The organism is Microbacterium sp. X-17 (assembly GCF_039615055.1).
Genome location: NZ_JBDHNI010000001.1, coordinates 677756 through 899177, shown reverse-complemented (window position 1 = coordinate 899177; position 221422 = coordinate 677756). Strand labels below are relative to the sequence as shown.

At 70.1% G+C, this 221422-nt stretch carries 224 protein-coding genes, 5 tRNA genes and 2 riboswitches (1 of these 231 only partly in view); of the genes, 108 read left to right on the top strand and 121 right to left on the bottom strand.

Annotated elements, in window-relative coordinates:
* Together ABCS02_RS04390 and ABCS02_RS04385 are read left to right on the top strand one after the other, a co-directional pair.
* Positions 1–707: the 3' portion of an aldo/keto reductase gene (locus ABCS02_RS04390; protein WP_345834377.1), read on the top strand. 127 nt of this gene lie to the left of the window's left edge; only the last 707 of its 834 coding nucleotides appear in the window; the start codon falls outside the window, past its left edge; the stop codon is at positions 705–707.
* 70 nt (positions 708–777) lie between these two features.
* Complete coding sequence (locus tag ABCS02_RS04385) at positions 778–1188, top strand: hypothetical protein (RefSeq protein ID WP_345834376.1); 411 nt, start codon at positions 778–780, stop codon at positions 1186–1188.
* On the opposite strand, the gene ABCS02_RS04380 is transcribed toward ABCS02_RS04385, so the two are convergent.
* The 3 genes from ABCS02_RS04380 to ABCS02_RS04370 form a co-directional block, all read right to left on the bottom strand.
* Positions 1185–2753 (bottom strand): long-chain fatty acid--CoA ligase, encoded by a 1569-nt coding sequence (locus ABCS02_RS04380; protein ID WP_345834375.1) that lies wholly within the window; start codon positions 2751–2753, stop codon positions 1185–1187. The genes ABCS02_RS04385 and ABCS02_RS04380 overlap by 4 nt on opposite strands.
* A gap of 196 nt (positions 2754–2949) precedes the next feature.
* The gene (locus ABCS02_RS04375; RefSeq protein ID WP_345834374.1) at positions 2950–3240 is read right to left on the bottom strand and encodes a transcriptional regulator; all 291 of its coding nucleotides are present in this window, start codon (positions 3238–3240) and stop codon (positions 2950–2952) included.
* A 5-nt stretch (positions 3241–3245) separates the two neighbouring features.
* The gene (locus ABCS02_RS04370) at positions 3246–3869 is read right to left on the bottom strand and encodes a hypothetical protein (RefSeq protein ID WP_345834373.1); all 624 of its coding nucleotides are present in this window, start codon (positions 3867–3869) and stop codon (positions 3246–3248) included.
* Positions 3870–3955: 86 nt separating this feature from the next.
* Between ABCS02_RS04370 and hrpA the strand changes: the two genes are divergently transcribed.
* Entirely contained in the window at positions 3956–7819 is a 3864-nt protein-coding gene (gene hrpA, locus ABCS02_RS04365; protein WP_345834372.1) for an ATP-dependent RNA helicase HrpA, read from the top strand.
* Positions 7820–7902: 83 nt separating this feature from the next.
* On the opposite strand, the gene ABCS02_RS04360 is transcribed toward hrpA, so the two are convergent.
* The 7 genes from ABCS02_RS04360 to ABCS02_RS04330 form a co-directional block, all read right to left on the bottom strand.
* Entirely contained in the window at positions 7903–8682 is a 780-nt protein-coding gene (locus tag ABCS02_RS04360; RefSeq protein ID WP_345834371.1) for an SDR family oxidoreductase, read from the bottom strand.
* Between the two features lie 20 nt (positions 8683–8702).
* Entirely contained in the window at positions 8703–10067 is a 1365-nt protein-coding gene (locus tag ABCS02_RS04355) for a hypothetical protein (protein WP_345834370.1), read from the bottom strand.
* Between the two features lie 83 nt (positions 10068–10150).
* The gene (locus ABCS02_RS04350; protein WP_345834369.1) at positions 10151–10936 is read right to left on the bottom strand and encodes an ABC transporter ATP-binding protein; all 786 of its coding nucleotides are present in this window, start codon (positions 10934–10936) and stop codon (positions 10151–10153) included.
* Between the two features lie 879 nt (positions 10937–11815).
* On the bottom strand, positions 11816–12109 hold the full coding sequence (locus tag ABCS02_RS04345) for a hypothetical protein (protein WP_345834368.1): 294 nt from the start codon (positions 12107–12109) through the stop codon (positions 11816–11818).
* Positions 12110–12416: 307 nt separating this feature from the next.
* Positions 12417–13169, bottom strand: coding sequence for an amino acid ABC transporter ATP-binding protein (locus ABCS02_RS04340; RefSeq protein ID WP_179609265.1), 753 nt, complete (start codon positions 13167–13169; stop codon positions 12417–12419).
* Positions 13170–13216: 47 nt separating this feature from the next.
* On the bottom strand, positions 13217–14203 hold the full coding sequence (locus tag ABCS02_RS04335) for an amino acid ABC transporter permease (RefSeq protein WP_345834367.1): 987 nt from the start codon (positions 14201–14203) through the stop codon (positions 13217–13219).
* A 2-nt stretch (positions 14204–14205) separates the two neighbouring features.
* Positions 14206–15108 carry an ABC transporter substrate-binding protein gene (locus ABCS02_RS04330; RefSeq protein WP_345834366.1) on the bottom strand — a complete coding sequence of 301 codons (903 nt, stop codon included), beginning with the start codon at positions 15106–15108 and terminating at the stop codon, positions 14206–14208.
* A 219-nt stretch (positions 15109–15327) separates the two neighbouring features.
* Between ABCS02_RS04330 and ABCS02_RS04325 the strand changes: the two genes are divergently transcribed.
* Entirely contained in the window at positions 15328–15837 is a 510-nt protein-coding gene (locus ABCS02_RS04325; protein WP_345834365.1) for a GNAT family N-acetyltransferase, read from the top strand.
* Between the two features lie 107 nt (positions 15838–15944).
* Here the strand turns inward: ABCS02_RS04325 and ABCS02_RS04320 are convergent, their stop codons facing one another.
* The 6 genes from ABCS02_RS04320 to ABCS02_RS04295 form a co-directional block, all read right to left on the bottom strand.
* Complete coding sequence (locus tag ABCS02_RS04320; protein WP_345834364.1) at positions 15945–17405, bottom strand: aromatic amino acid ammonia-lyase; 1461 nt, start codon at positions 17403–17405, stop codon at positions 15945–15947.
* Position 17406: 1 nt separating this feature from the next.
* Positions 17407–18708: an NtaA/DmoA family FMN-dependent monooxygenase gene (locus ABCS02_RS04315; RefSeq protein WP_345834363.1), complete on the bottom strand. Its 1302-nt coding sequence runs from the start codon at positions 18706–18708 to the stop codon at positions 17407–17409.
* Positions 18709–18774: 66 nt separating this feature from the next.
* Complete coding sequence (locus tag ABCS02_RS04310) at positions 18775–19797, bottom strand: cysteine synthase family protein (RefSeq protein WP_345834362.1); 1023 nt, start codon at positions 19795–19797, stop codon at positions 18775–18777.
* Between the two features lie 51 nt (positions 19798–19848).
* Positions 19849–20721 (bottom strand): sulfurtransferase, encoded by an 873-nt coding sequence (locus ABCS02_RS04305; protein ID WP_345835165.1) that lies wholly within the window; start codon positions 20719–20721, stop codon positions 19849–19851.
* A 7-nt stretch (positions 20722–20728) separates the two neighbouring features.
* Complete coding sequence (locus ABCS02_RS04300) at positions 20729–21718, bottom strand: ribonucleotide-diphosphate reductase subunit beta (RefSeq protein ID WP_345834361.1); 990 nt, start codon at positions 21716–21718, stop codon at positions 20729–20731.
* A 104-nt stretch (positions 21719–21822) separates the two neighbouring features.
* The gene (locus ABCS02_RS04295) at positions 21823–24315 is read right to left on the bottom strand and encodes a ribonucleoside-diphosphate reductase subunit alpha (RefSeq protein ID WP_345834360.1); all 2493 of its coding nucleotides are present in this window, start codon (positions 24313–24315) and stop codon (positions 21823–21825) included.
* A 283-nt stretch (positions 24316–24598) separates the two neighbouring features.
* Here ABCS02_RS04295 and ABCS02_RS04290 point away from each other — a divergent pair, with 283 nt between their 5' ends.
* Positions 24599–25810: an MFS transporter gene (locus ABCS02_RS04290; protein ID WP_345834359.1), complete on the top strand. Its 1212-nt coding sequence runs from the start codon at positions 24599–24601 to the stop codon at positions 25808–25810.
* A 298-nt stretch (positions 25811–26108) separates the two neighbouring features.
* Entirely contained in the window at positions 26109–26828 is a 720-nt protein-coding gene (locus tag ABCS02_RS04285; RefSeq protein WP_345834358.1) for a hypothetical protein, read from the top strand.
* Positions 26829–26904: 76 nt separating this feature from the next.
* Here the strand turns inward: ABCS02_RS04285 and ABCS02_RS04280 are convergent, their stop codons facing one another.
* The gene (locus ABCS02_RS04280) at positions 26905–27885 is read right to left on the bottom strand and encodes an aldo/keto reductase (protein ID WP_345834357.1); all 981 of its coding nucleotides are present in this window, start codon (positions 27883–27885) and stop codon (positions 26905–26907) included.
* 53 nt (positions 27886–27938) lie between these two features.
* Complete coding sequence (locus ABCS02_RS04275; RefSeq protein ID WP_345834356.1) at positions 27939–29042, bottom strand: ABC transporter permease; 1104 nt, start codon at positions 29040–29042, stop codon at positions 27939–27941.
* Between the two features lie 105 nt (positions 29043–29147).
* Between ABCS02_RS04275 and ABCS02_RS04270 the strand changes: the two genes are divergently transcribed.
* Positions 29148–29756, top strand: coding sequence for a TetR/AcrR family transcriptional regulator (locus ABCS02_RS04270; RefSeq protein WP_345834355.1), 609 nt, complete (start codon positions 29148–29150; stop codon positions 29754–29756).
* Here ABCS02_RS04270 and ABCS02_RS04265 read toward each other — a convergent pair.
* Positions 29717–30562 carry an alpha/beta hydrolase gene (locus tag ABCS02_RS04265; protein WP_345834354.1) on the bottom strand — a complete coding sequence of 282 codons (846 nt, stop codon included), beginning with the start codon at positions 30560–30562 and terminating at the stop codon, positions 29717–29719. The two genes, ABCS02_RS04270 and ABCS02_RS04265, sit on opposite strands and share 40 nt — an antisense overlap.
* Before the next feature lie 2 nt (positions 30563–30564).
* Positions 30565–31218 carry a TetR/AcrR family transcriptional regulator gene (locus ABCS02_RS04260; RefSeq protein ID WP_345834353.1) on the bottom strand — a complete coding sequence of 218 codons (654 nt, stop codon included), beginning with the start codon at positions 31216–31218 and terminating at the stop codon, positions 30565–30567.
* Positions 31219–31279: 61 nt separating this feature from the next.
* Between ABCS02_RS04260 and ABCS02_RS04255 the strand changes: the two genes are divergently transcribed.
* The 4 genes from ABCS02_RS04255 (at position 31280) to ABCS02_RS04240 (ending at position 35785) form a co-directional block, all read left to right on the top strand.
* Positions 31280–32035 (top strand): SDR family NAD(P)-dependent oxidoreductase, encoded by a 756-nt coding sequence (locus ABCS02_RS04255; RefSeq protein WP_345834352.1) that lies wholly within the window; start codon positions 31280–31282, stop codon positions 32033–32035.
* Positions 32036–32136: 101 nt separating this feature from the next.
* A complete protein-coding gene (locus ABCS02_RS04250) occupies positions 32137–33300 on the top strand; it encodes an acyl-CoA dehydrogenase family protein (RefSeq protein ID WP_345834351.1) in 1164 nt (387 codons plus the stop codon).
* 5 nt (positions 33301–33305) lie between these two features.
* Positions 33306–34415 (top strand): aminopeptidase P family protein, encoded by a 1110-nt coding sequence (locus tag ABCS02_RS04245; protein WP_345834350.1) that lies wholly within the window; start codon positions 33306–33308, stop codon positions 34413–34415.
* On the top strand, positions 34412–35785 hold the full coding sequence (locus tag ABCS02_RS04240; RefSeq protein ID WP_345834349.1) for a DUF445 domain-containing protein: 1374 nt from the start codon (positions 34412–34414) through the stop codon (positions 35783–35785). Before ABCS02_RS04245 ends, ABCS02_RS04240 begins: the two co-directional genes overlap by 4 nt.
* Before the next feature lie 3 nt (positions 35786–35788).
* Here the strand turns inward: ABCS02_RS04240 and ABCS02_RS04235 are convergent, their stop codons facing one another.
* Positions 35789–36169 (bottom strand): DUF3054 domain-containing protein, encoded by a 381-nt coding sequence (locus ABCS02_RS04235; RefSeq protein WP_345834348.1) that lies wholly within the window; start codon positions 36167–36169, stop codon positions 35789–35791.
* 102 nt (positions 36170–36271) lie between these two features.
* On the opposite strand from ABCS02_RS04235, the gene ABCS02_RS04230 reads away from it, so the two are divergent.
* From ABCS02_RS04230 to ABCS02_RS04215, 4 genes are all read left to right on the top strand, one after another.
* Entirely contained in the window at positions 36272–39148 is a 2877-nt protein-coding gene (locus ABCS02_RS04230; RefSeq protein ID WP_345834347.1) for an aminotransferase, read from the top strand.
* 116 nt (positions 39149–39264) lie between these two features.
* Positions 39265–39474 (top strand): heavy-metal-associated domain-containing protein, encoded by a 210-nt coding sequence (locus tag ABCS02_RS04225; RefSeq protein WP_345834346.1) that lies wholly within the window; start codon positions 39265–39267, stop codon positions 39472–39474.
* Positions 39474–41708 carry a heavy metal translocating P-type ATPase gene (locus ABCS02_RS04220; RefSeq protein ID WP_345834345.1) on the top strand — a complete coding sequence of 745 codons (2235 nt, stop codon included), beginning with the start codon at positions 39474–39476 and terminating at the stop codon, positions 41706–41708. Before ABCS02_RS04225 ends, ABCS02_RS04220 begins: the two co-directional genes overlap by 1 nt.
* Positions 41705–43783 carry a heavy metal translocating P-type ATPase gene (locus ABCS02_RS04215; protein WP_345834344.1) on the top strand — a complete coding sequence of 693 codons (2079 nt, stop codon included), beginning with the start codon at positions 41705–41707 and terminating at the stop codon, positions 43781–43783. The genes ABCS02_RS04220 and ABCS02_RS04215 overlap by 4 nt, the downstream gene beginning before the upstream one ends.
* 52 nt (positions 43784–43835) lie before the next feature.
* Here ABCS02_RS04215 and ABCS02_RS04210 read toward each other — a convergent pair whose 3' ends face one another.
* Positions 43836–44735, bottom strand: coding sequence for a LysR family transcriptional regulator ArgP (locus tag ABCS02_RS04210; protein ID WP_345834343.1), 900 nt, complete (start codon positions 44733–44735; stop codon positions 43836–43838).
* 71 nt (positions 44736–44806) lie between these two features.
* Between ABCS02_RS04210 and ABCS02_RS04205 the strand changes: the two genes are divergently transcribed.
* Complete coding sequence (locus ABCS02_RS04205; protein ID WP_345834342.1) at positions 44807–45406, top strand: LysE/ArgO family amino acid transporter; 600 nt, start codon at positions 44807–44809, stop codon at positions 45404–45406.
* A gap of 57 nt (positions 45407–45463) precedes the next feature.
* Here ABCS02_RS04205 and ABCS02_RS04200 read toward each other — a convergent pair.
* From ABCS02_RS04200 to galU, 4 genes are all read right to left on the bottom strand, one after another.
* Positions 45464–45536: transfer RNA gene (locus tag ABCS02_RS04200), tRNA-Ala, on the bottom strand.
* Positions 45537–45594: 58 nt separating this feature from the next.
* Positions 45595–46680, bottom strand: coding sequence for a hypothetical protein (locus ABCS02_RS04195; RefSeq protein WP_345834341.1), 1086 nt, complete (start codon positions 46678–46680; stop codon positions 45595–45597).
* Between the two features lie 119 nt (positions 46681–46799).
* A complete protein-coding gene (locus ABCS02_RS04190; RefSeq protein ID WP_345834340.1) occupies positions 46800–47462 on the bottom strand; it encodes a GNAT family protein in 663 nt (220 codons plus the stop codon).
* 42 nt (positions 47463–47504) lie between these two features.
* Positions 47505–48467 (bottom strand): UTP--glucose-1-phosphate uridylyltransferase GalU, encoded by a 963-nt coding sequence (galU, locus tag ABCS02_RS04185; protein WP_345834339.1) that lies wholly within the window; start codon positions 48465–48467, stop codon positions 47505–47507.
* A gap of 59 nt (positions 48468–48526) precedes the next feature.
* On the opposite strand from galU, the gene ABCS02_RS04180 reads away from it, so the two are divergent.
* From ABCS02_RS04180 to mscL, 3 genes are all read left to right on the top strand, one after another.
* Positions 48527–49111 (top strand): 5-formyltetrahydrofolate cyclo-ligase, encoded by a 585-nt coding sequence (locus ABCS02_RS04180; RefSeq protein ID WP_345834338.1) that lies wholly within the window; start codon positions 48527–48529, stop codon positions 49109–49111.
* Between the two features lie 22 nt (positions 49112–49133).
* Complete coding sequence (locus tag ABCS02_RS04175) at positions 49134–49484, top strand: FmdB family zinc ribbon protein (RefSeq protein WP_345834337.1); 351 nt, start codon at positions 49134–49136, stop codon at positions 49482–49484.
* A gap of 61 nt (positions 49485–49545) precedes the next feature.
* Positions 49546–49986, top strand: a complete 441-nt coding sequence (mscL, locus tag ABCS02_RS04170) for a large conductance mechanosensitive channel protein MscL (RefSeq protein ID WP_345834336.1) — start codon at positions 49546–49548, stop codon at positions 49984–49986.
* Between the two features lie 9 nt (positions 49987–49995).
* On the opposite strand, the gene ABCS02_RS04165 is transcribed toward mscL, so the two are convergent.
* From ABCS02_RS04165 to ABCS02_RS04150, 4 genes are all read right to left on the bottom strand, one after another.
* Complete coding sequence (locus ABCS02_RS04165) at positions 49996–50166, bottom strand: hypothetical protein (RefSeq protein WP_345834335.1); 171 nt, start codon at positions 50164–50166, stop codon at positions 49996–49998.
* Positions 50167–50258: 92 nt separating this feature from the next.
* A complete protein-coding gene (locus ABCS02_RS04160; protein WP_345834334.1) occupies positions 50259–54023 on the bottom strand; it encodes an AAA family ATPase in 3765 nt (1254 codons plus the stop codon).
* Between the two features lie 79 nt (positions 54024–54102).
* A complete protein-coding gene (locus tag ABCS02_RS04155; RefSeq protein WP_345834333.1) occupies positions 54103–55374 on the bottom strand; it encodes an MFS transporter in 1272 nt (423 codons plus the stop codon).
* Positions 55371–55985, bottom strand: a complete 615-nt coding sequence (locus tag ABCS02_RS04150; protein ID WP_345834332.1) for a helix-turn-helix domain-containing protein — start codon at positions 55983–55985, stop codon at positions 55371–55373. The genes ABCS02_RS04155 and ABCS02_RS04150 overlap by 4 nt, the downstream gene beginning before the upstream one ends.
* Before the next feature lie 84 nt (positions 55986–56069).
* Between ABCS02_RS04150 and ABCS02_RS04145 the strand changes: the two genes are divergently transcribed.
* From ABCS02_RS04145 to ABCS02_RS04125, 5 genes are all read left to right on the top strand, one after another.
* The gene (locus ABCS02_RS04145) at positions 56070–57515 is read left to right on the top strand and encodes an MDR family MFS transporter (protein WP_345834331.1); all 1446 of its coding nucleotides are present in this window, start codon (positions 56070–56072) and stop codon (positions 57513–57515) included.
* A gap of 80 nt (positions 57516–57595) precedes the next feature.
* The gene (locus ABCS02_RS04140; RefSeq protein WP_345834330.1) at positions 57596–58309 is read left to right on the top strand and encodes an FCD domain-containing protein; all 714 of its coding nucleotides are present in this window, start codon (positions 57596–57598) and stop codon (positions 58307–58309) included.
* A 10-nt stretch (positions 58310–58319) separates the two neighbouring features.
* Positions 58320–59588 (top strand): alpha-hydroxy acid oxidase, encoded by a 1269-nt coding sequence (locus tag ABCS02_RS04135; protein WP_345834329.1) that lies wholly within the window; start codon positions 58320–58322, stop codon positions 59586–59588.
* 94 nt (positions 59589–59682) lie between these two features.
* Positions 59683–60585, top strand: coding sequence for a thioredoxin domain-containing protein (locus tag ABCS02_RS04130; RefSeq protein ID WP_345834328.1), 903 nt, complete (start codon positions 59683–59685; stop codon positions 60583–60585).
* 83 nt (positions 60586–60668) lie between these two features.
* Positions 60669–60998 (top strand): hypothetical protein, encoded by a 330-nt coding sequence (locus tag ABCS02_RS04125; protein WP_345834327.1) that lies wholly within the window; start codon positions 60669–60671, stop codon positions 60996–60998.
* Here ABCS02_RS04125 and ABCS02_RS04120 read toward each other — a convergent pair.
* Positions 60995–61585: a TetR/AcrR family transcriptional regulator gene (locus tag ABCS02_RS04120; RefSeq protein ID WP_345834326.1), complete on the bottom strand. Its 591-nt coding sequence runs from the start codon at positions 61583–61585 to the stop codon at positions 60995–60997. The genes ABCS02_RS04125 and ABCS02_RS04120 overlap by 4 nt on opposite strands.
* Positions 61586–61750: 165 nt before the next feature.
* On the opposite strand from ABCS02_RS04120, the gene ABCS02_RS04115 reads away from it, so the two are divergent.
* Genes ABCS02_RS04115 through ABCS02_RS04105 form a run of 3 tightly spaced genes read left to right on the top strand, consistent with a single transcriptional unit; the run spans position 61751 to position 63680 of the window.
* Entirely contained in the window at positions 61751–62347 is a 597-nt protein-coding gene (locus ABCS02_RS04115; protein ID WP_345834325.1) for a DUF6230 family protein, read from the top strand.
* Positions 62348–62370: 23 nt separating this feature from the next.
* Positions 62371–62970 carry a DUF6114 domain-containing protein gene (locus tag ABCS02_RS04110; protein WP_345834324.1) on the top strand — a complete coding sequence of 200 codons (600 nt, stop codon included), beginning with the start codon at positions 62371–62373 and terminating at the stop codon, positions 62968–62970.
* Positions 62967–63680, top strand: a complete 714-nt coding sequence (locus ABCS02_RS04105) for a hypothetical protein (protein WP_345834323.1) — start codon at positions 62967–62969, stop codon at positions 63678–63680. Before ABCS02_RS04110 ends, ABCS02_RS04105 begins: the two co-directional genes overlap by 4 nt.
* A gap of 117 nt (positions 63681–63797) precedes the next feature.
* Here ABCS02_RS04105 and ABCS02_RS04100 read toward each other — a convergent pair whose 3' ends face one another.
* Positions 63798–64397 (bottom strand): DUF1992 domain-containing protein, encoded by a 600-nt coding sequence (locus tag ABCS02_RS04100; protein ID WP_345834322.1) that lies wholly within the window; start codon positions 64395–64397, stop codon positions 63798–63800.
* Positions 64398–64560: 163 nt separating this feature from the next.
* Here ABCS02_RS04100 and ABCS02_RS04095 point away from each other — a divergent pair, with 163 nt between their 5' ends.
* Positions 64561–65643 (top strand): epoxide hydrolase family protein, encoded by a 1083-nt coding sequence (locus ABCS02_RS04095; RefSeq protein WP_345834321.1) that lies wholly within the window; start codon positions 64561–64563, stop codon positions 65641–65643.
* Between the two features lie 197 nt (positions 65644–65840).
* Here ABCS02_RS04095 and ABCS02_RS04090 read toward each other — a convergent pair whose 3' ends face one another.
* On the bottom strand, positions 65841–66044 hold the full coding sequence (locus tag ABCS02_RS04090; protein WP_179605267.1) for a cold-shock protein: 204 nt from the start codon (positions 66042–66044) through the stop codon (positions 65841–65843).
* 89 nt (positions 66045–66133) lie between these two features.
* Here ABCS02_RS04090 and ABCS02_RS04085 point away from each other — a divergent pair, with 89 nt between their 5' ends.
* Complete coding sequence (locus tag ABCS02_RS04085; protein WP_345834320.1) at positions 66134–66385, top strand: helix-turn-helix transcriptional regulator; 252 nt, start codon at positions 66134–66136, stop codon at positions 66383–66385.
* A 10-nt stretch (positions 66386–66395) separates the two neighbouring features.
* On the opposite strand, the gene ABCS02_RS04080 is transcribed toward ABCS02_RS04085, so the two are convergent.
* Entirely contained in the window at positions 66396–66545 is a 150-nt protein-coding gene (locus ABCS02_RS04080) for a hypothetical protein (protein WP_345834319.1), read from the bottom strand.
* 285 nt (positions 66546–66830) lie between these two features.
* Between ABCS02_RS04080 and ABCS02_RS04075 the strand changes: the two genes are divergently transcribed.
* Positions 66831–67223: a hypothetical protein gene (locus ABCS02_RS04075; RefSeq protein WP_345834318.1), complete on the top strand. Its 393-nt coding sequence runs from the start codon at positions 66831–66833 to the stop codon at positions 67221–67223.
* A gap of 10 nt (positions 67224–67233) precedes the next feature.
* Here ABCS02_RS04075 and ABCS02_RS04070 read toward each other — a convergent pair whose 3' ends face one another.
* The 4 genes from ABCS02_RS04070 to ABCS02_RS04055 form a co-directional block, all read right to left on the bottom strand.
* Positions 67234–67575, bottom strand: coding sequence for a YciI family protein (locus ABCS02_RS04070; RefSeq protein ID WP_345834317.1), 342 nt, complete (start codon positions 67573–67575; stop codon positions 67234–67236).
* Between the two features lie 52 nt (positions 67576–67627).
* Positions 67628–68203: a hypothetical protein gene (locus tag ABCS02_RS04065; RefSeq protein ID WP_345834316.1), complete on the bottom strand. Its 576-nt coding sequence runs from the start codon at positions 68201–68203 to the stop codon at positions 67628–67630.
* A gap of 106 nt (positions 68204–68309) precedes the next feature.
* Positions 68310–69089, bottom strand: coding sequence for an SDR family oxidoreductase (locus ABCS02_RS04060; protein ID WP_345834315.1), 780 nt, complete (start codon positions 69087–69089; stop codon positions 68310–68312).
* A 52-nt stretch (positions 69090–69141) separates the two neighbouring features.
* Positions 69142–70590, bottom strand: a complete 1449-nt coding sequence (locus tag ABCS02_RS04055; protein WP_345834314.1) for an FAD-dependent monooxygenase — start codon at positions 70588–70590, stop codon at positions 69142–69144.
* A gap of 149 nt (positions 70591–70739) precedes the next feature.
* On the opposite strand from ABCS02_RS04055, the gene ABCS02_RS04050 reads away from it, so the two are divergent.
* Positions 70740–72677 (top strand): PKD domain-containing protein, encoded by a 1938-nt coding sequence (locus tag ABCS02_RS04050; RefSeq protein ID WP_345834313.1) that lies wholly within the window; start codon positions 70740–70742, stop codon positions 72675–72677.
* 58 nt (positions 72678–72735) lie between these two features.
* Here the strand turns inward: ABCS02_RS04050 and ABCS02_RS04045 are convergent, their stop codons facing one another.
* Entirely contained in the window at positions 72736–73653 is a 918-nt protein-coding gene (locus ABCS02_RS04045; protein ID WP_345834312.1) for a patatin-like phospholipase family protein, read from the bottom strand.
* Positions 73654–74048: 395 nt separating this feature from the next.
* Between ABCS02_RS04045 and ABCS02_RS04040 the strand changes: the two genes are divergently transcribed.
* The 7 genes from ABCS02_RS04040 (at position 74049) to ABCS02_RS04010 (ending at position 81361) form a co-directional block, all read left to right on the top strand.
* Positions 74049–75098, top strand: a complete 1050-nt coding sequence (locus tag ABCS02_RS04040; RefSeq protein ID WP_345834311.1) for a LacI family DNA-binding transcriptional regulator — start codon at positions 74049–74051, stop codon at positions 75096–75098.
* Between the two features lie 120 nt (positions 75099–75218).
* Positions 75219–76484, top strand: a complete 1266-nt coding sequence (locus ABCS02_RS04035; protein WP_345834310.1) for an ABC transporter substrate-binding protein — start codon at positions 75219–75221, stop codon at positions 76482–76484.
* Positions 76484–77470 carry a sugar ABC transporter permease gene (locus ABCS02_RS04030; protein ID WP_345834309.1) on the top strand — a complete coding sequence of 329 codons (987 nt, stop codon included), beginning with the start codon at positions 76484–76486 and terminating at the stop codon, positions 77468–77470. Before ABCS02_RS04035 ends, ABCS02_RS04030 begins: the two co-directional genes overlap by 1 nt.
* Positions 77460–78317 carry a carbohydrate ABC transporter permease gene (locus tag ABCS02_RS04025; protein ID WP_345834308.1) on the top strand — a complete coding sequence of 286 codons (858 nt, stop codon included), beginning with the start codon at positions 77460–77462 and terminating at the stop codon, positions 78315–78317. The genes ABCS02_RS04030 and ABCS02_RS04025 overlap by 11 nt, the downstream gene beginning before the upstream one ends.
* A complete protein-coding gene (locus tag ABCS02_RS04020) occupies positions 78314–79672 on the top strand; it encodes a family 1 glycosylhydrolase (protein ID WP_345834307.1) in 1359 nt (452 codons plus the stop codon). Before ABCS02_RS04025 ends, ABCS02_RS04020 begins: the two co-directional genes overlap by 4 nt.
* Positions 79656–80624: a glycoside hydrolase family 43 protein gene (locus tag ABCS02_RS04015; RefSeq protein ID WP_345834306.1), complete on the top strand. Its 969-nt coding sequence runs from the start codon at positions 79656–79658 to the stop codon at positions 80622–80624. The genes ABCS02_RS04020 and ABCS02_RS04015 overlap by 17 nt, the downstream gene beginning before the upstream one ends.
* Positions 80621–81361 carry an SDR family NAD(P)-dependent oxidoreductase gene (locus ABCS02_RS04010; protein WP_345834305.1) on the top strand — a complete coding sequence of 247 codons (741 nt, stop codon included), beginning with the start codon at positions 80621–80623 and terminating at the stop codon, positions 81359–81361. The genes ABCS02_RS04015 and ABCS02_RS04010 overlap by 4 nt, the downstream gene beginning before the upstream one ends.
* A gap of 12 nt (positions 81362–81373) precedes the next feature.
* Here the strand turns inward: ABCS02_RS04010 and ABCS02_RS04005 are convergent, their stop codons facing one another.
* Positions 81374–81550, bottom strand: a complete 177-nt coding sequence (locus ABCS02_RS04005; RefSeq protein WP_345834304.1) for a hypothetical protein — start codon at positions 81548–81550, stop codon at positions 81374–81376.
* Positions 81551–81803: 253 nt separating this feature from the next.
* Between ABCS02_RS04005 and ABCS02_RS04000 the strand changes: the two genes are divergently transcribed.
* From ABCS02_RS04000 to ABCS02_RS03940, 13 genes are all read left to right on the top strand, one after another.
* The gene (locus ABCS02_RS04000) at positions 81804–82670 is read left to right on the top strand and encodes an alpha/beta hydrolase (protein WP_345834303.1); all 867 of its coding nucleotides are present in this window, start codon (positions 81804–81806) and stop codon (positions 82668–82670) included.
* Positions 82667–83425: a class I SAM-dependent methyltransferase gene (locus tag ABCS02_RS03995; protein WP_345834302.1), complete on the top strand. Its 759-nt coding sequence runs from the start codon at positions 82667–82669 to the stop codon at positions 83423–83425. The genes ABCS02_RS04000 and ABCS02_RS03995 overlap by 4 nt, the downstream gene beginning before the upstream one ends.
* Positions 83426–83465: 40 nt before the next feature.
* The gene (locus ABCS02_RS03990) at positions 83466–83966 is read left to right on the top strand and encodes a histidine phosphatase family protein (protein ID WP_345834301.1); all 501 of its coding nucleotides are present in this window, start codon (positions 83466–83468) and stop codon (positions 83964–83966) included.
* A gap of 116 nt (positions 83967–84082) precedes the next feature.
* Positions 84083–84436, top strand: a complete 354-nt coding sequence (locus tag ABCS02_RS03985; RefSeq protein WP_345834300.1) for an SPW repeat protein — start codon at positions 84083–84085, stop codon at positions 84434–84436.
* A gap of 58 nt (positions 84437–84494) precedes the next feature.
* Positions 84495–85058, top strand: coding sequence for a TetR/AcrR family transcriptional regulator (locus ABCS02_RS03980; RefSeq protein ID WP_345834299.1), 564 nt, complete (start codon positions 84495–84497; stop codon positions 85056–85058).
* 72 nt (positions 85059–85130) lie between these two features.
* Positions 85131–86447 carry a hypothetical protein gene (locus ABCS02_RS03975; protein WP_345834298.1) on the top strand — a complete coding sequence of 439 codons (1317 nt, stop codon included), beginning with the start codon at positions 85131–85133 and terminating at the stop codon, positions 86445–86447.
* Positions 86440–86949: a DUF1990 family protein gene (locus tag ABCS02_RS03970; RefSeq protein WP_345834297.1), complete on the top strand. Its 510-nt coding sequence runs from the start codon at positions 86440–86442 to the stop codon at positions 86947–86949. The genes ABCS02_RS03975 and ABCS02_RS03970 overlap by 8 nt, the downstream gene beginning before the upstream one ends.
* 36 nt (positions 86950–86985) lie before the next feature.
* Positions 86986–87423 carry an alternative ribosome rescue aminoacyl-tRNA hydrolase ArfB gene (gene arfB / locus ABCS02_RS03965; protein WP_345834296.1) on the top strand — a complete coding sequence of 146 codons (438 nt, stop codon included), beginning with the start codon at positions 86986–86988 and terminating at the stop codon, positions 87421–87423.
* 27 nt (positions 87424–87450) lie between these two features.
* A complete protein-coding gene (locus ABCS02_RS03960) occupies positions 87451–88011 on the top strand; it encodes a dihydrofolate reductase family protein (RefSeq protein ID WP_345834295.1) in 561 nt (186 codons plus the stop codon).
* A 54-nt stretch (positions 88012–88065) separates the two neighbouring features.
* Positions 88066–88166: riboswitch (TPP riboswitch) on the top strand.
* The gene (thiM, locus tag ABCS02_RS03955) at positions 88159–88965 is read left to right on the top strand and encodes a hydroxyethylthiazole kinase (protein WP_345834294.1); all 807 of its coding nucleotides are present in this window, start codon (positions 88159–88161) and stop codon (positions 88963–88965) included. Its footprint overlaps the riboswitch before it by 8 nt.
* The gene (thiE, locus tag ABCS02_RS03950) at positions 88962–89612 is read left to right on the top strand and encodes a thiamine phosphate synthase (RefSeq protein WP_345834293.1); all 651 of its coding nucleotides are present in this window, start codon (positions 88962–88964) and stop codon (positions 89610–89612) included. Before thiM ends, thiE begins: the two co-directional genes overlap by 4 nt.
* Positions 89609–90418, top strand: a complete 810-nt coding sequence (gene thiD, locus ABCS02_RS03945; RefSeq protein ID WP_345834292.1) for a bifunctional hydroxymethylpyrimidine kinase/phosphomethylpyrimidine kinase — start codon at positions 89609–89611, stop codon at positions 90416–90418. The genes thiE and thiD overlap by 4 nt, the downstream gene beginning before the upstream one ends.
* Positions 90415–91062: a TenA family protein gene (locus tag ABCS02_RS03940; RefSeq protein ID WP_345834291.1), complete on the top strand. Its 648-nt coding sequence runs from the start codon at positions 90415–90417 to the stop codon at positions 91060–91062. The genes thiD and ABCS02_RS03940 overlap by 4 nt, the downstream gene beginning before the upstream one ends.
* 19 nt (positions 91063–91081) lie before the next feature.
* On the opposite strand, the gene ABCS02_RS03935 is transcribed toward ABCS02_RS03940, so the two are convergent.
* The 12 genes from ABCS02_RS03935 to ABCS02_RS03880 all read right to left on the bottom strand — a co-directional run bounded on the left by ABCS02_RS03935 (position 91082) and on the right by ABCS02_RS03880 (position 107806).
* Positions 91082–93325, bottom strand: a complete 2244-nt coding sequence (locus ABCS02_RS03935; protein WP_345834290.1) for an ATP-binding cassette domain-containing protein — start codon at positions 93323–93325, stop codon at positions 91082–91084.
* Positions 93326–93337: 12 nt separating this feature from the next.
* Entirely contained in the window at positions 93338–94006 is a 669-nt protein-coding gene (locus ABCS02_RS03930; RefSeq protein ID WP_345834289.1) for an ECF transporter S component, read from the bottom strand.
* A gap of 82 nt (positions 94007–94088) precedes the next feature.
* Positions 94089–94194: riboswitch (TPP riboswitch) on the bottom strand.
* A 760-nt stretch (positions 94195–94954) separates the two neighbouring features.
* Positions 94955–97900 (bottom strand): DEAD/DEAH box helicase family protein, encoded by a 2946-nt coding sequence (locus ABCS02_RS03925; protein WP_345834288.1) that lies wholly within the window; start codon positions 97898–97900, stop codon positions 94955–94957.
* A 114-nt stretch (positions 97901–98014) separates the two neighbouring features.
* Positions 98015–99337: a restriction endonuclease subunit S gene (locus ABCS02_RS03920; RefSeq protein ID WP_345834287.1), complete on the bottom strand. Its 1323-nt coding sequence runs from the start codon at positions 99335–99337 to the stop codon at positions 98015–98017.
* Between the two features lie 32 nt (positions 99338–99369).
* Positions 99370–101340, bottom strand: coding sequence for a class I SAM-dependent DNA methyltransferase (locus tag ABCS02_RS03915; RefSeq protein ID WP_345834286.1), 1971 nt, complete (start codon positions 101338–101340; stop codon positions 99370–99372).
* 750 nt (positions 101341–102090) lie between these two features.
* Positions 102091–102852 (bottom strand): hypothetical protein, encoded by a 762-nt coding sequence (locus ABCS02_RS03910; RefSeq protein WP_345834285.1) that lies wholly within the window; start codon positions 102850–102852, stop codon positions 102091–102093.
* Positions 102853–103830: 978 nt separating this feature from the next.
* The gene (locus ABCS02_RS03905; RefSeq protein ID WP_345834284.1) at positions 103831–104571 is read right to left on the bottom strand and encodes a hypothetical protein; all 741 of its coding nucleotides are present in this window, start codon (positions 104569–104571) and stop codon (positions 103831–103833) included.
* 404 nt (positions 104572–104975) lie between these two features.
* Positions 104976–105047: transfer RNA gene (locus ABCS02_RS03900), tRNA-Arg, on the bottom strand.
* Positions 105048–105086: 39 nt separating this feature from the next.
* Entirely contained in the window at positions 105087–105584 is a 498-nt protein-coding gene (locus ABCS02_RS03895; protein WP_345834283.1) for an HNH endonuclease, read from the bottom strand.
* Positions 105581–105832 (bottom strand): hypothetical protein, encoded by a 252-nt coding sequence (locus tag ABCS02_RS03890; RefSeq protein WP_345834282.1) that lies wholly within the window; start codon positions 105830–105832, stop codon positions 105581–105583. The genes ABCS02_RS03895 and ABCS02_RS03890 overlap by 4 nt, the downstream gene beginning before the upstream one ends.
* A gap of 132 nt (positions 105833–105964) precedes the next feature.
* Positions 105965–106894: a C40 family peptidase gene (locus tag ABCS02_RS03885; protein WP_345834281.1), complete on the bottom strand. Its 930-nt coding sequence runs from the start codon at positions 106892–106894 to the stop codon at positions 105965–105967.
* A gap of 222 nt (positions 106895–107116) precedes the next feature.
* Positions 107117–107806, bottom strand: coding sequence for a metal-dependent transcriptional regulator (locus ABCS02_RS03880; RefSeq protein WP_345834280.1), 690 nt, complete (start codon positions 107804–107806; stop codon positions 107117–107119).
* Between the two features lie 136 nt (positions 107807–107942).
* On the opposite strand from ABCS02_RS03880, the gene serC reads away from it, so the two are divergent.
* Both serC and ABCS02_RS03870 read left to right on the top strand, forming a co-directional pair.
* Positions 107943–109058 (top strand): phosphoserine transaminase, encoded by a 1116-nt coding sequence (gene serC, locus ABCS02_RS03875; protein ID WP_345834279.1) that lies wholly within the window; start codon positions 107943–107945, stop codon positions 109056–109058.
* 38 nt (positions 109059–109096) lie between these two features.
* Positions 109097–109342, top strand: a complete 246-nt coding sequence (locus ABCS02_RS03870; protein WP_185276708.1) for a DUF2530 domain-containing protein — start codon at positions 109097–109099, stop codon at positions 109340–109342.
* Here the strand turns inward: ABCS02_RS03870 and ABCS02_RS03865 are convergent.
* Together ABCS02_RS03865 and ABCS02_RS03860 are read right to left on the bottom strand one after the other, a co-directional pair.
* Entirely contained in the window at positions 109286–110170 is an 885-nt protein-coding gene (locus ABCS02_RS03865) for a DUF3027 domain-containing protein (protein WP_345834278.1), read from the bottom strand. The two genes, ABCS02_RS03870 and ABCS02_RS03865, sit on opposite strands and share 57 nt — an antisense overlap.
* Complete coding sequence (locus ABCS02_RS03860) at positions 110163–110543, bottom strand: cold shock domain-containing protein (protein ID WP_185276707.1); 381 nt, start codon at positions 110541–110543, stop codon at positions 110163–110165. The genes ABCS02_RS03865 and ABCS02_RS03860 overlap by 8 nt, the downstream gene beginning before the upstream one ends.
* Before the next feature lie 56 nt (positions 110544–110599).
* Between ABCS02_RS03860 and ABCS02_RS03855 the strand changes: the two genes are divergently transcribed.
* The 3 genes from ABCS02_RS03855 to ABCS02_RS03845 are packed head-to-tail and all read left to right on the top strand — an operon-like array spanning position 110600 to position 114425.
* Positions 110600–110890 (top strand): hypothetical protein, encoded by a 291-nt coding sequence (locus ABCS02_RS03855; protein WP_345834277.1) that lies wholly within the window; start codon positions 110600–110602, stop codon positions 110888–110890.
* A gap of 22 nt (positions 110891–110912) precedes the next feature.
* Positions 110913–112775 carry a helicase-associated domain-containing protein gene (locus ABCS02_RS03850; RefSeq protein WP_345834276.1) on the top strand — a complete coding sequence of 621 codons (1863 nt, stop codon included), beginning with the start codon at positions 110913–110915 and terminating at the stop codon, positions 112773–112775.
* Between the two features lie 6 nt (positions 112776–112781).
* The gene (locus ABCS02_RS03845; RefSeq protein ID WP_345834275.1) at positions 112782–114425 is read left to right on the top strand and encodes a DNA repair helicase XPB; all 1644 of its coding nucleotides are present in this window, start codon (positions 112782–112784) and stop codon (positions 114423–114425) included.
* 75 nt (positions 114426–114500) lie between these two features.
* On the opposite strand, the gene ABCS02_RS03840 is transcribed toward ABCS02_RS03845, so the two are convergent.
* Genes ABCS02_RS03840 through ABCS02_RS03825 form a run of 4 tightly spaced genes read right to left on the bottom strand, consistent with a single transcriptional unit; the run spans position 114501 to position 118248 of the window.
* Positions 114501–115373, bottom strand: a complete 873-nt coding sequence (locus ABCS02_RS03840; protein WP_345834274.1) for an aminoglycoside phosphotransferase family protein — start codon at positions 115371–115373, stop codon at positions 114501–114503.
* Positions 115370–116125: a pyrimidine reductase family protein gene (locus ABCS02_RS03835; protein ID WP_345834273.1), complete on the bottom strand. Its 756-nt coding sequence runs from the start codon at positions 116123–116125 to the stop codon at positions 115370–115372. The genes ABCS02_RS03840 and ABCS02_RS03835 overlap by 4 nt, the downstream gene beginning before the upstream one ends.
* Positions 116118–117014: a dihydropteroate synthase gene (folP, locus tag ABCS02_RS03830; RefSeq protein ID WP_345834272.1), complete on the bottom strand. Its 897-nt coding sequence runs from the start codon at positions 117012–117014 to the stop codon at positions 116118–116120. The genes ABCS02_RS03835 and folP overlap by 8 nt, the downstream gene beginning before the upstream one ends.
* 13 nt (positions 117015–117027) lie before the next feature.
* Entirely contained in the window at positions 117028–118248 is a 1221-nt protein-coding gene (locus tag ABCS02_RS03825) for an FAD-dependent oxidoreductase (RefSeq protein ID WP_345834271.1), read from the bottom strand.
* Between the two features lie 122 nt (positions 118249–118370).
* On the opposite strand from ABCS02_RS03825, the gene ABCS02_RS03820 reads away from it, so the two are divergent.
* Together ABCS02_RS03820 and ABCS02_RS03815 are read left to right on the top strand one after the other, a co-directional pair.
* The gene (locus tag ABCS02_RS03820; RefSeq protein ID WP_179605211.1) at positions 118371–119063 is read left to right on the top strand and encodes a response regulator transcription factor; all 693 of its coding nucleotides are present in this window, start codon (positions 118371–118373) and stop codon (positions 119061–119063) included.
* A 50-nt stretch (positions 119064–119113) separates the two neighbouring features.
* On the top strand, positions 119114–120826 hold the full coding sequence (locus tag ABCS02_RS03815) for an ATP-binding protein (RefSeq protein WP_345834270.1): 1713 nt from the start codon (positions 119114–119116) through the stop codon (positions 120824–120826).
* A gap of 13 nt (positions 120827–120839) precedes the next feature.
* On the opposite strand, the gene ABCS02_RS03810 is transcribed toward ABCS02_RS03815, so the two are convergent.
* The 5 genes from ABCS02_RS03810 to ABCS02_RS03790 form a co-directional block, all read right to left on the bottom strand.
* Positions 120840–121961 (bottom strand): hypothetical protein, encoded by a 1122-nt coding sequence (locus ABCS02_RS03810; protein ID WP_345834269.1) that lies wholly within the window; start codon positions 121959–121961, stop codon positions 120840–120842.
* Between the two features lie 92 nt (positions 121962–122053).
* Positions 122054–123673 carry a chaperonin GroEL gene (gene groL / locus ABCS02_RS03805; protein WP_345834268.1) on the bottom strand — a complete coding sequence of 540 codons (1620 nt, stop codon included), beginning with the start codon at positions 123671–123673 and terminating at the stop codon, positions 122054–122056.
* Between the two features lie 195 nt (positions 123674–123868).
* On the bottom strand, positions 123869–124072 hold the full coding sequence (locus ABCS02_RS03800; RefSeq protein WP_055914585.1) for a cold-shock protein: 204 nt from the start codon (positions 124070–124072) through the stop codon (positions 123869–123871).
* A gap of 181 nt (positions 124073–124253) precedes the next feature.
* Positions 124254–124802, bottom strand: a complete 549-nt coding sequence (locus tag ABCS02_RS03795) for a LytR C-terminal domain-containing protein (protein ID WP_345834267.1) — start codon at positions 124800–124802, stop codon at positions 124254–124256.
* Between the two features lie 22 nt (positions 124803–124824).
* On the bottom strand, positions 124825–125118 hold the full coding sequence (locus ABCS02_RS03790) for a DUF3263 domain-containing protein (RefSeq protein WP_343063490.1): 294 nt from the start codon (positions 125116–125118) through the stop codon (positions 124825–124827).
* A 177-nt stretch (positions 125119–125295) separates the two neighbouring features.
* Between ABCS02_RS03790 and msrB the strand changes: the two genes are divergently transcribed.
* Both msrB and ABCS02_RS03780 read left to right on the top strand, forming a co-directional pair.
* Positions 125296–125727 (top strand): peptide-methionine (R)-S-oxide reductase MsrB, encoded by a 432-nt coding sequence (msrB, locus tag ABCS02_RS03785; protein WP_345834266.1) that lies wholly within the window; start codon positions 125296–125298, stop codon positions 125725–125727.
* On the top strand, positions 125727–126278 hold the full coding sequence (locus ABCS02_RS03780; protein ID WP_345834265.1) for a nitroreductase family protein: 552 nt from the start codon (positions 125727–125729) through the stop codon (positions 126276–126278). The genes msrB and ABCS02_RS03780 overlap by 1 nt, the downstream gene beginning before the upstream one ends.
* Positions 126279–126281: 3 nt before the next feature.
* Here ABCS02_RS03780 and ABCS02_RS03775 read toward each other — a convergent pair whose 3' ends face one another.
* From ABCS02_RS03775 to pdhA, 5 genes are read right to left on the bottom strand one after another with little or no spacing between them, the layout of a single operon-like run.
* Positions 126282–127226, bottom strand: coding sequence for a DMT family transporter (locus ABCS02_RS03775; RefSeq protein WP_345834264.1), 945 nt, complete (start codon positions 127224–127226; stop codon positions 126282–126284).
* 21 nt (positions 127227–127247) lie between these two features.
* Positions 127248–127418 carry a hypothetical protein gene (locus tag ABCS02_RS03770; RefSeq protein ID WP_345834263.1) on the bottom strand — a complete coding sequence of 57 codons (171 nt, stop codon included), beginning with the start codon at positions 127416–127418 and terminating at the stop codon, positions 127248–127250.
* Entirely contained in the window at positions 127415–128782 is a 1368-nt protein-coding gene (locus ABCS02_RS03765; RefSeq protein WP_345834262.1) for a dihydrolipoamide acetyltransferase family protein, read from the bottom strand. The genes ABCS02_RS03770 and ABCS02_RS03765 overlap by 4 nt, the downstream gene beginning before the upstream one ends.
* Entirely contained in the window at positions 128779–129840 is a 1062-nt protein-coding gene (locus ABCS02_RS03760; RefSeq protein ID WP_345834261.1) for an alpha-ketoacid dehydrogenase subunit beta, read from the bottom strand. Before ABCS02_RS03760 ends, ABCS02_RS03765 begins: the two co-directional genes overlap by 4 nt.
* Positions 129837–130952 carry a pyruvate dehydrogenase (acetyl-transferring) E1 component subunit alpha gene (pdhA, locus tag ABCS02_RS03755; protein WP_345834260.1) on the bottom strand — a complete coding sequence of 372 codons (1116 nt, stop codon included), beginning with the start codon at positions 130950–130952 and terminating at the stop codon, positions 129837–129839. Before pdhA ends, ABCS02_RS03760 begins: the two co-directional genes overlap by 4 nt.
* 127 nt (positions 130953–131079) lie before the next feature.
* Between pdhA and ABCS02_RS03750 the strand changes: the two genes are divergently transcribed.
* From ABCS02_RS03750 to ABCS02_RS03740, 3 genes are all read left to right on the top strand, one after another.
* On the top strand, positions 131080–131508 hold the full coding sequence (locus tag ABCS02_RS03750) for an Lrp/AsnC family transcriptional regulator (RefSeq protein ID WP_345834259.1): 429 nt from the start codon (positions 131080–131082) through the stop codon (positions 131506–131508).
* Positions 131509–131624: 116 nt separating this feature from the next.
* Positions 131625–132014, top strand: a complete 390-nt coding sequence (locus ABCS02_RS03745; RefSeq protein WP_345834258.1) for a hypothetical protein — start codon at positions 131625–131627, stop codon at positions 132012–132014.
* Entirely contained in the window at positions 132011–132250 is a 240-nt protein-coding gene (locus ABCS02_RS03740; RefSeq protein ID WP_345834257.1) for a hypothetical protein, read from the top strand. The genes ABCS02_RS03745 and ABCS02_RS03740 overlap by 4 nt, the downstream gene beginning before the upstream one ends.
* 38 nt (positions 132251–132288) lie before the next feature.
* Here ABCS02_RS03740 and ABCS02_RS03735 read toward each other — a convergent pair whose 3' ends face one another.
* Complete coding sequence (locus ABCS02_RS03735; protein WP_345834256.1) at positions 132289–132492, bottom strand: hypothetical protein; 204 nt, start codon at positions 132490–132492, stop codon at positions 132289–132291.
* A 31-nt stretch (positions 132493–132523) separates the two neighbouring features.
* Positions 132524–132661 carry a hypothetical protein gene (locus ABCS02_RS03730; RefSeq protein WP_345834255.1) on the bottom strand — a complete coding sequence of 46 codons (138 nt, stop codon included), beginning with the start codon at positions 132659–132661 and terminating at the stop codon, positions 132524–132526.
* Between the two features lie 333 nt (positions 132662–132994).
* Here ABCS02_RS03730 and ABCS02_RS03725 point away from each other — a divergent pair, with 333 nt between their 5' ends.
* The 4 genes from ABCS02_RS03725 to ABCS02_RS03710 are packed head-to-tail and all read left to right on the top strand — an operon-like array spanning position 132995 to position 137121.
* The gene (locus tag ABCS02_RS03725) at positions 132995–134239 is read left to right on the top strand and encodes a low temperature requirement protein A (protein WP_345834254.1); all 1245 of its coding nucleotides are present in this window, start codon (positions 132995–132997) and stop codon (positions 134237–134239) included.
* A 40-nt stretch (positions 134240–134279) separates the two neighbouring features.
* Positions 134280–135476 carry an acetyl-CoA C-acyltransferase gene (locus ABCS02_RS03720; protein WP_345834253.1) on the top strand — a complete coding sequence of 399 codons (1197 nt, stop codon included), beginning with the start codon at positions 134280–134282 and terminating at the stop codon, positions 135474–135476.
* Entirely contained in the window at positions 135476–136219 is a 744-nt protein-coding gene (locus tag ABCS02_RS03715; protein WP_345834252.1) for an enoyl-CoA hydratase/isomerase family protein, read from the top strand. Before ABCS02_RS03720 ends, ABCS02_RS03715 begins: the two co-directional genes overlap by 1 nt.
* On the top strand, positions 136216–137121 hold the full coding sequence (locus tag ABCS02_RS03710; RefSeq protein ID WP_345834251.1) for a 3-hydroxyacyl-CoA dehydrogenase family protein: 906 nt from the start codon (positions 136216–136218) through the stop codon (positions 137119–137121). The genes ABCS02_RS03715 and ABCS02_RS03710 overlap by 4 nt, the downstream gene beginning before the upstream one ends.
* Here the strand turns inward: ABCS02_RS03710 and ABCS02_RS03705 are convergent.
* Complete coding sequence (locus ABCS02_RS03705; RefSeq protein WP_345834250.1) at positions 137093–137497, bottom strand: hotdog fold thioesterase; 405 nt, start codon at positions 137495–137497, stop codon at positions 137093–137095. The two genes, ABCS02_RS03710 and ABCS02_RS03705, sit on opposite strands and share 29 nt — an antisense overlap.
* Before the next feature lie 66 nt (positions 137498–137563).
* On the opposite strand from ABCS02_RS03705, the gene paaZ reads away from it, so the two are divergent.
* Positions 137564–139615: a phenylacetic acid degradation bifunctional protein PaaZ gene (gene paaZ, locus ABCS02_RS03700; protein WP_345834249.1), complete on the top strand. Its 2052-nt coding sequence runs from the start codon at positions 137564–137566 to the stop codon at positions 139613–139615.
* 92 nt (positions 139616–139707) lie between these two features.
* Here paaZ and ABCS02_RS03695 read toward each other — a convergent pair whose 3' ends face one another.
* Complete coding sequence (locus tag ABCS02_RS03695; protein WP_345834248.1) at positions 139708–140310, bottom strand: TetR/AcrR family transcriptional regulator; 603 nt, start codon at positions 140308–140310, stop codon at positions 139708–139710.
* 81 nt (positions 140311–140391) lie between these two features.
* Between ABCS02_RS03695 and paaA the strand changes: the two genes are divergently transcribed.
* From paaA to ABCS02_RS03660, 7 genes are all read left to right on the top strand, one after another.
* A complete protein-coding gene (paaA, locus tag ABCS02_RS03690; protein WP_345834247.1) occupies positions 140392–141378 on the top strand; it encodes a 1,2-phenylacetyl-CoA epoxidase subunit PaaA in 987 nt (328 codons plus the stop codon).
* Positions 141375–141680, top strand: a complete 306-nt coding sequence (paaB, locus tag ABCS02_RS03685) for a 1,2-phenylacetyl-CoA epoxidase subunit PaaB (RefSeq protein ID WP_345834246.1) — start codon at positions 141375–141377, stop codon at positions 141678–141680. Before paaA ends, paaB begins: the two co-directional genes overlap by 4 nt.
* Positions 141677–142534: a 1,2-phenylacetyl-CoA epoxidase subunit PaaC gene (gene paaC, locus ABCS02_RS03680; protein WP_345834245.1), complete on the top strand. Its 858-nt coding sequence runs from the start codon at positions 141677–141679 to the stop codon at positions 142532–142534. Before paaB ends, paaC begins: the two co-directional genes overlap by 4 nt.
* Entirely contained in the window at positions 142528–143013 is a 486-nt protein-coding gene (gene paaD, locus ABCS02_RS03675) for a 1,2-phenylacetyl-CoA epoxidase subunit PaaD (protein ID WP_345835164.1), read from the top strand. The genes paaC and paaD overlap by 7 nt, the downstream gene beginning before the upstream one ends.
* Positions 143014–143023: 10 nt before the next feature.
* The gene (paaE, locus tag ABCS02_RS03670; RefSeq protein ID WP_345834244.1) at positions 143024–144112 is read left to right on the top strand and encodes a 1,2-phenylacetyl-CoA epoxidase subunit PaaE; all 1089 of its coding nucleotides are present in this window, start codon (positions 143024–143026) and stop codon (positions 144110–144112) included.
* A gap of 27 nt (positions 144113–144139) precedes the next feature.
* Positions 144140–144910, top strand: a complete 771-nt coding sequence (locus ABCS02_RS03665; protein ID WP_345834243.1) for an enoyl-CoA hydratase-related protein — start codon at positions 144140–144142, stop codon at positions 144908–144910.
* Positions 144911–145051: 141 nt separating this feature from the next.
* On the top strand, positions 145052–146437 hold the full coding sequence (locus tag ABCS02_RS03660; protein WP_345834242.1) for an LLM class flavin-dependent oxidoreductase: 1386 nt from the start codon (positions 145052–145054) through the stop codon (positions 146435–146437).
* A gap of 170 nt (positions 146438–146607) precedes the next feature.
* Here the strand turns inward: ABCS02_RS03660 and ABCS02_RS03655 are convergent, their stop codons facing one another.
* Both ABCS02_RS03655 and ABCS02_RS03650 read right to left on the bottom strand, forming a co-directional pair.
* Positions 146608–147963, bottom strand: coding sequence for a phosphotransferase (locus ABCS02_RS03655; protein WP_345834240.1), 1356 nt, complete (start codon positions 147961–147963; stop codon positions 146608–146610).
* Between the two features lie 18 nt (positions 147964–147981).
* On the bottom strand, positions 147982–149367 hold the full coding sequence (locus ABCS02_RS03650) for a M23 family metallopeptidase (protein WP_345834239.1): 1386 nt from the start codon (positions 149365–149367) through the stop codon (positions 147982–147984).
* A 320-nt stretch (positions 149368–149687) separates the two neighbouring features.
* Here ABCS02_RS03650 and lepB point away from each other — a divergent pair, with 320 nt between their 5' ends.
* Positions 149688–150419 (top strand): signal peptidase I, encoded by a 732-nt coding sequence (lepB, locus tag ABCS02_RS03645; protein WP_345834238.1) that lies wholly within the window; start codon positions 149688–149690, stop codon positions 150417–150419.
* A gap of 4 nt (positions 150420–150423) precedes the next feature.
* Here the strand turns inward: lepB and ABCS02_RS03640 are convergent, their stop codons facing one another.
* On the bottom strand, positions 150424–151344 hold the full coding sequence (locus ABCS02_RS03640) for a siderophore-interacting protein (protein ID WP_345834237.1): 921 nt from the start codon (positions 151342–151344) through the stop codon (positions 150424–150426).
* Between the two features lie 127 nt (positions 151345–151471).
* Between ABCS02_RS03640 and ABCS02_RS03635 the strand changes: the two genes are divergently transcribed.
* Genes ABCS02_RS03635 through ABCS02_RS03625 form a run of 3 tightly spaced genes read left to right on the top strand, consistent with a single transcriptional unit; the run spans position 151472 to position 152686 of the window.
* Positions 151472–151936 (top strand): hypothetical protein, encoded by a 465-nt coding sequence (locus ABCS02_RS03635; RefSeq protein WP_345834236.1) that lies wholly within the window; start codon positions 151472–151474, stop codon positions 151934–151936.
* A 32-nt stretch (positions 151937–151968) separates the two neighbouring features.
* The gene (locus ABCS02_RS03630; protein WP_345834235.1) at positions 151969–152298 is read left to right on the top strand and encodes a YciI family protein; all 330 of its coding nucleotides are present in this window, start codon (positions 151969–151971) and stop codon (positions 152296–152298) included.
* 25 nt (positions 152299–152323) lie between these two features.
* Complete coding sequence (locus ABCS02_RS03625) at positions 152324–152686, top strand: PLD nuclease N-terminal domain-containing protein (RefSeq protein ID WP_345834234.1); 363 nt, start codon at positions 152324–152326, stop codon at positions 152684–152686.
* A gap of 10 nt (positions 152687–152696) precedes the next feature.
* Here the strand turns inward: ABCS02_RS03625 and ABCS02_RS03620 are convergent, their stop codons facing one another.
* The 4 genes from ABCS02_RS03620 to ABCS02_RS03605 form a co-directional block, all read right to left on the bottom strand.
* On the bottom strand, positions 152697–154469 hold the full coding sequence (locus ABCS02_RS03620) for a beta-galactosidase family protein (protein WP_345834233.1): 1773 nt from the start codon (positions 154467–154469) through the stop codon (positions 152697–152699).
* 64 nt (positions 154470–154533) lie between these two features.
* Entirely contained in the window at positions 154534–155883 is a 1350-nt protein-coding gene (locus tag ABCS02_RS03615; RefSeq protein ID WP_345834232.1) for a sugar ABC transporter substrate-binding protein, read from the bottom strand.
* 47 nt (positions 155884–155930) lie between these two features.
* Entirely contained in the window at positions 155931–156869 is a 939-nt protein-coding gene (locus ABCS02_RS03610) for a carbohydrate ABC transporter permease (protein WP_345834231.1), read from the bottom strand.
* Positions 156869–157795 (bottom strand): sugar ABC transporter permease, encoded by a 927-nt coding sequence (locus ABCS02_RS03605; RefSeq protein ID WP_345834230.1) that lies wholly within the window; start codon positions 157793–157795, stop codon positions 156869–156871. The genes ABCS02_RS03610 and ABCS02_RS03605 overlap by 1 nt, the downstream gene beginning before the upstream one ends.
* Before the next feature lie 186 nt (positions 157796–157981).
* Here ABCS02_RS03605 and ABCS02_RS03600 point away from each other — a divergent pair, with 186 nt between their 5' ends.
* Complete coding sequence (locus ABCS02_RS03600; RefSeq protein WP_345834229.1) at positions 157982–159064, top strand: LacI family DNA-binding transcriptional regulator; 1083 nt, start codon at positions 157982–157984, stop codon at positions 159062–159064.
* Positions 159065–159070: 6 nt separating this feature from the next.
* Here the strand turns inward: ABCS02_RS03600 and ABCS02_RS03595 are convergent, their stop codons facing one another.
* Complete coding sequence (locus ABCS02_RS03595) at positions 159071–159865, bottom strand: NAD(P)H-binding protein (RefSeq protein ID WP_345834228.1); 795 nt, start codon at positions 159863–159865, stop codon at positions 159071–159073.
* Between the two features lie 71 nt (positions 159866–159936).
* On the opposite strand from ABCS02_RS03595, the gene ABCS02_RS03590 reads away from it, so the two are divergent.
* Positions 159937–160797: a sigma-70 family RNA polymerase sigma factor gene (locus ABCS02_RS03590; protein ID WP_345834227.1), complete on the top strand. Its 861-nt coding sequence runs from the start codon at positions 159937–159939 to the stop codon at positions 160795–160797.
* Between the two features lie 68 nt (positions 160798–160865).
* On the opposite strand, the gene ABCS02_RS03585 is transcribed toward ABCS02_RS03590, so the two are convergent.
* Together ABCS02_RS03585 and ABCS02_RS03580 are read right to left on the bottom strand one after the other, a co-directional pair.
* A complete protein-coding gene (locus ABCS02_RS03585) occupies positions 160866–161246 on the bottom strand; it encodes a VOC family protein (protein ID WP_345834226.1) in 381 nt (126 codons plus the stop codon).
* A 42-nt stretch (positions 161247–161288) separates the two neighbouring features.
* Positions 161289–161645, bottom strand: coding sequence for a YciI family protein (locus ABCS02_RS03580; protein WP_345834225.1), 357 nt, complete (start codon positions 161643–161645; stop codon positions 161289–161291).
* Between the two features lie 209 nt (positions 161646–161854).
* Between ABCS02_RS03580 and ABCS02_RS03575 the strand changes: the two genes are divergently transcribed.
* The 3 genes from ABCS02_RS03575 to ABCS02_RS03565 all read left to right on the top strand — a co-directional run bounded on the left by ABCS02_RS03575 (position 161855) and on the right by ABCS02_RS03565 (position 166392).
* Positions 161855–163507: a thiamine pyrophosphate-binding protein gene (locus tag ABCS02_RS03575; protein ID WP_345834224.1), complete on the top strand. Its 1653-nt coding sequence runs from the start codon at positions 161855–161857 to the stop codon at positions 163505–163507.
* A gap of 115 nt (positions 163508–163622) precedes the next feature.
* Positions 163623–165608, top strand: coding sequence for a cellulose binding domain-containing protein (locus ABCS02_RS03570; protein WP_345834223.1), 1986 nt, complete (start codon positions 163623–163625; stop codon positions 165606–165608).
* Positions 165609–165651: 43 nt separating this feature from the next.
* Positions 165652–166392, top strand: coding sequence for a helix-turn-helix domain-containing protein (locus ABCS02_RS03565; RefSeq protein WP_345834222.1), 741 nt, complete (start codon positions 165652–165654; stop codon positions 166390–166392).
* A gap of 19 nt (positions 166393–166411) precedes the next feature.
* Here the strand turns inward: ABCS02_RS03565 and ABCS02_RS03560 are convergent, their stop codons facing one another.
* The 3 genes from ABCS02_RS03560 to ABCS02_RS03550 form a co-directional block, all read right to left on the bottom strand.
* Positions 166412–168310, bottom strand: a complete 1899-nt coding sequence (locus ABCS02_RS03560) for an FAD-binding monooxygenase (RefSeq protein ID WP_345834221.1) — start codon at positions 168308–168310, stop codon at positions 166412–166414.
* A gap of 145 nt (positions 168311–168455) precedes the next feature.
* Positions 168456–168528, bottom strand: a tRNA-Thr gene (locus ABCS02_RS03555).
* Between the two features lie 78 nt (positions 168529–168606).
* Positions 168607–169503, bottom strand: a complete 897-nt coding sequence (locus ABCS02_RS03550) for a thioredoxin domain-containing protein (RefSeq protein WP_345834220.1) — start codon at positions 169501–169503, stop codon at positions 168607–168609.
* A gap of 346 nt (positions 169504–169849) precedes the next feature.
* On the opposite strand from ABCS02_RS03550, the gene ugpC reads away from it, so the two are divergent.
* Both ugpC and ABCS02_RS03540 read left to right on the top strand, forming a co-directional pair.
* The gene (ugpC, locus tag ABCS02_RS03545) at positions 169850–170944 is read left to right on the top strand and encodes a sn-glycerol-3-phosphate ABC transporter ATP-binding protein UgpC (protein WP_345834219.1); all 1095 of its coding nucleotides are present in this window, start codon (positions 169850–169852) and stop codon (positions 170942–170944) included.
* 91 nt (positions 170945–171035) lie between these two features.
* On the top strand, positions 171036–172340 hold the full coding sequence (locus ABCS02_RS03540; protein ID WP_345834218.1) for a DUF4032 domain-containing protein: 1305 nt from the start codon (positions 171036–171038) through the stop codon (positions 172338–172340).
* 81 nt (positions 172341–172421) lie between these two features.
* Here ABCS02_RS03540 and rlmB read toward each other — a convergent pair whose 3' ends face one another.
* The 5 genes from rlmB to ABCS02_RS03515 form a co-directional block, all read right to left on the bottom strand.
* A complete protein-coding gene (gene rlmB, locus ABCS02_RS03535) occupies positions 172422–173435 on the bottom strand; it encodes a 23S rRNA (guanosine(2251)-2'-O)-methyltransferase RlmB (RefSeq protein WP_345834217.1) in 1014 nt (337 codons plus the stop codon).
* Entirely contained in the window at positions 173432–174865 is a 1434-nt protein-coding gene (gene cysS, locus ABCS02_RS03530; RefSeq protein ID WP_345834216.1) for a cysteine--tRNA ligase, read from the bottom strand. The genes rlmB and cysS overlap by 4 nt, the downstream gene beginning before the upstream one ends.
* An 89-nt stretch (positions 174866–174954) precedes the next feature.
* Positions 174955–175335 carry a nuclear transport factor 2 family protein gene (locus tag ABCS02_RS03525; RefSeq protein WP_345834215.1) on the bottom strand — a complete coding sequence of 127 codons (381 nt, stop codon included), beginning with the start codon at positions 175333–175335 and terminating at the stop codon, positions 174955–174957.
* A 101-nt stretch (positions 175336–175436) separates the two neighbouring features.
* Positions 175437–176597: a 2-C-methyl-D-erythritol 4-phosphate cytidylyltransferase gene (gene ispD / locus ABCS02_RS03520; RefSeq protein ID WP_345834214.1), complete on the bottom strand. Its 1161-nt coding sequence runs from the start codon at positions 176595–176597 to the stop codon at positions 175437–175439.
* Positions 176598–176695: 98 nt separating this feature from the next.
* A complete protein-coding gene (locus tag ABCS02_RS03515; RefSeq protein ID WP_021763858.1) occupies positions 176696–177178 on the bottom strand; it encodes a CarD family transcriptional regulator in 483 nt (160 codons plus the stop codon).
* Between the two features lie 177 nt (positions 177179–177355).
* Here ABCS02_RS03515 and ABCS02_RS03510 point away from each other — a divergent pair, with 177 nt between their 5' ends.
* Positions 177356–177859 carry a hypothetical protein gene (locus ABCS02_RS03510; RefSeq protein WP_345834213.1) on the top strand — a complete coding sequence of 168 codons (504 nt, stop codon included), beginning with the start codon at positions 177356–177358 and terminating at the stop codon, positions 177857–177859.
* Between the two features lie 69 nt (positions 177860–177928).
* Here ABCS02_RS03510 and ABCS02_RS03505 read toward each other — a convergent pair whose 3' ends face one another.
* On the bottom strand, positions 177929–178612 hold the full coding sequence (locus ABCS02_RS03505) for a response regulator transcription factor (protein WP_345834212.1): 684 nt from the start codon (positions 178610–178612) through the stop codon (positions 177929–177931).
* On the bottom strand, positions 178609–179760 hold the full coding sequence (locus ABCS02_RS03500) for an ATP-binding protein (protein ID WP_345834211.1): 1152 nt from the start codon (positions 179758–179760) through the stop codon (positions 178609–178611). Before ABCS02_RS03500 ends, ABCS02_RS03505 begins: the two co-directional genes overlap by 4 nt.
* A 193-nt stretch (positions 179761–179953) precedes the next feature.
* Here ABCS02_RS03500 and phoU point away from each other — a divergent pair, with 193 nt between their 5' ends.
* Together phoU and ABCS02_RS03490 are read left to right on the top strand one after the other, a co-directional pair.
* Positions 179954–180610 (top strand): phosphate signaling complex protein PhoU, encoded by a 657-nt coding sequence (gene phoU / locus ABCS02_RS03495; RefSeq protein ID WP_345834210.1) that lies wholly within the window; start codon positions 179954–179956, stop codon positions 180608–180610.
* 151 nt (positions 180611–180761) lie between these two features.
* Positions 180762–182651: a hypothetical protein gene (locus ABCS02_RS03490; RefSeq protein ID WP_345834209.1), complete on the top strand. Its 1890-nt coding sequence runs from the start codon at positions 180762–180764 to the stop codon at positions 182649–182651.
* Between the two features lie 121 nt (positions 182652–182772).
* On the opposite strand, the gene ABCS02_RS03485 is transcribed toward ABCS02_RS03490, so the two are convergent.
* Positions 182773–182901 carry a hypothetical protein gene (locus tag ABCS02_RS03485; protein ID WP_345834208.1) on the bottom strand — a complete coding sequence of 43 codons (129 nt, stop codon included), beginning with the start codon at positions 182899–182901 and terminating at the stop codon, positions 182773–182775.
* Positions 182902–183128: 227 nt separating this feature from the next.
* Here ABCS02_RS03485 and ABCS02_RS03480 point away from each other — a divergent pair, with 227 nt between their 5' ends.
* Positions 183129–183512 carry a hypothetical protein gene (locus tag ABCS02_RS03480; protein WP_345834207.1) on the top strand — a complete coding sequence of 128 codons (384 nt, stop codon included), beginning with the start codon at positions 183129–183131 and terminating at the stop codon, positions 183510–183512.
* 81 nt (positions 183513–183593) lie between these two features.
* Here ABCS02_RS03480 and ABCS02_RS03475 read toward each other — a convergent pair whose 3' ends face one another.
* The 14 genes from ABCS02_RS03475 to ABCS02_RS03410 form a co-directional block, all read right to left on the bottom strand.
* The gene (locus ABCS02_RS03475) at positions 183594–184067 is read right to left on the bottom strand and encodes a DUF5085 family protein (RefSeq protein WP_345834206.1); all 474 of its coding nucleotides are present in this window, start codon (positions 184065–184067) and stop codon (positions 183594–183596) included.
* Positions 184067–184483, bottom strand: coding sequence for a hypothetical protein (locus tag ABCS02_RS03470; RefSeq protein WP_345835163.1), 417 nt, complete (start codon positions 184481–184483; stop codon positions 184067–184069). The genes ABCS02_RS03475 and ABCS02_RS03470 overlap by 1 nt, the downstream gene beginning before the upstream one ends.
* A gap of 78 nt (positions 184484–184561) precedes the next feature.
* A complete protein-coding gene (locus ABCS02_RS03465) occupies positions 184562–185479 on the bottom strand; it encodes a hypothetical protein (protein WP_345834205.1) in 918 nt (305 codons plus the stop codon).
* Positions 185445–186683: a hypothetical protein gene (locus ABCS02_RS03460; protein ID WP_345834204.1), complete on the bottom strand. Its 1239-nt coding sequence runs from the start codon at positions 186681–186683 to the stop codon at positions 185445–185447. The genes ABCS02_RS03465 and ABCS02_RS03460 overlap by 35 nt, the downstream gene beginning before the upstream one ends.
* Positions 186674–187030, bottom strand: coding sequence for a hypothetical protein (locus ABCS02_RS03455; protein ID WP_345834203.1), 357 nt, complete (start codon positions 187028–187030; stop codon positions 186674–186676). Before ABCS02_RS03455 ends, ABCS02_RS03460 begins: the two co-directional genes overlap by 10 nt.
* Complete coding sequence (locus tag ABCS02_RS03450; protein WP_345834202.1) at positions 187027–187296, bottom strand: hypothetical protein; 270 nt, start codon at positions 187294–187296, stop codon at positions 187027–187029. The genes ABCS02_RS03455 and ABCS02_RS03450 overlap by 4 nt, the downstream gene beginning before the upstream one ends.
* Positions 187293–187751, bottom strand: coding sequence for a DUF4176 domain-containing protein (locus tag ABCS02_RS03445; RefSeq protein WP_345834201.1), 459 nt, complete (start codon positions 187749–187751; stop codon positions 187293–187295). Before ABCS02_RS03445 ends, ABCS02_RS03450 begins: the two co-directional genes overlap by 4 nt.
* A 2-nt stretch (positions 187752–187753) precedes the next feature.
* Positions 187754–192208, bottom strand: coding sequence for a type VII secretion protein EssC (essC, locus tag ABCS02_RS03440; RefSeq protein ID WP_345834200.1), 4455 nt, complete (start codon positions 192206–192208; stop codon positions 187754–187756).
* Entirely contained in the window at positions 192205–193284 is a 1080-nt protein-coding gene (essB, locus tag ABCS02_RS03435; RefSeq protein ID WP_345834199.1) for a type VII secretion protein EssB, read from the bottom strand. The genes essC and essB overlap by 4 nt, the downstream gene beginning before the upstream one ends.
* A 67-nt stretch (positions 193285–193351) precedes the next feature.
* A complete protein-coding gene (locus ABCS02_RS03430) occupies positions 193352–193585 on the bottom strand; it encodes an EsaB/YukD family protein (protein ID WP_345834198.1) in 234 nt (77 codons plus the stop codon).
* Positions 193582–194100 carry a hypothetical protein gene (locus ABCS02_RS03425; protein ID WP_345834197.1) on the bottom strand — a complete coding sequence of 173 codons (519 nt, stop codon included), beginning with the start codon at positions 194098–194100 and terminating at the stop codon, positions 193582–193584. Before ABCS02_RS03425 ends, ABCS02_RS03430 begins: the two co-directional genes overlap by 4 nt.
* Positions 194066–194356, bottom strand: coding sequence for a WXG100 family type VII secretion target (locus ABCS02_RS03420; protein ID WP_179605143.1), 291 nt, complete (start codon positions 194354–194356; stop codon positions 194066–194068). The genes ABCS02_RS03425 and ABCS02_RS03420 overlap by 35 nt, the downstream gene beginning before the upstream one ends.
* A 136-nt stretch (positions 194357–194492) precedes the next feature.
* Complete coding sequence (locus ABCS02_RS03415) at positions 194493–194930, bottom strand: 2'-5' RNA ligase family protein (RefSeq protein WP_345835162.1); 438 nt, start codon at positions 194928–194930, stop codon at positions 194493–194495.
* Positions 194931–194968: 38 nt separating this feature from the next.
* Complete coding sequence (locus tag ABCS02_RS03410) at positions 194969–195718, bottom strand: phosphoglyceromutase (protein WP_345834196.1); 750 nt, start codon at positions 195716–195718, stop codon at positions 194969–194971.
* A 17-nt stretch (positions 195719–195735) separates the two neighbouring features.
* Between ABCS02_RS03410 and ABCS02_RS03405 the strand changes: the two genes are divergently transcribed.
* Positions 195736–196569 carry a class I SAM-dependent methyltransferase gene (locus ABCS02_RS03405; RefSeq protein WP_345834195.1) on the top strand — a complete coding sequence of 278 codons (834 nt, stop codon included), beginning with the start codon at positions 195736–195738 and terminating at the stop codon, positions 196567–196569.
* 212 nt (positions 196570–196781) lie between these two features.
* Here the strand turns inward: ABCS02_RS03405 and ABCS02_RS03400 are convergent, their stop codons facing one another.
* From ABCS02_RS03400 to ABCS02_RS03390, 3 genes are all read right to left on the bottom strand, one after another.
* Entirely contained in the window at positions 196782–197894 is a 1113-nt protein-coding gene (locus tag ABCS02_RS03400; protein ID WP_345834194.1) for a glycine cleavage T C-terminal barrel domain-containing protein, read from the bottom strand.
* Position 197895: 1 nt separating this feature from the next.
* The gene (locus ABCS02_RS03395; RefSeq protein WP_345834193.1) at positions 197896–198492 is read right to left on the bottom strand and encodes an FABP family protein; all 597 of its coding nucleotides are present in this window, start codon (positions 198490–198492) and stop codon (positions 197896–197898) included.
* 126 nt (positions 198493–198618) lie between these two features.
* A complete protein-coding gene (locus ABCS02_RS03390; protein ID WP_345834192.1) occupies positions 198619–198960 on the bottom strand; it encodes a hypothetical protein in 342 nt (113 codons plus the stop codon).
* A 114-nt stretch (positions 198961–199074) separates the two neighbouring features.
* Between ABCS02_RS03390 and ABCS02_RS03385 the strand changes: the two genes are divergently transcribed.
* The 9 genes from ABCS02_RS03385 to pstB all read left to right on the top strand — a co-directional run bounded on the left by ABCS02_RS03385 (position 199075) and on the right by pstB (position 209062).
* Positions 199075–199767, top strand: a complete 693-nt coding sequence (locus tag ABCS02_RS03385) for a response regulator transcription factor (protein ID WP_345834191.1) — start codon at positions 199075–199077, stop codon at positions 199765–199767.
* 109 nt (positions 199768–199876) lie between these two features.
* On the top strand, positions 199877–202090 hold the full coding sequence (locus ABCS02_RS03380; protein ID WP_345834190.1) for an RNA degradosome polyphosphate kinase: 2214 nt from the start codon (positions 199877–199879) through the stop codon (positions 202088–202090).
* Positions 202087–203025: an NUDIX domain-containing protein gene (locus tag ABCS02_RS03375; RefSeq protein WP_345834189.1), complete on the top strand. Its 939-nt coding sequence runs from the start codon at positions 202087–202089 to the stop codon at positions 203023–203025. Before ABCS02_RS03380 ends, ABCS02_RS03375 begins: the two co-directional genes overlap by 4 nt.
* A 100-nt stretch (positions 203026–203125) precedes the next feature.
* Complete coding sequence (locus ABCS02_RS03370) at positions 203126–203908, top strand: hypothetical protein (RefSeq protein WP_345834188.1); 783 nt, start codon at positions 203126–203128, stop codon at positions 203906–203908.
* Between the two features lie 68 nt (positions 203909–203976).
* Positions 203977–204837: a L,D-transpeptidase family protein gene (locus ABCS02_RS03365; protein ID WP_345834187.1), complete on the top strand. Its 861-nt coding sequence runs from the start codon at positions 203977–203979 to the stop codon at positions 204835–204837.
* A 163-nt stretch (positions 204838–205000) separates the two neighbouring features.
* Positions 205001–206095, top strand: a complete 1095-nt coding sequence (gene pstS, locus ABCS02_RS03360; protein ID WP_345834186.1) for a phosphate ABC transporter substrate-binding protein PstS — start codon at positions 205001–205003, stop codon at positions 206093–206095.
* Positions 206096–206189: 94 nt separating this feature from the next.
* On the top strand, positions 206190–207137 hold the full coding sequence (gene pstC / locus ABCS02_RS03355; RefSeq protein WP_345834185.1) for a phosphate ABC transporter permease subunit PstC: 948 nt from the start codon (positions 206190–206192) through the stop codon (positions 207135–207137).
* The gene (gene pstA / locus ABCS02_RS03350; RefSeq protein WP_345834184.1) at positions 207137–208234 is read left to right on the top strand and encodes a phosphate ABC transporter permease PstA; all 1098 of its coding nucleotides are present in this window, start codon (positions 207137–207139) and stop codon (positions 208232–208234) included. The genes pstC and pstA overlap by 1 nt, the downstream gene beginning before the upstream one ends.
* 48 nt (positions 208235–208282) lie before the next feature.
* Positions 208283–209062 carry a phosphate ABC transporter ATP-binding protein PstB gene (gene pstB / locus ABCS02_RS03345; RefSeq protein ID WP_345834183.1) on the top strand — a complete coding sequence of 260 codons (780 nt, stop codon included), beginning with the start codon at positions 208283–208285 and terminating at the stop codon, positions 209060–209062.
* A 75-nt stretch (positions 209063–209137) separates the two neighbouring features.
* Here pstB and ABCS02_RS03340 read toward each other — a convergent pair whose 3' ends face one another.
* From ABCS02_RS03340 to ABCS02_RS03330, 3 genes are all read right to left on the bottom strand, one after another.
* Positions 209138–209908, bottom strand: a complete 771-nt coding sequence (locus ABCS02_RS03340) for an anti-sigma factor (protein ID WP_345834182.1) — start codon at positions 209906–209908, stop codon at positions 209138–209140.
* On the bottom strand, positions 209905–210468 hold the full coding sequence (sigK, locus tag ABCS02_RS03335; protein ID WP_345834181.1) for an ECF RNA polymerase sigma factor SigK: 564 nt from the start codon (positions 210466–210468) through the stop codon (positions 209905–209907). The genes ABCS02_RS03340 and sigK overlap by 4 nt, the downstream gene beginning before the upstream one ends.
* 263 nt (positions 210469–210731) lie before the next feature.
* The gene (locus ABCS02_RS03330) at positions 210732–211361 is read right to left on the bottom strand and encodes a DNA-directed RNA polymerase subunit beta (RefSeq protein WP_345834180.1); all 630 of its coding nucleotides are present in this window, start codon (positions 211359–211361) and stop codon (positions 210732–210734) included.
* A gap of 57 nt (positions 211362–211418) precedes the next feature.
* Here ABCS02_RS03330 and ABCS02_RS03325 point away from each other — a divergent pair.
* A tRNA-Lys gene (locus ABCS02_RS03325) sits at positions 211419–211491 on the top strand.
* A 9-nt stretch (positions 211492–211500) separates the two neighbouring features.
* Here the strand turns inward: ABCS02_RS03325 and ABCS02_RS03320 are convergent.
* Entirely contained in the window at positions 211501–212661 is a 1161-nt protein-coding gene (locus ABCS02_RS03320) for a tyrosine-type recombinase/integrase (RefSeq protein WP_345834179.1), read from the bottom strand.
* A gap of 436 nt (positions 212662–213097) precedes the next feature.
* Here ABCS02_RS03320 and ABCS02_RS03315 point away from each other — a divergent pair, with 436 nt between their 5' ends.
* Positions 213098–213499, top strand: coding sequence for a hypothetical protein (locus tag ABCS02_RS03315; protein ID WP_345834178.1), 402 nt, complete (start codon positions 213098–213100; stop codon positions 213497–213499).
* A gap of 146 nt (positions 213500–213645) precedes the next feature.
* Here ABCS02_RS03315 and ABCS02_RS03310 read toward each other — a convergent pair whose 3' ends face one another.
* Complete coding sequence (locus tag ABCS02_RS03310) at positions 213646–213909, bottom strand: hypothetical protein (RefSeq protein ID WP_345834177.1); 264 nt, start codon at positions 213907–213909, stop codon at positions 213646–213648.
* 663 nt (positions 213910–214572) lie between these two features.
* A complete protein-coding gene (locus ABCS02_RS03305) occupies positions 214573–214893 on the bottom strand; it encodes a hypothetical protein (RefSeq protein ID WP_345834176.1) in 321 nt (106 codons plus the stop codon).
* 66 nt (positions 214894–214959) lie between these two features.
* Here ABCS02_RS03305 and ABCS02_RS03300 point away from each other — a divergent pair, with 66 nt between their 5' ends.
* Entirely contained in the window at positions 214960–215208 is a 249-nt protein-coding gene (locus tag ABCS02_RS03300; RefSeq protein ID WP_345834175.1) for a type II toxin-antitoxin system prevent-host-death family antitoxin, read from the top strand.
* Positions 215201–215467, top strand: a complete 267-nt coding sequence (locus ABCS02_RS03295) for a Txe/YoeB family addiction module toxin (RefSeq protein WP_345834174.1) — start codon at positions 215201–215203, stop codon at positions 215465–215467. Before ABCS02_RS03300 ends, ABCS02_RS03295 begins: the two co-directional genes overlap by 8 nt.
* A 560-nt stretch (positions 215468–216027) precedes the next feature.
* Here ABCS02_RS03295 and ABCS02_RS03290 read toward each other — a convergent pair.
* Together ABCS02_RS03290 and ABCS02_RS03285 are read right to left on the bottom strand one after the other, a co-directional pair.
* Positions 216028–216843, bottom strand: coding sequence for a hypothetical protein (locus ABCS02_RS03290; RefSeq protein ID WP_345834173.1), 816 nt, complete (start codon positions 216841–216843; stop codon positions 216028–216030).
* Between the two features lie 40 nt (positions 216844–216883).
* A complete protein-coding gene (locus ABCS02_RS03285) occupies positions 216884–217153 on the bottom strand; it encodes a hypothetical protein (protein ID WP_345834172.1) in 270 nt (89 codons plus the stop codon).
* 402 nt (positions 217154–217555) lie between these two features.
* Here ABCS02_RS03285 and ABCS02_RS03280 point away from each other — a divergent pair.
* Positions 217556–217619 (top strand) — tRNA-Lys (locus ABCS02_RS03280).
* A gap of 9 nt (positions 217620–217628) precedes the next feature.
* Here the strand turns inward: ABCS02_RS03280 and ABCS02_RS03275 are convergent.
* Positions 217629–218012 (bottom strand): hypothetical protein, encoded by a 384-nt coding sequence (locus tag ABCS02_RS03275; RefSeq protein ID WP_345834171.1) that lies wholly within the window; start codon positions 218010–218012, stop codon positions 217629–217631.
* Positions 218013–218104: 92 nt separating this feature from the next.
* On the opposite strand from ABCS02_RS03275, the gene ABCS02_RS03270 reads away from it, so the two are divergent.
* The gene (locus ABCS02_RS03270) at positions 218105–218353 is read left to right on the top strand and encodes a type II toxin-antitoxin system prevent-host-death family antitoxin (RefSeq protein WP_345834170.1); all 249 of its coding nucleotides are present in this window, start codon (positions 218105–218107) and stop codon (positions 218351–218353) included.
* Positions 218346–218612, top strand: coding sequence for a Txe/YoeB family addiction module toxin (locus ABCS02_RS03265; protein ID WP_345834169.1), 267 nt, complete (start codon positions 218346–218348; stop codon positions 218610–218612). Before ABCS02_RS03270 ends, ABCS02_RS03265 begins: the two co-directional genes overlap by 8 nt.
* A gap of 78 nt (positions 218613–218690) precedes the next feature.
* On the opposite strand, the gene ABCS02_RS03260 is transcribed toward ABCS02_RS03265, so the two are convergent.
* Together ABCS02_RS03260 and ABCS02_RS03255 are read right to left on the bottom strand one after the other, a co-directional pair.
* Entirely contained in the window at positions 218691–219161 is a 471-nt protein-coding gene (locus ABCS02_RS03260) for a nucleoside deaminase (RefSeq protein ID WP_345834168.1), read from the bottom strand.
* Positions 219158–220609: a cytosine permease gene (locus ABCS02_RS03255; protein WP_345834167.1), complete on the bottom strand. Its 1452-nt coding sequence runs from the start codon at positions 220607–220609 to the stop codon at positions 219158–219160. The genes ABCS02_RS03260 and ABCS02_RS03255 overlap by 4 nt, the downstream gene beginning before the upstream one ends.
* A gap of 201 nt (positions 220610–220810) precedes the next feature.
* Between ABCS02_RS03255 and ABCS02_RS03250 the strand changes: the two genes are divergently transcribed.
* Positions 220811–221353, top strand: coding sequence for a hypothetical protein (locus ABCS02_RS03250; RefSeq protein ID WP_345834166.1), 543 nt, complete (start codon positions 220811–220813; stop codon positions 221351–221353).
* Positions 221354–221422 lie beyond the last annotated feature (69 nt).

The window sequence follows — 221422 nt, the reverse complement described above, 5'->3', positions numbered from 1 at the left end:
TCGGCTACCGCCACATCGACACCGCCGCCATCTACGGCAATGAGGAGGGCGTGGGCGCCGCGATCGCCTCCTCCGGCATCCCGCGCGACGAGCTGTTCGTCACGACCAAGCTCTGGAACGACCGGCAGACCGACGCGCAGGCCGCCTTCGACGAGTCGCTCGCTAAGCTCGGCCTCGACTACGTGGACCTCTACCTCATCCACTGGCCGACCCCGGAGAAGGACACCTTCGTTCAGGCCTGGAAGTCGCTGGAGGCGATCTACGCCACCGGCCGAGCCAAGGCCATCGGCGTCTCCAACTTCCTCGTCCCGCACCTGGAGAAGCTGCTCGCGAACACCGAGATCGTGCCGGCCGTCAACCAGATCGAGCTGCACCCGGCGCACCAGCAGCCGGAGGTCACCGCGTTCGCCCGCGAGCACGGCATCCACATCGAGGCCTGGGGCCCGCTCGGCCAGGCCAAGTACCCGCTGTTCGACGCTCCGGAGGTCGCCGGCCCGGCGGCCGCGCACGGCAAGACGCCCGCGCAGGTCGTCATCCGCTGGCACCTGCAGACCGGGAACATCGTGTTCCCCAAGTCGAACCGCCGCGAGCGGATGGTCGAGAACTTCGACGTCTTCGACTTCGAGCTGACCGCCGCCGAGGTCGCCGCGATCACGGCGATGGAGCGCGAGGGCCGCGTCAGCGCGCACCCCAACGAGGTCAACTGACGCCTCGGGATCGCCGCGGGCGCGGAGGCCGGCTCTCCGCGCCCGCGCCCATCGCGGCTAGGCTCGCACCGTGAGAATCACGACGATCACGGGGAAGGTCATCTACGTCGTTGGCGTCTTCGGCCTGATCCTGGCGCTCAACTTCTTCATCATCGACCGCCTCGTCAACGCGGCGCTCGACGTGCTGGTCGTCGCGGTGCTCAACGTGGCCTACGTGATCGTCGGCACCCGCATCTTCCGCGGCGAGGGCGAGAACCGCGAGGACCCGCGGCCCTGGTGGCGGGCGACCGGGCGCCCGGCGGCGGGGTTCTGGCTCGGCGGGATCCTCGCGGTCCTGGCGTTCATCTCCTGTGTCGGCGCGCTCGCGAGCAAGCCGGAGAACTCGTTCGTGCCCGCGGTCGCGTGCATCAGCTACGCGCTGCTCGCGGCGTTCTACCTCAACTCGTCCTACCGGCTGCGGCTGCTCGACACCGCGCCCTAGGCGACCGGGGTCTGCTCCTCGAAGCGGGCGACGAGCTCGCGCTTGAGCACCTTGCCGCTCGGGCCGAGCGGGAGGGTCTCCAGGATCTCCACCCGCCGCGGGTACTTGTACGCCGCCACCCGCTCCTGCGCGAACACGACCAGCTCCTCCCCCGTCGCCTCGGAGCCCGGCATCAGCGTGACCGCGGCCATGATCTCCTGGCCGTGCGTGTCGTGCGCGACGCCGAACACCGCCACCAGTGCGACGGACGGATGCGTGGAGAGCGCCTCCTCCACCTCCCGCGGGTACACGTTGTAGCCGTTGCGGACGATCATGTCCTTCTTGCGGTCCACGATCGTGATGTAGTCGTCGTCGCTCTTGGTGCCGAGGTCGCCGGTGCGGAACCAGCCGTCCACCACTGCCTCCGCGTTGGCCTCCGGGAGGTTGAGGTAGCCCTTCATCAGGTTGTGGCCGCGGATCACGATCTCGCCGAGCTCGCCGCGCGCCAGCAGGTGGATCGCGTCGTCCACCTCCGGGTCGGCGATCTCCACGTCGACGCCCCAGATCGGCTGGCCGACGGTGCCGACCCTCGTCGGCTTGCCGCGGTGATTGAACGAGGCGACGGGTGAGGTCTCGGTGAGGCCGTAGCCCTCGTGGATGTCGATGCCGTAGACCTCCTTCATCCGCTCGATGACCGCGACCGGGATGGCCGCGCCGCCGCTCAGGCCGTACCGCAGCGGCGGGCGCTCCGGGTTGGTCTTCGCGGCCTCCAGCAGCGCGATGTACATGGTCGGAACGCCGGTCATGATCGTGCAGGCGTGCGCGTTGAGCAGCTGCAGCGCCGTCGCGCCGTCGAACTTCGGCACGAGCACGATGGCCGCGCCCGCGCGGAATCCCATGTTCATCACGCAGGTCTGCCCGAAGGTGTGGAACAGCGGGAGGCAGCCGAGCACGCGGTCGGTCGGCTCGAAGTCGAACGTGCCGGAGAGGAGGACGTTCACCTGCTCCACCAGCGAGAAGTGGCAGCCTTCCGCACCCTTCGGCTTGCCGGTCGTGCCGCTCGTGTAGAGGATGGTCGCGGTGTCCACCGGGTCGCGCGGCACGTACGTGTCGATCGGCTCGGTGCCGGCCGCGGCCTCCTCCAGCCGCGGGAACGGGAGCTGCTCGACCATGTCGTCGGGCACCAGCACCGAGAGCGTGCCTACTCCGGCGAGCGCCGCGCCCTTCGCACCCTCGGCCAGCAGCGGCGCCGCGCAGATCAGCAGCGTCGAGCCGGAGTCCTGCAGCACGTACTCGATCTCGGCCGCCTTGAGCAGCGCGTGGATGGGGACGACGACCGCGCCCAGGGCCAGCACGGCGTAGTAGGCGCGCGGGAAGTCGGGCACGTTCGGGATCATCAGCGCCACCCGGTCGCCCGGCCCGACGCCGAGGTCGCGCAGGGCTCCCGCGTAGCGTCGGGTCTGGTCCCAGAGGTCGCGGTAGGCGATCTCCTGGCCGTTGAAGATCAACGCCACGTTGTCGGGCATCCGGTGCGCGGTCTCGGCCAGGATGCTGGCGACGGACATGGTGGCGTAGCCGTGGGGCATGGCGGGGCTCCTTCGTCGACGGTGACGTGACCCGGTCGGGTTGAGGGAAACCTACGTCACGGTGCACGCGCCCACAATGCCCAGTTCGCGCGTCTCCCCGGCGCCCGAACCGCTGCCGAGGGGCACGTCGTTGTCGCTTTCGGCGCCCAAAAGTGACAACGACGTGCCCTTCGATGGCGGGATGGCGGGCGCGGGGTCACGCCCCGAGGATGGACCGGAGCGCGGCGGTGTAGTCCTCGAACGCGCGGCGGCCGGTCGTGGTGAGCGCGAGGTAGGTGACCGGGACGCGGCCGCGGTGGGTCTTCTCGACCTCCACGTAGCCGGCGTCCTCCAGCTTGCGCAGGTGCGTCGCCAGGTTGCCCGCCGTGAGGTCGAGCAGCTCCTGGAGGCGCGGGAACGACATGCTTCCGCCGTCGGGGACGGTCGCGAGGGTCGCGGTGATCCTCAGGCGGGCGGCGGCGTGGATGACCGGGTCGAGTTCGTCCACGCCGGTCACCGCCGAGGGCTCACGGAGCCCAGCGTGCGGAGGGTGACGGTCGCGCCCGCCCCGAAGATCACGCCGCCCGCGACGGCCATGAGCAGCAGGTTCGGCCCGAGGCCCAGGAACGGCGCCGCCGCGCCCACCGCCAGCAGGGCGAGCCCGAGCACGAGCTGCAGCCGGTCGTGCCACAGCGCCGCGCCGGCGAGGTAGAGGGTGCCGCACATCAGCGCGTACGCGCTCGGGAAGTACAGCCCGGCGAAGTCGCCGGCGAGGCCCTGTGCGATCATCCCGATGCCGAGCAGCGCGAACGCCACCGAGCACACGGTCCAGGAGACGCCGTAGACCGCGCCGGCGAACTGCGAGTCGCCGCGCACGCCCCGGCCGATTCGCGAGCCGATCACCGCGGAGGCGACGATCGAACCGGCGATCAGCGCACCGAAGACGACGCCGCCGGCGACCGGGTCGAACACGCTGAGCTGCGCCAGGTAGAGGGCGAGGAAGCCGACCAGCCAGGCCACCGCCCACACGGTGTACAGCCAGACGACGGGGATGCGGTATTCGCGGCTGACACGACGCTGCTGGCCGTCGATGAGGTCCAGCATCTCCCGCGCGTCGCCGGGCGTGTTCTCGTTCATGCCTGCTTTGTAACACAAAGCACTCTGCGCGCACAACAGTTTTGTGAAGCTGTGGATGTCCTCCGAACGGATAGACTGGAGGGCTCATGTCCGCACCGGTCGCCCTCCCCCGCATCGTCTTCCCGCCCGAGCTGCCCGTCAGCCAGAAGCGGGACGACATCGCGCGCGCGATCCGCGAGAACCAGGTCGTGATCGTGGCCGGCGAGACCGGCTCGGGCAAGACCACGCAGCTGCCGAAGATCTGCCTCGAACTGGGCCGCGAGAGCATCGGCCACACCCAGCCGCGCCGACTCGCGGCGCGCACGATCGCCGAGCGCATCGCGGAGGAGCTGGGCCAGAGCGTCGGGGAGCTCGTCGGATACCAGGTGCGCTTCACCGACCGGGTGTCCGCCGCGACCCGGATCAAGCTGATGACCGACGGCATCCTGCTCAACGAGATCCACCGCGACCGGCTGCTGCGCGCCTACGACACGATCATCATCGATGAGGCGCACGAGCGCAGCCTCAACATCGACTTCCTGCTCGGCTACCTGCGCGAGCTGCTGCCGAAGCGTCCGGACCTGAAGGTGATCATCACCTCCGCCACCATCGACCCGGAGAGCTTCGCCGCGCACTTCGCCGCCGCGGACGGCACGCCGGCCCCGATCGTGGAGGTCTCCGGCCGCACCTACCCGGTGGAGCTGCGCTACCGGCCGCTGGTCGCCGAGGCGCTGGAGGCCGACGAGGACGACCCGGATCCCGTCCCCGCAGCCGACCGCGACTACCTCCAGGGCATCAACGACGCCCTCGACGAGCTGGCCCGCGAGGCGGCCGGCGACGTGCTCGTGTTCCTCTCCGGCGAGAACGAGATCCGGGATGCCGCCGACGCGATCCGCGGCCGCAACCTCCCGGGCACCGAGGTGCTGCCGCTGTACGGGAGGCTGTCCTCGGCCGAGCAGCACCGCGTCTTCCAGCCCTCCACCATGCCCGGCGTCCGGCGGCGCGTGGTGCTCGCGACCAACGTCGCCGAGACCAGCCTCACCGTGCCCGGCATCAAGTACGTGGTGGACGCCGGCACCGCCCGCATCAGCCGCTACTCCACGCGCGCCAAGGTGCAGCGCCTCCCGATCGAAGCCATCTCGCAGGCGAGCGCCAACCAGCGCTCCGGCCGGTCGGGCCGCACCAGCGACGGCATCGCGATCCGGCTGTACTCGCAGGAGGACTTCGAGAAGCGTCCGGAGTTCACCGAGCCGGAGATCCTGCGCACCAACCTCGCGGCCGTCATCCTGCAGATGATCTCGCTCGGGCTCGGCGACATCGCCGCGTTCCCGTTCCTGACGCCGCCGGACTCGCGCGGCATCAAGGACGGGCTCGACCTGCTGGCCGAGCTGGGCGCCACCCGCACCTCCACCCGCTCCGGCGGCATCGAGCTGACGAAGGTCGGGAGCCAGCTCGCCCGCCTCCCGATCGACCCGCGCTTCGCCCGCATGGTCGTGGAGTCGAAGCGGCACAACACCTCCCGGGAGGTCATGGCGATCGTCGCCGGCCTCACGATCCAGGACGTCCGCGAGCGCCCGGTGGAGAAGCGCGGCAGCGCCGACGAGAACCACGCGCGCTTCGTGGACCCGACCAGTGACTTCCTCACCCTGCTCAACCTCTGGAACTACCTGGAGGAGCAGCAGCGCGAGCTGTCCTCCAGCGCGTTCCGGAGGCTGTGCAAGGCCGAGTACCTCAACTTCCTGCGCGTGCGGGAGTGGCAGGACGTCTACCGGCAGCTCCGCCAGCTCGCCCGGCCGCTGGAGCTGACCATCGGCGAGCCGTCGATCAACCCCGACGGCATCCACCGCTCGCTGCTCGCGGGGCTGCTGTCGCACCTCGGCCTCAAAGACATCAGGGAGTCCGGCAACAAGGGCTCCGCGCGCGGCCAGCGCCAGTCCGAGTACCTCGGCGCGCGGCAGACGCGGTTCGTGATCTTCCCCGGCTCGGCCCTCGCCAAGAAGCAGCCGAACGCGATCATGTCCGCAGAGCTCGTGGAGACCTCCCGGCTGTTCGCGCGGATGAACGCGGCCGTCGACCCGGCCTGGGCCGAGCCGATCGCGGGCGACCTGTGCAAGCGGCAGTACAGCGAGCCGCACTGGGAGAAGAGCCAGGGCGCGGTCGTCGCGTACGAGCGCGTCACGCTGTACGGCGTCCCGATCATCCCGCGCCGCCGCGTGCAGTACGCGCGGATCGACGCCGAGCTGTCCCGCGAGCTGTTCATCCGGCACGCGCTGGTTGACGGCGAGTGGGACTCGCGGCAGGCGTTCGACCGCGCCAACCGCAAGCTGCTCGCCGAATTGCGCGAGCTGGAGGAGCGCACCCGCCGCCGCGACATCCTCAACGACGACGAAGCGGTGTTCGAGTTCTACGACGCGCGCATCCCGGCCGATGTGGTGTCCACGCGCTCGTTCGAGGGCTGGTGGAAGAAGGCGCGCACCGAGACGCCCGACCTCCTGACGATGACCCCGGAAGCGCTGCTCGAGGACGACGCGGCCGGGATCGACGAGGAGGCCTTCCCGCCGGTCTGGCGCCAGGGCGACCAGCGGCTCACCCTCCGCTACCGCTTCGAGCCGGGCGCGGAGGACGACGGCGTGACCGTGCAGGTGCCGCTGCCGCTGCTCGCCGGGCTGGTGCCGGACGGCTTCGACTGGCAGGTTCCCGGCCTCCGCCAGGACCTCGTGACCGCCATGATCAAGTCGCTGCCGAAGGCGATCCGCCGCCAGGTCGTCCCCGCCGCCGACTGGGCGAATCGCCTGCTCGGCGAGCTGTCCGGCGCGGCCGGGATGGACGCCCACGACGGACGCCGCCCCGCGGCCTCCCTCGCCGACACGCTCGCCGCCACCATCTCGCGGCAGACCGGCTCGCGCGTCACCGGAGCGGACTTCGACCTGGAGCGGCTGCCCGCGCACCTGCGGCCGACCTTCCAGGTGCTCGGCGAGCGCGGCCGCCCGCTCGCGAGCGGCAAGGACCTGATGGCGCTGCAGGAGCGACTGCGCTCGCGCGCCCGCGACTCGGTGGCGCGCGTCGCGGAGGCGCGCACGCCCGACGCCATCGAGCGCTCCGGCCTCACCAGCTGGGACCTGGACGAGCTCCCCCGTCACCTCGACACGACGCAGAAGGGGCCGGGCGGCACGGTCAACACCATCCGCGCCTACCCCGCGCTGGTGGACGACGGCGCGAGCGTCAGCATCCGGCTGATGTCGACCCCGACCGAGCAGGCCCGTGCGCTGCCCGGCGGCGTCCGGAGGCTGCTGCTGGCGAGCATCCCGTCGCCGGTCGCGTACGTGCAGCAGCACCTGACCGCCAACGAGAAGCTGACGCTGGCGGCGAGCCCCTACCCGAACACGAAGGCGCTGTTCGACGACTGCCTCCTCGCGGTGATCGACTCGGTGCTGTACCGGATGAAGCCGGACGGCCAGCTCTTCATGCGCGCCGAGTTCGAGGCGGTGCGGGACCGGGTGTCCGGGGTCGTGATGGACTCGATGTTCGAGACGGTCGCGCTCGTCACGCGGACCCTGACCGCGGCGCGCGCGGCCGAGAAGGCGATCGGCGGGACGACGGCGCTGGCGTACCTCCCGTCGCTCAACGACGCCAAGACGCAGCTCGCGGGGCTCGTCTATCCCGGGTTCGTCTCGGCGACGGGCCTGGACCAGCTCAAGCACCTCCCCCGCTACCTGAACGGGATCACCCAGCGCATGCAGGCGCTGCCGACCAACCCGGGCCGCGACCGCGCCTGGCAGACCCAGGTGGAGACGGCGACCGCGCTCTACACGGAGGCCGGCGGCCGCATCCCGCCCGCCGCGCACGCCCCGGAGAACCTGGTGCACGCCCGCTGGATGCTGGAGGAGTTCCGCGTCTCCCTGTTCGCGCAGTCGCTGGGCACCGCCGAGACGGTCTCCCTCCAACGCATCCGCAAGGTCCTCGCCGGCTGACCCCGACGCAATCCGTTCCGGAGTTGTGGACGCAACACGCCGCTGAGAGGCGTACACAACTCCGGAATTGATAGCCGGCGGGGCTACACGGGGAGGTGGAAGCCGCCGTTGGAGTGGAGGAGCTGGCCGTTGATCCAGCCGCCGGACGGCGACAGGAGGAACGCGACCAGGTCGGCGGTGTCCTGCGGGCGGCCGAGGCGTCCGAGGGCGGTCTCGGCGGCGAGCGTCTCGGCGAGGCCGGGGGTCATCCATCCGGTGTCGATCGGGCCCGGGTTGATGAGGTTGGCGGTGATGCCGAGGTGCGCTAGCTCCACGGCAGCCGCGATCACGATGCGGTCGAGCGCGCCCTTGCTCGCGCCGTACGGGAGGTTGTGCGCGGTGTGGTCGCTGGTGAGCGCGACGATGCGCCCGGTGCCGGGCTCCCCCGGGAGCTGCTCGGCGAACGCGCGGATCAGCAGCCAGGTGCCGCGGGTGTTCACCGCGAAGTGCCGATCGAACGCCTCCACGCTGGTGTCGAGCAGGCCGCTGTCGACCGAGTGCGCGTGGCTGGCGACGAGCGCCTGGATCGGCCCGAGTCCGGCGCGGACCCGCTCGATCGCGCCCGCGGGCGCCTCGGGGTGGGAGAGGTCGACGGCGACGGGGAGGGCCCGGACGCCGAAGGCCCGCAGTTCGTCCGCGAACGCGTCGTGGCCGCGCTCCTCGGCGCCCCACGGCATCGACGCGTCGTAGTCGTCCCAGAACGCGAAGGCGACATCCCAGCCGAGCGACGCCAGGTTTCGGGCGATCGCCGCGCCGATCGAGTTCGGCCGGCTCGCCCCGGTGATGAAGACGACGGGACGGGAGGAGCGGGCGTCGTGGTCCATCCGACGATTGTGTCAGACGGTCACGACGCCCGCTTTTGAACTACCGCGATCGCGCCCCCTAGCGCAGCCGCGACCACACAGAGATGAAGAAGCACAGCTGCCACGTGCATCTCGCCGATTGTCGAGTCGACAAGCACCAAGCCGATATCCAAACCAAGCACTAGGACTGTCGTACCGATCATGCTGTAGGGAGCTGCTTCGCTAATCGGCACCAGCACACCGCAAAAGAACGTCATAGCTGAGAGCGAAACGAACAGCAGCACGGCTCTGGGGAGCGTGGACACCAGCACGCCTCCGGGACTAGCTGCCGCGAGGCTCGCAACCAGTACGAACCCTTGAACGACGAGAATCGCTCCGAATTTGACGAGCAAAACCACCCGAATTGGATAATCCGCGCTGCGATAGATCCAATGAAACGCCTGGGTCCTGCCATACGCGAGTTCACCGCCCAGGGCACAGAGAAACGCGAACAGATAAGAGGTGGGTCCGAAGGGGAGCCAGCCGACACGAGCCGCGACGACCATCGCGACAATGAGAAGCAGGAGGCAAATGTACGAAATCTGACTGACAGGCTGACGCAGGACCAGCAGCAGCTCTCTCTTCGCGAAGGCCGTGATCCTTCCCGGAGCGGCAGCAGGGCTAGAAGGGAGGAGTGCTTTCGCATGAGCGAAGGCAACCCGATTGGAACCCCACGCGCCCAAGACGATCGAACCGGCGAGCGCCAGAATCAGGATCGCCAACGCCGTGAGAAGCGCCGAGACCGTGCTGGGGACCGTCGCGCCGAGCCATAACACGTCGAGCATCCGTCGAATGCTCGACACCTGGTTATCGAACGCGGTCATCAACAGGTTGCCCAACAGCGCGAGCACAACGGTCAGAGCAATGAGAAGAGAGGCCAAGTTCGACAGTTCATCACCGAGTCCGACCAACCGCATGACTAACCGCAGACACGCCTTCAGCGACAGAGCAAGAGCGGCGAAGGTGAGAGCTGTCAGCGCTGCCACGCTCCCGGTGATTGCCGGCACTGGCGTGGCCGACGAGACAAATGCGACGATTCCGGACTGGGTGGCGACGATGGTCGTCGCTGCTATCAGATATTGGGCGAGCATTTCGCTCACGCCGATGGAGAACCGGGAGGCCCCGCCTACGCGTGCCACTAGCGATACGTTCGAACGGTGCGGGATGAGTGCGCCGAAGACTAAGGCGATTATGGCCCCCAGAAGCATGACACTAGACAACATGTTCGACAGCAAGGCCTCACGCTGAGCCTGTGGCAGTGACGACGAGGATTCGACCAGGGCGCCGGCCATTTGGTGCAACGTTCTGAAGACGACCACATTCATGCCCACTGCAATCGCCGCACCCAGAACGAGCATCCCGGCCACAGCCCAGCCTCCGCCGACCGCGCTTCTCAGCGACGCCCGAGTCGACTGGACCGTAGCTCGAAAGATCGGGAACGCTGCTATCCTCACGACGCCTCGCGTAGGTGTGCAGAGCGGAGCTCGCCTAGGCCTTCGAAGAAAAGCCCGACCGAGTCTTCGACAACCATATCCAGACCGGTCAGCGTGAGGAACGACTCCTCAAGCGTCTTACGTCCATGAACCGCGACCACCTCGGGAGTGGTGCCGGAGTGCAAAACCCGGCCGCCTTCAAGTACCACGACTCGATTGCAGAGCCTTTCTGCCAGCGCCAGGTCATGGGTGGAGATCAGGACGGCGTTCCCGTGATCGACGTAACCCGTGATGAGCTGGTGCATGATCGCACTTGACTCAGGGTCAAGGCCGCGGAACGGCTCATCGAGGATGAGAATGCTCGGCAGGTGGAGAAGCGCACCCACCACTTGCAGTTTGCGCTTCATCCCGTGGCTGAAGGAACCGATCAACTCGTCACGATGGTCCTGAAGCCGAAATCCGCTCAAGAGCATCCAGATGATGTCGTCGCTGACTCTGATGCCCCGGATGCCCTGCATCAGATCGAGATACTCCTGTGCCGTGAGGAGTTCCGGCTGAGGCAGATCGTCGGGACAGAACCCGATGGCGTGAAGGTGACGCTTCTGACCACTTCGCGAATCGATGAAGACGCTGCCCGCCGACGGCTTGGTGAGCCCCGCAATGACATGAAGAGTCGAGCTCTTCCCTGACCCGTTCGGTCCCAACAGGCCAACGACGGAGCCCTCTTCTACGGCGAAACTCACGTCTGTGAGCACGGCCTTCTTGCCATACGTCTTGCTCACCTGGTCAACAATCAAGGTCACTGGGGCTCCTCACGAAAGCCTGAATTATCTGTCGGCCGTCCGAACTCCACGGCGTGAGCGCGAACAGATGGGAGTGGAAGAGAAGTACCCACGGAACGAGATAGAGAGGATCACCAGGGAGGAAAGCGATCGGGATCATCGCCCACAGTCCTGCAATGGGTCCGACGATCGATATACACGCATCACCCAACGTCCCAGCCGAGGGCCTTTCAATCCGCGCACGTCCCCATGTCCCGTTAAGCGTCACAGCCGATGCCGTGTGGGGTGCGAGCCATCGCACTCCACACAGGTGGCCAAGTTCGTGCAGATAGAGGCTCACCGGATAACAGGCGAGCGCAACAGCAATCGAGATACCGGCTTCGAAATCGCCCAACAAGCTCGCCACCCATAATGCACCTGCGAGCGGAAGGGCTAGGAGGGCGGACGCCGACAGGCATACCCTCCAGGAGACGGCGAGCGCGGCCCGGAATGGCCAGAGCGAGTGCTCGGTGGAGATTCCGCCGAGGGCACGGGGCCTCACGTCGATGCTCGTCGTTTGGTCAGTACCAATCCGAATGCACACCCGACCATCGCGCCTGCGAGCGCAAGGCCAAACAGGAGAGCAAACGCGCCGGGCTCAAACGTTGAGCTCACCCCGTCGTCGTCCGCGGCGACTGTCATGATTCCGGCGATGCTCGATCCCACAGACTCATTCATGCCCCGAACAAAAGCGTCGAACCACAGAAGAAGCAAGGCCACTCCCCCGAGAACGAACGCCAGGACAAATCCGATGCTTGAGGCCAAGAAGACCATTAGGGAACCACGACTCACGGCTGAATCACGACTAGACATTTGCTCTCCTGCTCGGCTGTTACTTGGGAACCACGGCTATCGCGCGAGCTACAGCTTGTGGCAGTAGATCTTGAAGGTCCACGGGTCCATACTGACGACCGCGTCCATCACTCCACCGTTGGCAGCGCACATCGCAATCGCTCCGATGACGACAGTCGCACCAAGCGCCAGCAGCACGATGAGGGCAGCGACGAGGATGAATTGAACGATGTCGTTCCGACGAACGACATCTCCCCTAGCTTCGGCGGCCGTCACGACCGCTTGAGCAGTGACGTTCTTCATCCATCCGACAAGAGCACTGGGCTGCTTGACGGGGGCGAGTGTGGTTGCAATAAGAGCCACGCTCACTCTCCTTTCTCTGGTGACACAGCCGCGGATGCGGCTCCGATTCCCAACCGGCCATAAGGATGTTGGGAATTATCGTCGGGTACAAACATCTAAACCTGATAATCTAGGACGCGTTCTTGGCCTCTTAAATTGATATGTTTATTTCTATCTGATCTTCCCTCCCCGCGCAACAGGGTCCTACAAAGCAATTTCGAGCCGACGCCGCAGGCACGAAAAAACGAAGAAGCGGGCGTCGCATGCGTCCGACAATTGTCAGACGGTTACGACGCCCGCTCCGCGAGCTCCCAGATCCGGCCCGGGGCTACAGCACCTTCGACAGGAAGGCCTGCGTGCGCTGGTGCTGCGGGTTCGCCAGCACCTCGCGCGGGTCGCCGGACTCCACGACGACGCCGCCGTCCATGAAGACCAGCTCGTCCGCGACCTCGCGGGCGAAGCCCATCTCGTGGGTGACGACGACCATCGTCATGCCGGAGGCCGCCAGGCCCTTCATGACGTCGAGCACCTCGCCGACCAGCTCGGGGTCGAGCGCGGAGGTCGGCTCGTCGAACAGCATCAGCTTGGGGTCCATCGCCAGCGCGCGGGCGATCGCCACGCGCTGCTGCTGGCCGCCGGAGAGCTGCGACGGGTAGTGGTCGCCCTTGTCCGCGAGGCCGACGCGCACGAGCAGCTCGTTCGCCCGCTCCACGGCCCGCGCCTTCGGCAGTCCCTTGACCCGGATCGGCGCCTCGATGATGTTCTCCAGCGCCGTCATGTGCGGGAACAGGTTGAAGCGCTGGAACACCATGCCGATCTCGCGGCGCTGGCGGGAGGCCTCCTTCGGCTTCAGCTCGTAGAGCTTGTCGCCGTGTTGCCGGTAGCCGACCACCTGGCCGTCGACCGACAGCCGGCCGGCGTCCACGCGCTCCAGGTGGTTGATGCAGCGCAGGAAGGTGGACTTGCCTGAGCCGGACGGGCCGATGATGCAGAGCACCTCGCCTGGCCGCACGGACAGCGAGATGGACTTGAGCACCTCGTTCGAGCCGAAGCTCTTGGAGACGCCCTCTGCCAGGACCATCGGCGTCACGCCGGCCCGCGCGGTGGTGTCCCGTGTCGTCGCGTCGGTCATCCCTTGCCTCCCAGGTCATTTCCGTCGGGTGCGCCGGCGGCCGGAAGCGCGCCCGTGGCGAGCGCAGGCTCCTTGTTGTCCGGCCGGCGCATGTTGACGCCGCGCGAGAACCGCTTCTCGAGGAAGTACTGGCCCACCATCAGGATCGAGGTGAACAGCAGGTACCACAGCGAGGCGACGATCAGCAGCGGGATCGGCGTGTAGGTGACCGCGGAGATGTCGCGCGCGACACCGTAGAGGTCGGTGGTGAGCGGGATCGCCGCGACCAGCGAGGTGGTCTTCAGCATCGAGATGACCTCGTTGCCGGTCGGCGGGATGATCACGCGCATGGCCTGCGGGATGACGATGCGGGTCATCGTCTGCCACCACGACATGCCGAGGGCCGTCGCAGCTTCCTCCTGGCCGCTGTCGACCGAGAGGAGCCCGGCGCGCACGATCTCCGCCATGTACGCGGCCTCGTTGAGCGCGAGGCCCACGATCGCGATGATGAATGCGTTCTGCATGAAGCCGAGGTCGAGCGTCACGCCCATCTGCGTCCACGGCACACCGAGGAAGATGTGCGGGTAGATAAGCGAGAACAGGCCCCAGAACACGAGCTGCACGTAGACCGGGGTGCCGCGGAAGACCCAGAGGTAGAGCCAGGCGACGGATTTGACCACCGGGTTCGGCGAGAGCCGCATCACGGCCAGCACGAGGCCCAGGATGACGCCGATGACCATCGAGTAGATCGTCAGCTGGAGGGTCACGAGCGCAGCAGCACTGATGCGCTTGTCGAAGACGTACTTGCCGACGTACTGCCAGCCGTAGGCGGAGCGCTGCGAGGCGTCGACGATGAACCAGACGAACAGCAGGATGAGCACGACCGCGAACACGATCCGCCACGGGTGGCGGAGCTTGATCGCCTTGATCGGCTCGGACGGCGGGGCGCCGGCCGGCGACGGGACTGCTCCCGTCGCCGGACCGGCCGTGTTGCCCTGTGACATGGTCAGCTCTTCGACGCGGCGTTGAGCTCGGCCTTGGTGGCGCCGCCATCGCCGACGCCCCACTTGTCGAGGATCTTCTTGTAGGTGCCGTCGTCCATCAGCGCCTGGACCGCCTTCTGCAGCACCGGCGTCAGGTCGGAGTTCTTGGCGACCGGGATGCCGTAGGGCGCGACGTCGAAGGTCTTGCCGGCCGCCTGGAGCTTCCCGCTGGACTTCGAGATCGCATATGCGGTGACCGGCGAGTCCGCGCTCAGTGCGTCCGCCTTGCCGAGGATGACGGCGTTGGTCGCGTCGTCCTGATTGTCGTAGCGCAAGACCTGAATAGCCGCCTTGCCCTTGTCGGTGCACGCCTTGGACTTGTCCGGCACTTCCTGAGTGTCCTCGACGGTTGTCGACTGCACCGCGACCTTGAGTCCGCATGCGTTGTCCGGGTCCACAGTCTTGCCCTTGGCCGAGGCCCAAGAGATACCGGCGGTGTAGTAGTTGATGAAGTCGACCTGCTTCTCGCGCTCCACCGTGTCGGTGAACGAGGACATCCCGAAGTCGTCCTTGCCTCCGGTGATGCTCGGGATGATGTTGTCGAACTTGGCGATCGCGTAGTTGATCTTGAGACCGAGCTTCTGGCCGATCGCGTTGGTGAAGTCGACCTCCCAGCCGGCGGGGTTGCCGTTGTCGTCCTTGTACTCGTTCGGCGGGTACGTGTCGTCCATGCCGACGGTGAGGACACCGGCGGACTTGATCTTCGAGGGAACGCTGTTGGCCAGGGTGTCGTCCTTCTTCACGTCGAACGCGGCGCTCGACGCTGAGCCGCTCGACGAAGGGGTGGAGTTGTCGACACAGCCGGACAGCGCGAGCGCTGCCACGGCGGCGAGGGCGGCCACGGGGGCCACGGAACGGATGCGCATGATGGTAGTTGTCCTTCTTCCTGGGGCAGGGTGTGCAGGGAGGGGTAAGGGGAGAATACCCTAGGCCCCACGTGTTATACGCATACTAAATCGCGCGTGAAACGCCAGTTTTCCTGCAAGTTTCGCAGAGATTTCGTCTTTCTTTGCGTGATTCCGTTGTTTGCGACCCCCGGTGACATCGAATGCGCGCGGCGCGCCCGGCCGCGCTAGGGTCGGGCTGTGATCCAACCGCAATCCGGCCTCGCCGCGACGGCTCGCGTGGTCGTCACCCGCCCCGACGATCCCCTCGCCGCCCCGCTGGTCGAGGAGCTCTCCCGCGAGTACGACGAACGCTACGGATTCAACGACGGCATCCCCTCCTCGGCGGAGCTGTTGCGCTATCCCGCTGAGCGCTTCACGGCGGAGGAGGGCGGCACCTTCCTGCTGCTGGTGGACGCGGACGGCACCCCGGTCGCGGGCGGCGCGTTCATGCGGGAGGACGACGCCACCGTCGAGGTCAAGCGGGTCTGGACGCACTCCGGGTTCCGCCGGCAGGGGCTCGCCCGCCGGGTGATGAGCGAGCTGGAGGCGGAGGCGGCGCGGCGCGGCATCGGCACGATCGTGCTGACCACGGGCGCCCGCCAGCCCGAGGCGGTCGCCCTCTACATCTCGCTCGGCTACTCGCCGCTGTTCGACCTCGACGGCGACTGGGAAGCGGTCTCGTACCTCGGCTTCCGCAAGGATCTCTAGCGCCGCCGCCAGAGCCGCCATTTGGCACGAGTGGCGTGATCACCGTTTGGCACGAATGGCGCGATCAGCGGCGCGAGAGGCACCATTTGGCACGAATGTGTGGGGCGTCAGCCGAGGAGGAGGTGCTCGGTGCTGCGCACGAGCGCGTCGGCGGACGGCGCCGCGCCGAGGGCGCCGGTGAGCGCCGCCGCGAACGGGGCGGTGCCCGCGCCGGTGGGCGTCGCGTCCAGGACACCGAGCAGGTCGGCGGCGTGCAGCGCCTCGATCGCCAGCACCTCTCCGGTCAGCGCGAGGGAGCGCTGCAGGAGGCGGAGCGCGAGAGGCGCGTAGGTGGCGTGGTCCTCCACCCCGGACAGCGTCGAGCTGCCGAGGGTCGCGGGCGCGGCGAGCTGGCGCACCTCGGCCACGGCGTCGGCCGCGGCGTAGAGAAGGAGGCCGGGGACGCGGGTGCGGCCGTCCCGACGGGCGGGCGCGAGCGCGAGCGAGTGGGCGGCGCTGCGGCGCTCGGACGCCTCCGCGACGTGCGCGAGCGCCACCCGCAGGTTCTCCAGTGCGAGCGCCAGCGGCAGCGCCTGGAAGTTGCCGCCGGACACCAGCCGCCCGCTCGGGAGGTCGACCACCGGGTTCTCCGAGCGCGCGGCGAGCTCCACCTCCAGCTCGGTGCGGAGCCGGCCGACGGCCTCCCGCAGCGCGCCGTGGAGCTGCGGCGCCGTGCGGAAGGCGAGCGGGTCCTGCACACTGACCGCGCGGTCCTCCGCCTCCAGGGCACTTCCGTCCAAGGCCGCGCGGATCGCCCGGGCAGATGCGCGCTGGCCCTCGCCGCCGCGCGCGTCGGCCACGGCCTCGGCGTACGGGCTGAGGTTGCCCGCGGGTCCGTGGGCGGCGACGGCCTCCAGCGACAAGGCGACGACCTGGTCGGCCGCCTCGGTGAGCTCCCGGGCGGCGACGGCGGCGAGCGAGCCGACGCCGACGCTCAGCGCGTTGGCGCTGAGGGCGGCGAGCGCCTCGTGCGGTGCGAGCTCGATCGGGTGGAGGCCGGCGTCCGCGAGAGCGACCTCGGCCGGGACCGATCCTCCGTCGCGCAGCACCGTGCCGGTGCCGATGACCACGGCGGCCACCTCCGCCAGCGCCGTCAGGTCCGCCGCCCCCACCGAGCCGCGCGACGGGATGCGCGGCGTCACGCCCGCGTTGAGCAGCGCGGCGTACGCGTCGGCCAGCTCGGGACGCACGCCCGCTCCCCCGCGCGTGAAGCCGGCGAGCCGGGCGGCGACCACCGCGCGCGCCTCGGTCTCGGTGAGCGGTTCGCCGACGCCACCGCGGTGGTTCGCGATGGTGCGGCGCTGGAAGGCCGCCAGTTCGCCGGCCTCCACCGCGTCGTCCCGTCCGGCGCCGAGCCGGCGGTTCAGGCCGTAGACCGGCTCGCCCGACTCGATCGCGCGGTCGACCACGGCGCGGGAGGCCGCCAGCGTCCCCCGGGCGTCGGCGTCGAGCTCGACCGGAGCGCCCTCGGCGACCGCCACGATGTCGGAGACGGTCGGAGGCTGCGCGCCGAACCGGACAGCGCGCATGTCAGAAGTCGGCCAGGTTCTGCCGCAGGCCGCCGTCGCCCAGCTCGGTGCGCAGGAGGCCGCGCCGCCGCAGGGCAGGCACCAGCGGGTCGAGCGTGCGATGGACGTGGGCCGGGTGCACCTGGCCGGTGAAGAGGAACCCGTCGCCGCCGACGGCCTCCCCCAGCTCGCCCAGGTGGTCGGCGACCTCGTCGGCCGTGCCGATGATGGCCAGGCCGTCCTTCTTCGCGCGGGTCTGCAGGATCTCGCGCAGGGTGGAGCCCGCCGGAGCGGACGACACGAAGTTGTCGAGAGTGCCGCGGTTGCTGTTGGTGGTGACGTCCGGCAGCGGGGCGTCCAGGTCGAAGGTCTTGAAGTCGACGCCGGTCAGGTAGCTGATCGACTGGAGCTGCTCGTCGATCGCCGCCTGCGTCAGCTCGGCGCGCGCGGCGCGGACGCTCGCGGTCTCCTCGGCGTTGGCGGTCAGGATCGGCTGGACGACGAACAGCACCTTCACGGCGTCGGCCGGGCGGCCGTGCTGCACGGCGACCTCGCGGATGCTGTCGCGGTACTCGCGCATCCGCTCCGGGGTGGAGGCGAGGGCCAGCACCACGTCGGAGTTCTTGCCGGCGAAGTCCCGCCCGCGGCCGGACGCGCCCGCCTGCACCATCACCGGGTCCTCCGCCGCCGGCGCGGTGTTGAGCGGGCCGCGGACGCGGAAGAAGCGGCCCTCGTGATCGATGGTGTGCACCTTGCGGTAGTCGGCGAAGACGCCGCCCGCGACGTCCTCCACGATCGCGTCGGGCTCCCAGCTCCGCCAGAGCTTGCGGACGACGTCCACCCACTCGTCGGCGCGGTCGTAGCGGAGGTCGTGCTCGACCTGCTTGTCGAGGCCGTAGTTCTGCGCGGCGAGGTCGGAGCCGCTGGTCACCACGTTGAAGCCGAGCCGGCCTCCCGCGAAGTGCTGCAGCGTGCTCAGCAGGCGCGCGGCGGTGAACGGCTCGTAGAAGCTCGCGCTCAGGGTCGGCACCACGCCGAGCCGGGAGGTCGCCCCGAGCAGGTACGGCACGAGCGGCAGCGGGTCGTGCTTCGGGACGAAGCGCGCGGCGGCGAGGTTGACCTCCGCCGAGCCGCCGTAGGTGTCGGGCACGGCCACGCCGTCCTCGATGATGAAGAGGTCGAAGCCGGCGCCCTCGAAGGCGCGCGCGGCGTCCTGGTAGATCGGCGGCTGCTTCCAGTCGTAGCCGACGCCATAGCTGGGGTCGCCCCAGCCCTGGACGCCGAAACCCGCGCCGAGGAACCAGCCGAAGTGGAGGAGTGCCATGCGTTCCCTGCTGTCAGTGGCCGGAGGTCCGGCCGAGTCGTGTGGTGGCGGTCGAGTTCCGCGGTGTCAGTCGACGCCGACGCCCGCGGCGGTCAGCCAGTCCGCGTCGTACGCCTTGGTCAGGTAGTTGGTGCCGCCGTCCGGGGCGATCGCCACGATGACCGATCCGGGCCGCGCCTCCCGCGCCACCCGCAGGGCCGCCGCGACGGCCAGCGCCGACGACGGTCCGAGCAGCAGCGCCTCCTCGGCGGCGAGCCGGCGGAGCGTGCGGTAGACCACACCATCCTCGACCGTGTGCACCTCGTCCACCACCCCCGGGTCGAAGGTCTGCGGCCAGAACTCGCGCGGCCACGCGGTGCCGACGCCGTCGACAAGGATGCGGCCGGCCGCTCCCCCGTCGTAGGTCGAGCCGGCCGGGTTGGCGCCGTGCACCTCGACGGCGCCGCCGCTGACCTCCTTGAGGTAGCGGCCGGTGCCGCTCACGGTGCCGCCAGTGCCGATGGCGGCCACGAAATGCGTGACCCGGCCCGCGGTCTGCCGCCAGATCTCCGGCCCGGTGCCGCGGTAGTGGGCCTCGGGGTTGGCGGTGTTCGCGAACTGGGCGGGACGCCAGGAGCCGGGGGTCTCGGCGGCGATCCGGTCGGCGACCGCGCGCGGGTTGGCGGGGTCGTCGGGCCCGGCCTCCCAGTCAGCCTCCACCAGGCGGGCGCCGTAGGCCGCGAGGACCTTGCGTTTCTCGTCGGAGATGTCGGAGGCGTGGACGATGACGACGGGATGACCGGTGAGCCGGCCGATCAGCGCCAGGCCGATCCCGGTGTTGCCGCTGGTGGCCTCCACGATCGTGCCGCCGGGGGCGAGCGCGCCGGCCGCCTCCGCGGTGCGGATCATGTTGAGCGCGATGCGGTCCTTGGACGAGCCTCCGGGGTTGCGGCCCTCCAGCTTGACCAGGACCCGCACGTCGAGCCCGGACGGGAGCGAGTGCAGCTCGACGATCGGGGTGTTGCCGATGAGTGCCGCCGCCGAGTCGCACACCTCGCCCAGCGGGAGGTTCCCGGGGGCGGAGGAGGGGATCAGATCGAGCGCGGTCATGGAGGAACGATAGGCCCGTGCGCTGGGAAGCGCACGGGCTGTTTCGACGTATTACGCGGCGCCCACCGCGACCGGACGGGCCGGGTCGTTGGACCAGGCGGAGAACGAGCCGGGATACAGCGCAGGCACCGGCAGGCCTGCGGCCTCCATCGCGAGGGCGGCGTGCGCGGCGGTCACCCCGGAGCCGCAGTAGACGCCCGCGGGGGTGCCGGAGGTGACGCCGAGCGCGGCGAACCGCGCGGCGAGCTGCTCGGGGCCCAGCATCCGCCCCTCCGGCCCGATGGTGTCGGCGGTCGGCGCGCTCACGGCGCCGGGGATGTGCCCCGCGCGCGGGTCGATCGGCTCGACCTCGCCGCGGAACCGCTCGCCGGCGCGCACGTCGAGCAGCACGCCGCTCGCCGCAAGCGCGGCCGAGGCGTCCGCGTCGAGCGTCGGGAGGCTCCCGTACGCGAGCTGCACCGTACCGGGAACGGGAGCGGAGCTGCTCGTGTCGAGGCCGCCTCCGAACGCGACCCAGGCGGACAGCCCGCCGTCGAGCACACGCACGTCCTCGAAGCCGGCATGGCGCAGCAGCCACCAGAGCCGGGCGGCCGAGGTGCCCGAGACGTCGTCGTACACCACCACGCTGTCCCCGTCGTTCACCCCCCAACGGCGCGCGGCCGCCTGGAACGCCTCGATGTCCGGCAGCGGGTGGCGGCCGTCCGTCGGCACGCCGTGCCCGGCCAGCTCGGTGTCCAGGTCGACGTATACCGCTCCGGGAATGTGCCCCTTCGCGAACTCCTCGGCCCCGGGAGGGCCGCCGAGCTTCCAGCGCACATCGAGTACCCGCAACGTCGACCGCCGCCGGCCGGCGCCGCTCCACAGGGACTCGGTCCCTGAGGCGGCGTCCAGCGCGGCGGCAGTGATCAGCGGAGAGTTCCGCATGGTCATCTCAGTGTCCGCTCGACGCCTTCGCGTTCGACTCGTACGAGGTGTTGGTCGACTCGAAGAAGTTGACCAGTTCGAGCGTGTCGTTGGCGGTCGCCATCCACTTGGCCGGGTTGGAGACCTTGTACTCGGCCTCGAAGCCCAGCTCCTCCAGGCGGCGGTCGGCCAGGTAGCGGACGTACTGGTTGATGTAGTTGGCGTTCAGGCCCAGGATGCCGCCGGGCAGGAGGTCGCGGTTGTACTGCTCCTCCATCTCCACGGCGTCCAGGATCATCTGGCGGATCTCGTTCGCGAACTCCGGCGTCTGCAGGTCGGGGTTCTCCTCCAGCACCGTCAGGATGAGGTTGATGCCGAACTTGAGGTGCAGCGACTCGTCGCGCACCACCCAGTCGATGAGCGAGCCGAAATTGCGCAACAGGTTCCGCTGACGGAACGACAGCGCCACCATGAAGCCGGAGTAGAACCAGATGCCCTCGAGGATGACGTTGTACGCCACGAGGTTGCGGATGAAGTCCTGCTTGCCCTCGGTCGTCGTGATGTCGAGCGTCTGCTCGGTCATCCGCTTGATGAAGCCGACCTCGAACTCCTCCTTGCGCGCCATCGACGGGATGTCGACGTGCGAGTTGTAGGCCTGCTCGCGGTCGATCGGGAACGTCTCCAGGACGTACTCGAACGACATGCAGTGGTTGGCCTCCTCCCACATCTGCTTGGCGAGGTAGAGGTGCGCCTCGGCCGCATTGATGTAGGGGTACACGCCGAAGGCCAGCGCCTTGTTCACCAGGAGCTCGTTCGGGTTGAAGTAGCTCATCAGGAAGGTGACCGCGTGACGTTCCTCGTCGGTCATCCGCTTGAAGTCGGCGATGTCCTCGCCGAGCTGGATCTCGTTGGGGAACCAGGTGTTCGCGACGGCCTGGTCGTAGAGGTCCATCGCCCACTGGTACTTCACCGGCTTGAGGAGCAGGCCCTCCTCGATTCCCGTTCCCAGGATGCCCATCTTCGTCTCTTCTCTATCTGTCTCGCGGGCTTACTGGCAGGACTCGCACTGCAGGTCGTCCATCGGGTCGACCGGCACGTAGTACTCCTCGATCTTGGTGCTGTTCACTTGCTCTCACCGCCAGCCGGGGTGTTGGAGGTGAGGCCGCCGAAGCCGAACCCGCGACGGGCGGGAGCGGCCGCCGGAGCGGTCTCGGTGACGGCGGGAGCGGCAGCCGGCGCACCCGCGCCGACCGTCGCGAACCCGCTGCGGGCTCCCGAGATCTCCTCGGCCTTGTTGACCTTGACGGTCGACTGCTCGGCCTGGTGACGCGGCTTCATGTGCAGGTAGTAGGTCGTCTTGACGCCCTTCTCCCACGCGGCGTAGTAGATGTCCATCATGTCGCCGAGGTCGCGCGTCTCCAGGTACATGTTGCGGCTGATCGCCTGGTCGATCCACTTCTGTGCGCGGGCCGCGACCTCGATGAAGGCGTACGGCGAGAGCTGGAAGCTGGTCTTGAACGTGGCCTTGACCTCGTCCGGGATCGCCGCGATGCCCTGGATGTCGCCCTGCGAGCGCAGGATCGCCTCGCGGACGTCCTGCCAGATGCCGCGCTCCTGCAGCGTCTCGACCAGGTTGCGGTTGACCTCCAGGAACTTGCCCGAGGAGGTCGACCGGCTGAAGATCTGCGAGAACTGCGGGTCGAAGCCCGGCGTGGTGCCGGCGACCAGGCCGATGGAGGCCGTCGGCGCGATGGCCATCAGGGTGGCGTTGCGCATGCCGCCCTTGACCTTCTCGCGCAGGCGGTCCCAGTCGAGGCGGATGGTGCGGTCGACCGTGATCGGGACGCCGCGGTCGGCCTCCGTCAGCGCGATCGAGTCGTAGGGCACCAGGCCCTTCGACCAGCGCGAGCCCTCGAAGTTCGGGTATGCACCGCGCTCCTGGGCCAGGTCGGCACTCTCGTCGATGGCCGCGTACGAGACGTGCTCCATGATCTCGTCGATCAGGGCGTACGCCTCCTCGCTCTCGTAGCTGAAGCCGAGGCGCTCCACGATGTCGGTGAAGCCCATCACACCGAGGCCGATCGCGCGGTTCTGCTGGTTGGAGAAGTCGGCCTCGTCGACGCTGGACACCGTGATGTCGATCAGGTTGTCGAGCTGGCGGACGGCCTGGCGGGCGCTCGCCTCGATGCGCTCCCAGTCCATCTTTCCGTCGACGAGGTGACGCGACAGGTTGATGGAGGCCAGGTTGCAGACGGAGACGTTGTCGCGGTCCTGCGGCAGCGTGATCTCGGTGCAGAGGTTGGAGAGGTGGATCGTGCCTGTGTTGTTGTTGAGGGCGCGGTTGTTGATGGTGTCCTTCCAGGTCAGCCACGGGTGGCTGGTGGTCTGCAGGCTCATCAGGATGTCCTTGAACTGCGAGCGGGCGCTGATCTTCTTGAACATGCGCAGCTCGCCGGACTCGGCCTTGGCGACGTACTCCGCGTAGCGCTCCGAGAAGGCCTTGCCGTACAGCTCGTTGAGGTCGGCGACCTCCAGCGGGTCGAAGAGGTACCAGTCCTCGTCGTTCTGGACGCGCTTCATGAACTCGTCGCTGATCCACACGGCGGTGTTGGCGGTGCGGGTGCGGCGGTACGGGTCGCCGGAGTTCTGGCGGAGGTCGAGGAACTCCGGGAAGTCGAGGTGCCAGTTCTCCATGTAGAAGCACAGCGCGCCGAACTTCTTGCCGCCGCGGCTCACCGCGCGCAGCACCGAGTCGATCGTGTGCATGAACGGGATCGGGCCGGTGGAGGTGGTGTTGTTGGAGCGGATGGGCGAGCCCTGGGCGCGCAGCTTGGTGACCGCGAGGCCGATGCCGCCGGTGCCCTTGGTGAGCCACATGACGTCGCGCACCGACTTGGCGATGTGCTCGATGTCGTCCTGCATCTCCATGACGAAGCAGTTGGAGAGCTGCGGGTACGCGGTGCCCGCGTTGACCAGCGTGGAGCCGGCGGCCAGGTACTCCAGGTTGGACATCTTGTCGTAGAACGCGAGGGCGTGCGCGGTCGGGTCGGCCTCGTTGAGGGAGAGGCCCATGGCGATGCGCATCCAGAAGTACTGCGGGACCTCCAGGGAGTCGCCGTTGCGCGCCTTGATGCCGTAGCGGTTGTTGAGGGTGACGACACCGATGTACTTGAGCAGCTCGTCGCGCGACGGGTCGAGGAAGCCCGCGAGGCGGTCGAGGTCGAAGAGGGTCGTGAAGCGGGAGTCGAGGAGGGTCTCGGCGACGCCGCGCTCGATGTAGCCGCGGAAGTGGGAGGTGTGCAGCTCGGTGAGCTCGTCGAGGGTCTCGTAGTCGCCGAGGACGCGCTTGTAGATCGTCTTGAGGAGGAGGCGTGCGGCGACGGTGTCGAACGCCGGGTCGTCCTTGACGTTCTGGAGGGCGACCTGGATGACCGCCTCGTCCAGCTGCTGGGTGGTGATCCCGTCGAACAGGGTCAGCTCCAGCTCGCTCGCGATCTGGGTCACCCAGGTGATGTTCTCGTCCAGACCGGCGGCCGCGTGCTCGATGGCCAGGTTGATCTTGTTGGCGTCGTACGGCTCGCGCTCGCCGTTCCGCTTCACAACTGTGATAGCCACTATCTCTCCCTCTGATTACCTCAACGGTGCCGCTCCGGTGAGCGGCGAAGTCCCTGCGGCAGAGCGGGCGGGACGCCCCGAAAGCCCCGTCCGGGAGCCCCGGGAGCCGATCGGGCCCCTGTCGCGTCCACCACTATATAGCCGGGTGCCGACATTTCCATGCCCCCATATCTAGTGGGCGTGTCATCCACAGGTGTGCAGAAGTTATGCACATTTCCACACCCCCTCGAACGGGTTTCACGACCCTTCCGCGACGGAGCTGGACCGATAGAGTGAGAAGACTGTGAGCAGCTACTCGAGCCTTCTGAAGACGCCCGGCGTCGCGCGGATCATCGCCGCGCAGCTGACCGCGCGCTTCCCGTTCGGGATGCTCTCGCTGGCATTCCTGCTGCACATCGAGCGCATCCACCACTCCTACGGCGCGGCCGGGCTCGTGCTCGGCGCGATGAGCATCGGGCAGGCCATCGCGGGCCCGATGACCAGCCGGCTGATGGGCGTGCTCGGGATGCGCACGGTGCTGTGGACGACGCTCGCGCTGTGCTCGGCCGCCGTCGCCGCGATCGGCGTCTTCGTGATGCCCATCCCGCTGACGATGGCGGTGGCCTTCTTCGCCGGGCTCAGCATGCCGCCCATCCAGCCGGCCGTGCGCACCATCTACCCCAAGATGGTGAACTCCCGCCAACTCACCCCACTGTTCTCGCTTGACGCCTCGGCTCAGGAGATCATCTGGATCGCCGGTCCCGTCGCGATCACCTTCGTCTCCACCCAGATCGGCACCGTCGAGGGCGTCCTGATGTCGGTGGCGATCATGCTGCTCGGCGGCGCCTGGTTCATCTCCTCGCCCGAGGTCGGCCGGGTGCGCATCCCGCGCAGCAAGCGGCGGTTCGGCGTGGTGCTGGCGCGGCCTCCCGTGCTGCTGGCGACCGTGGTCGGCTTCCTGCTCATCGGCTCGTGCGCGGCGGTGGAGGCCGGGGTCGTGGCGAACTTCGGCGAGGGCTCGCCGTTCGCCGGCATCGTGCTGGCGATCTGGTCGCTCGGCTCGCTGGTCGGCGGCCTCGCCTTCGGGCACATCCCGATCGGACCGTGGGCGACGGCGCGCCGGATGCTCATCGTGTTCGTCGGCGTCGTCGTCTCCACGTTCATGCTGTGGTCGTGGTGGGGGCTCTCGCTGTCGCTGATCATCGCGGGCCTCGGCATCGCGCCCGCGCTGGCCGTGCTGTTCGCGATCGTGTCGGCGAGCGTCAAGTTCTCCGACACGGCGGAGGCGTACGGCTGGGTCGGCACCGGCCAGCTGATCGGCGCGGCGCTGGGCTCCGCGCTGGCGGGCTTCCTCATCGACGCGCACGGGCCGGTCGGCGCGTTCTGGGCGGCGGGCGCGTTCGCGCTCGTCGGCTTCCTCGTACCCGCCCTCGCCTGGCGTGTCCACCCCGACCTCCGCGGCCGCGACGCCTCCCCCATCCCCGACACCGAGCCCGTCCCCGTCCAGCCCTCCTAGCCCCGACCTCCCTCGCTCTTCCGTCGAGGGGCACGTTGTTGTCACTTTTGCGTCCGAAAAGTGACAACAACGTGCCCCTCGGCGGCCCGGGCTGTGGATAACTCGAGTGGGTGGGTAGGTCGCGTGCCAGGGTGGCGGGATGACGCGACGCATCGACCCCCTACCCCGGCCGCTTCAGAGCGGGCCGTTCTCAACGCGAACCGCGTTCGACGCCGGGGTGGGAGCCCGACGACTGCGCAGGAGCGACCTCGTCCGGCCCATCCGAGGCTTTCGCATCGCCAAGGCCGACGACGGATTGGTGTCCCGGTGTCGCGCGTATGCGTCGCATCGCGGGACGGACTTCGCATTCAGCCACACCACCGCGGCACTCCTCTACGGGATACCGCTTCCCCGGGTCGACCCGACCATCCACGTCAGCGTCCGCGCTCCCGGCCGCGCACCGACGATCGACGGTTTCGCCGGTCACAAGCTCGGCCGGTGGGAGATCCGCATGGTCGCGGACCTTCCCGTAACGACTCCGGAACAGACCTGGCTGGACCTCGCCCAACTCCTCCAGCGGGATGCGCTGGTCGCCGCGGGAGACTACCTCGTCGGCGGGTCGGAGCCGCTCACGAATCGGCTTGTGCTGGCGCACGCCGCCGCCGCTGCGGCCGGCCGCCGAGGTGTCGCGCGAGCACGGGAGGCGATCGAACTGGTCCGGGCGGGAGCCGAGTCCCCCGGCGAGACCCGACTCAGGCTCCTTCTCCACGCGGCGGGCCTGCCGTCGCCCCTGCTCAATCACGAACTGCGGACGGCGGAGGGCGTCTTCGTCGCGCGCGTCGATTTCGCCTTCGTCGCCAAGCGCGTCGCCCTGGAATACGAGGGCGACATCCATCGCGTGGACCAGGCGACCTGGCGCAAGGACCTCCGCCGGCGTGAACGCGTCGAGGACCTCCGCTGGCGGATGGTGCGGGTGACGGCGGACGACATCGCCGCCCCCGCCGAACTCATCCGCCGCCTCCGCCGCCTTCTCGCCTGAACCCATCCCGCGAAGGGCACGTTGTTGTCACTTTCGCGCGCGAAAAGTGACAACAACGTGCCCCTCGGCGGAGGAGCTACCAGCGGGGGTGGGTGGTGGGGCGGAAGTGGGCGTTGTAGAGGGCGCGGACGGCGTCCGCGAACGCGGCGGGGAGGGCGACGCCGGCGGCGGCGGCGTTCGCGCGGGCCTGCTCGGGCGAACGGGCGCCGGGGATGACGGTGCTCACGCCGTCCTGCGCGACGATCCACGCGAGGGCCGCCTGGGCGGGCGTCGCGCCCTCCGGGGCGAGCGCGGCGAACTCGCGCGCGGCGCGCACACCCTCCGCGTAGTCGACGCCCGAGAAGGTCTCCCCCACGTCGAACGCCTCGCCGTGGCGGTTGTAGCTGCGGTGGTCGTCGGCGGCGAACTCCGTCGTCTCGGAGTAGCGGCCGCTCAGCAGCCCGGACGCCAGCGGCACGCGCGCGATGATCCCGACCCCGGCCTCCCGCGCTGCAGGCAGCACCTCGTCGAGCGGCTTCAGGCGGAAAGCGTTGAGGATGATCTGCACGGTGGCCGTGCCCGGCCGCGCGATGGCCTCCAGGGCCTCGGCGCAGGTCTCGACGCTGACGCCGTAGTTCGCGATCGCGCCCTCCTCGACCAGCGTGTCGAGCGCGTCGTAGACGGCGGCGTTCGAGAACACGGGAGTGGGCGGGCAGTGCAGCTGGACGAGGTCGAGCGTGTCCATCCCGAGGTTGCGGCGGGAGCGGTCCGTCCACTCGCGGAACTTCGCGAGCGAGAAGTTGGCCGGGTCCTGCGCCTCGCGGCGGCCCATCTTGGTCGCGACGGTCAGCGGGAGGTCGGGGTGGGAGGCGCGGTAGCGGCCGATGAGCTGCTCGCTGCGGCCGTCGCCGTAGACGTCGGCGGTGTCGAAGAAGGTGACTCCGGCCTCGGTCGCCGCGTCGAGGACGGCGAACGCGTCGGCCTCGGTGACCTCGCCCCAGTCGGCGCCGAGCTGCCAGGTGCCGAGACCGATGACCGAGACGTCGCGTCCGGTCCGTCCGAGGGTGCGATTCTCCATGCCCTCCACCCTATTCGCCCGACCCTCGGCGGGAGGTGGGCCGGGAAGGCCGGTTAGGCGGCGGCCTCGGTGACCTCCTGGTTGCGGAAGTGGCCCGCGAGCATCCCGACCACGCCGACCGCGGCCCAAACGACCAGCACCAGCCACGGGAACAGCGCGTCCGCGGACGGGAAGTACGACAGGTCGCGCAGCAGGGTGACGGAGGCGCCCGGCACGAACCACTGCCCGACCGCGCCCCACGGCCCGGCCAGGAACTGCAGCGGCTGGGCCGCCGCCGACAGCGGGTTGCCCACCAGCACGGTCAGCACGGCGCCGATCGCGATACCGACCCGGCCGAACAGGGCGTTCATCCCGACCACGAAGGCCGCGATCGCGAACATCGCCAGTCCGACGGCCAGCGCGTTGACCCAGAAGTCGCCCTGCAGGATGCCGAACCAGCCCTGCAGGATGCAGGTGACCGCCAGTCCCCCGGCCACGCCGTAGAGCGCGACGGCGCCCAGGCGGCGCCAGCTCCCGGCGACGAGCAGCGAGATGAGCACACCGCCGAGCATGCCGCCCAGCACGAGCGGAAACGACGACGCGGCCAGCCCGAGCCCGCGCGCGTCGGTCGAGGCGAGCGGGACGACGTCGGTCACCTTCACCGTGATGGTGGGCGCCTTCGTGCCGGCGGGCGCGCGGCCGGAGGCGATGGCCTGCTGCACGGCCGCCTGCGCCTGCGCGTTGGCCGCGGCCTGGAGGTTGGCAGCCACGGTGTTCATGATCTGCGCGACCGCGGCGCCGTTGGCCGAGGCGGTCAGCACCTCCGGGCTGTCGCCGAGGACGATCGCCCCGTACACATCGCGCTTGCGGATCGCGTCGACGGCCGCCTGCCGGTCGCTCAGGTTCGTGATCGCGAACGCGCCGCTCGCCGCCGTGTCGAGCTGCTTCTCCACCGCGCTGACCTGCGCGGACGGGCCGGCGACGGCGATCGGGAGGTCCTTGACCGTCGAGGTCACGGTCGGCCACAGGAAGGCGAGCAGGATGACGACGACGATGGCCGCCGCCCCCGCGGCGAGCGCGAGGGCCCGCGCCCAGGGCGTGTGGACGACGGCGGGACGCGTGGTCGGCTCCCGGCGCGGTGTGATCTGGTCGACGCCGGGATCGGTGCTGGTGCTCATGGCGGCCTCCACTCAATAAAAACGAATGCTCGTTCTTTATAATCCGCAGCTCGGCCGCTATTGTCAAGAACGAACGTTCTTTTTTCGAGCCGCGAGGAGGCCGGGATGCCGAAGGTCACCGAGGAGTACCGCACAGCGCGCCGCCACGAGATCGCCCAGGCCGCCCTCCGCTGCTTCGCGCGCAACGGCTTCGCCGCCACCTCGATGGCCGACATCATCGCCGAGTCCGGGCTGTCGGCCGGCGCGATCTACGGGCACTTCACGAGCAAGGACGAGCTCATGGAGCTGACGGCGTCGGAGATCCTCGACGCACGCTTCCTGGAGGTCGCCGAGGCGCGCGCGCAGCAGCCCCTCCCCACGCCCGGCGAGATCGTCCGCCTGCTCGTCACCGGCCTGATGACGCACATCGTGGACATCCAGCTCCTCGTGCAGGTCTGGGGCCAGGTGCCGATCAACCCGCGGCTGAAACAGATGTCGTCCGAGATCGGCGCCCGGATCCGCGCCATGTTCGTCGGCTACCTGACCGATTGGCACGCCCAAACAGCGCCGGGCAAGCAGACGCTCCGCCTCGACGAGGCGCACGCCCTCGCGGAACGGCAGGCGCCCGTCTACATGGGGCTCGTGCAGGGCTACGTCACCCAGACCGTGCTGTTCGACGGCTTCGACGGGGAGGGCTACCTCGACGCGGTCGAGTCGATGTCACTGGCCGGCTGACCCGCGTCGCAGGCCGCCGCGACGACGCGCGCGAGCCGCTTGCGGATGAGGTGGTCGTTGGCCTCCACCCGGTGCATGGTCACGTGCCGCATGGCCTCGATCACTGTGAGGCTCCCCGGCGCGATGAAGGCGTCCATCGTGCCGTAGACGACCTCCACCGGCACGCGCACGCGCGCCAGATCGCCGACGACCGTCTGCCGTTCGACGCAGTTCTGCAGCGACAGCACGAACGGCCGCCAGCTCTTCTCCGTGATCTCGAAGACGTTCTTGATCGGCAGCAGCCGCGCGAGGATGGCGGCGTTGCGGAGGGTGAAGTCCTTGTTGTTCCGCAGGAACTCGTACGCGCGCAGGTAGGCGCTCACCCGCGTGCGCACGCGGCGGTCGCCGATCTCGGCGGGCGACGGGTAGACCGGCGGGCCGACGAGCACCAGCCGGCTGAGCGCACCGGGATGCTCGGCGGCGTAGCGCGCGACGATCAGGCTGCCGAGCGAGTGGCCGACGAGCACGAACGGCTCGCGCAGCTTCAGCGAGCGCAGCGTGCGGTCGAGCGCGGCGACGTGCTCCTCGATCGTGTACTGCGCGTCCTCCGGCGCCGGCGAGCGGCCGAAGCCGAGGATGTCGATCGAGATGGCGCGGTGCCGCGGCTCCAGCAGCGGCACGAGGTTCTGGAACGTCACCGACGACGACGCGATGCCGTGCACGAGCACGACCACCGGCCCCTCCCCCACGTCGGAGGCGATGTGCAGCAGCGGCGGGCGGCGCAGCCCGAGGCCGCGGCGCACCCGTTCGAGGAGGCCGTCGCTCATCGTCACGGCCACCACGGCGGCGCGAGCCGTTCGAGCAGCGCGAGCAGCGCGTCCACGTCCCGCGGCCCCGGCCGGGTGAGCCAGACCTCGATCGCGCCGATGATGCCGTCCGCCAGGTAGCGCTCGATCGCCCGGCGCTCCAGGTCGTCGGCGGCGGGCACGCTCACGCTGTGCTGGGCGAGCAGCAGTTCGATGGAGCCCTGGAAGTGGTCGCTGAGCATGGCGTGCAGGCCGGCCTCCGCGCCCTCCGCTCCGAGGCCGCGACGGTAGACGGCGTCGTGCTCGTCCAGGTGCTGGAGGACCGCGCGCGTGACGCCGCTGATCGCCGCCGCGGCGTCGTCGGGTGCGACATCCACGAGGTAGGCGGCGCGCAGCTCGTCGAGCTGGGCGCGCAGCACGCGCTGCAGGAGGGCGGCGGGCGACGCGGCGTACTCGTACACGGTCGACCGGTGCACGCCGGCGGCGGAGGCCAGGCCGGAGACGGTCACCTCCGTGATCGGCTTCTCTGCTGCGAGGGCGAGCACGGCGGCGCCCAGCCGCGCCAGGGTCTTCTCCTGGCGCGGATCGAGGCGCGTCCGCTCGGGCGTCGCCGCCGCGGCGGCCGTGTTCGCTCGGAGCGCATCCTGCCGCGGGCCGTTCGGCCTGTCTGTGTCCACTCTCTGATCGTACAATTGGACTTATCCGACAGGTGTCGGATATCTGGAAGGAGAACGATTCATGGCTCAGTACGATGTCGCCGGCCGGTCCGCGATCGTCACCGGCGGTGGCTCGGGCATCGGACGCGCGGTGGCGCTGACCCTCGCGGCCAGCGGCGCCGCGGTCCTGGTCACCGACCTCAACGAGGAGCACGCGAAGGCCGTCGTCGCCGAGATCGAGGCCGCCGGCGGAACCGCCGCCGCGCTCGCCGGCGACGTGACCGACCCGGCGTTCGCCACGGCGAGCGTCGAGGCCGCGAACGCCCTCGCGCCCCTGAAGATCGCGGTCAACAACGCCGGCATCGGCGGGGAGGCCGCCCCGGTCGCCGACTACTCGCTGGACAGCTGGCGGAAGGTCATCGAGGTCAACCTCAATGCGGTGCTCTACTCGATGCAGCCCCAGCTCACCGCGATGGCCGCGAACGGCGGCGGTGCGATCGTCAACATGGCGTCCATCCTCGGCAGCGTCGGCTTCGCGAACTCGTCGGCCTACGTCACCGCCAAGCACGGCCTCCTCGGGCTCACGCAGAACGCGGCGCTGGAGTACGCCGGCCAGAACGTGCGCGTCGTCGCCGTCGGCCCCGGCTTCATCCAGACCCCGCTGGTGGAGGCCAACCTGAGCGCAGAGGCGCTGCAGTTCCTGGAGGGCAAGCACGCCCTCGGCCGCCTCGGGCAGCCGGAGGAGGTCGCGGCCCTCGTCGCCTTCCTCGCCTCCGACGCCGCGTCGTTCATCACCGGCAGCTACCACCTCGTCGACGGCGGCTACACCGCCCAGTAAGCCCCGCTTCCGCTCCGTCGAGGGGCACGTAAACGCCCCTAAAACCGCGTTTTAGGGGCGTTTACGTGCCCCTCGGCGTCGGGAGACATAGTGTGTGGAGGGTGAGTGACGTCGAGCAGGAGCTGTTGAGCGACGAGCGGCTGGAGCGGTTCCGCTCCCGGGCTGCGGAGTACGACGCGGAGAACCGGTTCTTCACCGAGGACTTCGCGGAGCTGGCCGACGACGGCTATCTGAAAGCGCTGGTCCCGGTCGAGTTCGGCGGCCTCGGGCTGACGCTGGAGCAGACCGCGCGCCTCCAGGTCCGGCTCGCGGGCGCCGCGCCCGCCACCGCCCTCGCCGTGAACATGCACCTGGTCTGGACCGGCGTCGCCAAGACCCTGCGCGACCGCGGCGACGACTCGCTGGAGTTCCTGCTCCGGGAGGCCGGCGCCGGCGAGGTGTTCGCATTCGGGCTGAGCGAGGCCGGCAACGACCTCGTGCTGTTCGGGTCGACCACCGAGGCCCGGCCGGAGGCGGACGGCTCGTACCGCTACTTCGGCACCAAGATCTTCACCTCCCTTTCCCCCGCGTGGACGCGCCTCGGCACGATGGGCCTCGACACGGCGAGCGCCGACGCCCCGAAGATCGTCTACGGCTTCGTGGAGCGCACCGGCGGCGGCTTCGAGATCCGCGAGGACTGGGACACGATCGGGATGCGCGCGACGCAGAGCAGCACCACCGTGCTCGACGGCGCGCTCGCCCGGGCGGACCGCGTCGTGCGCCGCCTCGACCCCGGCCCCAACCCCGACCCGCTCGTCTTCGCCATCTTCGCGAACTTCGAGCTGCTGCTCGCCGCCGTCTACACCGGCATCGGCGCCCGGGCGCTGGAGCTGGCCGTGGCCTCCGCGCACCGCAGGAAGAGCCTGAAGAACGACGGCCGCAGCTACGCGAACGATCCGGACATCCGCTGGCGCGTCGCCTCGGCCGCGATCGACCAGGACGCCCTGCTCCCCCAGCTGAACGCGATCACCCGCGACGTCGACACCCTCGCCGACCACGGCGCGCAGTGGTTCCCGAAGCTGGTCGGGATGAAGATCCGCGCCACCGAGACGGCCCGCCGGGTGGTCGATCAGGCCATCCGGGTCTCCGGCGGCTCCACCTTCTTCGCCGGCAGCGAGCTCGGCCGGCTCTACCGCGACGTGCTCGCGGGCATCTTCCACCCGTCCGACGCCGAGTCCGCGCACGGCACCGTCGCGAACGCCTGGCTCGGCCCGATCGAGGAGTGACCGCCATGCAGCAGCTCACCCCCCAGCACTTCGCCGACCGGCTGGCCCGCGGCGCCGCCCAGGCGAGGGAGGCCGGCCTTGACGCCCTCCTGGTCGCCCCCGGCCCCGACCTCGCCTACTTCGCCGACTACCTCCCGCCCGCGACCGAGCGGCTGACCATGCTGGTCATCCCGACGGAGGGCGAGCCGACGATGATCGTGCCCGTGCTGGAGCACGACAGCGCCGCCGCGACCCGGTCCGCCGGCGCGATCCGCCTGATCACCTGGGCCGACGGCGAGGACGAGCACGCGCCCCTGGTCGACCAGCTCTGGTCGGGAGGCCGTTACGCCGTCTCCGACTCGGCGTGGGCGTTGCACCTGCTGGCGCTGCAGCACGAGCTCCCGGACGTGCGCTTCGCCGCGTTCTCGACCGCCCTGCCGATGTTGCGCGCGGTCAAGGGGCCCGACGAGCTCGACCGGCTCGCCGCCGCCGGGGCCGCCGCTGACGCGACCTTCGAGGACATCCTGACCGTGGCCTTCGCCGGCCGCCGGGAGAACGAGGTCGCCGCCGACCTGGACCGCCTCCTGCGCGCGCACGGCCACTCCCAGGTGGACTTCACGATCGTGGGCTCCGGGCCGAACGGCGCGAACCCGCACCACGAGGCGGGCGAGCGCGTCATCCAACAGGGCGACATGGTGGTGCTCGACTTCGGCGGCCTGATGGACGGCTACGGCTCGGACACCACCCGCACCGTCCACGTCGGCGAGCCGACCGACGAGGAGCACGAGGTCTTCGAGGTGGTCAAGCGGGCGCAGCAGGCCGCGTTCGAGGCGGTCGCTGTGGGCGTGCCGCTGCAGGAGATCGACCGCACCGCCCGCGCGGTGATCCGGGACGCCGGCTACGGCGAGTATTTCGTCCACCGCGTGGGCCACGGCATCGGCACCACCACCCACGAGCCGCCGTATCTGGTGGAGGGCGAGGAGCAGCCGATCGTGGCCGGCATGTGCTTCTCGATCGAGCCCGGGATCTACCTGCCGGGGAGGTTCGGCGTGCGCATCGAGGACATCGTGGTGGCCGACGACGACGGCGCGCACCGGCTGAACAACACCAGCCGCGAGCTCCACATCGTCCGGTGACAGCGCCGACGGCCCGCACGGGCGACACGGAGGGCGCCGACAGCCGGCGGCCGGCCTCCGAGCGCGGCGACACCGAGCGCCGCGATGCCGAGCGCTTGGCCGCCGAGCGTGCCGCGGCCGAGCGCCGCGACGCCGAGCGCCGCCGCGCCCTCCGCAGCATGAAGGCCCTCGCGACCAGCCTGCTCGCGGTCGCCGCGGTGATCTTCGCCGTCTCGTTCGCGCTCCAGGACCGCTACCCCTGGCTCGGCTTCGTGCGCGCGGCCGCAGAGGGCGCGATGGTCGGCGCGCTCGCGGACTGGTTCGCCGTGACGGCGCTGTTCAAGCATCCGCTGGGCCTGCGCATCCCGCACACCGCGATCATCCCGACCCGCAAGGACGAGATCGGCGAGACGCTGGGCGAGTTCGTGGAGACCGAGTTCCTGTCCGACGACGTGGTCGCGACCCGGCTGGCGGCCTACGACGTGTCCGGCGCCGCCGCCCGCTGGCTGACCGAGCCGGGCAACGCGCGCCGGGTGGTGGACGAGGCCTCCGGCGCCGTGGTCGGCTTCTTCGGCCTACTGGACGACGACCGCATGCGCGAGGCCGTGGAGGCGGTCGTGCGCACACACGTGATCGAGCCGGAGTGGGCGCCGCCGATCGGCCGCCTCGGCGAGCGCATCCTCAGCTCCGGCGGCCACCACGCCGCCGTCGACCTGCTGCTCGACCGGTTCGACGACTGGCTGGTCATCCACCCCGACGCCCTGACGAACCTCGTCTCCGGACGGCTCCCGTCGTGGCTGCCGTCGTTCGTGGACAAGCTGGTGGACGAGCGCGTGTACCAGGAGCTGCGCCGCTTCATCGCCGACGTGCGCCGCGACCCCGCCCACCGCGCCCGCCGGGCGTTCGACGGCTACCTCGCCGAGCTCGCCGAGCGGCTCCAGCACGACCCCGAGACGATCGCCGGACTGGAGGCCGCGAAGGCCCGCGCGTTCGACGACCCGCGCATCCGCGAGCTGGCCGCGCAGGCGTGGGCGGCCGCGCGCTCGGCGGCTGTGGACGCTCTCAGCGACCCGGACAGCGAGCTCCGCCGCCGGATGTCCGCGGCCCTCGCCGACGCCGCCGGCCGGGTGGCCGCGGACCCGGAGCTGCGGGCCTCCCTCAACCAGCGCATCGCCGGCGCGGCCGGGCACCTGGTGTCGACCTACCGGCACGACATCGCGAGCGTGATCACCGAGACCGTGCGCGGCTGGGACCCGGCGGAGACGACCGACAAGATCGAGACCCAGGTGGGGCGCGACCTGCAGTTCATCCGGATCAACGGGACGGTCGTGGGGGCGTTGGCAGGGCTCGCGATCTACACGATCGCGACGCTGATCTCCTCGGCGTTCTGAGAACTACGCCCGCCGCAGCGCCCGGCGCCGCGCGAACGGCATCGCCACGATCCGCCACCCGACCAGGAACACCCCGAGCACCACGAACGCCACCGCGATGAACGCCGGCTCCACGCCCTGACCGGCGGAGGTGCGGATGAGCATCCCCAGCGCGACCGTCATCAGCCAGACCGGGACGCCCGGCCAGATCAGCGCGAGGGGGCGGCGCCAGGCCCAGGTGACGAGCCAGCCCGCGACGAGGCCGATGAAGAACGGCCAGTACGTGCTGAGCACCCCGGAGGCGGACGCCGCCTCGCCGTGGCTGCGGCGCCCGACGAGCACGAACACGAGGATCAGCACGGCGTCGATCACGAACGCCACGGCCGCTGTCCTCCAGGATTTCACGCGTCGATGCTACGATGTCGCGCCCGAGCGTTCGCTGGGTGCGACCCGTGCGGCGGCTTCAATAGACTGGCCGCGTCCAGCCCCCGCAGCCGAGGAGCAGCCGTGCCCAATTCCGACTTCCTGGCCCAGCCGTCGCTGCCCCGTCCGGAGGTCGGCGCCGACGACGCCGCAGCCGTCGCCGAGCACGCCTTCGGGCTCACCGGGCGGATCACCGAGCTGGGCAGCAACCAGGACCGCAACTTCCTCGTCGACACCGGCACGCACCGCTACGTGCTCAAGATCGCCAACCCGGTCTTCGCGGTCGAGGAGCTGCACGCCCAGAACGCGGCGCTCGCACTGCTTGCCGGAGCCGACGCGCGCATCCCGGCCGTGCTCGCCGCCCGCGACGGCGACGACGTCGTCGCGGTGGAGGTGCGCGGCCTGAGGCTGCACGCCCGGGTGCTGAGCTTCCTCGACGGCGAGCCGCTGACCGACGTCGAGCGCCTGAGCGCCGAGCAGCTGCGCACCCTCGGCCGGCTCTCCGGGAGCATCGCCGCGGGACTCGCCGGGCTGCGGCATCCGGGGCTCGCCCGCACCACCCAGTGGGACGCTCGGATCGGCGGCGACGTCGTCGCGCTGCTCGCCGAGCACGTCCTCCAGCCGGCCAAGCGGCTGGCCGTGCTGGCGGCGGCGGAGGCCGCGCTCGCTGCGATCGAGCCGCTGCGACGGCGGCTGCGGGTGCAGGCCATCCACGGCGACGTGACGGACGACAACATCGTGCTGGGCGCGGACGGACCCGGTGTCATCGACTTCGGCGACGTCGCGGACGGCTGGCTGGTCGCCGAGCTCGCGGCGACCGTGACCAGCGCCCTCCACCACCAGCCGGAGGACCCGCTGGCCGTGCTGGACGTGATCGAGGCGTTCCACGCGGAGGCGCCGCTGGACGACGCCGACCTCGCCGCGCTCTGGCCGCTCGTCGTGCTGCGCGGGGCTGTCCTCGTGGTCAGCGGGGAACAGCAGGTGGTTCTCGACGGGGACAACGCCTACGCCGACGAGAACCGCGCGCACGAGTGGGTCGCGTTCGATGTGGCGCGGCGTCTGCCGTTCGCGGAGGTGGAGGCCGCGATCCGGGCCCGGCTGGCGCACGGCGACCGCGAGCCTGACTCACCGGCGCTCGGCCGCCTCATCGCACTCGACAGCACGGACGCCCACCTCGCCGACCTCTCCGTCACCGGCCACGACCTGGACGAAGGGCGCTGGCAGCGCGCGGGCGTCGAGGACGCGGTGCTCGGGCGGATCTGCCGGGACAACGGCCACGCGCTCACCCGCTACGCGGAAGCGCGGCTCACCCGCGCGCGCCTCGACCGCACCGAGCCGTCACCGACGATCGCGCTCGGCGTCACGCTCGACGCCCCGGCCGGCACCGTCGTGCACGCGCCGTTCGCCGGGGAGCTGCGGCTGGTGGAGGGCGCCTGGCTGCTGCACGGCGACGAGGTGGACCTCTGGCTGGACGGGCTCTCCCGCCCGCTGACCACGGCCTCCGTCGACCGCGGCGAGGTGATCGGCAGCGCCGTGCGCCTGAGCGCGCAGCTCAGCCGTGTGCCCGGCTGGCGGCCTCCCGCGTTCGTCACGCCCGCGCTGCCGCAGGCGGTGTGGCGCGCGGTCTCCCCCGACCCCTCCGACCTCTTCGGCGTCGACCTCGCCGCGCCCGCCTCCGACGCGGCCGACGTGCTGTCGCGCCGCGACTCGTCGTTCGCGCGCGTGCAGGAGCACTACTTCGCCGAGCCTCCGCTGATCGAGCGCGGCTGGCGGCACCACCTGTTCGACACGCGCGCGCAGAGCTACCTGGACATGGTCAACAACGTGACCCAGATCGGGCACGCGCACCCGCGGCTCGTGCGCGCCGTCCGCGACCAGTGGGCGCTGCTCAACACGAACTCCCGGTTCCACTACGAGGAGCTCTCCCGGTTCACCGAGCGACTGGCGGAGGTCGCGCCGGACGGGCTCGACACCGTCTTCCTCGTCAACAGCGGCAGTGAGGCGGTCGACCTCGCCCTCCGGCTGGCGCAGGTGCACACCGGCCGCCGGACGATCCTCGCCGTGACGGAGGCCTACCACGGCTGGACGGTCGGAGCCGACGCCGTCTCGTCGTCACTGGGCGACAACCCGCGCGCGCTGGAGACACGTCCGGACTGGGTGGAACTGATCGCATCGCCGAACGTCTTCCACGGCCGCCACCGCGGGCTCGCCTCCGGACCGGAGTACCTCGCCGAGCTGGACGAACAGCTCGCCGCGCTCGACGCCTCTGGCACCGGCATCGCCGGCTTCATCGCAGAGCCGGTCTTCGGCAACGCCGGCGGCCTCATGCTCCCCGACGGCTACCTCGCCGGTGTCTACGAGCGGGTGCGCGCCCGCGGCGGCGTCTGCATCGCCGACGAGGTGCAGGTCGGCTACGGCCGGCTCGGCCACTACTTCTGGGGCTCGGCGCAGCAGGGCGTCGTCCCCGACGTGATCACGGTGGCGAAGGCGATGGGCAACGGGCACCCGCTCGGCGCGGTCATCACGCGGCGGGAGATCGCCGAGTCGTTCGCGGCGGAAGGATCGTTCTTCTCGTCGGCCGGCGGAAGCCCGGTCAGCTCGGTCGTCGGCCTGACGGTGCTCGACGTGATGCGCGACGAGCGGCTTCAGGAGAACGCGGCCGAGGTCGGTGACCACCTGGCCGCGCGGCTGCGCGCGCTCGGGGAGCGGCATCCCCTCGTCGGAGCGGTGCACGGGATGGGGCTCTACCTCGGCGTCGAGCTGGTGCGCGACCGGAGGACGCTGGAGCCGGCGACCGCCGAGGCCGCGCTGGTGTGCGAGCGGATGCTGCAGGAGGGCGCGATCGTGCAGCCCACCGGCGACGGCAAGAACGTGCTGAAGATCAAGCCGCCGCTGTGCATCACGCGCGAGAGCGCCGACCGCTTCGTGGACGCGCTGGACCTGGTGCTGGCGACGATCTAGCCGCGCCCGGGCTCCCCTGGGCGTCTTCCCGCTCGCCTTGACTAGTACCCCTCCTGGGTATAAAGTCGTCTCCGTTGGGATACCCCCTCTGGGTATACGTGAAGCGGAGGACAGCCATGACGACCACGACGTTCCAGGTGACCGGGATGACCTGCGAGCACTGCGAGCGCGCGGTGACCGAGGAGGTGACCTCGATCGCCGCGGTGACGGGCGTCGGCGTCTCGGCCGCGACCGGCGTGCTGACCGTCGAGTCCGCCTCCCCCGTCGACGACGCCGCCGTGCTCGCCGCCGTCGAGGAGGCCGGGTACAGCGCGGTCCGCGCCTGATGTCCGCGACCGGCGCCACGGACAACCAGCCGCGACTGGAGCTGCTGATCGGCGGGATGACCTGCGCCTCCTGCGCGGCCCGGGTCGAGAAGAAGCTCAACAAGCTGGACGGCGTGGAGGCCAGCGTCAACTACGCGACCGAGAAGGCGACGGTGTTCGCGCCCGCCGGGTACGACACCGCGGTGCTGGTCGCGCAGGTGGAGAGCGCCGGGTACACGGCGGCGGTTCCGGCGCCTCCCGCGGGACCCGACGAGCGTGGAGCCGACCCCGAGCTCGCCTCGCTTCGCCGGCGGCTGATCGTGAGCGCGGCACTCGGCCTCCCCGTCGTGCTGCTCTCGATGATCCCTGCCCTCCAGTTCCCGGCGTGGCAGTGGGTCGCGCTCACGCTGGCGACGCCCGTCGTCGTGTGGGGCGCGTGGCCGTTCCACCGCGCCGCCGCCGTCAACCTGCGGCACGGGGCGGCCACGATGGACACGCTGGTGTCGCTCGGCGTCACCGCGGCGTTCGCGTGGTCGGTGTACGCGCTGGTCTTCGGCGGCGCGGGCTCGCCCGGCATGACCGGCGCGGACCTCTATCTGGAGGTCGCCGCGGGCGTCACGGTGTTCGTGCTCGCCGGCCGCTACCTGGAGAAGCGCTCCAAGCGGCAGGCGGGGGCGGCGCTGCGGGCGCTGCTGGAGTCCGGCGCGAAGGAGGCCTCGGTGCTGCGCGGCGGCGACGCGCCGCGCGAGGAGCGCATCCCTGTCGAGCGCCTGGTCGTCGGCGACGTCGTCGTCGTGCGCCCGGGCGAGCGGATCGCCGCGGACGGCGTCGTGACCGACGGCTCGGGCGCGGTCGACGCGTCGATGCTCACGGGCGAGTCGGTCCCCGTGGAGGTCGGCCCGGGCGACAGCGTCGCGGGCGGGACGGTCAACGCCGGCGGCCGCCTCCTCGTGCGCGCCACCTCGGTCGGCGCGGACACGAAGCTCGCGCAGATCGCACGCCTGGTCGAGGACGCACAGTCGGGCAAGGCCGCGGCGCAACGCCTGGCGGACCGGATCAGCGGCGTCTTCGTCCCCGTGGTGATCGGGATCGCGCTCGTCACCCTCGTGGCGTGGCTGCTGCTCGGCGCGCCCGTGGAGGCCGCGTTCACCGCGGCGGTGGCCGTGCTCATCATCGCGTGCCCGTGCGCTCTGGGACTCGCGACCCCGACCGCGCTGCTCGTCGGCACCGGGCGCGGCGCGCAGCTCGGCATCCTGATCACGGGGCCGGAGGTGCTGGAGGCGACGCGGCGGGTGGACACCGTGCTGCTGGACAAGACCGGGACGGTGACGACAGGGCGGATGACGCTGGTGGGCGTCGTGGCGGAGGACGGCGACCGGGCCGGGGCGCTGCGCCGTGCGGGCGCCGTGGAGGACGCCTCCGAGCACCCGATCGCGCGCGCCATCGCCGACGCCGCCAGGGACGCCGGACCGCTGCCGCCGGTCGCGGCCTTCCGCACCGACGGCGGCCTCGGCGTCTCGGGAACGGTCGACGGCGAGCGCGTCGTCGTCGGACGCGAGTCGTTCGTGGCGGCGGCGGGGATGCCTGTCGGCCCCGTCCTCCAGCGGGCCGTCGCGGATGCGGAGGCCTCCGGCGTGACCGCCGTCGTCGTGGGCTGGGGCGACCGTGCCCAGGCCGTGCTCACGCTGGCGGACGCCGTGGCGCCGCACAGCGCGGAGGCGATCCGCCGGCTGACGCGGCTCGGCCTGACGCCGGTGCTGCTCACCGGCGATCACGAGACCGTCGCGCGCCGGGTCGCGCACGAGGTCGGGATCGCGGAGGTGATCGCCGGCGTCCTCCCCGCGGAGAAGGCGGCGGTGGTCCGGCGCCTGCAGTCGGAGGGCCGGCGGGCCGCGATGGTCGGCGACGGGGTCAACGACGCGGCGGCGCTCGCGGCGGCCGACCTCGGGCTGGCGATGGGGACGGGGACGGACGCCGCCATCCAGGCCGCCGACCTCACGCTGGTGCGCGGCGACCTGACTGCCGCCGCTGACGCCGTGCGGCTGTCGCGGCGTACGCTGGCGACCATCCGCGGCAACCTGTTCTGGGCGTTCGCGTACAACCTCGCGGCGCTGCCGCTGGCGGCGTTCGGTCTGCTGAACCCGATGATCGCGGGTGCCGCGATGGCGTTCTCGAGTGTCTTCGTCGTGACCAACAGCCTGCGGCTGCGTACGTTCCGTCCGGAGCGCGGAGCCGAGGATCGGAGGAGATCGTGAGCCAGACCGAGCACAGCGGGCACGCCGGCCACGCCGGGCACGCCGAGGCGGAGCACGAGCACACCGAGCACGCCCAAGCGCCACACGACCACTCCGGCCACGACCACGCCGCCCACAACCACTCCGGCCACGTCGACGCGTTCCGCCGCCTCTTCTGGATCAACCTCGTCATCGCCGTCCCGGTCGTCGCCTTCTCGCCGATGTTCGCCATGATCCTCGGCTACCCGCTCCCCGACGCCGCCTGGGTCGCGTGGGTCTCCCCTGTGCTCGGCACCGTCATGTTCGTCTGGGGCGGCCGGCCGTTCCTGACCGGCGCCGTCTCCGAGCTGCGGGCGCGGCAGCCCGGGATGATGCTGCTCATCGCGCTCGCCATCACGGTCGCGTTCGTCGCGTCGTGGGGCGCCGCCCTCGGCCTCCTCGACCACCAGCTCGACTTCTGGTGGGAGCTCGCCCTCCTCATCGTCATCATGCTGCTCGGTCACTGGATCGAGATGCGCTCGCTCGCCCAGACCACCTCCGCCCTCGACTCGCTCGCGGCCCTGCTGCCCGACGAGGCCGAGAAGTTGGAGGGCGACGCAACGGTCGTCGTCTCGCCCGCCGACCTCGCGGTGGGCGACCTCGTGCTGGTGCGTCCGGGAGGGCGCGTCCCGGCCGACGGGCGCGTGGAGTCCGGCGCGGCGCAGGTGGACGAGTCCATGATCACCGGCGAGTCGCGTCCCGTCTCGCGGGGCGACGGCGATCCCGTCATCGCGGGGACCGTCGCGACCGACTCGGCCCTGCGCGTGCGGGTCACCGCGGTGGGCGACGACACCGCGCTGGCGGGGATCCGCCGGCTCGTCGCCGACGCCCAGAACTCGTCCTCCCGCGCGCAGCGGATCGCCGACCGCGCCGCGGGCTGGCTGTTCTGGTTCGCGCTCGGCTCCGCGGCGATCACGGCTGCCGTGTGGACGGCGATCGGCCTCCCCGACGACGCGGTCGTCCGCGCCATCACCGTGCTCGTGATCGCCTGCCCGCACGCGCTCGGCCTCGCCATCCCGCTCGTGGTCTCGATCGCGACAGAGCGCGCCGCCCGCGGCGGTGTCCTCGTGAAGGACCGCCTGGCGTTGGAGACCATGCGCACGGTCGACACGGTGCTGTTCGACAAGACCGGGACGCTGACCAAGGGTGAGCCCGCCGTCACGGGCGTGGACACGGACGGCGACGACGACCGCGTGCTCGCCCTCGCGGCGGCAGCGGAGTCCGACTCCGAGCACCCGCTCGCGCGCGCGATCGTGTCCGCCGCCTCCGCCCGCGGCCTCGCTGTGCGCGCGGCCGGCGACTTCACCGCCTCCCCGGCGGTCGGTGTCGCGGCGACGGTGGAGGGCCAGCGGGTGGAGGTCGGCGGCCCCGCGCTCCTGGAGCTGCGCGGCGCCGCCGAGCGTCCGATCGCCGCGACCTGGCGGGAGGAGGGCGCGATCATCCTGCACGTCCTGGTCGACGGGCGCACCGTCGGGGCCCTCCGCCTGGCCGACGAGGTCCGCGAGGAGTCGCGGCAGGCCGTGGCGGCGCTGAGGGAGCAGGACATCCAGGTCGTGATGATCACCGGCGACGCGGAGGCCGTCGCCGCGTCGGTCGCCCGCGAGCTCGGGATCGACCGCTGGTTCGCCGGCGTGCGCCCGGAGGACAAGGAGTCGACCGTCGCCGGCCTCCAGGCCGAGGGCCGCACCGTCGCGATGGTCGGCGACGGCGTCAACGACGCCCCCGCGCTCACGCGAGCGGACGTCGGCATCGCGATCGGCGCCGGCACGGACGTCGCGATCGCCTCCGCCGGCGTCATCCTGGCCAGCGACGACCCGCGCTCGGTGTTGTCGGTGATCCGGCTGTCGCGGGCGAGCTACCGCAAGATGACGCAGAACCTGTGGTGGGCAGCCGGCTACAACCTGATCTCGGTCCCGCTCGCGGCGGGCGTCCTGGCGCCGATCGGGTTCGTGCTGCCGATGTCGGTCGGCGCCATCTTGATGTCGCTGTCCACCATCGTCGTGGCGCTGAACGCGCAGCTCCTCCGCCGCCTCGACCTCCGCCCCGAGACCCTCTGAAACGTCCGCCGAGGGGCACGTAAACGCCCCTAAAAGCGCGTTTTAGGGGCGTTTACGTGCCCCTCGGCGGGTGGGTGGGGCGCAGCGCGGCGGCCGCGGCGCGCGTAATGGCGGCGGCGACCGCGTCGAGCGCTGCCGAGTGCAGCGACCACTGCTGCCAGTACAGCGGCACGTCCACCGCGCCTCCCGGGTCGAGCACCACCAGCCGGCCGTCGGCCACGAGCGGGTCGGCCTGCAGGTCGGGAATCATCCCCCACCCCAGCCCGAGCACCGCGGCGCCGACGAACTCCGTGGACGCCGGGACGAAGTGCCGCGGCGGGTGCGCTCCCGGCGCCAAGGCGGCCACGTAGCGGTCCTGGAGGGCGTCCTTGCGGTTGTAGACCAGCATCGGAGCGACCGCGGCCCGCTCCGCCGTCCAGCCGTCCGGGCACCAGCGCTCCACGAAGGCCGGGCTGGCGAGCGGGCGGTAGCGCATCGCCCCCAGCGCGGTGACCGTGCACCCCTGCACCGGCTCGGAGTCGGAGCCGATCGCGCCCATCGCGGTCCCGTCGCGGAGCCGGCCGATGGTGTGCTCCTGGTCGTCGAGCACGATGTCGAACACCGCGCCGGGCACGGTCGCGAGCGCGGGCAGCACCCAGGTCGCGAGGGAGTCCGCGTTGACGACCAGCGGGATCGGGGTCGCTGCCGCCCCGTCGCCGCCCTCCAGCTCGGCCGCCGCCTCCGCCTCCAGCAGCGCGACCTGGCGGGCCAGCCGCAGCAGGACGGCGCCGGCCTCCGTGGCCTGGATCGGCTTGCTGCGCCGCACGAGCACCCGTCCGCTCTGCTCCTCCAGCGACTTGATCCGCTGGCTGACCGCAGAGGGCGTGATGTGGAGGGCCGCGGCGGCGCGGTCGAAGGTGCCGTGGTCGACCACCGCGGCCAGCGTGCGGAGCTGATCGGTCGAGGCATCCATCGTCAGCAATGCTAATGGTTCGTAAGGAAATCAAGCTGTACTGATGGCGCGCGCATCCCTATCGTCGAATGGTGCTCTCCGTCTACCTCACCGGCCTCGGCTCCGCCGCCGCCCTCATCGTCGCCATCGGCGCGCAGAACGCGTTCGTCCTCCGGCAGGGCCTCCGCCGCGAGCACGTGCTCGCCGTGGTCGCGATCTGCGTCGTGAGCGACGCGCTGCTGATCGCCGCGGGCGTCGCCGGGATCGGGACGCTGGTGAAGGCCGCCCCACTCGCACTCCAGATCGTGCGCTGGGCGGGGTTCGCGTTCCTGGTCGGCTACGCGGTGTACGCCGCCGTCCGCGCCGTCCGCCCGAGCACGCTCACGGCCGCGACCACGGGAGGCGGCACGCTCGCCGCGGCGATCGCCACCTGCCTCGCGATCACCTGGCTGAACCCGCACGTCTACCTCGACACGGTGCTCCTCCTCGGCTCGCTGTCGGCGACGCACGGCGACCCGGGCCGCTGGGTGTTCGGCGCGGGTGCGGCGACGGCGAGCCTGCTCTGGTTCCTGCTGCTCGGGTTCGGGGCACGGGTGGCGGCGCCGGTGTTCGCGCGGCCGGTGGCCTGGCGCGTGCTGGACGCGGGGATCGCGGTGCTCATGCTGGTGCTCGCGATCATGCTGGTGGTCTGAGACGACACCGCCGCCAACGAAAAGGACCGCCATTCCTGGCGGTCCTTTTCCTTCCGGTGGAGCTAAGGAGATTCGAACTCCTGACCTCTTCGATGCGAACGAAGCGCGCTACCAACTGCGCCATAGCCCCGGGGGATTGCTTAGAAACAATAGCACCCTCGCGGTGTCGATTCGAAATCGAGCGGGGCTCAGCTGGCGGCCCGACGGCGGCGGAGGACGGCGTCCAGGTCGAGGGCGCCGTCGTCGACCGAGCCGACGATCCCCATGCTGGAGTACACGCTCTGAGCGGCCTCCGCGACGGGCGCGGGAGCCGGGCGGGACACGACGGGCGCAGCCTCCTGCACGACCGCGACCGGGCGCAGCCGCACGGGCGCGGGAGCGGCGGGCGCGGCCTCGGCGACGGCGGTCGCTTTCCTCTCGAACTCCGCGCGGGCGGCCATGCGACGCAGCTCGGCGGCGGCGTCCACCGACGCCATCGCGGCGGCGGCCACGGTCCCGGGCGACAGGTGCAGGGGCTTCGGGAGCGGCTGCGGCGTCCAGCTCTGGCGCAGGGCCTCCTGTACCGGGAGGTCGTGCTTGGCGTCGTCGTACAGCGCGGGCGACGCGGGCGCGGCCGGGATGAACGGGACGGGCGCGGGCATGGCGTTCGCCGAGCGGGACAGGCGGCTGAGCATCGCGAGCGCGGCCACCGTGACCGTGGCGGACGCGGCGGCGAGCAGCCACGCGCCGGTCGCGAGCAGCAGCGCTCCGCCGGAGGCGGCGCCGACCAGGCCGGCGACCATGAGGAGGGTGCAGAGGGCGCGGGAACGGCGCAGCCGGCGACGGCGCTGGGGCGAGAGCACCGGGCGGGCGTTCAGCGCCGCCAGCTCACGTGCCCGCTGGGCCGCTGCCGCACGGGACGCGCGCTCCACCGCGATGGCCTCGGCGGCGGCGCGCTCGGCCTCCTCCGCGGCCTGACGGCGCTCCTCGGCGACGGCCAGCTCGCGGCGGGCGTGGGCGGCGGCCTCCGCGCGCGCGGAGGCCAGACGCCTCTCCTCCGATCTGCGGAGGATCCGCTGCTGCTCCGCGACCGTCTTGGCGGTCGCCTCCATGCGAACCTCGTCCGGAAGCTCACTCGTCTCGGCCAGGATGCGCAGCGTCTGCTGCAGGCGCACGGCGTTCCGCTCGGTCGCCAGGTACTCGCGGCGACGCAGCCACACCGGGACGAGGTAGGCCAGCCAGAGGGCGGCCGCGATGGCGACGACGACCCCTCCGCCCATCACATCCCCAGTCATGCTCCTACGGTAGGGGTCGGCCGGTCGGCGTCCCGGGACGCGCCCGGGTGTGTCTTCGATGGAGAGGACTCTCAGCGTGCGTTCGACCGGCGTGCGGCACGCACCGAGCGTCGCCAGGCTCAGTGCCGCCGGGCCACCGGCAGCGGGATGGCCGCCGCCGCACGGTCCTCCGCGGTCACCGCGGCGGCCTCCGCGGGCGCCTCGCCGTCCATCCAGCGCCGCAGCACGCCCTGCGGCAGCTCCTCCGACACCAGGCCGAAGCAGAAGTGGTCGCGCCAGTCGCCGTTGATGTGGATGTAGCGCCGCCGCAGTCCCTCGTAGCGGAAGCCGAGCTTCTCGACCACGCGCAGGCTCGGCGCATTCTCCGGGCGGATGCAGATCTCCATGCGGTGCAGGCCGAGCTGGTAGAAGCAGTAGTCGGTCGCCAGCGCCACGGCGGTCGGGGTGATGTTGCGGCCGGCGAACTCCTCCGCGATCCAGTAGCCGATCGTGGCGCTGGAGAGCGAGCCGTAGGTCACCGACGACACGTTGAGCTGGCCGGCCAGCCGGCCGTCGTACTCCACGATGAACGGGAGGCCGTGCCCGGCCCGCGCGTTCGCGAGCAGGGAGCGGATGCTGGCGCGCGTGTCGAACGCGCCGGGCGAGTAGGGACTCGTGGCCTCCCACTGCCGCAGCCAGGACCGGTTGTCGAGCAGCGAACGCTCCAGGGCGCGCGCGTCCCTCAGTCGGATCGGTCGCAGTGCGATCCGTCCCTCGCTCAGCGTGGGGATGACGAACGCCACGGCGTCCTCCTTCTGCGGCAACCGTTCGCCGCAGATAGAACGCTAGCGGTTAACGCCCTCCGACGCGTCAGCCGCGTCGGTCGGCATCTCGTCCAGGATCTCGCGGGGCTCGTCGTGGAGGCCGTCGGCGAACTCCTTCAGCCACGGCCGCAGCTCCGGGCCGAGGTCCTCGCGGTCGACCGCCAGCTGCACGATCGCCTTGATGTAGTCGAGGCGGTCGCCGGTGTCGTAGCGGCGGCCGCGGAAGACGACGCCGTAGACGCCGCCCGTCCAGTCCGGCGCCTGGGCCATCGCCTCCAGGGCGTCGGTCAGCTGGATCTCGCCGCCTCGGCCCGGCTCGGTGCGCTCCAGGACGTCGAAGACCTCCGGGCGCAGCACGTAGCGGCCGATGATCGCGTAGTTGGAGGGCGCCTTGTCGGCGTCCGGCTTCTCGACCAGGCCGGTGATGCGCACCACGTCGTCGTCGCCGGTCTCCTCGATCGCGGCGGCGCCGTACAGGTGGATGGACTCGCTCGGCACCTCCATCAGCGCGACGACGGTGGCGTTGTACTTGCGCTGGACGTCGAGCATGTGCTGCAGGAGGTCGTCGCGCGAGTCGATGATGTCGTCGCCGAGCAGCACGGCGAACGGCTCGCGGCCGACGTGCATCTTGGCGCGCAGCACGGCGTGGCCGAGCCCCTTCGGGTCGCCCTGGCGCACGTAGTGGAGGTCGGCGAGCGAGGTCGAATAGTGCACCTTCTCGAGCCGGTCGGTGTCGCCCTTCCTCTCGAGCGTGTCCTCCAGCTCGGCGTTGCGGTCGAAGTGGTTCTCGAGCGCGTTCTTGTTGCGCCCGGTCACCATGAGCACGTCGTGGAGGCCCGCGGCGACGGCCTCCTCGACCACGTACTGGATGGCCGGCTTGTCGACGACCGGCAGCATCTCTTTCGGCATGGCCTTCGTCGCCGGGAGGAACCGGGTGCCGAGGCCTGCTGCGGGGATCACTGCTTTCGTCACGTGAGTAGCCATAGCGCCCACAGTATCCGCATTTCGACCGGGGTCCCGGGGTGATCTTCTAGGATTGCGCTATGGAGACCGACACAGCAGCCCATCGCAAGCGCGCCCTGCGCGCCGAGCTGCGCGAGCGCCGGCAGAACCTCACGAGCACGGAGCGGCAGGCTGCTGCCGCCGGAATCACCCGGAACTTGGTCGACCTGACGACGGACCTCTCGGCCCGCTCCGTGGCCTGTTACCTGTCGACGACGATCGAGCCGGACACCCGGCCGTTCGTCAACTGGGCCGTCGCCCAGGGGCTGCGGGTGCTGCTCCCGGTCTCCCGCGAGGACGGCCTCCTCGACTGGACGACCGGCGACGGCGAGACCGAGACCGAGGGGCTCTACGGGATGCCGGAGGCCGTCGGCGAGCTGCTCGGGCCGATCGCGATCAACGACGTCGACCTCATCCTCGTGCCGGCCGCCGCCGTCGACGCGACCGGGATGCGCATGGGCTGGGGCCGGGGCTATTTCGACAAGACGCTCGGCAGCATGGAAAAATGTCCCCCGGTGTACGCCGTCGTGTTCGACGGCGAGCTCGTGGACGAGGTCCCGCGCGAGCGGCACGATCAGCCGGTCGACGGCGCGGTCACCCCCACCCGCATCGTCCAGTTCACCTGACCCACCCAGCACACGGAAGACCATGCCGACCTACTCTTACTCGTGCCGCGACTGCGGCCACGCCTTCGACATCCACCAGGCGTTCACCGACGACGCGCTCACGGTCTGCCCGAACTGCGGCGGCACGCTGCGCAAGGTGTTCGGGGCGGTCGGCGTGACATTCAACGGGTCCGGGTTCTACCGGACGGACTCGCGCGGCGGGGCGAAGACGGGAGGGGCGTCGTCGGGGTCGCCCTCGTCGGGGTCCTCTTCGTCGTCTTCGTCGGGCTCGGGCTCGTCGTCCTCGTCGGGCTCGTCCTCTTCTGGCTCGTCCTCCTCCTCTTCCGGCTCGTCGGGCTCCGGCTCGTCGGCGTCGTCGGGCTCCGCAGCCTGATCCCGCGCCCTCCCGGGCGCACAGCACCACCAGTTCCATCCACCTGGCGAAAGGACCGGTCATGCTCAAAGGCTTCAGAGAGTTCATCCTCCGTGGGAACGTGCTCGACCTGGCGGTCGCGGTCGTCATCGGCGCCGCGTTCACCGCGGTCGTGACGGCGATCGTGACGAACCTGATCAACCCCGTGATCAGCGCGTTCTTCAAGCAGAGCGAGCTCAGCCACGCGATGGTGGTCACCATCAACGGCTCGAGCATCAAGTTCGGCGCGATCCTCGGCGCGATCATCAACTTCCTGATCGTCGCGGTCGTGGTCTACTTCGTCTTCGTCTTCCCGATCAACAAGATCAAGGAGCGCGCGGACCGCCTCCGCAAGAAGGGCGTCGTGGAGCCGGACGCCCCGGTCACCGACCTCGACCTGCTCACGGAGATCCGCGACCTCCTGAAGGCCCAGCAGGCGCCCCCGACGGCGAACGCAGGCAAGCACGCCGACCCGCTGCCGTAGGGCGCGGGGTCAATAGTGGGGCGGGACGTCCCGCCGCAGCTGCTCGTCGTTGGAGGAAAAGGCGCCCTGTTCGCGGTCGCGCTCCGGGACGTGCGGCGTGGGGTCGGCGCCCGGCGCGCCCGCGCGCTGCACGCGGCGGGAGCGGCGCGCGGGGCGTTGGTCGTCGGGCTGCTGACTCACCCCTCCAGCGTACCCGCCGCCCCGCGGGCGATTCGGCACGAATGGCGTGAATGACGGCGCCAGAAGCGCCATTCGGCACGAATGTCGGCGCGTCAGAGCTGCGGCAACGTGATGGGGGCGGTTTCGGTGCTCGCCTCGTCGGTGGCGCCGATGAGCCGCGCGATGCGGGATGCGACCGTGTCGGGGTCGGCGAACAGCTCGAAGCTGTGCACGCGGAGGTAGTGCCAGCCCAGGCGGCGGAGCACGTCGGGGCGCAGGCGCAGCGACTCGCGGAGGCTGCCGCGGTTCACGTCGTCGTCGGTCTCGACCACGACCGCGCGGCCGGCGTTGGACGCCACCAGCGTGAGCTTGCCTCGGTAGCCGATCTGCACGTCGAGGCCGCGGCGGGCCAGGCGCTTGGCGAGGTCCACCACCATCGGGTCGGCGTCCGGGCTCAGGTACTCGGGGACGGCGGCCTGGAGCTGGTCGGCCTCCCCCAGCACCTGCGCGAGGGCGGCGATGCCGTGGCGCATCCGGGACTCGTCGATGTCGTCGGGGCGGAAGCAGGAGACGATGTCCATGCCGCGGCGGGCGCGGGTCATGCCCACCGCGAGCAGCCGGTCGCCGCCCGGCTCGGCGAGCGCGCCGAAGTTGGAGAGCAGGCGGCCGTGCGGGGTGCGGCCGTAGCCGATGGAGAACACCACGCGGTCGCGGCTCTGGCCGACGGACTGCTCCAGCGTGACGACAGAGAACGGCTCCGGCCGGTCGCCCAGGATGAAGTCGGCCAGCTCGGTCCGCTTGGCGAACGCGGACAGCACCGCCTGGTTGACGCGGACCGCGTGGCGCTCGCTCGCGGTGATGACCATCAGCGACTCGCGCGGCCGGTCGGTGGCGTGCCGCAGCACGAGCTCGACGACCTTCGCCACCTCGGCGTCGGTGCTCTCCACCGCGCCGGTGTCGGTGTCTGGCATGCCCTGGCCGCCGGTGACGTAGTGGAGGGCGAGGCTACCGTGCCCGAGGTAGGTGCCCGCCCACGGGAGGGAGTCGATGTTGCCGCCGTAGAAGCGGCGGTTGACCAGCTCGGCGAGGTCTTCGCCGCCGGCGCGGTAGCTGCGGGCCAGCGTGTAGACGGGCAGCAGCTCTGAGAGCCGGGAGAGGGCGGAGTCGGCGTGCAGGGAGTCCACGTCCGCGGTCTCCACCGTCGTGCCGTACTCGTGCACGCCGACGTCGAAGCGGGACGGGGTCTGGGTCACCGGGTCGCCGAACGCGACGACCTGGCGGGCGCGGCGCAGCGCGGGGATGTTCTCGGCGAGGCTGGAGGCGCCGGCGTCGATGAGCACGACGGTGTCGAACGCGACTTCGGCGTCGATGCTCGGGACCTCGTAGGGCGAGACCAGCCAGACCGGCGCGAGCGGGCGCGCGAGGTGCGGGGCCGCGGCGTTGAGCGTCGCGGCGGTGGGGGCGCTCGTGGTGAGCAGCTTCTTGAGGGCCTTGGCCTCCTCCGGCCAGTCCACGATGCCGATCTTCCAGGTCTCGGCGAGCATCCAGGCCAGCTGCTTGCCGGTGGCGGAGGCGTGGGCCTCGTCCACCAGGCGGAAGTCGGCCTCCAGCCGGTCCAGCACGCTGGTGTTGCCGCTGAGGAGGGCGCGGTCGGAGGCCAGCAGCGCCTCCAGCACCGACTGCCACCAGGCCAGCTCCAGCTCGGCGCTCACCTGCGACTCGGGCACGTGGCGGACGGACAGGTCGGACAGCAGCGGGTCCAGCCCGCGCTCGCGGAGCTGCCCGAGCAGCGCGGTGCGCTCCTGCAGGTTGGCGAGCACCTCGGACTCGGCGGCGAGGCCGGCGACCTGGCGGGTCAGCTCCTCGACCGGGAGGGCCGCGAGCGACTGCGGGGTCCCGACGCGGCGCAGCGGGATGTCGAGCCGGGCGAGGTCCTCCGCGACGCGCTGGTAGGCGACCTGAACGTCCGCGATGCCCACGGGCACCTCGGGCACGACGCCGGCGACGGCGAACCGGTTCCAGAGGATGCGCTGCTGCTGGATGCGGCGCAGCGCCTCGTTGAGGTCGGTGACGTGCACGCCGGGGCGCACGTACTCCAGAGCCAGCTTGCGCAGCCGGCGGCGGTTCGCGCCAGACATCGCGGGCGACTCGCGGCGCGAGGAGGTGGCGGCGATCAGCTCGGAGATCGAACGGTCGAACACGGCCGGCGTGAAGCGGTCGAGCGTCTCCCGCACGTCGAGCAGCAGCCGCAGGTAGACGCCGAGCTCGGCGATCGACTCGAACGGCCGCATCCGGGTCTGGCCGATCAGCGCCTTGGCGCGGTCCAGGAGGCGCGGCAGCTCGGCGCGGCTGAGCTTCTTGGCGAGGTCGTGGGCCGACTTGCCCTCCTCGGTGGTGCCGAAGGAGGCGCCGTACCAGGGCGAGTCGTTGGGGCCGTAGCGGAACTCGCCGAGGCGGGCGGCGCGGATCAGCGCGTCGGCCGCTCCGTCGCGCCCGGAGGCGAGCGCCTCGATGGACGCCCGGCTGAGGCGCGCGGTCGTCGACGGCGGCGCGGGCAGCAGCGCGAGCCGGGACAGCTCACGCAGGGCGTCGAGCACCGAGACGTGCAGGACGGGGTCGCGCCGGGCGAGTGCCGCGCGGTAGTCCAGCAGCACCTTGCGGAGGCGGACGAGCGCGTCGTCCACGTCGGTGACGCGCGGCTGCTCGGCCTTCTCGTTGCGGCCGATCGCCTGGATCAGGTCGCGACGCAGGCTCCGCGGGGTGACGGCGACGCCGGGCAGGCCGACCTTCGCGAACCGCTGGGCGATGTCCTCCAGGCTGGAGCGCCGGGGGCCGACGACCAGGACGCGCTTGTGCTGCGCGACCAGCGCGCCGACGGCGTTGACGACCGTCTGCGTGCCGCCGGTGCCGGGGAGGGTCTTCACGACCAGGGAGTTGCCCGCGGCGATCTGGGCGACGACGTTCTCCTGCGCCTCGTCGGCGTCGAGCAGCAGGGAGTCGGTGGCCGGCGGCCGCTCGTCCTGGCGGACGGGCTGAGCGGGGCTGAAGGCGCTCTCGATCGTGGTGCGCGCGGTCGGGTTGCCGGCCAGCGCGTCGAGGATCGTGGTGTCCAGGTCGTCGGCCTCGGCGCGCAGCGCGGGCGCGACGTCCACGAAGGACGACACCACGAGGCGGGGCTGGACGTTGAACCAGGGCAGGTGCGAGGTGAGACCGCGCAGGCGGTCGATCACCGGCTGCGGCTTGAAGGCGCCGTTGTCCAGGGCGAGCGCGACGAACGCGCTCGCGTCGAGCGTGATCTGGAACTGCTCGGCCAGCGCACGCGACAGCTCGGGATTGAGGAACGGCTGGCCCTTGAGCTTCAGCTCGAAGTCCCGGCCGTAGCGGCGGATCGCCATCGGGCGCAGCAGGATCGGCGCCATGAACTCGTCGGTGCCGTGCCGCCACTGGGCGAGCCCGATCGCAAGATGTACGGATTCGATGCCGCGCACCGAGCGCAACTCGATCCCCTTCGCCGTGATCGCGTTGGCCGCCGCCCGCGCCGTGCGCAGCGCGAGCTCGTCGCGGATCAGGCTGGAGAGCAGGGTGCTCTGGCCGGTGATGAACTGCGGGAGGCCGCCGGGATGCGTCGTGCTCAGCTCGATGCGCGTGCGCGGGCTGTCCTCGAAGTGCAGCAGCGGGGAGTCGCCGCCGATCGCCGCGATCTCCTCGCGCCAGCGCGCCCACACCGGCTCGGCGATGTTGCCGGCCACGAGACCGGCCTCGCCGAGGCTGAGCGTGTGCGGAGAGGTGGTGTTGGCGGCCGGGCGCAGGGCGTCGCCTTCCAGCACGTCGGACGTCATGTCGTCGTCGTCCTCGCTCTTCCTATCCAGTCGCCACACACCGACACCCTACGTGCCGATGCGCGAAACGTCTGGCAATCGGCCGGGTTTCGCGCCAAGTCGCCGCGTCGGGCGGGCGTCAGGACGGCGTCGCCCGGCAGGCGGCCGGCTCCGGCACGGCCTCCCCTGTCGCACGGCGGCCGCCGAGGAACAGCAGCGCGAGCACACCGCACAGGAGATAGAGGGAGGCCTGCACATCGAGCACGTGCACCGTGCCGACCGAGGCCGCGACGAGCCCGGCCACCAGCAGGCCGACGCCCTGGGCCGCGCCGGAGACCGTCCTCACCGCCGCGATCACCCGGCCGAGCGCCGCGCGCGGCGTGACGGTCTGCACGAGGGTGATCTCGCCCGTCTCGGTGGCGACCGCGGGCAGGCCCATCGCGATGAACAGCCCCGCGTACACCCAGACGGCCGTGGTCACCGGCGCCAGGTTCCAGGTCAGCAGCGAGAGCGCGCCGAACACCAGGTAGCCGGCGCCGATCAGCCACCGCGGGGCGACCCGGTGCACGAGCAGCCCGGCGACGAGGCCGCCGAGCACGCCGCCGATCGCCTGCACGCCGCGCAGGATGCCGACCTCGGTGTCCCCGGCGTGCAGGTTCTCGGTGACGTAGACGATGAAGAGGACGAGGAAGACGCCCTGCGCGACGCTGCCGATCACGGCGATGACCGCGACGGTCGCGAGCTCGCGGCTCCGGACGATGGTGGCGATGCCCTCCACCCACTCCCGCAGCAGGCGGCGCTCGACGGCGGGAGCGGACTCCTCCCCCGGCTCCGGCACGCGCGGCGGCAGCGGGTGGGTGAAGGCCACGAGCACGGCGGTCACGACGAACGACACCGCATCCACGATCACGACGCCGGGGAGGCCGGACACCGCGAACGCGAGACCGCCGAGCGGCGAGCCGACCAGCCGGGCGAGGTTGTCGCTGATCGCGAGCAGCGCGTTGCCGCGGCCGAGCTCGTCGGGCTTCAGCAGGCGCGGCACCATCGACTGGCGGGCCGGGTTCATCACCGCGCCGAGGCAGGCCTCCACCGCCGCGACCGCGTAGACGATGCCCATCCGGTCGGGGCCGGCGGCGAGCAGCGGCAGCAGCGCGAGCCCCTGGAGGACCGCGGTCGCGATCATGGTGCGCCGCGGGTCCCAGCGGTCGACCAGGACGCCGAGGAAGGTGCCGGCCAGCAGCATCGGGATGAGCTCGGCGAGGAACACGGTCGAGGCGCCGAGCGCAGAGCCGGTCGCGGAGAACGCGAACAGCGGCAGGGCGATCATCAGCAGCCAGTCGCCGGTGTCGGAGACGAGGCCCGCCGACCAGATCAGCGCGTAGTCGCGGCGGAGGAGCGGGGAGCGGCTCATGATTCCGTCGCCTCGTCCTTCTCATCCGGGTGCCGGAACGCGTTGAGGTTCAGCACGACCACGGCGCTGTCGTCCGGGGCGTCCGAGCGGGTGAGCGCGATGTACGGGCGGATGAGCGCGTCCAGCCGCTCCCCCAGCTGGCGGAGCTCATCCGGCGCGATCCGCAGTGCGTACCCGGAGAGGATGCTCGCCTCCCGCCAGGCCTCCGGCACGCTGTCGCGCTGCGCGATCGCCCGGTGCAGGCGGGCGGCGTCCTCGTCGATCTGGTGATCGGCGAAGAAGCGCTCGACGGTGTCGACGCCGAACTGTGCGGCCGGGTCCTCCGTGCGGCCGAGCGTGAGCCCGGTGGCGGTGGACTGCCAGGGGCGCTCGCGGCCGTCTTCGGCCTCCACCCGCTCCACGAGTCCGAACTTGGCGAGGGCGCGCAGGTGGTAGCTGCAGTTGGAGGGCGTCGAGCCGACGGCCTCGGCGCAGTCGCTCGCGGTGCTCGCGCCGAACGACATCAGGTGGTCGAGCAGCGCGAGCCGGAGCGGGTGCGCGAGCGCCCGGAGTGCCCGCGGGTCGGTGACCGTGCGGCGGTTCTCCGGGCGACCATCCGATGTGAAAGACATGTTTCAGATTGTGCGCGCTCGTTTCTTTCACGTCAAGTCGGGCGGGAGGGGAATGATCCCGACCGGGGGCTGTTGTTCACAGAGATGAACGACATCTCCCGGGCGAGCGTCGGCTTCCGTTCCGAACGCGGGCCGATCCTGATCGCACTCATGCTGACGACCGGACTGGTCGCGATCGACGCGACCATCCTCGCCACCGCCGTCCCCTCGATCGTGCGCGACCTGGGCGGCTTCGCGCAGTTTCCGTGGCTGTTCTCCATCTACCTGCTGGCGCAGGCGGTCTCCGTGCCGGTCTACGCCAAGCTGTCCGACACGGTCGGGCGCAAGCCCATCGTCCTGGCCGGCATCGGCCTGTTCTTCCTGGGCTCGGTGCTCTGCGGCTTCGCGTGGAGCATGCCGGCGCTGATCGCCTTCCGCGCGCTGCAGGGGCTCGGCGCCGGCGCCATCCAGCCGATGTCGATGACGATCGCCGGCGACATCTACACGGTGGCCGAGCGCGCCAAGACCCAGGGCTACCTCGCGAGCGTCTGGGCGATCTCCTCCGTCGTCGGCCCGACCCTCGGCGGGCTGTTCTCGCAGTTCCTGTCGTGGCGGTGGATCTTCTTCGTCAACGTGCCGCTGTGCATCCTGGCGGCGTGGATGCTGATCCGCAGCTTCCACGAGAGCATCGAGCCCAAGAAGCACCGGATCGACTACGCCGGTTCCGTGCTGCTGACCGCCGGGATGTCGCTGCTCATCCTCGCGGTGCTGGAGGGCGGCCAGGCCTGGGCCTGGGACTCGGTCTGGAGCATCGGCGCGTTCGCGCTCGGCGCCCTCCTGCTGGTCGCCTTCGCGCTCGTTGAGCGCCGCGCCGCCGAGCCGGTCATGCCCTTGTGGGTGTTCTCGCGCCGGCTGCTGGTGACGACCACGCTCATCTCGCTCGGCATCGGCGCCATCCTGATCGGGCTCACCTCGTACGTGCCGACCTATCTGGAGGCGACTGTCGGCGCTCCCCCGCTGGTCGCCGGCCTCGCGGTCGCCGCGCTGACGCTCGGCTGGCCGATCGCGGCGAGCATCTCCGGACGGTTCTACCTGCGGATCGGCTTCCGCAGCACCGCCCTGCTCGGCACCAGCATCGCGATCCTCGGGACGATCATCCTGGCCGCCACGAGCGTGCACCCGAGCGTGCTCTTCGTGGCGGTGAGCTGCTTCGTCGTCGGCCTCGGGATGGGACTGGTCGCGACACCGACACTGATCGCCGCGCAGTCCAGCGTCGCCTGGAGCGAGCGCGGCGTGGTCACCGGGACCAACATGTTCGCCCGGTCGATCGGCAGCGCGGTGGGCGTGGCGGTCTTCGGCGCCATCGCGAACGCGATCATCCTCTCCAGCACGGGCGGGGCGCACTCGCCCACGGCCGTGCAGGGCGCGTCGACCGCGGTGTTCACGGCGGTGGCCGTCGTCGCGGCGCTGACCATCGTGGCGGGTGTCGCGATGCCGCGCTCGCGCGTGGAGGACGTGGAGTTCGGGCGCGCGCCCGCCGCCGCCGACTGATCGCCCCTCCCCTCGACGCTCTCCGAACGCATGCTATCGTGTGGTCTGACCATATGGTCCGACCACATGAGGAGCCGACGATGACGACCGAGCCGAAGGCGTGGGAGAGCGTGCTCGCCCGCATCGAGGAGCGCCTGGTCGACGGCCGGCTGCGGCCAGGCGACCACCTGCCCCCCGAGCGCGCGCTGGCCGTGGAGTTCGGCGTCGCGCGCTCCAGCGTCCGCGAGGCCATCCGGGTGCTGGAGGCGATGGGCCTCGTGCGCACCCAGACCGGCTCCGGGCCGAGCTCCGGTGCGATCATCGTCGCGCGGCCGCTCGGCGGGATGCAGGCGCTGATGCGCCTCCAGGTCGCCGCGAGCGGGTTCCCGGTCGCCGATGTGGTCAGCACGCGACTGCTGCTGGAGTCGTCGGTCGCGGGCGAGCTCGCCGAGCGCGGCTCCGCCGGCCTCGCCGACACCCGCCAGCTCCTCGACGCGATGGAGGACCCCGCCCTCACGGCGCAGGAGTTCCTGGCGCTCGACGCGCAGTTCCACCTCGCGCTCGCGGAGGCGGCGGGCAACGCCGTCGTCGCCACGATGATGGCCGGCCTCCGCAGCTCGATCGAGGGCTACGTGCTCGCGGGCGCCGAGCGCATCCCCGACTGGGAGGCCATGGCCGCCCGGCTCCGCGCCGAGCACCGCGGCGTGATCGACGCCATCGACGCCGGCGACCCGGCGGCGGCGCGCACCCGCGTCCACGACCACATCAGCGGCTATTACCGCGACGCACCCACCCCGTCCACCGACGCACGTTAGGCACACGAACATGGTCACCCGCCAACTCCCCAAGCCCGCCGAGCTGTTCGAGCTCCTGTCGTTCAAGAAGCCGGAGCTCGACGCCAAGAAGCGCCGGCTGAGCGCCGCGCTCACGATCGAGGACCTGCGCACGATCGCCAAGCGCCGCACGCCGAAGGCCGCCTTCGACTACACCGAGGGCGCGGCCGAGGGCGAGCTGTCGCTGGCCCGCGCGCGCCAGGCGTTCCAGGACATCGAGTTCCACCCGTCGATCCTGCGCGACGTGTCGACGGTCGACACCTCGTGCGAGATCTGGGGCGGCCCGTCCGCGATGCCGTTCGGGATCGCGCCGACCGGCTTCACCCGGCTGATGCAGACCGAGGGCGAGGTCGCCGGTGCGGGAGCCGCGGGCGCCGCGGGCATCCCGTTCACGCTGTCGACGCTCGGCACGACCTCCATCGAGGGCGTGAAGGCGGCCAACCCGACCGGCCGCAACTGGTTCCAGCTCTACGTGATGCGCGATCGGGAGATCTCCTACGAGCTCGTGCGCCGCGCGGCCGCGAACGGCTTCGACACCCTCTTCTTCACGGTCGACACCCCGGTCGCCGGCGCGCGCCTGCGCGACAAGCGCAACGGGTTCTCCATCCCGCCGCAGCTCACCCTCGGCACGATCGTCAACGCGATCCCGCGGCCGTGGTGGTGGTACGACTTCCTCACCACGCCCAAATTGGAGTTCGCGTCGCTGTCCTCCACCGGCGGCACCGTCGGCGAGCTGCTCGACTCGGCCATGGACCCGTCGATCAGCTTCGCGGACCTCGACGTCATCCGGGGCATGTGGCCGGGCAAGATCGTGGTCAAGGGCGTGCAGAATGTCGAGGACTCGCAGAAGCTGGTCGACCTCGGCGTGGACGGCATCGTGCTCTCCAACCACGGCGGCCGCCAGCTCGACCGGGCGCCCATCCCGTTCCACCTGCTGCCGAAGGTCGTGGAGGCCGTCGGCGACCGCACCGAGGTCGCGATCGACACCGGCATCATGAACGGCGCCGACATCGTCGCCGCGTACGCGCTCGGCGCGAAGTTCACCCTGATCGGCCGCGCGTACCTGTACGGGCTGATGGCGGGCGGCCGCGCGGGCGTGGACCGCACCATCCAGATCCTCAGCGACCAGGTCGTGCGCACCATGAAGCTGCTGGAGGTGCCGACCCTCGCCGACCTCACGCCGGGGCACGTGACGCAGCTGCAGCGCCTGGTCCCGGTCGCGTCGGCGGGCGCGTCGGCCGGCGCGAGCGCCCGCGTCTGACCAGGACTCCAGCGGGTGCTCGGCGCATCCAAAGCTTTTGCCAATACGCTTGCTTCTCGGATACCGTCCCCCTTTCTCGAATGGAATGACCTGAATGGCTGCTACGGGCAGAGGCGCCACGACCCCGACGAAGAACGATCGCCGAGCCGAGGCGCGCGAGACCGCTCGCCGGATGCGCGAGGAGGCCGCGAAGAAGGCCAAGCGGCGCAAGATCATCGTGCAGAGCTCGGTGATCGTCGGCGTGATCGCGGTGCTCACGGTCATCGGCGTCATCATCTTCACCAGCGTCGGCGGAACCACCAGCGTCGCCAACCCGAAGAACATGCTGAGCGGCGGCATCCAGCTCACCGCGTCCGACAAGGCGGTCACCACCCCGGCGATCGCGCCGGGCGCCAAGCCGACGCCGACGAAGCAGACGCTCGACGGCAAGACCGCGCACATCCAGATCTGGCTCGACTACCAGTGCCCCTACTGCGACCAGTTCGAGACCACGAACTCCCCGCAGATGAAGCAGTGGATGGCGGACGGCTCGGCGACGCTCGAGATCCACCCGATCGCGATCCTCGACTCCAGCACGAACAACCAGTACTCGACCCGCGCCGCTGCGGCGATGTCGTGCGTGGCGAACTACGAGCCGGACAAGTACTTCGACCTCAACAGCGCGCTGTTCGCCAACCAGCCGGACGAGCAGACCGGCTCCGGCCTCACCAACGCCAAGATGCTGTCGCTGTTCAAGAGCGGGGGCGTCAGCTCCTCCGCGGTCACGGACTGTGTGAACAAGCAGACGTTCTCGAAGTTCGTCACCGACCGCACGAACGAGGCGGTCGCGAACTCCCAGCTCAAGAACCCGTCGACCGGCAGCTTCGGCACCCCGACCGTGTTCGTGAACGGCGAGCGCTACCAGGGCGGCTTCACCGACGCCTCCCAGTTCGCGGCCTTCGTCCAGGCGGCTGTCAAGGACGCCGGCTCCAGCGGCACCTACAGCTTCCCGAAGTAGTCGCCCCCGTCCCCTCTCCTGCAGCCCCCGCGCGCGGGTGTACGTTCGGCCCGAACAGCCGGACAGCAGGAGAGGGGACGAGGATGGACGACCGCATTCCGGAGGACGGCGCGGACGAGCCGGAGATCGGCGACTCCGACGCCGGTGACACGGCCGGCTGGGTAGACCCAGGCGACGGCGAGGTCGACTACGCGCTGGACGACCCGATCGCCGAGGCCGACTTCGCCGACGAGCTCGTGACGACCGACGGCGTGGCCGGCGAGACGGTCTGGGACGGCCCGGGCGACGGCAACGACGGACCGACCGGTGGACAGTCCCGGGAGGCCGAGCCCTACTACGACGAGCACGATCCGGAGGGGAACCCGGAGGACGGGGTGCTCACCCAGGACGACCTGGACGAGGAAGGGATTTAGCGGGGCACCGCCTCCACCACCCCGTTCGCGCTGCGCTCCAGGAAGGCGACGATGTCGCCGGAGGGGATGTCGGTGCCGATCGCGCTCGACACCAGCACGTCCTCCGCGAACGCGATCCAGGAGCGCAGGCCGATCCGCAGCAGCGGGGTGTCCGTCGCGCCCAGTTCGAGGAACACCGCGAGGATGCGATCGGCCTGCTCGGCCCTGGCCTCCTCGATCACGACGCGCACCTCCTCGTCGCCGCTCGCGACGCCGCGGACCAGCGAGTAGAACGTGCCGCTGTGGTCGCGCACGAACGCGACGATCCGCGTCAGGGTGTCGCGCAGGCGCTCGCGCGGCGGCAGCGCGGGCACGGGCTCCGTGGCGTGCAGCATGCTGTCGCGCGCGGTGCGGACGACCTCGCGGTGCAGGCCTTGCTTCGACCCGAAGTAGTGGAACAGGAGCGCGCGCGACACCCCGGCCCGCGCCGACAGCTCCTCGATGGTGAGGGTGTCCAGCGGCTGGTCGGCGAGGTGCGCGACGCCGAGTGCGACGAGCTGGGCACGGCGTTCCTCCGGGGTCAGCCGGGTACGCCGATCGGTGTCCATGGATCGAGCCTAGGCGCTCTCCCGCGCGGCGGCAGGCACGGCGCGACGACCGGAACGTTCAGTCCGTCCCCCTTTCGGCCGACTATTGACAATCGGTCAATAGCGTCTACTCTCGACCTGGGAACGACCGCACAGTCGCTGTCAAGCCCCCGAACAGGAGGATCGATGAAGTTCCGCAAGCTCGCCGGCTCCCACGCCGGACGCATCGTGCTCGCCGCCGTGCCCGTCGCGCTGGTCTCCACCGTGCTGATGGCCGGGGTCGCTCAGGGGGCCGTCCCGGTCTCGTTCGCCGTCTCCGGCAGCCAGTTCCAGATCAGCGCGTCCAAGCTCGACGGCACCGGCTTCTCGCAGTACGCCGGCGTCGCGCCCGACACCTCGGGCAAGCAGCACCAGGTCGCGATCGCCAACATCAAGTCGGCCACGCTCGCCGACCTCTGCCAGTCGGTCGTCTCGGACACGCCTCTCGGCAAGGTCGGCATCCTCATCACGGCGGGTGGCGGCGGCAACCCGGCCAGCGCCTCCGACCTCCAGATCGGCATGACCGACCTCGCGGGCGACGCGGAGTTCCACAACATCCGCATCGGCGTCGACGCCTCGACGGTCAACACGGCCGCCAAGGGCAGCGCGGGCGACTTCGCGCAGGACTCCGACACAGTGACCATCTCGCACCTGCAGCAGACCGCGTGGAGCACGCAGGCCTCGGTCTTCACCCTCACCGGCATGCACGTGCAGCTGACGGACGGATCGAAGGGATGCTTCTGAGCCGCCCGGGGACGAGGCACGCGATGATCGAGCCGGAGGCCGGCATGCCCGAGGATCGGGAGACCGCGGAGCCGACGTCGGCGTTCGAGCCGGTGGCGGCCGAGTCCTCCGCGTCCGACGTGTCGGCGCTGCTGACGCCGTCTGACGACGCAGCGCTGTCCGAGGATGACGCGGAGGCCATCCCCTCCGACGACCGGAGCGCCTGGGAACGGTTCCGCGACTGGCGGCAGCACCGCCCGTTCGTCGGCGGACTGCTGACCGCGCTCGGCGGCATCGAGATGTTCTTCTCCGGACAGCTCGACATCGGTCGCATCCACGTCCAGCTCGGCATCGAGGGGCTGCAGGCGACGATCATCCCGATCCTGCTCGTGCTGCTCGGCGTCCTGGCCGTCGCGATGCCCGCGCACCGGATCTTCTACGGCGTGATCGCGCTCGCCATCGCGGTGTACTCGCTCGTCGGCGTCAACCTCGGCGGCTTCTTCATCGGGATGCTGCTGAGCACCGTCGGCGGCGTGCTGACGGTGGCCTGGATGCCGCTGGAGCAGCGCGGCGAACGGCGTCCGCGTGGCCGTCGCCGCCGTGCGGGGACGCCCGCCGACGACTCTGCGGAGGAGACCGCGTGACGGCCCGCAGAGGACCCGGCGGCGTCGCCCTGGCGGCAGGTCTCGCGCTGGCCGGCGCGCTGACCGGGATCGGCGCGACCCCGGCGCCGGCCTCGCACGCCGCGGCGCCGGCCTCCCTCTGCCTGCCGATCTTCGCCTCGTGCGACCCGTCGTCCCCGACGCCCTCGCCGTCGCCGTCGTCGGGCGCGCCCTCCCCCGGACTGCCGCTGCCCGGTCTCCCGAGCGCGCCGGGCACGCCCGTGACCGGCACCGCGACGCCGACCCCGGCGCCGACGCCCGCCTCGCCGGACGGAGCGGCGCCCGTCTTCACCCAGCCGCCCGCGCAGCTCGGCAGCAACTCGCTGTCGTTCACCGGGCTCAAGGGCGCCACGGTCGTGACGGTCCCGATGGCGGACGGCAGCCGCATCCCGGTGATCAAGATCTCGGCGGACACCATCACGATCCAGGGCTTCAGCCTCAACGTCCGCAAGCAGACCGGACCGGTGCTGCTCACGACCGCGGACACGATGACGCTGAGCGGAAACGTCCAGGTCTACCTCGACTCCGCGACCGCAACGCTCCCGGACGGCACGCCGCTCACCCTGGGCGCGTCGACGCCGCCGCCGAACAGCGGCCTGCCGCCCCAGCTGCTGCGGGTCACCCTCGGCCTCGTCGGCGCCACTGCGGACTCGATCGTCTACACGAACACGAAGCAGCACCTCTCGGAGTAGCCCCCTCCCGCTGTGGGGTCGCAACACGCCGCTTCGCGGATCGCGGAGCGGCGTGTTGGGGCCCCCCCCCCCGCGGCGGGGGGGGGGGGGGGGGGGGGCCCCCCACCCCGCTTCGGGTCAGCGGGCCTTGCGGAGGCGGCGACGCTCGCGGCGGCTGAGGGCGGCGAGGGCTTCCGCCTCGGCGCGGCGGGTCGCCTCGGCCTCGCGGAGGCGGGCGTCGCGGCGCTCGGTCCAGCGCGCGACCTCCTCGTCGGCGTCGCGGGTGGGCGTGACGACGGGAGGCCCGCCCTGGAGCTGCCGCCGGGCGTTCACCACCCGGCGGTTGAAGTCGGCCACGTGGTCGCGCACCGCCCGCTCGGAGGCGAGCCGGTCGAGCGTCGCGTCGAACTCGGCGTGCTCGGTGCGCAGCGTGAGGGCGGGAGGGCCGAGGCCGGTGAGCTGCTCGCGCTCGATCTTGCGGCGGATCCACCAGTCCGGGTCGTGCGTGCCGGTGAGCCCGGGCAGCGGCTTGCCCGCGCCGGGGAGGTCGTCGAAGTCGCCGCGCCGGATCGCCTGCTGGATCGCGTTCTCGATCACGTGCGCACGCTGGTCCATCGTCGGCTGGCCGGCGTTGGCCTCCTCGACCTCCTCGCCGCGCGCCTCGGCCTCGCGGCGCAGGCGGTAGCGCGCGGCCTCCACCTTCGCGTCGGGATCGGGGCGCAGGCTGTCGTCGGCCATACCGCCAGCCTACGACGGCGCCCGCTCCCCCTCCAGCGACCGCTTCACCCGCCGAGGGGCACGTAAACGCCCCTAAAACCGCCTTTTAGGGGCGTTTACGTGCCCCTCGGCGGTGGTTCGGGCGTGCGGGGCGTGCGTCGGAGGGTGCGGATAGCGTGAGCGCATGGAGCCGTTCCGGATCGCTGTGCCCGACGATGTCCTGTCCGACCTCGACCGCCGTCTGCGCGCGACCATCCTGCCCGGGAGGACGCCGGGGCCGGACTGGTCGCGCGGCATCCCGCCCGAGGTGCTGGGCGGCCTGGTCGAACGGTGGCGGCACGGGTACGACTGGCGGGAGGCCGAGCGGCGGCTGAACCGCTTCGAGCAGTTCGTTGTGCCGATCGACGGCTGCGACATCCATGTGGTCGTCGCCCGCGGACGCCGCCCCGGCCGCCTCCCGGTCGTGGTCACGCACGGCTGGCCGTACTCGTTCGCCACCATGCTGCCGCTGGTCGACGCGCTCGACGGCGAGCTGGACGTCGTGGTCCCCTCCCTGCCGGGCTACGGCTTCTCGGGAGTCCTCCCGTCCGGCTTCTCGTCCGCCGCCGTCGCCGACCGCTGGGATGCGCTCCTGACGACCCACCTCGGCTACGACCGCTACCTGACCTACGGGGAGGACGTCGGGGCGGGCGTCAGCGACTGGCTGGCCGGCGCGCATCCCGCGGTCGCGGGCATCGTGGCAAGCCACGCGTCGTTCTCCGGGCGCAGCCGGCCCGGTGTGGAGCTCGACGACGCCGAGCGGGCCTTCCTCGCCTCGGTGGCGACGCCCGCCGAGTCCGGGTACGCGCACCAGATGGGCACCCGGCCGGACACGCTCGCGGCGGCGCTCATCGACTCCCCCAGCGGCCTCCTGGCGTGGATCGCCGAGAAGGTCGCGGCCTGGAGCGACGGCGACGGACTGTCGGCGTTCGACTCCGACGACATCCTCACGAACGTCATGGTGTACTGGGTCACCCGCTCGATCGGCACGAGCTTCCGGCCGTACAGCGAGTCGCCGGACGACGACGACCTCCACCGGGTCGTCCAGGCGCCGGCGAGCATCCTCATCCAGACCCACGAGGCCGCGTACCCGCGCTCGCTCGCCGAGAAGAGCTACGCCGACATCCGCTCGTTCGCGAGGCTGACGCAGGGTGGGCACTTCACGGCATGGGAGAACCCCGGCGCCGTCGCGGAGGCGATCCTGGCACTGGAGGCCGAGGTCCGCTGAAATCCGTGCCGCAACCCGGTTGACAACCGGTAGGGCACGCATAATGTGTGCACTAAGCAACCGGATGGCAGGCCGAACCGTAAGGGGACGGGCGGCAGTACTGCATTCCCGGTGGGCGATGGCCCGGCCTGTGGCAGGTCGGGCCATCGCCTGGCTTCCCGCTCAGCGGGAAACCGGAACTCTCAGTCTGAGCGGTGTCAGAGCGGGCGGATGTTGGAGGCCTGCATCCCCTTCGGCCCCTGGGTCAGGTCGTACTCGACCTTCTGGTTCTCCTCCAGCGTGCGGTAGCCCTGCGAGGAGATCTCGCTGAAGTGGGCGAAGACGTCGGCACTGCCGTCATCCGGGGCGATGAACCCGTACCCCTTCTCTGCGTTGAACCATTTGACGGTGCCTGTAGCCATCGTTTCTTCCTTCGTCGTCTTCTCCGAGCGCTCGATCGAGCGCACGGCACTGCCAGGCTACTCTCCGACGGCTTGTTAGCATTCATCGCGTGCACTCGGAAAGTAACGCGGTGGCCGGCCGGATCGGCGAGAACATCCGCGGACGGCGGGAACGGCTGCTCTACACACTGGACGAGCTGGCCCGGCGCGCCGAGCTCCAGGAGCACACACTGTGGCGGATCGAGCGGGGCACGATCATGCCCACGGTGCTGAATCTCGTGCACCTGGCGGACGTGCTGGAGTGCCGGCCGGGCGAGCTGCTGCACGGCGTGTCCGCGACGATGGACGACGAGGCCTCCTGAGCGGGCCGGCTCAGTCGTAGCCGAGGATGACGACGTCGGCGTCGCTGCGGAAGCCGCCGCCGAGTCCGCCCATCCCGAGCGTGCCGCCGAGGGGCGCACCGGTGTGCGCTCCCTCTGCGGGGTGAACCCGGGTCCGGTCTTCGTCGACGATGGCGGTCATGTCAAGGATGCTAGGCGCGCGGCCGCGGCGTCAGAATCGACACCGCGTCCAATGTCCGCGCGCGAATCGACACCGCGTCCATCCACTCGCGGCTTCTCCGTCGCCAACCTGGAGACCGCCGGGGGCCGGCGACGGACAGGAACTGTTCCCCCAGAGTTTGCCGACATTCCCGATTGCCCCCTTCCTGGGGGTGGTCCGCTCGTGCCAGAATCACGGAACCCGCTGCCCGTCGGCGGTGCACCGAGGCCCGAACACGCTGACAACGACGCCACGAAGGAGAGCCTTATGACGGACATCATCGCCCCCGCCGCTGTGCGCGCCGCCCTCGACCACGCGGTCGCCGCGGCAGGCGAACGGCATCGCTACGCGTTCCCGGCCGACGGTCTGGTCCGGTTCACCTGGGACGCCGAGGGGACCGAGCGCGGCGACCTGATCGGCGAGGCGCTGCGCGAGCTCGCGCCCGACGTCTACGAGCACCTCGCCACCGTCGAGACGGAGGACCCCGGTCAGCCGGTCGAGTCGGTGCTCGACCTGGCCGAGCACGGACTGGCCGTCCCGCTCGCCACCGTGGCGGCACTGGACGAGGCGCGGGCCATCGAGGACGCCGGGGGGACGTGGGGCGAAGCGCTCGCCCACTTCAACGAGAGCTACTTCGACTCGGAGGCGCTGGCGGGCTGACTCGCGCGGCCTACGACATCGGGTCGTACTGGAACTCGCGGACCTCCTGGTCGCACCGGCACGCCGCCGCGATCTTCGCCGCCCACTCCAGCGCCGCGTCGCGGGTCGGCAGGTCGAGGATGGTGAACCCGCCGTCCAGCAGCCGCGTCTCGGGATACGTCCCCGGTGAGACCGTGCCGTCGCCGGACACCATCACCGCGCCGACCGCCTCGTCGATGCCGCCGCCGAAGACGTAGACGCCGGCCTCCTGCGCATCCCGGATCACCGCGTGGGAGGCGTCGGACACCGCCGGCAGCTCCTCTTCGGTGATGTGCATCGCTCCACTGGGGAACGAGATCATGAATTTGGTCATCGCACGACTCCCTCGCGGTCGGGACTACGGGCGCGACTCTACTCGCGGCACGTCAGGCGCGCGACTCCCGGGAGGCCCGGCGGAGGGTGGTGAAGCAGCCGAGCACGGCGAACAGCAGGGCCAGCAGCACCGAGGGCAGGAGGGACTGCCACATGTCCCCGTTGGTGAACAGGTTGTCCCAGAACAGGCCCCACACCCGGTCGTCGGTGAGGGCGTCGCCGAGCGGGATCTTCAGGGCGGCGACGAGGTCGGTGAATATCCCGGCGAGCAGGGACAGCACGATGGTCACGGCGACGATCGCGATGATGCCCCAGAACGCCGCGCGGGTGACCCGCGCCTTCGACCCCGTCCGGTAGAGCCAGACGGCGCCGACCGCGACACCCCACGTGACGATGGAGGCGATGAAGCCGATATTCCAGAGGACGGTCCAGACGATGACCCCGGCCGGGATGATGAGCAGCGCGAGCGCGATGCCGCGGCCGACGCGCTCGGACTGGGTGAAGGGGTGGGGCGCCGGCGCTGTGAAGGGCTCGAACGTCGGGAGGGTCGCGCCGTCCACGGGCGCGGGCACGGACTGTTCGGCGCCCTCCGGCGCAGGCTGGACTCGGTCGTCGGTCGCGTCGGTCACGCTGGTTCCCCCTTCGCGCTCCACCGTGGCGCGCGCTGCACAGCCTGGCACAGCGGTCCGCCGGATTCGATCGCGCGGCGGCCCCCAGTTCGGGGCGCGAGGCGGGTCACATCGTCGGGCGCATCCCGCCGTCGATCACCACGTCCGACCCGGTCAGGTTGCCGAGGACCGGGCTCGCGAGCATCGCCACCAGCGCGCCGACCTCCTCCGGTGTCGTGAAGCGGCCGGTGACCATCGCCTGCTCGGCACCGTGCCGCACCTCCTCCGGGGTGCCGCCCCCGGCCGCCGACACCGTCTGGGCGACGCCGCCGTCGCCCAGCCAGAGCGCTGTCGCCACCGGCCCGGGGCTCACCGAGTTCACCCGGATCCCTCGCGGCCCGAGCTCCTTCGAGAGCGACTTGGTGAAGCTGAGCAGCGCCGCCTTGGCCGCGCTGTAGTCCATCACCAGCGGGTCGGCGAGGATCGCGTTCTCGCTCACGACGTTCACCACGGCCCCTCCGTCGGGGATCAGGTCCAGCAGCGCCCGGGTGACGCGCACCGCGGCGAGCGCGTTCAGCTCGTAGGTGCGCAGCCAGTCGTCATCCGTGATGGAGGCGAACCCGCCGGGCCGCGGCGGCGCGGAGCCGACGTTGTTGACCAGGATGTCGACCCGGCCGCCCTCGCCCAGCTCGTCACGGAACCGCGCGATCCCGTCCGGGCCGGAGAGGTCGGCCGGGTGGAAGCGGAAGCCGGCCGCGGCCTCCAGTGCGCGGGACTCGTCGGTGGCGGTGCGGGCCACGCCGACCACGGTGGCGCCCTCGTCGAGGAGGGCGCGCGCGGCGGCCAGCCCGATGCCGCGGCTGGCGCCGGTGACGATGGCGCGGGTGTCGTTCAGTCGGAGGTCCACGGGCGAAACCTAGTGCTTCCGCGCCGGCGACGTCCAGGACCGATCGCGGCCGTCACTCGGGGCCGAACCACCGGCGCAGCGCCTCGACCAGGTCGTCCTGGCCGTCGCCGATCCACGCGACGTAGCCGTCCGGCCGCAGCAGCAGCGCCGGCGCGTGGATCGGGAGGTCCTCGTCCGCGACCAGGCCGACCCGGTCGCCCCAGCCCGCCGGGGTCAGCTGTCCCGTCCGGTCGAGCAGGAGGCCGCGGCCGTCGCGCAGCCGTTCGTAGAGGCGGCCGTCCGGCAGCGGGAGGTCGCGGAGCCGCCGCCCGAGGAGCGCCGGCCCGTCGCCGAGGTCGTACCGGATGCCGAGGCCGCTGACCTGCTCGGCGAGGTACAGAGCGACGCCGTCCACGCCCATCAGCTCGGTGAGCAGCCGCCGCACGGCCTGCGGCCCCGGCTCGGGGTCGATGAGCACGCTCTGCGCCCGCGTGAGGGTGAGCACCTGCTCCGCCACCGGCCGCCGTTCGCTCTCGTAGCTGTCCAGGAGGCCGTCCGGCGCGCGTCCGGCGACCTCGGCCGCGAGCTTCCAGCCCAGGTTGACGGCGTCCTGGATGCCGAGGTTCAGTCCCTGGCCGCCGAGCGGCGGGTGGACGTGCGCGGCGTCCCCGGCGAGCAGGACGCGGCCGTCGCGGTAGCGGTCCGCGAGCCGGGTGGCGTCGGTGAACCGCGACAGCGCCCGGGGTGCGTGCGCGCCGAAGTCGGTCCCCGCATACGCGTGCAGCTGCGTGCGGAACTCGTCCAGGGTCGGCGGGACCGTGCGGTCCTCGGCGACGGAGGCCGCGGGCACGACCGCGCGGAACAGCCCGTCCGCGGCCGGCCCGATGCCGAAGCCGCGGTGCGTTCGCCGGACCTCCTCGGAGATCGCCGCGACCTCCTCCGCGGGCGTCGTCACCTCGACCTCGCCGAGCAGCCACTCGGTGCGGGCCGGCTCGCCGGGGAAGGCGACCCCGAGCACCCGGCGCACCAGACTGCGGCCGCCGTCGCAGCCGACCAGCCAGCGGGACCGCAGCCGCGTGCCGTCCGCGAGCTCGACCGTGACGGAGGCTTCGTCCTGCTCGAAACCGACGACCTCAGCCCCGCGCCGCACCTGCGCCCCCAGCTCGACGGCGTGCTCCTCCAGCAGCCGGTCGGTGACGGTCTGCGGGATGCCGAGGATGTAGGCATGGTCGCTCTCCAGGTCCACCGGTCGCGGGGACGCGATCCCGGCGAACCGGCCGACTGCATCGGGATACCGCCGGCCCAGCGCCAGGAAGCGCTCCAGCAGCCCGCGCATGTCGAGTATCTCGACGCTGCGCGGGTGCAGCCCGAGCGACCGGACGAGCGGGCTGCGCTCGTGCTCGCGCTCCAGGACGACGACGTCGACGCCGCGCAGGCGCAGCTCGGCGGCGAGCATCATGCCGGTGGGGCCGCCGCCGGCGATGGTGACGTCGTGGGTGTGCGGTTCCGTGTGCGAACTCACGCTGACGACTCTACTGTCCGGCCGTGTCGCCCCTCGGGACGCGCAGCCCTCCCCTGACGAATCCTCGCGTTCTACTCCCCCCGTCCGGCCGCCCGGCGCTACCCTGACGCCCGGAGGCCCGGACCAGAGCGGGCCGGGGAGGGCCAGCGATGGCCAGGAGAAGAGTTCTCGCCGCTGCCGGGGTGGCCGCAGCCGTCGCCCTCGTCGCGTTCGGCGCACCGCAGAGCGTCGAGGGGATCGTGCCGGGACAGGCCAGCATCCAGTTCACGGCCGCGGGCGACTACGCCGCGAACGCGAACACCCAGACCGTGCTCTCCGGGATCAAGTCGCTCAACCCCGACCTGCATCTGGCGGTCGGGGACCTGTCGTACTCGACCACCGGGCAGGAGCAGGCCTGGTGCGATCTCGTCACCCAGACCGTCGGAGCCGGGTTCCCGTTCGAGCTCGTGTCCGGCAACCACGAGAGCAACGGGCAGAACGGCAACATCAACGACTTCTCCGCCTGCCTGCCCAACCAGCTCCCGGGCGCAGTGGGGACCTACGGACGGCAGTACTACGTCGACGTGCCGCAGGGGTCGCCGCTGATCCGGTTCATCATGATCTCGCCCGGGCTGCCGTTCTCCGACGGCACCTGGACCTACGCGGCCGGGACGGACCACTACAACTGGACCTCCGCCGCGATCGACGGCGCCCGCTCGGCCGGCATCCCGTGGGTGGTGGTCGGGATGCACAAGCCGTGCCTCTCGATGGGCCAGTACACCTGCGAGGCCGGTCCGGACATCATGAACCTGCTGGTCTCCAAGCGGGTCGACCTGGTGCTGACCGGGCACGAGCACCTCTACCAGCGCACCAAGCAGCTCGCGACGGGCGCCACCTGCCCGACGATCACCCCCGGCACGTACACCGCGGCGTGCGTCGCCAACCCGGGCAACACGCTCGTCAAGGGCGCCGGGACGGTCTTCGCCACGGTCGGCACCGGCGGGAACAACAACTACGACATCAATCCCGCGGACACCGAGGCGGGCTACTTCGCCTCCACCTACGGCAACTCGGCGGCTCCGATCTTCGGGCTGATGGACGTCACCGCGACCGCGACCCAGCTCAACGCCTCGTACGTGCGCACGGCCGGCGCGAGCTTCAGCGACCAGTTCACCATCGGTCCGCCGACCGGGGGCGGCAACCAGCCGCCCAACGCGGTCATCTCCTCGTCGTGCACGAACCTCACCTGCGCGTTCGACGGGACCGGCTCCAACGACCCGGACGGGATGGTGACCTCCTTCGCGTGGGACTTCGGCGACGGGACGACCGGCACCGGCAGCACTCCGAGTCACACGTATGCGACGGCGGGCACCTACCCGGTGCGCCTGACCGTGACGGATGACGGCGGCGCGACGGGCACGGCGACGACCTCGGTCACGGCGACCGCCCCGCCTCCGCCGCCGAACGTGCTGGCGGCCGACTCCTTCACCCGCACGGTGTCGGGAGGCTGGGGCATGGCCCCGACCGGCGGCGCGTGGTCGGGTACCTCGTCGCTGTACTCGGTCAACGGCAGCGCCGGCCTGATCCAGCTCGTCGCGGGCTCCGGCGGGACGACCCGGCTGCCCGGCGTCTCGTCGACCGCGACGGACCTCCGGCTGTCGGTCGCGCTGGACAAGGTCCCCTCGTCCGGCAACGTGTACCTGACGATCCAGGGCAGACGGATCGCCACGGCCGGCGGCTACACCTCGAAGGTGATCGTCTCCTCGGCGGGCAAGGTCACCATCCAGATCACGCGGGTCGACCAGAACGGCGGCAACGAGGTCGTCGTGCAGTCGTCGGTCGCCGTGGCGGGGATCACCTACGCGGCGGGGCAGAAGCTCGACATCCGGATACAGGTGACCGGGACCAACCCGACGCTCATCCAGACGAAGACCTGGCTCGACGGCACGACGGAGCCCGCGGCGTGGCAGCGCTCGGTGACGGACACGACGGCGGCGCTCCAGGCGGCCGGCGGGCTCGCCATCACCGGGTACCTGTCGGGCGGGGTCGCCAACTCGCCGGTGACCATGTCGGTGGACGATCTGAGCGCCGTGACCCCGACGCCGTGAAAGAGGCCGCCCGGCCGCGAGCGTGGCCGCCGATCGGTGGATCGGCGGCCACGGGTGCTCAGGCCGCGCCGCCCCAGAACCCGCTGAGGCCCGCGGCGGCGGCCCTCCCCTGGTCGTAGCCCGCCTGGGCGGACGCCGGCCGGCGGGAGAGGTCCATCATGCTGTCGCCGAACGCAGCGAGCGACGCCCGGTCGGGGAGGATGGTCTCGACCGCGCTGCCGCCGGCCCGGAGCTCCTCGACCTGCGCCGAGAGCTGCATCCCCCACGCCTCCGGATGCCGGCTGCGGCCGCCGAACGGCGAGAGCACCAGGACGCGCTCGTAGCCGGCCGCCAGGTCGGCGTTCTCGTTGCGACGGTAGCCGCCGTCGATGTACTGCCCGCCGTCGAGGGCGTAGGCGAAGCCGCTGGAGCAGCTCGCCGCGACGGCGTCCGCCAGCGCGACCCCGCTGTCCCGGTCGAAGGCCACGCCCTCGCCGGTGCGCGCGTCGACAGCCGTGAACAGGATGCGCTGCTCCGGCCACTCCTGGCGGGGCAGCCGGGAGGCGACGGTCGCGCGCCACTGCGCCTGGCGGCCGGGGTCCGCCTGCTCGGCGAGCCCGATCGCCCAGGCGCCCATCCGGCGGCGCATGTCGGCGGCGTCCGAGGACTCCGCGATGATGCGGCCGGTGACCTCCAGCTGGCTGGAGACGGAGCCGGCGACGCCGCGCGCGACACCCTCACCGCCCGGCCGGCCGCCACCTGGCCGCTTCGGTGTCGGAGCGTCGAGGATGGCGGCGAACAGCTCGCCGGGCGGCGCGCTCGTGATCTGGGCGGCCGCCGTCGATCCGGCCGACGTGCCGACGATGAGGTCGGCGCGGGTGACGTCCACCCCGCCGTCGAGGAGGCCGGCGATCACGCCGAGCTCCCAGGCGTTGCCGGAGGATCCGCCGCCGTGGAGGACGAGCGCGCGGGAGGAAGGAGAAGTGTGTGCGTTCATGGGAGTGCCTTTCGCGACGATGCCTTCGGGCGCTCCGGCGACGGCTACCGGCGTCGCGCGATCGTGCACTGCAGGGGAGCACCCACTGCGGATGTTGCGTTCATGGGTCTCACCTCCTGCGTCCGGATCACGATCGGGAGAACGTTAGCACGGCCGCCGCGGCAGGCGTCCGAAAATTCTGCTTGCGCTTTCGGGCGGCTTCGCTCTATGGTGTGCTTTATCGATTGAGCATCCATTCGGTTCAGCGAATCGCCCGATGCTCAATCGATAAAGCGATCACCGACACACAGTCAGACCCTGCTTCATCGTTCAACCGAGTGCTTTATCGTTTGAACACCTGCTTCATCGTTTGAGCATCCGCTCCCACGAGACCAGCGAACGACACGGAGGCACCGATGCCGAAGACCCGGGACGCACGTTCGGCCGTCACCCTGAAGGACGTCGCCGAGCGCGTCGGCATCACGTCCTCCGCCGCCTCGATGGCGCTGGCGGACCACGCCCGGATCAGCTCCAAGACCAAGGCCGCCGTGCGGCAGGCGGCGCAGGAGCTCGGCTACGTCCCGAGCTCCGCCGGCCGGGCCCTGCGCAACCAGCGGGCCGGCGCCGTCGCGCTCATCGTGCCGAACACCTCCCAGCACGTCTTCGGGCACAGCTACTTCATGCACGTGCTCACCGGGGTGTCCGACGCCGCCAACGCGCACGACAGCCAGGTGATCGTCTCCACGAACTCCGACACCGAGAACGGCGTCGCCGCCTACGAGCGGGTGGTGCGCTCCCGCAGCGCGGACGGCGCGATCGTCACCAGCTCGGCGGTGAACGACTTCCACGTCGAGGAGCTCGTCGCCTCCGGCCTCCCGGTCGTGCTGATCGGGAACTTCCCGTACCTTCCCGGCTCGGTCAGCATCGGCATCGACGACGTCGCCGCCACGCGCCTGCTGACCGAGCACCTGATCGACGTGCACGGCCGCCGCCGGCTCGTGCACGTGACCGGACCGCTCGACCACCAGACCGGCCTCGACCGGCGGGAGGGCTTCCTCGCCGCCGTGCGCTCGCGCGGCCTGGAGGCCGGCGCGCAGGTCGTCCGCGGCGAGTTCAACGAGGAGTCCGGCGCCGCCGCGGTCGTCGCGGCGCTGGCGGACGGCCGGGAGGTCGACGGCATCGTGTTCGCCAACGACGACATGGCGTTCGGCGGCCTCCAGGAGCTCAAACGCCGTGGCCTCCGCGTGCCGGAGGACATCTCGATCGTCGGCTTCGACGACTTCGGGCTCGCCCGCGTCACCACCCCCGGCATCACGACGATCGCCGTGCCCGCCGAGGAGATGGCCCGCCGCGCCACCGAACGGCTCTTCGACCTGGTCGAGGGCCGGTTCGACGGGCCGGCGCACGAGGAGCTCGGCGTGACCTTCGTGCCGCGCCGCTCGTGCGGCTGTCCCGATGCGACATGAGCGGCGCCACCTGACCATCCCCTCCCCCGATACCGCTCCACCCGCCCCACCGCACCATCCCCACCCCACCCACAGCACCGCCCCCTCCCCTCATCTGCACTGCTCAAAGGAGAACACTCGATGAAAATCCGCAGATCCCTCGTCGTCGCCGCCGGTGTGGCCGCGTCGATGCTGGCGCTCACCGCCTGCTCCGGCACGTCCGGCGCGTCCGGCGGCAAAGTCGACCTCACCGTCTGGACCGGCTTCACCGGCGGCGACCGTCCCGGCTACGACACCATCGTCAAGGACTTCAACGCCTCGCACCCGAACATCCACGTCACCATGAACGTGCAGCCCTGGGACACCATCGCCCAGAAGCTGCCGTCCGCGTGGCTGACCGGGCAGGGCCCCGACATCGCTGCGCCCTCCAGCGACCCGAACGCGATCGCCCAGTACGTGAAGACCAACTCGGTCCTCGCGATCACGAACACGGGCTCCGGCGACACGAAGATCAACACCGACAAGCTCGCGCCCGGCACGGTGAATGAGTTCACCTACGACGGCAAGCTCTACGCCGTCCCCGCGAACTTCGCGACGCTCAGCCTGTACTACAACAAGAAGGCGTTCGCCGCCGCGGGCATCGCGAACGCTCCGACCACCGTCGCCGAGCTCCAGGCCGACGCCAAGAAGCTGACGATCAACGGCGGCCAGACCCAGTACGGCCTGTCCCTCGCCGACAACCAGACCATCCAGATGTGGCCCATCCTGCAGTGGCTGGAGGGCGGCGACATCGTCGACGCCAAGGGTTGCAGCGTCGTGCAGACCAGCGCGGGGCAGAAGAGCCTGTCGACGTGGAGTGACCTGGTCGTCCAGGACAAGATCTCCCCCGTCGGGCAGACCGGCGCCCAGGCCGACTCGCTGTTCTCCGCCGGCAAGGCCGCGATGGAGATCAACGGACCGTGGGCCGCTCCCGGCTACAAGTCGGCGGGCATCGACCTCGGCATCGCGAAGGTCCCGGTCGGCGTGGACGGTTCGAGCGTGACGCTCGGCTCCACGGCGCCGCTCGCCGTCTCGGCCAAGACGAAGCACCCGCAGGAGGCGCAGGAGTTCCTCGCCTACTGGACCAGCAAGACCGCCCAGGAGAAGTTCTCGCTGCAGACCGGCTTCCCGCCGCTGCGCACCGACCTCGCCGACGACGCCAAGCTGAAGGCCGACCCGACCGTGTCGATCTTCACCTCGCAGGTCCCGGACTCGCGGCTCTACCTGCCGCACGTCACCAACGCGACGCAGGTCGACGCCAACGCGTACGTGCCGCTGATCGGGCAGATCACCCGCGGGACCTCCGTCGCCTCCGCCACCGCCGACGCCGCCAAGACGATCGACAGCCTGACGGGGTGCAGCAAGTAGTGAGCACCCACACCACCGAGCCCGCCCTGTCCCGCCCCGCGCGGGACGGGGCGGGTCCCCTCCCCCGGACCGCGGAGCCGGTGCGGCGAGGCCCGCGCGGCGACGGGAGCACGCGCCGTCGCCGGCGCCGGTTCCAGCCGGCCTGGCTGTTCATGGCGCCCAGCCTGATCATCCTGGGCGTGTTCGTCCTGTTCCCGATCCTGCAGACGCTGTACTACAGCTTCTTCGACTGGACGATCGGGGCCTCGACCCAGACGTTCCTCGGGTTCGGAAACTACATCAAGCTCTTCCAGGACCCGCAGTTCTGGAACGCCCTCGGCGTCACCCTGGTCTTCACCGCGTTCGCCGTGGTCCTCCAGATCACCCTCGGCTTCGGCTCCGCGCTGCTGCTGCTGAAGGACAACCTGATCACCCGGATCGTGCGCTCGGTGTACTTCTTCCCGACGATCGTGTCGTTCGTCACCATCGGGCTGGTCTGGAAGTTCCTGCTGGATCCGAGCATCGGCCTGGTCGGCGGCCTCACCCAGCTGCTCGGGCTCCAGCCGGTCGCCTGGCTGACGTCGACCTCCCTCGCGCTGCCGAGCGTGATCTTCGTGGCCGTCTGGCGCAGCGTCGGCTTCGCCATGATCCTGTTCGTCGCGGCGCTGAAGGCCGTGCCGGCCGAGCGCTACGAGGCCGGCCGCCTCGACGGCGCGAACAACCGGCAGCTCACGCTGCACATCACCATCCCGAGCGTGCGGCCGACCCTGCTGTTCGCGACGATGATCCTCACCATCCAGTCGCTGCAGGTGTTCGACCTGGTCTACGTGATGACCGACGGCGGCCCGGTGTTCCGCACGGACAGCCTCGTGAACCTCATCTACCGGGACGGGTTCGTGAACTACCAGACCGGCTACGCGTCGGCGGTCTCGTGGGTCCTCTTCGCCCTCATCATGCTCCTCTCGCTCCTCCAGCTCAGATTGTTCAGGTACAACGATGTCGACTGAAACCGGTGTCCGCGTCAGGCGCCCCGGCGCGATGACAGCGCTGGCCGCCTCCTCCAAATGGATCTTCCTCGGGATCGGCCTGCTCTTCGCGATCGTGCCGTTCATCTGGATGGTGTCCGGCTCGTTCCGCAGCGAGAGCGACCTGTTCGGCAACCCGGCGTCGCTGTTCCCGACCTCGATCACGCTGCACGGCTACCTCGGCGTGTGGGAGCAGCTCCCCTTCCTGCGGCTGCTCGGCAACACGTTCCTCTTCGCGGGCGTGACCACCGCCGCGACGCTGCTGTTCGACTCGCTGTGCGCGTACGCGCTGGCGCGGCTGAAGTTCCGCGGCAGGAACCTCGCGTTCATCCTCGTCATCGCCACGCTGATGGTGCCGTTCCAGGTGACGCTCATCCCGGTGTTCATCGAGCTGTTCCACTTCGGCTGGCTGAACACGTACCAGGGCCTGATCGTGCCGCGCGCGACCAGCGCCTTCGGCATCTTCCTGTTCCGGCAGTTCTTCATCAGCATCCCCACCGAGCTGGACGAGGCGGCCCGGATCGACGGGGCCGGCCACTTCCGCATCTACTGGAGGATCATCCTGCCGCTGGCCAAGCCCGCCATCGCGACCGTCGCGATCCTCAACTTCATGAACCTCTGGAACGACCTGCTCTGGCCGCTCGTCGTCACCAGCGACCCGAACATGCTCACGCTGCCCGCGGGGCTCACGCTGTTCGGCGGCCAGCACGTGACCGACCACGCCGTGCTGCTCGCGGGCGCCACCATCTCGCTCATCCCGATCGCCGTCGCGTTCTTCTTCGCGCAGAAGTACTTCGTGGCCGGCGTCGCGACGACGGGGCTCAAGTGACGGCCGCGGGGCTCGGGCCCGGCGAGTTCGCCTGGGCGGCCGGGATCGAGGACACCTGCGTCTACCCGCCGGAGCACTTCGCGATGGCCGACCTGGACGAGTACGACCTCACCGACCACACCGGCAACTGGCGGGACGACCTCCTGGCGGTCCGCGACCTGGGCGCGACCGTGCTGCGGTACGGCGTGAACTGGCCGCTCGTCCACACCGCGCCGGGGGTGTTCGACTGGTCGATGCTGGACGAGCGCCTGCGGTTCGCGTCGGAGAAGCTCGGCCTGACCGTGATCGCGGACCTCGTGCACTACGGGACGCCGACCTGGCTGCGCGCGTCCTTCGCCGACGCGCTGTATCCGCAGGCGGTCGCGGAGTTCGCCGGCGCGTTCGCCGCGCGCTACCGCGGGGTCGTGGACCACGTGACGCCGCTCAACGAGCCGCTCACCACGGCGTCGTTCTGCGGCCTGCGCGGCGTGTGGCCGCCGTCGCTGACCGGCTGGGACGGCTGGACCGCCGTGACCCTTGGGGTCGTGGAGGGCATGGCGGAGACGATCCGCGCCGTCCGCGCCGCGAACCCGGACGCGGTCGTCGTGCACGTGGAGGCCTCCTCGCTCTACCGCACGGACGACCCCGGGCTCGCCGAGCACGCGGCGCTGCTGGAGTCGGTGGGGATGCTGCCGACCGACCTCCTGCTCGGCCGCGTCGACGCGTCCCACCCGCTGCACGCCTGGCTGCGGGAGCAGGGCGCCGACCCTGAGCGGCTGAAGCGCCTGACCGTCGCCCCGCCGACCGTCGACCTGCTGGGCGTCAACTACTACCCCGACCTCTCGCCGCGCACCCTCGTGCAGCACGGTGACGAGGTGGCGCAGGTGGCGACCAACCGCTGGAGCGACGGCCTCGCCGACAGCCTCCGCGCGTTCTCCGCCCGGTACGGCCTCCCGATGCTGATCACCGAGACGAGCATCGAGGGCGACGACGAGGTGCGGTCCGCGTGGCTGGACGACTCGGTCCGCTCGATCGGCGAGCTGCGCGCGGAGGGCCTCGACATCCGCGGCTACACCTGGTGGCCGGTCTTCGACTTCGTGGACTGGTCGTACGCGTCCGGCGGTCGCAACGTCGAGGAGTTCGTGGTGGACGACGACATCGTCGCCGCCCGCCAGCACTCCGGCGACGGGGCGCAGGACGGCCGGCGCGCGAAGACGCCCTTCCTGCGGCGCATGGGCGTCATCCGGCTGGACGAGCAGGAGGACGGCCGGCTGGCGCGCGTCACCACCGCGGCGGCGGAGCTCTACGCCCGGCTGGCCGCCCAGCCCGAAGGCGACCGAACCGGGACGGAGGTCGCCGATGAACTCGCGAGCTGAGCCGGTCTACGACGGCTACTTCGCCGACCCGTTCCTCGCCCGCTTCGGCGGCGAGTTCATCGCCTACGGCTCGGGCGACGACCGGCTGCTGGTCGGCACGGAGACGCACGCGTTCGAGGCCCTCCGCTCCCCCGACCTCGTCCACTGGACCAGCGCAGGCGGCATCCTGGAGCGGCCGGACCCCGCGCTCGGCGACGCCTACTGGGCGCCGGAGGTCGTGGCCGCCGACGGCGCTTACTGGATGTACTTCTCCGTCGGCCACGGCATCGTCGGCCACCACCTGCGCGTGGCCCGGGCGGACTCCCCGCTCGGCCCGTTCGTCGACCAGGGCGTGAACCTGACCCCGGGCGAGTCGTTCGCGATCGACGCGCACCCGTTCCGGGACGTGGACGGCAGCTGGTACCTGTTCTTCGCGCGCGATGTGCTCACCGGCGCGCGACCCGGCACGCACCTCGCGGTGATGCGCCTCGACTCCCCCACGCGCCCCGGCTCCGACCCGGTCGCGGTGCTCGCCCCGGACGCCGACTGGCAGCTCTTCGAACGCGGCCGCACGATGTACGGCCGCACCTTCGACTGGCACACGCTGGAGGGCCCGGCCGTCGTGCGGCACGGCGACCGGTACGTCCTGTTCTTCTCCGCGGGCAGCTGGGAGGGCGACGGCTACGGCGTCTCGGTGGCCACAGCGCCGCACCCGCTCGGCCCGTGGACCCACGAGGTGCGCCAGGCCGCCGACGTGCTGAGCACGGAGCTCACCGGCCTCCTCGGCCCCGGCCACAACTCGGTGCTGCGGCTGGACGACGGCGCCGACGTGATCGCGTTCCACGCCTGGGACACCGTGGGCGGGAAGCGGCGGATGTTCATCGAGCCGCTGGCGTGGGAGGCCGGCGAACCGAAGGTGGTACTCCCCGGGCCTGGTTCGCTGGCGACGGCCGCCACAGGATGGAGGGCGTGAACACCCCCACCGCCCCCATCGCCACCACCGCACTCGTCACCGGAGCCACCAGCGGAATCGGGAAGGAGATCGCCCGCCAGCTCGCCGCGCAGGGCTGGAACGTCCTGCTCGGCGCCCGCGACCGCGCACGCGGCGAGGAGGTCGCCGCGGAGGTCGGCGGCATCGTCCTCCCGATCGACGTCACGGACGCCGACAGCGTGGCCGCCGCCGCGGCTGCCGTGCCCGCCCTGGACGTGCTGATCAACAACGCCGGCATCTCGCTCGACATCGCGGACGTCGTCACCGACGTGGACGTGGACGTGTTCCGGCGCACCTACGAGACCAACGTGTTCGGCGTGGTCGCCGTCACGAACGCGTTCCTCCCGGCGCTGCGCCGCTCCGCGCATCCCCGGATCGTCAACATCTCCAGCGGCACCGGCTCGCTCACCTGGAGCACCGGGCCGAACCCGCAGTTCGACCACGTCGCCGCCTCGTCCGGCCGCGGCGCCGCCTACCGGTCGTCGAAGGCCGCGCTGGACGGCCTGACCATCTTCTACGCGCACGCCCTCGCGGCGGACGGCGTCAAGGTCAACGCGCTGGCGCCCGGCCTGCGCGCCACCAACCTGAACCCGCGCGCTGCGGGAGCAGGCGGCGACCCGGCCGAAGCCGCGGAGGGCGCTGTGCGGCTCGCGATGCTGCCCGACGACGGGCCGAGCGGGCTGCTGTTCTCGTGGGACGGGACCGTCGCGCCCTGGTAAGCGCGCGGCTCGTCAGCGCACGTCGTACTGGGCCCGCCCGAACAGCTCCACCCACTCCGCGTACGTGTGGTCGTGCCCGATCGGGCACCAGCACCGGACGCTGATCGCGCGGCTGTCGCCGGAGCCCTGGATCGTCTCGACGTGCGCGACGGGCGCGGGCCTCCTGATGGGGGTAATCGCTGCACCCATGATCGTTTCCTGTCTCGTTCGGTTTCCCCCACCTCTCGAAGAAGCGTAGGTCGGCGACCTGTGGTGGACGGCCTGGATCAGCGAACTCGAAGCCTGGCGGCCGCCCCAGTTCTCGGGTAGACGGAGGCGCTCATCCTCGGGTGGGCGGCGTCCCGGTCGGCGGCGCCAGTCGGTGCGGCCGCGGGTGGCCGGAGCGTGGCCCAGCGCGTACGATCCACACCATCACCCGTTCGCCGACCGAGACGAGTCCGTCATGGAAACGCGCACCATCCACACGCCAGGAGCCGAGGTCGTCTACGACGTCGCGGACGCGGAGGCCGGCGAGGGAGGTCATCCCCCGCTCGTCATGATCGGCCAGCCGATGGACGCGAGCGGCTTCCGCGCCCTGGCCTCCTACCTCCCCGACCGTGTCGTGGTCACCTACGACCCGCGCGGCCTCGGCCGGAGTACGCGCAGCGACGGCGAGGTGACCAACACCCCCACGACGCAGGCCGAGGACGTCCACGCCGTCATCGAGACGCTCGGCGCCGGCCCGGTCGACCTGTTCGCGAGCAGCGGCGGTGCCGTGACCGCGCTGGCCCTGGTGACCGCCCATCCCGGGGACGTGCGGACCCTCGTCGCGCACGAGCCTCCGCTGCCGGCCGTGCTTCCCGACGCGGACGCCGCCCAGCGCGGTCTGGACGCCGTACACGCCGCCTACGACGCCAACGGCTTCGGCGCGGGCATGGCCGCGTTCGTGATGATGACCTCGTGGCGCGGCGAGTTCACCGACGACTACTTCGCCCTCCCCGCCCCCGACCCCGCGATGTTCGGGATGCCCTCCGCCGACGACGGAACCCGCACCGATCCCCTCCTCTCGGAGCGCTCGGTCGCGATCACCGGCTACCGCCCCGACATCGACGCCCTGAAGGCCGCCCCGACCCGCATCGTCGTCGCCGTCGGCGAGGAGTCGGAGGGCATCTTCACCGGCCGCACCTCCACCGCTCTGGCGGACCTGCTCGGGACGTCGCCCGTCGTCTTCCCCAGCCACCACGGCGGCTTCGCGGCCGAGGACTCCGGCTACCCGGGCAAGCCCCGGGAGTTCGCCGCCCGCCTCCGGGACGTGCTCGACGGGTCGTGAGAAGCGACTTCGCCGGAAGCACCGCCCAGTACTACGCCGGATACCGCCGCGACCTCCCCACCGACCAGACAGCGCGGCTCGTCGCGGCCACCGGCCTGAGCGCCGGCGACATCGCCCTGGACCTCGGCTGCGGCACCGGCCAGCTCGCGGTGCCCCTCGCGGAGCACTGCTCCGCCGTGGTCGCGATCGACCCGGAGCCCGACATGCTCGCGGGCCTGCGCGCCCGCCGCGTCGAGCGGGTTGTGTGCGTGCTCGGCGACGACCGGGATCTGGCCCTGCTCGCAGTCCCCTTCGCTGCCCCGATCGGCCTGGTCACGATCGGGAACGCCCTCCACTGGATGGACGAGCCGACGACCCTGCGGAACGCCGCTGCGCTCGTTCGCCCGGGCGGCGCGGTCGCCGTCGTGACGCAGGGCCCGCCGCTCTGGCTCGGACCCGCGCCGTGGCAGCGGACGGTGCGGAACGCGCTGGAGTCGCTGTACGGTCCGGTGACCGGCAACTGCCGCACGGACTCGTCGGCCCTGGAGGAGCGCCGCGACATGGCGACGGCGCTGGGCCTCACCACCGAGGTACTGACGTGGACGGCCGCGTACCCGGTCACGGTGGACTGGGTGATCGGGCATCTGGGCAGCGCGCTGGGCTCCGACCAGCTGACCCGGATGGAGGAGCTGGCGGCGCTCCTGGAGCCGCTGCGGGGCGAGGCGATGATGGAGGAGGTCACCACGAGCGTGCTGATCGTCCGCGGGCAGGAGTGAGTCGATGCCAACGCACCGGCGCGTGCGCCACACTGACACCGTGACCACCTCCGACCGCACCCTCGTCCTGCTCCGCCACGCCAAATCCGACTGGTCCGGCGCCCTCCCCGATGTCGACCGCCCGCTGGCCGAGCGCGGCCACGCCCAGGCTCCCCTCGCGGGTCGCTGGCTCGCCGGCCACGTCGGCGCGATCGACCTCGCCGTCGTGTCGCCCGCACAGCGCGCCCGTGAGACCTGGGAGCTGGTGTCCGCCGAGCTCGCCCCCGTCCCTCCCGTGGTCTTCGATGAGCGCGTGTACGCGGCCTCCGCCGACCGGCTCCTCGACATCGTGCGGGAGGCGCCGGCCGACGTCCGCACGCTGATCCTGGTCGGCCACAACCCGGGCATGGAGCAGCTCGCCTCGCTGCTCGCCGGCGAGGACGTGACCCTGCCCACCTCCGGCATCGCCGAGCTCGGCGTCGACGGACCGTGGTCCGGGCTCGACGCCGCGTCCGCGGTGCTGCGCGCTGCGGGACGAGCCGACGGACGCGACCTGAGCTGACCCTCCCGAGCCCTGTTCCACCGCGTCACAACTGCATTGACCGGGCGGTCAATCAATTCTAAAATGAGGCCCGACCCCCAGATCGGGAGCCGACTGACGAAAGGATGTTGGTGTCGATGAAGAAGTGGATTCGCTGGCAGGACTGGGTGGCCGTCGCCGCCGGTCTGTATGTCGCATTGTCGACGATCTGGATCGCCCCCACCGGGGCGTCCTTGCCGATCATGCTCGTCCTCGGTGTGCTGCTGGTCGCCGCGGGAGTGTGGAGCCTGGCCATGCCGGGCCTCGTCTCGATGGAGTGGATCCACGTCGCACTCGGCGTCCTGCTCATCGCCTCCCCGTGGGTGGGCAACTACACCTCGAACGCCGCCGCCGCCTGGACCTCCTGGATCGCGGGAGTCGTCGCCCTGGCCGCCGGCCTCCTGGCCGTGCAACCGGCGATGAAGATGCATCACCCGCAGGCCACGCACTAGATCGACCATGTGCGAGGGGCCGGCCTCCGGCCCCTCGCACACCACGGGAAGGACACACGTGGACCAGCCGACGGACGCGCGCACCCGGATCCTCGACGCGGCCGAGACCCTCTTCGCCGAACGCGGGTTCGACGCGACCGCGACCTCCGCCATCGCCCACGCAGCGGCTGTCCCCAAGGGCCTCCTGTTCTACTACTTCCCCTCCAAGAAGGACATCCTCGCCTCCCTGGTCGGCGAGCGCCTCGGCCCGGGCCGGATCGACCCCGACCCGCTGATCGAGCCGGGCAACCCCGTCCGCTCGCTGCTGAACCTGAGCCAGAAGCTGTTCCGCGTGCAGGCGGACTCCGACGTGCTGCGCGTGATCGTCTGGCGCGAACAGCACTCGCACCCGGAGGTCAAGGCCAAGCTGGCCGCGCACCGGCGGGCACTGCACGCGACCATCGAGAAGGTGCTGGCGGGGAGCCTGCGCATCCCGGTCGGGGGGAATCGGCTGCGGGCGGCCGCGCTCGCGTGGGGCGCGATCGTGACGACGCCTCCGCTGGAGGACGGCGCGGGCGAGACGCGGCCGGAGGATCTGGCGGCGCTGGCGGAGATCGTGTGCGCGGGGTTGCAGGCCGACTGAGAGCTCGCGCCCTAAAGTGTGAGCGTGGCGCCCCCTCACCTGAATCCATTGCCCGCCGTCGAGGTGGGCGGAGTGCGTTTCCTCATCGACAGGGAGCGACCGGTCGCCGTCCTCCGCGGCGCCGACTGCCAGCGCGTCGTGACGTGGCCCGACGCGCCCCTGCCCGCACGCGCTTCGACCGCGCGCCTCGTCGCTGCACCGGACGCGGTGTGGGTCGTGTACGAGGCGTACGTCCCCGAGTCGGCGGGTCTGGTGTGGTCCACGGCGGTCCGGATCGGTGTGGACGGTTCGACGGTCGGCGTGGACATCGGCCGACTGTCCGTCATCGGCGCCGACTCCGAGGGGATCTGGGCCAGTCCCGCACCGTGGCCGGCCCCCGAGCCGTATCCGGGCGACGGCGACGGCGAGGAGCCCGCGTCCTTCGACAGCGAGGACCTTCCGGTGGAGTCGTGGGAGGACTTCCAGAAGGACGAGGACGACTGGCGTATGGGCGAGCTGCCGCGGCACAGGGACGGCCGGCTCGACGGCGTCTACACGCTCTCGCAACTCGCCGAACTCGGCGACGAGGATGAGGGCGAGCACTCGTACGGCTGGTTCGCATCCGCGCCCGGCAGTGACCCCGGCGAAGCCGCGACGCGACTCGCTCCGCCTCCCGCGCCGGGGCCGTCCGCGCCTGTCGAACTCGTCCGGTTCGGCGGCGACGGGCGGGTCGACCCGCTCACGGTCGACCGCACGGTCGCCGAGGTCGCGCAGGACGGCTCCCGGACCGTCTTCACCTTCTTCCCGGCCAACCCGGTCGGGACGCTCGACCAGGAGACCGACTCGATCAGCTACTCCTACCCCCAGAGCCGCATCTCGGTCGACCTCACCGATGGTGTGCCCTCGGCGCTGACGGTCGGCGACCACGAAGCCGAAGCAGTCCCGGCGGATGACGAGGAGTGCTGGGACGACGACACTGCCGGCGAGGCCGCGGAGCCCGACGCGCGCGACCTCGTCGACCTGGCGACCGTCAGCGGGGTCGACTGGGCGCCCGCTCAGCTCAGCGCCGAGGGCATCCAGGCCGCCGTGCGCGAGGTGGTGGAACAGCTCGAATGGCTGGCGCGGCCGAACACCATCTGGACGCGCCGCGACGACCGGATCCACCGTGTCGAGAGCCCCTACCGGGACCTGGCGGTCCGCGCGAGCGGGGACTGGCCGGAGACCCAGGTCACCGTGGAGTTCCGGCACCGGGAGTACGCGGATGCCTTGTACCGCCGCCGCTACCGCATTTTCGACCCGGCGGGGCGACCGATCGACCGGGAATACCTGACGGTCTACCTCGAGGAGGACATCGCCACGGGTCACCATCCCGCCGCGCGTGACGGCGTGATCGAGTTCCCCGATGAGTGACGCCGAGCCGGTGAGCGCACCCATGACGATGCCCGAAGCACCCACCTGGGCGTCGAGCGACCCGGCCTTCCGCCGTTCCGAGGTCTCCGCCGTCGTCGGCCGCGGAGAGGACGACTGGCGGCGCGCCGCCGGGGACGTCCTCCGCTGGCGGGTGAAGACACGCAGCGGCTTCCTGGTCGACTCCGATGCGCCGGTCCGCGAAGGTCGGCGCGAGCGGATCCGCGTGCGCGTGCTCGGCGTGACCGTCGTCGAGCCGGTCGAGGTCGTCGCCGTCGTCGAGGAGGACGACCGGGTCGGCTTCGCGTACCGGACGCTGCCCGGGCATCCCGTCGACGGCGAGGAGGCGTTCGTCGTGCATCGCGACACCGCCGGCGGCGACATCGTGCTCACCGTGCGCTCGCTCACGCGTCCGGCGCCGCAGCAGCCGTGGCGCATCCTGCATCCGCTGCTCCGCGTCGCCCAGGTCGTGGCGCGGCGGCGGTACCTGCGCGCGCTGCGCTGACCCGCTCGGCGCCACGAGTGAGAGGATGATGGACCCATGCCCACCGTCCACCGCCCCGGCCTCCGCGTCGACTCCGGACTCACCATCCCCGAGTCCGAGCTGTCCTGGCGGTTCTCGCGGTCGTCCGGTCCCGGCGGCCAGGGTGTGAACACCGCCGACTCCCGGGTGGAGCTCCTCTGGGATGTGGCGGCCTCCGCCGTCCTCTCGACGGCACAGCGCGACCGGCTGCTCGATCGCCTGAGCGGCCGCATCGTGGACGGGGTGCTGACGATCACCGCATCCGAGCACCGCGCGCAGGTGCGCAACCGGGAGGCGGCGCGCCTCCGGCTGGCCGAACTCGTGGCCGACGCCCTCCGGCCTCCCGCGCCACCGCGACGCCCGACCCGGCCCACCCTCGGCTCCAGCCGACGGCGCCTGGAGGCGAAGAAGCGCCGCACGGATGTCAAGCGCCTGCGTCGGCCTCCCACGGACTGAGCCCGCACGCCTGTCGAAAGGAACGGGATGAGACCCCTCCGCTACGCCATCAACGTCACGCTCGACGGCTGCGTCCACCACGAGGCGGGCCTCCCGCCCGACGCGGACTCGATGCGCTTCTGGACCGCCGAGCTGGAGCGGGCCGACGCCCTGATCTTCGGCCGGGTGACCTACCGGATGATGGAGTCCGCGTGGCGCCGCCCGGCCACCGGCGCGTGGCCCGAGTGGATGGACGAGACGCAAGTCCCGTTCGCCGAGGCCATCGACCGGGCGAGGAAGCACGTGGTGTCCCGCACGCTGACCGAGGTCGACTGGAATGCCGCGCCGCTGACCGGCGACCTGCGGCACGCGGTCGAACGCCTCAAGCAGGAACCGGGCGAGGGCCTGTTCGTCGGCGGGGTGACCCTCCCCCTCGCGCTGGCGAACCTGGGCCTGATCGACGAGTACGTGTTCGTGGTGCAGCCGGTCCTCGCCGGCCACGGGCCGACCCTGCTCGCCGGGCTGCGCGAGAGCATCCGGCTCGAACTCGTGGAGCGGCGGGAGTTCGGCTCGGGGGTGACGGCGCTGCGGTTCCGGCCGGGGACGTAGTCCGGTGCTGAGCGGCGGCCCCGGCCGGTCCGCCGCCGCGCCCTCGCTAGACTGGCCGATGACGCGGGGTGCCTCCCTCTCCAGGGCTGGCTGAGAACACACCCGTCGAACCTGATCTGGTTAGTACTAGCGAAGGGACGTCATTCCATGACTTCTTCCTCCCCTGCCATCGACTCGCCCGAGTTCGGCGCCGCCCTGAGCGGGCTGCGCGCTCAGCCGCCGCTCGTGCAGTGCCTGACGAACATCGTCGTCGCCCAGTGGACCGCCAACGTCCTGCTCGCGGTCGGGGCGGCCCCCGCGATGGTCGACAACCCGCGCGAGGCGGCCGAGTTCGCGCCCATCGCGAGCGGCGTCCTGGTGAACCTCGGCACCCCGTACGACGACACCTCCGACGCGATGACCGCGGCCGCCGGCGCTGCGGCAGCGGCCGGGACGCCGTGGGTGCTGGACCCCGTCGCCGCGGGTGGCCTGCGCTGGCGCACCGGGCTCGCCCTCGAACTGCTGCGCTCCTCCCCCACCATCGTCCGCGGGAACGCCTCCGAGATCATGGCCCTCGCCGGCGGCGCCGGAGGCAAGGGCGTGGACTCGACCGACAGCCCGGAGGCGGCGCTGGCGGCGGCCCAGGAGATCGCCCGCACCTTCGGCACCGTCGTGGCGGTGAGCGGTCCCGTCGACCACCTCACCGACGGCGAGCGCACCGTCCGGATCGCCAACGGGCACCCGTGGATGACGCAGGTCACCGGCGTCGGCTGCGCCCTCGGCGCCCTGATGGCCGCCTTCGCCGGCAGCGCCGACCCCCTGACGGCGGCCGCCTCCGCGACCGCGGTGCTCACGGTCGCAGCCGATCGGGCGGCGTCCGTCAGCCAGGGGCCGGGAAGCTTCGCCGTGAGCCTGCTCGACGAGCTGGCCGCCCTGACGCCCGACAGCCTGGTCGCGGCGGTCCGCGTCGCATGACGGCGCGCCCGCCGCTCGACCTGTCCCTCTACCTCGTGACCGACACCCGGCTGTGCGGCGACCGCGGCGTCGCGTCCACGGTCGGCGAGGCCATCGCGGCCGGGGTCAGCGTGGTCCAGCTCCGCGACCCGGACGCGACCGATGACGAGTTCGTCGCGCTGGGACGTGCGGTCGTCGCGGAGGTGCGCGGGCGGGTGCCGGTGCTGGTCGACGACCGCGTGCAGCTCGTGGCGGCCATCGGCGCGGACGGCGCCCACGTGGGCCAGAGCGACCTGGCTCCGCTCGACGCCCGCGGGCTCCTGGGACCGGACGCCTACCTGGGCCTGTCCGTGCAGACCCTCGCGCACGTGGAGACCGCACACGCGCTCCCGTCCGGCACGGTCGACTACCTCGGCGTCGGCCCGGTCTGGGCCCAGACCACCAAACCCGACGCGGCAGCGCCGTGCGGCGTCGACGGGCTGAGCGCGATCGTGCAGGCCAGCCCGTGGCCGTGCGTCGCGATCGGCGGTATCGGCGTCGACCGGGCGGCGGCCGTCAGGTCGACCGGAGCCGCCGGGATCGCCGTCGTCAGCGCGATCTGCGGGCGGCCCGAGGTCGGACGGGCGACGCGGGCCCTCCGGAGCGCCTGGGATGAGGCGTCCGCATGAGACCTCCCGTCGCACTCAGCATCGCCGGCAGCGACCCGTCGGGCGGGGCCGGCATCCAGGCGGACCTCAAGACGTTCAGCGCCCTCGGAGCGTACGGCGCGTGCGTCATCACCGCCCTGACAGCGCAGAACACGACCGGCGTGTACGGCATCCACGAGGTCCCCGCCCCGTTCGTCGCCGATCAGCTCCGCGTGCTCAGCGAGGATGTCCGGCTGGACGCGGTCAAGATCGGGATGCTGGCCAACGCCGCGATCATCGAGACGGTCGCCGCGTTCCTCGCCGAGACGCCGCGCGACGTCGTCGTGCTCGACCCGGTGATGGTCGCCACCAGCGGCGACCTGCTGTTGCGCGACGACGCGGTCCGGGCGATGCGCGACCTCCTCCCGCTCGCCTCCGTCGTCACTCCGAACGCGCCGGAGCTGGCCGCCCTCCTGGGCACGACGGAGGCCGGGAGCGTGGACGAGCTGGCCGACCAGGCCCGCGAGCTCGTCCGCCGCGGCGCCCAGCGCGTGCTGGCGAAGGGCGGTCACCTCGACTCCGGTGACGAGGTCGCGGACGTGCTGGCCGACTCCTCGGGCATCGAGCTGTTCCGCGGCCCGCGTGTCGTCACCGCGAACACCCACGGCACCGGCTGCAGCCTCTCGTCGGCCCTGGCGGCCCTGCGGCCGCAGCGCCCATCGTGGAGCAGCACCGTCCGCGACGCCCGCAGCTGGCTCACCAGCGCGCTGGAGGCCGCGGACGGCCTCGACATCGGGCACGGGCACGGCCCGGTCCACCACTTCGCGCAGCTCTGGGAGGGACGATGACCTTCACCGAACAGGCGTGGCAGGCCATCCAGCCGATCCGCGCCGCCATCGACGCCCACCCCTTCCTCGACGGCCTGGAGCCTGGCACGCTGCCGCCCGAGACCTTCCTGCACTACCTCGCCCAGGACGCCGCCTACCTCGGCGCGTACTCGAAGGTGCTCGCGAGCGCGGCCGCGCGCGCCCACGAGCCCGGCGCCCTCGCCTTCTGGAGCGCCTCCGCCGCCGACGCGGTCGCGGTCGAGCGCCGGCTCCACGAATCCCACGGGGTGGACGCCGCGGCTGTCGAGGCGTCGCCCACGTGCGCCGCGTACACCTCGTATCTCCTCGCGCTGACGGCCACGGCGTCCTACCCGGTCGTCGTGGCCGGTGTGCTGCCGTGCTTCTGGATCTACGACGACGTCGGGCGGCGACTCGCGGAGCGCGTGGGCGACCTCGACGGGCATCCGTACGCGGACTGGATCGGCACGTATGGCGACCCCGCCTTCTCCGCCGCCACCGCGACCGCCCGGCAGCTGGTCGACGCCGCCGCCGAGGTCGCGTCCGCCGCCGACCTCGAACGCATGCGGCACGCCTTCACGACCGCGTCGCGCTACGAGTGGATGTTCTGGGACGCCGCCTGGCGGCGCGAGGAGTGGCCGGTCTGACCGTCCCGCTCCGCCCCGGTCAGGCCACCACGCCGACCAGGGCGGGGACGCACGCCACGACGGCCGCCGCGACGAGCAGCAGCGTGTCGGCGGCACGCCACGGCGCCGGCTCCGCCCACGTGCGACGATAGCCGCGCTCGTGCGCCGCCGAGAACCCGCGCGCGTCCATCGCCAGCGCCATCCGCTCTGCCGTCCGCAGCGACTGCACCAGGACGCCGAACGTCAGCCCGGCCAGCTCGCGCACGCGGGAGACCGGGTTCCTGCCGGCGGCGACGCCTCGTATCCTCCGCACGCTCCGCAGCCGGCCCCAGTCGGCGGTCAGCCGGTCGAACTGCTGCACGGCCGCCGTCGCCGCCACGACCGGGCGCGCGGGAAGCCGCAGTCGCTGCGCCAGGTGGTCCCCCAGTTCGGACGGGTGGACGAGCCCGGCCAGCGCCACGCTCGGGAACACGAAGAACGCGATGCGCAGGCCAGCGGTCACGGCCACGTCGAGGCTCTGCGACGGGCTCAGCAGCCACGACGAGAAGCCGACGGAGGCCACCGCGATGAGCCCGGGGATCAACCGCCGCACCGGGATCCGCACGCCGCGCAGGACCAGCGGGGCCAGGACGAGCCAGGCCACGATCCCGGCCGCCGCCGACAGCGCCGACGAGACGCCGACCGCGCCGATGACCAGGAGGACGGCGGCTCCGAGCAGCGACAGCGGCCCGCAGCGTGCCGCCCAGCGGCCCCCTCCGGAGCGCGCCGGCCGGTCGGGAGCGAGCGACGGCCGGCCCGTCCCGCCGCCTCCCTGGGTCATCCGGTGTGCGCTCCCGGGCTCGATCGTCAGCGTGCGGTCGGCCAGGGCGATGAGGTGGCGGTCGTGACTGGCGACGACCACCGCCACGCCGGCCTCCCGCGCGGCGGTGACGATCCCGGCGACCGCGCTCCAGGTCAGGCGGTCCTGCCCGACCGTCGGCTCGTCCAGCACGAGCACCGCGGGCCGGGCGCCGATCGCGCCGGCGATGGCCAGCCGCCGGAGCTGGCCGCCGGAGAGCCGGTGCGGGTCCGCTCCGCCCAGCGCGGCGAGCCCGAGCACGTCCAGGAGGTCGTCGGTCCGCGCCTCGACCTCCTCCGGGGTGCCGCCACTGCGGCGGGTGGCGATGCGGACGTCCTCCCGCACGGTGGCGCCGAGGACGGCGAGCTCCGCGTCCTGCGGAGCCCAGCCGATGCGCCGGCTGATCTCCTCGGATGTCCAGGCACCGGGTCGGTCCTCCCCTGCGACGATGAGGGGGGTTCCCGCCCGCACCTCCCCGATCGCCGGCTCGTGCAATCCCGCCAGGAGCGCGGCGAGGGTGGACTTGCCCGCGCCGCTCGGCCCGACGACGGCGAGCAGCTCGCCCGAGCGCACCTCGACGTCGAGTCCGCCGAGGTGTGCGCGCACGAGGACGTCCCCCGGCGTGGCGGGGAGCTGCGGTGCGAGGAGTTCCGCCGCGATCGGCGCAGGCGGAGGCGGAGGCGCTCCGGGGACCCAGATGGCGCGCTCGGTCGGCGCCGCGTCCCGGTCCGTGAGCGCGCCCCGCCCTCCGAACACCTCGCCGGGCTCGCCGTCGGCGACGACGCGGCCGTCCGGGGCCAGGACGACGACCCGGTCGATGAACGGAAGCCAGTCCTCCGCGTCGTGCTCCACCACCACCAGCGTGGAGCCGGCGGCCTCGACGCCCTCCAGGACGGCGAGGCGCACCGCGCGCGCCGCCTCCGGGTCGAGCATCGATGTCGGCTCGTCCAGCAGGACGACGCGCGGGTCGAAGACGAGCGCGCCGGCCAGGGCCAGGCGCTGCGCCTCCCCGCCGGAGAGCGCGTGCGTCCGGTGGTCGAGCTCCCCCGCGAGACTCAGCCCGGAGAGCGCGGATCGGACGCGATCCCAGAGCTCCGCCCGCGGGGTGCCCGTGTTCTCCAGTCCGAAGGCCGCGTCCCGGCCGATGGTCTCCGCGACGGTAGCGTCCCGGGGATCCTGCATCAGCAGCCCCGTCATCATGGCGGCCGGCGCCGAGTCGTCGACCAGCACCGTCCCGTCCGCGCCGTCCGGGGCGTCCGCCGACAGGCCCGCCAGCGAGCCGGCGATCGCCCGGAGCAGCGTGGACTTCCCGCTGCCGCTCGGCCCGACGAGCAGGACGCGCTCGCCGGGTGCGATGTCCAGCGAGAAGTCCTCGAAGACGCTCTCCGAGCGCCCGACCGGCCGCCAGGAGAAGCTCCGGAACCGGATGCTGGCTCCCCGTGTCACGGTGTCGATCGGTCAGGCCCTTCCGGCGCGACGCTCGAGCACCTCGTGCCCCGCGGGGAACGCGTTGAGCGCCCCGGCCCGCGCGAGGGCCCGCGTGAGCGCCCAGCCCCCGACCCCGGCGATCACGCCGCCGGACAGGATCCCCGCCACCAGGTACACGAGCTTCCACGTCCAGGAGTACGACGGGACGTACGCCCACCACTCGTAGCACGCGATCTCCAGCGCCGCCGAGAGCATCCCGCCGCCGATCGCCGCCGCGAGCCCGAAGTAGCGCCACAGCAGGATGGCGAAGACGATCTCCACGCCGACGCCCTGCAGGAACCCGGACAGCAGGACTGCCACGCCCCACTGGTTGCCCAGCAGAAGCTCGACGTTGGCCGCCACGAGCTCCGTGAGGACGGCGGCGCCCGGCCGGCGGATGACGAGCGCACCCACCACCGCCGGGATCAGCCACACGCCGAGCGAGAGCTCGCCCGCCGGCGGGAACGCAGCGGAGGCCAGCGAGACACCCGGATAGACGAAGGTGTCGAACGCCCAGAACACGACCCCGAAGGCCACCGCGATCATCGCAGCGCTGATCAGGTCGACGGCCCGCCACTTCGCCAACGGCCTGCGCGCAAGGACGTACCTCCCGGCCGTCCGGGTCGCCGTGCTCGAACTCGTCGTCGTCTTGTCACTCATCTCGTGAGCGCTCCTCTTCCCGCAGTGTGGATGGGGACAGGAGGAGCGCAGCACGCGCGCGGTGATATCCGTCGTACGTCTCGCATGTCAGAATTCGACTCCCTTCGCCGGTGCTAACCGGAGCAGGTTCCGAGGGTCAGCGGCAAGCCGCACTCTCAGCGCTTTCGGGCGCTCCCCTGTCGTTCAGGACGATGGTAGCAGCGTGCGGCGCAGCCGGAGAACACGGCTCTGGTCGCGCGTCACGCAGTGCGGGATCACGCCCGCGACGGCCACGACGACACCGCCGGATCGGCCGAGTTATCCGCATTCCGCAGTCCCGATCCACGTGGACGAACGTGTCTACTTGCGGCCACGCAACGGGCCGATGCAAGGTGTGTCAGTACTGGCCCCGCGTCGTAACCCGAGACGATGTCGGGGCCACTTCGTGAGCGCGGCCCGGTCGAGGGCGGCGCCCGGACGGCCGAGGTGCCCCTGGAGAGACTCAAAAACTGCGACCAGCCTTTAACTATCGCTAGCGAGGCTCCAAAATCCGCGGAATTCCGCGCTTTTTGACCTCCTAGAGATGACTGCGATCACATAGGAACGCACCCGAGTGTGGGCAAATTTGGCCACGGCGGATTAGCTGTATCAAGAGGTCTCTGACGTTTCTGCATCAGGACATCTCTGACGAACGGTGTATCAGGACATCTCTGACGGAGGCTGTGCCAGGACATCGGTGACAATTCTGCCTCAGGACATCGATGACAGTTTAGACCGTCTTAGGTTTGCGGCCGCGGTGTTGGCCACTGGCGATTATTTGGTGCCGGACTTGCGCCAGGAGTTATTCGGCGATGAGAGTTCCCTGGTGGTCGAAATCAGCACGATCTTCCCTTCCTCGACGATGAAGCAGACGAGCTCGCGAAGACGCGGCTCGGCTCGTGTGGAAACGGACGTGGGGGCGACGTCGGATTAGGCCACGTCCCGCCTATACGTCGCCCTGAACACGGCCTCCTCCAACCAGCGCTTGAAACTCTCGTTATCCTGGAATGCCTTGAACAGCTGCGTCTCGTCTGCAATGAGGCTGAGCATGGCTTTGCCGAGCGCGCGGTTCATCTCGACACGAGCGTTAACGGGGTCCCCATTCGCTTGCGCATTCCTGTAGGCCTCGTCCTCGGCGACAATGCGCGGGATCTCCTCGGTGATCCGGCGCTGAATGCGGTCCGCGTCTTCCCACGCGATGTTGCCGAAATGGTCATTGAAGCTCTTGACGATCTCCGAAAGCTTCTCTAACGCCGGGTCCGACTTGTGGCCGCCACCGTCCGCGGGCACCGGATCGAGCGCGGCGCCCTCGTCGTCGAGGACGATCTTCATCGCTAGAGCCTTCTCGGCGCGGTACGACTCGAGGTCAATATTCTCGAGGATGCCCGCGGCGAGGTCCTCGTCCTTCGGAGCCGGCAGCTTCGGCACTAGGTTGTCAAGGAAAATGGACCGCTTCTCCCACTCGACGCTCCCAAAGGGCAGTACCGCTGACAAAAAGTTGTACGTGCGAAGGAACGCCTTCGCGTCGCCCTTGAACTTCACCTGATCGTCCTCGTCGGGCAACTCGATGTACTCGGCTACACAAGTGTCGAGGATCGGGTCGAGCTTGTCGCGGTCGACTCCCTCGAGGTAACGGGCCACGAACGTCTCGACATGGTCGGGCGAGTAGACACCGAAGGCGTCCAGGTCGCGGACGAGGTCGTGCAGCCTGTTCGCGTCCGTCTCCTCGGACAGTACGGTAGTGCGGTAGTAGGGGTTGAAGGAGCGTGTGATGGCCTCAACGTCGTTGGCGAAATCCAGCACGAAGGTGTCTCGCTTAGCAGGGTGTGCACGGTTGAGCCGAGACAATGTCTGCACCGCGAGGACACCTGAAAGGGTCTTGTCGACGTACATGGTGTGCATCAGGGGTTCGTCATAACCCGTCTGAAACTTGTTCGCGACAACTAGTATTCGGAAAGGATCTTCCCTGACGTTATCGGCGATGCTGCTCGATGGGAAGCCGTTGAGGCTTGCTTCGGTGACTTTGACGCCTTTGTACTCGTGTTCCCCCGAGAAGGCGACGACCGCCTGGTAGGGGCTCTTCCTCGCAGCGAGTGCCTCGCGAACGGCGTAAAGATACTCGATGCAACGCGGGATGGACGAGGTGACGATCATCGCGCGGGCCTGCCCGGCGACCTTCTGCTTTGCGATCACTTGGTCGAGGAAGTGTTCGACCATGATCTGAGACTTCTGGGCTATTGCATGCTCATTGCCTTCAACGTACGCCCGAAGCTTCTTCGAAGCGCGCTTCGCATCGAACTCCGGGTCGTCTTCGACTGTCTTCATTAGCTTGTAGTAGCTGTCCACCGGCGTGTAGTTAGCGAGAACGTCCATGATGAAGCCCTCCTGAATGGCCTGCTTCATGGTGTACGAGTGGAACGGCTTGTGCCCGATCGTGCCGTCGGGATGGGGCACGGGCTCGCCGAACATCTGCAGCGTTTTGTTTTTCGGGGTCGCGGTGAATGCGAAGTAGCTTGCATTGGGCAGCATCTTCTTCGACTCGATGATCGCATTGATCTGGTCCTCGTAATCAGGCCTTTCATCGCCCTCATCGAGTTTGACCGCGGCCAATGCCTGCGAGACTGCCGCCGAGGTCTTCGACCCTTGGGACGAGTGCGCCTCGTCGATGATGATCGCAAACGTACGATCGCGGTGTCCGGCGCCGATGTCGTCGAGGATGTAGGGGAATTTCTGCACCGTGGTGATGATGATCTTTTTGCCGCTTTCAATCGCACGACGTAGGTCACCGGACTTGTCGGCGTGCATAACGGTGGACCCAACCTGCAGGAACGACTTGATTGTGCTGGTGAGTTGGTTGTCGAGGATGATGCGGTCAGTCACGACGATGATCGAATCGAACGCGATGTTGCCGTCGTGCGTGGCCTCTGTCAGCTGATGGGTGAGCCAGGCGATCGAGTTCGACTTGCCGCTACCAGCTGAGTGCTGGATCAGGTACCGGCGCCCCGCACCGTTAGCGGCGACATCGGTGAGGAGGTTTCGAACCACCTCGAGCTGATGGAACCGGGGAAAGATCGCCTTCCGCGTCTTCCGTCCGGTCTTCGGGTTCTTTTCCTCGGTGACCTGAGCGTAGTTCTCAATAATTCCGGCGAGGCTGGCCGGGGCGAGGATGCGTCGCCAGAGGTAGTCGGTTTTGATGCCGTCTGGGTTCGGCGGGTTGCCCGCGCCATCGTTGAAACCCTGGTCGAAAGGCAGGAACCATGACGCGTTGCCCTTCAGCTCGGTGCAGAACTTCACTCGCTGGTCATCGACCGCGAAGTGCGCGATGGTGCGCCCAAAGCCGAAAAGCGGGTCACGCGGATCGCGGTCACGCTGATACTGCACGACAGCGTCCTCGACTGTCTGCTTTGTGATGTTGTTCTTCAGCTCGAAGGTGAACACAGGCAGGCCGTTGACGAAGGCGACTAGGTCAACGGCATCCGCGGCATTACTCACGCTATGGCGCACCTGCCGGGTCACGACAAATCGGTTAGCGATGAACGATTGGGCCGCCTGCAGATTCCGATCGGTAGGCGTCGGGTAATACAGGTCGAGGTGGTGCCCGAGGTGGTCGACGCCGTTGCGTAGAAGGTGCACGACTCCGCGCTTGGTGACCTCGCCTTGCAGGCGGGCGAGGAATTTGTGTCGGGCCGGGGACTCGACATTTAGGCCGAGCGGCTCAACAAGGTGTGGCTGCGTCGCTGAGACAAAGGTGGTGAGTTGGCCTAGGTCGATGGCGTAGGACGCCGTGAAGTCGGCAGGAGCGCCCTCGTGCCAACCGCCAACCACCATCTGCTTGACGATGAGCGCTTCAAGGCTCTCCTCGTTGAGCTTCCCCATGCCTACTCCCCTGCTCTTTACCGGCCCGCTCCCACAGCGGGGCGGAGACCGTTACCTCACGCGTAGTCTGACGCGATCCTTCTTTCTCGCCCCACAAAGATGCGGCGAGCGCAGTCAGACGGCATTCGACCATTCATCTGTGTCCAGCCCGACTTCGGCCAACGTTTCGTCTGTCTCGGCGGCAAGCGCGACCACCGGCTCGGAAGTCTCCAGGAGCGAGGAGGCGATCCCTCGCACATCCACCTGTCCCGTCACCACGTCGGCGACCAGACGGGTTCGGAACTCCTGGAGCAGCGCAATCTCACGCTCGATGCGTTCTACAGCTCTGGTTGTTCCCTCAGCGACGGCCCTGAGCTTCTCAACAACCCCCCCTTGCTCGACAAGCGAAGGAACTCGGATCGGCAGCAACCCAACATCGCCGACGCGCAAGTGGCCGACGGTGCTCCCGTTGGTTGCGATGCTAATGAACTCACGGGCGGGTTCGTCGTAAATCGCCCGCAAAAGATATTCCGGGACGATCTTCTCGGGGTCCGGGCGATAAAGCATCATCCGCTGCCCGAGACATAGGTCATCACGCTCAGGCATAAGAGCAGCTTCGCCGGCCGGGGCTTCGCGAGTGAACAGGACATCGCCAGCCTGCGGCGCCCCCCGTTGGGTCCACAATCTAAAGTTCGCTTCGTCAGTGGGGTAGCTACCGTGCATTGAGAACCGCCCGTCACGCACGCACGTCGTTCGTACGACGTGGTGCCTGCCCTCGGCAACGTATTCGGGGGTCCTGTTCTTGCAGTCGATAACGCGAATGCAAACGTCCTTCGCCCGGAGAATGGGGGCGTCGATATTCGCCATAACGGCTCGGCGCGATGCTTTTTCCTCCTCCATCAGGAGCTCGATCAGGCGGCGCTTGGCGGTTATTGCGGTACCGATGCGCGCGTTCGCGTGCGCAAGATACTTCACGATCGCCGACTGCTCATCAACTGGTGGGACTGGGAGAACCTGCGTGGCGAACGTTTCGTATCGAAAGTCCGTCGATCGCTCGCGAATTCCCTTGGAGAGAGCTTGAATCCAAGAGCTCCGGGCCATCTCGCGCACTACGGCTGCGTAGTAATGCACGTTCGCGTCCCGGCGAGGTACGCAGACGCTATACACGGGTGTTCCTTTTCCGTCGCTGTCGGATACGCCAGCGGCCCCCGCGAACGCGTCCATGGCGTGGATAACGAGATCACCCTTTCTGATGCCCTGATAGCCGATTTCCTTCAGCGACTCGGTAAACCCGGTAGTCCGGCGACGACTCCGGAGAGTAACCACGCCATCGCGAAAGCAGGTTACGACGCCATCTGAAGCGATTGGCTCGCGCTGCACTCGCTCGAAGAGCGCCTTCCCTCGTTCCAGTCGCCAATGGCTTGGCAAATCTGCTGTCCACCCGACGGCGACATCCATGTACTTCCCGTACCGCGGAAGGTCTCGGAACATCAGCCCTCACCCGCGATCTCGGCGATCAGATCCTCAGTTTCTGCTTCGAGGGCTCGAATGTCCGCTTGGATTTCGCCAAGCGTTCGCATCGGAGCCGGCTTGAAGAAATGCCTCGTAAAGGAGATCTCGTAGCCGATCTTCGTCTTTGATTTGTCGATCCAAGCGTCTGGCGCGTACGGCGTGACTTCACGGCGGAAGAACGCCTCGATGCCGTCGGCGAAGTCGCCGACAGGCTCATTGAGTGGTACCTGCTCGGTGTCGCGCAGGTCCGCATCAGGCTCGTACTCGACCACCCGGGTGCGACCGTCGATCACTGCCTCATGGCGGCCATACAGGGGATCCGGCTTCGCGGAGTGCGGCAAGACCTTCCTGATGACCGGGGGTGCGGCCTCGTCGCGGACGCTGACTTCCTTGAGCGACTTAATCTCGTTGGCGGTGTATAGCCTGTTCGGGTCGACGCCCTTGATGCGTAGTGGGCGCTCAACCGTGATCTTGGAGTAACCGAAATCGATGCCTTCGAAGACCTTTGACCGGTCGGGGTCGTTGTACTGATCGAACGCGCGGAAGGCTTCGAGAACTTTGTCGGCGTCGTTGGTACTGATCTCGACGCTCTTCTCGCCGAGGCTCTTGCGCAAGGGGGTCGACCAGTCGGTGGCGTTGATGAGCTGCACCTTCCCCCTCCGGCGCTCTTCCTTCCGGTTAGAGAGAACCCAGACGTACGTAGCAATGCCTGTGTTGTAGAACATCTTCAGCGGTAACGCGACAATCGCCTCGAGCCAGTCGTTCTCGATAATCCAGCGGCGCATGTTGCTTTCGCCCTGGCCCGCATCACCGGTGAATAACGACGAGCCGTTGTGCACGGAAGCTATGCGTGAGCCGCGCTCGGTGTCCCGCTTCATCTTCGAGATCAGGTTCGCGAGAAACATCAGCTGGCCGTCGCTGCTGCGTGTTACGAGTGAGTATTCACTGTCGCCATCGTGGGTGACGATGAAGCGCGGGTCGATAATCTTCTTCGAGCCGCCCAGCCGGTCCTGATCGGTCTTCCAACTCTTACCATATGGGGGGTTCGAGAGCATGAAGTCGAACTCCTGGCCGGCAAACGCGTCGTTCGACAGCGTTGAATACTCAGGCCCACCGACGATGTTGTCGGCCTCGGACCCTTCACCCTTCAGAATGAGGTCCGCCTTGGCGATCGCATAGGTCTCGGCGTTGATCTCCTGGCCGTAAAGGTGTGTGGAGATCTTCTTACCTGCCGGCTCCGTGAGCTGCTTGAGCGTCGCCTCAGCGACAGTCAGCATGCCGCCCGTACCCATTGCGCCGTCGTAAAGACGGTACGTGCCCGAGGGGATCTGGTCAGCAATCGGCTCAAACATAAGCCGGGTCATCAGCCCCACCGCGTCGCGCGGCGTCCAGTGCTCGCCGGCTTCCTCGTTGTTCTCCTCATTGAAGCGCCGCACCAGCTCTTCGAAGACGGTGCCCATGCCATGGTTATCGAGGCCGGTCGGTGATAGATCCAAATCGGGGCTGAGGAATTTCTCGATCAGCGAGCCGAGGGCGTCAGCCTTGGTCAGGCGCGGGAGCTGGTGGCGGAGCTCGAAGTTGTCGATGATCTCCTGCACGTTGGGCGAGAATCCGTCCAAGTACGCCTCGAAGTTCTGGCGCAGGCGGGTGGCATTGGCCGTATTGCGCAAATCCCGAAGAGTAAAGCCGGAGTGATTGTAAAACGCCTGTCCCGCGGCCTGGCGGAGCGGACCATCCTGGTTGGCGATGCCCGCATCGTCGAGGGTCTGCTTCATTTCCCTCACGGCGTCGCGGGTCGGCTCCAGGACGCTGTCGAGGCGGCGCAGCACTGTGAAAGGCAAGATGACGTCGCGGTACTTGCCTCGCACATATAGGTCGCGCAGTACGTCGTCGGCGATACCCCAGATCAGCGAGACGAGACGCGCATGATTGATGGAGGTGTTCGGCAACGAGTGTCCTTCGGATAGTGCTGGCAGTGTTACAACGATTGCGGGCCGCCCGCCTTTGTATCGGAGCGGAACGAGTGGATTCCTCCACGATGAGGTTGAAGGTCCTCAGCTATATCTTCGCAGTCGCCGCGACCCGATTACCGCGACACCCCGCGCGCCTAAGGGCCTTACCACCGTATGAAGCGTGTTGAGGTGCGGTGACAACGGCGCTCGTTGCGGGCTCCCGCAGTTCACGCAACTCTCACGTCCGTCGCTCCGTGCCCAGCTGCCTGCGTGGGAGTCGACCTCATTGTTCGCGCCCGGGTAATCGTCCACATCCGAGAAACGTTGTCGGGGGACCGCCAGACGACGAACCGCGGAATAGAGGATGGGCACAGAAACCAGAGGACGAAGGACCAAGAAGACCGAAGATGCAACGAACACCAGCGACACAAAAGTGACGAGGATAAACCAAGCGCAGAAGAGGCAGAGGCAATGGAGCAATAGCCAAATGAAGAGCGAATGCACGTAGGCACCTAAGTGGAACAGCCTCCGTCTCGCCTTGCGATGGACCGACCCGAGATCGTCTTCGAACAGATCGGCATAAGTATCCAACGTCCGCCGATCGGCTCAACGACCGAGTGCTTCTTGAAAGCGGGGGCAGCCTCGTTCGGGGCATTTGACCTCGTGCATCCGTTCCGACGCCCGACCACAGAACTCACCGCGCGTCTCCTAAGCGGGCGAGAGCCGAGCCATCGTTTGATGGCTTAGTCAGAGAGTGGTCGCGCGTATAAGAGCCGATCGCAGAGATTCGTTGTCCTCTGGCTGATTCCACTGGGCAACCACGGCACGCAACTCGGCCTCCTGCTCCTGCGGCAGCGGAGGTGCGTAGGGAGTGATGATGAGCAGGGCGTCACTCTCCCGTGCGCGCGATCTGAGAGCCGAGATGGTTCTCGAGACCATGGCGCGTGCACGGTCAGGACTACTCGGGCGCTTTATCTGGATGAGAACCCGCTTTCCGTCGCTCTCAGCGATCGCATCTACTCCGTTATCGAAACCCATCGGAGGGTCCCGATAAATCCGAACCGAAGGATCTTCCCAGGAAAGCGAAATGAGCGCCTTCGTCACATCGTTCTCATAAACAAGGGCTTCTGCGATCTCAGACGCGGCAGGTGTGCCTCGACTGGATTCGACATAGGAGGCAAGCGCAGCTAAGGCCGAGTCCGAGCGTTCATTCGGGGCGCCGTCGTCTTGGCCCTGCAGCGGTTCGCTTAGCGCGGAGTCGAGATCCTTCGTCAGAACGTCGATCACACCGGCGCAAGCCGCCTCCTGAGTACTGGAGGTTGCTTCATCGGCGAGTCGCTGTAGCGTTCTAATTGTCACAGTGGTTGGTAGCGGCTGGTCATCAAGCCGCGAAGGAATAGCTCGGTCTGATGCCCATTCGAACATCGTCCACCACGCATCGGCTCGTGCGGTATCCCGCGACACGGATACCTGCCTGGAAATCCCAATGAACGCGATGGCTGCTGCCACCAACGCCGCACACGCAGCAGCGCCTGGACTCTGCGCGAAGCCACGTAACCATAAGCCCCACCCAGCGAGGTTCGCTGTGACCAGGGTGATAGCGAAATAGGCGCCGATAGCCGCCGAAATCAAGAATGTTGGGATCAACCAATAGGCAGAAATCTTAGGCTGTTGCCGACTCCGGACGCGCACGGTCCGAGCTTGGCATACTAGCGGCGGAGCCAGCGCTCCGAATCGCAGCGTTTCGGCTCGCGCGTTAGAAGGTTGCGAGCAACACTGCTGTGGCCGGAGATCTCTATTGCTGATTTGAGGGGTGGAGCGCCGCCTGTCAGGTGGGAACAGTTGCAAACGAGCTAACGGCGAACAGTCGCTCGATCTCTGTATAAACGGCGTCGAGTTCGCTCTTGGTCAGTGACCCCAAAGGCCCGCTGTCCCAGCGGAACACCTCCGGTCCGAGGGACATCAAACGTCGACAACGGACGTACGCATGCTGTTGGTCAAGTGAACAGCCTTCTTCGCCTTTGACGCGGAGATCGCCGCCACGAGGTGTACCAGCGCCCTTTGAGAAGGTAGACACGGGCAAGACCAAGATGTTGTGATCGTCGAAACCCTTGAGAGGAGACCAACCAACGATTACCACCGGGCGTATCTTCGAGTTGGCGGCGTCCTTAAAGGGAACTTCCGCCCACCAAATCTGACCTCGGTGAATGAGACGCTGAGCCGGAGTGGGGTTCACCTAATTGATCGAGCCTCAGTCGTCCCAGCGGTCAGCCGCGTACTGTGCAAACGCCTGATCGCCCACAGTTGACTCACGCTGCAGGTCTTCGCTCACAGTGGCAGATTCGCTAGTCGCAGACCGAAGACGTGCGATGGCGGACACAATTCGAGCGTTGCCGGACTTCATCACGGCATTCGAAGGCGCCTTGATCTCCACCCATTCGAATTCGCTTCTCGATTGGCTGTCAACAAGAACAGCTGGCACGGAACTCATGATCCGCTTCCCACCTCTCCTGTAACGCTAGCGCGCAATGCGTTAGCGATAGTACTACTAAGGAACGTAACGCTGTCGATCGCAGGTTCGATACCCAATTCGTCGCCTAACGGTTCCGACTGGGGCTGTGTAATCAATACATCGGCGAATAGCGATACAGCCGGCAGGTCCGCAGGAACCTGGCGGGTACCACCGGCCCCTCGTGTTTGACGGACCCGCGATATCGATGGATCCCTCAACCGTTCGGCAAGTTCCTCACTGCTTACTATGCCCCATTCTACCTGAGCTTCGTAATCTCCCCCTTCGAGGTCCATGAGCACGGACGCATCCCGTGCGACCAGTACGGGATGCGATGAGTCGATGCCCGACAATCTGCTTGCAAAACCTGACCGCGTCGCCTCATAGTCCGCACCCGGGATTTCACCCGACCAGGCGATGGAGGCGGAAGCAAGCACCACTGATTGGGGCGAGAGCATTTTCAAGGCCTCAGTAAACAAAGCGGCCAATGCCATCGCCGCGTCTCCCGTGACACTGCGATCCTCGAGGGTCGCGCCGCTCCTGGTAAGAGTGATGCGGATATCCGGGTTGCTGAGCGCGAAGCCCACGTGATCTTCGCTGTCAGTGAACGCCGTCGGTTCGAAGGATCGATCAATCCATTCGAGTAGCCGTATGCGCCGCGCGCCGAACGTAATAATCGGTGTCCACGAGAAGCGGTAGGTGGAAGACCATCTGCGCATGTCACGAGCATAGTCATACTCGGTAAGCCATCGCCTTACGCAACAGCTGCCCTCGAGCCCAAGGCCACCTACTTCGCATCACCCTTATAGACGCCGATGCAGCGGACGTCGTTCTGCCAGCAATGTCGAACCGCAAATGACATCCGCGTCGCCGATCGGCTTCGCCTTTCACACTGACGTCAATGCTGCCACTCTCAAGTTCCGGTGAGTCGGCGCGCGTGTGCGAAATTCGGCTAAATCAATGTCGGCTATACGACCGGGCTGCCCCGGGCCCTTCAGACTGAGCTGGCGGTTCCTAGTTGCGCAGGAGTCCGTGTGGGCAAATTGTGGGCAAGAACGAGAATCCGCGACTTCTAATGTTACGAAAAAGGGTCACGACCAGGGGTTTTGCTGAATCACAAGAGTGCCCCTGGAGGGACTCGAACCCCCAACCTTCTCCTTAGGACGGAGCAGCTCTTCCATTGAGCTACAGAGGCCAGTCCTTCCAGACTACCGGAGGCCGTGGTGGCGTCGCGTCACGCCGCCACGCCCAGGTAGTCCTGCCAGTCCGCTTGGCCGCCCTCCACGCCGCGGACCACCCAGGAGCTGTCGTGCGGGGCGCGCGGGGTGAGTTTCAGTGTCCAGCCCATCTCGGCCGGGGTGCGGTCGCCTTTGACGTTGTTGCAGCGGAGGCAGCAGGCGACCAGGTTCTCCCAGCTGTCGGCGCCGCCGCGGGAGCGTGGGAGGACGTGGTCGATCGTCGTCGCCGTCTTGCCGCAGTAGCCGCAGCGGTGAGCATCGCGTCGCAGCACACCGCGGCGGGAGACCGGCACCTGGCGGCCGTGCGGGATGCGCACGTACCGCGTCAGCAGGATCACCGACGGGCGGTCGTAGCGGCCGGAGATGCTCCAGACCGGGTGGGCCGGGTCGCTCGACAGCACGGTGGCCTTCTGATTCATCACCAGGACGATGGCGCGCTTGAAGGAGACGACCGCGAGGGGCTCGTAGCCGGCGTTGAGGACCAGGGTCTTCATCTGAGTCCTTTCGGGTGGACGGGGCGAACGGGTGCCAGGGAAACAAAAAGGGCACTGTCCGAACGGACAGCGCCCTGGAAGACGGCGGCATGGTGGCGGCAGGCCACATGGTGGAGGTGGCAGGCCTCGAAATGGTGGCGGCAGGCGAGGAAGTCGCGGTGGCGCGGCAGCAGCTCGCGCTCGGCGCTGAGGCCGCGACCCACCCCGGTGGTCACCCTCGGTGACCGCACGGTGGTCGACTCGGCCATCGGAAGCTCCGATCTGCACGGCTGCCTGGCAGTTGCGCCAGGGCATCAGAGTAACGCAGAAATGGCGCGCCACCTATTCGTGGCGCGCCATCGCTGGTGCGTGACCCGCAGAGTTCACCGCGGGTTCGGCTGTCAGATACCGAGCCGGACGACGTAGTAGTCGCTGGTCCAGATCGGGCGGATCGAGATCGAGCGGCCCGAGTCGGGGGCGTCCATGATGTTGCCGTTGCCGGCGTAGAAGCCGATGTGGCCGGGCATCACGATGAGGTCGCCGGGCTGGGCGTCGTTGATCGAGATCTTGGTGCCGCGGGCGGCCTCCCCCGACACCGAGTGCGGGAGGGAGATGCCGAACTGGGCGTAGACGTACATGACGTAGCCGGAGCAGTCGAAGCCGCTCGGGCTGGAGCCGCCGTAGACGTACGGGGTGCCGATGTACTGCTTCGCCACCGAGAACACCTGCGCGAGGCTGAAGCTCGGGTACGGCGGGTTGGCCAGGAAGTCGGAGACGGACGGGCCGGAGTAGCTGGCGTAGTTCGCGAGCGAGACCGCGGCGCGCTGGCGGGCGGCCTCGGCGGCTGCGGTCGCCGCGGCTGCGGCCTTCTGCGCGTCGAGCTGCTGCTGGCTGGTCGCGGTGGCGGCGTCGCGGCTGACGGCGGAGGCGCTGACGCCCTGGCCGACGGCGACGGACTGCGCCTGCGCCTTCTTCATGCTGTCGGCGGCGCTCGGGCCGAAGCTCGCGGAGTCCGCGCCGTTCGGGTTGAACGCGAACGCGGGGAGCGACATCGTCGCGATGATGCCGGTCGCCACGGTCATGACGCCGACGTTGAGGATCCAGCCGCCCTTGCGCTTCGCTGCGGGCTTGCCGGAGTCCTTCGCGGCCGGGGCGGGAGCCTTGGCGACAGCCGTGGGGGCGGCTGCGACCGGCGCCTTCGCCGTGCGGAGCGACCGCCTGGAGACGAGGTGGGATCCGGGAGCGGACGTCGACGACGTCGGTGAAGCAGTGGTTTCCGGGTCCTGAGGGGTCCGGTCCTGGGCAGGATCGGGCGTACCAGAGTGTGCCAAAGTGCAACCTCCTGCGCTCCAGCAGCACTAGGGAGCTGCTCCCGTCCGATGCGATCGGCATTCGGTTCACCGGCCGGGAGACGGGCTTCAGGGGGGTTGGAGCGTCCCGGTCGGGGTCCTATTGGGCCGGCTTCTGGCCCGTTCGAACTCGTAAGAGACTACGGGACCACCCGGCGTTTGTCACTTCGTTTGGCGCACTTTTTAACGAAACGGTAACGGAACTCAAGCGTCGACGAAGATGTGCGCGGCGAGTTCGTTCGGGAGTTCGAGGCCGGCCTCGAAGCCCTCGATCTGCACGGTGACGTACGAGCCTGCCGCAGCGAAAGTGCCGGTCGAGCCCGGAAACACCCCGGCCTGCTTGAGCTGGAGGAGCAGCTCGGGGTCGACCTGCGCCGGCTCGCCCAGCCGGCGGATCCTGGCAGTCACCTCCGAATCGGGGCCGCGGACGGCGTCGACCAGGTTGACCAGGTTCTCGGTGGAGGCCGCGTCGGGCGCGCCCAGCTCGGCGAGCCCGGGGATGGGGTTGCCGTACGGCGACTCCGTCGGGTGGCCGAGCATGGTGATGAGCTTGCGCTCGACCTGCTCGCTCATGACGTGCTCCCAGCGGCACGCCTCCTCGTGGACGTACTCCCACTCCAGCTCGATCACGTCGCTGAGCAGGCGCTCGGCGAGGCGGTGCTTGCGCATGACGTGCACGGCCTTCCGGCGGCCGTCGTCGGTGAGCTCCAGGTGCCGGTCGCCGGAGACGACGACGAGCCCGTCGCGCTCCATCCGGCCCACGGTCTGCGAGACGGTCGGGCCCGAGTGGCCGAGACGCTCGGAGATGCGCGCGCGCAGCGGGACGATGTTGTCCTCCTCCAGCTCCAGGATGGTGCGAAGGTACATCTCTGTCGTGTCGATCAGGTCGGTCATGAACCCCTCCGTGCAGGCCGCGCGATTCTGCGGATACGAGCCTACTTGCTGCAGGTGACGCCGAGGTGACGGCACCCCGCCGTCAGCCGCCGTCACAGACCCGTCCGACCCGTTCAACAGCCAATACACTTCAGTTATGCCGGACGTGACCATTCCCTCTGACCTCCTGCCCGCCGACGGACGATTCGGCTGCGGCCCGTCCAAGGTCCGCCCGGAGCAGGTCGCCTACCTGGCCGGGCCCGGCGCGGAGCTGCTCGGCACCTCCCACCGCCAGGCGCCCGTCAAGGACCTGGTCGGGCGCGTGCGCTCCGGGCTCGGCGAGCTGTTCCGCCTCCCGGACGGCTACGAGGTCGTCCTCGGCAACGGCGGCTCCAGCGCGTTCTGGGACGCCGCGGCGTTCTCGCTCATCGAGGAGCGCAGCCAGAACCTGGTCTTCGGCGAGTTCGGCGGCAAGTTCGCCAAGGCGGCGACGACCCCGTGGCTGCAGGCGCCGCACGTGATCGAGGCTCCTGCCGGCTCCCGGGCTGAGGCGGAGGCCGTCGAAGGCGTCGATGTCTACGCCTGGACGCACAACGAGACCTCGACCGGCGTGATGGCGCCGGTGAAGCGCGTGCACGGCGACGACGGCGCGCTGACCGTGATCGACGCGACCAGCGCGGCGGGCGGCGCCGATTTCGACGTCTCCGAGACGGACGTCTACTACTTCGCGCCGCAGAAGAACTTCGCCTCGGACGGCGGCCTCTGGCTCGCGCTGTTCTCCCCCGCCGCCGTCGAGCGCGTCGAGCGGATCGCCGCGAGCGGCCGCTACATCCCGGAGTTCCTCAGCATCAAGAACGCGATCGACAACTCGCGCCTCAACCAGACGCTGAACACCCCGGCGGTCGCGACGCTCGCACTGCTGGAGAATCAGCTCCAGTGGATGAACGGCAACGGCGGGCTCGCCTGGGCCGACGCCCGCACGAAGGAGTCGTCCAGCGCGCTCTACACGTGGGCGGAGGGCGTCGAGTACGCGACCCCGTTCGTCGCCGACCCGGCGCACCGCTCGCAGGTGGTCGTCACGATCGACTTCGACGACCGGATCGACGCGGCGGCGGTCGCCAAGACGCTCCGCGCGAACGGCGTCGTGGACACCGAGCCGTACCGCAAGCTGGGCCGCAACCAGCTGCGCGTCGCGACGTTCACGGCCATCGAGCCGGACGACGTGCGCGCGCTGATCGGCTGCGTCGAGTACGTCGTCGAGCGGCTGGGCTGAGCCGGACGCAACACCGAGGAAGAAGGGACGGACCGATCGTGCGACTGTGGCTGCGCGACGACGAGCGCCGTCCCGACCCGGTGCCCGTGCCGACGGACGACCGCAGGGCGGTACTCGTCGGCATCGGGCTCTGGGTGCTCGCGCTGATCCCGACGCTCGTCTTCGCCGGACCGATCACCGCCGCCGGGGGCGGCTGGTGGATCTGGACGGTGGTCGTCGGGATCGCGCTAGGCCTGCTCGGGTTCGCCTACCTCAGCGTCACCCGCGCCCGCAGGCGCCGGTGAGTCGCTGACGGGTTCGGCGTCGTCCGCGTCGTCTTCGGCGTCGTCGGACTCGGCGCTGTCGTCAGCGAGCGCCGCCGCCTCCTCCGTCGCGAGGTCGAGCTCGGTGTCGACGTCGGTGTCCTCGTCGAACGCCACGTCGACCGAGTCGATGTCGACGCCGTCGAGGTCGTCGTCGGCGTGGAGGTCGTGGACGTCGCGGTCGTCGTCCGCGTCCTCATCGGCCTCGGACTCGTCGGAGTCCTCGTCGTACTCGTACTCGTCCTCGTCCTCATAGTCGTCGGCGTCGTCCTCGACCGGGGCGTCGTCGCCCTCGGCTCCGGCCGCCTCGGCCTCGGCGGCGAGCGCCTCCTGTGCGGCCTGGTACTCGGCGAGACGCTCCGACCACGGCACCCAGTCCGGCGCGAGGAGGGCGTTCTCGCCGGGCATCAGCTCTGCCTCCAGCACCGTCGGCTCGGTGTCGCCGTCGGCGCGTCCGACCGTGACGGTCCAGTGCCAGCCCGGGTAGCCGGCGAGCACCGCGGCGAACAGCAGCGAGACCGCGCCGGTGGGCTCCACGATGTGTCCGATGGGCTCGCCGATCGTGCTCTCCGGGGTGATCTCGGCGAGGCCTGCCCTGGCGAGCGGGAGCGCGGACAGGAGGTCGGCGACCTCGGCCTCGCTCAGCTCGATGACCGTCGGCTCGGGGACCTCGCCGTCCGACTCGGCCGGCTCAGAGTCGGCCGGCTCGACGGAGAGCTCAGCCTCGCCCGTCGTCGGCTCCTGCGCCGTCGGCTCCTCCGTGCTCGGATCCTCGGTGCTCTGGTCCTCCGTGCTCCGGTCCTCAGGCATCCAGGTCGTCCGCAACCCGGCGCAGCACCGCCGCGATCTTGGCGCCGTGCGCCTTGTCGGGGTACTTGCCGCGGCGCAGGTTGGCGCCGATGCCGTCGAGCAGCTTCACGAGGTCCTCGACGATGATCGCCATGTCGTCGGCCGACTTGCGCTTCATCTTGACCAGGCTCGGAGGGGCCTCCAGCACGCGCACCGACAGGGCCTGCGCGCCGCGCTTGCCGTCGGCGATGCCGAACTCGAGCCGCGACCCCGCCTTCACGACGGCGCCGGCGGGCAGCGCCGAGGCGTGCAGGAAGACCTCCTGGCCGTCATCGGTGGCGATGAAGCCGAAGCCCTTCTCCTCGTCGTAGAACTTGACCTTGCCGGTTGGCATGGGAACCTCACTTCACATGGGGGATCGAATGACCAACCTCAATTATCCTTGATTTCGTGACCCAGCAGACCCCACCGCCCGCATCCCGGCTCCAGCGCGTCCTCTCCTATATCGCCGCGGCGCTCGTGATCGTCTCGCTGCTGTGCATCGCAGCGATCCTGATCGGGTCCGCGGTCGGCGGGATGCCGCAGCAGAACGAAGGTCAGGGACTGTGGCCGGCGGTCATCGTCTTCCCGCTCCTCGCGTTCCCGATCGCCTTCGTGCTGGTCATCGTCGTCATCGTCTCCAGCAGCCGCCAGCGCCGCCGGGCGGCGAAGGCCGCCGCAGGGCCCAAGGACCGACGCTGACCTCCCGCTCCGGACCGCCGCGATGACGACGACGCTCGCTCTGGCGGCGCGGCTCCGCGCGCTGCCGGACGACGAGCTCGCCTCGCTGCTGAGGGCGCGTCCGGTGCGCCGCGTCGGCGTCTCCGACTTCTTCGACCTGGCCGAGGCGCTGCTCGACCCCGACTCCGTGCAGCGGGCGCTGGCCCCGCTCGACCGGCTGCGCCTCGCCACCCTCGCGGTGCTCGGCGAGGTGGACGGCGCCCTGACCGTCGAGGGGATCGCCACCCGGCTCGGCCGGCATCCCGCGACGGCCGGCACGACGACGGACGCCGTCCGGGTCACCGTCGGCGCGCTCGCGGCTCTCGCGCTGCTGCACCCCACGGACGACGGCGCCGCGGCCTACGACGCCGTCACCGCGCGGCTCGCCACCTGGCCGGCGCTCGGCCTCCCCCGGCCGGCGGCGCTGCTCGACACCGCGCCTCCCGCTGTCCCCGAGCCGCTCACGCCCGCCGAGCTGGCCGCGTCCGACCGGCTCGCCGCCGAGCGCGCGTTCGAGGCGGTCGCCGGCGTGTCCGAGCTGCTGACCGAGCTCGGCCGGGAGGGCGCGCGCGAGCTCCAGAAGGGCGGCCTCGCACTCCCGGCCGCCAAGCGCCTCGCGGACGCGCTGGCGGTCGACGCCGCCGTCGTCCCCGTCGCGCTCTCCGTCGCCGCCCGGGCCGGGCTGGCCGCGGTCGCGGACGGGCTCTGGCTGCCGACCGCCGAGGTCGCGGCCTGGCAGCACGCCACGACAGCGGACCGCTGGCGCGACCTCGCCCGAGCATGGCTCGACGGCCTCCCCGGCGACGTCCGTGCACTGCTCACGTCGCGCAGCCGGACGCCGTGGGGCGAGTCGCTGCGCGCCCACCTCGCCTGGCTGCACCCTGCTGCGGTCGCCGAGACCGAGCAGCGGGTCGACCATTACGTGCGGGAGGCCGAGTGGTTGGGCGTCACCGCCGGCCGGTCCCCGTCCGGCGCGGGAGCCGTGCTCCTGGAGGTCGGGCCCGCGGAGGCCGCAGCGGCCATGGTCGCGCACTTCCCCGCCGAGGTGTCGCAGGTCTACCTGCAGCACGATTTGACGGTCATCTCGCCTGGCCCGCTCGCGCCCGACGTGGAGGCCCGGCTGCGCACGATGGCGGACCTGGAGAGCCGGGCGCTGGCCTCCACCTTCCGGTTCTCGGCGGGCTCCATCGACCGCGCGGTGACCGCGGGCGAGACGGCCGCGAGCATCCACGACTTCCTCGCGGCGGTCTCGCTCACCGGCGTGCCGCAGCCGCTGGACTACCTGATCGCCGACGCCGTCGAGCGCCACGGCCGGGTGCGGGTGCGCGATGCCGCGTCGGGCACGGAGGGGAAGGCCGAGGTGCAGTCCGAGGACGCCACGCTGCTCGGCACGATCGCGGTCGACCAGTCGCTGTCGTCGCTGCGCCTGCTGCGGGCCGACGAGCGCACGCTGGTCAGCCGGTTCCCGCGCGACGTCGTGTACTGGGCGCTCAGCGACGCACGCTACCCGGTGGTCGCCGAGGACGCCTCCGGGGCACTGGTGACCCCGCAGCGCCGGAGGATCGCGGAGCGGACCGCGGCCGCCGCGACGCGCGATCCCGCGGCCGAACTCGTCGCCCGACTCCGCTCCGCGGACGCCGCCGAGGAGGACACCGGGGAGCAGTGGCTCGCCCGCCAGCTCGACCAGGCGGTCCGCGCGCGGCAGACCGTGGTCGTGCAGGTCGCGATGCCGGACGGCCGGCTGGTCGACTACCTCCTGGAGCCGACCGGCATCGGTGGAGGACGCCTGCGCGGGCGCGACCGGGCCGCGGACATCGAGCGGACCCTGCCCCTCTCCAGCGTCAAGGGGCTGCGCAGCGTAGACTGAGCGGTCATGTCCGATGGCCCCCTGATCGTCCAGAGCGACCGCACCGTCCTCCTCGAAGTCGCGCATCCCGCGGCCGAGGACGCCCGTCACGACCTCGCCGTCTTCGCCGAGCTGGAGCGCGCGCCCGAGCACATCCACACCTACCGCATCACGCGGCTCGGCCTGTGGAACGCCCGCGCCGCCGGTCACACCGCCGAGGATATGCTCGGGACGCTGGAGACGTACTCCAAGTTCCCGATCCCGCAGACGGTGACAGTGGACGTGTCCGAGACCGTCGCCCGCTACGGCCGGCTGGTCATCGAGCGTGACGACGAGGGCGCCCTGGTGCTGCGCTCCTCCGACCGGGCCGTGCTGCTGGAGGTCGCGACCGCCAAGCGCATCGCCCCGCTGCTGCTGGAGCGCCGCGACGAGACGACGTTCGCCGTGGAGGCCTGGGCGCGCGGCCAGCTCAAGCAGGAGCTGGTCAAGCTCGGCTGGCCGGCGGAGGACCTGGCCGGCTACACCCCGGGCACCCCACACCCGATCGACCTGGACGAGAGCGGCTGGGCGCTGCGCGACTACCAGCGCAAGGCCGTGAGCAACTTCTTCGACGGCGGCTCGGGCGTCGTCGTGCTCCCCTGCGGCGCGGGCAAGACCCTGGTCGGCGCCGGCGCGATGGCCACCGCCAAGACCACCACGCTCATCCTGGTGACCAACACCGTGTCGGCGCGGCAGTGGCGGGACGAGCTGCTCAAGCGCACCTCCCTCACCGCGGAGGAGATCGGCGAGTACTCGGGCCAGGTCAAGGAGGTCAAGCCGGTCACGATCGCGACCTACCAGATCCTGACCGCCAAGCGGAAGGGCGAGTACGCCCACCTGGCGCTGCTCGACGCGCTGGACTGGGGCCTGGTCGTCTACGACGAGGTGCACCTGCTGCCCGCGCCGGTGTTCAAGCTGACGGCCGAGCTGCAGGCGCGCCGCCGACTGGGCCTGACCGCGACGCTGGTGCGCGAGGACGGCCGGGAGGGCGACGTGTTCAGCCTGATCGGACCGAAGCGCTTCGACGCGCCGTGGAAGGAGATCGAGTCGCAGGGCTTCATCTCCCCCGCCGCCTGCTTCGAGGTGCGGATCGACCTGCCGGCCTCCGACCGGCTGAGCTACGCCGCGGCGGCGGACGACGAGCGCTACCGGCTGGCGGCCACTGCGCCGGCGAAGCTGGAGGTCGTGCAGCAGCTCGTGGACAGGCACGCCGGCGAGCGCATCCTCGTGATCGGGCAGTACCTCGACCAGATCGACGAGCTCGCGGAGGCGCTCGGCGCGCCCCAGCTCACGGGCGCGACGCCGGTGGACGAGCGCGAGCGGCTGTACCAAGAGTTCCGCGACGGGACGACCCCGGTGCTCGTGGTCAGCAAGGTCGCGAACTTCTCGGTCGACCTCCCGGAGGCGACGGTCGCCATCCAGGTCTCCGGCTCGTACGGCTCGCGACAGGAGGAGGCCCAGCGCCTCGGCCGGCTGCTGCGCCCGAAGCAGTCGGGGCTGTCGGCGAACTTCTACACGCTGGTCTCGCGGGACACGGTGGATCAGGACTTCGCGCAGAACCGGCAGCGGTTCCTCGCGGAGCAGGGGTACTCGTACACGATCCTCGACGCGCACGCGCTCGCGGCGGCGTAAATCGAGCACGACATTCGGCACGAATGGCGACTTTCGCGACGCCATTCGCGCCATTCGGCACGAATGTCGCGGCGGTCAGACGCCGGGGTCGGTCGCGAGGCGGGCGAGGGTGCGGCGGGAGGGCGCGTCGTCGGGGGTGTCGCGCACGGTGATGAGCGCCTTCCAGAGAGCCCAGGCGCGCGCCCGCTGCTCGGTCGCCGCGTCCAGGCCGATCGCGTCGAGGAAGGCGCGCCGGGCGTCGCCGTCGAACATCGTCCAGGCCGGGACGAGATCGCAGGCCAGGTCGCCGACGCCGGAGGTGCCGAAGTCGATGACTGCGGAGAGCCGCCCGTTCCGGACGAGGAGGTTACCGGGGGCCGCGTCGCCGTGCAGCCAGACGCCCGGCGGCTCCCACTCCGACGCCTCCGCGGCGTCCCAGATCCGTCGCGCCAGCCGCGGGTCCAGGTCCGGTGCGCCGGCGGCCATCGCGGCGAGCGCCTCCTCCCGGTAGACCCCGGGCGGGGCGCCGCGGTGGAAGTTGTGGCTCCCGGCCGCCGGGCCGCCGCCCGCGTCCACACTTCGGAGCGCCGTGAGGAAGGCGCCGAGCTCGGCCGCCAGCGCGACGACGTCCACGTCGTCCACCAGTCCGAGCGGCGTGCCGGGCAGCCACCGGTAGATCGACCAGGCGAACGGATAGCCGTCGGCCGGCGCCCCCAGCGCGACCGGCTGCGGTATCGGGAGCGGGAGCAGCGGCGCGAGGCGCGGCAGCCACTCGTGCTCCTTCGCGACCTGCTCGACGTAGCCGCGCGCACTGGGGAGGCGCACGCTGAGCTCCTCGCCGAGCCGGAAGGTGCGGTTGTCCCAGCCGCTCAGCTCCACGTCCCGCACCGGCAGCGAGCGGTACGCGGGGAACTGGGCGTCGACCAGCCGCCGGACCAGCGCCGCGTCGACGGGCACGCGATCGGTCACGCGCGCTTCACGTACCGCAGCAGCAGCGTGTCGCCCGACTGGAGCACGTGGGCGAGCCGCATCCCCACCGGGAGGATGGGCGCCGCCCCGGCCGAGATGCGGGAGGCGACCCCGGCCTCCAGCGTCGCGGCGACCGTCAGGCACAGCTCGTCCACGACCCCGGCCGCGATGAGGTCGCCGAACAGGTGCGGTCCGCCCTCGCAGTGGATGCGGCCCAGCCCGCGCTCGACCAGGCCCGCCCGCAGCAGGGCGGGCTCGACGCGCTCCTCGCCGCAGACCACGACGTCGGCCACCTCGGCGAGCGCCTCCCGGGTGTCGCGCCGGGCGAGCTCGGTCGTGACGACGATCGGACGCTCCGGCGCGTCCCGGAAGATCGGGCTCGCCGGGTCGAGGTCGAGGCTCGCCGAGACGATCGCGAAGACCGGGTGCGCGCTCATCCCGGCGTCGCGGCGCGCCCGCTGGGAGACCTCGTCCACGCGCATGGCGCCGTAGCCCTCCGCGCGCACCGTGCCCGCGCCGACCAGCACCACGTCGCAGAGCCGGCGCAGGATGTCGAACACCCGGTGGTCGGCGTCGTCGGACAGGCCGCCGGAGAGACCCTGCCGGGTGGCGGCGCCGTCGATGCTCGACACGAAGTTCACGCGCAGCCACGGGTTCCCCGCGCCCTCGGAGTACAGCTCCGCGATGCGCCGGTCGCCGATCCCCTCCTCCGCAGGGAGCGGGGAGATCCGGTCGATCACGGCCTCACTCATTGACGTCCCCCAGGTTGTGCTTCAGGTAGGCCGGCTCGCGCAGCCCCAGGATGGCCTCCGTCATCCGCGCCGCGGCCACCGACCCCGCCACGTCGTGCATGCGGATGATCCGCGCTCCGTTGACGATCGCGACGACCGCGGCGGCGATCGAGCCGTCCCGGCGCTCCGAGCGCGGGGCGTCCAGGGTCTCGCCGATGAAGTCCTTGTTCGAGACCGCCGCGAGGGTGGGATAGCCGAGGTCGGCGATCTCGGAGAGCCGGCGGGTGAGCTCCAGCGAGTGCAGCGTGTTCTTGTTCAGGTCGTGCCCCGGGTCGAGGACGATGCGCTCCTCGGGGACCCCGGCCGCGGCCGCGCGCTCGACGCGCTCCAGGAGGAAATCCGCGACCTCCCGCGCGATGTCGTCGTACGCCGGCCGCGCGTAGACGGTGCGCGGCGCGGCGAGGCTGTGGGTGAGCACGAGGGTCGCCTCGCTGTCCGCGACGACCCGGGCGAGGTCGGGATCGCTGAGCCCGGTGGTGTCGTTGACGACCGTCGCGCCGGCCGCGATCGCTCTGGCCGCCACCGACGCGTGGAAGGTGTCGACCGAGATCACGACGTCCGACCCGGCGCGCAGCTCCGCGACGACAGGCACGACCCGGTCTGCCTCCTCGTCGGGCGGGATCGCCTCGCCCGGCGCGAACGGGGCGCCGCCGATGTCCACCCAGTCCGCCCCGGCCGCGACGGCGTCGAAGGAGGCGGCGACCGCGGCGTCGAGGGCGAACGTGCGGCCCTGGTCGAAGAAGGAGTCCGGCGTGCGGTTCACCACGGCCATCACGGCGACGCGGCGGGAGAAGTCGAACGTGCGCGCGCCGATGGTGCGCACGGGGACGCGGAGCGGGGGCAGATACATCGCGGTGCGGGTCTCAGAGCTCGGCAAGGTCCACGCTCTCGTCGGTGAGCCGGTCGGGGTCGACGGCCTCCCGGCCGCGGATCAGGCGCTGGATGTGCTCCTGCACGTCCCACGCGTTCACGTTCATCCCGCCGACCACGCGGTCCTCGCGCAGCCAGAAGGCGATGAACTCGCGCGCCGCCACGTCGCCGCGGAAGACGACGCGCGCGCCGGAGGCCAGGGGTGCGTAGCCGGAGTACTCCATGCCCAGATCGTATTGGTCGGAGTAGAAGTACGGGATGTCGTCGTAGCTCGCGTCCTCCCCCGCGATGGCCTTCGCCGCGACGGTCCCGCCCGCGATGGCGTTGGCCCAGTGCTCGTTGCGGAGCCGCTGCCCGATCGCCGGCAGCAGTGGGTTCGCCACGTCCCCGACGGCGTAGACGTCCTCCACCGCGGTGCGCATCGCCTCGTCGGTGGGGATGCCGTTGTCGAGCGCGACGCCGGACTGCTCGGCCACTTGCGTGTTCGGGGCGGCCCCGATTCCCGCGACCACCACGTCGGCCGGGATGCGCTCGCCCGTCGCCAGGACGACCACCTGCTCGTCGCCGCCCTCCACCGCCGACACCTGCGCCGCATTGCGGAAGACCACGCCGTGGTCGCGGTGCAGCCGCTCGAACACGCCACCGAGCTCCGGCCCGATCGCGGGAGCGAGCGGCACGTGCGCGCGCCCGACCACCGTCACCTCGTTGCCGTAGCCGCGGGCCGCGGCGGCGACCTCCATCCCGATCCAGCCCGAGCCCACGACGACGACGCGCCGCGAGCCGACCTCCAGGGCCGCCCGGAGCCACTGCGAGTCCTCGATGGTTCTCAGAGAGAAGACGGCGCCGTGACCGCTGCCGGGAACGCCGAGCGGGCGGGCGTGGGAGCCGGTGGCCAGCACCAGGCTGTCGTAGGTGATCCGGGCGCCGCCGGCGACGAACAGCTCGTGGGCCACCGGGTCGAACGAGCCGGCCGTGGTCCCCGGGAGGAACTCCACGTCGTTCTCCACGTACCAGTCCGCGGGCTGCACGTACGCGTCGTCCAGGTCGGAGTCGCCCTTCAGATACTCCTTGGAGAGCGGCGGACGGATGTAGGGATGGTGCTCCTCCGCGCCGAGCAGCATGATGCGGCCCGCGAAGCCGCGGGACCTCAGCTCGGCGGCGGTCGTCGCACCGGCGAGACCGGCTCCGACGATGACCACAGTGGGATTGGACATAGTGCTCCGATCGCTGGTCTCCTCAGCATCCACTGTTCACACTGCCTGCGCCAGCCCCTTACACTCACCGCGCACCGTCTGCTCACAGGCAGAATTCAGCGGACGCGCAGATACTGTTTCGCATGAACGCAGGACCCCGCATTCTCATCGTCGACGACGAGCCGAACATCCGCGATCTCCTCACCACCAGCCTCCGTTTCGCCGGCTTCGCCGTGCGCGCGGTCGGCAACGGAGCCCAGGCGATCTCCGCGGTCCTCGAAGAGGAGCCAGACCTCATCATCCTCGACGTCATGCTCCCGGACATGAACGGGTTCGGCGTCACCAAACGGCTCCGCGGCGCCGGCTACACCGCGCCCATCCTGTTCCTCACCGCCAAGGACGACACCGAGGACAAGATCACCGGCCTCACGGTCGGCGGCGACGACTACGTCACCAAGCCGTTCAGCCTCGACGAGATCGTCGCCCGCATCAAGGCCATCCTGCGCCGCACGATGCAGGCCGACGAGGACGCCGTCATCCGCGCCGGCGAGCTCACGATGGACCAGGACACCCACGAGGTCTACGTGGGCGACACCCCCATCGAGCTCAGCCCGACCGAGTTCAAGCTGCTGCGCTACCTGATGCTCAACCCCAACCGCGTGCTGTCGAAGGCGCAGATCCTCGACCACGTCTGGGAGTACGACTTCAACGGCGACGCGGGAATCGTGGAGTCCTACATCTCGTACCTGCGCCGCAAGGTGGACGCGCACTCCAGCGAGCCGCTCATCCAGACCAAGCGCGGCTTCGGTTACATGCTCAAGGCCGCGAAGGCGTGACCGGGGCTCACACCCTCGGCTCAGCACCGTCTGCATAGACTGGCGGCCTGATGCACTCACGCCTGCTCGACCGCTGGAACGCGATCTCCCTCCGGACCAAGATCACCGGGGTGACCGTGCTCATGCTGACGCTCGGGCTGCTGGTGACCGGCATCGGGACGATGTCGATGCTGAAGCCGGTGCTGATCGACCAGCTCGACGCGCAGCTCTCGGCGGCGTCGGGGGCCACGTACGTCAACACGTACCTGTTCGGCTCGTCGTCGGACAAGGACAAGATCGCGACCGACTCCAGCCCGTCCGACTACTTCGCGGCGCTGTACGACGCCAGCGGCAACCTGGTCAAGACGAACTGGAGCAACATCCCGTTCGCCCACCGGCCGGCCATCCCCGAGAAGCTCAGCCTGACGGACGCCAAGGCGCTGGGCCCGGGCGGGGTCACCATCCTCAGCAACGACGGGCACACGGCCTACCGGGCGCTCGTCACGACGCAGACGTTCGCCCAGACGGGTGAGCTCGCGACCGCGATCGTCGCCACGACGACGAGTCAGATCGACACCGTGATGGCGAGCTTCCTGGCGATCTTTCTCGGCTTCGGCGTCATCGTCATCATCGTCGGCGCCGGCCTCACCCGGATGCTGGTGACGACGACGTTCTCCCCGCTGCGGGAGGTCGAGCAGACCGCCGCGGCCATCGCCGACGGCGACTTCAGCCAGCGCCTCGGCGGCGCGACCCCGAACACCGAGGTCGGCCGGCTCAACCGCTCGCTCAACACGATGCTGAACCGCATCGACCGGGCCTTCAACGACCGCGCCCGCACGATCGACCAGATGCGACGGTTCGTCGGCGACGCCTCCCACGAGCTGCGGACCCCGTTGGTGTCGGTGCGCGGCTACGCCGAGCTGTACCGGATGGGCGCGCTGCAGACGCCGGAGGACGTCGCCCAGGCGATGGAGCGAATCGAGAAGGAGGCCATCCGCATGGGTCTCCTGGTCGAGGACCTGCTGGAGCTGGCGCGTCTCGACGAGACGAAGCCCCTCGACCTCCACCCGGTCGACCTCGTGCGCATCGCGCAGGACGCCGCGATGGACGCGATGGCCGGCGCCCCCGGCCGCCGGGTGACCGTGCTGACGCCCGCACCGGTGCCGGCGCCGGTGGAGGCCGACCCGGCCGAGCCCGGACTCGACACCGTGCCGATGGCCCTCCCGGAGGACCTGACCCGCCCGCCGGGCGCCACCGGTCCGATCGCCTTCGCCGGCTCTGCGCTGGCCCGGCTGCGCCGCAGCAACCGCGGACGCCGGGGCACCACGGGCACGATCGCGGTCTCGACCGCCGAGAAGGTCGTCCTCGCCGCTCCCCCGGCCGAGCCTGCGATCGTGATGGCGGAGGAGAACAAGCTCCGCCAGGTCGTCACCAACCTGATGGGCAACGCCCTCCGCTACACCCCGGAGGACAGCCCGATCGAGATCGCGGTGCAGGTCGACCACCGCGCCGACCGCGCCGTGCTCGAAGTGCGCGACCACGGAGACGGCATCCCGCCGCAGATCCGCGACAAGATCTTCCAGCGCTTCTGGCGCGCCGACACCTCCCGCGCCCGCGAGACGGGCGGCAGCGGCCTGGGCCTGGCGATCGTCTCCTCGATCGTGGCGGCGCACCACGGCACCGTGGAGGTCGTGGAGACCGACGGCGGCGGCGCGACCTTCCGGGTGTCGCTGCCGCTGGTCGACCCGAGCCGGGCGACGGAGGCTCCGCGCACGGGTCTCTGACCCGCGGGCCGACTCAGAGCCGGCCGGCCACCCACCCGACGACGGAGGCCGCCTGGTCGTCGGAGCCGGACACCGACGCGAACTGGATCCAGGCGTCCCCGACCAGGGCGTCCACCACCGTCTCGGCGGGCGCCGACGCGGACGCGTCGGTGTGGCGGACGAGCGTGGCGAGCTCCGAGCTGCCGACCTGGATCGTGCCGCCGCTCGCGTCGGGGTCCCGGCCCACGACGAGGCCGTGATAGGTCGCGTACGCGGCGGACCCGCCCCGGAGGACGGAGACGGTGCCGATGAGCGAGGAGTCCCCGCTGCCCGACCGGTACGCGCAGACCGTCACCCGCGGATCGGCGACGAGCGCGTTCGGCAGTCCGAAGGTCGCGGCCGGCGCGACGACGGCGACCGAGGCGGGGCCGTAGATTCCGGCGACGGCCTTCAGCCAGGCGGCGTCGCCGCAGGACAGCGGCGTCACCGGTGCAGGCGTCGTGGCGCGGGCGTCGATCGCGGCGACGGTCGGGACGAACGACTGGACGAGCGCGTGGAACGCCTTCTCGTCGATGATGGAGGTGCTGCTCATGGCGACGACCGCCAACCAGGAGCCGCCGACCAGCACGTTCGTGTGGCAGGTGCTCCCCGCTCCGGACGTCGCCCGGCCGCAGTCGCCGCCCCGGGACTCGCCGCCGTCGTAGTGCGCGCCCATCGCCGAGGTCTGCGCGTACTGCTGGGCCTGCCACTGCCAGTTCGCCGTCACGCGCGGCAGGAGCTGCACGGAGAGCAGGTGGACCGCCGCCGTGGTGGCCGCGGGAGACGCGGCCGGGTCGTCTCCCCAGCGGCACCAGCCGCCGCCCGCCGCCTGGGCGCCGAAGGGCCCGCGCCCGGCCGGCGTCGTGAGCGCGTCCGCCGGGGTCGTCGCCAGTGGCGCGGAGCCGCCGAGCAGGGCCTCGACCGCGGGCGTCGCGGTGAAGGCGGCGCAGTCCAGGGGCGGCGCGACGTCAACCGCGGGCGCGGAGGTCGGCTGCGGGCTTGTCGGGGGTGAGCCCGGCAGACCGAGCGCCTGGCATCCCGAGAGGCAGAGCAGCGCGGCCGCCAGCCCGGCGAGAGCCGCCGCCCCGGACCACCGTCTCGCCGCCCTGTTCGCCACCCGCTCAGCCTCCGCCCGATCGTGACGACGATAACAGCGAAGAGGGCGCCTCCCGCGAACGGGAGACGCCCTCTAGAGCGTGTCGGACGGACTCAGAAGTCCATGCCGGCGCCCGGGTCGCCGACCGGCGCCGGGTTCTTCTCGGGCTTGTCGGCGACGACGGCCTCGGTGGTGAGGAACAGGCCCGCGATGGACGCGGCGTTCTGCAGCGCCGAGCGGGTGACCTTCACCGGGTCGTTGATGCCGGAGGCCAGCATGTCGACGTACTCGCCGGTCGCGGCGTTGAGGCCGTGACCCACGGGGAGCTCGCGCACCTTGGCGACCACGACGCCGGCCTCGAGGCCCGCGTTGATGGCGATCTGCTTCAGCGGCGCCTCGATGGCGACCTTGACGATGTTCGCGCCGGTGGCCTCGTCGCCCGCGAGCGACAGCTTCTCGAACGCGGTCTTGCCGGCCTGGATGAGGGCCACGCCACCACCGGCGACGATGCCCTCCTCGACGGCGGCCTTCGCGTTGCGGACGGCGTCCTCGATGCGGTGCTTGCGCTCCTTGAGCTCGACCTCGGTGGCCGCGCCCGCCTTGATGACGGCGACGCCGCCGGCGAGCTTCGCGAGACGCTCCTGGAGCTTCTCACGGTCGTAGTCCGAGTCGGTGTTCTCGATCTCGCCACGGATCTGGGCCACGCGGCCGGCGATGGCGTCGGGGTCGCCCGCGCCCTCGACGATGGTGGTCTCGTCCTTGGTGATGACGACCTTGCGGGCCTGGCCGAGCAGGTCGAGGGTGACGTTCTCGAGCTTGAGACCGACCTCCTCGGAGATGACCTGGCCGCCGGTGAGGATCGCGATGTCCTGCAGCATGGCCTTGCGGCGGTCGCCGAAGCCCGGGGCCTTGACGGCGACGGACTTGAAGATGCCGCGGATCTTGTTGACGATCAGGGTGGCCAGGGCCTCCCCGTCGACGTCCTCGGCGATGATGAGGAGCTGCTTGTTGGCCTGGATGACCTTGTCGACGATCGGGAGCAGGTCCTTGATCGAGGAGATCTTCTGGTTGGCGATGAGGATGTAGGTGTCCTCGAACACCGCCTCCTGGCGGTCCTGGTCGGTGACGAAGTACTGCGACAGGAAGCCCTTGTCGAAGCGCATGCCCTCGGTCAGCTCCAGCTCGGTGCCGAAGGTGTTCGACTCCTCGACGGTGACGACGCCCTCCTTACCGACCTTGTCGATGGCCTCGGCGATGATCTCGCCGATGGTGGTGTCGCCGGCGGAGATGGACGCGGTGGCGGCGATCTCGGCCTTGGTCTCGACCTCCTTGGCGCTGGCGACGAGCTCGTCGGTGACGGCCGCGACGGCCTTCTCGATGCCGCGCTTCAGCGTGATGGGGTCGGCGCCGGCGGCCACGTTGCGGAGGCCCTCCTTGACGAGCGCCTGAGCGAGGACGGTCGCGGTGGTGGTGCCGTCGCCCGCGACGTCGTCGGTCTTCTTGGCGACCTCCTTGACGAGCTCCGCGCCGATCTTCTCGTACGGGTCGTCGAGCTCGATCTCCTTCGCGATGGAGACGCCGTCGTTCGTGATGGTGGGGGCGCCCCACTTCTTCTCGAGGACGACGTTGCGACCGCGCGGGCCAAGCGTCACCTTGACGGTGTCGGCCAGGATGTTGAGGCCGCGCTCGAGGCCGCGACGGGCGTCCTCGTCGAAAGCAATGATCTTTGCCATGTGTTTCTCGTCCCTCCCGGACGTCTGCGAAAGATTCGGTGTGTTAGCACTCGATCAGGCGGAGTGCTAAAGCGATTCTGGCACTCGCGCCACGGGAGTGCAAGGCGACCTGTGCGCCGACGGCGGACACAGACAAAGGAGCGCCGCCCCGAAGGGCGGCGCTCCTCTTATATGGTCTTTGCCGATCGCTGCGTACTACAGCGGACGCACCGACTCGGCCTGCGGGCCCTTGTTGCCCGAGCCGACCTCGAACTGCACCTGCTGGCCCTCTTCGAGAACCTTGTAGCCGTTCATGTCGATCGCGGAGTAATGAACGAAAACGTCCTGTCCCCCACCCTCGACGGTGATGAATCCGTAGCCCTTTTCAGCGTTGAACCACTTCACGGTCCCGTTCGCCATGCATTACTCCCATTGCTGTGTCGCTCGCGTGGTCCAGCGCCGCGCGTTGACTCCCGATCCTAATGCTTGCAATAGCCGTTTCCGCCAGTCTTTTGGCCAATCCGTTACCAAATCGGCCGAAAGTTAAACACGCGTGAAACAAAGGGATGAGCGCGCGTACACGCGCGGAACGACGCCGGTGTCAGCCCTTGTAGTCGCTGCCGACGACCACGGTCAGGTCGGCGCCGCTGGCCGCGAAGTCCTGCGTGAGCGCGATGGTCGCGCCGGGCAGCGACTGCGCCACCCCGAGCGCCGCCGCCTGGTTCTTGGGGTCGGAGTAGTACACGATCGTCTGCGTCAGGTCCTGCTTGTCGGCGTTCGCGACGGCGCCGACCTTCCAGCCCGCCTTCGTCAGGGTGTCGCCGACCTTGCCCCCGAGGCCCGAGGTCGTGGTGCCGTTCAGCACGTTCACCGTCAGCGACGGGTCGACGGTCGGGACGATCGTCGGCGTGGGCGTCGCGGTCGGCGTCGGGGTCCCGGTCGGGGAGTTCGTGGAGCCGTGGAAGGAGATGGAGCCGCTCACCAGCGAGAGCCCGAAGATCCCCGCCGCCACGAGGACGACGACGGCGAGCGCGGCCCAGCCGACCGCGATCCAGCCGCGGCCCTTCGGGCGGGGAGCCCGGTGCGCACCGACGCGCTGCAGACCGTCCGGGATGTCGTCGAACCGGTCTCTCGGGTACTTCTCTGCCATCTACAGGTATTTCCTCGCGGTGTCAGTCGCCGGACGGGAGTGTCCGGGATCGCCGTGCTGCCAGCCGGGTCTCGCGCAGCCGGAGCAGGCGCTTGACGAGCATCGGGTCGTGCTTGAGCGCCTCCGGCCGGTCGATCAGCGCTCCGAGGAGTTGATAGTACCGGGCGGCGGAGAGACCGAACTCCTCGCGGATGGCCTGCTCCTTGGCGCCGGCATGCCGCCACCACTGACGCTCGAACGCGAGGATGGCCGCCTCACGGTCGGTCAGGCCGGTCGCGTCCGGCGCGGGGATCCGGTGGTCCGCAGCCTCCGCCACGTGCACCGCCTCCCCTCACCGTCTTCGAGTCAGCCCTTCCCCGCGCTCGCGCCTCATCCTAGGGGCGCAGTCCTGTGCGTTACCCGTTTACGCCCGGCACGTCGCAGGCCGGAACAGGGAACAGCCGCAGAGGCGACGCCGTTTAGGCTTGGGGACGGACGACGAAAGGAACGCACGATGAGCGCATCGCACGACGAGGCCGCGCAGGGCACGTACGGAGTCGAGAAGACCGACGACGAGTGGCGCCGCGAGCTCAGCCCGGAGCAGTACGCGGTGCTGCGCGAGGCGGGCACGGAGCGGCCGTGGACCGGCGAGCTGCTGGACGAGGGCCGCGCCGGCCTCTACACCTGCGCCGCCTGCGGAGCCGAGCTGTTCAAGTCGGGCACCAAGTTCGACAGCGGCTGCGGCTGGCCCAGCTTCTACGAGTCGATCCGGCCGGAGGCCGTGCAGCTTCTGGAGGACGACAGCCTGGGCATGGTGCGCACCGAGGTGCGCTGCGCGAACTGCGGCTCGCACCTGGGCCACGTGTTCCCGGACGGCTTCGGCACCCCGACGGGCGACCGCTACTGCATGAACTCGCTCTCGCTGAACTTCGCGCCAGAGGCCTGATGTCCGAGCTGGTCGAGCGGGTCGCCGCACGCCGGTCGTACTCGCGCGTGACCCCGGCGGCGCCGACGCACGAGGAGCTGCTGCCGCTCGTGGCCGCCGCGGGCCGCGTCGCCGACCACTCGGCGCTGCACCCGTGGCGGATCATCGAATTGCGCGGGGACGCGCGCGTCCGGCTGGGCCGCGCGTTCGTGAAGGACGCCAAGGCGACCGGCGAGGAGGCCGAGAAGCTGGCGGCGAAGCCGTTGCGCTCGTCGCTGCTGCTCGCGATCGTCTCGGTGCGCACGAAGAGCGAGAAGGTGCCGGGCTGGGAGCAGGACGCGGTCGCCGCGGGCGTCGCGCACCTCCTCAGCCTGCTGCTCGACGACGCGGGCTGGGGCGTGATGTGGCGCACCGGCCACCACACCCGGTCGAAGGCCGTGCACCGGATGCACGGCCTCGCGAAGAACGAGCGGCTCCTCGGCTGGCTCTACGTCGGCGGGGTGCCGGAGGACGGCAGGGACGGGCACCGGACCTCCATCGACCCGGAGCGCTTCCTCAGCACGCTCGACTGAGCGTCAGTCCGGCCGTCGCCCCCAGCGGATGCTCGCCACGGCGACCGCGACGAGGGCGAGCAGCGTTCCGGCGACGGTCGAGAATGCGACCGGAGCGGGCGAGCTCGGCGCGAGCACGTCGAGCAGGAGCGCGGTCACCAGCTGACCGGCGACGGTCGCGAGGCCGAGCAGCAGCACGCCCGTGATCCGGACGAGCAGCGCGGCGGCCGCGATGAACACGCAGCCGATCGCGCCGCCGAGGTAGAGCCACGGCTCGGTCGGCAGCGGTTTCGGGAGGCCGCGCAGGCTCCAGTCGACGGCCATGACCACCAGGAGCACGCTCGTCCCGACCACGAAGTTGATGAAGGTCGCGGTCAGGGCGCTCTCGGCGACCACCCGGACCTGGCCGTTGACGGCCTGCTGCCAGCCGAGGCCGAGGCCCGCGATCAGTGGCAGCAGCATGAGCCAGATCGGCACGGGGCCGCCGAGCTGCGCGGACACCGCCCAGGTCACCGCGCCGAGGGCGATCAGGGCGCCCGCGAGCCGCGCCGGCGTGATCGGCCGGCGGCCTCCCGGGCCGAGGCCGATGCGGTCGAGGACCAGGCCGCTGACGGTCTGGCCGGCCACGACCGCGACCGTGAACAGCGCGACGCCGAGCACCGCGGCGGCGACGCCCTGCGACAGCACCAGGAACGCGCCCGCGGTGCCGCCCGCGACGTACCACCAGGGCAGCTCGCGCGTGCGCAGCGCGGCGACGACCCGGCCGAAGCCGCGCCGCCCGGCGGGGGCGACGGCCATCGCGACGAGGAGGATCACGAGCCCGGAGCCGAACGAGATGACGGCGGCGGTGACCCCGTCGCCCAGCCGCTGCCCCAGCTCGCCGTTGATGCGCGACTGGAGGGCGACGCCGGCACCGCAGAAGATCGCGCAGACGAGCGCGAGCCAGAGCGGGAAGGAGCGGGAGGTCACTCCCCCAAGCCTAGGGGGCTGTCAGGGAGCGGGCGCCTCGCCGTCGGAGGGCGACGGGTGCGGGAGCCAGGGGATGTTCTCCTCCGGCGCGACGTCCTTCTCGAAGTCGAGGTCGTAGTCGTCGCCCTGCTCCACGACGTCGGGCTTGTCGGCGTCGTCGGGCTGTTCGGCGTCGTGCTGCTTGTCGGTCATTCCCTCACCGTACCCGGCGCCTCGTCGGCGAGGAAGGCGATCGGAGACTCGATGGCGTCGGCGATCTCGCGCAGGAACCGGGCCGCCACTCCGCCGTCGGTGACGCGGTGGTCGAAGACCAGGCTGAGCTGCACGATCCGGCGCGCGACGACGGCGCCGTCGACCACCCACGGGCGCTCGATGACGCGGCCGATGCCGAGGATGGCGACCTCCGGGTGGTTGATGATCGCGGCGCTGCCGTCGACGCCGAGGCTCCCGTAGTTGTTCACGGTGAAGGTGGAGCCGGTCAGGTCCGCGGGCGGCAGCACGCCGTCGCGCGCGGCGGCGGACAGCCGGCCGAGCTCGGCGTCGAGCTCGCGGACGCTCGACCGGTCGGCGCGGCGGATCACCGGGACGAGCAGGCCGCGCGGGGTGTCGGCGGCGAAACCGAGGTTCACCCCGGTGAACACCTCGATGCCGTCCCCGTCGGCGGTGACCCGGCCGGCGAGCTCGGGATGCCGCGCGAGCGCGCTGAGCGCGAACCGAGAGATGAAGGCGAGCAGCGACGGCGGCTTACCGGACTTGCCGAGGGTCTGCCTGGCCTCCCACAGCTCGGTGGCGTCGACGTCGACCCAGACGGTCGCCTCCGGGATCTCGGAGCGGCTGCGCGTCATGGTCTCGGCGACCGTGCGGCGGAGGCGGGAGAACGGGGCGACGGAGGCGATGTCGAGGCCCGTGCGGGGGTCGGTCCCGGGCTCGGCGGCGGGCGTCGGGCGAGTGGCGGTCGCCGGACGGGTCGCGGGCGCGGTGGCCGCGCTGGGCGCGGTGGCCTTGGCAGCGGCGAGCGCCGCCTCCACATCGCGCCGCGTGACGACACCGCCCTGGCCGCTCGGGGTGAGCGAGGCGAGGTCGATGCTGTGGGTCCGCGCGAGGGCGCGGACGACCGGCGACACGACGGGGACGATCCGGCTCGGCGCACCGGCCGCGACTCCGGTGCCGCGCTGGGTGGCGCGGCCGCGGCGGCGGGCGGTGGCGTGGTCGGTGGTGCCGTAGCCGACGAGCACGGCGCCGGAGCCGGCCGCGACGGGTTCGGGCTCGCGCTCGGAGGCGGCGGCTTCGGCGGCGGCCTCTACGGGCGCCTCCGCCTCGGCGTCCTCCCGCACCTCCAGCAGCGGCGAGCCGACCAGGATGGTCTCGCCCTCCTCGCCGTGGCAGACGGCGACGACGCCGGCGTACGGCGACGGCACCTCGACGACCGACTTGGCGGTCTCCACCTCGGCGATCGGCTGGTCCACGGTCACCGTGTCGCCGACCGCGACCAGCCAGCGGACCAGTTCGGCGTCGGCGAGTCCCTCGCCCAGGTCGGGCAGCGCGAAGACCTTCATGCGTCCTCCCACTGCAGGCTGTCGACGGCGTCGAGCACGCGGTCCACGCCCGGCAGGTAGAAGCGCTCCAGCTTCGGCGGCGCGAACGGGGTGTCGAAGCCGGTCACCCGGCGGACCGGCGCCTCCAGGTAGTGGAAGCAGCGCTCGGAAACGCGGGCGACGATCTCGGAGGCGACGCTGGCGAAGCCCGGCGCCTCCGCCACGACGACGGCGCGACCGGTCGCCCGGACGGCGGCGCATACGGTCTCGTCGTCGAACGGGGTCAGGGTCCGCACGTCGATCACGGCCAGGCTGCGGCCCTCCTCGGCGGCGGCCTCCGCGGCGGCGAGCGCCACCGGCACGGTCGGGCCGTAGGCGATCAGGGTGGCGTCGGTGCCCTCCCTGGCGACGCGCGCGCGGCCCAGCTCGGGCAGCGGCGCGGTCGTGTCGACCTCGCCGGTCGACCAGTACAGCTTCTTCGGCTCCATGAAGACGACCGGATCCGGGGAGGCGATCGCGGCGCGGAGCAAGCCGTAGGCGTCCTGCGGGGTCGCCGGCGACACCACGGTCAGGCCGGGCGTGTGCACGTAGTAGGCCTCGGAGGAGTCGGAGTGGTGCTCGACGCCGCCGATGCCGCCCGCGAACGGGATGCGGATGACCATCGGCAGCCGGACCTTCCCGCGGGTGCGGTTGCCCATCTTGGCGACGTGGTCCACGATCTGCTCGAACGCCGGGTAGGCGAAGGCGTCGAACTGCATCTCGACCACCGGGCGCATCCCGTTCATCGCCATCCCGACCGCGGTGCCGACGATGCCGGACTCGGCCAACGGGGTGTCGAAGCAGCGCTGCTCGCCGAAGCGCTTGGTCAGGCCGTCGGTGATGCGGAAGACGCCGCCGAGCGTGCCGACGTCCTCGCCGAAGACGAGGACGGCCGGGTCCTCCGCGAGGGAGTCGGCGAGGGCGCGGTTGAGGGCCTGCGCCATCGTCATGGTGGCGACGGCGGGCGCAGACGGCTGCTCGGGCTCGGGCTGCCGGTCCTCCGGCTGACGGTCGGCGGGGGCGTCGTGCATGATCGTCATCGGGCGACCTCCTCGGTGCGGGACTGCGCTGCCCGGGTCTCGGCGGCGAGCTCGGCCGCGAGCAGTGCGGACTGCTCCCGGAGCTGCGGCGTCGGCTCGGCGTAGACGTACTCGAACAGGTCCAGCGGCTGCGGCTCGGCGTCCGCCATGATCCGGGTGCGGAGGTCGACGGCGACGCGCTCGGCGTGCGCGCGGAACTCGGCGTCGTCGTCGTCGGTCAGCGCGCCCTCGGCCGTCAGCCAGGTGCGCAGGCGCAGCAGCGGGTCGCGGGCGATCCACGGCTCCACCTCGGCGGAGGTGCGGTAGCGGGTCGCGTCGTCGGCGTTGGTGTGCGACTTCATCCGGTAGGTGAGCGCCTCCACCAGCGTGGGGCCGCCGCCCTCCCGGGCCTCGGTGATGGCCTCACCCAGCACCGCGAGAAGCGCGGCGAGGTCGTTGCCGTCGACCAGGCGACCGCGCATCCCGTAGCCGACGCCCTTGTGCGCCAGGCTCGGCGCGGCGGTCTGCCGGCTGAGCGGCACGGAGATCGCGTAGCCGTTGTTCTGGACGAGGAAGACGACGGGGAGGTGGAACACGGCCGCGAAGTTGAGCGCCTCGTGGAAGTCGCCCTCGCTGGTGGCGCCATCGCCGCACAGCGCGACGACCACGGTGTCCTCTCCGCGCATCCTGGCTGCGTGGGCGAAGCCGACCGCGTGCAGGAGCTGGGTGGCGAGCGGGGTCGCCTGCGGGGCCACGCGGTACTCGTTCGGGTCGTAGCCGGAGTGCCAGTCGCCGCGCAGCAGCAGGAAGGCCTCGAACGGGTCCACGCCCCGGGAGACGACGGCGACCGAGTCGCGGTAGGTCGGGAACAGCCAGTCCTGCTCGCCGAGCACCATCGCCGCGGCGACCTCGCAGGCCTCCTGGCCGTGCGAGGACGGGTACACGGCCAGCTTGCCCTGGCGCACCAGGGCGTCGGCCTGATCGTTGAGCCGCCTGCCCAGCACGAGGCGGCCGTAGCCGTCGCGCAACTGCTCGGTGGTCGGGAACGCGTAGTGCTCGTGCGGGTGGCCCGAGCCCTGCTCGTCGATGAGCCGCAACGGGGTGTCGCCCGGCATCAGATCGTCGGCGTGCATCTGTTCTCCTTCGAAAGACGTCGCTGATGTTCATGGTGACTTCGCTGGACCAGGTTTGCCAGTCGTGGAGTGGTTTCGAGACGAATGGATGCGGAACCGTCGGAGGGATGCCAAACTGTCTCCCATCATGGACGACATCGACTCCCGCATCGTCGCGGCCCTGCGCGCGGACGGCCGCGCCTCGATCACCGCGGTCGCCGAAGCGGCCCACGTCTCCCGCGCGAACGCCTACGCGCGGGTCTCGCGCCTGGTCGACGAGGGCGTCATCACCGGCTTCACCGCCAAGGTCGACCCGCGCCTCTCCGGACGGGCGTCGTCGGCGTACGTGACGATGCGCGTGGAGCAGGCGGACTGGCACGACCTCCGCGCCCGGCTCCGGGAGATCCCCGAGGTGGAGCACTTCGCGCTCGTCGGCGGCGACTTCGACGTCATCCTGCTGGTGAGGGCGCGCGACAACGAGGATCTGCGCCGGGTGGTGCTGGAGGAGCTGACCAGCATCCCGTCGGTGCGGGACACGAAAACCTCACTCGTCTTCGAGGACCACGACCTGCGATAACCGCCGCGTCGCGCCGAGATTCGTGCCGAATGGCGCGAAAGCCGCGGTGAATCGCGCCATTCGGCACAAATGTCGGCGCTGGTGCGTGGCGCGGTGGGAGTCGATACGCTCGGGGCATGGCGGGCGCGCTCACCTCGGAGCTCACGGTCGGGGACCTGCTGGCCCTCGCGCGACTGGACGACCACGCCGCGGTGGACGGGCTCACGGTGGCGCTCACCTGGCGCTACGAGCACACGATGACGCTGGCGAAGGCGCTCGCGGCGGCCGGGTCGGGAGTGATCCTCTCTCTCGTGGTGCCGGTGCTGCAGTCGAACCCCGGCGTGAATCCCGTCCCCGTCGCGGCCTGGCTGTGGGTGCTCGTCGCCGGGACGGTCACGATGCTGAGCGGCGGAGTCTTCTACCTGCTCGCCCGCCGCGCCCAGCGGACGTTCGTGCTCGCGCAGGGCCTCCTCGCCGAGCTGCTCGCCCTCCGCTCCGCGCCGCCCGCGCCGGGAGGCACCCGATGAGCACCACCATCGTCGTCGTCCTCGCCTCCATCGTCGTGGTGCTGGCCGTCGCGCTCGCCGTCGCGGCGCTCCTCGTGCTGGCGAACCGCCTGCGAGCCGATCGCCACCGCGCCGCCGCGCTCGGCAGCCCGGCCGCGTGGAGCGCACTCGACGGGATCACGCTCAGCGGGTACTCCGACGACGAGCGCGTGCGGGCGGCGGTCGACGGCTTCCTCACGGCCGGCCGGCGCGGATGAGCGGCCGGCTCCGGAGCAGCTGACCACTTTGCCGTCGGTCAGCCTCTGCTGTCCCGCGACCGCCGGCGGCGAGCGAGGCCGATGATGAGGGCCACCGTCACGAGGACGAGGCCACCGAGCCAGAATACGGCTGCCGTCGACGCCAGAGCCGGCACCTGTCCGATGGCGAGCGTGCCCGCTGCGAGGACGCAGAGCACGGCCACGGGGATGGAGCCCGACGCTCGGCGAGGCGTGCGCGTCACGAGTTCAGATTCGCGGTGGTGATGCAGAAGCTCACCGTTCCCGGCTCCGCAACTGATCGGGAGTGGGCTCCGGGTCGGCCTGGGCGGCGACGACCTGGTCGACGCTCGGGACCCCATCGATCCAGGATTGGACCCGGCCCGAACGGTCGTCCACAGGTGTGAACGTCATCTGCGTGAAGCCGACTACGTCACCAGCTGGATCGAACATGACGGACACCGAGGACTGCTCCATCACCCCTTGACCGGCCGATGCCGGCACCCGCAGGATTCGCGTCGATTCGTCGGCCTGCCAGGCGACCGCGCTCGGGGTCCAGTCGCAGGCCTCCCATGACCGTCACCGGCCCCGCGAAGGCATCCGCGAGGAGCGTCTCGGCGTGCTGGCGCGCGCTTTCGCGCGAGTTGCAACAGACATCTGTTCTCTCCTTCGAGTCAGGTGATCGGTGACCACACGATTCCATGAGAGCAATGCTCAATGTCAGATGTCAATGCTTGCATTAGTGACATGGCTCGCCCCACCCTGCCGCGCAACCCCGCCCGGCGCTACGCTCGCGCCATGGCCGCCTCCCTCCCCCGCCTCCCCGTCACCGGCGACCGGGACCCGTCGCGGGCGCACTGGATGGAGCTGTTCTTCGACCTCGTGTTCGTCGCGCTGGTCGGGCAGCTCGCCCACGGGCTGCACACCGAGCCGTCGTTCGGGACGCTCGCGATCTTCGTCGCCCTGTTCGCGTCGGTCTGGTGGTCGTGGGTCAACCTGACCTTCGTCGTGGATGTGTCGCCGCAGCTCAGCGCGCGGCGGCTGTCGATCGTGATGCTGATCGCGATGTTCGCTGTCGGCGCGCTTGCGGTCGCGGCGCCGGAGGCGGTCGGCGACCGGGCCTGGCTGTTCGCGGCCGGCAACGCAGTGCTGCGGGTGCTGCTGCTGGTGGTGTGGATCGGCTTCTCCTGGTCGAACGGGACGGCCTCGCGGGTTCGCATCCTCGTCTACAACGGACTGACCGCCGTGCTCTGGCTGGTCTCCATCGCCCTCCCCGCCCCGGCGAACTACGTGCTGTGGGCGGTCGCGATCGTCCTGGAGGTCGTGCTGCTGACCGCGACCTCCGGCAGCTGGGCGGCGATCGCGCTCGACCGGCTGAACGTCGAGCACCTGTCGGAGCGGTTCGGGCTGCTCGTCATCATCGTGCTCGGCGAGTCGGTGCTGAGCATCGTGGACGCGGTGCCCGGCGCCTGGACCCTCGCCGCCGGGCTCGTCGGCGTGCTCGGGCTGCTGCTGACCGCCGGGCTGGCGTGGTCGTTCTTCCTCTACGGCGTGGATGTGATGGCGAGCGGGCTGGAGCGGCTGCTGGAGGCCGGCGACGTGCGCACGATCCGGGACACGGTCGCGTTCCTGCCGTTCCTGCTGCTGGCGGGGGTCACCGCGCTGTCCGGCGCGCTCGCCGAGGGGATCGCGCACCCGGGCGAGCCGCTGCCGCCGGCGCTGGCGGTGTCGCTCGGCGGCGGGATCGCGCTGTTCTACCTGACCAACGCGGTCATCGCGCGACGCTACGGCGACCCGTGGCGGGTCGTGCTGCGCTGGGCGACGCCGGCGGTCGGACTGTCCGCGGCGCTCGCGGTCGCGGCGCTGTGGCTGCCGGCCGCGGCGGCGATCGGCTGCGCGGTGGTGATTCTGGGGGTGGTGGTGGCGTCGGCAGAGCTCGCCTCGCGGTCACGGCGGTTGCTCGCGGGTCGGGGTTCTGCGACTATTTACTAGCTGAACGTTCGTTCGGTAATTCGCATTCGAAGGAGTTGCGATGGCGGAGGCCTACCTCGTCGGCGGTGTGCGCACGGCGGTCGGACGCTACGGCGGAGCATTGGCGGGCATCCGGCCCGACGATCTCGCCGCCCTCGTCGTGGGCGAGGCCGTGCGCCGCGCAGGAGTGGACGGCTCGACGCTCGACGACGTCATGCTCGGAGCCGCGAACCAGGCCGGCGAGGACAACCGGAACGTGGCCCGCATGGCCGCGCTGCTGGCCGGCCTCCCGGACAGCGTCCCCGGCGTCACCGTCAACCGGCTGTGCGCGTCCGGCCTCAGCGCCGTCACGCTCGCCGGTCAGGCGATCCGCGCGGGCGACGCCGACCTGATCGTGGCGGGCGGCGTCGAGTCGATGACGCGGGCGCCCTGGGTGCAGGCCAAGCCGGCGCGGCCGTGGGCGAAGCCGGGTGCGCAGTTCGACACCTCCATCGGCTGGCGGTTCACCAACCCGCGGTTCCTGGAGCGCGACAAGGCCACCTACTCCATGCCGGAGACCGCGGAGGAGGTCGCGCGCCTCGACGGGATCAGCCGGGAGGAGGCCGACGCGTTCGCGCTGGAGAGCCACCGGCGCGCCGCGGCGGCGACCGACGCGGGGCGCTTCGCCGAGGAGATCGTCCCGGTCACGACCCCCGCCGGGGAGGTCACGGCCGATGAGAGCATCCGCCGCGACACCGATGCTGCCGCCCTCGCGGCGCTGCGGCCGGTCGTCGCGGGAGGCGGCGTCGTCACAGCGGGCAACTCGTCGCCGCTGAACGACGGCGCGTCCGCGATCGTGGTCGCCAGCGGCGACGCCGTGCAGCGCTACGGCCTCCGCCCGCGCGCCAGGATCGTCGCCTCGGCGAGCGCCGGCGTCGCGCCCGAGGTGATGGGGCTCGGCCCGGTCCCCGCGACCAACCGCGCGCTCGACCGCGCCGGCCTGGAGCTCGGCGACATCGGCAGCATCGAGCTCAACGAGGCGTTCGCCGCGCAGGCCATCGCGTGCATGCGCCGGCTGGGGCTGGACGACGACAGCGGCCGGGCGCGGGTGAACGCCGACGGCGGCGCGATCGCGCTCGGGCACGCGCTGGGGTCGAGCGGCGCGCGCATCCTGGTGACGCTGCTCGGCCGGATGGAGCGCGAGCGGTCCCGGTACGGGTTGGCGACGATGTGCGTCGGCGTCGGCCAGGGCGCCGCCCTGATCGTGGAGGCGCTGTGATGACGGCGCCGACGACGCTGCTGATCGCCGAGAGCGCCGACCGCGTGGTCGCGACGCTCAACCGGCCCGAGGTCCGCAACGCCATCGACCAGCGGATGGTGGACGAGCTGCACGCCCTGTGCGAGGAGCTGGAGCGCGACCCGCGCATCCTCATCCTCACCGGCTCGGAGGGCGTGTTCGCCTCCGGCGCGGACATCGCCGAGCTGCGGGAGCGCACCACGGCCGACGCGCGCCGCGCGATCAACGCGACGATCTTCCTCCGCATCGCGGAGCTGCCCATGCCGGTGATCGCCGCGCTCGACGGCTACGCGCTGGGCGGCGGCGCCGAGCTCGCCTACGCGGCGGACTTCCGGCTCGGCACCCCGCGGCTGCGGATCGGCAACCCGGAGACGTCGCTCGGGATCATCGCCGCGGCCGGCGCGCTCTGGCGGCTGCCGCAGCTGGTCGGCGAGCCGCTCGCCGCCGAGATCACGATGGCCGGGCGCGTGCTGAACGGTGAGGAGGCGCTGGCCGCCGGGCTGGTGAGCGACCTGTTCGCGCCGGGCGAGTTGCTCGCCGGCGCGCACGCCCTCGCCGACCGGATCGCGAAGAACGACCCGCTGGCGACCCAGTACACCAAGCGGGTCCTGCGCGCGCCGCTCGGCGACCATCCCCGGGCCGAGCGGGAGGCGCAGGCCGTGCTGTTCGAGTCGCCGGAGAAGCAGCGCAGGATGACCGAGTTCCTGGAGCGGAGGCGGCGATGAGCGACCGGACGAACAGCGTGCCGGAGCAAGTAGGCGTGATCGGCGGCGGCCGGATGGGTGCGGGCATCGCGCACGCGTTCCTGATGGCGGGCGCCCGGGTCGCCGTGGTGGAGCGCGACGCCGCGTCGGCATCCTCGGCCCGCGAGCGCGTGGAGGCCGCGATCGACGGCAGCGTGCGCCGCGGCGCCACGGCCCCAGCGCCCGAGCGGCTGCTCGAGACGACCTCCTGGGACGCGCTGCGCGGCGCCGCCCTCGTCGTGGAGGCCGTGCCCGAGCTCCCCGAGCTCAAGTATGACGCCCTCCGCCGCGCCGAGGAGCTCCTGGAGCCCGACGCCGTCCTGGCGAGCAACACCTCCTCGCTGTCCATCGACAGCCTCGCCGAGGTGCTGACGCGGCCGGGCGGCTTCCTCGGCATGCACTTCTTCAACCCCGTCCCGGCCTCCTCCCTGGTGGAGGTCGTGGCCGGGCAGGCGACCGCGCCGAGCACCGTCGACCTCGCGACCGGCTGGGTGGAGGCGCTCGGTAAGACGCCGATCGTGGTCCGCGACTCCCCCGGCTTCGCGTCGTCCCGCCTCGGGGTGCTGCTCGGGCTGGAGGCCGTGCGGATGGTCGAGGAGGGCGTCGCGTCCCCCGAGGCCATCGACACCGCGATGACCCTCGGCTACAAGCACCCGGTCGGGCCGTTGCGGCTCACCGACATCGTCGGGCTGGACGTGCGGCTCGACATCGCGGAGTACCTCGCGAGCGAGCTGGGGCCGCGGTTCGAGCCTCCCGCGCTGCTGCGCCGCATGGTCGCCGACGGCCTGCTCGGCCGCAAGTCCGGGCGCGGGTTCTACGACTGGAGCGGCAACGAGGCGGCGGGCGGGGCACCGCTCACGCGCGCTCCGGAGCCTCCACGATGAGGTTCGTGATGCGCACGGTGCAGAGCCGGTTGCCCTCCTCGTCGGTCAGGACGACCTCGTGCGAGGTGACCTTCCTGCCGAGCCGGATCGCCGTCGCGACGCCGGTCACCAGGCCGCTGCGCGCGGACCGGTGGTGCGTCGCGTTGATGTCGAGCCCGACCGCGCTGCGTCCGGGGCCGGCGTGGATGACGGCCGCCCACGAGCCGAGCGCCTCCGCGAACGCCACCGAGGCGCCGCCGTGCAACAGCCCGAACGACTGGCGGTTGCCCGCCACCGGCATCGTCGCGACGACGCGCTCCGCGGATTGCTCCAGGATGCGCACGCCCATCTTCTCGTCGAGCTCGCCGAGCTCGATCGTCCAGTCTCCATCGGCCACGGCACCAGCCTATGTCCGAACCAGCCGAGCGCCGTCGCTCCAGACCCTCCCGGGAGGAACCGAATCATGAGTCTGCCCAGCTACCTGCGCGATCAGTGGTGGAGCCCGGCGTCCGACGAGGGCGCCGCGGAGGTGCGCGACGCCTCCACCGGCGAGCTCGTCGCCCGCGTCAGCGCGGAGGGCGCCGACCTCGCGGGCGCGCTCGAGTATGCGCGCACGGTCGGTCAGGCCTCGCTCGGCGAGCTGACCTTCCACCAGCGCGCGATGCTGCTCAAGCGGATGGCGCAGGTGCTGACCGAGCGCAAGCAGGAGCTGTACGACCTCTCCGCCCGCGCCGGGGCGACCCGGACGGACGCCTGGATCGACGTGGACGGCGGCATCGGCGCGATGTTCACCTACTCGTCGAAGGGCCGTCGCGAGCTCCCGAACGCGCACGTCATCGTGGACGGTCCCGCGGAGTCGCTGGCGAAGGACGGCTCCTTCCTCGGACAGCACATCTTCACCCGGCTCCCCGGCGTCGCCGTGCAGATCAACGCGTTCAACTTCCCGGTCTGGGGGCTGCTGGAGAAGTTCGCGCCCTCGTTCCTCGCCGGGATGCCGACCCTCGCCAAGCCCGCGACGCCGACCGCGTACGTGGCGGAGGCGATGGTGCGCATCCTGGTCGAGTCCGGGCTGCTGCCCGCGGGGTCGCTGCAGCTCGTCTCGGGCAGCGTGCCCGGGCTGTTCGACCACCTGCGGCTGGGCGACCTGGTCGCGTTCACCGGGTCGGCCTCCACCGCCGAGCGGCTGCGCTCGCACGACTCGGTGCAGACCGGCGGCGTGCGGTTCACGAGCGAGACGGACTCCATCAACGCGTCGGTGCTCGGGCCCGACGCGCTGCCCGGGACTCCCGAGTTCGACGCCTACGTCAAGCAGCTCGTGGTCGAGCTGACCGCCAAGGCCGGCCAGAAGTGCACGGCCATCCGCCGCGCGATCGTCCCGGCCGCGTCCGTCGACGACCTGCTCGCCGCGGTGCGGTCGCGCATCGAGGAGCGTGTCGTGGTCGGCGACCCGCGCGCGGAGGGCGTCACGATGGGCCCGCTCGCCTCCCGCGAGCAGCGCGCCGAGGTGCTCCGCCAGGTGGCGCGGCTGGTGGAGGCCGGCGGCGAGCTGGCCATCGGGGGCCTCGACCAGCCGAGCGTCCGCCGCGGCGATGGCAGTCTCGGCGTCGAGCTCGAAGGTGCCTTCGTCGCCCCGATCGTGCTGCGGTTCGCCGACGCCCGCACCCCGGAGGCGCACTCCGTGGAGGCGTTCGGCCCGGTCGCGGCCGTGCTGCCCTACGGCTCGGCCACCGAAGCCGCGCAGCTCGTCGCGCTCGGCGGCGGCTCGCTCGTGACCAGCGCGGCCACGCACGACCCGGACTTCGCCCGCGAGCTGGTGATGGCGACCGCGGCGTACAACGGCCGCATCCTGCTGCTCGACCGCGACGACGCCCGCACCTCCACCGGCCACGGCTCGCCGATGCCGCACCTCGTCCACGGCGGCCCCGGCCGCGCCGGCGGCGGCGAGGAGCTGGGCGGCATCCGCGCGGTGCTGAACCACATGCAGCGCACGGCCCTCCAGGGCTCCCCCGACCTCCTCACGGCCGTCACCGGCGTGTGGCACGAGGGCGCCGCGGCCGAGACCGAGGGCCCGCACCCGTTCCGCAAGTCGCTCGCGACGCTGCGGATCGGCGACCAGGTGCAGTCGGAGTCGCGCCGCGTGACCCTGGACGACATCGAGACGTTCGCCACCTTCACCGGCGACACGTTCTACGCGCACATGGACGAGGAGGCCGCGGCCGCGAACCCCTTCTTCCCCGGGCGGGTCGCGCACGGCTACCTGCTCGTGTCGTGGGCGGCCGGCCTGTTCGTGGACCCGGCGCCCGGCCCCGTTCTCGCCAATTCCGGGCTGGAGAACCTGCGGTTCCTGACGCCGGTCTCCCCCGGCGACAGCATCCGGGTGGCGCTGACGGCCAAACAGATCACGCCGCGCGAGACGGACGAGTACGGCGAGGTGCGCTGGGACGCGCGCATCCTCAACCAGAAGGACGAGCTCGTCGCGTCGTACGACGTCCTCACCCTCGTCGCGAAGGAGTAACCCGGGCGGCCGAGGGGCACGTTGTTGTCACTTTCGAGCGCGAAAAGCGACAACGACGTGCCCCTCGGCGCGGGTGATGGGGATGTGCGGCGTCAGGCGGGGGTGCGGATCGCGAGCGCGAGGATGGTGTCCGCGAGCGCATCGGGCGGGACCGGCCCTGTGGGGTCGTACCACTCCGTGAGCGAGTTGATCATCCCGAACAGCAGGCGCGCGACCACAGCCGGGTCGGCGTCCACCCGCAGCGAGCCCTCGTCGCGGGCCTCCGCCACCAGCGCGGCGACCGCGTGGTCGAAGGCGCGCCGGCGCTGCAGCGCGGCCCGCTCCACCTCGGTGTTGCCGCGGACGCGCAGCAGCAGCGTGACGTACGGGAGGCGGTCGACCAGCACCAGCACGGCCTCGCGGAGCACCTGCGCGAGCCGCTCGGCGGCGGTCCCGGTGGTCTCTTCGGCCGAGCGCAGCGCGCCCTCCAGGCCGTCGAGTGCCTCATCCAGGGCGAGCGCCAGCAGCTCGTCCTTGGAGGCGACGTGGTGGTAGATCGCCGACTTGGACAGCCCGAGGCGCTCGGCGAGCATCCCGATGGAGGTCGCGTCGTAGCCGTGCTCGTTGAAGGCGGCCACGGCGACTTCGAGGATGCCGCGCTGGTCGTAGCCGGGCCGGCCCCGGCGCAGGGGCTCGGCCGTCCGGGTGTCGGTCACCCAGCAAGTGTGGCATGAACCCGCCCGCCTCGCATATACTGAACGAACGATCAGTAAGTATTGATGGGAGAGCTTGGTTCAATGGCGAACACGACGGAAGCCACCACCCCCACGGACGACGACGCCGCCGGCGAGGCGCTCTTCGAGCAGCTCATTGCCGCCGACTCCCGCATCGAGCCGCGCGACTGGATGCCCGACGCCTACCGGCGCACCCTCATCCGCCAGATGTCGCAGCACGCGCACTCCGAGATCATCGGCATGCAGCCCGAGGCCAACTGGATCAGCCGCGCCCCGAGCCTCAAGCGCAAGGCCATCCTGATGGCCAAGGTGCAGGACGAGGCCGGCCACGGGCTCTACCTCTACTCCGCGACGCAGACGCTCGGCATCACCCGTGACGAGATGACCGAGCAGCTCATCACCGGCGCCGCCAAGTACTCCTCGATCTTCAACTACCCCACGCTGAGCTGGGCCGACATCGGCGCGATCGGCTGGCTGGTCGACGGTGCGGCCATCTGCAACCAGGTTCCGCTCTGCCGCTGCTCCTACGCCCCCTACGGCCGCGCGATGGTGCGCATCTGCAAGGAGGAGTCCTTCCACCAGCGCCAGGGCTTCGAGATCCTGCTGACGCTGATGCGCGGCACGCCGGAGCAGCAGCGGATGGCGCAGGATGCGGTGAACCGCTGGTACTGGCCGTCGCTGATGATGTTCGGGCCGCCGGACGCCGACTCCCCCAACTCCGCGCGCTCGATGGCGTGGAAGATCAAGCGGTTCTCCAACGACGACCTGCGGCAGCGGTTCGTCGGGATGCTCGTGCCGCAGGCCGAGGCGCTCGGCGTGACGTTCCCCGACCCCGACCTGCGCTGGAACGAGGAGCGCCAGGCGTACGACCTCGGCGAGATCGACTGGAGCGAGCTGCAGCGCGTCATCGCCGGCGACGGCCCGTGCAACGCGCAGCGGCTGCAGCGCCGCCGCGACGCGCACGAGGACGGCGCCTGGGTGCGCGAGGCGGCCGCGGCCTACGCGGAGAAGAAGGCCCAGCAGGCCCGGAACCAGGAGGTCGCCGCATGAGCACCCAGCAGAAGCCGGCCCACGAGGTCTGGCCGCTGTGGGAGGTCTTCGTGCGCGCCTCCCGCGGCCTCAGCCACGTCCACGTCGGCTCGCTGCACGCGCCCGACGAGGAGCTCGCGGTGCGCAACGCCCGCGACCTCTACACCCGGCGCGGCGAGGGCGTCTCGATCTGGGTGGTCCGCTCCGACGCGATCACCACGAGCGACCCGTCCGCCAAGGACGCGTTCTTCACCTCGCCGGAGGGGAAGAACTTCCGGCACGCCACGTACTACACGGAGAGCGAAGGGGTGAAGCACCTGTGACGGACCACGACCCCCACGGCCACGGTCACGACGAACACGGTCACGACGAGCACGGCCACGTCGAGCTCAGCACAGTGACCCTGTCGGCCGAGTTCGTCGCCGACGAGGCCACGGCCTCCCCCGACGCCGCCGAGTACGCGCTCTGGCTCGGCGACGACTCGCTCGTGCTCGCCCAGCGACTCGGCTGGTGGATCTCCCGCGCGCCCGAGCTGGAGGAGGACGTCGCGCTGGCGAACATCGCCCTCGACCTGCTCGGCCACGCCCGCGCCCTGCTCCGCTACGCCGGCAGCGCCACGGAGCGCTCGGAGGACGACCTGGCCTACTGGCGCGACGAGCAGGACTTCCGGTCCGCGCACCTCTTCGAGCAGCCGAACGGCGACTTCGCGCACACGATCGTGCGGCAGTTCGCGGCCGCCCACTACCTCTACGAGCTCTACGAGCGGCTGCGCGCCTCCGAAGACGCCGTGCTCGCGGCGATCGCGGGCAAGGCGGTCAAGGAGGTCGCCTACCACTGCGACCACGCCGACCAGTGGGTGCTCCGGCTGGCGCTCGGCACCGACGAGTCCCGGCGCCGCACGCTGACCGCGTTCGCCGACCTGTGGCCGTACGTCGCGGAGCTGTTCCGCGACGAGCCGCTGATGGACCGGCTCGAGGGCGTCGCCCCGCGGCCGTCGACGCTGCGCGACGCGTTCGACGCCGCCGTCGCGCCGATCCTGGCGGAGGCCGAGCTGGAGCTCCCGAGCACCTTCACCGCCGCGGGCGGCGGACGCGAGGGCCGGCACTCCGAGCACCTCGCGCCGCTCCTCGCCGAGATGCAGGTGCTCACGCGCTCGCACCCCGGAGCGACCTGGTGACCGGGCACGCGGCCGAGGCCGGCCGGGCCTGGGCGGCCGCCGCCGCCGTGCTCGACCCGGAGGTCCCCGTGCTGAACCTCGACGACCTCGGCGTGCTGCGGGAGGTCACCGTGACCGACACCGGGGTGGAGGTCGTGCTCACGCCGACGTACTCCGGCTGCCCGGCGATGGACACGATCCGGGAGGACGTCGTGCGCGCCCTCGCCGCCGAGGGCTTCAGCGACGTGCGGGTGAGCCTCGCGCTCGCCCCGGCCTGGACGACTGACTGGATCAGCGCGCACGGCCGCGCCGCGCTCCGCGACTACGGCATCGCGCCGCCTCCCGGCACCGGCCCCGTCCGGCTCACGCTCGCGATCAAGTGCCCGCACTGCAGCTCGCTGAAGACCAGGGAGGTCTCCCACTTCGGCTCCACTGCGTGCAAGGCGCTCTACGTCTGCGACGAGTGCGGCGAGCCGTTCGACCACTTCAAGGCTCTGTGAGGTTCCCCTGATGGCGCGTGCGCGATTCCACACGCTCGCGGTCGCAGAGGTGCGCCCGCTGACCGCCGCGAGCGTCGAGGTGACGTTCGCCGTCCCCGACGACCTGTACGGGGAGTACGACTACCTGCCGGGGCAGCACGTCGCCCTCCGCGCGACCGTCGGCGGCAAGGAGTTGCGGCGCAGCTACTCGATCTGCCGCCCGCCGTCGCCCGGCCGGATCAGCGTCGCGATCAAGCGCGACCTGGGCGGCGCGTTCTCCACTTGGGCGACCAGCGAGCTGCGCACGGGCGACCGGATCGACGTGATGAGCCCGCAGGGCACGTTCACCATCGACCTCGGCGCGCTCGACGGCGTGCACGTCGCGGGGATCGCGGCCGGGTCGGGCATCACGCCGCTGATGGCGCTGGCCTCCAGCGTGCTGGCGGCCTCCGACACCAGCTCGTTCAGCCTCGTCTACACGAACCGCACGGCGATCGACGTGATGTTCCTGGAGGAGCTCGCGGATCTGAAGGACCGCTACCCGTCGCGGCTCGCCCTGCACCACGTGCTCTCCCGCGAGCAGCGCTCGGCGCCGCTGCTCTCCGGCCGGATCGACGAGGAGCGCCTGCGCACCATCCTCGACGCGCTGCTGCCGCCGGACACCGTGGACGAGTGGTTCCTGTGCGGGCCGTTCGAGCTGGTGCAGCTCTGCCGCGACGTGCTGGAGACGTACGACGTGCCGCGGTCCCGCGTCCACTTCGAGCTGTTCACGACCGGCGAGCCCGGCGAGGTCCGCGGCGACGTCGGGCACCCGGTCGTCGTCCACGAGGGTGAGAAGACGGCGGAGATCGAGTTTACGCTCGACGGCCAGACCTCAACGGTGACCACGCCGGTCGATGCGAACGAGTCGGTGCTCAACGCCGCGCTCCGGGTGCGGCCGGACGTGCCGTTCGCCTGCACCGGCGGCGTCTGCGGCACCTGCCGCGCGCGGCTGCTGTTCGGCGACGTGCGGATGACCGAGAACTACGCGCTCGAGCCGGAGGAGCTGGAGGCCGGATACGTCCTCACCTGCCAGTCGCATCCGCTCACCGAGAAGGTCGCGGTGGACTATGACGTCTGAGTCGTTCCCGACAACCGAGGAGGCGCAGTGATCGAGCTCACCATCCAGGACGACGTCGCGCACGTCACGCTGAACGCGCCGGAGCGGCTCAACGCGCTCGGGCCCGACGACCTCCGGGCGCTCGACGCCGCCTACGCCGAGGCTGAGGCGGCCGGGGTGCGCGCGCTGGTGCTGCGCGGCGAGGGGCGCTCGTTCTGCGCCGGCCGCGATATCGCGGGCGTCGACCCGGCGACGGACGACGTGACCGGTTACCTCGACGGGCTGGTGACGCCGCTGCTGCGCCGGATGAGCGCGTTCCCCGCGCCGACCTTCGCGGCGGCGCGCGGCGCGGCCCTCGGTGTCGGCCTGGGCCTCCTGGTCGCGACGGACGTCGTGTACGTCGCCGAGAACGCGAAGATCGGCTCGCCGTTCGCCGCCCTGGGCGCAGCACTCGACTCGGGAGGCCACTGGCTGCTGGTGTCGCGCCTCGGCCCGCACCGCGCGCTCGACCTGATCTACTCCGGGACGCTGATCTCCGGCGCTGAGGCCGTGGCGGGCGGGCTGTTCAGCCGCGCGCTGCCCGCCGACGAGGTGGAGGCCGCCGCGACGGAGGCCGCGACCGCTGCCTCCCGCGGCGCGACCCAGGCGTACCTGGCGAGCAAGCGCATCGTCGCGGGCCTGCGCGACGGCGACCTCGACCTCTGGTCGTCCGTCGCCGCCGAGACGGAGGCGCAGAGCACCCTGCGCGACACGCAGGACTACCACGAGGGCTTCGCCGCCTTCCAGCAGAAGCGCCCGCCGACCTTCCACGGCCACTGACAAGCACGCGAGTACGCAGAGAATCTACGTACTCGACGGTTTTCAGCGGATTTTGTGCGTACTCGGCGGGTGCGCGGGCGGGCGTTACGGGATGTGACGAGGAGGGTGCGGGGCGCGAAGAACGCATGCATTGTTGAGCGCATGACCCGGCAGATCCGATTCAACGCCTTCGACATGAACTGCGTCGCCCACCAGTCCTCCGGCATGTGGCGTCACCCCGACGACCAGGCCTGGCGGTACAAGGACCTCACCTACTGGACCGAGCTCGCGAAGCTGCTCGAGCGCGGCACCTTCGACGGGATCTTCATCGCCGACGTCCTCGGCACCTACGATGTCTACGGCGGCAGCAACGAGGCCGCGATCCGGCACGGCGCGCAGGTGCCGGTCAACGACCCGCTCCTCCTGGTCTCCGCGATGGCGCTGGTGACCGAGAACCTCGGCTTCGGCGTCACCGCCGGCACCGCCTACGAGCACCCCTACCCGTTCGCGCGCCGGATGTCGACGCTCGACCACCTGACCAACGGCCGGGTCGGCTGGAACGTCGTCACCGGCTACCTGCCGTCGGCCGCGCGCAACATGGGCCACGACGACCAGCTCCAGCACGACGACCGCTACGACCACGCCGACGAGTACCTGGAGGTGCTCTACAAGCTGTGGGAGGGCTCCTGGGAGGACGACGCCGTCATCCGCGACCGCGAGTCCGGCGTCTTCACCGACCCGGCGAAGGTGCACGAGATCGGCCACAAGGGCAAGCACTTCACCGTCCCCGGCATCCACCTGTCCGAGCCGAGCCCGCAGCGCACGCCGGTGATCTACCAGGCCGGCGCGTCCAAGCGCGGCATCTCGTTCGCGGCCGAGAACGCCGAGGCGATCTTCGTCGCGGCCTCCACCAAGGAAGGCCTCAAGGAGACCGTCAGCAAGCTCCGCGACGCGCTGGAGGCCGCTGGCCGCGACCGCTACTCGGCACGCATCTACACGCTGCTCACGATCGTCACCGACGAGACCGACGAGAAGGCGCAGGCCAAGTTCGAGGACTTCCTGCAGTACACGAACGACGAGGGCGCGCTGGTCTTCATGTCGGGATGGATGGGCGTCGACCTGTCGCAGTACGACCTGGACGAGCCGATCGGCAACGTCAAGAGCAACGCCATCCAGTCGGCGGTCGCGAACTTCCAGCGGCCGAACGCGGACGGCGGCGAGTGGACGGTCCGCGACATCGGCCGCAACGGCGTCATCGGCGGCCTCGGCCCGTTCATCGTGGGCGGCGCGGTCAGCATCGCCGACCAGCTCCAGGAGTGGGTCGAGGAGACCGACGTGGACGGGTTCAACCTGGCCTACGCGATCACGCCCGGCACGTTCGAGGACATCGTGGAGTTCGTCATCCCCGAGCTGCGCAAGCGCGGCGCGTACCCGGAGGCCTACGCCGAGGGCTCGCTGCGCAACAAGCTGCACGGCGCGGGCGACCGGCTCCCGGAGAACCACCGCGGCGCGACGTACCGGATCGGCGCGAAGGCCGCCTCGGCCTGACGCACTCGCAGCCGCGGGGTAGACGGCATGGTCTGTCTCCCCGCAGCCGTGCGCGCGCCGCACAATGCCTCCACGGCGGGCATGGGCTTCGAAGATGTCCGCCTACGCGGCGCCCGGCGTGCGGGTAACACGCCCGGCGCCGCGGCCGCGCGTCCGGGTCGCCGCAGGCCTCAGTGCGCCACCCCGGCCGCGTCGCTCAGCAGCCGGTCGACCGCCGCGCGCGGGATGGGGATCCAGCTCGGCCGGTGCCGCGCCTCGTAGGTGATCTCGTAGACGGCCTTGTCGAGCTCGAAGGCCGCCAGCAGCACGGCGAACTCGTCCAGGACGTCCCCGGCCACGCTCGCGTAGCCCTCCAGGTACCCCTTCCTGGCGTCCGCCGCCCACCGGGTGGCGTCGATCGGGTCCTCGCGCCGGGCGAGCGAGCCCGCGACGTAGTCGAAGGAGCGAAGCATCCCGGCCACGTCGCGCATGGTCGCGTCGGGCAGCGCGCGCTCGGCGAGCGGCCGCAGCGGCTCGCCCTCGAAGTCGATGAACTGCCAGCCGCGGTCGGGCGAGAACAGCACCTGACCCAGGTGCAGGTCGCCGTGGATGCGCTGCAACACCGGCAGCGGAGCCGTCGCGGCCGCCTCGTAGACCGACGCGATCTCCGCCCGCAGCGTCTCGACCTCCGGGACCTCCGTGGTCGTGATCGTGAGCCGCTGGAACATCCCGTCGAGGGCGACGCGCACGTCGTCGGTCTCGGCGCGCTTGGTCGGCAGCACGCCCGCGAGCAGGCGGTGCAGCTCGGCCGTGCCCGCGCCGAGGGCGAAGGCGCGCTCGGTGAAGTCCTCGCCCGCCTCGGCCGCGCTGACCGCCAGCTCCCAGCCGTCCTCCGCGCCGGGGACGAAGTCCTGCATCAGCGCCAGCTCCCCCGCGGCCGCACTGCCGTCGGGCGCGGGCCACGAACCGGTCAGCCAGCCGAGCAGCGCGGGCGTGCGCGCCGAGCCGCCCGCGGTCAGCGCGGCGAGTGTGGAGATGTCCGGGTTCTCGCCGTCCTGCACCACGCGGAAGACCTTCACGAGCGCGAGCCGGTCGCCCAGCTCGGCGACGATGGAGGTGTTGGACTGCTCCGCCGACAGCCGCCGGGACGACAGCACGGGGATGCGCTCGCCGAGCGTGTGACCGCCCGCGCGGGCGTGCTCGCCGTCCGCCGCCCCGGCCCCGGTCATCAGCGCCGCGAGCGCCGCCACGTACGCCTCCTCGACCGGACCGTCGTAGAGGTAGCGGCCGCCGGCCTCCCCCACGTACCCGGCGGGGTCGCCGTCCCTGCGCATGCGCGCGACCAGCGGCACCTGGTACACGCGGGGCGTGCGGGGCGCGTCGTCGCAGAAGAAGTGCGTCACGATCCGGGATCCGTCGTCCGCGCTCTCAGGCGCGCGCTCCAGTTCGAAGGAGCCCAGGAGCCGCAGCCTCGGTTCGAACGCTTTGGTCGAGTACCAGCGCTGGCGGCGCATCCACGAGCCCACCAGCTCCGTCAGTTCCGTCATGCCTGAACCGTACGCCCCTCAGCGGGTTCCGACGATGACCCCCCTGGCCGCGAGGAAGGGGTACGGGTCGATTTGCACGCCGTTCACCCGGACTTCCAGATGCAGGTGGCATCCCGTGGAGGCTCCGGTCGAGCCGACCTGCGCGATCGGCTGCCCGACCGCGACGTGCTCGCCGACCGTCACGCCGATCCCGCCGTCCCGGATGTGCCCGTAGGCGGTCTCGACGCCGCCGCCGTGGTCGATCAGGATGAAGTTCCCGTACGACCCGTTCGGGCCCGCGGCGAGGATGGTTCCCGCCGCGGCGGCGACGATGGTCGTGCCGCAGCCCGCGCCGATGTCATCGCCCGGGTGGAAGGGCGCCGTCCCGGCCGGGCGCGACGGCCGCGGGCCGAACGGGTCGGTCATCGGGCCGTGCACGGGGAGCGTCCACCCGGTCGCGATGGCGGACGGGTCGACGGTGAGCGCCTGCCAGCCCGTCCCGGCGGTGAGCACGGTGGGGAGCTGTGCGAGCGCGGCGGAGGCCGAGTCGACCTGCGCCTGCGCGTCCGTGACCGCCTGCCGGCTGGCGTCGACGTCGATGCCGGCGAGCGCGTCGGCCGCGTGCTTCGCCTGGCCGCTCAGGCTGGTCGCGGCCTTGGCGTCCGCCGAGGCGTCGCGCAGCGCGGTCACACGGTCGCCGGAGAGGGTGCGCAGCCGGTCGACGGCCCCGAGCTTCGAGAGGAGGTCGCCGTTCGTCCCGAGCACCGCCGCGAGCGGGTCCGACCCGAGGCCCTTCCAGCCGGAGGCGCGGATCAGCGCCGTCGCGAAAGCGGCGGAGGCGGCGGCCTTCTTCTTCGCGGCCTTCGCCTGCGCGGCGAGCGCGTCGGACGCGGCCTGCGCCTGGGCCTGCTCGCGCTGCACGCCGAGGTTGGCGTCGGTGGCGTCGGCGAGCGTCTGCTGGGCGGTCGCCAGGTCGCTGGCGAGCTGGGCCGCCTGCTCGACCTGGGCGGTGTCGGACTGCACGGTGCCGCCGAGGTCGGGCGGGACGAGCAGCGGGATGTCGTCGACCGGGGCGGGGGTGGTGGGCGCTGGGGTCGGGGTGGGTGTCGGGCTGGGCGTCGGCGTGGGTGTCGGCGTCGGGGTGGGCGTCGGGGTGGGGGTGGGCGTGGGTGTAGGCGTCGGGGTCGGACTGGGCGTCGGCGTGGATGTCGGAGTCGGGGTGGGCGTCGGCGTCGGGGTGGGCGTCGGTTTCGGCGTCGGGGTGGGTGTCGGCGTCGGCGAGGGTGTCGGCGCGGGTGAATCGTCCGGATCGGGCGTCGGCGTCGAGGTGGTGCAGTCCGGGCCCTGGCACTCGTCGGCCGAGGCCGGCAACGGCGCGAGCACGAGGCCGGTCGCCAGGAGCAGCGCCGCCGCGTGGGCCAGCACCCTCAGGACCGATCGGCCGTCCGCTGGCAGGCCTCCCTGCGCGACGCCGCGCAGCCCGGCAGGACCACCGGGAAACGGCAGCGGACCCGCGGCACGGAGGGCCGGATCGCGGCGGACGCGCCCTCCATCGCCGCGGCGCGGAGGTTCGCGTCGTGTCAGCAGTCTGAAGCGCGTCAACGCATCCCGCATGATCACGCGGGCCCCCGACGGGCGTCGGGCCGGCCCGTCCTCCGATCCTGTCACCGCGCCGGGCCGGAGGACAATCCCTCGTCAGGGGGTCGGATGCGTCTCACAGCCTCGGCACGCTAGCGTGAAGCCTTGTGACCGACAGCACCGAGACCATGCGACCCCGTCGAGCCACCCGCAAGTCCGGCTGGAAGGTCCTCCTCCGCGACGTCGTGGTGATCTTCGTGATCGCGGTCCTGGTCTCGTTCCTGATCAAGACGTTCGTGGCCCGCTCGTTCTACATCCCCTCGGGGTCGATGGAGAACACCCTCCAGATCAACGACCGGATCATCGTCAACGAGCTGCAGCCGTCGGTCTTCCCGCTCTCCCGCGGCGATGTCGTGGTGTTCAAGGATCCGGGCGGCTGGCTGCCCGCCGCGGCGCCGCAGACCGGCAACCCCATCCAGCAGGGCGTCGGAGCCGTGCTCGACTTCGTGGGCCTCGGCGCGTCGGACAGCGACCAGCACCTCGTGAAGCGCCTGATCGGCCTCCCGGGCGACCACATCACCTGCTGCAACGCGCTCGGTCAGATGAGCGTTAACGGGGTGCCGCTCAAGGAGCCGTACGTGTTGCTGCCGGCCGGGCAGCAGGCGGTGTCGGCCAAGCCGTTCGACGTGACCGTGCCGGCCGGCAAGGTCTGGGTCATGGGTGACAACCGCTACAACTCGGCGGACTCCCGGTACCACATGGACGACCCGACCAAGGGGTTCGTGCCGCTCAGCGATGTCGTCGGCCGCGCGTTCGTGGTGAGCTGGCCGGTGAGCCATTGGACCTGGCTGAGCAACTACCCCGAGACGTTCTCGGGCACCGAGGTCAAGGGCAAGTAGCGCGTTACGCCTGCTCCGCGCGTCCCAGCCGCCAATACCCCATGAACGCCACGCGCCCGCGGTCGATCCCGTGCCCGCGCACCAGGAGTCTGCGGAGCGTCTTCACGACGCCCGACTCCCCCGCGATCCAGGCGTAGAAGCCGCCGGCGGCCTCCGCCGGGCTGTCCCACAGGATGTCCGCGTCCACGTCGACGTCCTCCAGGCGCTGGGTGCGTCCCGCCGCGGCCGCCGCGACCACGTCCGGATGCCCGGCCAGCCACCCGGTCACGGCCGGGAGGAGGGCGCAGCCATGCTCGCCGCCGTCCCGCGTCACCCACGTGACCTCGACGTTCCGGCCGACTCGGAGCGGCAGGGCATCGGCGCCGGTCGGGACCTCGATGAACGCGTGCGCCCTGCGCGTCGGCGGCAGCGCCTCCAGGATCGAGGCGATCGCCGGGGCCGCGGTCTCGTCGCCCGCGAGCAGCAGCTCGGTGGCCTCCCCCGGCCGCCAGTCGATGCCGACCCCGGAGTGCGGGCTGAGCGCGTCCGGTCCGATCACCACGAGCTCGTCCCCCGGCGCCGCGGAGGCCAGCCAGCGGGCGGCCGGGCCGCCGTCGCCGTGCACGACGAAGTCCACGTCGACGCGGCGCTCGCGCGGGTCGACGTCGCGCACCGTGTAGGTGCGGAACGGGTTGCGGAGGCGCTCGGGCAGCGCGCGCCAGTGGCCGTACCAGTCGCCCGCGTCGAGCGGGCTGAAGCTGCCGTCCGGGAGGGGGAAGACCAGCTTGATCCGCTGGTCCAGCCGCTCGGTGCCGAACGTCTCGAAGTCGTCGCAGGAGAGGCTCACGCGCGCGAAGCCCGGGCTCAGCCTCCGGATCGCCAGCACCTGCGCGCGATACGGCCGGTACGCCGGACGATCGGTCAGCGGCGGGGCGAGCACGGGCACAGCGGTTCCCTTCGGGCCGGGGAGCGGGGCGGGATGGTGAGTAAGGTAAGGCTACACTAACCAGCCCCAACGCCCGCTGGAGGCCGGACGCTGGACGCCCCCGCCGCCCGCACAGTATCGTCGGGCCGTGACGACCGCGCACCACCACCCGCTGCTCGGGAGGGACGCGCGCCTGATCATCCTGATCACCGGCGTGCTCGCGGGCGCCGCCGTCGGCTTCCTGCACATCATCGACTACGAGCTGGGCAGCGACACCAAGCGCGAGTTGCTCAGCCCGCAACTCTTCCTCTACGGCCCGGCCGCCGCGGGCGTGGGGTTCGTCAGCGCGGCCGTGCACTACGCCTGGTTCGCCCGCGCCCGGCCGGGCGGCATCCACTGGTGGCGGCACGTCTGCGCCACGGCGAGCGCGTTCGCGGTCGCGTACGTCGGGTACGTCCTGCTCTGGCTGACCACGCCGGCGACCTATCTCGGCTGGTTCAGCGAGCCGCTGGGTGCCGCCGCTGTGGCGGGGATCGTGGAGTACGTCGTCTACCGGCTCATCATCGGGCGACGGAATGTCGAGCGACGGCCGCTCCGTTCGACGTCCGAGTGAACCGACAACCGATTCCGAAAGGACCCACCCCGATGAAGTACATGATGTTCGTGATCACCGACTCCCAGCCGGACACCGAGACCGACGAGTCCGACGTCGACCTCTGGGTGGACCCGCTCGACGCCAGCGGCAAGCGGATCATCGGGGAGGTGCTCCAGCCGCAGTCCGAGTCGCGGGTCGTCCGCGTGCGCGACGGCAAGCGCTACGTCACCGACGGGCCGTTCACCGAGACGAAGGAGGTCATCTGCGGCTTCGACATCCTGGAGGTCGACGACCTCGACGAGGCAATCGAGATCGCCTCCCGGCACCCGATGGCGCGCAATGGCCAGCTGGAACTGCGGCCCTTCATGGTCTGGGAGTGAGCGGGCCTCCCCCTAGACTCGGCGCATGGCCGTCGTCCCCCTGCTGATCCTCGTCTTCTTCGTCGTCGCGCTGGTCGACATCATCCTGCGCGACAGCAGTCAGGTGAAGCACCTGCCGAAGGTGGCCTGGATCTTCATCGTGATCCTGCTCCCGCTGATCGGCGGCGTGCTGTGGTTCGCGGTCGGGCGGGAGTACAGCGGAGCCGGGTACCGCCGCCCGCGGGGGACATACGTCGTCCGCGAGCAGGCGGCCCCGGCGGCCCGCCCGCTGTCGACGGAGGAGCAGCTCGCCGCCCTCGAACGGGAGATCGAGGACGACCGCATCCGGCAGCTGGAGGCCGAGCTCCGCGCCCGCCGCGACGGCGAGCTCGACCCCGACCCCTCCTGACGCCGAAGCGTCAGAAGTCGGTGTGGCCGAGGCGCGGCTCGGAGACGAAGGCGGCGGTCGCGTCGGCGGCGGACTCCAGCTCCAGGATCACGAGCTCGTTGCGCCCGGCGCGGGTGACCGGCGCGGGGACGTGCAGCGTCTCCTGGGGGCCGCGGGTCCAGTAGCGGCCGAGGTTGAAGCCGTTGATCCAGGCGACGCCCTTGCCCCACCCGGTGGTGTCGAGGAACAGCGTCCCCTGCTCCTCCAGGTCGAAGGTGGCGCGCGCGAACACCGGCCCGGCGAGCCGCTCCGGTTCGCGCTCCACCGCGGCGCCCTCGGCGTCGAGCTCGGCGCGCACGGCGTCCAGCGACGGCAGGCGCAGCGGGAGGACGCTCCAGCGCCGCAGTCCCTCGCCGTTCAGCCGGACCGGCCCGATCAGGCCCTTGGGCTCGCCGATCCGGGGGCCGTAGTCGACGCGGCCCTGGTCCTCCACGAGCACGGTCAGCGTGCCGCGGCTCGGTGAGAGGGTGATCGCGCTGTCGTGGTGGTCGCGGGCGAGCACGCCGACGCGGGTGGAGCCGACGAAGACGTAGGCGCGGTCGCGCACCTCGCCGAACTCCAGCACCGCGGGCTCGGTGGTGTCGATCTCGGTGCGGTAGAGCCCGAATCCCGCATAGTGGCCGAGCGCGTCGAAGGTCGGGAGGTCGTCCGTGTGCTGCCAGTCGCCCAGCTTCGGCGCGACCGCGAACAGCGGAACCGCGTCGAGGAACGGCACGCGGAACGCGGGCGCGGCGGCGGCCACGACGGGCTCCTCGGCCGGGACCGGCGCGTGCTTGGCGATCACCTCGCGGAACGCCCAGAACTTCTCGGTGGGCTCGCCCGCCTCGTCCAGCGGGGCGTCGTAGTCGTAGCTGGTGACGATCGGCTGATAGACGCCCTTGTCGTTGGCACCGTTCGTGAAGCCGAAGTTCGTGCCGCCGTGGAACATGTAGATGTTGACCGAGGCGCCGAGCGCGAGCAGCTCGTCCAGGTCGGCGGCGGACTGCTCGACGGAGGTCGTGTGGTGGTGCGCGCCCCAGTGGTCGAACCAGCCGTCCCAGAACTCGGAGCACATCAACGGCCCGGTCGGCTGGTGCTCACGCAGCGTGGCGAGCCGTTCGCGCGAGCGGGAGCCGAAGGAGGCCGTCTTGAGCAGGCCGGGAAGCGAGCCGTTCTCGAGCATCGCCGGCTCCGGCTGGTCGACGGTCGTCAGCGGGACGGTGATGCCGGCGCCCTCGAAGACCTCGACCAGGTGCCGGAGGTAGTCCTTGTCGTCGCCGTAGGCGCCGTACTCGTTCTCGACCTGAACGAGCAGCACCGGGCCGCCCTCGGTGACCTGCAGCGGGCGGACGATCGCGAGCACCCGCTCCAGGAACGCCGTGACCGCAGCCAGAAACACCGGCTCCGAGCGCCGGATGCCGACCTCCGGGTCGGTGAACAGCCAGGCGGGCAGTCCGCCGTTGTCCCACTCGGCGCAGATGTACGGCCCGGGCCGCACGATCGCGTGCATACCCTCCTCCTGCACCGTGCGCAGGAAGCGCTCCAGGTCGAGCGCGCCCTCCGCGGTCCATTCGCCCGGCCGCGGCTCGTGGGCGTTCCACGGCACGTACGTCTCGACGGTGTTCAGGCCCATCAGCCGCGCCTTGCGGATGCGGTCGGCCCAGTCGTCGGGGTGGACGCGGAAGTAGTGGATCGCCCCCGACAGGATGCGGTGGGGACGGCCGTCGAGGAGGAAGTCGTCCCCGGCGATCTCGAACGTGCTCATGTGCTCTCTCCTCCCCCGGGCGCCCGCCAGCTGCAGCGGACGCCCGAGGGCCGGTGGATGGTTGTTACTTGCCGCTGACCGTGAAGCCCTGCTGGTTGCCGTAGCTCACCAGCGCCTTCTGCCAGGCCTGCAGGCCGGGGTTCAGGCTGGAGTTCGAGGTGTACGACTGGCCGACGGTGTCGCCGTAGATGCTGTTCGCGTAGACCTGGAAGGGCAGGTACTGCCAGCCGGTGGAGACGTTCTTCGCGCCGTCCACGAGCACCTCGTTGATCTTCTGGCCGCCGAAGTACTCCGGGGCCCGGGCGAGGAAGTCGGACGAGTTCAGGTCTTTGGTCGTGGACGGGAAGCCGCCGGACTGCAGGAACACCTTGATCGACGCCGGGTCGTTGTTCAGCCACTTGAGGAAGCCCGCGGCGAGCGCCTGGTTCTTCGACTGCTTGAGCACGACCTGCGCGCCGCCGCCGTTCTCCGCGTTCGTCGGGGTGCCGTCGTAGGTCGGGATGGGCGCGACGCGCCACTGGCCGGAGCCGTCCTTCACCGACGATTCCAGCACGCCGGGCATCCAGGCGCCGGTGACCAGCGTCGCGATCGAGCCGTTGCCGAGCGCCTTGAACCAGTCGTCGCTCCAGCCGGGGACGGTGGAGAGCAGCTTGCCCTGCACCAGCTTGTCCCAGGTGCCGGTCCACTTCTTCGTGCCGTCGTCCTGCAGGTTGATCGACACCTTGGTGCCGTCCACCTGGAACGGCCGGCCGCCGGCCTGCCAGATCATCGAGGTGGCGAAGCCGGAGTCGCCCGAGTCGCTGGTGATGTACTTGGTCGGGTCGGCCGCGTGCAGCTTCTGCGCGTCGGCGACGTACTCGTCCCACGTCTTCGGGACGGTCAGGCCGTACTTGTCGAAGACCGTCTTGTTGTAGAACATCGCCATGGGGCCGCTGTCCTGGGGGAGGCCGACGAGCTTGCCGCCGACGTTGACCGAGCCCCACGGGCCGGGCGTGTAGTCGCTCTTGAGCGAGTCGAAGCCGTACTGCTTCAGGTCGACGAGCGAGTCGGAGAGCGCGAACTGCGGGATGGCGTAGTACTCGACCTGCGCGACGTCGGGCGCGCCTGAGCCGGCCTTGATGGCGTTCTGCAGCTTGGTGTACTCGGTGGTGTTGGTGCCGGCGTTGACGAGCTTGACCTTCACCTTCGGGTAGGCCTTCTCGAACGCGGCGACCTGGGCCTCCGCCGACGGGGTCCACGACCAGTACGTGATCGTGCCGCCCTGCTTGAGGGCCGCGTCGACGTCGGAGGCGCTGCCGCCGCCGGTGGAGCCGGAGCCCGACGAGCAGGCGGCCAGCGAGGCGCCGATGACGGCGCTCGCGACGACGGCTGTCGCGAGCCGACGCAGGTTCCGTGAACGCAGGATGCGCTTCATGGTGGTGTTCCTTTCACTTCCTTGTGGGTGGGAGGGACGTGCTGTGTTCACTGCTTGACGCTTCCGGCGGCCAGACCCGACTGCCAGTAGCGCTGGAGCACCAGGAACGCGGCCACGATCGGGATGATCGTGACGAGCGATCCGGTGATCACGAGGTTGAAGATCGGCTGGGCGCCGACCCCGGTCGCCTGTGCGCTCCACTGGCTGAGGCCGACCGTGAGGGGGTACCAGGTCGGGTCGCTGAGCATGATGAGCGGCAGGAAGTAGTTGTTCCAGGTGGCGACGATCGCGAACAGCGCGACGGTCACGACGCCGGGGGCGAGGAGGCGGAGCGAGATGGTGAAGAAGGTGCGGAACTCGCCCGCGCCGTCCATCCGGGCGGCCTCCAGCAGCTCGGTCGGGATGGCCTCGCTTGCGTAGGTCCAGATCAGGTAGAAGCCGAACGGGCTGATCAGCGACGGCAGGATGACCGCCCACGGGGTGTTCGTGAGCCCCACCTGGCTGAACATCAGGAAGGTCGGGACGGCCAGCGCCGTGCCCGGCACTGCGATCGCGCCGAGCACGATCGCGAACACCAGCCGCTTCCCGGGGAAGTTGAACTTCGCCATCCCGTAGCCCGCGACCGTGGCGAGCAGCGTCGCCCCGCCCGCGCCGACCACGACGTAGAGGAGGGTGTTGCCGAGCCACTGCAGGAAGATCCCGTCGCGGTACGTGAACAGCTGCGCGAGGTTCTGGAAGAGGTCGAAGTCCCTGCCGAACCAGAGCCCGAACGACGAGTACAGGTCGGGCTGGCTCTTCGTCGCGTTGACGATCAGCCAGACCAGCGGCACGAACGAGTAGAGCGTGAAGACGATCATCACGATGGTGAGCACGGTCGACCTGCGGGTGCGGCGGCCGGAGGTCGGCGCTGCCGCGCGGGCGGCGCGGTTGGAGCGCGCGGCGGCGCGCGAGGGCGCCTTGCGCCGGGTGTCGGTGACGGTCGCCATCAGCGGACCTCCTTGCGCGAGCCCCGGAGCTGGACGACGTAGGCGATCACCGCGGTGATGACGCCCATCACGATCGCGACCGTCGCCGCGTAGTTGAACTGCTGACCGGCGAACGACAGGTTGTAGGCGTACATGTTGGGCGTGAAGTAGCTGCTGATCGCGTTGGGCGCGAGCTGCTTGAGCAGGTTCGGCTCGTTGAAGAGCTGGAAGCTGCCGATGATCGAGAAGATGGTCGCGATGACGATCGCGCCGCGGAGCGCGGGCAGTTTGATGCTGAACACCGTGCGGAACGCGCCGGCGCCGTCGATCTCGGCCGCCTCGTACAGCTCGCCCGGGATGACGCGCAGCGCCGCGTAGAAGATGAGCATGTTGTAGCCCATGAACTCCCAGGTCACGATGTTGCCGATCGAACCGAGGATCCACTGCCCGGCGAGCGGAGCCAGCTGCGTGCCGAGCAGGTGGTTGACGCTCGCGGTCAGGCCGAACTGGTCGCCGTAGATGAAGCCCCAGATCAGCGCGGCCACCACGCCCGGGACGGCGTACGGCAGGAAGAGCGCGATGCGGAAGAACCCGGCGCCGTACAGCCGGGCCGAGTCGAGTGCGAGGGCCGCGACGAGCGAGAGGGCGAGCATGATCGGCACCTGGATGACCAGGAAGAGCGCGACCCGGCCGAAGGACTCCCAGAACTTCGCGTCCTGCACCAGCCCGAGGTAGTTGTCGAGCCCGACGAACGCGTTGCCGCCGATGAGCTGCTGGCGGAACAGGCTGAGGTAGAGCGCGTAGACCACCGGCGCGACGATCATCAGAGCGAAAACGACCAGGAACGGGGCCACGAAGGCCCAGCCGCGCCAGTCGCGTCGCGGACGGTGCAGGCGCCGCTGCGGGGATGCCGGCGTGGCCGTCGGCGTGAGGGACGTCGTTGTCATGGCCTTCCTCGGTGAATCGGTGCTCGCCGTGGCGTGCAGTGGTGTCCTGCGGTGTCTCGGCGGATGTTTACGTCAACATCTGGTTGCATACCCTAGCATGTTGACGTCAACATGGTGCAAGTCCCGTTTCCGCCTCCGGGCTGTCGCGGCAGAAAATCACCGCAGTCTTCACCAGAATGGGGAACCATGACCGAGTCGATCGCCGACCCGGCGCCCGCACGCCGCGGCGGCCGCACCCGCGGTCCGTCGCTCGGCGACGTCGCCGCGCACGCCGGGGTCTCCACCCAGACCGTCTCGCGCGTCGCCAACGGCCTCACCAACGTGGAGGCCGCCACCCGCGACCGCGTGCTGGCCTCCATGCAGGCGCTCGGCTACCGGCCCAACCGCGCGGCCCGGGCGCTGCGCTCCGGGCTGTTCCGCAACATCGGCGTCGTGATGTTCACCCTGTCGTCGTACGGCAACATGCGGACGCTGGACGCGATCGCCGGCTCGGCCGCGACCGCCGGCTACTCGATCACGGTCGTGCCGGTGGAGCGTCCCACCCAGCAGGACGTCAGCGTCGCTTTCACCCGGCTGCTGGAGCAGGCGGTGGACGGCATCATCATCGTCATCGAGGCCCACATCGTCGACCGCGCCGACGTGGAGCTGCCGTCCGGCCTGTCCGTCGTGGTCATCGACTCCACCGAGCGGCCCGACTATCCGCAGGTGGACACAGACCAGGCCGAGGGCGCGCGCCAGGCCACCGAGCACCTGCTCTCGCTCGGCCACGAGACCGTGTGGCACATCTCCGGGCCGGCCGACTCGTACTCGGCCGCGCGGCGCGAGCAGGCCTGGCGGGACACGCTGGAGGCCGCCGGGGCCCCGGTGCCGGAGGTGTTCCGCGGCGACTGGTCGACCACGGCCGGGTACGGCTACGGCCGGGAGATCGCCGCACGCCCCGAGATCACCGCGGTCTTCGCCGCGAACGACCAGATGGCGCTCGGCGTGCTCCGCGCCCTCCACGAGGCCGGCCGGCGGGTGCCCGCCGACGTGAGCGTGGTCGGCTTCGACGACATGGCGGAGGCGGACTCGTTCTGGCCGCCGCTGACCACCATCCACCAGGAGTTCGAGGCCACCGGCCGCCGCGCGGTCGAGCTGCTCATCGCCGAGATCGAGGGCCGGCCGGAGCCGGTACGCTCGTCGGTGCTCCCGACCCGCCTCGTCGTCCGCGCGAGCACCGCCCCGGCGCCCGCCGCCCCACCCGCCTCCCCGTCGCCGAAGGGCACGTAAACGCCCCTAAGACCGCGTTTTAGGGGCGTTTACGTGCCCCTCGGCGGTCAGTTCGGGCGCCGTGCGGAGGAACTCCGCCCACGTGACCCGGCCGCGCCGGGCCGCGGCGCCGGCGAGGTTGGCGTCGGCGCGGTAGGCCGCGCCCACTTTCCCGGGGAGGCCGAAGCGCACGAACCGACGCCGCAGGCCGCGCGCCTCGGCGTACTCGCGCAGCAGCTCCTCCGCCTCCAGCACCTCCGGACCCGCGATCTCGCCTGCCAGTCCGGCCGGCGACCCCGATGCGAGCTCGGCCAGCCGTTCGGCGACCTCCCCGGCGTCCACTGGCTCGAAGCGGATGCGCGGCGCGGGCGCGACGCGCAGCTTCGTCATCCCGGCCGCCATCCGCAGCACGAGCTGGTGGACCTGCGCCGCCCGCAGCACGGTCGACGGCACCGCCGACGCTGCGAAGATCGTCTCGACCTGCTCCTTCGCGCGGAAGTACCCGATCGGCATCCGCCCAGCACCGACCACCGAGAGCGTGAGGATGTGCCGTACGCCCGCGCGCTCGGCCGCGGCCCCGACGTTCGCGGCCGCGACGTCGTCGCCCTTCGCCCCACCGGCGAGGTGGACCACGACCTCCGCACCCGTCATCGCGGTGTCGAGGCCCGCGCCGGTCATCACGTCTCCCACCCTGTGGTCCGCGGCGCCCGCCCGCGCGTGCCGGGTCAGCACACGCACCGCCGCGCCGCGCTCCTCCAGCAGCGGCACCAGCCGCCGCCCGATCGTGCCGGTCCCGCCGGTCACCAGGATCCGTCCGTCCATGTCGTCCTCCTGTCACATCGAGGCGCACCGCCTCGTCGATAGGGTGACGAGCAGGTGACGGAGGATGTGACATGACCGAGGACGACGAGCGGCTGGCCGCCCGCTTCGAGGGAGCGCGGCCGCGACTGCGCGCGATCGCGACCCAGCTGCTGGGCTCAGCGGCCGACGCTGACGACGCGGTCCAGGAGGCCTGGCTCCGCCTCCGGCGCACCGATGTCGCCGCGATCGACAACCTCGACGCCTGGCTCACCACCGTGGTCTCCCGGGTCTGCCTCGACCAGCTCAAGAGCGCTCGGCGGACGCGGGAGCGGTCGTGGGAGGTCCTCCCCTGGCAGGACGAGCCCGTGTCCGACCTCGGCGACCCCGCCGAGCTGGCCGCGCTCGGCGACCGGGTGAGCGTCGCGCTCCTGGTCGTCCTGGAGACGCTCTCGCCCGCCGAACGCCTCGCCTTCGTGCTGCACGACGTGTTCGGCCTCCCGTTCGAGGAGGTCGCCGGGGTGCTCGACCGCTCCCCCGACGCCGCGCGCCAGCTCGCGTCCCGCGCCCGCCGCCGGCTCCGGGAGGCGCCCCCGCCCGCGCGCCCGGCCCGGCGCGAGCAGCGCGGTGTGCTCGACGCCTGGCTGCGCGCGGTGCAGGAGGGCGACCTGTCGGCGCTGCTGGCGCTCCTCGACGACGGCGCGGTGCTGCACGCCGACTACGGGCGCGGACGGCTGCAGACCCTCGTGGGCGCGGCCGCCATCGCCGAGCAGGCGACCCTCGCGGCCCGCCTCGCGCAGACCTCCGTCCCGGTGCTCATCGACGGCCGGCCGGGCGTGGCCGCGGTGGTGGACGGGCGCGTCGTGTCGGTGATGGCGTTCGACATCGCCGCCGGCCGTATCCGCGCCCTCGACGTGCTCTTCGACCCCGCCCGCCTCGCGCACACCCGCCTCTGACACCCGCCGAGGGGCACGTTGTTGTCACTTCCGCGCGCGAAAAGTGACAACGACGTGCCCTTCGGCGGTCAGCTCGCGCGCTCGACCACCTCGAAGCGGTTGCCGTCGGCATCCCGCGCCTGGAACATCGCGGGCACGCCGGGCCAGCGCAGCAGCGCCCCCACGTCCACCCCGCGCCGGGTCAGCTCCTCGTGGGTGGCCCCCGCGTCCGCGCTCTCGAACCGGATGCCCGTCTCGATTCCGGCCGGGACGTCGTCGCTCGCGACCACGAGCGACACCGACACCGCGGACCCGGGCGGCGCGAGCATGATCCAGCGCCCTCCCGTCGGCAGCGGCGCGTCGACCAGCACCTCGAACCCCAGCACGTCCCGGTAGAAGGCCAGCCCCGCGTCCTGGTCCGCGACCGGGATGCCGATGGTGTTGACCCCGATGATCCCTGTGTCCGTCATGACCGCATCCTCCTCTCGCCGTCGTCCTCCTGACAACAGGCGTCAGCCGCGGCTCACCAACGGCCGCACCTCGATCCCCCCGTGCCCCTGCCGCGCCTCCGCAAGCGAGCCCGCCAACGCGACCGCCTCCTCCTGACTCCCCGCCTCGATCACGTAGAACCCCCCGACGACCTCCTTGGACTCCGAGAACGGCCCGTCGGTGGGCCGTGGCTCACCGTCCGGGCCGGTGCGGACCGTCGTCGCCGTGGACGACGCCTGCAGCTCCCCCGCGGCACGCACCGCAGCGCCCGCCTTCTCGTTGAACGCCCGGTGGGCCTCGTCGACCGCGGCGCGCCCCTCCTGGTCGAGCGCGTCCCAGCGGCTCTCGTCGCCGTAGATGAGGATCAGGTAGCCGGTCATGTCTCTCCCTTTCGTGGATGCTCGTGGATGCCGAACACCTGGACGTCGAACGGGCGGAGCCGTTTTCGACAGCGGCTATACTGCTGACGTCCGGCCGTCCAACGGCCCGGTGCTCGAAAAATGGGCACGAAGCCGCGCTCGGCGGAACAGCAGCGCGCGAGACACATACGGATCATCGCACCTCCGTTCCCGTCTCGAAAGGCACCGTCATGCCCTCCGTCTCCGCGCACGTCGCCGCCACCCTCGCCCGCCACGTCGACCAGGTCTTCGGGGTGATGGGCAACGGCAACGCCCACTTCCTCGACGCCATCGAGCGCGAGGGACGGGTCCCGTACACCCCCATGCGCCACGAGGCCGGCGCGGTCGTCGCCGCCGACGCGTACCACCGCGCGTCCGGGAGGCTCGCCGCCGCCACCGCCACCTACGGCGCCGGGTTCACCAACACCCTGACCGCGCTGGCGGAGGCCCGCCAGGCGCACATCCCGCTCGTCCTCGTCGTCGGCGACGAGCCGACCTCCGGCCCGCGCCCGTGGGGCGTCGACCAGATCGCGCTGGCCAGCGCGGTCGGCGCGCGCACCTACACGGTCGGCCGCACCGACGCCGCGGCGACCACGGCCATCGCGGTCGAACACGCGCTCACCTACCGCGTGCCCACCGTGCTCGCGATCCCCTACGACGTCGCCACCCGGGAGGCCGGCCCGGTGCCCGAGGCGCCGGCGCCCGCCCTCCCCGCACCGCTCGCCCCCGCCGGCCCGTTCGCGCGCGGCGCGATCGCGGACGCCGCCGCAGCCCTCGCCGGTGCGGAACGCCCGTTCCTGCTCGCGGGCCGCGGCGCCTGGATCGCCGGCGCGGGCGACGCGCTCGGCGCCCTCGCCGACGCCACCGGCGCCCTCACCGCCGGCACCGCGCTCGGCCGCGGCGTGTTCCCCGACGACCGCTACGACCTCGGCGTGACCGGGGGCTTCGGCGCGGAGGGCGCGATGGAGGCCGTCCGCTCGGCCGACGTCGCGGTCGTCTTCGGCGCGTCCCTCAACCAGTTCACGATGCGCTTCGGCGACCTGTTCGCGCCGGGCACACGCGTCATCCAGGTGGATGTCGCCCCCGCCGCGACCCACCCGAACGTCGGCGCCTACCTGCGCGGCGACGCCCGCGTGGTCGCCGAGGCGCTGCTGGAGGAACTGCGCACGCTCGGCGCCGCCCCCTCCGGCTGGCGCGAGTCGGCCGACCTCCCGGCACTCCGCATGCGCCCCGCCGGCGACGGCCTGGCCGCGGACGGCCGCCTCGACCCGCGCACGGCCGCGGCCCGGATCGGCGAGCTGCTGCCCACCGACCGCGTCGTCGTCTCCGACGGCGGTCACTTCATCGGCTGGGCGAACATGTACTGGCCGGTCGCCTCCCCGGACCGGATGATCATGGTCGGCACCGCCTACCAGTCGATCGGCCTCGGCTTCCCGAGCGTCGCCGGCGCCGCGCTCGCGCACCCGGAGTCGACGATCGTACTCACGACCGGCGACGGCGGCGGCCTGATGGCGCTGGCCGACCTGGAGTCCGCGGTGCGCGTCGCGGGAGGCCGCGGCCTGTGCGTGGTCTGGAACGACGCCGCCTACGGCGCGGAGGTCAACCTCTACGGCCTGAAGGGCCTCGCGCAGGGCCCGATGCGCATCCCGGAAGTCGACTTCGCCGGACTCGGCGCGGCGGTCGGCGCGGAGGGCGTCGTGGTGCGGACTCCGGAAGACTTGGAGGCGCTGGCCCACTGGACGGCGCGCCCGGCGGCCGAGCGCCCGTTCCTGGTGCTGGACCTGCGGATCTCGGGCGATGTGGTGGCGCCGTATCAGGAGGAGATCATCCGCGTGAACTCGTGACGCACGTCTGACTGCGTGGCGCACTGACCGATCCGCCCCGATGGCCGATAGTGACTGACGTACCTCCCTTCGCTGTTCCGTCGTGAGTCGTCAGTCGTAAGTCGTCAGGAGTGCCATGCCCGAGTCAGCGTCCCGTCCCGCACGCCACCGGGCGACCGGCCACCGAGTCCAGGCGGCCGTCCGCCGGCTGCTCGGTCAGTTCCGCCCCGGCCGCCGCACCTCGCATCGGCGGCAGGCCATGATCGCGGTGCTGGCCGTCGCCGGCCTTCTTGGCGCCGGCGCCGTCGCGACCTCCGGTGCGCTGGCAGCCGCGACACCGCGCGTGAACGTCACCTGGACGACCGCGAACTCCTGGACCACGGGCTTCCAGTCGGCGGTCACCGTGGCCAATGGGACCAGCACGACGCTGAAGCCGTGGCAGGTGCGCTTCGACTTCCCGCACACGCTCGTCAGCATCTGGTCGGCGGTGTCCACGACCTCGCCCGCCGGGACGCTCACGGTCGGCGCGCCCTCGTGGGCGACCAGCCTGGCCCCGGGAGGCTCGGCCTCATTCGGCCTGACCGCCACCCGGGCCGGGACGGCAGCGATCGTGCCGACGTCGTGCACGATCGTCGGACTGCCGGCCGGTGCGAGCGTGCCGTGCGCGGTGAACGGAGCGGCGGCAGGCGGCGCCACGACGTCGCCCACGCCGACGCCGACCCCCACGCCGACCTCCACCCCCACACCGACCGCCACTCCGACTCCGACCCCCACCCCCACGCCCGGCGCCGGCCTCACCGTCTCCTGGACCGTCACCTCGGAGTGGACCTCCGGCTTCCAGTCGTCCGTCGCGGTCACCAACACCTCCCAGACCACGCTGTCGCCCTGGCAGCTCGCCTTCACGACCGCCGACGGCGTCGTCACCCTCTGGGATGGCACCGCCACGACCACGAGCGACGGCTTCGGCGTGACCGCGCCGTCCTACGCCACCACGCTCGCTCCCGGCGCGACCGCGACCTTCGGCCTCACCTCGGCGAAGGCGGCGGGAGCCCCGCTGGTCCCGACCGCCTGCCGCGTGGTCGGGGCGAACCTCCCATGCTCGATCGGCGGAGGCGCCACCGCGACGCCGACACCCACACCGACTCCGACGCCCACTCCGACGCCCACCCCCACTCCGGCCCCGTCCCCCACCCCCGGCACCCCCTCCACCCTCCTCATCGCCCCCTACGTCGACATGGGCCTCTGGCCGACCGCCGACCTCACCTCGTTCGCGTCGTCGGCGGGTGTGCGCGCGGTCACCACGGCGTTCATCGTCGCCGACCGCAGCAGCGCCTGCTCGCCCACCTGGGCCGGTTACACCGCCTACACGATCGGCGGCAGCCAGGACTTCCTCGCCGACGTCACGGCCTTCCAGTCGCAGGGCGGCCGGGTCGTCGCCTCCTTCGGCGGCGCGGCCAACGACGAGCTCGCACGGGTCTGCACCGACCCCGCCAAGCTCCTCGCCGCCTACTCGACGGTGGTCTCGCGGTTCGCGCTCGACCGGGTGGACTTCGACATCGAGGGCGCCGACGTCTCCGACTCCGCGTCGAACCTCCGTCGCGCCGCCGCGGTCGCGACCCTCCAGCGGCAGCGCGCCGCGGCGGGCCACCCGCTACAGGTCACGCTCACGCTGTCGGTGATGCCGTACGGACTGCTCGCCAGCGGCCTCCGCACGATCTCCGAGTTCACCGCCGCGGGCGTCCAGCTCTCCGCGGTCAACCTCATGACGATGGACTACGGCACCGGCGTGACGGACATGGGGAAGGCCGCGATCGACGCCGCCACCGCGACCGCCGGACAGCTGAAGGGCGTCGCCGCATACGCCTCCTGGACCGACGCCCAGCGCCTCGGCCTGATCGCCGTGACCCCGATGTTCGGCCTGAACGACACCGGCGAGCAGTTCACGCTGACCGACGCCACGACGGTGGGACGCTACGCGAAGGCGAACGGACTCGCCGGCCTGAGCTGGTGGGAGCTGACCCGCGACCAGCCGTGCACGTCGGGCATCCCCGCGTACATGTGCTCGGGGACGAGCCAGCCGCGCTGGGCATACTCCCGGGCGTTCGTCGCAGCGGCGGGCTGAGCCGCGGCCGCGCGTCCCGCCCGGGATGCGAAAGAATGGGCGCATGGCGAGCACACCTGACGACGCGGGCGCACCGGAGGCGCCCGGCGCCGCGCCCGCCCCGCACTCGCAGACGCTCTCCCGCGGCATCCGCGTGCTGGAGGCGCTGGCCGACGCCGACCGCCCGCTCACCATCGTCGAGCTCGCCGCCGCCCTCGGCGTGCACCGCTCGATCGTCTACCGCATCCTCCGCACACTGGAGGACCACGGCCTCGTCGTCCGCAACCCGGCCGGGGCCGCGCTGCTCGGGCCGCGGATGGCGACCCTTGCCCGCGCCGTGTCCCGCGACCTCCAGTCCGCCGCCGTCCCGGAGCTCGGCGCGGTCGCCAACGAGCTCGGGATGACCGCCTTCCTCGCCGTGCTCGACCGCGGGGAGGTCGTCACCCTGGTCAGCATCGAGCCCTCGCACGCGCACGCCGCCGTCGCCCAGCGGCCTGGCAGCCGGCACCCGATCACCACGGGCGCGCCGGGCATCGCCCTCCAGTCGGCGCTCACCGAGGCCCAGTGGGGCGAGCTGCCCGACGGTCACCCGCGCGAGGAGGCGATGGAGGCCCGCGGGCGCGGCTTCGCGACCAGCCACGACGAGGTCATCCCCGGCCTGGCGTCGGTGGCGGTGCCGCTCGTCGTCCACGGGCAGCCGCTCGCCGCGCTCGCGGTCGTGTACGTGGCGAACGGCCGGGACGTGGCCGCGATCGGCGCCCGCCTCGGCCGGGCGGCGGCGACCGTCGCCGGCGAGCTGCGCTGACCCGGCCGGCGACCACCCGTCAGACGGCCGCCTTCTCCTCAGCCCCCACCCGCAGGATCGGCGCGAAGAACTCCCCCAGCTCCGCGTACCCCGCCAGCGGCAGCACCTGCGCCACGTACTGATCCGGCCGCACCGCCACGATCACCCCGCCGCGGTCGATCCCGCGCGCGCCGAACACGTCCTCCCCCGGCGCCGCCGCGTACACCTTCTCGTAGTCGATCAGGTCGAACGGCCCGGTCCGCGGCAGGAACGCCTCCGGCACCCGGCCGAGGTCGACGCCGGTGTGGTCCTGCTGGTACACGACCTTCACGTCGAACCAGGCGTCGACATCCGCGTCGCGCGGGGTCGCGGCGAGCGGCGAGTCCGCGGAGGTCGTGAGCCAGTCCGCGAACGCCGGCACCAGCGCACCCTCCCCGGCCGCCGCCGCGTCGGCGAACACGTAGATCCGCCAGCGCCCGTCCGCCGTCGCGTGGTGCCCCAGGTGCACCGGGTTCCCGTCGCAGACCCGCTCCACGACCGGCGACTTGAACCGCTTGCCGATCGGGAACCCGGTCGCGAGCTCCTGGTGCTCCGGCTCCCCGACGATCAGCGACGGCGCGTACTCGGTCAGGAACCCCGCGGGGAACTCCGCCGTGCGCACGTAGAAGTCCTCCAGCTCGGACGGGTCCTTCAGGTCCTCCGGCTTCGTGGCCATCAGCGTCGACCACTCCTTGTCGAAGTCGATCAGGTTCTTGGCGACCACGTGCCGCTCCGCCGAGTACGTCGCCAGCAGCGACTCCGGGCTGCGGCCCTGCAGCACGTGGCCGAGCTTCCAGCCGAGGTTGAAGCCGTCCTGGATGGAGACGTTCATCCCCTGCCCGGCCTTGGCGCTGTGCGTGTGGCAGGCGTCGCCGGCGATGAACACCCGCGGCGTGCGCGACCCCAGCACATCGACCGGGATGTCGTCGAACCGGTCGGTCAGCCGGTGGCCGACCTCGTAGACGCTGTGCCAGGCGACGTTGCGCACGTCGAGCGTGTACGGGTGCAGGATCTCGTTCGCCTTCGCGATGATCTGCTCGATGCTCGTCGCCCGCACCGCGCCGTGGTCGTCGTCCGCCACCGCGCCGAGGTCCACGTACATCCGGAACAGGTAGCCGCCCTCGCGCGGGATGAGGAGGATGTTGCCGTACTCCGACTGGATCGAGCACTTGGTGCGGATGTCGGGGAAGTCGGTGACCGCGAGCACGTCCATGACACCCCAGGCGTGGTTGGCCTGGTCTCCAGCGAGGGTGCAGCCGATGGACTCGCGCACCTTGCTGCGCGCGCCGTCCGCGCCGACCACGTACTTGGCGCGCACCACCCGCTCCTCGCCCGCGTTCTCACCCGCGCTGCGCACGAGCGTCACGACGACCGGGTACTCTCCCTCGTCCTCGACGCGGAGGCCGCGGAACTCCCAGCCGTAATCCGGCCGCATCCGCGTCGGGCCGTTGCCCATGAACTCGGCGAAGTAGTCGAGCACGCGCGCCTGGTTGACGAGCAGGTGCGGGAACTCGCTGATCCCGGTCGGGTCGTCCACGGCACGCGCGGCCCGGACGATGCGGGTGGGGTCGGCCGGGTCCGGCTTCCAGAACGCCATCTCAGTGATCCGGTAGGCCTCGGCGGTGATCCGCTCCGCGAACCCGAACGCCTGGAAGGTCTCGACGCTGCGCGCCTGGATGCCGTCCGCCTGCCCGATCTCCAGCCGGCCGCCGCGACGCTCCACGAGCCGGGTGCTGACGCCGGGGAACTGCGCGAGCTGCGCCGCCGCGACCATCCCGGCGGGCCCGGAGCCGACGACGAGCACGTCCATGACCTCCGGCAGCTCGGGCGACCAGGCCGGCCCGGCCGCGGGCAGCACGTGCGGGTCGCCGGACACGTAGCCGTGGTGGTGGAACTGCATGGGGAGGCTCCTCACATCGTCGTGATCGCGTGTTCTATATCCGAACGCCTGGTTCTGATTTCGCACAATCAGGATAGAGCCCACGACGACGACCGGCAAGCGCGACCGACGCGCCAGGCGACGAAGAAGGAGGAGGAAGGAACGGAGCCGACTGCGAGGTTCGAACTCGCGACCGCTCGCTTACAAGGCGAGTGCTCTACCAGCTGAGCTAAGTCGGCGAACAGGCCGGACGCCCGTCGCGAACCATCCTAGAGGATGCGCGGCGGGCGCCCTGGTGCCGAACGGGAGGCCGGAACTCAGCTCCCCGCGCTCGGCGACGGCGTCGGCGTGGAGGTCGACGAGTACTCGTCGCCCTGCGCCTGGAGGATGAACGCCTTGAAGTCGTCCGCGTTCGTCAGCGAGCCGGTGTACGGCTTGCCGTTGACGAGCACGAGCAGCGCGTTCGTCATCTTCTTCACGCTGGAGTTCGGGATCGGGCCGCTGAGCGCGCGGTCGCTGGCGGAGCCGACCCAGGTCTTGAACCGGCCGTCGTCCACGCAGGAGTCGATGTCCGACGGGGAGGCGCCGGCCGCGGCCGCGAGCTTCTTGAGCTGGTCGTCGCTGAGGCCCGGGCCGCCGTCGGCGGGCTGGTTCTGGAACAGCGACTGGTTGAACGCCCAGAACGACCTCGGCGAGTAGTTCGCGACGCAGGCCGCGGCGTTCGCGGCGCGCAGCGAGTATCGGGTGCCCGCGGAGTGGCTGGTGTAGATCGCGACCGGGTGCATCTCGACCGTGACCGCGCCGTCCTTCACCAGCGGCTGGAGCTGCTTGAGGTTCGTGCGCTGGAAGTCGCCGCACAGCTTGCACAGGTAGTCGGCGTAGATGCGGATGTCGACCGAGCTGCCGTTCGGGTCCGGCGCACTGGCGATCGGCTTCGCGTCGGCCGCGAGCGCCGGGGTCGTCTTGACCTTGAGGCCGGAGCCGACGACCACGCCGTCGCTCGCCATGTTCTTCGGGCCCGGGACGGTGGGTCGGATCGCGCCCATGATGACCACCGCGACGATGGCCAGGACCGCGATGACGCCGACCACGATGCCGCCGGACAGCAGGGCCTTGTTCCTGCGGTCCCTGCGGTTCTGGCTCGTGCGGAGCTGTCGGGCTTTCTCCCGCGCGGCTGCGCGGACGTCGCCGCTGCGCTCGTCGGGGTCGTTCATGGAACTCATATCTCGGGGGAATCGGCTCTCGGGGGTAGGCGGTGCGGCGCGCGGGGGGACGTGCCGCCGGGTGTGGCGTGAGCAGACGCAACCAGACGACCATATTGCGGCAGTCTGGGAATAGACCAGACATACCCCGCCCACGCCCCGAGCGCCACCTGGGGATTGGCCCCCGTGTGCGGTACACCGGCGCGCGGCGGCCTCCCGAATACTCGTGGTAAGAGCAGCGCTTCGAATGCCTTACTATGGGGGTCGTGGCATCGACGCCCTTGGACGTCGACGCCACGTCTATTCCTCACAACGGATCGTCCGGCACGTACCTGCCGGTGAAGGAGACAACAGAAACATGGCTACTGTCACGTATGACAAGGCGACCCGGCTCTATCCGGGTTCCAACCGCCCCGCGGTCGACGCCCTCGACCTCGACATCGCGGACGGGGAGTTCCTCGTCCTGGTCGGCCCGTCCGGCTGCGGCAAGTCCACCTCGCTCCGCATGCTCGCGGGCCTCGAAGAGGTCAACGACGGCAACATCTTCATCGGCGAGCGCAACGTCACCGACGTCCCGCCGAAGGACCGCGACATCGCGATGGTGTTCCAGAACTACGCGCTGTACCCGCACATGACGGTCGCCGAGAACATGGGCTTCGCACTCAAGATCGCCGGCGTCGGCAAGGACGAGCGCGCCTCCCGCGTGCTCGAGGCCGCCAAGCTGCTCGACCTGGAGCCCTACCTCGGCCGCAAGCCGAAGGCGCTCTCCGGTGGTCAGCGTCAGCGCGTCGCCATGGGCCGCGCGATCGTCCGCTCCCCCCAGGTGTTCCTCATGGACGAGCCGCTGTCGAACCTCGACGCCAAGCTCCGCGTCCAGACCCGCACCCAGATCGCGTCCCTCACCCGCCGCCTCGGCGTCACCACGGTCTACGTCACCCACGACCAGACCGAGGCGCTGACGATGGGCGACCGCATCGCGGTCCTCAAGGACGGCGTGCTCCAGCAGGTCGGCACCCCGCGCGACCTGTACGCGCAGCCGAAGAACGTCTTCGTCGCCGGCTTCATCGGCTCCCCCGCCATGAACCTGTTCACCGCGGACGTCACTGACGGCGGCATCAAGTTCGGCACGACGGTCGTCCCGGTCGAGCGCGACGTGCTCGCCAACGCGGGCAACTCCGTCACCATCGGTGTCCGCCCGGAGGACGTCGTCGTCTCCACCGCCGAGAGCGGCGGCCTGAAGGTCGCGGTCGACCTCGTCGAGGAGCTCGGCGCCGACGGCTACCTCTACGGGCACTCGGAGGTCGACGGCAAGCGCACCGACATCGTCGGCCGCGTCGACGGCCGCGTTCACCCGAACGCGGGCGACACCGTCTACATCACCCCGAAGCCGGGCCACGTCCACCTCTTCCACGCGGAGTCGGGCGAGCGTCTCGGCGGCGCCGTCGTCGACTGAGGTCGTCGCAGCTGATCCTCACTCTGCCGCAGTCCGGTCCCGGGCTGCGGCAGAGTGCTTTCCGCCCTCACCCGCTCCTGGAAGGCGCCTCATGGCCGGCTCTGTCAACATCACCGCGGCGACCGTCGATCCCGCCCTGCTCGATCTGCCCTGGAACCTGCCGCTGGACCAGTGGTCGAACGAGCACATCGCGCTGCTGCCGAAGGGCATCAGCCGGCACCTCGTCCGGTTCGCGAACCTGTCCGGCTACGTCATCGCCATCAAGGAGACGACCGCGGAGATGGCGCAGCGCGAGTACGAGATGCTGCGCACGCTCCAGCGCCTCGACGTGCCCTGCGTCGACCCCGTCGCCGTCATCAAGAACCGGACGGACGACGACGGCGACGCCCTGAACGCTGCGCTGGTCACCCGGCACCTCAAGTTCTCGCTCCCCTACCGCGCGCTGTTCTCGCAGACCCTGCGCCCGGACACCGCGACCCGCCTGGTCGACGCCCTGGCGGTGCTGCTGGTGCGGCTGCACATCGTCGGCTTCTTCTGGGGTGACGTCTCGCTCTCGAACACGCTGTTCCGCCGAGACGCAGGCGCCTTCGCCGCGTACCTGGTGGACGCGGAGACCGGCCAGCTCTACGACGGCGGCCTGTCGAACGGGCAGCGCGAGAACGACCTGGAGATCGCCCGTGTGAACATCGCCGGCGAGCTGATGGACCTGGAGGCCGGCGGCCGCGTGGACGAGGAGCTCGACCCCATCAAGGTGTCGAACGGGATCGTCGCAGCCTACCGCTCGCTGTGGAAGGAGCTGACCGGCAGCGAGTCGTTCTCCTCGTCGGAGCGCTGGCGGATCAGCCAGCGCGTGGAACGCCTCAACGAGCTCGGCTTCGACATCGAGGAGCTGGCGATCAAGACCTCCGACGAGGGCACGACCGTCCGCATCCAGCCGAAGGTCGTGGACGCGGGCCACCACTCCCGCCGCCTCCTGCGCCTGACCGGCCTGGACACGGGCGAGAACCAGGCCCGCCGCCTCCTCAACGACCTCGACTCGTATTCGGCGACCCTCGGCAAGCGCGGCCTGGACGAGGAGGCGATGGCCCACGAGTGGCTGCTGCGCGTCTTCGAGCCCGTCGTCCGCGCCATCCCCAACGACCTGAAGGGCAAGCTGGAGCCGGCGGAGGTCTTCCACCAGCTCCTGGAGCACCGCTGGTTCATGTCGCAGGCCGAGGGCCGGGACGTCCCCCTGGCGGAGGCGCTGACCTCCTACATCAACGACATCCTCCGCCACCGCCGCGACGAGGCCACGGTCGTCGCGCCGATCACCGAGACGCTCAGCATCCCCGTGATCGGCGGCGCGACCACCGCCGAGACCGACGACGACGAGGACGACTGGCGCTCGAAGGTCTGAGCCGCTCCACCCCCAAACGCCGAGGGGCACGTTGTTGTCGCTTTCCGGGCTCGAAAGCGACAACAACGTGCCCCTCGATCGTTACTTCTTGCCCTCGGCGCGGAGCTTCGAGATCTCGTAGAGGGTGACGCTTGCCGCGATGCCCGCGTTGAGCGACTCCGTGGAGGCCGAGATCGGGATCGACACGACGGCGTCGCAGGTCTCGGTCACGAGGCGGGACAGTCCCTTGCCCTCGCTGCCGACCACGATCACGACCGGTCGGTCGGCGAAGGACAGCCCCGGGAGCGTGGTGTCGCCGCCGCCGTCCAGGCCGAGGACGAAGACGCCCGCCTTCTTGAACTCCTTGAGCGTCTGCGTCAGGTTCGGCGCCATCGCGACGGGCGTGCGCGCCGCGGCGCCCGCGGAGGTCTTCCACGCGGCCGCGGTCATGCCGACCGAGCGGCGCTGCGGGATGATGACGCCCTGACCGCCGAACGCGGCCGTCGAGCGGATGATCGCGCCCAGGTTGCGCGGGTCGGTGATCCCGTCGAGCGCCACGAACAGCGGCGTCTGGCCCTTGCGGAGCGTGTAGTCGAGCAGCTCGCCCGGGTGGGCGTACTCGTAGGGCGGCACCTTCAGCGCGACGCCCTGGTGCACGGCGTCGCGGCCGGCCAGGCGGTCGAGCTCCGGACGCATGATCTCCAGCACCGGGATGGCGCGGCCGGTGGCGATCGAGAGGATCTCCTTCATCCGGTCGTCCATCTCGATCCGCGACGCGATGTAGAGCGTGGAGGCCGGGATCGCCGCCCGCAGCGCCTCCAGGACCGAGTTGCGGCCGGTGACGATCTCGCTCTCGTCGCCGCTCTTCGCCCGGCGGGCCGCGCCGGACGCGCCGCGGGGAGCGCCGTCGCGGCCGCCGCGCAGATCGGCCTTGGCCGCCGCGCGCTCGCGGAGCTGCTTGTTCTTGTAGGCCACGTGGTACTCGCGGTCCTCCGCCTTCGGGGTCGGGCCGCGGCCTTCGAGGGCCTTGCGGCCGTGGCCGCCGGTGCCGACCTGCGCGCCCTTCTTGCTCTTGCGCACTGCCCCGGCCCGGGGCTTGCCACCTGAGTTCTTCATGCTTCGATACTCCAATGCGACCCCGACGGGGTGTCTTCGATACTGATTCCCGCGGCGGTCAATTCGTCGCGGATGCGGTCTGCTGCCGCGAAGTCACGTGCCTGACGCGCCTCCTGACGGTCGTCGAGAAGGCGACCGATCAGCGTGCCGAGCGCGTGCTCGGCCGTGCTCGAACCGGCGGAGCGCCAGTGCGGCGAGAGCGGGTTGATGCCGAGCACCTCGGTCATAGCGAGAACATGGCCGCGCGCGGCCGCGGCCGCCTCCAAGTCTTCCGCATCCAGCGCCGCGTTTCCTGAACGTACCGTGTCGTGCAGCACGGCCAGGGCCTGCGGCACCGCGAGGTCGTCGTCCATCGCCTCCGCGAACGCCCCGGGGACGACCTCCACGCCGCTGCCGGCGAAGCGCGTGCCCGCCAGCCGCCGGTCGACGCGCTCGAAGAAGCCGGCGATCCGGTCGAGCGCCGCCTCGGCCTCGCTGAGCGAGCCGTCGTGGAAGTCGATGGTCGACCGGTAGTGTGCCGAGCCGAGGTAGTACCGCACGACCAGCGGCCGGGCGGCGCCGAGCAGATCGGCGGCGTAGACCGAGTTGCCGAGCGACTTGCTCATCTTCTGACCGTTGACGTGGACGAGACCGTTGTGCACCCAGTAGGAGGCGAACGCGTCCCCGGCGGCCGTCGACTGGGCGAGCTCGTTCTCGTGGTGCGGGAAGCGCAGGTCGAGGCCGCCGCCGTGGATGTCGAACTGCGGCCCGAGGTAGCGGCGCGACATGGCGGAGCACTCGATGTGCCAGCCCGGCCGCCCCTCCCCCCACGGCGACGGGAACGCCGCCGACGCGGGCTCGTCGCTCTTGCGCCCCTTCCACAGGGCGAAGTCGCGCGGATCGCGCTTGGCGCGCGGGTCGGCGTCGGCCGCGGCCTCCATGTTGTCGATGCTCTGCCGGGTGAGCTCGCCGTAGGCCGGCCAGCTCTTCACGTCGAAGTAGACGTCGCCCGAGCCGTCCTCGGCGACGTAGGCGTGCCCGCGCTCGATGAGGCGGGCGATCAGCTCCTGCATCTGCGGGATGCTCGCGGTCGCGCGCGGCTCGTAGGTGGGCGGCTGGACCCCGAGCGCCGTGTAGCCGGCCGTGAACTCCAGCTCGAACCGGTAGGCGAGCGCCCACCACTCCTCCGAGCCGCCCTGCGACTGCGCCGCGAGCGCGTTGACCAGGATCTTGTCGTCGATGTCGGTGACGTTGCGCACGAGCGTGACGTCCAGCCCGCGATACGCGAGCCAGCGGCGCAACTGGTCGTAGACCAGGGCCGACCGGAGGTGCCCGATGTGCGGCGACGACTGCACCGTCGGTCCGCACACGTACATGCCCACCGCACCGGGGCGCAGCGGGACGAAGTCGCGCAGGGCGCCGGCCTTCGTGTCGAAGAGTCGCAGAGTCACGGCACCAGCCTACGGGTCGGGGCGAACGACCGCTTCGCGCGCGACGAAGATGTGGAGGACCGTGTCCGGCCGCGCGCCTGTGGAGGAGTTCAGCGGGCCGCCCGCGCCGCCAGCGCCTCGTTGACCGGCGCGAACGCGACCCGGTCGAAGATCAGCTCGATCGCGGTGATCCGCCCCTCGCGCACGGTGACCAGCTCCACGCACGGCACCGCGCCGGCCGGGGTGTCCGTCACGAAGTCGTAGACGACGCACGCGCGGTCGCCGTCGGCGAAGACCTCCCGCACCTCGTTGCGCACCAGCGCGGGCAGCAGCCGGGCGAGCGCCGCGATCCACTCCTGCTTCCCGATCGTCCCGCCCGCGAAGACGGCCGCGAGGTCGTCGGAGAGGAGGCCGCCGACCGTCTCCAGGTCGTGTGCGCCGACCGCCTCGATGTACGTCCGTGCGATGCCCGCGCTCTCTGCCTGCGTCATGTCGTCCCGTCCCTCTGCTCGCTCCGGCCGAGCCCGATTCCCGAGCCCGTCACGCCACAGGGTAAGGGCCGCCGCCGACATGCGCACGGGTGCGGCGACGGTCAGCGCGGGAACAGCAGCGCGGTGGCGAAGACGGCGATCCCTTCGCCGCGGCCCGTGAACCCGAGCCCGTCCGTCGTCGTCGCACTGAGCGACACCGGGGCGCCGAGGAGGCCGGACAGGAGCTGCTCCGCCTCCACCCGCCGCGGCGCGAACTTCGGCCGCTGCCCGATGATCTGCACCGACACGTTCCCGATCCGGTAGCCCGCCTCCTCCACGAGGCGGCGCGTCTCCGCGAGGAATACCTCCCCGTGCGCTCCTGCGAACCGCGGGTCGCCCGTGCCGAAAACCCCGCCGATGTCGCCGAGGCCCGCCGCCCCGAGCAGGGCGTCGACGATCGCGTGGCTCGCGGCGTCCCCGTCGCTGTGCCCGGACAGCCCCGACTCGTCGGGCCAGTGGAGGCCGGCGAGCCACAGCTCCGCCGCCGGATCGAACGCGTGCGTGTCCGTGCCGAGCCCGATGCGCGGCACACCGGAAGGCGCGAGAAGGTCGTGGGCGCGCTGCAGGTCCCACGGCGTGGTGATCTTGAACGCCTCCGTCGCGCCCGGCACGACCGTCACACGGAATCCGGCCGCCGCGACGAGACCCGCGTCGTCGGTTTCGTCGGTCGTGGCGGCGGCGTAGGCGGCGAGGAGCTGGTCCCGCGGGAAGCCCTGCGGGGTCTGCACGGCGGCGAGCGTGGAGCGGTCCACGGTCTCGTGAACGGAGCCGTCGTCCGCGAGGCGCTTGATGGTGTCGCTGACCGCGAGCCCCGGGATCACGCCGTGACCCGTCTCCACGACCGCGTCGACCACGGCGTCGAACAGTGCGGACGGCGTGAGCGCGCGAGCGGCGTCGTGGACGAGCACCACCTCCACGTCGTCGCCGACCGCGGCGAGCCCGGCCGCGACCGACTGCTGACGGGTCGCGCCTCCTGCCACGACAGCGACGGGATGCCCGAACACACGCACTGCGAGCGCTGCCGCCTCGTCCACGCGATCGGCCGGCACGACGAGCACCGGCTCGGCCGGCGCGCGCATGCCGTGCACGGAATGCAGCGACCGCTCCAGCAGCGTGCGGCCGTCCAGCCCCACGAACGCCTTCGGCACCTCGGCCCCCAGCCGCGTGCCCGAGCCTGCTGCGACGACGACGACCGCGACGTGCGGTCCAGGATTGCTGCTCACCCTCCCGAGACTACCCGCCCGCACAGGATGGGCCACGGACGCCGAAGGGGCCCGCGACGATACGTCGCGGGCCCCTTCGAAACCGGGTGAATCGCAGGCTACGAGGCGAGCACCTCGTCGAGGAGGCTGGAGGCCTTCTCGTCGTCGGTCTTCTCCGCCAGGGCGAGCTCCGAGATGAGAATCTGCCGGGCCTTCGCCAGCATGCGCTTCTCACCGGCGGACAGGCCGCGATCCTGGTCGCGGCGCCACAGGTCGCGGACGACCTCGGAGACCTTGATGACGTCGCCCGACGCCAGCTTCTCCAGGTTGGCCTTGTACCGGCGGGACCAGTTGGTGGGCTCCTCGGTGAAGGGGGCGCGCAGCACCTCGAACACGCGGTCGAGGCCCTCCTTGCCGATGACATCGCGCACGCCCACGAGATCCACGTTCTCAGCGGGGACCTCGATGGTCAGGTCGCCCTGAGTCACGTTGAGCTTGAGGTACAGCTTCTCTTCACCCTTGATGATTCTTTTCTTGACTTCGGTGATCGTTGCAGCACCGTGATGGGGGTAAACGACGGTTTCGCCAACCTCGAAAAGCATAGATATGTTGTCCCTTCAGCAACGAATAGGATACCACACGAGGCACATGCTAAGGTTCGCCCCCGCAGCTCCGGGAGGGCCGGGGCGCCCTGCCGGCATACGGTAAACTCGGCACGAAACCGCTTCGTGACAAGGCATCAGCGCGCCGTCGAGCGGAACGATACGGAGGATCATCCAGTGAAAGCTCGCGTCGCGGCGTCCATCGTCCTCGCCCTGGCGGTCGCAGCCGGCACAGCCGGGTGCGGATTCATCGCACCGCAGGCCACCACGAAGCACTACGACGCCAGCGACGGCGTGAGCGGCAACGTCGGCCAGATCGACGTGCGCAACGCCTTCATCGTCACCGACGGCGTCGGCGGCAAGGTCGGCAACCTCGTGGTCAGCCTGGTCAACACCGACAGCAAGAGCCACCGCGTGGCCATCACCTCCGGCTCCTCCGGCAGCGCGGCCTATGTCACGGTCGAGCCCGGCCAGGTCAAGAAGATCGGCGCGCAGCCCGACAAGGCGTCCTCCAGCAACGTCTTCCTCACCCCGTTCGACGCGCTGCCCGGCAGCAACTACGACGTGTTCTTCCAGTACGCCGACGAGACCGGCGTGAAGCTGCAGGTCCCCGTCCTCGACGGCGGCCTCCCGGACTACAAGGACCTCGTGCCGCCCACCATCCTGCCCGCGCAGAACTGAGCCGGCCGAGCCCAGACGAACGGAAGCCGCCCTCGCGAGAAGCGAGGGCGGCTTCGTCGTTGACGGCCGTCAGGCGTTGAAGCGGTAGCCGAGCCCGCGCACCGTGACCAGCATCTGCGGGTCGGACGGGCTCTCCTCGATGCGCGAGCGGATGCGCTTGATATGCACGTCCAGCGTCTTGGTGTCGCCGAAGTAGTCGCTCCCCCACACCCGGTCGATGAGCTGACCGCGGGTGAGCACGCGTCCGGCGTTGCGGAGCAGCAGCTCCAGCAGCTCGAATTCCTTCAGCGGCATGGAGATCTCGTCGCCCTTGACCGCGACCGTGTGCCGGTCCACGTCCATGCGGACCGTGCCGGCCTCCAGGATGCCGTCGTCCTCCAGCTCGGCCTCGTCCACCCGCCGGCGCAGCACCGCGCGGATGCGGGCCAGCAGCTCGCGCGAGGAGTACGGCTTGGTCACGTAATCGTCCGCGCCCAGCTCCAGGCCGACCACGATGTCCACCTCGGAGTCCTTGGCGGTGAGCATGATGATCGGGACGTTGGAGCGCGTGCGGATCTCGCGGCACACCTCGGTGCCGGGGATGCCGGGGAGCATGAGGTCGAGCAGCACCAGGTCGGCGCTGCCGCGGTCGAACTCCGCGAGGGCCGTCGGGCCGTCTTCGGCCACGGTCACCTCGTACCCCTCACGCTTGAGCAGGTACGCGAGCGGCTCGCTGAGCGCGGCCTCATCCTCGACGAGCAGGATCGCTGTCACAGGTTCTCTCCAATCGGGGGACGGACGGCGGCGGCCTCGGGCAGCCGGATGGTGAAGGTGGAGCCTCGGCCGGGCTGCGACCAGACCCGGACCTCTCCGCCGTGGTTCTGCACGGCGTGCTTGACGATCGAGAGGCCGAGCCCGGTGCCCCCGGTGTTGCGGGAGCGGGCCTGGTCCACCCGGAAGAAGCGCTCGAACACCCGGTCGAGGTCCTCCTCGGGGATACCCTCGCCCTGGTCGGTGACGGCGATCTCGACCACGCCGTCGACCGTGCGCACGCCGATCCCGATGCGGGAGTCCTCCGGCGAGTACTGGATCGCGTTCGAGATGAGGTTGTGGACCGCCGTGACGAGGAGGGCCTCGTTGCCGAGCACGGTCGCGTCCTTCTCGCCGCGCATCGCGATCTCGATCTGGCGCGACTCCGCGGCGACCTTGTTCTGGTCGATCGCCGCGCGGACGACCTTCTTGGCCGAGAGCTGCTCCGCGTCGCCGAGCGCGTCGGCGGCCTGCAGGCGGCTCAGCTCGATGATGTCCTGGGTGATGCGGGCGAGCCGGGAGGCCTCCTCGCTCAACCGCAGCGCGAACCGGCGCACCTGCTCCGGGTCGTCGGAGGCGTCGTCCAGCGCCTCGGCCAGGAGGCTGACTGCGCCGATCGGGGTCTTCAGCTCGTGGCTGATGTTCGCCACGAAGTCGCGGCGCACGGACTCCAGCCGGAACGACTCCGTGCGGTCCTCGGCGAGCAGCAGGATGTACCGCGAGCCCAGCCTGGCCACCCGCACGCTCAGGTGGATGTTGGCGTCGCCGAACGGTCCGCGCGCGAGCTCGCACTCCTCCGTGACCGGCTCGCCCGTGCGGCGCACGCGGTCGACCAGTGCCACGAGGTGCGGGTGGACGAGCGCGCCGTTCCAGACCAGGCCGATCGCATGCGCGCCGGGGGATGCCTTGATGACGTTGTTCGACGGGTCGATGACGACCCCCGCGGACTCCATCGCGTCGAGCACCTGGTCGACGCCGTCCGGGACCGCCGGGTTGGACACCGCGGCCGCGTGGTCCCCGCGGCGGGCGGCGATGTGGAGGATCCAGACGAACCCCGCGCCGACGACCAGCCCCAGCCCGAGCGAGAGCAGCACCAACCAGGCGGAGTCCATACCCAAAGCGTAGGTGATGCGCGAGGACGCGCCGCGACCGATCAGGCTCTGCGCCGCGTGTTTTCGCGGGTACGTTAGACAGTGTTCAGCCCTACGGCACCGTCCGTTAACCTCCCGAAGCGACCATGCTGAACGGGGTCAGTCGACCCCTGTATCCCGCGTGCCCGCGCACGCCCAGGAAGGATCTCATCCCATGCGCGAAGTTTTCCAGCAGGAGCTGGCCGACGTCCAGGACCGGTTGGTCGAGATCGCCGAGCTTGTCGTCCGCTCGATCCGCAGCGCCACGGAGGCGTTCAACGAGTCGGACGTGTCCCTCGCCGAAGAGGTGATCGCCAACGACCACCGCATCGACGAGCTGACCGTGCTGCTCGACGAGCTCTCGATCCAGATCCTCGCCCGCCAGCAGCCGGTCGCCCGCGACCTCCGCATCGTCGTGAGCGCGCTGCGCATCAGCGCCTCCCTGGAGCGGATGGGCGACATGGCCGAGCACATCGCCCAGCTCGCCCGCTACCGCTTCCCGGACAAGGTGGTGCCGAAGAGCCTCCGCTCGACCTTCGCCGAGATGGGCCGCCTCGACGTGCAGATCGCCGAGAAGCTCGCCGAGCTGCTGCGCACCCAGGACGTGCGGATCGCGGACGAGATCCGCAACGACGACGACGACATCGACGAGCTGCACGCCAGCGTGTTCGACAAGGTGCTCGGCGAGACCTGGAAGGGCCAGGCCGTGGACACCGTCGACGCCACCCTCGCGAGCCGCTACCACGAGCGCTTCGCCGACCACGCGGTCTCCATCGCGAAGAAGGTCCAGTACCTGGCCACCGGCGACTGGGCTCCCGAGCTCGCCGGCTGAGCCTCCCCTCTCGACGCACACCGCCGGGTACGCGAACTGTTCGCGTACTCGGCGGTTTTGTTTTCCCTTCGCAGGCTTGGATATTCGGGCTTAGATTTCATACGCATTATGATGGACGGACCAATCAGCGATCTCGTGGGGAGAGGTGCACATGGCAGGCCGGCCGGCAGGAAAGCGTGGATCGAAGCTGGCCCGGTTGCTGTCCGTGCCGCTGCTGCTGGCGGCGCTGGTCGCCGGCTTCCTGGTCCTGAACGACGACGCGGCCCATCGGGCCGGTGACTTCCGGCCGACGGTGGGGCTGGTGAACGAGGACCTCGCCGCCGAGTTCAACAACGAGGAGTACGCGTTCGGCACGTCCTTCATGGATCGGATCTCCAAGGACTCCGAATACAACTGGACGGTGGTCTCGCGGCCCGTCGCGGAGAAGGCCTACCGGGACGGCTCGGTCGACGCCGTCCTCTACATCCCGCGGTCGTTCACGCACGACATCCTGACGCTCCAGGAGACCAGCCCGACCCAGGCGACGGTCGAGTTCCGGCTTCGGCACCAGCCGGACGACAGCGCCGATCGCCTGCTGGAGAGCAGGATCCGCGGCATCGTGCACGACTTCAACCGGAGCGTGGTCACCATGTACTACGCCTCGCTCGCGGACAACATCGCTGAGGCGGACGGCCACATGAGCGCCGCCGTCGGCATCCAGAAGGCCCTCATCGCGGCACTCGCATCGGACGTGCACGAACCGTTCGCGACGACGATGCCGACCTTCGAGAGCCTCATCTCGAGCGCCACCGGCCTGAAGGCCGTCAACGCGGCCTCCATCGAAGCGCAGGGCTCCTTCGCGAAGTCGGTCGCGGACCTGCTCACCGGCAACGCCGACGCTCTGTCCGGCCAGCTGCCCGGGATCGAGGAGCATGCGGAGCGCCAACGAGAGATCGCGCAGCTCAACGCCGACAACAGCAACCGGGGCATCACCGATCAGGCCGAGTCCGACCGCGACGTCTACGGAGCCCAGTTCGACCTGTTCAGGACCGGCACCCTGTGCACGCTGAGCGGCCTGGACGCGCTCGACGCCCCGGCGCCGTGCGCCGACCCGGAGGGCGTCGTCCCGCCGCACCTGCAGAGCAGGGTCGCCGAGCTCCGGCAGGCGATCACGCAGCACTCCGAAGACGACGCCCTCTCCGTGAAAGCCGTGTCCGACGACCTCGACCGAAGAGTCGCCAACCTGCGAGCCGTCGAACTGCTGTTGAACCCTCCGGCCGAGCCGACCGATCCCGATGACCCTGCTCCGCCGGCTCCCCCGACCCCGCCGGCCGCGCCGGTCGACCCCGCGATCCTCACGATCCTGCACAACGAGATCGACGCTCTGGAGGCCACCAGAGCCTCCCTCGCCCCCGGCGGCGAGCCTTCTCCGCTGTTCGAGCCGGAGTTGACGAACCTGGACGCCTGGTACGCCGCCGCGCTCGACTTCGTGAAGGGCGCCGCCCTGACGCCGAACACGGTCAACAGCCTCGACGTCCAGGACTGGACCTCGTACACCACCGACGGCGCCGGAATCTACGTCGACAACAGCGAACAACTCCACAACCAGCTCAGCAGTTTCATCACCCAATCGGCGGAGACCAGCAGCCGGCTCACCATCACCTCAACGACGACGCCCGACAACTCCAGCCTGTTCGACGCACTCCTGCAGAACTCGGCCACCACGTCATCCGGCGCCGAGAAGGCGCTCAACGGGGTCGACAAGCTGCTCTCCAGCGGAAACACCGGCCTCGCAGAGAACCAGGCGTACTACGCCAACTTCGCCACCGTCCTCGCCAACACGAGAACACCGGGCGTCGACACCGGCAACATCTACGCCTTCTTCTCCGCCCCGATCGACGCGAAGAACGTGACACCCGAACGCCCGACCGTGGCGTCGGTGGCCGCCGACGCGGCGGGCACACTGGACCCGAAATGGCTGATCGTCTTCGCGGGCGGCTTGCTCGTGGGAGGGTTCCTGATGGCGGTCGGCGCCGCGATCCGCAGGCGGAAGAGGGCGTGAGCTCGCTCGCCGGGTTCCGGAAGAACCTCGCGCGAAAGATGATCCGGGCCGACTACCGGCTGAACGACCCGCTTTTCGGAGCTGTATCTCGAACACAGGGAAATGGCGCCAATGCACAGGTCTACTTCACGCTCGACAAGGTCAGACGTAGCAGGCTCATCGCCAACAGACTGTTCTGGCTTGTGGTCAACGCGTACGGGATCGTCATCATCGCCTCCATAATCGCGCGGTTGACGATCCGAATGATCATGGAGGCTCATCCCACTGCGAACGGGCCTTCCCGAAATGGGCACGCTTGTGGTGCTTTTCGTCATCCTCTTCACGTGCTGCTGGTCCGCTCTCAAATCGATCTCGTGGATTCGCTGGATGGTGCGCCAGTGGAGGAGTGGCGCGCGCACAGCGATGCGCCCGACTACGCACTCTTCGTCACCGATGGGCTCGCGCCCCAGTTCACCACGCTTTCGTATTGCCGACCTCGTGGAAATCGGCGTCGTGTGGTTCACGAGCGAGATCATTCGCAAGATGGTAAAGGCGGACTGGCGAGAAGGCGACCGTACGGTGGGGGTGGCCGGCTCTCTGCCGAGCCACAACCTCATGATCCGGTGGCACCCCGAAGAATATCTCACCAGCAAAAAGGGCGGCCGAGCCGTCATGATCGCATCCACGCTTCTGCCCCTTGCCCTGGCTCTTCAAATCATCTACTACTTGCGCCCGTCAAGGATCGTGGGCGAACTGGACGCAGTGAATTGCCACCTTCTCGTCATCATTCTCATCATCGCTTGGAGGGTGCTCCTGAACTCGCAGTCATTTCTGCGGTGGATAGTCCGGAATTGGAATACGCGCGCGGACGAGAGCTCCTGAAGGCGCGATCGCCGGCGGCACGTTGTCCTGCGCCCGCCCTCCAGTGGGCGAATGAAGGCGCTGCTGCATCGGCGCCTTCTTTCAGTCCGCCGCTTCGCTCGGGTCCACGTAGCCGACATACACCGACGCGTACTTCGAGCCGTCTTCGGGGAGGACGTGGAAGAAGGGCGCGTTGATTTCCAGGTCGTGGTCGTCCAATGTTGCGAGGAGTTGAGCGTAGACCCGCTCGGTCTGGTACTCGAAGTCGCCCGTGACGATTCCTTTCACCAGCGGGGCGATCTCAAAATAGGAATGGAACAACGTTCCTTCTTCTCCCCTGAAGGCGCTTTCTCGGATCGGGAGGAAGAACTCGATGTCGGTGATTTCATCCAGTGGCACGTTGTTCAGGCTGTAAACATAGGGCCCCTTCGGAGTGCCACCCTTCCGGACGACGTCAGAGACGAAGGACTCGAGATGGTCACCGAGCTTGCTGTAATGGAACGTCGCACGGCGACTGACCACGTTCTGATACGCCAACTTCTCGTCAAACGTGACTCCCTGCAGAAAAGGATCCATCAGCGAGCCACCGTATCGACATACAGGTCCAACATGACCTCGCCATAGAACTTCAGAACCACGTGGTAGATCGTCTTGATCTCCAGCCCAGCCGCCGCCACCGCCGACTCGATCTCCTCATACGGCACCGGCTCTTCCAGATCGTAATGCCGGTAGAAGAAGTCGGTCTCCAGTTCGAGATGCTCGTTGAAACGGAAACTCTCAGCACTGTCCTCCACAATGTTGATCCGGTTGCCGAGCGTGGTCATGATCGTGAAGTCTCCGCCGCCCGGGACACTGGAGAACACAAGCGGACCACTGGTGTAGTAGCCGTTGTGCATCAAGACCTCCTTGAAGTAGTCACCGACAGGGTCGACGACCTCGAACAGGTCGTCGCCCGGGCGAAGCTCTGCCGTGTGACTCACAACGTTGTGCATGCTCAACGTCCGCTGCCTAAACCGCATGAAGTGGTCCTTCCAATCGTGTACTCCGTACTTCCCTCACGCGCTGATCCGTCACCGTGAATCTGACATCCCTAGCTTGGTCAGGACCAGCAGAACCACGAACACCGCGAAAACAATGCCCACCCAGAGCGCGACCTTCTTGACAAGTGCGCGCACCTCACCCTTCGTACGAACACGCTTGCGAGGCCGAACGTCCCAATACCGTCTATCTTGCGATTTCAGATACGCAAGGTAGGTGAACTCCACCGGCAGACTCGTCACCACCGTTGCGAAAAGCAGAAAACCCAGCACGCCGAACGTGGTCGTTAAGTACTGGCCTTGAGTGAGCACGTTCGGGACGATCATCACCACCCCGAAAATGGTCCACAGACTTTTCGAGTTGTACACACTCGACGCAGCCACAAGGTTCCCCCACGTCCGCGCCTCCGAATGGCCCTCACGCAAACGCTTCCGCAACAACCACACATGCACCGCAGTCGCACCACAGACGTACAACAAACCAAGCGCGGCAACGACGGGGAAGACCGCGAGATCGAACATCCCGTAGCCTTCCCGGATCACGAGAGTGATCATCGCTATCGGCATCATGCACGTCGTGTACACCAAAATGGCTGCAAAGACTGCCATCACGCTCGAGAAGAACACCTGAAACCGGAAGATCACTGCCCTGAAGAACGACAAGAAGAGCACCAGACCGCAGAACCCTAATACGGCGATATGTACGTAGTACAGGAACAGAAACGCTCGATGACCGCCATAGAAAGCCGTTGAAGCCACGATGGTGAACGTAAGCAGACTCAGAACAGCCGCGTTGACGAATGCCAGCACGGGCAAGCTGACCAGCGACGCCCTGCTCTCCGCGAGAGTAATGAAGTACGTCTGGTTTGCCGCATCGCGCTCACGCTCAGCTTTACTCAAATGATCGCCCATCACGTCACCAGAACCTCGCCGCAAGACCGTCCAACGCATTCTTGACACCCTCTTTGGCCCACTCAACGGCCGTCTTATCGCCGAGCGGAATCTCATTTGCGACCCAGTTGAAGAAGATCCCCAGGCCTGCTCCGACGACAGTTCCCAAAGGCGGCAGGATGAAAGACCCGATTGCTGCGCCGATTCCTGCCGCCGCAGCGCCGCTGCCGACATCGACGGCCGTATCGATGGAGAAGTCACGCCAATCAGTAAGCGTCGCATCCCCGTCGCCGAAGTACTTGTTTACGTTGGCCCCAATGGATAGCCCGGTGCCCACTAGCCCCAGACCCTTACTGGCCTTGGTGAGCTTTGACGCGCCCTTCCACCCTTTGAAGTCATCCACAACATCAGCGGCAAAGCCCCGCCCGCCGGCTTTGAGCGGCTTTTTGTAGTGATCGATCCGGGTTTTGGTGGCCGCGTTGAAGTCTTTCCCCCTGCCGTAGAGGTGCCCGCTCGCGGGCTTGTAGAGGAACCTCCCACCGTATTTCAACCGGCCTTCAGCGTCCCGGGCGATCTTGTTGCCGGCGAGTTGATCCAGGATCGCCTGTCTCGTCAATGCAGCGCCGAGACCGGTCCCCACAGAGCCGAGGACTAGTGAGCCCTTCAACTGATCTAGAAGGGAAACCGTGTCGCCGGTCGCCGCCGCAAGATTCGCGAGCCTGTCGACGAAGAGTCCCGCCGTTCGCGCAGCGAAGTCATTCAGCGCCTGCAGCCTGCCCTCCAGGTCGCGGACGGTGGCGTCGAGCTGCGCCAGCACCAACTCCAACTGCGCGTTCGACGCCTCCAAAGCCGGAGCCAACCCGGGAATCGTCGACGACGCAGCAGCCGCGGTCTGGTTCGACTCGATCTGACGCTCCGTCGCGTCCCGCTGAGCCTTGGTCGCCCTGAGCTGCGTGTTCAGCTCGTCCTCTTTCAGCACCCCGAACGGGGCCACAAACGAGTCCGCCTGCGCATACTTCTCCAGGTCCTCCCGGATGGCATCGATCTCACCCCGCGCATCCACGACGCTCGGACGGATGATCTGCTCAAAGAGCGTGTCGACCGCCGAGTAGCCCTTGCCCGACAGCTCACCGCCCGCCAAAGCCTCCCCCAGCTGTGCGCAGGCACTGTCTGTGGCATCCAGCACAGCCGTCGCGGCCGTCAGATTCGCCGAAAGCGCACCCGCCAACGCAGCCGACTCCCCCGCGTCGTAGCTCAGCCCCATGAGACGTCCGCCTTCTCTCGCCGCAACCGCTCCAACTCGGCCTCCGACGTCGAGCGGACCTCCCGCTCGGCCTCATCCAGAAGTTCTGCGTGATCGCGTGCCAGCCGGCTCACGTACGAGTCGAGCTCTCTGCTCGCTGCGAGCCCCTTCTGCACGAAGTAGTTCTTCGCATCCAGCCGAACGCCCGCGTCTTCGAACCGCTCGGAATTCACGCGCATCACCTGGGCATACGACTCCCACTGCTCGCCGAGCACGCGAATCGTCACAAGGTCTTCTGCGGTCCGACTCTCCTGATCCCTGATCTGCCGGTCGAGTGCCAGACGCTTCTCCACGCCAGAGTCGCTCATAGCTTTCCGCCCACACTCGCCGCATCGCGCTTGTCACGCGCCTCGATCTCCGTCGCCAGAGCGGTGACACCATCGGCCTGCCGCTTCACGCCCGAAATCAACGCAGAGATACTGTCCAACACTCCGTTGGCAACGTTGGCGCCGTCCTTCATGCTCGCAACGTTGCTCGACCCGAGAGTCACCTGCTGACCTGTGCGGTCAACCTCGATGTTCGCGAAACCCGCCACAGCAGCCTGCGCTGCGGCCGTATTCGATGCGACCTTCATCGTTCATCCTTTCGGTGGTCCTGACCGGCCAATCGACGAAGTTCGGCGAACGGATCGACGCCGGGCGCCACAGCATCCGAGTCCTCCGCGTCAGGCCCCGCGGCCTCGGGAATCTCAGTGAGCGCGCCAGTGAACTGTTGCGCGCGCCTGTTCGTTCGCGGGCCGTTCTCCATCTGGTCGAGAAGATCCGCCAGGAACGCCTCGTCGGCGCTGTCGAAATACCCCTCGAAGACGATCTCCTCGACGTCGCCGGCCAAGATGGGGAATGTCTCCTGATCGGGCGATTCCCCGTAGGGGTGCGGGGCGACCAGATAGCGAGGCTCCACCTCGGGCCGTTCCTTGTCTGGGCGGAACGCCCCTCGTGCGAGGACGACGAACAGCCCGATAGCCCGGTCGTTGTCGAGCCGGACGATGGATCCCAAACCCAAAAGGCGGCCCTGCAGCACCAGAGTCATCGTCACCCCTCGCTCTCGTTCGGGGTCGGCACGACGATGTGGTCCAGTTCTCCATCGATGACGGAGTGCAGCACGTTCTTACCGTGCGCCTCCTTCTTCGCGGCGGGGGGCAGACCTTCGATGAAGCGCTGCGCGTTCAGGTCGCCACCGAAAAGGATCTGGTGGACGTTCTCCTTCAGCGGGCCGGCCAGTCCGAATACGCTGTTCACCTTCGACAGGTGATCCAGAACGATGATCTGGACGTGCGCACTGCCTAGGCCGAGGAATTCAGAGATCTGATCCATCGGCATGGTGAGCCTGTTGAACACATCCGTCATGCCATTGATGACCACGCACCGCGGCACCTGCGTGCCATGCTCCACCAACTCGGCGAGCGCGAGCTTCGCCGTGTCGGCGTGGGCCCTCAGAGCGCTTTTGCCCACGTATAGCGAGGCTTCGCCCGTCAGATGTGCGGGCAGGGCATCGTGAGCGTCGATCACCACCAGGCGCTCGGCATCGACGGCATCGACAATCTGTCCGATCAAGAACGGGTACAGCAGAGCCGCCTGCTTCCCCGACTCCGGGAAGATCGCCACCGTTCTGCCCGTGAAAAGCTCCAGCGTCTCGGGCTCGGAACTGAGCTTGTTCAGACCGAGAAGCAACCGGTTCGATGCGGCGTCGCGCGTTGCGTAATGGGTGAACACCTCGGTGGTCAGCTCCCGCGGCACCATCGGGATCCGCGCCGGACGCGCTCCAGCCCACGCGTCGTTCAAAGCAGCCACCTGCGCTTCGAGCGCCGCGAGGGTCTCGGAGCCGTTCTCGCCCTCCGCAGGCAGGTAGAACTGGATCGCGGTCGGCCCGTCAGTAAGGAGCTGGCCCCGGCCCGGAAGGTCGGTCTGTTGCAGCCGTTCTCTGCCCAGGAGCTGGGCCAGCTCGCTCTCGTCGTTCAGGTAGAGGCACAGTTTCGTCGAGACGTTGCTGAGCATGTTCATGCGCACACCGCCCACCCGGCTCGCACTCATCACGAGATACACACCGAGTGCTGCGCCCTCGCGAAGCACCTGCAACAGCACGTTGTCGATCGAGTCCTTTCTGGAGTCGTTCGTGGTGAGGTTGTCGTAGCCGTCGAGCACGTTGAGCGTGACCGGAAGCGCTCGCGACGTCTTGGCCTCGTACTGTTCGAGATTCGCTACTCCCGCATCCTTGAACAACTGCTTGCGGGTGGCCATCGCGTCCGAGACCGCGCTGAGCATCTTGCTGAGCTTCTCGCCCTCCTCCGGGGTGACGATGTCCGCGACGTTGGGCAGATCCCGCAACGGAAGAAGCCCGTTGTTGCCGAAGTCGAACAGGTAGACGTGCAGCTGCTCGGGCGTCCGGGTCTTCGCGAGATTCATCACGATGGTCTGCAGGACCGTCGACTTCCCGTAACCCGGACTACCGAAGATCGCCGTGTGGCCGGCGCGAGCGAGGTCGAAGTCGTAGCTCTCCTGCGCCTGTCGGCTCGGGATGTCGAGCAGACCGAGTGGGACGCCGTCCCGGTCCCCGGTCGGCTCCGGAGCCGGGATCCTGCCGGCGAGGCTCGGCAGCCACGGCTTGTCCGGCCGCGTGAGTGCGTCGTCGCCGTCGAAGATGGTCGCGATCGTGTCGATGACCGCTTCGAGCTGGGACGGCAGGTCGCTCGTGTCTCTTCCCTGCTCGACTTCCTCGTCGGGGTCGTAGAAGAGTTCGTACTGGCCGATGTCGTTGATCTTGTAGATCCGCTCGTCCACCTTCTCGGTGACCTGCGCGTCGGGGTCGTAGGGCACCCCGGCGTAGCCGCTCTGGAAGAGCTCGTACACCTCGTTCTGGCCGACCTTCAGGTATCCGCGACCGGGGTTCGTGATGTGCGCGGCGTCCGTGGTCTTCAGCAGCTCGTTCGAGTCCTGCTCGCCGGCCATCTTCAGCGCGATCTTCGAGGTCGAGTTCGCCTCGATCTGGTCGTTCACCACGCCGCTCGGCTTCTGCGTCGCGAGGATCAGGTGCACACCGAGGCTTCGGCCGATGCGGGCGACCGAGGTGAGCTCGTCGAGGAACTCGGGCACGTTGGCCTTCAGCTCGGCGAACTCGTCCGACACGAGCACCAGGTGCGGCAGCGGCTTCGTCGGGTAGTTCACCTCCGGCTTCGGATCATGCCGCTGCTTGTACAAGGTCATGTAGGCGTTGATGCTGTTCACGCCGTAGACCGCGAACTCGCGCTGTCGCTTGTCGAGCTCCGCCTTGATGCTCGCCAGCGCTCTGGCGGTTCCCGCGCCGTCGAGGTTGGTGATCGCGCCCATGAACTGGGGCAGCCGGTCGAGCGTGTTGGCGATGCCGCCGCCCTTCCAGTCGATGATGAGCATGCCCACGTCCTCCGGCGAGAAGTTGATCGCCAGACCGATGAGGTAGGTCGTCAGGAACTCCGACTTGCCTGAGCCTGTCGTGCCGCCGACGAGCGCGTGCGGGCCGTGCGCACGCTCGTGCAGATCCCAGTACACGTGATCGGACTTGCCCCGCCACCCGATCAGCGACGAAATGGACTTGTTCGGTTCGGCGCTCGCCCAGCGGTCGGCGATCCGGAGGTCGTCGACGGTCTTCACCTCGTACTGTTCCAGCAGGCTCAGAGCCTCCGGCACCGCGTTCTTCTCGACCTCCAGATGGTTCAGATTCGAGAGCTTGCGGAGGGAGTGCTCGAGGTCGTCCGGCAACACGTACGGGGTGAACGGGGTCGCCACATACACGCCCTTGTCGGTGACGAGCTCGCCCTTCACCTGGTGCGGCGCCTGGATGAGCGTGGTCACCGTCTCCGGCAGGAGTTTCGCGTCCTCGCTGCACCAGATGACGGTCACTCCGAGCCCGCTCATGTCCTCGGCGAGCAGCTCGTTGATGCCGTGGCCGGCCAGGTGGCGGTCGTCGGAGATCGTGAACACGTAGTGCGGCGAGAACTGCGGCTGCTGTGTGCCCGCGTCCTTCACCGCCTGCCTGCGCTTCTGAAGCAGCTGGTAGAAGCCGTTCAGCACCACGTCGCGCAGCTTGTCGTTGTGGACCAGCCCCCGCATGTTCAGCTCCTGCAGCTTGAAATGCGGTAGCAGGCGCCAGGCGCTCCACGTCTGCGCGTACGCCTCGCGCGAGAGCAGGCTGACGAAGTTCACGTCGCGGTACGAGTGGAAGAACGCCGTCTGGAAGAGCAACGATTGCAGGTAGTCGGTGACGTCACCGGGAGGGCCGACGAACCCGAGGGTCTGCCCCGCCAGTGCGATGGGAGTCGGTGCGTCACGCTGGGTCCGGAACCCCGACGCGAGCTCTGCCACCCGCTGGGCCTCGATGCTCGCGTCCTTCTCGCTCACATCGGAGGACACCTTCAACACGGAGGGACGATCGGACAACCCCAGCGAGACGCGCAAGAAGTCCTTGTTGAAACGCTGGCGCTCGTAGATCCTCTGGTCGTACCGTTCGACCATCATCGCGAGCTCGTGAGGGCTCGGCTGCTGATACCGCAGCACGTCGCGCTCCTCGTCGTACGCCTTGGAGACACCGGCCACGGTCCTCACGAGGTACTGCGTGTAGTCCTCGGCCGCTGTGACCGCGGCCGCTCTGGTCTCCCTCCGCTCCGTGACGTACTGCGACACCGTGAACGACGCCGTCAGGAGGGTCGCCAAGCCCATGCCGAGCATCATCGCCGGATTCGTCCCGATGACCATCGTCGTCACGCCGGAGGCCGCGATCATGAAGAACGGCGGCACCACCATCCGCAGAAGCCGGTTCTTGGGCTTCGCGCCCGGCTTGTCCGGCCCCTGCAGGGCGAACTCGGCCTCCTCGACCTCCAGGTTCAGCTTCGGAGAGCGCCGATAGTCGGGAAAGTCCGCCGGGAACTCCGGCTCCGGCGACTGCGCCAGCACCTTCGCGTGATCGAACTCCACGTCAGCGCCGAACGTAGTGATCTTGAACTGCGTCGGACGCTTCTCGAGGAGGAAGGTCTCCGTCAGCACCACCGTGCCGACGTCGAGGTCCCGGATGTCCCGCCCGGCGACCGCCACGCCGTCGACGTACACGAGCTGTCTTCGTGCGTCGACGATGACCGAGTCCGCCTGCACGATCAGCAGCGGCGAGCCCGCTGCCCGGATGCCGGCATAGGGCACGTCGCCGATGACGAGGTCACTGCTCGTATCGGTGACGAAGCACACGGTCCGAGCGTCCGCGGCGGCCACCACGACGCAGTCGAGCGCGCCGACCGTTCTCCGCCCGGCACCGATCGGCTCCCCATCGACGTACAGGGACTCGTTGATCACGCTGAACTTGTGGCCGTCATGTTCGACGAACGGGTGCTCCTCGGTGAGCGTCAGTCTGACGGCTCTCTCCCCGTCGACCGCATACACGAGGTAGAGCAGCTGACCCGGATCGAGTCGGGAGTCGAGCGCTGCACCCTGGAATCCGGCGAGCGGCTCTGTCGCGAACACGCTCATTCGGCCGCCGCCGCATCGCTCGTGCCCTCCAGCGCGGCTGTCAGCTCGTCGATGGCCTTCGCGTACTCGTCCAGGAGCTTCTGCTTCTCACCGCCGGGCATCTGGGAGTTCAGCTTCGTGGACTGGTACAGGTCGGTGTAGGCGAGCAACGTCAGCTGATCGTCCCCGAGGTTCTGCGCGTAGTCGAGGGCCTGTTCGAACTCACCGCGGCCGATGGCGATCCAGTAGTTCAGCGTCACGTCGTCGGACTTCTGGGAGAGGGTGTTCAGGACCGCCTGCTTCTGCGTGGCCGTGAGGTCATCGAGGTTGACGCTCGACACCGCCAGCACGTACTTCGCGGACGCCGGGAGGGAGGTGGCCGCGAAGCCTTCCAGCTCCGTCAGAGCACCGCCGTAGTCGTTCGCGAGGAAGCGCGCCTGAGCGGAGACCACCGCATCCTGCAGGCGGTTGTGGCTCGCGGTCTGCCAGGCGAACACGCCGGCGACCAGCGCGGCGGTGAGGCCGAGCGCGCCGACGAGCCGGTACCCCGAATACCGGCGCTTCGGAACGCTGACCCGGCGAGCGGCGACGTCCGCCTGCTCGGCCGTCAGCTGCGCGTCGATGTACGCGAACAACTCGTCGGCCGTCGTCGCCTGCCGCACCGCGATCGAGAACGTGTCCTGCAGAGCCGCCGCCCCATCGAGGAGCTGCTCGAAGGGGAGCTTCGGACGGAAGACGTGCAGCACCATCGCCTTCAGTGACGCGAGGAAGCGCGCTTCATCGAACACCGTCGGCACGAGCATGCCCTGGAGTCCGAAGTGCACCACCCGGAGCAGGCCGCCGTTGAGATAGACATTGTCCGGATGGATCACCGGCACGCGGAAGCCGTCACGATAGCCGACGCAGGCGACCAGCTTCTGGGCCAGCGACAGCCGGTCGAGCCGGGTCCTGGCCCGACCGACCGCGTCCCCGAAACGGATCTCACCATCGGCGAGCCGGTATTCGACCACGAGACCGGTATCGGTCTCATGCGCGTCGACGTAGCGGGAGATCACATCGCGACTCGCGCTCTGGTACCCGTTCTTGTCCACGCTCACGCGAACACTCCCGGGGCTCGTCTCGAGTTCGAGAACCGTTCCGTCTAGCTCAATACGCATTACCCAGTCACGTCACAATCTGAAGGCGATCGCCGTTGCCGATCCCGAAGGAGGAAATGAAGTCGTGCCCGCTCACCACGAGGGCCTTGTCATCGAGCGCGAACGAGAAGTCGTCCGGCAGTACCGTCCCCTTCGCGGCGAACGCGTCGCGGATCAACTGCCGCAGCCGGTCGAACCTGACCTCGGCCGGTACGAGGAGGTCGATCTGCCGCCGCGTATAGGTGAGCGTGATCTCGATCACGACGCCGCCCGCCGTCGTCTCGCCCAGAGCCGTCCCAGCGCGATTCCTCCCACCAGCACGAGCGGCACCACGACGACGGCCATCACCCAGAGGAGGACGGAGGACTCCTCGCGCTCGTCCGACGATGAGGCGATCACGTCGGAGGAGTAGTCCTCGAACAAGGCTGCTCTCACCGACCGATACTGGTCACCGGAGGGTCGAGCCTCGGCGAAGGTCAGGGCCTCGACGACGCCCAAACGTTCAGCGGACTGCGCTCGTCGCTGCTCCGCCCGGGAAGACAGGCGGTCCGAGAACAGGCTGCTGCGGATCGGGAACTCTCCGGAGGAACCGGCGCCCACCGACTCGTTGACGAGAACCGTCGTGTTGAGGCTCAGCTTGCCCGCATCGTCCGGGTCGTCGGCGACGGCTGAGACTGCGGGCGCGCTGACGGTCAAGCCGACCGCCAGCGCGCACGCACTCAGACTCGCGCCGATGATCCGATCAGAAGCCGAAGCTCTGCGCATCCTGCGCGTCACGCTCAGCGATGGTGTCGGCGTACTTGTTCAGCTGCTCGTTGATGTTGACCAGCAGCTCCTCGAACTTCTTCACGCTCTCGTGCAGCTGGTTGTACTGCTCGAGATACGCCTGGAACGCCTGACCCTTCCACTGCTCGGCAATGGTCGAGTTCATCTGGTTGACCTTCTGGATCGCCTGCTCGATCTCTTCCTTCGAGCGGGTGTAGACCTGAGCCTGCTGCTTCAGTTCTTCCGGCGTAACGCTGATCTGGCCCATGATGACGTCTCCTGTTTCGACACAAAACGTACTACCGCGATATACGGAGTATTTCGGTTTCGACGCTATAAGCCGCGGTCGATTGTGTCAAATCTCACACGTGAAATGTGGCCTGAATGCCACTTCGGTGCGAGAGTCAGGCGAGAGTGACGCGGGCGGCGACCCGGCGGGAGCCTGGGGTCCGGGCGACCAGGGCGAGCTCGGTCAGGGCGGCGTGGTCGCCGGGCGACAGCGCCGCAGAGCGCTGGTCGCTCGCGTGCGGCCGGTAGCCACCTCGGACGTGGCGCTGGTCGGCGATGACCGCGCCCGCGGCCTCCAGCGCGTCGACGCAGGCTGTGTGCAGCGCAAGGAGCGCGGGCGACGGGCGGACCAGGGTGACCGGCACCGCGTGGCGGTGTCCGAACGACGCGCGCGCCCCCGCGACGACAGGGATGCGCGGCCCGTGCGGGAGCAGCGCGGCGACCGCGTCCGCCTCCAGCTCGGTCTGGAACGGGGGGACGACGGTGATGTGCAGCGGCCAGTCCCCCGCTGCGAACTCGTCAGGAACGACGACGTCGCCGCCGCGTTCCGGCAGGAACGCGACGACGACGTACGACGGGACGGCCGTGAGGCCTACTTCTTGCCCTGCGCGGCGACAGCGGCGGCGCCGGCGGCGGCGGCCTCCGGATCGAGGTACACGCCGGGCTCGATCGGCGCGAAGGTCTCGTCAAGCTTGTAGACGAGCGGGATGCCGGTCGGGATGTTCAGCTCGGCGATCTCCTCGTCGGAGATGCCGTCGAGGTGCTTGACCAGCGCGCGCAGCGAGTTGCCGTGCGCCGTCACCAGGACGGTCTTGCCCTCGGCGAGGCTGACGGTGATGTCGGACTCCCAGTACGGCAGCATCCGCGCGATGACGTCCTTCAGGCACTCCGTGCGCGGGAGGTCGTCGCCGAGGCCGGCGTAGCGCGGGTCGCTCGCCTGCGACCACTCGCTGTCGTCCGCGAGCGGCGGCGGCGGCACGTCGAAGGAGCGGCGCCAGAGCTGGAACTGCTCCGGACCGTACTTCTCCAGGGTCTCCGCCTTGTCGAGACCCTGCAGTGCGCCGTAGTGACGCTCGTTGAGCCGCCAGGAGCGCTCGACCGGGATCCAGAGGCGGTCCGCGACGTCCAGCGCGAGGTTCGCGGTCTGGATCGCGCGGGTCAGCACCGAGGTGTAGAGGATGTCGGGCGTCAGGCCGGACTCGGCCAGGAGCTCGCCGGCGCGGGTGGCCTCGGCGACGCCCTGCTCGCTGAGCCGGACGTCGACCCAGCCGGTGAACAGGTTCTGCTGGTTCCACACGCTGTTGCCGTGGCGGAGGAGGATCAAAGTGTAAGGAGCGGGCATGCGATTAATCTTGTCACATGCCCTCCATGTCCTCCCGCGCCGGCTCGGTGGTCGGCACCGTCACCCGCGGGACGACGAATACGAACCGGCTGAGGAGGGTGGACCGCTGGATCGCGGCGCTGCCCGAACTGCGCCGCACGGGGGACCCGATCGTGGTCGACCTCGGCTACGGCGCGAGCGGCGTGACGGCCTTCGAGCTCCAGCACCGGCTGGCGAAGGTGCGGCCCGACGTCGAGGTCCTGGGGCTGGAGATCGACCCGGGACGGGTACGGACGGCCCTCGCCCAGTTGGAGGAGGTGCGAGCGGGGAGCGCCGGATTCGACCCCCAGGCGCGCGTGGGCTTCGCGGTCGGCGGCTTCGAGGTCCCGCTGCCGGGGCGGCACGCGGCGGTGATCCGCGCGTTCAACGTGCTGCGGCAGTACGACGAGTCGGAGGTCGCACCCGCCTGGGAGCGCATGCTCGGCCGCCTGCAGCTCGGCGGCGCGCTCGTGGAGGGCACCTGCGACGAGATCGGCCGGGTCGCGAGCTGGGTCACGCTCGACAGGACCGGACCGCAGACCTTCACCGTCTCGCTGCGGCTGCGCGGGCTGGATGCGCCGAGCGTCGTGGCCGAGCGGCTGCCCAAGGCGCTCATCCACCGCAACATCCCCGGCGAGGGCGTGCACGCCTACCTCGCGGACCTGGACCGGCTCTGGCGGGTCCACTCCCCGCTCGCCGCGTACGGACCGAAACAGCGGTGGATGGCGGTGGCGCAGGGGATGCGCGACGCGGGGTGGCCGGTGGTCGGCGGGCGGTCGCGGTGGCGGCTCGGGGAGCTCACGGTGCGGTGGGAGGCCGTCGCGCCCGTGTAGCCAGCGGAGGAGATCCGCTCCGCCGTGCCCCTGAATGTCGGGTAACGGAGGATATCTGCTCGGCCGGGCCGCGGATGTCCTCCGTTAGCGCCGCGGCAGTGGAGCGACGGGGCGTGGGTAACGGAGGAGATCGGGTGCGGGGAGGGGTGGATGTCCTCCGGTAGCTGACATCCGGAGGCACGGCCGGGCGGATGTCCTCCGTTGGCCGCGGGTTAGGTGCGCGGGGTTCGAGTGACGGCGCCGAGGCGCGGGAGGTGGGGGACGTGGGCCTCGGCGCCGGCCTCGGGCGGGACGACGACCTCCTGGGCGGCGGCGACGGGGGTGCCGTCGGCGTCCACGGTGAGGGTGGCTGCGGGGTCGGTGCCGCGCTTGACGATGGCGAGGGCGATCGGGCCGAGCTCGTAGTGCAGGGCGGAGGACGTGACGGTGCCGACCAGGCGTCCGTCGAGCGTGACCTCGGCGCCGCGGGCGGGGTGGACCCCCTCCGAGCCGTCGAGGTGCAGCATCACGAGGCGGCGCGGCGGGTGACCGAGGTTGTGCACCTTGGCGACCGTCTCCTGGCCGCGGTAGCAGCCCTTCGTGAGGTGGACGGCCGTGCGCAGCCAGTCGAGCTCGTGCGGGATGGTGCGCTCGTCCACCTCGGTGGCGAAGCGCGGGCGCCAGGCGGCGATCCGCAGGGCGTCGGCCGCGAGCGTGCCGGCGACGGTCAGCTCCCCGGACTCCACGCGGGCCACGATCGACGGGAGCGCGTCGCGCGGCACGACCCGCTCGCTCCAGCTCCAGCTCGCGCCGGGGTGCTCGCCGCGCGCGTACTGGTGGCCGCCGGGGGTCACCGCGTGCCAGGGGTCGTGCCAGATCAGCGGGACGCCGTTCGGGGCGGCGATCGGCAGCGGAGGCTCGCCGAGCGTCCCGATCGTCGCGAACGTCTCGGTGTGGTCGGCCAGCTCGACGCGGAGCATGAAGCGCATGGAGTCCAGCCAGGCGAGGAGGCCGGTGGCCTCGGGCCGGTCGACCAGCAGCCACAGCGTCGAGCCGTCCTCGATCAGGCGCACGGCGTGCTCCACGCGGCCGGTGACGTCGAGCAGCAGGGTCTCGGAGGACTCCCCCGGTTGCAGGCCGAGCAGCGACTGGCTGGTCAACGAATTGAGCCAGCTCAGCCGGTCCGGGCCGGTGATCGACAGCACCGCGCGGTCGGACAGGTCGACGATCGCGCCGCCGTCGAGCAGGGCGCGCTGTTCCGCGAGCGGGTTGCCGTAGTGCGAGGGGACTCCGCTGTCGGCGATGTCCACCGCGCCGGGGAGCGAGAGGAAGGGCGAGGCGTCCATGTCAGTCCACCTTGGCGAGCCGGGCGGAGGCATGCGTGCGCAGCTCCTGGCCGAGCGCCGCGATGTCCCAGGCCCACAGGAGGTGACCCTCCACGAGCCCGTAGAGCCGGGTCGCCGCGCTGTACTCCTTTGCGCCGGCCGTGCGCACGACGGCGTCCGTCGCCAGGTCGATGCGCGGGCCGTTCACCTGGCCGATGTAGAGCTCGCTCACGCCGTCCGGGTGGATGATCGCCACGTCGATGTCGAAGCCGCCGCTGGAGGCGCGCAGGGTCTCGACGGCCTGCGCGGTGCCGAACGGCCGCGTGCCCTGCCCCGGCAGCATCGCGGGGCCCGGGTCGCCCTCGACCAGTGTGCGGCTGAGCCGCCAGTAGCCGGTCTCCGCGGCGAGCGGGGTGCGGTCCTCATCGAGCACCCAGGAGGTCGCGGAGTAGTTGAGGTAGGCCTCGCCGTCGTGGCTGAAGCTCACCCGCTGGCCGAACTCGAGCTGGGTGTGCTCCTCGCCGACGGCGTAGTCGACCACGCCGCTCCCCTCCCAGACCCCGATCAGCCAGGAGAGCGGGACGAGTTCGGCCGGAAGGTCGGTGGGGAGCTCGATCATGCCTAGCGCTGGCCGCGGAAGAGGTTGTAGACGACCACGCCGGAGACACCGAGGATCGCGAGCGTGGCCAGACCCAGCAGGCCGATGAAGAAGAGTTCGAGAGCGACGAGCATAGGGCCAGTCTAATCAGTGCCCGAGCGTGACGAGGCCGAGGATGCCCCCGATGACGCCGAGGATGACGAAACTCCCGGTCAGCGTCGTCGCCAGCCGGTTGACGAAGCCGTCCTTGCGCTGGGTGGCGAGCTGGGCTCCGAAGGACGCGAGCACGCACACGCCCAGCGCGAGCGACAGCCAGGACGCGTACTGGATCGGGTGGGAGAGGAAGGCGATGAGCACGCCGAGCACGAGCGCGAGCGCCCACACCCCGCCGACGCTCAGCGCGACCATCGAGCGCGGCATCGGCTCGGGAGGCGGCCCCGCCGCGGCGGCGGGACCGAGAAGGCCCGGGTCGGACGGCGTCTCGCTCATCCCCCTATTGTGCCGTGCGCGGGCGGCCGCCGCGTCCCCCGATGACGACGCGATCTGCCGCCGTAAGCGTTTCCGGTAGCATTGCCGCACGAAGACGGGCGAGGAGGATACTGGGTGGCGCAGCTGTTGATCCTCACGTCCGCCCCCGACGCGGACGTGCTCCCGGCTCTCGGCCTCCTCAGTCACCGCGTCCGGCAGATCCCCGCCGAGCCGGCCTCCCTGGTCAACGCCCCCGCCTGCGACCTCATCTTCGTCGACGCCCGGCGCGACCTGGCGAGCGCGAAGTCGCTGTGCAAGATCCTGACCACGACCGGCATCACGGTCCCGCTGCTGCTGGTGCTCACGGAGGGCGGCCTCACCGCGGTGAGCGCCGACTGGGGCGTCAACGACGTGGTGCTCGACAGCGCCGGGCCGGCGGAAGTGGACGCGCGCATCCGGCTGGCGATCGGCCGGCAGACGCAGGAGCACTCGCAGACGAAGATCCAGGCGTCCGGCATCACCATCGACGAGGCGAGCTACTCGGCCAAGGCGCACGGCAAGGCGCTCGACCTCACCTTCAAGGAGTTCGAGCTGCTGCGGTTCTTCGCCACGCACCCGTCGCGGGTGTTCACGCGCGAGCAGTTGCTGAGCGAGGTGTGGGGCTACGACTACTTCGGCGGCACCCGCACGGTCGACGTCCACGTGCGGAGGCTGCGCGCCAAGCTCGGCGACCTGGAGTCGCTGATCGGGACGGTCCGCAACGTGGGCTACCGCTTCAACGTGTACGAGGACGAGAACGACCGGCTGCCGTCGTCGGTGCGGCCCTGACGTTCTCCCGGTGCGGAGGTTGTCCTCCACGATCCGACCGGACGGCCGTTTCTCCACGGTTAACCGAACCCCGTGCCGCCGGCCGGGCGCGCGGTGCCATGATGGGGGCATGGACGGCGAGCGCACGGCACTGGAGAACGGCCTACTCGACAACGGGCTGAGCGGCAGCCTGGGCAGCGACTTCGACGACGATTTCGCCCCCTTCATCTACGAGCCGGACCCGACTCTCCCCGACAACCGCTACCTCGACCGGGAGCTGAGCTGGCTGGCGTTCAACCAGCGCGTGCTGGAGCTCGCGGAGGACCCGCTGCTGCCGGTGCTGGAGCGGGCCAACTTCCTCGCGATCTTCGCCAGCAACCTGGACGAGTTCTTCATGGTCAGGGTCGCCGGCCTCAAGCGCCGCATCGCGACCGGGCTGGCCGTGCCCACGAACGTCGGCCGCGCGCCGCAGGACGTCCTGGCCGACATCTCCGAGAAGGCCCACGAGCTGCAGGTTCGGCACGCAAAGGCCTACCGCGAGCTGGTGCTGCCCGCGCTGGAGGACGCCGGCATCACGGTCTCGTCGTGGGACGAGCTCGACGACGCCGACAAGGTGCAGATGCGCGAGGTGTTCTCGCAGCAGATCTTCCCGGTGCTGATGCCGTTGGCCGTCGATCCTGCGCACCCGTTCCCCTATATCTCCGGGCTGTCGCTGAACCTCTCGATCCGCGTGCGCAACTCGCGCACGGGCAAGGAGCAGTTCGCACGCCTGAAGGTGCCGCAGATGCTGCCGCGCTTCGTGCGCATCGACGCGCGCGAAGGGCTCGGGCAGGTGCGCTTCCTTCGTCTGGAGGACCTGATCGCCAACCACCTCGGCGACCTCTTCCCCGGCATGGAGATCCTCGACCACCACGTCTTCCGCGTCACGCGCAACGAGGACGTCGAGATCGACGAGGACGAGACCGAGAACCTCATCCAGGCGCTGGAGCGCGAGCTGCTGCGCCGCCGGTTCGGCCCGCCCATCCGGCTGGAGGTCACCGACGACATGGACGACGTCACGCTCGGCCTGCTCGTCCGCGAGCTCGACGTCACCGAGCAGGAGGTCTACCGCCTCCCCGCGCCGCTCGACCTCGGCGGCCTGTTCGACCTGGCGCGCATCGACCGGCCCGACCTCCACTACCCCAACCACGTGCCGACCACGGCGCCGCAGCTCATGCCGAGCGAGCCGAACGCCAAGCCGGACGTCTTCGCCGCGGTCGCGCGGCAGGACATCCTGCTGCACCACCCGTACGAGTCGTTCGCGACGAGCGTGCAGGCGTTCCTGGAGCAGGCGGCCGCCGATCCGCACGTGCTCGCCATCAAGCAGACGCTGTACCGCACGTCGGGCGACAGCCCGATCGTCGAGGCGCTGATCGACGCGGCGGAGGCCGGCAAGCAGGTGCTGGCGCTGGTCGAGATCAAGGCGCGCTTCGACGAACAGAACAACATCTCCTGGGCGCGCAAGCTCGAGAAGGCCGGTGTGCACGTCGTCTACGGGCTGGTGGGGCTCAAGACGCACTGCAAGCTCGCGCTGGTCATCCGCGAGGAGAAGGGCGTCCTCAAGCACTACAGCCACATCGGCACGGGCAACTACAACCCCAAGACGTCCCGCATCTACGAGGACCTCGGCCTGCTGACCGCCGACGACCAGGTGGGCAAAGACCTCACCCGGCTCTTCAACGAGCTGTCCGGTTACGCGATCGAGAAGAAGTTCAAGCGCCTCCTGGTCGCTCCCCTGCACCTCCGCAAGGGACTGCTCAAGCGCATCGACACCGAGGCGGCGAACGCGGCGGCGGGCAAACCATCCGGCATCCGCATCAAGCTCAACTCGATCGTGGACGAGGCGATCATCGACGCGCTCTACCGCGCCAGCCAGGCCGGCGTGCCGGTCGAGCTCTGGGTCCGCGGAATCTGCGGCCTCGTGCCGGGACGCGAGGGGCTCTCCGAGAACATCCGGGTGCGCTCGGTGCTCGGGCGCTACCTGGAGCACTCGCGCGTGTTCTCGTTCGTGAACGACGGCGACCCGCACGTCTACATCGGCAGCGCGGACATGATGCACCGCAACCTCGACCGCCGCGTGGAGGCGCTGGTGCGCCTCGCCGACCCCGAGCACCTCGCCGAGCTCGACCGCCTGTTCGACCTCGCGTTCGACGAGCGCACGGCGGCGTGGACGCTCGCGGAGGACGGCGTCTGGACCCGGCACCACCTGGACGAGAACGGCGCGCCGCTCACCGACCTTCAGACCAAGCTGCAGCAGCAGGCCGCCCACCGTCCGCGCTCGGCCCGCACGGGAACCAGGCGGTGAGCCTCGCCGTCTACGCCGCGGGCGCCCTCTGCTGGCGCGTCGTGGACGACAAGATCGTGGTGCTCGTCGTGCACCGCACCAAGTACGGCGATGTGACCATCCCGAAGGGAAAGGTCGACCCGGGCGAGACGCTGCCGCAGACGGCGGTGCGCGAGATCCTGGAGGAGACCGGGCTCGCCGTCACGCTCGGCGTCCCGCTCGGCACCTCGGCGTACCCGCTGAGCTCCGGGCGGGAGAAGATCGTCCACTACTGGGCGGCGGAGGTTGTCGACCACGCGATCGAGCGCTCGACGTTCGTCCCGAACACCGAGATCGCGGCGATCGAGTGGGTCACGCTGAAGAAGGCGCGCAGCTACCTCACCTATGAGCGCGACGTGGAGATCATCGACGCGTTCGAGTCTCTGGTGCGTCAGGGCGTCACCTCGACGTTCGCCCTCATCGCGCTCCGCCACGGCAAGGCCGAGCCGCGGGGCGCGTGGGCCGGCCCCGACGCCTCCCGCCCGCTCACCGACCGCGGCGTCAAGCAGGCGGCCGGCGCTGTGGCGAGCCTGCTCGCGTGGCAGCCTCGGCGCATCGTCACCAGCGACGCGGTGCGCTGCGTCGCGACGGTCGCGCCGCTCGCCGCCGCGACCGGCGTCAAGCCGCGCCGTGAGCCCGGCATCAGCCAGGACGCCTACGAGGACGGCGACGGCGACGTGCGCACGATCATCGGCAAGCGCGTGCGCTCGCGCAAGACCGCCGTACTGTGCAGCCACGGACCGGTCCTGCCGGAGATCCTGCGCGAGATAGCGCTGGCCACGGGCACGATGCCCGGCGGCTACCTCACCGAGGCGGCCGACCTCGACACCGGAGGGTTCTCGGTCGTGCACCTCTCGGCGACCAACCCGTCGTCGGGGATCGTCTCCATCGAGACGTACGCGCCCGCCGTGGAGTGAACTCAGTGAAATACTGATGTTTATTTGAGATCGTTCAGAGTCAGGCGCTAGATTGGCACGGTCATCCCAGTTGGGATGGCCGTACCAACCAAGGGGAAGCATGCTCTCTACCACTCGAACGCGCCTGACGCTCAGCGCCGCAGCCGCTGCCGCCGTCGTCGGCGGACTCTTCGTCGCCGCGCCGGCCAACGCCGCCACCGGCGACATCACGCTCGCGAACTCGACGTTCACCGCCGGCGACTGGGGAACCGGTCTCGACGTGTCGGGCTCCGGCTTCACAGCCGACACCACCGTCACCATCACCGTGAGCTACACCGACGGAGGGACCGTCCTCGGCCAGCAGGACGTCACGGCGGACGCCACCGGCGCATTCGCGAACGAGGTCTTCACGCCGACCGCCAGCCTCCCGCTGCCCGCGGACGGCGAGGATGTCGTCGTGAACGCCACCTCGACGGACGGCGACACCTCCAACACGATGACGCTCGACGTGCGCGCGCCCAAGGGCATTTCCGCGAACACCACGACGATCTCGACGGAGGATCTGACCAACCGGGACGCCGGGATCAGGATCACCGCGGCGGGATACACCCCCGGTGAGACCGTCACGCTGTCGACCGTCTACAACGGCGAGACACTTCCGGCCATGACCTTTGAGGCCGACCGCAGCGGAAGCGTCGACGCTGCGCTCTTCCTCGCGCAGGGCACCGCCGAGGCAGGCCAGATCGAGTTCACCCTCACGGGCGAGACCTCGGGCGTGGCCAACTCCATCACGATCACCGTCACCGGTGAGCCGATCGAGGTCACCCCCGGAGAGCCCGCTCCGGCGCCCGTCCCCACACCGGGCACCACCACCGCGGGCAAGCTGCCCGTCGTGAGCGGCTGAGAGCCGACACAACCTCGCAGCGGGGTGGACGCGTTCGGCGTCCACCCCGCTTCTCGTCGGAGCACAGCATGAAACGCATCCTCACCGCGGCCGGAGCCGCAGTCCTCACCATCGCCGCCCTGTCCGCGTGCGCGCCCGGCACGCCCGCCGCGACCATCACCCCGACCTCCTCCCGCACCCCCGAGGCCACCGGACCCGCCCTCCCGCCCGGGCTGACGCCATCGGCCATCGCCGCACTCCCCGCCGCGGTGTACGACGCGGTCATCCCCGGCCTCCTCGCCGCCCCGGCCGATCCCCGGATCACCCACGTGTCCACGGTCGCGTTCGACGCCCCGGTCTACGGCGCGGACTTCACCACCGCCGTCGCGCGCATCCCCGCCAAGGACTTCCTCGGCAAGCCGACCGTGGTCGTGCCCGTCGAGACGAAAGGCGGCTGGTCGATGGTGCTGACGGCCAGCCGTCAGCTCCTCCCCTCGCAGGCCGGCGACGGCGCGACCGCCCCGGCCCAGACCGCCGCCTGGCTGCCCACCGCGGCGCTCGGAACGCCTGCCCCACTCGCCCACCGCGTCGTCGTGTCCGTGTCGGCACAGACGCTCACGATCACCGACGCGGATGGGAAGGCGGAGCAGACCTTCCCCGTCGGCGTGGGGACCGCCGAGACGCCGACGCCGACCGGCACGACCGGTTACCTGCAGGCGCGCTACCTCGATCCCGCACAGGGCCAGGCGGTCCACCGCATCCAGCTCACCTCGTTGCACGCGACGGCCGCCGACGAGCCGTACGGCGGGGCGGACGGCGGCCTCATCGGCATCCACTATCAGGATGTGGCGTCCGGAGCGGTCTCCCACGGCTGCATCCGGATGGGCGGCGAAGGGATCGCGGCGGTCGACCGGCTGCCGCTCGGAACGCCGATCACGGTCCAGGACTGACGGGGCGGACGGGCGCGGAGCCCATGCGTGCGTATCAAGAGGCCACCGGTCGTTAACCTTCCGTTTACCACTGCGGGGGACTCTGGTCAGACACCGGGAATAGCGTCACACGCGGGTCGCACCGACCCCGTCCTGTTGTTACTGATCCCCGGAAGGGACAACTGTGAAACTGAAGCGTCTTGGCGTTCCCGTGGCACTTCTCGCCGCCGCCGCCATCTCCCTCACCGCCTGTGCGTCGAACGAGGGCAGCACCCCGGCGACCACCACGGCCAAGCCGTCGAACCTCTCCGGCACGCTGAACGGCATCGGCTCGTCCGCCCAGGGCGCCGCGCAGACCGTCTGGGCCGCCGGCTTCCAGCAGGCCAACCCGAAGGTCACCGTCAACTACGACCCGCAGGGCTCGGGCGCCGGCCGCAAGAGCTTCATCTCGGGTGCCGCCGACTTCGCCGGCTCGGACGCCGCGCTCAAGACCGAGGAGCTCGCCAGCACGTTCGCCGGCTGCGCCGCGGGCGCCAAGGGCATCGACCTCCCCGTCTACATCTCCCCGATCGCCATCGCGTACAACGTGGACGGCGTGAAGGACCTCAAGCTCGACGCCGACACGATCGCCGGCATCTTCTCGGGCAAGATCACCACCTGGGACGACGCGAAGATCAAGTCGCAGAACTCGGGCGCCACGCTCCCGTCCGCGCCGATCACCGTCGTGCACCGCTCGGACGACTCGGGCACCACGCAGAACTTCACCGAGTACCTCGCGGCGAACGCTCCCACCGTGTGGACCGCTCCCGCCGCGCAGACCTTCCCGTTCCAGGTCGGTGACGCCGCCAAGGGCACTTCGGGTGTCGCGGACGCCACCAAGAACGCGAAGAACTCGATCACCTACATCGACGAGTCCGGCTCGGCCGGTCTGTCCATCGCCCAGCTCAAGGTCGGCGACAACTACGAGAAGATCAGCGCGGACGGTGCGGCCAAGGTCGTCGCCGCCTCCCCGATCGCCTCGGGCCGCGAGACCAACGACCTGGCCATCCAGATCAACCGCAAGGACACCAGCAAGGGCGCCTGGCCGCTCGTCCTGGTCTCCTACGTGATCGCGTGCCAGCAGTACAAGGACGCCGCCAAGGCGGACCTGGTCAAGGGCTACGTCGACTACATCATCAGCAGCGACGCGCAGAAGGCCGCGGCCGACCAGGCCGGCTCGGCTCCGCTCTCGAGCGACCTGTCCTCCAAGGTCAGCAAGGCTGTCGCCAGCATCAAGTAACACCCCGGCCGCTCGGCCTGGACCGCACCCCGGTCCAGGCCGAGCGGCGCATCACACTCACCCCCGACGGGGACCCGATGAGAGAAAGCAACAAATGACCGCCGGAACCGCAGGAGCCATCAGGCCGAAGGCGAAAGTCCGCCTCGGCGACCGCGTCTTCTCCACCTCGACCGTCGTGGCCGGGTCGCTGATCCTCGCCACCCTCGCCGCCGTCGCGCTCTTCCTCATCATCCAGAGCATCCCCGCTCTGAGCGCCGGAGCCGGCCAGCTCCCCAACAACGCCACCAACTTCTGGGCGTGGGTCTGGTCGCTGGTCTTCGGCACCATCTGGGCCGCGCTCATCGCGCTCATCATCGCCACGCCGCTGTCGATCGGCATCGCCCTCTTCATCTCGCACTACGCGCCCCGCCGCGTGGCGCAGACCCTCGGCTACATCATCGACCTGCTCGCCGCCGTCCCGTCGGTCGTCTTCGGCCTCTGGGGCATCGCGACGCTCTCCTCCTTCGTCCAGCCGTTCTACGCCTGGCTCGGCCAGTACCTCGGCTGGTTCCCGCTCTTCGCGCCGCCGATCTCCGGCACCGGGCGCACCATCCTCACCGCCGCCATCGTGCTCGCCGTGATGGTCATCCCGATCATGACGGCGATCTGCCGCGAGATCTTCCTGCAGACCCCGCGTCTGCACGAGGAGGCGGCGCTGGCACTCGGCGCCACGAAGTGGGAGATGGTCCGCATGGCGGTCCTCCCCTTCGCCCGCAGCGGCATCGTCTCCGCGATCATGCTCGGCCTCGGCCGCGCGCTCGGCGAGACGCTCGCGATCGCGATGGTGCTCTCGCCCGCGCTCATTGTGAAGTTCGCCGTGCTGCAGGCGCAGAGCCCGAACACGATCGCCGCGAACATCGCGCTGCAGTTCCCGGAGGCCACCGGCGTCGGCGTCAACGCGCTCATCGCCTCCGGCCTCGTGCTGTTCGTCGTGACCCTGCTGATCAACATGCTCGCCCGTTACATCGTCAGCCGCCGTGCGGCCTTCTCTGGAGCGAACTGATGGCCGCCACCACCACCGCGACCGCCGCACCCCGGCCGCTGACCAACTCGTACACCGCGGGCAAGCTGCCGCGCTGGACCCCGTGGGTGATGCTCGTCGGCTCCTGGGCCGTGCTCATCGCCGTGTTCGCGATGCTCGCGGCCAGCGGCGCCACCAAGGGCTTCAACATCGTCGGGGCGGTCTTCTTCGGCACCGTGCTGTTCGACATCGCGATCTACTCCACGTCGCTGCTGGTGGAGGGCAACCGCAAGGCCAAGGACCGGCTGGTCACCTCGCTCGTCGCGACCGCGTTCATCATCGCGCTCCTGCCCCTCATCTCGCTCGGCTGGACGGTCGTCGCCCAGGGCCTTGCGCGCTTCGACGTGGCCTTCTTCTCGGAGTCGATGCGCAACGTCATCGGCGAGGGCGGCGGCGCGCTCCACGCGATCGTCGGCACGCTGGAGATCACGCTCATGGCGGCGGTCATCTCGGTGCCGATCGGCCTCCTCACCTCGATCTACCTCGTCGAGTACGGCCGGGGCGTCCTGGCCCGCGGCATCACCTTCTTCGTGGACGTCATGACCGGCATCCCGTCGATCGTCGCCGGTCTGTTCGCCTACGCTCTGTTCGCGCTCTTCTTCGGGCCGGCCATCCGCAACGGCTTCATGGGGTCGGTGGCCCTGTCCGTGCTGATGATCCCGGTCGTCGTGCGCTCGAGCGAGGAGATCCTGCGGATCGTCCCCAACGAGCTGCGGGAGGCCTCCCTCGCCCTCGGCGTGCCGAAGTGGCTGACCGTGCTCAAGGTCGTTCTGCCGACGTCGCTCGCTGGACTCGTCACTGGCGTCATGCTCGCCATCGCCCGTGTGATCGGCGAGACCGCGCCGCTGCTGATCGTGGCCGGCTTCACCACCAGCATGAACTACGACCTCTTCAACGACCGCATGATGACGCTGCCGGTGTTCGTGTACACCCAGTACACGCAGGCGGCCGGCCTGCACGCGCAGGCCTCCGTCGACCGCGCCTGGACCGGTGCGCTCACGCTGATCATCATCGTCATGCTCCTGAACCTCATCGGCCGGATCGTCGCGAAGGCCTTCGCCCCCAAGTACGGCCGCTGACCGCGCCACTCCACAGCTTCAACCCGAAGAACGCAGACAAGGAAAAACGTGTCCAAGCGCATCGAAGTCAACGACCTCAACGTGTACTACAGCAAGTTCCTCGCCGTGGAGGGCGTGTCGCTCACCATCGAGCCGCGCACGGTGACCGCCTTCATCGGCCCGTCGGGCTGCGGCAAGTCGACGTTCCTCCGGACGCTGAACCGCATGCACGAGGTCATCCCCGGCGCGTACGTCGACGGCGAGGTGCTGATCGACGGCAACAACCTCTACGGCGCGGGCGTCGACCCGGTGCTCGTGCGCCGCCAGGTGGGCATGGTCTTCCAGCGCCCCAACCCGTTCCCGACCATGAGCATCCGCGACAACGTGCTCGCCGGCGTCAAGCTCAACAACCGGCGCATGTCGAAGAGCGAGTCGGACGACCTGGTGGAGAAGTCGCTGCAGGGCGCCAACCTGTGGAACGAGGTCAAGGACCGCCTCAACCTCCCGGGCTCGGGCCTGTCGGGCGGCCAGCAGCAGCGCCTGTGCATCGCGCGCGCCATCGCGGTCTCCCCCGACGTGCTCCTGATGGACGAGCCGTGCTCGGCGCTCGACCCGATCTCCACCCTCGCGATCGAGGACCTGATCGAGGAGCTCAAGAACGACTACACGATCGTGATCGTCACCCACAACATGCAGCAGGCCTCTCGCGTCTCCGACCGCACCGCGTTCTTCAACATCGCGGGCACCGGCAAGCCGGGCAAGCTCATCGAGTACAACGACACCAACATGATCTTCTCGAACCCGACCGAGCAGGCCACCGAGGACTACGTCTCCGGCCGCTTCGGTTGATCCGAGCACGGCATGAGCGAGGCCCACGGGATGTCCCGTGGGCCTCGCTGCATTGTGCCGTGCGATCGGGTCGGCTCAGGAGTTGATGGCGACGATCGGCTTCGTCGTCGGCTGCTTCGAGCCTCCGCTGGGCTCGACGGTCATGCCGATGGTGTCGCCGGGCGTCATCGTGCCGGTGAGGACGCGCCAGGTCGCGACGTGACCGGCGGAGTCCATCGTACCCGCGGGGGTGGCGGCGCCGTCGCGGATGTACCAGAGCTCATAGGTCTTGCCGTCGGCGAGCTGCGGGAGGTCGGTGGCGACGATCGCGGACTGGCCGAGCCGGGCCGACCAGACGAGCGTCGCCGTGCCGCCGCCGGCGATGGGGGCGGAGCTGCGCTGCGTGTCCGGGGCGGCGTTGAGGGCGGCCAGAGCGCTGGACTGCTGCTGCTGGTAGGAGTCGGTTCCGGAGAGGCTGACGCCGACGAAGGCGCCGGCGATGAAGAGGACGACGGCGGCTGCCGCGGAGGCGAGGATCGCTCCGGGTCGCTGGAACCAGCGACGGGCGGCGCGGGCCTCGGCGGGGGTGGGCGCCGGTGCTGCGGTGCTCGGCGCTGCGGTGCTCGGTGCCGCCTGGGCCGCCACGGGAACCAGCGTTGCCGCGTCCTCCTCCGAGGCGAGTTGCGGCGTCTCGGCGATCCGCGCGAACAGCGCGGCCTTCAGCGCCGAGGGCGGCTCCACGGGGTCGGACGCGAGCGCGAGCTGGGCTGCGATGTCCTCGAAGTCCTGCGCCTCCCGGGCGTTGTCCGCACCGAGGCGGGCGCCGAGGCGCGCGGGGTCCACGGCGTCGCGGTTCTCGTCGCTCATGGTGTCACCCCCAGTTCGTCGCGCAGGCGTATCATCGCATCCCGCAACCGGGTTTTGGCTGTGCCGAGGGGGATGCCGAGCTCGGCCGCGAGCTCGCTCTGGGTGAGCCCGCCGTAGTACGCGAGCGCGACGGCCTGACGCTGCGCCTCGCTCAACTTCGCCATCGCCTCCTCCACTCGCTCGTGCTCCACCCGGACCTCCACCGTCTCCGCCACCACGTCGAATGCCGTCGGCAGGTCGCGGATGCCGACGGCGGTGTCCCGGTCGTGAGAGGCCTGGGACGCGCGGATGCGGTCGATCGCCCTCCTGTGCGCCATCGTGAGGAGCCAGGTGAGCGCTCTGCCCTTATTCGGATCGAAGCGCCGAGCGGATTGCCACGCCTCCAGGAAGACCTCCTGGGCGACCTCCTCGGACTGCGCGGCGTCGATCAGGAGGCGCCGGATCAGGCCGAGCACGCGCGAGGCCGTGTGGTCGTAGAAGTCGGAGAACGCCTGCTGGTCGCCCTCTGCGACACGCAGCAGGAGGTCGTCGAGCTGCTCCACCGCGGGGGCGTCGTCCACTCTTCGATCTCCGCTCGTCTGGGCCGCTGACGCCTTCGACTGTAGCCCTCCCCTGTGGTGAAATCGTTCACCGCAGGCATGAAAGAGCCGGACCGCAGAACGCCTCTCGGCGCGAGGCCGCTCGAAGCGGCAAGTATTGGAGCCCGGGGTTACTGCGGTCCGGCTTCGTCAAGCATACAGGAGGCCGAAGCTGGCTTCACGGCGTGGCGTTCGCAGGGAGAGAACGGCCGACGGGAATACGAGGCCGGTCTCCGGGTCTCCGCTCAGTCGAGCGAGTCGGTGCGCCACAGCCGGGCGCAGGTCGTCAGCTCCTCGGCGGTGCGAGTGAAACGGAGCGCACGCGTGGTCAGCTCGCTCGCCCGCTCCGGGTCGAGCGCATCCCTGTCGTCGGCCACGGAGACGCATCCCGCCGCCGTCACCCGGCAGAACGCGGCAGCCCGGTCGAGCGCGACCGCGAAGTCGCCCTCGAACACCCCGCGGAGGATGCGGTCGGCGAGCTCCGTCACCTCCCCCGGCCCGGCCGGCGTCGGCGCGCCCGCGACCACGGGGTCGATGGAGGCGATGACCTCCGTGCCGCGCTGGTACAGCAGCGCGGTCCCCTCGGCGTCCTGCCGGATCAGCAGCCGCAGCAGGTAGATCCGCCACAGCGCGCCGGGCAGGCTCTTCGGGTTGGACCGCGCCCACAACTCGGCGATCGCGTCGATGCCGTGCTCGTCGGTATAGGCGACGAGCCGGTCCACGATCTCCGGATCGGGGTCCTCGCGGACGCGCGCGAGCAGCGCCTGGGCGGTCTCGTGGGCGACTTTGCTGATCTGTGCGGGATCGTCCCCACCGAGAAAGGCCTCGAACATCCCCCCGGGAAACAGCGTTGGCTTGTGATAGCGGTCCGGCATCCCCCCATTCTGCCCCGGCACGGGGAGGTGCGGAATCCACGCTAGATTAGACGACGAGGGCCTCTAGCTCAGTCGGTAGAGCATCGGACTTTTAATCCGCGGGTCGTGGGTTCGAGCCCCACGGGGCCCACCCAGTGAATCACAGGGATCCAAGCCCATCGGCGGCAGATTCGGAAGCCGCGATTTCAGGATTTGCCCACACTTTGCCCACAACTTCTGGAGAGCCAAGACGGCTCAATGCGTCTCCAACGGCATCCAGGTCATCGTCGAAGAGATCGGCGTAGACGTCGAGGGTCATTGCCGCCGAGGCGTGGCCGAGCATCCGCTGCACGGCTTTGACGTTGGCGCCCGCCGAGATCGCGAGGCTCGCGGCGCTGTGGCGGAGGTCGTGGACAGTCGGGCGCAGCAAGTCGGGGTGGTTGTCGGCCAGGGTGTCGGCGGCCTTGTCGAAGGCTTTGCGCTTCCAGTTGTTGACGCGGAGCGGTCGGCCGTAGGGCGACGTGAAGAGCAGGTCGCGTGAACCCTTTGACGCGACGAGGGCCCGCAACTGGTCGGTTAGGAACGATGGGAACGGCACGCTGCGCCGCTGGTGGTTCTTCGGCGAGCCATAGACCAACCGCCCGTCTGTGAGTTCGACCACAGCCCGATCGACCTGGACGCGCCGGCGGTCGAAGTCGACGTTCCGGCACTCCAACGCCGCGAGTTCACCCCAGCGGAGGCCGGTGTAGCCCAGGAACAGCACCACAAGGCCTTCTGAGCCGCACAGAGCGGCCAACTCGTGCAGTTGGGCATGGGTGAGGTAAGGATGCTTCTTCGGCCGGATACGGGGCAGCCGGATGCCGTCTGCAGGATTACGACCGAGGCGACCGTCGCGAACCGCGTACTTCAGGATCATCGAGAAGACGCGATGGTACGAGCGGACAGTGCGAGCGCCGACGCGGCTGTTCTCGTCCGAGATCCAGGACTGGATGTCCGAGTGCGTGATCGCGTTCAACGGCGTCGAGCCCCACCGCGGCTGTAGACGGCCGCGAGTGATGGAGACGTAGCCCTGCAGAGTGCTCGGCTTCACTTGCACGAGCGAGTCGATCCACTTCTCGCTCCAGGTCTCGAAGTTCACGCCGGCGCGGGCGGCCGGCACATAATCGCCTCGCGCCTTGGCCAGCTCCAGCGATGCGAGGTACAACTCGGCGTCGCGCTTGGTGCGGAAACCGCGCTTGTCGGTCTGCTGGTGACCTGGCGTCCGATAACGGACCCGGTAGCGCCGCCCAGCGACGGTCTCGTAAGCGCTTATGCTCCCCATCGACCTCACCCCAGACTCGAGTCTCCAACCGTGCACCGACACTCCGCGGCTCGCGGAGGAGCGCGCCGGAACTCGCCCCTCACTTACAAGTTGTCGTTTCGTGTTGGATTCCGCGCGCAGACCCAACCCTTGGCAGGAATCACACAGCTTTCTGGTCCGCCCCGACGCCCGATGATGGCGTGTTGAGAGACCGTGTCAAGGGCGCTGCGCGTCGCTCCGCGATGCAGCGGAGCTGCACCCTTGACTCGGTCTCTCAGCGCGCGAGGATGCCTTGGGCGGGGCGGTCGAGGAATTCGGATCTCGAATACGTCGCCCATTTCCACTTGACGACTCTCGATTGCGATAGCTTCGCAACGTGGATGTAAGCAGCCGAGGAGCCCCGCCGGACGCTGTGTCGGCAGCGCGCATTCACCCTCACTGGCTACCGCGACTCGGCGTGCTCCTGCCCACAGGGGTCGTCTCGATCTCATTTATCGCCGCCCTGCAACAGAACTTCAACGCCGGCGGCGTAACCGTTGCCGCCGTCTTCATTTTGGCGAGCCTTTACGTCGCAGCCCGATGGGTGCTGTTCGCGGGGATCCGACGACACGGCGATCGAGTCATCGTCACCGGAATGTTGTGGTCGCGCCGCATCCCCTTGCGACAGGTCGACCGTGTTACCGGTGACTACTCGTCCATCCATTGGCACACGCGATCCGGGCTCAGATTGATCACCCCGCTGAGCGCCCTGTGGTCGAAACCGCACCCCGTCCAAAACGTGACGCAGTACAACAACAAGCAGCTCAGCATGCTTCGCGAGTGGGTCAGAGAGGCCAAGAAGGCCGGGGCGCCTCAATGATGGACCGCGTGTGAGCGGCACTGGGAGAAATCGCGCAGCTTAACCGCGTCAAGAGCGCTGCGCGCCGCTCCACGATGCAGCGGAGCTGCACCCATAACGCGGTCACTCAGCGCGCGAGGATGCCTCGTGCGGCACGGTCGGGTGTCTTACTCCTTGCTCTCAGGAGCCGCATGGCGACCGCCGCCCGGCGCCGGTGGTTTCGAGGGCTTTGGTTTGTGGAGCAGGTAGTCGGTAATCAGGTACGCGGCCACGGCAGCCAAATAGGCGAGACCGGCGAACCATGCGAACGGGTTGGCCCCGAATACCTTCGCGGGACCGACGTACCCGATCAGCGGAGTGAGGATGACTGCAGGGGCCAAGAAGATGATTAGCCAGACTCGCCTGGCTCTGTCCCGGCGGGCTGCACTCATGTTGCGAACCTAGCGCAACGGTGGAGCCCTTCGGAGCGGACACGAATCTACAGGGCAGGGACTTGATTCGGGCGAGAACAAGCCTGACCAGAGAGACGAAGACAAAGAAGAGAAACCAGAGGCCAGACGAGACCAAGGACGAAGGAACAGCAGAACAGAAACAAAGAGGAGTCTCCAAGCCAAGAGAGATAGAAGCCAAGAGCAATGCACGTAGGCACTTTAGGTGAACCCTTTCGGCAGCCCAATGAATGACAGGGGTCGCGTGTAAACCAGGTTGCATGCCAAATCGGGGCAACTCGGGCAAGGCAAGCCGACACGAAGCGTCCTACGCACGGCAGCGCAAAGCACACGATGCCGCCGCTGTTCGGCACGCTGAAGACCGTGATCGTGAGGCCGCACAGCAGCACGCCGCCGACGCGATGTCAGAGCTCGATGCTAAGTGGCGCACGCGCGCCGACGCCCTCAAAAGACTGCATGACGTCTCGCGGACCATCGATCGACTCCGCGCCGAACAGGACACCGCTCTGACCGAACGCGACGCTCTGATCGTCCAGCTTCGCGACGTCGGGGAAAGCTGGAACTCGCTAGCAGCGCGTACGGGGCTCAGTCGGCAAGCCCTAAGCAAACGCTCACGCTGACAAGAGCGAAATGACAACTGGCAAACTAGCCGACGGACATTCGCTTCGTCGAGCGCCGGTTGCGCCGCATACGGCTTATGGCGACTGTCACTCCGACCGTTAGCAGGACGCTATATACCCACCCAGAGATCGCGATGCCGAGGTCAAGCCACTCAGAGTTCTGCGGCGATTTCACGGCTGCCCAAACGGCGAACGCAGCTACGGCCGTCATGATGATCGTGGCCGTCCAGCGAACGACCAGCCTCCATATCATTCCCCACGCATCGAGATGCGCCGGTGGCACCACGACTCGCGCAAGCCACATGCCTGGGCGGGCCAGCCCGGTCTGGCGCTTCGCGTCGCTCACCTACCGAATCGTACTGCCTGGAATGGAAACACAGTGGTACCATATCTTGTACAACTTGGAGGAATCATGGCCATCACAGCAAGCGAGGCTCGCAGCGACCTGTTCGGCCTCATCGAACGCGTCAACCTCGACCAGACCGAAGTAGAGATCACGTCCAAGCGCGGCTCGGCCGTCCTGATGTCCAAGGACGAGTATGACTCGCTGCTCGAGACCGCCTACCTCCTGCGCTCCCCCAAGAACGCGCGCCGCCTCATCGACGCCATCGAGAGCGCCCGCACCGGAGACATCACCGAGCACGACCTGACCAGTGAGTGACCGCAAGCTCGCCTGGACCGCCGGCGGCTGGGAGGACTACCTCTACTGGCAGGGCCAGGACCGGCGAACGCTCAAGCGGATCAACCTGCTGATCGAAGACATCATGCGCGACGACCCATTCGAGGGCGTCGGCAAGCCTGAACCGCTAAAGCATGCGCTGGCTGGGGCGTGGTCTAGACGCATCGATGAAGCCAATCGCGTCGTGTACCTCGTAGATGACACCTACGTGATCATCCTGCAAGCGCGTTATCACTACTGACCTCCCAATTTCCAGCGTTCCAGCCGCAGCCTAGGCGGTGGGGGCCAACGTCAAAGGCAGTGATCTCCTAACGCTCGGTGTTGCGGTCGCTGAGGATCGCGAGCGGTCCAGCGTGTCAGCTCAAGGCTCCACTCACGTAGAAGCAGCAACAACCTTTCGCCCCTGCAGCCCGCCTGGCACCTCGACGTATCCGGCCAGCGACAGCTTCTGCGCGGTGCACGGGCTGCTTTCGCGTTCGCCCTCTACGGCGATCGTGATAGCCGAGCTGGTCGCCGCGATGTGGACTCTCCTGGGGATCACGCATTCCTCTGTAGACGCGGCCGAAAGGTAGACCCGACCGTTCGCATCATCCACACGAATCAGCACCCAGGGTACGAGCGGTGGCCGCGCCATTTTGGAGGTATCGACGGGGAGGAGCGTATCGGGCGCTGCAGACGCCGTTGTTGGAGGCTCGGCGGATTGGGTACCGCCTTGGCCGGTTGCGGCGCAACCGGCCAAGGTGAGCAACAGGCAGGCCGCTACGAAGAGAGCGCTGGACAGTCGCTTTGATGAGTTCATCGTCAGTGGGCCAGCGTCGGTGAGACCCCGAAGATCTGGCGTTGGTAGCCGATGTCGGCGAAGGAGACCTGATGGCCGTTATTCGCTTCCGCGCTGATGGTTCCTGCGATTTTGGCGATGCTTCCGAGAGTCGGATCGGTTCCCACGTTCGCAAGGACGGCCCCGCCGCTATCGCCCTGCTGGACGATGACAGCGTTCGGGTTTTGCGCGATGTCTAGTCCGCAGACGTTGTAAACCGTGCCCATGTCGCTGATGTTCACGCAAGCGTTTGTTTCGCCGACAGTCGCGCCACAGACATAGCCGGTGAACGATCCGTCCGTACAGACTGACATTCCGGGAGCGACTGTGGCTGCTCCTGTTACGGCTACGGCTGAGGTTCCGGAGCTTGTTGCCGTATAGACGTGAGCGTCGTACGTCGAGCCGCTGATGAGCTCACTGTCCGTCCGATTGTTCCCCCATTGCACAGTCTGGACAGTACCCATTGTTCCGTTTGACTGGATGTTAGCGCCGTCATAGTAGCCCTGATACCAGAGGACCCCTGTCGGACCGCAGTGTCCAGCGCTCATCATGTAGGAACCGTACTCGGTAGTGACGGTGCACTGGATGTTGTAGCTGACCCCGCCGATCGTTTGGTAGTTCGTGATGCGATCGCCGCCCCACCAGGGCGTTCCGAAATCTCGGAAAGGTGGGGCATCATTCGCGGTCAACGTCAGCGGAGCTGCGGCGGTGCGCGGCGCAGCTGTTGTCGACGGCGACAAGCGATTGCTCGGCGAGTGCATCACGACGCCTGCGGAGGGCGTAGTGGGCGTGTACTTCACTGCCGATGTCCACTGATCCTGTTGTTCCACAACGACAGGATCACAACTTCGCGGCAAGCTTTGCGGCGTCTCCGCCCTCGACGGAGGAGAGGCCCACGTGGATCTTTCCATCCTTGACGTACCACATCGAAAGACGCCCAGAGATGCCGAGCTGCCTTGCGGCGTTCGGAACCGCCGATTGGAACGACTGCGTAGCGTTGGGTGCGGGCGTGCTCGACGCCGTCGCGCTCTGCGCGCCCGACAAGAGGACGATGCCTGCGGCGGCTAGCGTCGCTGCTGGGTAGAGCTTTTTCCATGCCGAAATAGTCACTGTTCACCTTCACTGCTGAATCAGTCACGGGTTTGGCGGGGGCGGGGACGCTGGTGCTACCCAGCGCTCGCTCATGCTTTCGAGGAACTTGCTTTATGTCAATAACCAAAATCCACATGGCTGCACGGCGCGACCGCAGTCGTTGCGATGGATGGTCTGCCCGACTTCTGTTTGTACAACCGATTGCGTGTCGGCACTTGGCGCTCACGAATGCGCCAGCGTCAACTGCGCCACGCACATCAGCCAGCGTCAGAACCAGTTCCCTGGATCACGATTATGAGGTTGGAATGCAGATCTTCTGCCCACACTTTGCCCACACCTGTATGAGATCACCTGAGGTCATCGTGATCTCAATGGGTTCCACAAGCGCGGAATTCCGCGGATTCTCTGAGCAGTGGCTACCCTGGCGCGGAACCCGAGCGGACTTTTAATCCGCGGGTCGTGGGTTCGAGCCCCACGGGGCCCACCCAGTGAGTCACGGGGATTCACGACCATCGGCGGTGGATTCGGGATCCGCGATTTCGGAGTTTGCGGTGAATGTGACGTACTCGGTCACGCCACCGCTCTCCGCCGGTGCCCCGTAGACACGAATGTGTCGTTTGACCGGGACAACCTCAGATCCGCTCTGAAGCTCATGATCCACGTGCTCGACAAAAACCTCGAAGCTGCCGCCCGCACTCGTTCGTTTGTGAGCCCAGTCAACGACTGCAAGCACGTCCGGTGCCCCTGAAACCTGCCATTCATCGACGAACCACGGAGATCGGCCGGCGGTCGGTGGCGTCCACAATCGGACCCAATACTGGACGGCGTCCGTGCTGATCTGGGGAACGTCGCCGTTGCTGGCGAATACGGCCTCCATTTGTTGAGCGTACCTTGCGGCGCCGCTCTTCTCAGTGGCTACTCACCCATTGCTCTAAGTGGTACGATATCCCGTACCACTTTGGAGGAACCATGGCCATCACAGCAAGCGAGGCCCGCAAAGACCTGTTCGGACTCATCGAACGCGTCAACCTCGACCAGACCGAGGTCGAGATCACGTCCAAGCGCGGCTCTGCCGTGCTGATGTCGAGGGACGAGTACGACGCGCTGCTCGAGACCACCTACTTGCTGCGCTCGCCCAAGAACGCACGACGCCTCATCGACGCCATCGAGAGCGCACGCGCGGGAGACATCCACGAGCACGACCTGACCAGTGAGTGACCGCAAGCTCGCCTGGACGGAAGGCGGCTGGGAGGACTACCTCTACTGGCAGGGCCAGGACCGGCGGACGCTCAAGCGGATCAACCTGCTGATCGAGGACATCCTGCGAGACGACCCGTTTGAGGGCGTCGGGAAACCGGAACCGTTGAAGCACGCGCTGGCGGGCGCGTGGTCGCGACGAATTGATGAGGCAAACCGGCTCGTGTACTTGGTGGACGATGCCTACGTGATCATCCTGCAGGCGCGATACCACTACTGACCGAGCCACCTCGGGGCCCGGTTGCTAGCGCCTCGCGAAACGCACGTGCCGTTCGCCTTGCCAAGCGACGCACCCTTATCAGTCCTCCCCGATGTCCTCGTTCCACAATTCAGGATTCGCCTCGATGAAGTCCCGCATCGTGCGGATCAGTCCCGCGTCGTTGACCACCGTGACGTCGACGCCGTGGCCGGCCAGCCAGCCCTGTCCGCCGAGGAAGCTGCGGTCGTCGCCGACCACGACACGGCCGATGCCGAACTGCTTCACCAGGCCGGAGCAGTACCAGCAGGGCGAGAGGGTCGTGACCATGACCGTGTCGCGGTAGCTGCGCTGCCGGCCGGCGTTGCGGAACGCGTTGGTCTCTGCGTGCATGGACGCGTCGCCGTCCTGAACGCGCCGGTTGTGGCCGCTGCCGAGCAGCCTCCCCTCGCCGTCGAAGAGCGCCGCGCCGATCGGGATGCCGCCCTCGGCCGCGCCCCGCTGGGACTCCGCGGCGGCCACCGCGAGCTTCTCCGCGTCGGTGGTGTAGACGCGGGCCTCGTCGGCGCTCACGCCACCTCGTCGGCGGCGTCGACGCCGACGATCACCGTGGGCTCCTCAGCCAGCGGCGCGCCGAGGGCCACGCGGAAGGCGCGGAACAGGACGGCGTAGAGGATCGCCGCGAGAACAAACCCGACGAGCGGGGTCAGGTCGCCGATCGGGAGCGCCGTCGCGACGGGTCCGGTGTAGAAGGGCTGGTTGGAGAACAGCAGGATCGACACGCCACCCGCGACCACCAGCGAGATCCACCCCGCCGGGTTGCGGTACTTCGCGTGGCTGGTGACCAGGCTGGCGATCTCCGTGCCGCGGCGGAGCAGCCGGTCCGTCAGCACGACGCCGAGCCAGGGTGCGATCCAGTAGGCGATGACCAGCAGGAAGTTCTCGTACTTCGCCCCTGCGTCCGGCAGCGCGCTCCAGGCGATGAAGAAGCCGATGACGCCGAAACCGAGCGCGACGATCGCGCGACGCCAGGCGAACGGGATCCGGATGCCGGCAGCGAGGAAGGACATCGCTCCCGAGTAGATGTTGAGCGCGTTCGCCGCGATGGCCCCGATGGCGATCGCCAGCAGTGTGAGGTCGCGGATGACGACCGGCATGGAGGCCGTGAACGACGCCGTCGGGTCGTCCGGGTTGAACCCGGCGATGGTAGCGGCCGCGGCGCCCGCCGCCATCAGGACGACGCAGCTGACGAAGTTGCCGAGGCCGGCCGCCCAGCCGATCGCACGACGGCTGGCGTCGGCCGGGAGGTAGCGGCTGTAGTCGGAGGCGTACGGGTTCCAGCCGGCTGCGTAGCCGAACGCGGCCGCGGCCGTGAGCGTCCAGCCTGCGAAGCTGAACCCGCCTCCCTTGACCGGAGCGCCGAGGTTCGCGTGCAGGAACACCGTGACGGTGGCGACGAGGAAGATAGCGCCGAGGATGTAGGTGGCGTACCGCTCGAACAGCTGGACGAGATCGTGGCCGATGAAGGCCACGACCACCTCGACGACGACGACCATCAGCAGCGACACCACCGCCGGCATGCCGGTGAGCGTCGTGAGGGCGAACGCGCCGCTGACCGAGTTGACGGCGAACCAGCCGAGACCGGCCATCACCGTGTTCAGCGCCGACGGGAGGATGTTGCCCCGGCTCCCGAACGCCGTGCGGCCGATGACCATCTGAGCGAGGCCCTCCCGCGGGCCCCACGTCGAGAGGATGCCCTGGGTGAGCGCGCCGAGCGCGGTGCCGAACACGAGCGCTGTCATGGCCTGCCAGAAGCCGAGCCCGAAGAACGCCACCGCGATCACGCCGACGAAGATCGTGGCGAACTCGAGGTTCGGCGCCGTCCACGTGGCGAACAGCTGCCAGGGCGAACCGTGCCGTCGCTCCGGCGGGATCGCCTCGATGCCGCCGCTTTCGATGGCGGTGGCGCTGGGGCGACGGGTCTCTACGGGTTCAATGCCGACCTGCGGCGTTCGCGTCATGCGTGCGAGCATACGTAATCCACAGACTCCGCAGGGGTCGGATGCCGTCTCCGGCGCGAAACGTCACATGCTGTTTACAAAGGGCAATTATCTCGGGCTCCCCCGGCGTCGGGGACGTCCATCCAATCCGATTCAGCGATGCCTCCGGACCACTCCTGACGGCCGGAACCATTCCGGCCGCGCAACGCAAGGGAGTTCGGAATGAACAACGTCACCAAGCGCGTCGGGATCCTGGGCGGAGCGGCTGTGGTCGCCTCCGGTCTGATCGTGGGAGGTCTCGCCCTTCCGGCGAACGCGGAGACGAACGACAACACCGACACCGCACCCACCACGACCACGGCCGTGGCGCCGCACACGCTCGATTACCTGAGCGTGTCGGACATCCTGCACAGCGTCTCCGCTCCGGTCACGGTCGGCCCCGTCGTCCAGGGCCCTGTCGCCAGCGGCAACACCGTCGGCCCGGTCGCGAGCGGCGACCCGGTCGCCAGCGGCAACCAGGCGAACGGCAACTCGGTCGGCAGCAACGACTCGACCCCGGTCGCGAGCGGCAACACCGCCCCGGTCGGCTCGGGCAACGACACGTCGGCCGGCAACGGCACCGGAGTCTCGGCTCCTGTGGGCTCCGGCGACACGACCGGCGCCTCGCTGAGCAACCTCGGCGCGTCGGTGACCGACTCGGTCAACAGCGCTGTGAGCGACGCGCTCAAGGGCCTCAACGGGACCAGCGGGATGCTGGGTCGCTGACCTGAGAGAGTCGCGGGGGGGGGGCCCCGCAGCACCGCGCCGGGGGCCCGGGGCGGGCCGAAGCGCCCG

Excerpts from the sequence above, each read along its gene's own strand:
- ABCS02_RS03750 (WP_345834259.1), top strand. The coding sequence starts at position 131,080 with ATGGACGACATCGACTCCCGCATCGTCGCGGCCCTGCGCGCGGACGGC.
- ABCS02_RS03255 (WP_345834167.1), bottom strand. The coding sequence starts at position 220,609 with ATGACGCGAACGCCGCAGGTCGGCATTGAACCCGTAGAGACCCGTCGC.
- ABCS02_RS03740 (WP_345834257.1), top strand. The coding sequence starts at position 132,011 with ATGAGCACCACCATCGTCGTCGTCCTCGCCTCCATCGTCGTGGTGCTG.
- ABCS02_RS03920 (WP_345834287.1), bottom strand. The coding sequence starts at position 99,337 with ATGGATGTCGCCGTCGGGTGGACAGCAGATTTGCCAAGCCATTGGCGA.
- ABCS02_RS03660 (WP_345834242.1), top strand. The coding sequence starts at position 145,052 with ATGACCCGGCAGATCCGATTCAACGCCTTCGACATGAACTGCGTCGCC.
- ABCS02_RS03745 (WP_345834258.1), top strand. The coding sequence starts at position 131,625 with ATGGCGGGCGCGCTCACCTCGGAGCTCACGGTCGGGGACCTGCTGGCC.
- ABCS02_RS03455 (WP_345834203.1), bottom strand. The coding sequence starts at position 187,030 with ATGAGCGACTCTGGCGTGGAGAAGCGTCTGGCACTCGACCGGCAGATC.
- paaZ (WP_345834249.1), top strand. The coding sequence starts at position 137,564 with ATGAGTCTGCCCAGCTACCTGCGCGATCAGTGGTGGAGCCCGGCGTCC.
- ABCS02_RS04155 (WP_345834333.1), bottom strand. The coding sequence starts at position 55,374 with ATGAGCCGCTCCCCGCTCCTCCGCCGCGACTACGCGCTGATCTGGTCG.
- ABCS02_RS03605 (WP_345834230.1), bottom strand. The coding sequence starts at position 157,795 with ATGACAACGACGTCCCTCACGCCGACGGCCACGCCGGCATCCCCGCAG.
- ABCS02_RS03310 (WP_345834177.1), bottom strand. The coding sequence starts at position 213,909 with ATGAGTGCAGCCCGCCGGGACAGAGCCAGGCGAGTCTGGCTAATCATC.
- ABCS02_RS04360 (WP_345834371.1), bottom strand. The coding sequence starts at position 8,682 with ATGGACCACGACGCCCGCTCCTCCCGTCCCGTCGTCTTCATCACCGGG.
- ABCS02_RS04115 (WP_345834325.1), top strand. The coding sequence starts at position 61,751 with ATGAAGTTCCGCAAGCTCGCCGGCTCCCACGCCGGACGCATCGTGCTC.
- ABCS02_RS03395 (WP_345834193.1), bottom strand. The coding sequence starts at position 198,492 with ATGATCGAGCTCCCCACCGACCTTCCGGCCGAACTCGTCCCGCTCTCC.
- ABCS02_RS04075 (WP_345834318.1), top strand. The coding sequence starts at position 66,831 with ATGACGGACATCATCGCCCCCGCCGCTGTGCGCGCCGCCCTCGACCAC.
- ABCS02_RS03720 (WP_345834253.1), top strand. The coding sequence starts at position 134,280 with ATGGCGGAGGCCTACCTCGTCGGCGGTGTGCGCACGGCGGTCGGACGC.
- ABCS02_RS03730 (WP_345834255.1), bottom strand. The coding sequence starts at position 132,661 with ATGACGTTCACACCTGTGGACGACCGTTCGGGCCGGGTCCAATCCTGG.
- ABCS02_RS03565 (WP_345834222.1), top strand. The coding sequence starts at position 165,652 with ATGGCGAGCACACCTGACGACGCGGGCGCACCGGAGGCGCCCGGCGCC.
- ABCS02_RS04130 (WP_345834328.1), top strand. The coding sequence starts at position 59,683 with ATGGCTGCTACGGGCAGAGGCGCCACGACCCCGACGAAGAACGATCGC.
- ABCS02_RS03815 (WP_345834270.1), top strand. The coding sequence starts at position 119,114 with ATGCACTCACGCCTGCTCGACCGCTGGAACGCGATCTCCCTCCGGACC.
- ABCS02_RS04220 (WP_345834345.1), top strand. The coding sequence starts at position 39,474 with ATGTCCGCGACCGGCGCCACGGACAACCAGCCGCGACTGGAGCTGCTG.
- ABCS02_RS03340 (WP_345834182.1), bottom strand. The coding sequence starts at position 209,908 with ATGAGCGACGAGAACCGCGACGCCGTGGACCCCGCGCGCCTCGGCGCC.
- mscL (WP_345834336.1), top strand. The coding sequence starts at position 49,546 with ATGCTCAAAGGCTTCAGAGAGTTCATCCTCCGTGGGAACGTGCTCGAC.
- galU (WP_345834339.1), bottom strand. The coding sequence starts at position 48,467 with ATGGCTACTCACGTGACGAAAGCAGTGATCCCCGCAGCAGGCCTCGGC.
- ABCS02_RS03500 (WP_345834211.1), bottom strand. The coding sequence starts at position 179,760 with ATGGACTCCGCCTGGTTGGTGCTGCTCTCGCTCGGGCTGGGGCTGGTC.
- phoU (WP_345834210.1), top strand. The coding sequence starts at position 179,954 with ATGCGCGAAGTTTTCCAGCAGGAGCTGGCCGACGTCCAGGACCGGTTG.
- ABCS02_RS03865 (WP_345834278.1), bottom strand. The coding sequence starts at position 110,170 with ATGCCTGAGGACCGGAGCACGGAGGACCAGAGCACCGAGGATCCGAGC.
- ABCS02_RS03795 (WP_345834267.1), bottom strand. The coding sequence starts at position 124,802 with ATGGCAGAGAAGTACCCGAGAGACCGGTTCGACGACATCCCGGACGGT.
- essC (WP_345834200.1), bottom strand. The coding sequence starts at position 192,208 with ATGAGCGTGTTCGCGACAGAGCCGCTCGCCGGATTCCAGGGTGCAGCG.
- ABCS02_RS03465 (WP_345834205.1), bottom strand. The coding sequence starts at position 185,479 with ATGCGTTGGACGGTCTTGCGGCGAGGTTCTGGTGACGTGATGGGCGAT.
- ABCS02_RS03380 (WP_345834190.1), top strand. The coding sequence starts at position 199,877 with ATGGACGGCGAGCGCACGGCACTGGAGAACGGCCTACTCGACAACGGG.
- ugpC (WP_345834219.1), top strand. The coding sequence starts at position 169,850 with ATGGCTACTGTCACGTATGACAAGGCGACCCGGCTCTATCCGGGTTCC.
- ABCS02_RS03370 (WP_345834188.1), top strand. The coding sequence starts at position 203,126 with ATGCTCTCTACCACTCGAACGCGCCTGACGCTCAGCGCCGCAGCCGCT.
- ABCS02_RS04070 (WP_345834317.1), bottom strand. The coding sequence starts at position 67,575 with ATGACCAAATTCATGATCTCGTTCCCCAGTGGAGCGATGCACATCACC.
- ABCS02_RS04135 (WP_345834329.1), top strand. The coding sequence starts at position 58,320 with ATGGTCACCCGCCAACTCCCCAAGCCCGCCGAGCTGTTCGAGCTCCTG.
- ABCS02_RS03390 (WP_345834192.1), bottom strand. The coding sequence starts at position 198,960 with ATGAGCGAGACGCCGTCCGACCCGGGCCTTCTCGGTCCCGCCGCCGCG.
- ABCS02_RS03590 (WP_345834227.1), top strand. The coding sequence starts at position 159,937 with ATGACCGAGGACGACGAGCGGCTGGCCGCCCGCTTCGAGGGAGCGCGG.
- ABCS02_RS04140 (WP_345834330.1), top strand. The coding sequence starts at position 57,596 with ATGACGACCGAGCCGAAGGCGTGGGAGAGCGTGCTCGCCCGCATCGAG.
- ABCS02_RS03930 (WP_345834289.1), bottom strand. The coding sequence starts at position 94,006 with ATGAGTGACAAGACGACGACGAGTTCGAGCACGGCGACCCGGACGGCC.
- ABCS02_RS03515 (WP_021763858.1), bottom strand. The coding sequence starts at position 177,178 with ATGCTTTTCGAGGTTGGCGAAACCGTCGTTTACCCCCATCACGGTGCT.
- ABCS02_RS04210 (WP_345834343.1), bottom strand. The coding sequence starts at position 44,735 with ATGGATGCCTCGACCGATCAGCTCCGCACGCTGGCCGCGGTGGTCGAC.
- ABCS02_RS04095 (WP_345834321.1), top strand. The coding sequence starts at position 64,561 with ATGGAGCCGTTCCGGATCGCTGTGCCCGACGATGTCCTGTCCGACCTC.
- ABCS02_RS04150 (WP_345834332.1), bottom strand. The coding sequence starts at position 55,985 with ATGTCTTTCACATCGGATGGTCGCCCGGAGAACCGCCGCACGGTCACC.
- groL (WP_345834268.1), bottom strand. The coding sequence starts at position 123,673 with ATGGCAAAGATCATTGCTTTCGACGAGGACGCCCGTCGCGGCCTCGAG.
- ABCS02_RS03450 (WP_345834202.1), bottom strand. The coding sequence starts at position 187,296 with ATGAAGGTCGCATCGAATACGGCCGCAGCGCAGGCTGCTGTGGCGGGT.
- ABCS02_RS03655 (WP_345834240.1), bottom strand. The coding sequence starts at position 147,963 with ATGACGGAACTGACGGAGCTGGTGGGCTCGTGGATGCGCCGCCAGCGC.
- ABCS02_RS03860 (WP_185276707.1), bottom strand. The coding sequence starts at position 110,543 with ATGCCAACCGGCAAGGTCAAGTTCTACGACGAGGAGAAGGGCTTCGGC.
- ABCS02_RS03275 (WP_345834171.1), bottom strand. The coding sequence starts at position 218,012 with ATGGAGGCCGTATTCGCCAGCAACGGCGACGTTCCCCAGATCAGCACG.
- ABCS02_RS04275 (WP_345834356.1), bottom strand. The coding sequence starts at position 29,042 with ATGAGCACCAGCACCGATCCCGGCGTCGACCAGATCACACCGCGCCGG.
- pdhA (WP_345834260.1), bottom strand. The coding sequence starts at position 130,952 with ATGCACGCCGACGATCTGATGCCGGGCGACACCCCGTTGCGGCTCATC.
- folP (WP_345834272.1), bottom strand. The coding sequence starts at position 117,014 with ATGTATCTGCCCCCGCTCCGCGTCCCCGTGCGCACCATCGGCGCGCGC.
- ABCS02_RS04090 (WP_179605267.1), bottom strand. The coding sequence starts at position 66,044 with ATGGCTACAGGCACCGTCAAATGGTTCAACGCAGAGAAGGGGTACGGG.
- ABCS02_RS04370 (WP_345834373.1), bottom strand. The coding sequence starts at position 3,869 with ATGAACGAGAACACGCCCGGCGACGCGCGGGAGATGCTGGACCTCATC.
- ABCS02_RS03800 (WP_055914585.1), bottom strand. The coding sequence starts at position 124,072 with ATGGCGAACGGGACCGTGAAGTGGTTCAACGCTGAAAAGGGCTACGGA.
- ABCS02_RS03560 (WP_345834221.1), bottom strand. The coding sequence starts at position 168,310 with ATGCAGTTCCACCACCACGGCTACGTGTCCGGCGACCCGCACGTGCTG.
- ABCS02_RS04195 (WP_345834341.1), bottom strand. The coding sequence starts at position 46,680 with ATGACTGGGGATGTGATGGGCGGAGGGGTCGTCGTCGCCATCGCGGCC.
- ABCS02_RS03765 (WP_345834262.1), bottom strand. The coding sequence starts at position 128,782 with ATGAAGGTCTTCGCGCTGCCCGACCTGGGCGAGGGACTCGCCGACGCC.
- paaB (WP_345834246.1), top strand. The coding sequence starts at position 141,375 with ATGAGCACCCAGCAGAAGCCGGCCCACGAGGTCTGGCCGCTGTGGGAG.
- ABCS02_RS03250 (WP_345834166.1), top strand. The coding sequence starts at position 220,811 with ATGAACAACGTCACCAAGCGCGTCGGGATCCTGGGCGGAGCGGCTGTG.
- ABCS02_RS03445 (WP_345834201.1), bottom strand. The coding sequence starts at position 187,751 with ATGACTCTGGTGCTGCAGGGCCGCCTTTTGGGTTTGGGATCCATCGTC.
- ABCS02_RS04380 (WP_345834375.1), bottom strand. The coding sequence starts at position 2,753 with ATGCCCCACGGCTACGCCACCATGTCCGTCGCCAGCATCCTGGCCGAG.
- ABCS02_RS03825 (WP_345834271.1), bottom strand. The coding sequence starts at position 118,248 with ATGTCCAATCCCACTGTGGTCATCGTCGGAGCCGGTCTCGCCGGTGCG.
- ABCS02_RS03410 (WP_345834196.1), bottom strand. The coding sequence starts at position 195,718 with ATGCCCGCTCCTTACACTTTGATCCTCCTCCGCCACGGCAACAGCGTG.
- ABCS02_RS04175 (WP_345834337.1), top strand. The coding sequence starts at position 49,134 with ATGCCGACCTACTCTTACTCGTGCCGCGACTGCGGCCACGCCTTCGAC.
- msrB (WP_345834266.1), top strand. The coding sequence starts at position 125,296 with ATGAGCGCATCGCACGACGAGGCCGCGCAGGGCACGTACGGAGTCGAG.
- serC (WP_345834279.1), top strand. The coding sequence starts at position 107,943 with ATGCCGGACGTGACCATTCCCTCTGACCTCCTGCCCGCCGACGGACGA.
- ABCS02_RS03630 (WP_345834235.1), top strand. The coding sequence starts at position 151,969 with ATGAAGTACATGATGTTCGTGATCACCGACTCCCAGCCGGACACCGAG.
- ABCS02_RS04005 (WP_345834304.1), bottom strand. The coding sequence starts at position 81,550 with ATGGGTGCAGCGATTACCCCCATCAGGAGGCCCGCGCCCGTCGCGCAC.
- thiM (WP_345834294.1), top strand. The coding sequence starts at position 88,159 with ATGACTTCTTCCTCCCCTGCCATCGACTCGCCCGAGTTCGGCGCCGCC.
- pstA (WP_345834184.1), top strand. The coding sequence starts at position 207,137 with ATGGCCGCCACCACCACCGCGACCGCCGCACCCCGGCCGCTGACCAAC.
- ABCS02_RS04315 (WP_345834363.1), bottom strand. The coding sequence starts at position 18,708 with ATGGCACTCCTCCACTTCGGCTGGTTCCTCGGCGCGGGTTTCGGCGTC.
- ABCS02_RS03960 (WP_345834295.1), top strand. The coding sequence starts at position 87,451 with ATGAGACCCCTCCGCTACGCCATCAACGTCACGCTCGACGGCTGCGTC.
- ABCS02_RS03460 (WP_345834204.1), bottom strand. The coding sequence starts at position 186,683 with ATGGGGCTGAGCTACGACGCGGGGGAGTCGGCTGCGTTGGCGGGTGCG.
- ABCS02_RS03890 (WP_345834282.1), bottom strand. The coding sequence starts at position 105,832 with ATGGCCGAGTCGACCACCGTGCGGTCACCGAGGGTGACCACCGGGGTG.
- ABCS02_RS04180 (WP_345834338.1), top strand. The coding sequence starts at position 48,527 with ATGGAGACCGACACAGCAGCCCATCGCAAGCGCGCCCTGCGCGCCGAG.
- ABCS02_RS03710 (WP_345834251.1), top strand. The coding sequence starts at position 136,216 with ATGAGCGACCGGACGAACAGCGTGCCGGAGCAAGTAGGCGTGATCGGC.
- ABCS02_RS03600 (WP_345834229.1), top strand. The coding sequence starts at position 157,982 with ATGACCGAGTCGATCGCCGACCCGGCGCCCGCACGCCGCGGCGGCCGC.
- ABCS02_RS03485 (WP_345834208.1), bottom strand. The coding sequence starts at position 182,901 with ATGATCATTCGGATCGTCAACCGCGCGATTATGGAGGCGATGATGACG.
- ABCS02_RS03300 (WP_345834175.1), top strand. The coding sequence starts at position 214,960 with ATGGCCATCACAGCAAGCGAGGCTCGCAGCGACCTGTTCGGCCTCATC.
- ABCS02_RS03625 (WP_345834234.1), top strand. The coding sequence starts at position 152,324 with ATGGCCGTCGTCCCCCTGCTGATCCTCGTCTTCTTCGTCGTCGCGCTG.
- ABCS02_RS03850 (WP_345834276.1), top strand. The coding sequence starts at position 110,913 with ATGACGACGACGCTCGCTCTGGCGGCGCGGCTCCGCGCGCTGCCGGAC.
- ABCS02_RS04000 (WP_345834303.1), top strand. The coding sequence starts at position 81,804 with ATGGAAACGCGCACCATCCACACGCCAGGAGCCGAGGTCGTCTACGAC.
- ABCS02_RS03905 (WP_345834284.1), bottom strand. The coding sequence starts at position 104,571 with ATGCGCAGATGGTCTTCCACCTACCGCTTCTCGTGGACACCGATTATT.
- ABCS02_RS03820 (WP_179605211.1), top strand. The coding sequence starts at position 118,371 with ATGAACGCAGGACCCCGCATTCTCATCGTCGACGACGAGCCGAACATC.
- ABCS02_RS04245 (WP_345834350.1), top strand. The coding sequence starts at position 33,306 with ATGCAGCAGCTCACCCCCCAGCACTTCGCCGACCGGCTGGCCCGCGGC.
- ABCS02_RS03400 (WP_345834194.1), bottom strand. The coding sequence starts at position 197,894 with ATGGACGCCTCGCCCTTCCTCTCGCTCCCCGGCGCGGTGGACATCGCC.
- ABCS02_RS04050 (WP_345834313.1), top strand. The coding sequence starts at position 70,740 with ATGGCCAGGAGAAGAGTTCTCGCCGCTGCCGGGGTGGCCGCAGCCGTC.
- ABCS02_RS03620 (WP_345834233.1), bottom strand. The coding sequence starts at position 154,469 with ATGAGCACGTTCGAGATCGCCGGGGACGACTTCCTCCTCGACGGCCGT.
- ABCS02_RS04110 (WP_345834324.1), top strand. The coding sequence starts at position 62,371 with ATGATCGAGCCGGAGGCCGGCATGCCCGAGGATCGGGAGACCGCGGAG.
- ABCS02_RS04125 (WP_345834327.1), top strand. The coding sequence starts at position 60,669 with ATGGACGACCGCATTCCGGAGGACGGCGCGGACGAGCCGGAGATCGGC.
- ABCS02_RS03925 (WP_345834288.1), bottom strand. The coding sequence starts at position 97,900 with ATGGGGAAGCTCAACGAGGAGAGCCTTGAAGCGCTCATCGTCAAGCAG.
- ABCS02_RS04335 (WP_345834367.1), bottom strand. The coding sequence starts at position 14,203 with ATGTCACAGGGCAACACGGCCGGTCCGGCGACGGGAGCAGTCCCGTCG.
- ABCS02_RS04025 (WP_345834308.1), top strand. The coding sequence starts at position 77,460 with ATGTCGACTGAAACCGGTGTCCGCGTCAGGCGCCCCGGCGCGATGACA.
- ABCS02_RS03760 (WP_345834261.1), bottom strand. The coding sequence starts at position 129,840 with ATGACGATCATGCACGACGCCCCCGCCGACCGTCAGCCGGAGGACCGG.
- ABCS02_RS04280 (WP_345834357.1), bottom strand. The coding sequence starts at position 27,885 with ATGGAGAATCGCACCCTCGGACGGACCGGACGCGACGTCTCGGTCATC.
- ABCS02_RS04340 (WP_179609265.1), bottom strand. The coding sequence starts at position 13,169 with ATGGTCCTGGCAGAGGGCGTCTCCAAGAGCTTCGGCTCGAACGAGGTG.
- ABCS02_RS03595 (WP_345834228.1), bottom strand. The coding sequence starts at position 159,865 with ATGGACGGACGGATCCTGGTGACCGGCGGGACCGGCACGATCGGGCGG.
- ABCS02_RS03365 (WP_345834187.1), top strand. The coding sequence starts at position 203,977 with ATGAAACGCATCCTCACCGCGGCCGGAGCCGCAGTCCTCACCATCGCC.
- ABCS02_RS04100 (WP_345834322.1), bottom strand. The coding sequence starts at position 64,397 with ATGGCCGACGACAGCCTGCGCCCCGATCCCGACGCGAAGGTGGAGGCC.
- ABCS02_RS04035 (WP_345834310.1), top strand. The coding sequence starts at position 75,219 with ATGAAAATCCGCAGATCCCTCGTCGTCGCCGCCGGTGTGGCCGCGTCG.
- ABCS02_RS03540 (WP_345834218.1), top strand. The coding sequence starts at position 171,036 with ATGGCCGGCTCTGTCAACATCACCGCGGCGACCGTCGATCCCGCCCTG.
- ABCS02_RS03475 (WP_345834206.1), bottom strand. The coding sequence starts at position 184,067 with ATGGATCCTTTTCTGCAGGGAGTCACGTTTGACGAGAAGTTGGCGTAT.
- ABCS02_RS03880 (WP_345834280.1), bottom strand. The coding sequence starts at position 107,806 with ATGACCGACCTGATCGACACGACAGAGATGTACCTTCGCACCATCCTG.
- ABCS02_RS03320 (WP_345834179.1), bottom strand. The coding sequence starts at position 212,661 with ATGGGGAGCATAAGCGCTTACGAGACCGTCGCTGGGCGGCGCTACCGG.
- ABCS02_RS03835 (WP_345834273.1), bottom strand. The coding sequence starts at position 116,125 with ATGAGTGAGGCCGTGATCGACCGGATCTCCCCGCTCCCTGCGGAGGAG.
- rlmB (WP_345834217.1), bottom strand. The coding sequence starts at position 173,435 with ATGAAGAACTCAGGTGGCAAGCCCCGGGCCGGGGCAGTGCGCAAGAGC.
- thiE (WP_345834293.1), top strand. The coding sequence starts at position 88,962 with ATGACGGCGCGCCCGCCGCTCGACCTGTCCCTCTACCTCGTGACCGAC.
- ABCS02_RS04265 (WP_345834354.1), bottom strand. The coding sequence starts at position 30,562 with ATGAGCGACGGCCTCCTCGAACGGGTGCGCCGCGGCCTCGGGCTGCGC.
- ABCS02_RS04310 (WP_345834362.1), bottom strand. The coding sequence starts at position 19,797 with ATGACCGCGCTCGATCTGATCCCCTCCTCCGCCCCCGGGAACCTCCCG.
- pstC (WP_345834185.1), top strand. The coding sequence starts at position 206,190 with ATGACCGCCGGAACCGCAGGAGCCATCAGGCCGAAGGCGAAAGTCCGC.
- paaA (WP_345834247.1), top strand. The coding sequence starts at position 140,392 with ATGGCGAACACGACGGAAGCCACCACCCCCACGGACGACGACGCCGCC.
- ABCS02_RS03405 (WP_345834195.1), top strand. The coding sequence starts at position 195,736 with ATGCCCTCCATGTCCTCCCGCGCCGGCTCGGTGGTCGGCACCGTCACC.
- ABCS02_RS03420 (WP_179605143.1), bottom strand. The coding sequence starts at position 194,356 with ATGGGCCAGATCAGCGTTACGCCGGAAGAACTGAAGCAGCAGGCTCAG.
- ABCS02_RS03895 (WP_345834283.1), bottom strand. The coding sequence starts at position 105,584 with ATGAAGACCCTGGTCCTCAACGCCGGCTACGAGCCCCTCGCGGTCGTC.
- ABCS02_RS04270 (WP_345834355.1), top strand. The coding sequence starts at position 29,148 with ATGCCGAAGGTCACCGAGGAGTACCGCACAGCGCGCCGCCACGAGATC.
- thiD (WP_345834292.1), top strand. The coding sequence starts at position 89,609 with ATGAGACCTCCCGTCGCACTCAGCATCGCCGGCAGCGACCCGTCGGGC.
- hrpA (WP_345834372.1), top strand. The coding sequence starts at position 3,956 with ATGTCCGCACCGGTCGCCCTCCCCCGCATCGTCTTCCCGCCCGAGCTG.
- ABCS02_RS03580 (WP_345834225.1), bottom strand. The coding sequence starts at position 161,645 with ATGACCGGCTACCTGATCCTCATCTACGGCGACGAGAGCCGCTGGGAC.
- ABCS02_RS03330 (WP_345834180.1), bottom strand. The coding sequence starts at position 211,361 with ATGCCGGACCGCTATCACAAGCCAACGCTGTTTCCCGGGGGGATGTTC.
- paaE (WP_345834244.1), top strand. The coding sequence starts at position 143,024 with ATGGCGCGTGCGCGATTCCACACGCTCGCGGTCGCAGAGGTGCGCCCG.
- ABCS02_RS04040 (WP_345834311.1), top strand. The coding sequence starts at position 74,049 with ATGCCGAAGACCCGGGACGCACGTTCGGCCGTCACCCTGAAGGACGTC.
- ABCS02_RS04300 (WP_345834361.1), bottom strand. The coding sequence starts at position 21,718 with ATGGGCATCCTGGGAACGGGAATCGAGGAGGGCCTGCTCCTCAAGCCG.
- ABCS02_RS04305 (WP_345835165.1), bottom strand. The coding sequence starts at position 20,721 with ATGCGGAACTCTCCGCTGATCACTGCCGCCGCGCTGGACGCCGCCTCA.
- ABCS02_RS03490 (WP_345834209.1), top strand. The coding sequence starts at position 180,762 with ATGGCAGGCCGGCCGGCAGGAAAGCGTGGATCGAAGCTGGCCCGGTTG.
- ABCS02_RS04255 (WP_345834352.1), top strand. The coding sequence starts at position 31,280 with ATGGCTCAGTACGATGTCGCCGGCCGGTCCGCGATCGTCACCGGCGGT.
- ABCS02_RS04015 (WP_345834306.1), top strand. The coding sequence starts at position 79,656 with ATGAACTCGCGAGCTGAGCCGGTCTACGACGGCTACTTCGCCGACCCG.
- ABCS02_RS03525 (WP_345834215.1), bottom strand. The coding sequence starts at position 175,335 with ATGACGCAGGCAGAGAGCGCGGGCATCGCACGGACGTACATCGAGGCG.
- ABCS02_RS04320 (WP_345834364.1), bottom strand. The coding sequence starts at position 17,405 with ATGCGCGCTGTCCGGTTCGGCGCGCAGCCTCCGACCGTCTCCGACATC.
- ABCS02_RS04145 (WP_345834331.1), top strand. The coding sequence starts at position 56,070 with ATGAACGACATCTCCCGGGCGAGCGTCGGCTTCCGTTCCGAACGCGGG.
- ABCS02_RS03725 (WP_345834254.1), top strand. The coding sequence starts at position 132,995 with ATGGCTCGCCCCACCCTGCCGCGCAACCCCGCCCGGCGCTACGCTCGC.
- ABCS02_RS03780 (WP_345834265.1), top strand. The coding sequence starts at position 125,727 with ATGTCCGAGCTGGTCGAGCGGGTCGCCGCACGCCGGTCGTACTCGCGC.
- ABCS02_RS03550 (WP_345834220.1), bottom strand. The coding sequence starts at position 169,503 with ATGAACGACCCCGACGAGCGCAGCGGCGACGTCCGCGCAGCCGCGCGG.
- ABCS02_RS03570 (WP_345834223.1), top strand. The coding sequence starts at position 163,623 with ATGCCCGAGTCAGCGTCCCGTCCCGCACGCCACCGGGCGACCGGCCAC.
- ABCS02_RS04045 (WP_345834312.1), bottom strand. The coding sequence starts at position 73,653 with ATGAACGCACACACTTCTCCTTCCTCCCGCGCGCTCGTCCTCCACGGC.
- ABCS02_RS04330 (WP_345834366.1), bottom strand. The coding sequence starts at position 15,108 with ATGCGCATCCGTTCCGTGGCCCCCGTGGCCGCCCTCGCCGCCGTGGCA.
- ABCS02_RS03575 (WP_345834224.1), top strand. The coding sequence starts at position 161,855 with ATGCCCTCCGTCTCCGCGCACGTCGCCGCCACCCTCGCCCGCCACGTC.
- ABCS02_RS03940 (WP_345834291.1), top strand. The coding sequence starts at position 90,415 with ATGACCTTCACCGAACAGGCGTGGCAGGCCATCCAGCCGATCCGCGCC.
- ABCS02_RS03270 (WP_345834170.1), top strand. The coding sequence starts at position 218,105 with ATGGCCATCACAGCAAGCGAGGCCCGCAAAGACCTGTTCGGACTCATC.
- ABCS02_RS04225 (WP_345834346.1), top strand. The coding sequence starts at position 39,265 with ATGACGACCACGACGTTCCAGGTGACCGGGATGACCTGCGAGCACTGC.
- ABCS02_RS03770 (WP_345834263.1), bottom strand. The coding sequence starts at position 127,418 with ATGACCGACAAGCAGCACGACGCCGAACAGCCCGACGACGCCGACAAG.
- ABCS02_RS03585 (WP_345834226.1), bottom strand. The coding sequence starts at position 161,246 with ATGACGGACACAGGGATCATCGGGGTCAACACCATCGGCATCCCGGTC.
- ABCS02_RS03845 (WP_345834275.1), top strand. The coding sequence starts at position 112,782 with ATGTCCGATGGCCCCCTGATCGTCCAGAGCGACCGCACCGTCCTCCTC.
- ABCS02_RS03470 (WP_345835163.1), bottom strand. The coding sequence starts at position 184,483 with ATGCACAACGTTGTGAGTCACACGGCAGAGCTTCGCCCGGGCGACGAC.
- ABCS02_RS04080 (WP_345834319.1), bottom strand. The coding sequence starts at position 66,545 with ATGACCGCCATCGTCGACGAAGACCGGACCCGGGTTCACCCCGCAGAG.
- ABCS02_RS03970 (WP_345834297.1), top strand. The coding sequence starts at position 86,440 with ATGAGTGACGCCGAGCCGGTGAGCGCACCCATGACGATGCCCGAAGCA.
- arfB (WP_345834296.1), top strand. The coding sequence starts at position 86,986 with ATGCCCACCGTCCACCGCCCCGGCCTCCGCGTCGACTCCGGACTCACC.
- ABCS02_RS03615 (WP_345834232.1), bottom strand. The coding sequence starts at position 155,883 with ATGAAGCGCATCCTGCGTTCACGGAACCTGCGTCGGCTCGCGACAGCC.
- ABCS02_RS04120 (WP_345834326.1), bottom strand. The coding sequence starts at position 61,585 with ATGGACACCGATCGGCGTACCCGGCTGACCCCGGAGGAACGCCGTGCC.
- ABCS02_RS03985 (WP_345834300.1), top strand. The coding sequence starts at position 84,083 with ATGAAGAAGTGGATTCGCTGGCAGGACTGGGTGGCCGTCGCCGCCGGT.
- ABCS02_RS03715 (WP_345834252.1), top strand. The coding sequence starts at position 135,476 with ATGACGGCGCCGACGACGCTGCTGATCGCCGAGAGCGCCGACCGCGTG.
- ABCS02_RS03610 (WP_345834231.1), bottom strand. The coding sequence starts at position 156,869 with ATGGCGACCGTCACCGACACCCGGCGCAAGGCGCCCTCGCGCGCCGCC.